At 59.7% G+C, this 230,686-nt stretch carries 207 protein-coding genes and 2 tRNA genes (1 of these 209 cut by a window edge); 95 read left to right on the forward strand and 114 right to left on the reverse strand.

Going from position 1 to position 230,686, the window contains the following annotated elements:
• The first annotated feature begins 455 nt into the window (after positions 1 to 455).
• The 3 genes from hrpB (at position 456) to ACQZ6F_RS18360 (ending at position 4,924) form a co-directional block, all read left to right on the forward strand.
• Positions 456 to 2,921: an ATP-dependent helicase HrpB gene (hrpB, locus tag ACQZ6F_RS18350; RefSeq protein ID WP_449094122.1), complete on the forward strand. Its 2,466-nt coding sequence runs from the start codon at positions 456 to 458 to the stop codon at positions 2,919 to 2,921.
• Positions 2,922 to 2,923: 2 nt separating this feature from the next.
• Positions 2,924 to 4,261 carry an ActS/PrrB/RegB family redox-sensitive histidine kinase gene (locus ACQZ6F_RS18355; protein ID WP_449094107.1) on the forward strand — a complete coding sequence of 446 codons (1,338 nt, stop codon included), beginning with the start codon at positions 2,924 to 2,926 and terminating at the stop codon, positions 4,259 to 4,261.
• A gap of 75 nt (positions 4,262 to 4,336) precedes the next feature.
• On the forward strand, positions 4,337 to 4,924 hold the full coding sequence (locus ACQZ6F_RS18360) for an ActR/PrrA/RegA family redox response regulator transcription factor (protein ID WP_449094106.1): 588 nt from the start codon (positions 4,337 to 4,339) through the stop codon (positions 4,922 to 4,924).
• A 73-nt stretch (positions 4,925 to 4,997) separates the two neighbouring features.
• On the opposite strand, the gene ACQZ6F_RS18365 is transcribed toward ACQZ6F_RS18360, so the two are convergent.
• Positions 4,998 to 5,486 carry an MmcB family DNA repair protein gene (locus ACQZ6F_RS18365; protein ID WP_449094105.1) on the reverse strand — a complete coding sequence of 163 codons (489 nt, stop codon included), beginning with the start codon at positions 5,484 to 5,486 and terminating at the stop codon, positions 4,998 to 5,000.
• Between the two features lie 180 nt (positions 5,487 to 5,666).
• Between ACQZ6F_RS18365 and ACQZ6F_RS18370 the strand changes: the two genes are divergently transcribed.
• Positions 5,667 to 6,341 (forward strand): L,D-transpeptidase, encoded by a 675-nt coding sequence (locus tag ACQZ6F_RS18370; protein ID WP_077470378.1) that lies wholly within the window; start codon positions 5,667 to 5,669, stop codon positions 6,339 to 6,341.
• Positions 6,342 to 6,601: 260 nt separating this feature from the next.
• Here ACQZ6F_RS18370 and ACQZ6F_RS18375 read toward each other — a convergent pair whose 3' ends face one another.
• The 6 genes from ACQZ6F_RS18375 to hslV all read right to left on the reverse strand — a co-directional run bounded on the left by ACQZ6F_RS18375 (position 6,602) and on the right by hslV (position 15,459).
• Positions 6,602 to 8,770, reverse strand: a complete 2,169-nt coding sequence (locus tag ACQZ6F_RS18375) for a malate synthase G (RefSeq protein ID WP_449094104.1) — start codon at positions 8,768 to 8,770, stop codon at positions 6,602 to 6,604.
• A gap of 118 nt (positions 8,771 to 8,888) precedes the next feature.
• The gene (locus ACQZ6F_RS18380; RefSeq protein ID WP_449094103.1) at positions 8,889 to 10,892 is read right to left on the reverse strand and encodes a hydantoinase/oxoprolinase N-terminal domain-containing protein; all 2,004 of its coding nucleotides are present in this window, start codon (positions 10,890 to 10,892) and stop codon (positions 8,889 to 8,891) included.
• An 87-nt stretch (positions 10,893 to 10,979) separates the two neighbouring features.
• Positions 10,980 to 12,374: a cytochrome P450 gene (locus tag ACQZ6F_RS18385; RefSeq protein WP_449094102.1), complete on the reverse strand. Its 1,395-nt coding sequence runs from the start codon at positions 12,372 to 12,374 to the stop codon at positions 10,980 to 10,982.
• Positions 12,375 to 12,459: 85 nt separating this feature from the next.
• Positions 12,460 to 13,413 carry a DUF1402 family protein gene (locus ACQZ6F_RS18390; protein ID WP_449094101.1) on the reverse strand — a complete coding sequence of 318 codons (954 nt, stop codon included), beginning with the start codon at positions 13,411 to 13,413 and terminating at the stop codon, positions 12,460 to 12,462.
• A gap of 162 nt (positions 13,414 to 13,575) precedes the next feature.
• A complete protein-coding gene (gene hslU / locus ACQZ6F_RS18395) occupies positions 13,576 to 14,886 on the reverse strand; it encodes an ATP-dependent protease ATPase subunit HslU (protein WP_068390507.1) in 1,311 nt (436 codons plus the stop codon).
• 45 nt (positions 14,887 to 14,931) lie between these two features.
• On the reverse strand, positions 14,932 to 15,459 hold the full coding sequence (gene hslV / locus ACQZ6F_RS18400) for an ATP-dependent protease subunit HslV (protein ID WP_068390505.1): 528 nt from the start codon (positions 15,457 to 15,459) through the stop codon (positions 14,932 to 14,934).
• 212 nt (positions 15,460 to 15,671) lie between these two features.
• On the opposite strand from hslV, the gene hisB reads away from it, so the two are divergent.
• The 7 genes from hisB to coaA are packed head-to-tail and all read left to right on the forward strand — an operon-like array spanning position 15,672 to position 20,340.
• Positions 15,672 to 16,280 (forward strand): imidazoleglycerol-phosphate dehydratase HisB, encoded by a 609-nt coding sequence (gene hisB / locus ACQZ6F_RS18405; protein WP_015338215.1) that lies wholly within the window; start codon positions 15,672 to 15,674, stop codon positions 16,278 to 16,280.
• A 24-nt stretch (positions 16,281 to 16,304) separates the two neighbouring features.
• Entirely contained in the window at positions 16,305 to 16,802 is a 498-nt protein-coding gene (locus tag ACQZ6F_RS18410) for a DUF2628 domain-containing protein (protein ID WP_449094100.1), read from the forward strand.
• Positions 16,803 to 16,804: 2 nt separating this feature from the next.
• Positions 16,805 to 17,455: an imidazole glycerol phosphate synthase subunit HisH gene (hisH, locus tag ACQZ6F_RS18415; protein WP_077470384.1), complete on the forward strand. Its 651-nt coding sequence runs from the start codon at positions 16,805 to 16,807 to the stop codon at positions 17,453 to 17,455.
• A 25-nt stretch (positions 17,456 to 17,480) separates the two neighbouring features.
• Positions 17,481 to 18,224: a 1-(5-phosphoribosyl)-5-[(5-phosphoribosylamino)methylideneamino]imidazole-4-carboxamide isomerase gene (gene hisA / locus ACQZ6F_RS18420; protein ID WP_449094099.1), complete on the forward strand. Its 744-nt coding sequence runs from the start codon at positions 17,481 to 17,483 to the stop codon at positions 18,222 to 18,224.
• A complete protein-coding gene (gene hisF, locus ACQZ6F_RS18425; protein ID WP_449094098.1) occupies positions 18,221 to 19,009 on the forward strand; it encodes an imidazole glycerol phosphate synthase subunit HisF in 789 nt (262 codons plus the stop codon). Before hisA ends, hisF begins: the two co-directional genes overlap by 4 nt.
• Positions 19,010 to 19,023: 14 nt before the next feature.
• Complete coding sequence (locus ACQZ6F_RS18430) at positions 19,024 to 19,338, forward strand: phosphoribosyl-ATP diphosphatase (RefSeq protein ID WP_449094097.1); 315 nt, start codon at positions 19,024 to 19,026, stop codon at positions 19,336 to 19,338.
• Between the two features lie 6 nt (positions 19,339 to 19,344).
• Positions 19,345 to 20,340, forward strand: a complete 996-nt coding sequence (gene coaA / locus ACQZ6F_RS18435) for a type I pantothenate kinase (protein WP_077470388.1) — start codon at positions 19,345 to 19,347, stop codon at positions 20,338 to 20,340.
• On the opposite strand, the gene ACQZ6F_RS18440 is transcribed toward coaA, so the two are convergent.
• The 4 genes from ACQZ6F_RS18440 to ACQZ6F_RS18455 all read right to left on the reverse strand — a co-directional run bounded on the left by ACQZ6F_RS18440 (position 20,327) and on the right by ACQZ6F_RS18455 (position 24,651).
• Positions 20,327 to 21,544 (reverse strand): glycosyltransferase family 87 protein, encoded by a 1,218-nt coding sequence (locus ACQZ6F_RS18440; RefSeq protein WP_449094096.1) that lies wholly within the window; start codon positions 21,542 to 21,544, stop codon positions 20,327 to 20,329. The genes coaA and ACQZ6F_RS18440 overlap by 14 nt on opposite strands.
• Before the next feature lie 35 nt (positions 21,545 to 21,579).
• On the reverse strand, positions 21,580 to 22,188 hold the full coding sequence (locus ACQZ6F_RS18445) for an alpha-ketoglutarate-dependent dioxygenase AlkB family protein (RefSeq protein WP_077470389.1): 609 nt from the start codon (positions 22,186 to 22,188) through the stop codon (positions 21,580 to 21,582).
• Positions 22,189 to 22,487: 299 nt separating this feature from the next.
• Positions 22,488 to 22,922 (reverse strand): alternative ribosome rescue aminoacyl-tRNA hydrolase ArfB, encoded by a 435-nt coding sequence (arfB, locus tag ACQZ6F_RS18450; protein ID WP_449094095.1) that lies wholly within the window; start codon positions 22,920 to 22,922, stop codon positions 22,488 to 22,490.
• 118 nt (positions 22,923 to 23,040) lie between these two features.
• Entirely contained in the window at positions 23,041 to 24,651 is a 1,611-nt protein-coding gene (locus ACQZ6F_RS18455) for a phosphoenolpyruvate carboxykinase (protein WP_449094094.1), read from the reverse strand.
• 350 nt (positions 24,652 to 25,001) lie between these two features.
• Between ACQZ6F_RS18455 and ACQZ6F_RS18460 the strand changes: the two genes are divergently transcribed.
• The 12 genes from ACQZ6F_RS18460 to trxA all read left to right on the forward strand — a co-directional run bounded on the left by ACQZ6F_RS18460 (position 25,002) and on the right by trxA (position 42,873).
• Positions 25,002 to 25,733: a response regulator transcription factor gene (locus ACQZ6F_RS18460; RefSeq protein ID WP_198929046.1), complete on the forward strand. Its 732-nt coding sequence runs from the start codon at positions 25,002 to 25,004 to the stop codon at positions 25,731 to 25,733.
• A 148-nt stretch (positions 25,734 to 25,881) separates the two neighbouring features.
• On the forward strand, positions 25,882 to 27,720 hold the full coding sequence (locus ACQZ6F_RS18465) for a sensor histidine kinase (RefSeq protein WP_077470392.1): 1,839 nt from the start codon (positions 25,882 to 25,884) through the stop codon (positions 27,718 to 27,720).
• An 11-nt stretch (positions 27,721 to 27,731) separates the two neighbouring features.
• Positions 27,732 to 28,184, forward strand: a complete 453-nt coding sequence (locus ACQZ6F_RS18470) for an HPr kinase/phosphorylase (RefSeq protein WP_449094093.1) — start codon at positions 27,732 to 27,734, stop codon at positions 28,182 to 28,184.
• A 153-nt stretch (positions 28,185 to 28,337) separates the two neighbouring features.
• Complete coding sequence (locus ACQZ6F_RS18475; RefSeq protein WP_034481375.1) at positions 28,338 to 28,739, forward strand: PTS sugar transporter subunit IIA; 402 nt, start codon at positions 28,338 to 28,340, stop codon at positions 28,737 to 28,739.
• Between the two features lie 17 nt (positions 28,740 to 28,756).
• A complete protein-coding gene (locus ACQZ6F_RS18480) occupies positions 28,757 to 29,032 on the forward strand; it encodes an HPr family phosphocarrier protein (RefSeq protein ID WP_068390562.1) in 276 nt (91 codons plus the stop codon).
• Between the two features lie 181 nt (positions 29,033 to 29,213).
• On the forward strand, positions 29,214 to 30,614 hold the full coding sequence (gene ahcY, locus ACQZ6F_RS18485) for an adenosylhomocysteinase (RefSeq protein WP_077470519.1): 1,401 nt from the start codon (positions 29,214 to 29,216) through the stop codon (positions 30,612 to 30,614).
• Positions 30,615 to 30,896: 282 nt separating this feature from the next.
• Positions 30,897 to 33,404: an ATP-binding protein gene (locus ACQZ6F_RS18490; protein ID WP_449094092.1), complete on the forward strand. Its 2,508-nt coding sequence runs from the start codon at positions 30,897 to 30,899 to the stop codon at positions 33,402 to 33,404.
• Positions 33,401 to 34,912 carry a tRNA (adenosine(37)-N6)-threonylcarbamoyltransferase complex ATPase subunit type 1 TsaE gene (tsaE, locus tag ACQZ6F_RS18495; RefSeq protein WP_449094091.1) on the forward strand — a complete coding sequence of 504 codons (1,512 nt, stop codon included), beginning with the start codon at positions 33,401 to 33,403 and terminating at the stop codon, positions 34,910 to 34,912. Before ACQZ6F_RS18490 ends, tsaE begins: the two co-directional genes overlap by 4 nt.
• 76 nt (positions 34,913 to 34,988) lie before the next feature.
• Entirely contained in the window at positions 34,989 to 35,720 is a 732-nt protein-coding gene (locus tag ACQZ6F_RS18500; RefSeq protein WP_449094090.1) for a nucleotidyltransferase family protein, read from the forward strand.
• 5 nt (positions 35,721 to 35,725) lie between these two features.
• Positions 35,726 to 38,917, forward strand: coding sequence for a double-strand break repair protein AddB (gene addB, locus ACQZ6F_RS18505; RefSeq protein ID WP_449094089.1), 3,192 nt, complete (start codon positions 35,726 to 35,728; stop codon positions 38,915 to 38,917).
• Positions 38,910 to 42,476 carry a double-strand break repair helicase AddA gene (gene addA / locus ACQZ6F_RS18510; RefSeq protein ID WP_449094088.1) on the forward strand — a complete coding sequence of 1,189 codons (3,567 nt, stop codon included), beginning with the start codon at positions 38,910 to 38,912 and terminating at the stop codon, positions 42,474 to 42,476. The genes addB and addA overlap by 8 nt, the downstream gene beginning before the upstream one ends.
• A gap of 76 nt (positions 42,477 to 42,552) precedes the next feature.
• A complete protein-coding gene (gene trxA / locus ACQZ6F_RS18515; protein ID WP_047633967.1) occupies positions 42,553 to 42,873 on the forward strand; it encodes a thioredoxin in 321 nt (106 codons plus the stop codon).
• A gap of 66 nt (positions 42,874 to 42,939) precedes the next feature.
• Here the strand turns inward: trxA and ACQZ6F_RS18520 are convergent, their stop codons facing one another.
• From ACQZ6F_RS18520 to ACQZ6F_RS18585, 14 genes are all read right to left on the reverse strand, one after another.
• Positions 42,940 to 44,292, reverse strand: a complete 1,353-nt coding sequence (locus ACQZ6F_RS18520) for a bifunctional folylpolyglutamate synthase/dihydrofolate synthase (protein ID WP_449094087.1) — start codon at positions 44,290 to 44,292, stop codon at positions 42,940 to 42,942.
• Positions 44,293 to 44,324: 32 nt separating this feature from the next.
• Complete coding sequence (gene accD, locus ACQZ6F_RS18525; RefSeq protein ID WP_449094086.1) at positions 44,325 to 45,236, reverse strand: acetyl-CoA carboxylase, carboxyltransferase subunit beta; 912 nt, start codon at positions 45,234 to 45,236, stop codon at positions 44,325 to 44,327.
• A gap of 106 nt (positions 45,237 to 45,342) precedes the next feature.
• Positions 45,343 to 46,182, reverse strand: coding sequence for a tryptophan synthase subunit alpha (trpA, locus tag ACQZ6F_RS18530; protein WP_449094085.1), 840 nt, complete (start codon positions 46,180 to 46,182; stop codon positions 45,343 to 45,345).
• 10 nt (positions 46,183 to 46,192) lie between these two features.
• The gene (trpB, locus tag ACQZ6F_RS18535; RefSeq protein WP_449094084.1) at positions 46,193 to 47,407 is read right to left on the reverse strand and encodes a tryptophan synthase subunit beta; all 1,215 of its coding nucleotides are present in this window, start codon (positions 47,405 to 47,407) and stop codon (positions 46,193 to 46,195) included.
• A gap of 3 nt (positions 47,408 to 47,410) precedes the next feature.
• Complete coding sequence (locus tag ACQZ6F_RS18540; protein WP_068390448.1) at positions 47,411 to 48,079, reverse strand: phosphoribosylanthranilate isomerase; 669 nt, start codon at positions 48,077 to 48,079, stop codon at positions 47,411 to 47,413.
• Positions 48,080 to 48,189: 110 nt separating this feature from the next.
• The gene (locus ACQZ6F_RS18545) at positions 48,190 to 49,062 is read right to left on the reverse strand and encodes a reverse transcriptase family protein (protein ID WP_449094083.1); all 873 of its coding nucleotides are present in this window, start codon (positions 49,060 to 49,062) and stop codon (positions 48,190 to 48,192) included.
• A complete protein-coding gene (locus ACQZ6F_RS18550) occupies positions 49,052 to 49,357 on the reverse strand; it encodes a helix-turn-helix transcriptional regulator (RefSeq protein ID WP_267551271.1) in 306 nt (101 codons plus the stop codon). The genes ACQZ6F_RS18545 and ACQZ6F_RS18550 overlap by 11 nt, the downstream gene beginning before the upstream one ends.
• Positions 49,358 to 49,974: 617 nt before the next feature.
• Positions 49,975 to 50,736: a M48 family metallopeptidase gene (locus ACQZ6F_RS18555; RefSeq protein WP_077470401.1), complete on the reverse strand. Its 762-nt coding sequence runs from the start codon at positions 50,734 to 50,736 to the stop codon at positions 49,975 to 49,977.
• Between the two features lie 95 nt (positions 50,737 to 50,831).
• Entirely contained in the window at positions 50,832 to 51,272 is a 441-nt protein-coding gene (locus ACQZ6F_RS18560; protein ID WP_068390441.1) for a DUF2852 domain-containing protein, read from the reverse strand.
• A 99-nt stretch (positions 51,273 to 51,371) separates the two neighbouring features.
• Complete coding sequence (locus tag ACQZ6F_RS18565) at positions 51,372 to 51,563, reverse strand: hypothetical protein (protein ID WP_449094082.1); 192 nt, start codon at positions 51,561 to 51,563, stop codon at positions 51,372 to 51,374.
• A 30-nt stretch (positions 51,564 to 51,593) separates the two neighbouring features.
• A complete protein-coding gene (locus tag ACQZ6F_RS18570) occupies positions 51,594 to 52,871 on the reverse strand; it encodes a polyhydroxyalkanoate depolymerase (RefSeq protein WP_449094081.1) in 1,278 nt (425 codons plus the stop codon).
• Positions 52,872 to 53,168: 297 nt separating this feature from the next.
• A complete protein-coding gene (locus tag ACQZ6F_RS18575) occupies positions 53,169 to 54,011 on the reverse strand; it encodes a fumarylacetoacetate hydrolase family protein (protein WP_267551268.1) in 843 nt (280 codons plus the stop codon).
• Positions 54,012 to 54,143: 132 nt separating this feature from the next.
• Positions 54,144 to 55,562 (reverse strand): pyridoxal phosphate-dependent decarboxylase family protein, encoded by a 1,419-nt coding sequence (locus tag ACQZ6F_RS18580; RefSeq protein ID WP_449094080.1) that lies wholly within the window; start codon positions 55,560 to 55,562, stop codon positions 54,144 to 54,146.
• 65 nt (positions 55,563 to 55,627) lie between these two features.
• Positions 55,628 to 56,581: a glutathione S-transferase family protein gene (locus ACQZ6F_RS18585; RefSeq protein ID WP_449094079.1), complete on the reverse strand. Its 954-nt coding sequence runs from the start codon at positions 56,579 to 56,581 to the stop codon at positions 55,628 to 55,630.
• Between the two features lie 161 nt (positions 56,582 to 56,742).
• Here ACQZ6F_RS18585 and ACQZ6F_RS18590 point away from each other — a divergent pair, with 161 nt between their 5' ends.
• Entirely contained in the window at positions 56,743 to 57,042 is a 300-nt protein-coding gene (locus ACQZ6F_RS18590) for a DUF2218 domain-containing protein (protein WP_449094078.1), read from the forward strand.
• A gap of 83 nt (positions 57,043 to 57,125) precedes the next feature.
• On the forward strand, positions 57,126 to 57,725 hold the full coding sequence (locus ACQZ6F_RS18595; protein ID WP_449094077.1) for a nitroreductase family protein: 600 nt from the start codon (positions 57,126 to 57,128) through the stop codon (positions 57,723 to 57,725).
• A 64-nt stretch (positions 57,726 to 57,789) separates the two neighbouring features.
• On the opposite strand, the gene gyrB is transcribed toward ACQZ6F_RS18595, so the two are convergent.
• The 5 genes from gyrB to ACQZ6F_RS18620 form a co-directional block, all read right to left on the reverse strand.
• The gene (gyrB, locus tag ACQZ6F_RS18600) at positions 57,790 to 60,219 is read right to left on the reverse strand and encodes a DNA topoisomerase (ATP-hydrolyzing) subunit B (RefSeq protein WP_077470409.1); all 2,430 of its coding nucleotides are present in this window, start codon (positions 60,217 to 60,219) and stop codon (positions 57,790 to 57,792) included.
• A gap of 148 nt (positions 60,220 to 60,367) precedes the next feature.
• A complete protein-coding gene (locus tag ACQZ6F_RS18605) occupies positions 60,368 to 60,733 on the reverse strand; it encodes a helix-turn-helix domain-containing protein (RefSeq protein ID WP_068390414.1) in 366 nt (121 codons plus the stop codon).
• A complete protein-coding gene (locus ACQZ6F_RS18610; RefSeq protein WP_077470410.1) occupies positions 60,730 to 61,314 on the reverse strand; it encodes a Smr/MutS family protein in 585 nt (194 codons plus the stop codon). The genes ACQZ6F_RS18605 and ACQZ6F_RS18610 overlap by 4 nt, the downstream gene beginning before the upstream one ends.
• The gene (gene mltA, locus ACQZ6F_RS18615) at positions 61,314 to 62,432 is read right to left on the reverse strand and encodes a murein transglycosylase A (RefSeq protein WP_449094076.1); all 1,119 of its coding nucleotides are present in this window, start codon (positions 62,430 to 62,432) and stop codon (positions 61,314 to 61,316) included. The genes ACQZ6F_RS18610 and mltA overlap by 1 nt, the downstream gene beginning before the upstream one ends.
• Entirely contained in the window at positions 62,429 to 63,130 is a 702-nt protein-coding gene (locus tag ACQZ6F_RS18620) for a Tim44/TimA family putative adaptor protein (protein WP_068390402.1), read from the reverse strand. Before ACQZ6F_RS18620 ends, mltA begins: the two co-directional genes overlap by 4 nt.
• A 146-nt stretch (positions 63,131 to 63,276) precedes the next feature.
• Between ACQZ6F_RS18620 and ACQZ6F_RS18625 the strand changes: the two genes are divergently transcribed.
• Positions 63,277 to 63,795: an FxsA family protein gene (locus ACQZ6F_RS18625; protein ID WP_449094075.1), complete on the forward strand. Its 519-nt coding sequence runs from the start codon at positions 63,277 to 63,279 to the stop codon at positions 63,793 to 63,795.
• 92 nt (positions 63,796 to 63,887) lie between these two features.
• Positions 63,888 to 64,370: a protein-export chaperone SecB gene (secB, locus tag ACQZ6F_RS18630; protein ID WP_068390396.1), complete on the forward strand. Its 483-nt coding sequence runs from the start codon at positions 63,888 to 63,890 to the stop codon at positions 64,368 to 64,370.
• A gap of 80 nt (positions 64,371 to 64,450) precedes the next feature.
• Here secB and dnaQ read toward each other — a convergent pair whose 3' ends face one another.
• Genes dnaQ through ACQZ6F_RS18655 form a run of 5 tightly spaced genes read right to left on the reverse strand, consistent with a single transcriptional unit; the run spans position 64,451 to position 68,088 of the window.
• Positions 64,451 to 65,167 (reverse strand): DNA polymerase III subunit epsilon, encoded by a 717-nt coding sequence (gene dnaQ, locus ACQZ6F_RS18635; RefSeq protein WP_449094074.1) that lies wholly within the window; start codon positions 65,165 to 65,167, stop codon positions 64,451 to 64,453.
• A complete protein-coding gene (gene coaE, locus ACQZ6F_RS18640) occupies positions 65,167 to 65,784 on the reverse strand; it encodes a dephospho-CoA kinase (protein WP_449094073.1) in 618 nt (205 codons plus the stop codon). The genes dnaQ and coaE overlap by 1 nt, the downstream gene beginning before the upstream one ends.
• Positions 65,781 to 66,641 (reverse strand): shikimate dehydrogenase, encoded by an 861-nt coding sequence (locus ACQZ6F_RS18645; RefSeq protein WP_449094072.1) that lies wholly within the window; start codon positions 66,639 to 66,641, stop codon positions 65,781 to 65,783. Before ACQZ6F_RS18645 ends, coaE begins: the two co-directional genes overlap by 4 nt.
• Positions 66,634 to 67,233: a Maf-like protein gene (locus ACQZ6F_RS18650; RefSeq protein ID WP_449094071.1), complete on the reverse strand. Its 600-nt coding sequence runs from the start codon at positions 67,231 to 67,233 to the stop codon at positions 66,634 to 66,636. Before ACQZ6F_RS18650 ends, ACQZ6F_RS18645 begins: the two co-directional genes overlap by 8 nt.
• 33 nt (positions 67,234 to 67,266) lie before the next feature.
• Positions 67,267 to 68,088: a pyruvate, water dikinase regulatory protein gene (locus tag ACQZ6F_RS18655; protein ID WP_068390558.1), complete on the reverse strand. Its 822-nt coding sequence runs from the start codon at positions 68,086 to 68,088 to the stop codon at positions 67,267 to 67,269.
• Positions 68,089 to 68,491: 403 nt separating this feature from the next.
• Between ACQZ6F_RS18655 and hemE the strand changes: the two genes are divergently transcribed.
• The 8 genes from hemE to ACQZ6F_RS18695 all read left to right on the forward strand — a co-directional run bounded on the left by hemE (position 68,492) and on the right by ACQZ6F_RS18695 (position 77,381).
• Complete coding sequence (gene hemE, locus ACQZ6F_RS18660) at positions 68,492 to 69,529, forward strand: uroporphyrinogen decarboxylase (protein WP_449094070.1); 1,038 nt, start codon at positions 68,492 to 68,494, stop codon at positions 69,527 to 69,529.
• On the forward strand, positions 69,526 to 70,071 hold the full coding sequence (hemJ, locus tag ACQZ6F_RS18665) for a protoporphyrinogen oxidase HemJ (protein WP_449094069.1): 546 nt from the start codon (positions 69,526 to 69,528) through the stop codon (positions 70,069 to 70,071). Before hemE ends, hemJ begins: the two co-directional genes overlap by 4 nt.
• A 198-nt stretch (positions 70,072 to 70,269) precedes the next feature.
• Positions 70,270 to 71,535, forward strand: a complete 1,266-nt coding sequence (gene rho / locus ACQZ6F_RS18670) for a transcription termination factor Rho (RefSeq protein ID WP_136686704.1) — start codon at positions 70,270 to 70,272, stop codon at positions 71,533 to 71,535.
• A 145-nt stretch (positions 71,536 to 71,680) separates the two neighbouring features.
• Complete coding sequence (gene mnmE, locus ACQZ6F_RS18675; protein ID WP_449094068.1) at positions 71,681 to 73,000, forward strand: tRNA uridine-5-carboxymethylaminomethyl(34) synthesis GTPase MnmE; 1,320 nt, start codon at positions 71,681 to 71,683, stop codon at positions 72,998 to 73,000.
• Between the two features lie 119 nt (positions 73,001 to 73,119).
• Positions 73,120 to 75,000, forward strand: coding sequence for a tRNA uridine-5-carboxymethylaminomethyl(34) synthesis enzyme MnmG (mnmG, locus tag ACQZ6F_RS18680; protein ID WP_449094067.1), 1,881 nt, complete (start codon positions 73,120 to 73,122; stop codon positions 74,998 to 75,000).
• A 26-nt stretch (positions 75,001 to 75,026) separates the two neighbouring features.
• Entirely contained in the window at positions 75,027 to 75,644 is a 618-nt protein-coding gene (gene rsmG / locus ACQZ6F_RS18685) for a 16S rRNA (guanine(527)-N(7))-methyltransferase RsmG (RefSeq protein ID WP_449094066.1), read from the forward strand.
• A 21-nt stretch (positions 75,645 to 75,665) separates the two neighbouring features.
• Entirely contained in the window at positions 75,666 to 76,463 is a 798-nt protein-coding gene (locus ACQZ6F_RS18690) for a ParA family protein (RefSeq protein ID WP_077470419.1), read from the forward strand.
• Positions 76,464 to 76,496: 33 nt separating this feature from the next.
• Entirely contained in the window at positions 76,497 to 77,381 is an 885-nt protein-coding gene (locus ACQZ6F_RS18695; protein WP_077470420.1) for a ParB/RepB/Spo0J family partition protein, read from the forward strand.
• Positions 77,382 to 77,499: 118 nt separating this feature from the next.
• On the opposite strand, the gene holA is transcribed toward ACQZ6F_RS18695, so the two are convergent.
• From holA to leuS, 3 genes are read right to left on the reverse strand one after another with little or no spacing between them, the layout of a single operon-like run.
• The gene (gene holA, locus ACQZ6F_RS18700) at positions 77,500 to 78,537 is read right to left on the reverse strand and encodes a DNA polymerase III subunit delta (protein WP_449094065.1); all 1,038 of its coding nucleotides are present in this window, start codon (positions 78,535 to 78,537) and stop codon (positions 77,500 to 77,502) included.
• Positions 78,538 to 78,550: 13 nt separating this feature from the next.
• Positions 78,551 to 79,072, reverse strand: a complete 522-nt coding sequence (lptE, locus tag ACQZ6F_RS18705; protein ID WP_449094064.1) for an LPS assembly lipoprotein LptE — start codon at positions 79,070 to 79,072, stop codon at positions 78,551 to 78,553.
• Positions 79,062 to 81,692 carry a leucine--tRNA ligase gene (gene leuS, locus ACQZ6F_RS18710; RefSeq protein ID WP_449094063.1) on the reverse strand — a complete coding sequence of 877 codons (2,631 nt, stop codon included), beginning with the start codon at positions 81,690 to 81,692 and terminating at the stop codon, positions 79,062 to 79,064. Before leuS ends, lptE begins: the two co-directional genes overlap by 11 nt.
• Positions 81,693 to 81,892: 200 nt before the next feature.
• Between leuS and ACQZ6F_RS18715 the strand changes: the two genes are divergently transcribed.
• A complete protein-coding gene (locus tag ACQZ6F_RS18715; RefSeq protein ID WP_449094062.1) occupies positions 81,893 to 82,552 on the forward strand; it encodes a YggS family pyridoxal phosphate-dependent enzyme in 660 nt (219 codons plus the stop codon).
• A 331-nt stretch (positions 82,553 to 82,883) separates the two neighbouring features.
• Here ACQZ6F_RS18715 and ACQZ6F_RS18720 read toward each other — a convergent pair whose 3' ends face one another.
• Positions 82,884 to 83,591, reverse strand: coding sequence for a DUF1013 domain-containing protein (locus ACQZ6F_RS18720; protein WP_174072749.1), 708 nt, complete (start codon positions 83,589 to 83,591; stop codon positions 82,884 to 82,886).
• A gap of 223 nt (positions 83,592 to 83,814) precedes the next feature.
• Here ACQZ6F_RS18720 and acs point away from each other — a divergent pair, with 223 nt between their 5' ends.
• On the forward strand, positions 83,815 to 85,773 hold the full coding sequence (gene acs / locus ACQZ6F_RS18725) for an acetate--CoA ligase (protein WP_449094061.1): 1,959 nt from the start codon (positions 83,815 to 83,817) through the stop codon (positions 85,771 to 85,773).
• Between the two features lie 118 nt (positions 85,774 to 85,891).
• Here the strand turns inward: acs and ACQZ6F_RS18730 are convergent, their stop codons facing one another.
• Both ACQZ6F_RS18730 and ACQZ6F_RS18735 read right to left on the reverse strand, forming a co-directional pair.
• Positions 85,892 to 86,665, reverse strand: coding sequence for a DUF3658 domain-containing protein (locus tag ACQZ6F_RS18730; protein WP_449094060.1), 774 nt, complete (start codon positions 86,663 to 86,665; stop codon positions 85,892 to 85,894).
• 67 nt (positions 86,666 to 86,732) lie between these two features.
• Positions 86,733 to 86,960: a DUF1674 domain-containing protein gene (locus ACQZ6F_RS18735; RefSeq protein ID WP_449094059.1), complete on the reverse strand. Its 228-nt coding sequence runs from the start codon at positions 86,958 to 86,960 to the stop codon at positions 86,733 to 86,735.
• A gap of 108 nt (positions 86,961 to 87,068) precedes the next feature.
• On the opposite strand from ACQZ6F_RS18735, the gene htpX reads away from it, so the two are divergent.
• The 4 genes from htpX (at position 87,069) to purH (ending at position 93,044) form a co-directional block, all read left to right on the forward strand.
• The gene (gene htpX, locus ACQZ6F_RS18740) at positions 87,069 to 88,055 is read left to right on the forward strand and encodes a zinc metalloprotease HtpX (RefSeq protein WP_449094058.1); all 987 of its coding nucleotides are present in this window, start codon (positions 87,069 to 87,071) and stop codon (positions 88,053 to 88,055) included.
• Positions 88,046 to 89,461, forward strand: coding sequence for an RsmB/NOP family class I SAM-dependent RNA methyltransferase (locus ACQZ6F_RS18745; protein ID WP_449094121.1), 1,416 nt, complete (start codon positions 88,046 to 88,048; stop codon positions 89,459 to 89,461). Before htpX ends, ACQZ6F_RS18745 begins: the two co-directional genes overlap by 10 nt.
• Positions 89,462 to 89,611: 150 nt before the next feature.
• A complete protein-coding gene (locus tag ACQZ6F_RS18750; RefSeq protein WP_077470429.1) occupies positions 89,612 to 91,258 on the forward strand; it encodes a heparinase II/III family protein in 1,647 nt (548 codons plus the stop codon).
• A gap of 169 nt (positions 91,259 to 91,427) precedes the next feature.
• Positions 91,428 to 93,044, forward strand: a complete 1,617-nt coding sequence (purH, locus tag ACQZ6F_RS18755) for a bifunctional phosphoribosylaminoimidazolecarboxamide formyltransferase/IMP cyclohydrolase (RefSeq protein ID WP_449094057.1) — start codon at positions 91,428 to 91,430, stop codon at positions 93,042 to 93,044.
• A 183-nt stretch (positions 93,045 to 93,227) separates the two neighbouring features.
• On the opposite strand, the gene ACQZ6F_RS18760 is transcribed toward purH, so the two are convergent.
• Together ACQZ6F_RS18760 and ACQZ6F_RS18765 are read right to left on the reverse strand one after the other, a co-directional pair.
• Positions 93,228 to 94,616, reverse strand: a complete 1,389-nt coding sequence (locus tag ACQZ6F_RS18760; protein WP_449094120.1) for an MFS transporter — start codon at positions 94,614 to 94,616, stop codon at positions 93,228 to 93,230.
• Between the two features lie 49 nt (positions 94,617 to 94,665).
• Positions 94,666 to 99,456, reverse strand: a complete 4,791-nt coding sequence (locus tag ACQZ6F_RS18765) for an NAD-glutamate dehydrogenase (RefSeq protein ID WP_449094056.1) — start codon at positions 99,454 to 99,456, stop codon at positions 94,666 to 94,668.
• 294 nt (positions 99,457 to 99,750) lie between these two features.
• Here ACQZ6F_RS18765 and pdxY point away from each other — a divergent pair, with 294 nt between their 5' ends.
• Positions 99,751 to 100,626, forward strand: coding sequence for a pyridoxal kinase PdxY (gene pdxY / locus ACQZ6F_RS18770; RefSeq protein ID WP_449094055.1), 876 nt, complete (start codon positions 99,751 to 99,753; stop codon positions 100,624 to 100,626).
• A gap of 73 nt (positions 100,627 to 100,699) precedes the next feature.
• A complete protein-coding gene (locus ACQZ6F_RS18775) occupies positions 100,700 to 101,341 on the forward strand; it encodes a carbonic anhydrase (RefSeq protein ID WP_077470434.1) in 642 nt (213 codons plus the stop codon).
• Positions 101,342 to 101,517: 176 nt separating this feature from the next.
• Here ACQZ6F_RS18775 and ACQZ6F_RS18780 read toward each other — a convergent pair whose 3' ends face one another.
• The 10 genes from ACQZ6F_RS18780 to ACQZ6F_RS18825 form a co-directional block, all read right to left on the reverse strand.
• Positions 101,518 to 102,339, reverse strand: a complete 822-nt coding sequence (locus ACQZ6F_RS18780; RefSeq protein WP_077470435.1) for a lytic murein transglycosylase — start codon at positions 102,337 to 102,339, stop codon at positions 101,518 to 101,520.
• Between the two features lie 290 nt (positions 102,340 to 102,629).
• On the reverse strand, positions 102,630 to 103,664 hold the full coding sequence (locus ACQZ6F_RS18785; protein WP_068390314.1) for an aspartate-semialdehyde dehydrogenase: 1,035 nt from the start codon (positions 103,662 to 103,664) through the stop codon (positions 102,630 to 102,632).
• Between the two features lie 374 nt (positions 103,665 to 104,038).
• Entirely contained in the window at positions 104,039 to 104,548 is a 510-nt protein-coding gene (locus tag ACQZ6F_RS18790) for a Dps family protein (protein WP_068390311.1), read from the reverse strand.
• Between the two features lie 298 nt (positions 104,549 to 104,846).
• Positions 104,847 to 105,596 (reverse strand): glucose 1-dehydrogenase, encoded by a 750-nt coding sequence (locus tag ACQZ6F_RS18795; RefSeq protein ID WP_077470436.1) that lies wholly within the window; start codon positions 105,594 to 105,596, stop codon positions 104,847 to 104,849.
• A 153-nt stretch (positions 105,597 to 105,749) separates the two neighbouring features.
• Positions 105,750 to 106,019, reverse strand: a complete 270-nt coding sequence (locus tag ACQZ6F_RS18800) for an ArsR/SmtB family transcription factor (protein ID WP_246662485.1) — start codon at positions 106,017 to 106,019, stop codon at positions 105,750 to 105,752.
• Positions 106,020 to 106,263: 244 nt separating this feature from the next.
• Positions 106,264 to 107,007: a lipid A 1-phosphatase LpxE gene (lpxE, locus tag ACQZ6F_RS18805; protein ID WP_449094054.1), complete on the reverse strand. Its 744-nt coding sequence runs from the start codon at positions 107,005 to 107,007 to the stop codon at positions 106,264 to 106,266.
• A gap of 196 nt (positions 107,008 to 107,203) precedes the next feature.
• Positions 107,204 to 108,316 (reverse strand): 3-isopropylmalate dehydrogenase, encoded by a 1,113-nt coding sequence (gene leuB, locus ACQZ6F_RS18810; RefSeq protein WP_449094053.1) that lies wholly within the window; start codon positions 108,314 to 108,316, stop codon positions 107,204 to 107,206.
• Between the two features lie 335 nt (positions 108,317 to 108,651).
• Positions 108,652 to 109,470 carry a sugar phosphate isomerase/epimerase family protein gene (locus ACQZ6F_RS18815; RefSeq protein ID WP_449094052.1) on the reverse strand — a complete coding sequence of 273 codons (819 nt, stop codon included), beginning with the start codon at positions 109,468 to 109,470 and terminating at the stop codon, positions 108,652 to 108,654.
• Positions 109,471 to 109,662: 192 nt separating this feature from the next.
• Complete coding sequence (gene leuD / locus ACQZ6F_RS18820) at positions 109,663 to 110,271, reverse strand: 3-isopropylmalate dehydratase small subunit (protein ID WP_068390293.1); 609 nt, start codon at positions 110,269 to 110,271, stop codon at positions 109,663 to 109,665.
• A 197-nt stretch (positions 110,272 to 110,468) separates the two neighbouring features.
• Positions 110,469 to 110,699: a hypothetical protein gene (locus ACQZ6F_RS18825; protein ID WP_037195680.1), complete on the reverse strand. Its 231-nt coding sequence runs from the start codon at positions 110,697 to 110,699 to the stop codon at positions 110,469 to 110,471.
• 111 nt (positions 110,700 to 110,810) lie between these two features.
• Between ACQZ6F_RS18825 and ACQZ6F_RS18830 the strand changes: the two genes are divergently transcribed.
• Together ACQZ6F_RS18830 and ACQZ6F_RS18835 are read left to right on the forward strand one after the other, a co-directional pair.
• The gene (locus ACQZ6F_RS18830; RefSeq protein ID WP_449094051.1) at positions 110,811 to 111,731 is read left to right on the forward strand and encodes an HpcH/HpaI aldolase/citrate lyase family protein; all 921 of its coding nucleotides are present in this window, start codon (positions 110,811 to 110,813) and stop codon (positions 111,729 to 111,731) included.
• Positions 111,732 to 111,758: 27 nt separating this feature from the next.
• Entirely contained in the window at positions 111,759 to 111,965 is a 207-nt protein-coding gene (locus ACQZ6F_RS18835; protein WP_068390286.1) for a DUF1737 domain-containing protein, read from the forward strand.
• Positions 111,966 to 112,030: 65 nt separating this feature from the next.
• Here the strand turns inward: ACQZ6F_RS18835 and ACQZ6F_RS18840 are convergent, their stop codons facing one another.
• Complete coding sequence (locus ACQZ6F_RS18840; RefSeq protein WP_034481264.1) at positions 112,031 to 112,468, reverse strand: metallopeptidase family protein; 438 nt, start codon at positions 112,466 to 112,468, stop codon at positions 112,031 to 112,033.
• Between the two features lie 276 nt (positions 112,469 to 112,744).
• On the opposite strand from ACQZ6F_RS18840, the gene ACQZ6F_RS18845 reads away from it, so the two are divergent.
• From ACQZ6F_RS18845 to bfr, 5 genes are all read left to right on the forward strand, one after another.
• Entirely contained in the window at positions 112,745 to 113,695 is a 951-nt protein-coding gene (locus ACQZ6F_RS18845) for an ImuA family protein (RefSeq protein WP_449094050.1), read from the forward strand.
• 40 nt (positions 113,696 to 113,735) lie between these two features.
• A complete protein-coding gene (locus ACQZ6F_RS18850; RefSeq protein ID WP_449094119.1) occupies positions 113,736 to 115,163 on the forward strand; it encodes a Y-family DNA polymerase in 1,428 nt (475 codons plus the stop codon).
• A complete protein-coding gene (locus tag ACQZ6F_RS18855; RefSeq protein WP_449094049.1) occupies positions 115,160 to 118,630 on the forward strand; it encodes an error-prone DNA polymerase in 3,471 nt (1,156 codons plus the stop codon). Before ACQZ6F_RS18850 ends, ACQZ6F_RS18855 begins: the two co-directional genes overlap by 4 nt.
• 140 nt (positions 118,631 to 118,770) lie before the next feature.
• On the forward strand, positions 118,771 to 119,082 hold the full coding sequence (locus tag ACQZ6F_RS18860) for a (2Fe-2S)-binding protein (RefSeq protein WP_077470444.1): 312 nt from the start codon (positions 118,771 to 118,773) through the stop codon (positions 119,080 to 119,082).
• A complete protein-coding gene (gene bfr, locus ACQZ6F_RS18865; protein WP_068390272.1) occupies positions 119,048 to 119,533 on the forward strand; it encodes a bacterioferritin in 486 nt (161 codons plus the stop codon). The genes ACQZ6F_RS18860 and bfr overlap by 35 nt, the downstream gene beginning before the upstream one ends.
• Before the next feature lie 45 nt (positions 119,534 to 119,578).
• Here the strand turns inward: bfr and ACQZ6F_RS18870 are convergent, their stop codons facing one another.
• From ACQZ6F_RS18870 to ACQZ6F_RS18900, 7 genes are all read right to left on the reverse strand, one after another.
• Positions 119,579 to 120,118, reverse strand: a complete 540-nt coding sequence (locus tag ACQZ6F_RS18870) for an RNA pyrophosphohydrolase (protein ID WP_077470445.1) — start codon at positions 120,116 to 120,118, stop codon at positions 119,579 to 119,581.
• Between the two features lie 16 nt (positions 120,119 to 120,134).
• Positions 120,135 to 121,319 carry a divergent polysaccharide deacetylase family protein gene (locus tag ACQZ6F_RS18875; protein ID WP_449094048.1) on the reverse strand — a complete coding sequence of 395 codons (1,185 nt, stop codon included), beginning with the start codon at positions 121,317 to 121,319 and terminating at the stop codon, positions 120,135 to 120,137.
• Between the two features lie 221 nt (positions 121,320 to 121,540).
• Positions 121,541 to 122,869, reverse strand: a complete 1,329-nt coding sequence (locus tag ACQZ6F_RS18880; RefSeq protein WP_449094047.1) for a S41 family peptidase — start codon at positions 122,867 to 122,869, stop codon at positions 121,541 to 121,543.
• Entirely contained in the window at positions 122,859 to 124,292 is a 1,434-nt protein-coding gene (locus ACQZ6F_RS18885) for a murein hydrolase activator EnvC family protein (protein ID WP_449094046.1), read from the reverse strand. The genes ACQZ6F_RS18880 and ACQZ6F_RS18885 overlap by 11 nt, the downstream gene beginning before the upstream one ends.
• A 199-nt stretch (positions 124,293 to 124,491) precedes the next feature.
• Positions 124,492 to 124,974, reverse strand: a complete 483-nt coding sequence (rlmH, locus tag ACQZ6F_RS18890) for a 23S rRNA (pseudouridine(1915)-N(3))-methyltransferase RlmH (protein WP_449094045.1) — start codon at positions 124,972 to 124,974, stop codon at positions 124,492 to 124,494.
• A gap of 173 nt (positions 124,975 to 125,147) precedes the next feature.
• Positions 125,148 to 125,594 carry a ribosome silencing factor gene (rsfS, locus tag ACQZ6F_RS18895; RefSeq protein ID WP_068390257.1) on the reverse strand — a complete coding sequence of 149 codons (447 nt, stop codon included), beginning with the start codon at positions 125,592 to 125,594 and terminating at the stop codon, positions 125,148 to 125,150.
• A 158-nt stretch (positions 125,595 to 125,752) separates the two neighbouring features.
• Positions 125,753 to 126,052, reverse strand: coding sequence for a DUF1330 domain-containing protein (locus ACQZ6F_RS18900; protein WP_449094044.1), 300 nt, complete (start codon positions 126,050 to 126,052; stop codon positions 125,753 to 125,755).
• Positions 126,053 to 126,207: 155 nt separating this feature from the next.
• Between ACQZ6F_RS18900 and ACQZ6F_RS18905 the strand changes: the two genes are divergently transcribed.
• Positions 126,208 to 126,591: a winged helix-turn-helix domain-containing protein gene (locus tag ACQZ6F_RS18905; RefSeq protein WP_449094043.1), complete on the forward strand. Its 384-nt coding sequence runs from the start codon at positions 126,208 to 126,210 to the stop codon at positions 126,589 to 126,591.
• 9 nt (positions 126,592 to 126,600) lie between these two features.
• Here ACQZ6F_RS18905 and modC read toward each other — a convergent pair whose 3' ends face one another.
• From modC to rplU, 11 genes are all read right to left on the reverse strand, one after another.
• A complete protein-coding gene (gene modC / locus ACQZ6F_RS18910; protein WP_449094042.1) occupies positions 126,601 to 127,674 on the reverse strand; it encodes a molybdenum ABC transporter ATP-binding protein in 1,074 nt (357 codons plus the stop codon).
• Positions 127,671 to 128,372 (reverse strand): molybdate ABC transporter permease subunit, encoded by a 702-nt coding sequence (gene modB, locus ACQZ6F_RS18915; protein WP_077470452.1) that lies wholly within the window; start codon positions 128,370 to 128,372, stop codon positions 127,671 to 127,673. The genes modC and modB overlap by 4 nt, the downstream gene beginning before the upstream one ends.
• A gap of 86 nt (positions 128,373 to 128,458) precedes the next feature.
• Positions 128,459 to 129,256: a molybdate ABC transporter substrate-binding protein gene (gene modA, locus ACQZ6F_RS18920; protein ID WP_449094041.1), complete on the reverse strand. Its 798-nt coding sequence runs from the start codon at positions 129,254 to 129,256 to the stop codon at positions 128,459 to 128,461.
• A gap of 556 nt (positions 129,257 to 129,812) precedes the next feature.
• Positions 129,813 to 130,394: a nicotinate-nucleotide adenylyltransferase gene (locus tag ACQZ6F_RS18925; protein WP_246662488.1), complete on the reverse strand. Its 582-nt coding sequence runs from the start codon at positions 130,392 to 130,394 to the stop codon at positions 129,813 to 129,815.
• A 37-nt stretch (positions 130,395 to 130,431) separates the two neighbouring features.
• On the reverse strand, positions 130,432 to 131,715 hold the full coding sequence (locus ACQZ6F_RS18930) for a glutamate-5-semialdehyde dehydrogenase (RefSeq protein WP_449094040.1): 1,284 nt from the start codon (positions 131,713 to 131,715) through the stop codon (positions 130,432 to 130,434).
• Positions 131,708 to 132,877, reverse strand: a complete 1,170-nt coding sequence (proB, locus tag ACQZ6F_RS18935) for a glutamate 5-kinase (protein ID WP_449094039.1) — start codon at positions 132,875 to 132,877, stop codon at positions 131,708 to 131,710. Before proB ends, ACQZ6F_RS18930 begins: the two co-directional genes overlap by 8 nt.
• Entirely contained in the window at positions 132,874 to 133,971 is a 1,098-nt protein-coding gene (obgE, locus tag ACQZ6F_RS18940; RefSeq protein WP_068390237.1) for a GTPase ObgE, read from the reverse strand. Before obgE ends, proB begins: the two co-directional genes overlap by 4 nt.
• A gap of 269 nt (positions 133,972 to 134,240) precedes the next feature.
• On the reverse strand, positions 134,241 to 134,828 hold the full coding sequence (locus ACQZ6F_RS18945) for a GNAT family N-acetyltransferase (protein WP_449094038.1): 588 nt from the start codon (positions 134,826 to 134,828) through the stop codon (positions 134,241 to 134,243).
• Positions 134,825 to 135,460, reverse strand: a complete 636-nt coding sequence (locus ACQZ6F_RS18950) for a GNAT family N-acetyltransferase (RefSeq protein WP_068390233.1) — start codon at positions 135,458 to 135,460, stop codon at positions 134,825 to 134,827. Before ACQZ6F_RS18950 ends, ACQZ6F_RS18945 begins: the two co-directional genes overlap by 4 nt.
• 130 nt (positions 135,461 to 135,590) lie before the next feature.
• Complete coding sequence (rpmA, locus tag ACQZ6F_RS18955; RefSeq protein WP_007790980.1) at positions 135,591 to 135,860, reverse strand: 50S ribosomal protein L27; 270 nt, start codon at positions 135,858 to 135,860, stop codon at positions 135,591 to 135,593.
• Positions 135,861 to 135,892: 32 nt separating this feature from the next.
• Positions 135,893 to 136,210: a 50S ribosomal protein L21 gene (rplU, locus tag ACQZ6F_RS18960; protein WP_004127263.1), complete on the reverse strand. Its 318-nt coding sequence runs from the start codon at positions 136,208 to 136,210 to the stop codon at positions 135,893 to 135,895.
• A gap of 305 nt (positions 136,211 to 136,515) precedes the next feature.
• Here rplU and ACQZ6F_RS18965 point away from each other — a divergent pair.
• The 3 genes from ACQZ6F_RS18965 (at position 136,516) to ACQZ6F_RS18975 (ending at position 140,278) form a co-directional block, all read left to right on the forward strand.
• A tRNA-Ser gene (locus tag ACQZ6F_RS18965) sits at positions 136,516 to 136,605 on the forward strand.
• 86 nt (positions 136,606 to 136,691) lie between these two features.
• The gene (locus tag ACQZ6F_RS18970; RefSeq protein ID WP_449094037.1) at positions 136,692 to 138,260 is read left to right on the forward strand and encodes a DUF6538 domain-containing protein; all 1,569 of its coding nucleotides are present in this window, start codon (positions 136,692 to 136,694) and stop codon (positions 138,258 to 138,260) included.
• 767 nt (positions 138,261 to 139,027) lie between these two features.
• Positions 139,028 to 140,278, forward strand: a complete 1,251-nt coding sequence (locus ACQZ6F_RS18975) for a hypothetical protein (protein WP_449094036.1) — start codon at positions 139,028 to 139,030, stop codon at positions 140,276 to 140,278.
• A 571-nt stretch (positions 140,279 to 140,849) separates the two neighbouring features.
• Here the strand turns inward: ACQZ6F_RS18975 and ACQZ6F_RS18980 are convergent.
• Complete coding sequence (locus ACQZ6F_RS18980; protein ID WP_449094035.1) at positions 140,850 to 141,155, reverse strand: hypothetical protein; 306 nt, start codon at positions 141,153 to 141,155, stop codon at positions 140,850 to 140,852.
• Positions 141,156 to 141,182: 27 nt separating this feature from the next.
• On the opposite strand from ACQZ6F_RS18980, the gene ACQZ6F_RS18985 reads away from it, so the two are divergent.
• The 4 genes from ACQZ6F_RS18985 (at position 141,183) to ACQZ6F_RS19000 (ending at position 142,473) form a co-directional block, all read left to right on the forward strand.
• Positions 141,183 to 141,365, forward strand: coding sequence for a hypothetical protein (locus tag ACQZ6F_RS18985; protein WP_449094034.1), 183 nt, complete (start codon positions 141,183 to 141,185; stop codon positions 141,363 to 141,365).
• 223 nt (positions 141,366 to 141,588) lie between these two features.
• On the forward strand, positions 141,589 to 141,828 hold the full coding sequence (locus ACQZ6F_RS18990; RefSeq protein ID WP_449094033.1) for a hypothetical protein: 240 nt from the start codon (positions 141,589 to 141,591) through the stop codon (positions 141,826 to 141,828).
• Between the two features lie 57 nt (positions 141,829 to 141,885).
• Positions 141,886 to 142,152: a hypothetical protein gene (locus ACQZ6F_RS18995; protein WP_449094032.1), complete on the forward strand. Its 267-nt coding sequence runs from the start codon at positions 141,886 to 141,888 to the stop codon at positions 142,150 to 142,152.
• A gap of 3 nt (positions 142,153 to 142,155) precedes the next feature.
• Positions 142,156 to 142,473 (forward strand): hypothetical protein, encoded by a 318-nt coding sequence (locus tag ACQZ6F_RS19000; RefSeq protein WP_449094031.1) that lies wholly within the window; start codon positions 142,156 to 142,158, stop codon positions 142,471 to 142,473.
• 298 nt (positions 142,474 to 142,771) lie between these two features.
• Here the strand turns inward: ACQZ6F_RS19000 and ACQZ6F_RS19005 are convergent, their stop codons facing one another.
• The 9 genes from ACQZ6F_RS19005 to ACQZ6F_RS19045 form a co-directional block, all read right to left on the reverse strand.
• Positions 142,772 to 143,161, reverse strand: a complete 390-nt coding sequence (locus ACQZ6F_RS19005) for a putative Ig domain-containing protein (RefSeq protein WP_449096336.1) — start codon at positions 143,159 to 143,161, stop codon at positions 142,772 to 142,774.
• The gene (locus ACQZ6F_RS19010) at positions 143,140 to 143,520 is read right to left on the reverse strand and encodes a hypothetical protein (RefSeq protein ID WP_449094029.1); all 381 of its coding nucleotides are present in this window, start codon (positions 143,518 to 143,520) and stop codon (positions 143,140 to 143,142) included. The genes ACQZ6F_RS19005 and ACQZ6F_RS19010 overlap by 22 nt, the downstream gene beginning before the upstream one ends.
• Positions 143,517 to 143,795, reverse strand: coding sequence for a hypothetical protein (locus ACQZ6F_RS19015; RefSeq protein WP_449094028.1), 279 nt, complete (start codon positions 143,793 to 143,795; stop codon positions 143,517 to 143,519). Before ACQZ6F_RS19015 ends, ACQZ6F_RS19010 begins: the two co-directional genes overlap by 4 nt.
• A 166-nt stretch (positions 143,796 to 143,961) precedes the next feature.
• On the reverse strand, positions 143,962 to 145,902 hold the full coding sequence (locus ACQZ6F_RS19020; RefSeq protein ID WP_449094027.1) for a DotA/TraY family protein: 1,941 nt from the start codon (positions 145,900 to 145,902) through the stop codon (positions 143,962 to 143,964).
• The gene (locus ACQZ6F_RS19025) at positions 145,899 to 146,579 is read right to left on the reverse strand and encodes a hypothetical protein (RefSeq protein WP_449094026.1); all 681 of its coding nucleotides are present in this window, start codon (positions 146,577 to 146,579) and stop codon (positions 145,899 to 145,901) included. The genes ACQZ6F_RS19020 and ACQZ6F_RS19025 overlap by 4 nt, the downstream gene beginning before the upstream one ends.
• Positions 146,576 to 147,730 (reverse strand): hypothetical protein, encoded by a 1,155-nt coding sequence (locus ACQZ6F_RS19030; RefSeq protein ID WP_449094025.1) that lies wholly within the window; start codon positions 147,728 to 147,730, stop codon positions 146,576 to 146,578. The genes ACQZ6F_RS19025 and ACQZ6F_RS19030 overlap by 4 nt, the downstream gene beginning before the upstream one ends.
• 12 nt (positions 147,731 to 147,742) lie before the next feature.
• Positions 147,743 to 148,099 carry a hypothetical protein gene (locus ACQZ6F_RS19035; protein ID WP_449094024.1) on the reverse strand — a complete coding sequence of 119 codons (357 nt, stop codon included), beginning with the start codon at positions 148,097 to 148,099 and terminating at the stop codon, positions 147,743 to 147,745.
• A gap of 128 nt (positions 148,100 to 148,227) precedes the next feature.
• Positions 148,228 to 148,632 carry a very short patch repair endonuclease gene (locus ACQZ6F_RS19040; RefSeq protein WP_449094023.1) on the reverse strand — a complete coding sequence of 135 codons (405 nt, stop codon included), beginning with the start codon at positions 148,630 to 148,632 and terminating at the stop codon, positions 148,228 to 148,230.
• A gap of 10 nt (positions 148,633 to 148,642) precedes the next feature.
• A complete protein-coding gene (locus ACQZ6F_RS19045) occupies positions 148,643 to 149,719 on the reverse strand; it encodes a DNA cytosine methyltransferase (protein ID WP_449094022.1) in 1,077 nt (358 codons plus the stop codon).
• Between the two features lie 115 nt (positions 149,720 to 149,834).
• Here ACQZ6F_RS19045 and ACQZ6F_RS19050 point away from each other — a divergent pair, with 115 nt between their 5' ends.
• The 4 genes from ACQZ6F_RS19050 (at position 149,835) to ACQZ6F_RS19065 (ending at position 155,859) form a co-directional block, all read left to right on the forward strand.
• Positions 149,835 to 151,223 (forward strand): ATP-binding protein, encoded by a 1,389-nt coding sequence (locus ACQZ6F_RS19050; RefSeq protein WP_449094021.1) that lies wholly within the window; start codon positions 149,835 to 149,837, stop codon positions 151,221 to 151,223.
• Positions 151,220 to 152,188, forward strand: coding sequence for an O-methyltransferase (locus ACQZ6F_RS19055; protein WP_449094020.1), 969 nt, complete (start codon positions 151,220 to 151,222; stop codon positions 152,186 to 152,188). Before ACQZ6F_RS19050 ends, ACQZ6F_RS19055 begins: the two co-directional genes overlap by 4 nt.
• A 189-nt stretch (positions 152,189 to 152,377) precedes the next feature.
• Positions 152,378 to 154,111 (forward strand): hypothetical protein, encoded by a 1,734-nt coding sequence (locus ACQZ6F_RS19060; protein ID WP_449094019.1) that lies wholly within the window; start codon positions 152,378 to 152,380, stop codon positions 154,109 to 154,111.
• 1,187 nt (positions 154,112 to 155,298) lie between these two features.
• A complete protein-coding gene (locus ACQZ6F_RS19065; protein WP_449094018.1) occupies positions 155,299 to 155,859 on the forward strand; it encodes a hypothetical protein in 561 nt (186 codons plus the stop codon).
• Positions 155,860 to 156,013: 154 nt separating this feature from the next.
• On the opposite strand, the gene ACQZ6F_RS19070 is transcribed toward ACQZ6F_RS19065, so the two are convergent.
• Positions 156,014 to 156,409: a cupin domain-containing protein gene (locus ACQZ6F_RS19070; RefSeq protein ID WP_449094017.1), complete on the reverse strand. Its 396-nt coding sequence runs from the start codon at positions 156,407 to 156,409 to the stop codon at positions 156,014 to 156,016.
• A 203-nt stretch (positions 156,410 to 156,612) separates the two neighbouring features.
• A complete protein-coding gene (locus ACQZ6F_RS19075) occupies positions 156,613 to 157,533 on the reverse strand; it encodes an alpha/beta fold hydrolase (RefSeq protein WP_449094016.1) in 921 nt (306 codons plus the stop codon).
• 150 nt (positions 157,534 to 157,683) lie between these two features.
• Between ACQZ6F_RS19075 and ACQZ6F_RS19080 the strand changes: the two genes are divergently transcribed.
• Entirely contained in the window at positions 157,684 to 158,145 is a 462-nt protein-coding gene (locus tag ACQZ6F_RS19080; protein WP_449094015.1) for a winged helix-turn-helix transcriptional regulator, read from the forward strand.
• Between the two features lie 38 nt (positions 158,146 to 158,183).
• On the opposite strand, the gene ACQZ6F_RS19085 is transcribed toward ACQZ6F_RS19080, so the two are convergent.
• The 3 genes from ACQZ6F_RS19085 to ACQZ6F_RS19095 are packed head-to-tail and all read right to left on the reverse strand — an operon-like array spanning position 158,184 to position 161,938.
• A complete protein-coding gene (locus ACQZ6F_RS19085; RefSeq protein ID WP_449094014.1) occupies positions 158,184 to 159,863 on the reverse strand; it encodes an ABC transporter permease in 1,680 nt (559 codons plus the stop codon).
• Between the two features lie 11 nt (positions 159,864 to 159,874).
• Positions 159,875 to 160,834 carry an ABC transporter substrate-binding protein gene (locus ACQZ6F_RS19090; RefSeq protein ID WP_449094013.1) on the reverse strand — a complete coding sequence of 320 codons (960 nt, stop codon included), beginning with the start codon at positions 160,832 to 160,834 and terminating at the stop codon, positions 159,875 to 159,877.
• 33 nt (positions 160,835 to 160,867) lie between these two features.
• The gene (locus ACQZ6F_RS19095; RefSeq protein ID WP_449094012.1) at positions 160,868 to 161,938 is read right to left on the reverse strand and encodes an ABC transporter ATP-binding protein; all 1,071 of its coding nucleotides are present in this window, start codon (positions 161,936 to 161,938) and stop codon (positions 160,868 to 160,870) included.
• Positions 161,939 to 162,112: 174 nt separating this feature from the next.
• Here ACQZ6F_RS19095 and ACQZ6F_RS19100 point away from each other — a divergent pair, with 174 nt between their 5' ends.
• Entirely contained in the window at positions 162,113 to 162,775 is a 663-nt protein-coding gene (locus tag ACQZ6F_RS19100; protein ID WP_449094011.1) for a flavin reductase family protein, read from the forward strand.
• Between the two features lie 31 nt (positions 162,776 to 162,806).
• Here the strand turns inward: ACQZ6F_RS19100 and tetR are convergent, their stop codons facing one another.
• On the reverse strand, positions 162,807 to 163,412 hold the full coding sequence (tetR, locus tag ACQZ6F_RS19105; RefSeq protein WP_449094010.1) for a tetracycline resistance transcriptional repressor TetR: 606 nt from the start codon (positions 163,410 to 163,412) through the stop codon (positions 162,807 to 162,809).
• A gap of 75 nt (positions 163,413 to 163,487) precedes the next feature.
• On the opposite strand from tetR, the gene ACQZ6F_RS19110 reads away from it, so the two are divergent.
• On the forward strand, positions 163,488 to 164,678 hold the full coding sequence (locus ACQZ6F_RS19110; RefSeq protein ID WP_449094009.1) for a TCR/Tet family MFS transporter: 1,191 nt from the start codon (positions 163,488 to 163,490) through the stop codon (positions 164,676 to 164,678).
• A 40-nt stretch (positions 164,679 to 164,718) separates the two neighbouring features.
• On the opposite strand, the gene ACQZ6F_RS19115 is transcribed toward ACQZ6F_RS19110, so the two are convergent.
• A complete protein-coding gene (locus ACQZ6F_RS19115) occupies positions 164,719 to 165,636 on the reverse strand; it encodes a DUF1003 domain-containing protein (protein ID WP_077470465.1) in 918 nt (305 codons plus the stop codon).
• A gap of 479 nt (positions 165,637 to 166,115) precedes the next feature.
• Here ACQZ6F_RS19115 and ACQZ6F_RS19120 point away from each other — a divergent pair, with 479 nt between their 5' ends.
• On the forward strand, positions 166,116 to 167,072 hold the full coding sequence (locus tag ACQZ6F_RS19120) for a phytanoyl-CoA dioxygenase family protein (protein ID WP_449094008.1): 957 nt from the start codon (positions 166,116 to 166,118) through the stop codon (positions 167,070 to 167,072).
• Between the two features lie 66 nt (positions 167,073 to 167,138).
• Here the strand turns inward: ACQZ6F_RS19120 and ACQZ6F_RS19125 are convergent, their stop codons facing one another.
• From ACQZ6F_RS19125 to ACQZ6F_RS19145, 5 genes are all read right to left on the reverse strand, one after another.
• Positions 167,139 to 167,624, reverse strand: a complete 486-nt coding sequence (locus tag ACQZ6F_RS19125) for a DoxX family protein (RefSeq protein ID WP_449094007.1) — start codon at positions 167,622 to 167,624, stop codon at positions 167,139 to 167,141.
• A gap of 18 nt (positions 167,625 to 167,642) precedes the next feature.
• A complete protein-coding gene (locus tag ACQZ6F_RS19130) occupies positions 167,643 to 168,398 on the reverse strand; it encodes an HvfC/BufC family peptide modification chaperone (protein ID WP_449094006.1) in 756 nt (251 codons plus the stop codon).
• An 8-nt stretch (positions 168,399 to 168,406) separates the two neighbouring features.
• Positions 168,407 to 169,261, reverse strand: a complete 855-nt coding sequence (bufB, locus tag ACQZ6F_RS19135) for an MNIO family bufferin maturase (protein ID WP_449094005.1) — start codon at positions 169,259 to 169,261, stop codon at positions 168,407 to 168,409.
• Between the two features lie 82 nt (positions 169,262 to 169,343).
• Positions 169,344 to 169,628 carry a BufA1 family periplasmic bufferin-type metallophore gene (locus ACQZ6F_RS19140; RefSeq protein ID WP_068390192.1) on the reverse strand — a complete coding sequence of 95 codons (285 nt, stop codon included), beginning with the start codon at positions 169,626 to 169,628 and terminating at the stop codon, positions 169,344 to 169,346.
• 46 nt (positions 169,629 to 169,674) lie between these two features.
• Entirely contained in the window at positions 169,675 to 169,941 is a 267-nt protein-coding gene (locus tag ACQZ6F_RS19145) for a BufA1 family periplasmic bufferin-type metallophore (protein WP_068390187.1), read from the reverse strand.
• Positions 169,942 to 170,186: 245 nt separating this feature from the next.
• Here ACQZ6F_RS19145 and ACQZ6F_RS19150 point away from each other — a divergent pair, with 245 nt between their 5' ends.
• The 4 genes from ACQZ6F_RS19150 to ACQZ6F_RS19165 all read left to right on the forward strand — a co-directional run bounded on the left by ACQZ6F_RS19150 (position 170,187) and on the right by ACQZ6F_RS19165 (position 173,945).
• On the forward strand, positions 170,187 to 170,753 hold the full coding sequence (locus ACQZ6F_RS19150; protein ID WP_077470469.1) for a sigma-70 family RNA polymerase sigma factor: 567 nt from the start codon (positions 170,187 to 170,189) through the stop codon (positions 170,751 to 170,753).
• Positions 170,740 to 171,375: an NrsF family protein gene (locus tag ACQZ6F_RS19155; protein ID WP_449094004.1), complete on the forward strand. Its 636-nt coding sequence runs from the start codon at positions 170,740 to 170,742 to the stop codon at positions 171,373 to 171,375. Before ACQZ6F_RS19150 ends, ACQZ6F_RS19155 begins: the two co-directional genes overlap by 14 nt.
• A 237-nt stretch (positions 171,376 to 171,612) precedes the next feature.
• A tRNA-Gln gene (locus tag ACQZ6F_RS19160) sits at positions 171,613 to 171,686 on the forward strand.
• A gap of 156 nt (positions 171,687 to 171,842) precedes the next feature.
• Complete coding sequence (locus ACQZ6F_RS19165) at positions 171,843 to 173,945, forward strand: DUF6538 domain-containing protein (RefSeq protein ID WP_449094003.1); 2,103 nt, start codon at positions 171,843 to 171,845, stop codon at positions 173,943 to 173,945.
• A 20-nt stretch (positions 173,946 to 173,965) separates the two neighbouring features.
• On the opposite strand, the gene ACQZ6F_RS19170 is transcribed toward ACQZ6F_RS19165, so the two are convergent.
• From ACQZ6F_RS19170 to ACQZ6F_RS19205, 8 genes are all read right to left on the reverse strand, one after another.
• The gene (locus tag ACQZ6F_RS19170) at positions 173,966 to 176,296 is read right to left on the reverse strand and encodes a hypothetical protein (RefSeq protein ID WP_449094002.1); all 2,331 of its coding nucleotides are present in this window, start codon (positions 176,294 to 176,296) and stop codon (positions 173,966 to 173,968) included.
• A gap of 225 nt (positions 176,297 to 176,521) precedes the next feature.
• Entirely contained in the window at positions 176,522 to 176,833 is a 312-nt protein-coding gene (locus tag ACQZ6F_RS19175) for a hypothetical protein (RefSeq protein WP_449094001.1), read from the reverse strand.
• Between the two features lie 360 nt (positions 176,834 to 177,193).
• A complete protein-coding gene (locus ACQZ6F_RS19180) occupies positions 177,194 to 178,144 on the reverse strand; it encodes a DUF429 domain-containing protein (protein WP_449094000.1) in 951 nt (316 codons plus the stop codon).
• A 25-nt stretch (positions 178,145 to 178,169) separates the two neighbouring features.
• Positions 178,170 to 178,955 carry an ATP-dependent Zn protease gene (locus tag ACQZ6F_RS19185; protein ID WP_449093999.1) on the reverse strand — a complete coding sequence of 262 codons (786 nt, stop codon included), beginning with the start codon at positions 178,953 to 178,955 and terminating at the stop codon, positions 178,170 to 178,172.
• A complete protein-coding gene (locus tag ACQZ6F_RS19190; protein ID WP_449093998.1) occupies positions 178,952 to 180,799 on the reverse strand; it encodes an AAA family ATPase in 1,848 nt (615 codons plus the stop codon). The genes ACQZ6F_RS19185 and ACQZ6F_RS19190 overlap by 4 nt, the downstream gene beginning before the upstream one ends.
• The gene (locus ACQZ6F_RS19195) at positions 180,799 to 181,143 is read right to left on the reverse strand and encodes a hypothetical protein (protein WP_449093997.1); all 345 of its coding nucleotides are present in this window, start codon (positions 181,141 to 181,143) and stop codon (positions 180,799 to 180,801) included. Before ACQZ6F_RS19195 ends, ACQZ6F_RS19190 begins: the two co-directional genes overlap by 1 nt.
• Before the next feature lie 102 nt (positions 181,144 to 181,245).
• Complete coding sequence (locus ACQZ6F_RS19200) at positions 181,246 to 182,301, reverse strand: hypothetical protein (protein WP_449093996.1); 1,056 nt, start codon at positions 182,299 to 182,301, stop codon at positions 181,246 to 181,248.
• Positions 182,302 to 182,803: 502 nt separating this feature from the next.
• Entirely contained in the window at positions 182,804 to 183,976 is a 1,173-nt protein-coding gene (locus ACQZ6F_RS19205; protein WP_449093995.1) for a hypothetical protein, read from the reverse strand.
• Positions 183,977 to 184,285: 309 nt separating this feature from the next.
• Here ACQZ6F_RS19205 and ACQZ6F_RS19210 point away from each other — a divergent pair, with 309 nt between their 5' ends.
• A complete protein-coding gene (locus ACQZ6F_RS19210) occupies positions 184,286 to 185,221 on the forward strand; it encodes an HNH endonuclease (RefSeq protein ID WP_449093994.1) in 936 nt (311 codons plus the stop codon).
• Positions 185,222 to 185,246: 25 nt separating this feature from the next.
• Here ACQZ6F_RS19210 and ACQZ6F_RS19215 read toward each other — a convergent pair whose 3' ends face one another.
• The 6 genes from ACQZ6F_RS19215 to ACQZ6F_RS19240 form a co-directional block, all read right to left on the reverse strand.
• Positions 185,247 to 185,513 (reverse strand): hypothetical protein, encoded by a 267-nt coding sequence (locus ACQZ6F_RS19215; RefSeq protein ID WP_449093993.1) that lies wholly within the window; start codon positions 185,511 to 185,513, stop codon positions 185,247 to 185,249.
• 23 nt (positions 185,514 to 185,536) lie between these two features.
• Positions 185,537 to 188,608 carry a type I restriction endonuclease subunit R gene (locus ACQZ6F_RS19220; RefSeq protein ID WP_449093992.1) on the reverse strand — a complete coding sequence of 1,024 codons (3,072 nt, stop codon included), beginning with the start codon at positions 188,606 to 188,608 and terminating at the stop codon, positions 185,537 to 185,539.
• Positions 188,609 to 188,615: 7 nt separating this feature from the next.
• Positions 188,616 to 189,203: a hypothetical protein gene (locus ACQZ6F_RS19225; protein ID WP_449093991.1), complete on the reverse strand. Its 588-nt coding sequence runs from the start codon at positions 189,201 to 189,203 to the stop codon at positions 188,616 to 188,618.
• Positions 189,200 to 190,474 carry a restriction endonuclease subunit S gene (locus ACQZ6F_RS19230; protein ID WP_449093990.1) on the reverse strand — a complete coding sequence of 425 codons (1,275 nt, stop codon included), beginning with the start codon at positions 190,472 to 190,474 and terminating at the stop codon, positions 189,200 to 189,202. The genes ACQZ6F_RS19225 and ACQZ6F_RS19230 overlap by 4 nt, the downstream gene beginning before the upstream one ends.
• On the reverse strand, positions 190,471 to 192,657 hold the full coding sequence (locus ACQZ6F_RS19235) for a type I restriction-modification system subunit M (RefSeq protein WP_449093989.1): 2,187 nt from the start codon (positions 192,655 to 192,657) through the stop codon (positions 190,471 to 190,473). The genes ACQZ6F_RS19230 and ACQZ6F_RS19235 overlap by 4 nt, the downstream gene beginning before the upstream one ends.
• A gap of 99 nt (positions 192,658 to 192,756) precedes the next feature.
• Positions 192,757 to 194,523, reverse strand: coding sequence for a DUF262 domain-containing protein (locus ACQZ6F_RS19240; RefSeq protein WP_449093988.1), 1,767 nt, complete (start codon positions 194,521 to 194,523; stop codon positions 192,757 to 192,759).
• Between the two features lie 34 nt (positions 194,524 to 194,557).
• Here ACQZ6F_RS19240 and ACQZ6F_RS19245 point away from each other — a divergent pair, with 34 nt between their 5' ends.
• Complete coding sequence (locus tag ACQZ6F_RS19245) at positions 194,558 to 195,529, forward strand: AbiV family abortive infection protein (RefSeq protein ID WP_449096337.1); 972 nt, start codon at positions 194,558 to 194,560, stop codon at positions 195,527 to 195,529.
• Positions 195,530 to 195,766: 237 nt separating this feature from the next.
• On the forward strand, positions 195,767 to 197,437 hold the full coding sequence (locus ACQZ6F_RS19250; protein ID WP_449093986.1) for a DUF6119 family protein: 1,671 nt from the start codon (positions 195,767 to 195,769) through the stop codon (positions 197,435 to 197,437).
• Positions 197,438 to 197,833: 396 nt separating this feature from the next.
• Here the strand turns inward: ACQZ6F_RS19250 and ACQZ6F_RS19255 are convergent, their stop codons facing one another.
• Both ACQZ6F_RS19255 and ACQZ6F_RS19260 read right to left on the reverse strand, forming a co-directional pair.
• Entirely contained in the window at positions 197,834 to 199,261 is a 1,428-nt protein-coding gene (locus ACQZ6F_RS19255) for an O-antigen ligase family protein (RefSeq protein WP_449093985.1), read from the reverse strand.
• A 159-nt stretch (positions 199,262 to 199,420) separates the two neighbouring features.
• Positions 199,421 to 199,996 carry a sugar transferase gene (locus ACQZ6F_RS19260; RefSeq protein ID WP_449093984.1) on the reverse strand — a complete coding sequence of 192 codons (576 nt, stop codon included), beginning with the start codon at positions 199,994 to 199,996 and terminating at the stop codon, positions 199,421 to 199,423.
• A gap of 178 nt (positions 199,997 to 200,174) precedes the next feature.
• On the opposite strand from ACQZ6F_RS19260, the gene ACQZ6F_RS19265 reads away from it, so the two are divergent.
• The gene (locus ACQZ6F_RS19265) at positions 200,175 to 201,092 is read left to right on the forward strand and encodes a UDP-glucose 4-epimerase family protein (RefSeq protein ID WP_449093983.1); all 918 of its coding nucleotides are present in this window, start codon (positions 200,175 to 200,177) and stop codon (positions 201,090 to 201,092) included.
• 28 nt (positions 201,093 to 201,120) lie between these two features.
• On the opposite strand, the gene ACQZ6F_RS19270 is transcribed toward ACQZ6F_RS19265, so the two are convergent.
• Positions 201,121 to 202,407, reverse strand: a complete 1,287-nt coding sequence (locus tag ACQZ6F_RS19270; protein WP_449093982.1) for a nucleotide sugar dehydrogenase — start codon at positions 202,405 to 202,407, stop codon at positions 201,121 to 201,123.
• Positions 202,408 to 202,667: 260 nt separating this feature from the next.
• On the opposite strand from ACQZ6F_RS19270, the gene ACQZ6F_RS19275 reads away from it, so the two are divergent.
• The 4 genes from ACQZ6F_RS19275 to ACQZ6F_RS19290 all read left to right on the forward strand — a co-directional run bounded on the left by ACQZ6F_RS19275 (position 202,668) and on the right by ACQZ6F_RS19290 (position 206,376).
• A complete protein-coding gene (locus ACQZ6F_RS19275) occupies positions 202,668 to 202,856 on the forward strand; it encodes a hypothetical protein (protein WP_449093981.1) in 189 nt (62 codons plus the stop codon).
• Between the two features lie 153 nt (positions 202,857 to 203,009).
• Positions 203,010 to 203,690, forward strand: coding sequence for a YoaK family protein (locus ACQZ6F_RS19280; protein ID WP_449093980.1), 681 nt, complete (start codon positions 203,010 to 203,012; stop codon positions 203,688 to 203,690).
• A gap of 153 nt (positions 203,691 to 203,843) precedes the next feature.
• The gene (gene galE / locus ACQZ6F_RS19285; protein WP_077470476.1) at positions 203,844 to 204,827 is read left to right on the forward strand and encodes a UDP-glucose 4-epimerase GalE; all 984 of its coding nucleotides are present in this window, start codon (positions 203,844 to 203,846) and stop codon (positions 204,825 to 204,827) included.
• Positions 204,805 to 206,376, forward strand: coding sequence for an alkaline phosphatase family protein (locus tag ACQZ6F_RS19290; protein WP_449093979.1), 1,572 nt, complete (start codon positions 204,805 to 204,807; stop codon positions 206,374 to 206,376). Before galE ends, ACQZ6F_RS19290 begins: the two co-directional genes overlap by 23 nt.
• Before the next feature lie 46 nt (positions 206,377 to 206,422).
• Here the strand turns inward: ACQZ6F_RS19290 and ACQZ6F_RS19295 are convergent, their stop codons facing one another.
• Complete coding sequence (locus ACQZ6F_RS19295) at positions 206,423 to 206,929, reverse strand: DUF1993 domain-containing protein (protein ID WP_068389779.1); 507 nt, start codon at positions 206,927 to 206,929, stop codon at positions 206,423 to 206,425.
• Between the two features lie 369 nt (positions 206,930 to 207,298).
• Between ACQZ6F_RS19295 and ACQZ6F_RS19300 the strand changes: the two genes are divergently transcribed.
• From ACQZ6F_RS19300 to ACQZ6F_RS19360, 13 genes are all read left to right on the forward strand, one after another.
• Positions 207,299 to 208,228: a sugar ABC transporter substrate-binding protein gene (locus ACQZ6F_RS19300; RefSeq protein WP_068390096.1), complete on the forward strand. Its 930-nt coding sequence runs from the start codon at positions 207,299 to 207,301 to the stop codon at positions 208,226 to 208,228.
• A gap of 72 nt (positions 208,229 to 208,300) precedes the next feature.
• Positions 208,301 to 209,842 carry a sugar ABC transporter ATP-binding protein gene (locus ACQZ6F_RS19305; protein ID WP_174072663.1) on the forward strand — a complete coding sequence of 514 codons (1,542 nt, stop codon included), beginning with the start codon at positions 208,301 to 208,303 and terminating at the stop codon, positions 209,840 to 209,842.
• A 32-nt stretch (positions 209,843 to 209,874) separates the two neighbouring features.
• A complete protein-coding gene (locus tag ACQZ6F_RS19310; protein ID WP_068389786.1) occupies positions 209,875 to 210,900 on the forward strand; it encodes an ABC transporter permease in 1,026 nt (341 codons plus the stop codon).
• Positions 210,901 to 211,076: 176 nt separating this feature from the next.
• Entirely contained in the window at positions 211,077 to 212,147 is a 1,071-nt protein-coding gene (locus ACQZ6F_RS19315; RefSeq protein ID WP_449093978.1) for a dipeptidase, read from the forward strand.
• Positions 212,148 to 212,184: 37 nt separating this feature from the next.
• On the forward strand, positions 212,185 to 213,828 hold the full coding sequence (locus ACQZ6F_RS19320; RefSeq protein ID WP_449093977.1) for an ABC transporter substrate-binding protein: 1,644 nt from the start codon (positions 212,185 to 212,187) through the stop codon (positions 213,826 to 213,828).
• 18 nt (positions 213,829 to 213,846) lie between these two features.
• Complete coding sequence (locus ACQZ6F_RS19325) at positions 213,847 to 214,914, forward strand: ABC transporter permease (protein ID WP_449093976.1); 1,068 nt, start codon at positions 213,847 to 213,849, stop codon at positions 214,912 to 214,914.
• Positions 214,911 to 215,837, forward strand: a complete 927-nt coding sequence (locus tag ACQZ6F_RS19330) for an ABC transporter permease (protein WP_449093975.1) — start codon at positions 214,911 to 214,913, stop codon at positions 215,835 to 215,837. Before ACQZ6F_RS19325 ends, ACQZ6F_RS19330 begins: the two co-directional genes overlap by 4 nt.
• Complete coding sequence (locus ACQZ6F_RS19335) at positions 215,834 to 216,667, forward strand: ABC transporter ATP-binding protein (protein ID WP_449093974.1); 834 nt, start codon at positions 215,834 to 215,836, stop codon at positions 216,665 to 216,667. The genes ACQZ6F_RS19330 and ACQZ6F_RS19335 overlap by 4 nt, the downstream gene beginning before the upstream one ends.
• Positions 216,664 to 217,413 (forward strand): ABC transporter ATP-binding protein, encoded by a 750-nt coding sequence (locus ACQZ6F_RS19340; protein ID WP_449093973.1) that lies wholly within the window; start codon positions 216,664 to 216,666, stop codon positions 217,411 to 217,413. The genes ACQZ6F_RS19335 and ACQZ6F_RS19340 overlap by 4 nt, the downstream gene beginning before the upstream one ends.
• A gap of 159 nt (positions 217,414 to 217,572) precedes the next feature.
• Positions 217,573 to 217,761, forward strand: a complete 189-nt coding sequence (locus ACQZ6F_RS19345; RefSeq protein WP_449093972.1) for a hypothetical protein — start codon at positions 217,573 to 217,575, stop codon at positions 217,759 to 217,761.
• A gap of 164 nt (positions 217,762 to 217,925) precedes the next feature.
• Positions 217,926 to 218,084: a hypothetical protein gene (locus ACQZ6F_RS19350; protein ID WP_167343891.1), complete on the forward strand. Its 159-nt coding sequence runs from the start codon at positions 217,926 to 217,928 to the stop codon at positions 218,082 to 218,084.
• 677 nt (positions 218,085 to 218,761) lie between these two features.
• On the forward strand, positions 218,762 to 219,976 hold the full coding sequence (locus tag ACQZ6F_RS19355; protein WP_449093971.1) for an OpgC family protein: 1,215 nt from the start codon (positions 218,762 to 218,764) through the stop codon (positions 219,974 to 219,976).
• 345 nt (positions 219,977 to 220,321) lie between these two features.
• Positions 220,322 to 221,413 carry a porin gene (locus ACQZ6F_RS19360; RefSeq protein ID WP_449093970.1) on the forward strand — a complete coding sequence of 364 codons (1,092 nt, stop codon included), beginning with the start codon at positions 220,322 to 220,324 and terminating at the stop codon, positions 221,411 to 221,413.
• A 413-nt stretch (positions 221,414 to 221,826) separates the two neighbouring features.
• On the opposite strand, the gene ACQZ6F_RS19365 is transcribed toward ACQZ6F_RS19360, so the two are convergent.
• Positions 221,827 to 223,596, reverse strand: coding sequence for a glucan ABC transporter ATP-binding protein/ permease (locus ACQZ6F_RS19365; protein ID WP_174072649.1), 1,770 nt, complete (start codon positions 223,594 to 223,596; stop codon positions 221,827 to 221,829).
• A 367-nt stretch (positions 223,597 to 223,963) separates the two neighbouring features.
• Between ACQZ6F_RS19365 and ACQZ6F_RS19370 the strand changes: the two genes are divergently transcribed.
• The 4 genes from ACQZ6F_RS19370 (at position 223,964) to ACQZ6F_RS19385 (ending at position 229,721) form a co-directional block, all read left to right on the forward strand.
• Positions 223,964 to 224,704, forward strand: a complete 741-nt coding sequence (locus ACQZ6F_RS19370) for a helix-turn-helix transcriptional regulator (RefSeq protein ID WP_077470526.1) — start codon at positions 223,964 to 223,966, stop codon at positions 224,702 to 224,704.
• Positions 224,705 to 224,819: 115 nt separating this feature from the next.
• A complete protein-coding gene (gene pyc / locus ACQZ6F_RS19375; RefSeq protein WP_449093969.1) occupies positions 224,820 to 228,281 on the forward strand; it encodes a pyruvate carboxylase in 3,462 nt (1,153 codons plus the stop codon).
• A 75-nt stretch (positions 228,282 to 228,356) separates the two neighbouring features.
• A complete protein-coding gene (gene aidB, locus ACQZ6F_RS19380; protein ID WP_449093968.1) occupies positions 228,357 to 229,178 on the forward strand; it encodes an AidB family quorum-quenching N-acyl homoserine lactonase in 822 nt (273 codons plus the stop codon).
• Positions 229,179 to 229,262: 84 nt separating this feature from the next.
• A complete protein-coding gene (locus ACQZ6F_RS19385; RefSeq protein WP_449093967.1) occupies positions 229,263 to 229,721 on the forward strand; it encodes a GNAT family N-acetyltransferase in 459 nt (152 codons plus the stop codon).
• 7 nt (positions 229,722 to 229,728) lie between these two features.
• Here the strand turns inward: ACQZ6F_RS19385 and ACQZ6F_RS19390 are convergent, their stop codons facing one another.
• Positions 229,729 to 230,686: the 3' portion of a multidrug effflux MFS transporter gene (locus tag ACQZ6F_RS19390; protein WP_449093966.1), read on the reverse strand. 284 nt of this gene lie beyond the right edge of the window; only the last 958 of its 1,242 coding nucleotides appear in the window; the start codon falls outside the window, past its right edge — the gene reads right to left on this strand; it ends in the stop codon at positions 229,729 to 229,731.

Here is a 230,686-nt window from a genome sequence, read left to right on the forward strand (position 1 = left end):
ATCCAGGAAACACTAGAGCGAAGGACTTCGTCGCCAGCAGCGCCGCCGCCCTCGTTCAGTGATCGGGCTTATAGACCCTACCTCCGAACCAAGTCAACACTCATACTGTAAAAATTCTGACATTTTTCTAAGCCATTGATAAGAAAAAGAGATTTGATGGAACGGCAAAAATCCTGGGAAATTCGCCCCGTTCAAACCCCATTCCAGGATTCATTTTACGCCTTTCGGGCAAAACGTCCAGCAGCGGGCTTTCAGAGAGGCGGATTCACGCCTCCGAAGGGCCATCGAGCGGCCCTCGGCCCGACAAACCTCGCATTGCCAGTCCTCCAGCCAGCACCTAATAGAAATCAAGCTATAGAAGGAGCGGAGAATGTTGGTCTTCGACGAGGAGCAGACACGCGCGGTGCTGGTCTGGCCTATGAATAGGTGCGGAGCCGGCAGGCGTGACATATAGAGTGCCTCCATTGCCGGAACTGCCGGTCTCGCACGTACTCACCGATATAGGCGCGGCTCTTGCCGGGCATGGGCGCGCCGTGCTCTCGGCGCCACCCGGCGCCGGCAAGACGACCTTGGTACCTCTCCATCTCCTGGGTCAGGCATGGCGCGGCGATGACAAGATCATCGTTCTGGAGCCGCGGCGGCTCGCAGCAAGGGCGGCGGCGGCCCGTATGGCGTCCTTGCTCAACGAACAGATCGGCGACACCGTCGGCTACCGCATGCGACTGGACAATCGCATCTCCGCCAGGACCCGCATCGAGGTGGTGACGGAAGGCGTGTTCGCGCGGATGATCCTCGACGACCCCGAACTCCCCGGCGTCTCCACGGTCATCTTCGACGAATTCCATGAGCGCTCGCTGGATGCGGATTTCGGTCTAGCGCTGGCGCTCGACGTGCAATCGGCGCTGCGCGAGGACCTGCGCATCCTTGTCATGTCGGCGACGCTCGACGTGGAGCGTGTCGCAACCCTGCTTGAGCATCCACCTGTAATAGAGAGCATGGGCCGCAGTTTCCCGATCGACATCCGTCATCAGGATCGGCCAGCCGGCGAGCGGATCGAGGATACGGTGACACGGGCGATCCTCGATGCACATGCCAGCGAACAGGGCTCCATCCTCGCCTTCCTGCCGGGACAGGCCGAAATCACCCGCACCGCCGAACGGCTTGAGGGCCGATTCGGCCCCGCGACGATGATCGCGCCGCTCTACGGCAATCTCAGCCAGAAGGAGCAGGACGCGGCAATCCGGCCGGCGCTGGCGGGTACCCGCAAGATCGTGCTCGCGACCTCGATCGCCGAGACATCGATCACCATCGATGGCGTGCGCATCGTTATCGATAGTGGTCTGCAGCGGTTACCCGTCTTCGAGGCCTCGACCGGCATTACGCGGCTGGAAACGGTGCGCGTGTCGCGCGCCTCGGCCGATCAACGCGCCGGGCGCGCGGGGCGAACCGAGCCGGGCATTGCCATTCGTCTCTGGCATCCCGGCCAGACGGCGGCATTGCCTGCCTTCACGCCACCGCAGATCCTCTCCAGCGATCTCTCCGGCCTGGCGCTCGATCTCGCGCATTGGGGCGTGCAGGATCCGGCGACCCTCGCCTTTGCCGACCAACCGCCCGTCACCACGCTTTCCGAGGCGCGGGCGCTATTGCGGCAACTGGGGGCGCTCGATGCGGAAAACGGGCTGACGGCACGCGGCCGGCTGATGCGCGAGCTGGCGCTGCCGCCGCGGCTGGCCGCGATGGTGATCTCGGCCGCCGAGTTTGGCCAGGCACGTGAAGCGGCGTTGCTGGCCGTATTGCTGACGGAACAGGGGCTCGGCGGGCAGAGCATCGATCTCGAAGAGCGGCTGAGGCGCTTCAAGACGGAGAAGGGCGAACGCGCCGAGGCCGCACGCCGGCTGGCCGGAAGGCTCGCCTCGGCGGCCGGCGGCAGCGGAACCGCGGCCTCCGCACCGCCTGCTCTAGCGGGCTCGTTGTTGCTGCATGCCTTTCCGGACCGGATCGCCCTGCAGCGCGGCGGCCGCGGACGCTTCGTCATGGCGAATGGGCGCGGTGCGGAACTGCCGGAAACGGAGCGCCTTGCCGGATCGCCGATGCTCGTTATCGCCGATCTGACCGGGCGCGCGGCACAGGCACGCATCCTGGCAGCCGCCGAGATTTCGCGAGGGGATGTCGAGGAACATCTGCCGGGCGAGATCCGCACCGAGGATCAGAGTTTCTTCGACAAAGCCAGCCGGCAGTTGCGGGCACGGCGTGCCACGCGGCTCGGCGCCATCATCTTTGAGGAAACGCCGCTACCGCGCCCCTCCGGCGAACAGGCGGCAAAGGCGCTGGCCGAAGGAATTCGCGAGCTCGGGATCGGCGTGCTGCCCTTTTCCAAGGAGGCGGCGCAATTGCGGGCGCGGATAGGCTTTCTATACCGCACGATCGGCGAGCCGTGGCCCGACATGAGCGACGAGGCCTTGCTCGCACGGCTCGACGACTGGTTCACGCCGTTCCAGACCGAGGCGCGCGGCCTTTCCGACATTGCATCGGGCGGCCTTTCGAACGGTCTGATGTCGCTGGTGCCGCATGAGCTGCAACGCGATCTCGCCCGGATGGCGCCGACGCATTTCGAAGCGCCGACCGGCCAGCGCCATCCCATACAATATGATGGCGAGGAGCCGCTATTGACCATTCGGGTTCAGGAGTTGTTCGGCCTGAAGCAGCATCCGACCATTGGCGGCGGCAAACTGCCGCTGGTGCTGGAATTGACATCGCCGGCGCATCGGCCGATCCAGACGACGCGCGACCTGCCCGGCTTCTGGGCCGGATCCTGGAGAGATGTGCGCGCCGACATGCGCGGGCGTTATCCAAGGCACCCCTGGCCGGAAGCCCCGGCGGATGCGCCGCCGACGACACGCGTCAAACCAAGGGGGACCTGAAGATGGCACGCTTCTTCAGAGGACTGGAAAAACTCTCCGAGGCCGAGCTAAAGGCTCAGGATGGCCATCTCAGCAGCCGGCGGCTGAGGCTGCAGACGCTGGTGCGCCTGCGCTGGCTTGCCGTCGGCGGCCAGACGGTGACCGTCATGATCGTCGCCTTCTGGCTGAAGTTCCCGATGCCGCTAATGCCGTGCTGCGTGCTGATTGCCTGCCTCGCCTGGATCAACTTCTTCCTGACCCTGCGCTTTCCGCCGACGCACCGGCTGGAGCCGCCGGCGGCCTTCGCGCTGCTCAGTGTCGATCTTCTGCAGCTTTGCGGGCTGCTGCTGATCACCGGCGGCCTAGCCAATCCCTTCTCGATCCTGGTCTGCGTGCCCGTCATCATTTCCTTTGCCTCGCAGCCGATCCGCTACAGCATGACGCTGATCGGGCTGGCGATGATCTGCATCACCGGCCTTGCCTTCTCGCCCTTCCCGCTGCCCTGGTATGACGGTGTTGCCACCAGCGTGCACAGCGTGATGCAGCTGGGCGTATGGTGCTCCATCGCTTCCACAATGGCATTTGCGGCTTTCTATGCCTATCGCGTCTCCATGGAGGCGTCGCAGCTTGCCGATGCCCTGGCAGCGACGGAGCTGGTGCTGCAGCGGGAAAAGCACCTCTCCCAGCTCGACGGGCTGGCGGCGGCGGCAGCACATGAGCTCGGCACACCGCTTGCGACCATCAGCGTCGTCGCCAAGGAGATGGAGCGCGAGCTCAAGGAGGACGACCGGTTCCGCGAGGATGTGGCGCTGCTGCGCAGCCAGAGCGAACGCTGCCGCGATATTCTGCGGCGGCTGACGACGCTCTCCTCGGAAGACGAGGCGCATATGCGGCGGCTGACGCTGTCGTCGATGATGGAAGAGGTCATTGCGCCGCATCGCGAATTCGGGATCGCTCTGGAACTGATAGAGAGAAGCCCACGAGCCGGCGAGCCGGTGCTCAACCGCAATGCCGGCATCATGTATGGGCTCGGCAACCTGATCGAGAATGCCATCGATTATGCCCGCAAGACGGTGACCGTCACCGTTGAATATACCACCGATACGCTGACGATCGTTATCGAGGATGACGGCAACGGCTATTCCTCGGAAATCCTGATGCGGATCGGAGAGCCCTATGTGACGACACGGCAGCGAGACGATACGGCAGGCGGTCTTGGGCTCGGCCTCTTCATCGCCAAGACCCTGCTCGAGCGCTCCGGCGCCGCTCTCTCCTTCGGAAACCGCGATCCGGAAACGCCGGGAGCCCGCGTGCGCGTCGAATGGCCGCGCATGTTGATCGACAGTAATTCGACAAAATGATTTTCACGGCTTAAAACAACGGCTGTCAAAATTGGTAGAATATGCAGGCGGATGATCGCCGGGATAGAAGATAGAATGACGGATAAAGAGCTTGCCGCCCCGCATGCCGGGGACAAGGAGGCCGCTGCCCATATCGGCGCGGATGCGACATTGCTGATCGTCGATGACGATGGCCCGTTCCTGCGCCGCCTAGCGCGCGCGATGGAGACCCGAGGCTTCGTGGTCGAGACGGCGGAATCAGTGGCGGAAGGCGTTGCCAAGACCAAGGCCAACCCGCCGCAATATGCGGTCGTCGACCTTCGCCTCGGCGACGGCAACGGCCTGGATGTCATCGAAGCCATCAGGCAGAAGCGCGACGACACGCATATCGTCGTCTTGACCGGATACGGAAACATCGCCACCGCCGTCACCGCCGTCAAACTCGGCGCGCTCGACTATCTGGCCAAACCCGCGGACGCCGATGACGTCTATGCGGCGCTAACGCAGCGCCCAGGCGAAAAGGCGGAAGTGCCCGAGAATCCGATGTCGGCCGACCGCGTGCGGTGGGAACATATCCAGCGCGTCTATGAAATGTGCGAGCGCAATGTCTCCGAGACGGCGCGGCGCCTCAACATGCATCGCCGCACGCTGCAGCGCATCCTTGCCAAGCGGGCGCCGAAATAGAGCATTTCCTGGAAAAGTGTGCAGCGGTTTTCCGTCCGGAATTGCGCTGGCCGGAATTGCGCTGGGAAGTGACCTATTCCGGCGCGAAGGACTTGCCCGTCGCCCATTCCGCCAACAACAGGCGCTGGGCGGCCGCGCGGGAGAAATTCAACGTCACCGACTTGCGGGTTGCCGGCGCCAGGCGATGCTCCGGCGCCTCGCGGATCATGTGGGCGCCATAGCCGTCCGACAGGAAGAGCCCGCATTCCTCCGGAAAGATATCCAACGGCACATCCTTATGCGTGGCGAAGAAAAGCCGATCGCAATGCTGCCGATAGTCGGGCCATTTGCGGTCGACGCGAAAATCCTCGATCGATGTCTTGATCTCGATGATCCAGATCTCGCCCTTTTCCGAGAGGGTGATGAGGTCGGCCCTGCGACCGCTGGCCAGCGGCAACTCAGGCAAGATGGCATGGCGCATCTCGTGCAGTAATAGTTGCATGCCTTTGCGTACAAGCATGGCACGTTCCGACTGCCGGCCATCTATTAACGGATTGTTATTGTAAACGTTCAAAATCGTCATGAATTGCCTCGGGGACAGGCAAGCATTGTTGCAAAAAAACCATGTCCCTCTAATTTGCGCGCCGGCGCTATTTTTGTAGCCCCGCAGCAGCTTGCAAAGTTTAGTTTAATGGAAAATAAACCGTAGACAAAGATGATCAATAGTCATCCGTCCCCTGCCACGAAATTTCAAGAGTCTTCCATGCGCATCCGTAATGCTATGACCGCACTCGGCCTTGTCGCAATGCTCGCGTCGGCTGGCTATGCCACCACTGCCGCAGCCGCGCCGTCCGCCACCGCAAACTCCGCCGCCGACACCATCAAGACCTTCGATGGCGACTACGGCATGACGAGCGATAACGGCTTCGAGCTGCCGGCGATCCCGATCCAGAAGGTGAAGCCGCAGTTCCGCCGCCAGATCGTTGCCTACAAGTCCGACGAGGCTGAAGGCACCATCATCGTCAATACGCGCGAACGCCACCTCTATTACATTCTCGGCAATGGCGAAGCGATGCGCTACGGCATCGGCGTCGGCAAGCAGGGCTTCTCCTGGTCCGGTACCGCCTATGTCGCCTGGAAGCAGGAATGGCCGAATTGGCATCCGCCGAAGGAAATGGCGGTCCGCCGTCCGGAAATCGCCAAATATGTTGATGGCGGCATGAACCCGGGGCTTTCGAACCCGCTCGGTGCGCGCGCCATGTATCTCTACAATGAAAAGGGCCAGGATACGCTGTTCCGCCTGCACGGCACGCCGGAATGGGCTTCGATCGGCACCGCTGCTTCCTCGGGCTGCATCCGCCTGATCAACCAGGACGTCATCGATCTCTACAGCCGCGTCCTGCCGGGCCGCAGCACCAAGGTCGTCGTTATCCAGTAATCATTACTGGTATCCAGATTGAAAAAGGCCGGGTTCGTGATGAACCCGGCCTTTTTGTTTTGGGGAATTGCAGTCGATGCTATGCCGCCTCACTCGCCCTTCGAGGCTTCGCCTTCCGCTGCGCGCCTCAGGATGAGGACTGATCTTTTCCCTTGCCGCAAGACTCTCTCCACCTCATCCTGAGGTGCCTTGCCGTCAAAGCGTCAGCGCAGACGACAAGGCCTCGAAGGATCGAGGTGGCCTCTGACCGAGGGAAGGACCTATCTAAACTGCTTCGCCTTCAGCTCGATACGGCGGCGGTGCAGGACCGGCTCCGTATAGCCATTCGGCTGCTCGCGGCCCTTGAGCACGAGATCGAGCGCTGCCTGGAAGGCTATGGAGCCATCGAAATTGCCCGACATGGCAACATAGAGCGGATCGGAAGCGTTCTGCTGGTCGACGACGGCGGCCATGCGCTTCATGGTTTCGATGATCTGTGCTTCGGTGATGACCTTGTGGTGCAGCCAGTTGGCCATGTGCTGCGCCGAGATGCGCAGCGTGGCGCGGTCTTCCATGAGGCCGACATTGTTGATGTCGGGCACCTTGGAGCAGCCGACGCCCTGATCGACCCAGCGGACGACATAGCCGAGAATGCCCTGGCTGTTGTTGTCGATCTCGCGCTGGATTTCCTCCGGCGTCCAGTTCGGCCGCGAAGCTACCGGCACCGATAGGATATCGGAAAGCTTGGCGCGGGCGCGGCTCTTCAGGCTCTTCTGCACGTCGGCGACATTGACGCGGTGATAGTGGGTGGCGTGCAGCGTCGCCGCCGTCGGTGACGGCACCCAGGCGGTGTTGGCGCCAGCCTTGGGATGGGCGATCTTCTGCTCCAGCATGGCCGCCATCAGATCCGGCATGGCCCACATGCCCTTGCCGATCTGGGCATGGCCGGAAAGACCGCATTCCAGGCCGATATCGACATTCCAGTTTTCATAAGCGGCGATCCATGCGGCCTGCTTCATATCACCCTTGCGGATCATCGGGCCGGCTTCCATCGACGTATGGATTTCATCGCCGGTGCGATCGAGGAAGCCGGTGTTGATGAAGACGACGCGCTCGCCGGCGGCGCGGATGGCTTCCTTGAGGTTGACCGTGGTGCGGCGCTCCTCGTCCATGATGCCCATCTTGATGGTGTTGCGTGGCATGCCGAGCACATCCTCGACACGCGAGAAGATCTCGGCCGCAAACGCGACTTCTTCCGGCCCGTGCATCTTCGGCTTGACGACATACATCGAGCCGGTGCGGGAATTCTTGCGGCAACCGCTCGGGCCGATATCGTAGAGCGCGATCAGGGCGGTGATCGCGGCATCCATGATGCCTTCCGGCACTTCGTTGCCGTCACGGTCGAGGATGGCCGGATTGGTCATGAGGTGGCCGACATTGCGCACCAGCATCAGGGAGCGGCAATGCAGATCGAAACTGCCGCCATCCGGAGCCGTATAGGTGACATCAGGATTGAGCCGGCGCGTGAACGTCTTGCCGCCCTTGGCGACTTCCTCGGTCAGGTCGCCCTTCATCAGGCCGAGCCAGTTGCGATAGACTTCGGCCTTGTCCTCAGCATCGACGGCAGCGATGGAATCTTCGCAATCCATGATCGTGGTGATCGCCGATTCCAGCCGAACGTCGGAAATCCCGGCCGGATCGGTCTTGCCGATCTCGGTGGTGGCGTCGATGACGATTTCGATATGGATGCCGTTCTGCTTCAGCAGGATATGCGAGGGAGTGCTGGCATCGCCGAGATAACCGGCAAAATGGCTGGCATCCGCCAGAGCTGCCGCGCCGCCCCTGGTCGCGGTTGCCAAAGCTCCGCCCTTGACGGCAAGACCGGTGACATCCTTCCAGCTTGCGCCGGCAAGCGGCACGGTCGAATCGAGGAAATCACGCACCCAGGCGATGACCTTTTCGCCACGCTTGGGATTGTAGCCCCTGCCCTTCTCGGCTCCGTCGGTCTCAGGAATGGCGTCGGTGCCGTAAAGCGCATCGTAGAGCGAGCCCCAGCGCGCATTGGCGGCATTGAGGGCATAGCGCGCATTCATCACGGGAACGACGAGCTGCGGGCCGGCGATCTCGGAGATCTCAGGATCGACATTGGCGGTGGAAATCGAAAATGCCGGGCCTTCGGGCACGATATAGCCTATCTCGCGAAGGAAGGCTTCGTAGGCGGCGAGATCCACCGGCGCGCCGTTCTTGCGATACCAGTCGTCAATCGCAACCTGCATCCGGTCGCGCTTGGCGAGCAGATCGCGGTTCTTCGGAGCGAGATCGTGGACGATCCTGGAGAAGCCGGCAAAGAAGGTGTCGGCATCGACGCCGGAGCCCGGAAGCGCCTCCTTGACGAGGAAATCATACAGGACCGGTTCGATCTGCAGATCGTTCTTCTCAATGCGGCTCATGCCAAATACTCCTCACGGCCGTTTAACGGCTCAATTTTCACATGCTGCCACTTTGCGCACCGTTTCGCTTCTGTCAATTTTGCAATAATTCGAAAGTTTTATGCACTCAGGGAAACAATCAATCCGCGGCGATGCGAGGGCGACCGCTGGCGGTGGCGATGAAACGCGCCTCGATCAGCTTGCGATTGCCCTCGACCTCGGGCGCATCCACCTGCTCATCCACCGCAACGACGAGATCCACGGCACCGCTGAGCCGCGCCCGCGTCATTGCCGCTTCGACGGCGCGCGTTCGCGCATCGGCAAAACTCTTGTTCTCATCGATGAACCGCAGGTTTTCGCCGGCACCGCTCAGAATATAGATGCCATCCTCCGGCATGGTGACGACGACGGTGGCGCTGGCCCTTACCTGACCGACAACGGCGCCGACGGCGTTGGCGACATCCGCGTCGGCGGGAATGGCGCTTTCGGTCGCCAGCATCGTGGCGATTGCGGGATAGTAGACCGGTGCCGAAGCGCCGAGCCCGACGAGAGGGCGATCGAGCGAAACGGCGAAGCGGGCGATGCCGGGCACGCGACGCAAGGCGCGATCGATCGGGATGGACCTGGCCGGATCCAGATCGGCAACACCATCCTCGGCAAGGCAGGCGGCGAGAATGACTTCGGCCGACTGGCGTGTGAGGCGATCGACGATCTTTTGAGCGAGGTCTTCGACGGACGTGGCTATGGGGCGCCCGGAGCCATCCTTCAGCCGCATCGCCAGCGCCAGACCAAGCCGCGCTGCCTCAGCATTCCACTGATTCTGCCGACCGAGTACATGCATGGCATCAGAAGGCGTGAGCCCGCTCAGGTGCACCAGGCCCCGCGCCACCAGCCGATCCAGCGTCGCCTTCTGCGAGGTCATCGTCAGCAGCTTGTCCAGTGCCACGGGAACTGGACCAATCCTGTCGAACAGGGCCTGCTCGGGCGCGGTAAGCCCACTCGCCAGATGATCCGGCAAGCCGGTGCGCAGCGCGAAGCGGCCGGCATTGCGGGCAAGGTGCGATGCGCGCAATTGCTGCTCCAGCACGTCAAGCACGGCCGGCTCATGCGCATGAGCCGCAAGGCTCAGTGGCAGCAGGCGGCGCGGCCCGAGCTCGAAACTCACGACGAGGCCGCGATCGTTGATCTTCACCTCCGAATCGCCGCCAAGACCATAGGTACGCATCGCAACAGCCTCGACCATGGTGCGGTAGCCGCCGACGACGGCACCGTCCGCGTCCAATCTCGGCCGGCCGGCATCCATGACGGCTACATCGGTCGTCGTGCCGCCAATATCGGACACCACGGCGTCATCGAGGCCGGTCAAATGGCGTGCGCCGACCAGGCTGGCGGCCGGGCCGGACAGAATGGTTTCGATCGGCCGGAGTTTCGCCTCGGCCGCCGAAATCAAAGCGCCGTCGCCACGCACCACCATCATCGGCGCTGCAATGCCACGTGCGGCCAGAAAGCCTTCGCAAGCGCCGACCAGACGATCGATCATCGAGACCAGGCGGGCATTGAGCAACGTCGTCAGGGCACGGCGCGGGCCGCCCAGCTTGGAGGACAACTCATGGCTGCAGGTGACAGGCAGATGCGAGATTTCACGAATACAGTCGCGCACCCTGATTTCGTGAGCCGGATTCCGCACGGCGAAATAGCCGGCGACAGCAAAGGAGGAAACCGACTTCGCCAAGTCCGGCAAGGCTTCTTCCAGCGCCGTCAGATCCAGCGGGCTTTCATTGCCATGGACGTTATGGCCGCCCGGCACGAACAGCACCGGATCGGACCCAAGCGCTTCCGCCAGGCCATCGCGCTTCAAGTCGTCAGGACCGAAGCCGATCATGATCAGCCCGGCGCGGCCGCCCTGCCCTTCCACCAGCGCGTTGGTGGCCAAGGTCGTCGACAACGACACCAGGCCGATGGCCGAAACCGGAACGCCTGCCTCGGCAATGACGGCATCGACGGCGCCGGCGATGCCGACGGCCAGATCATGCCGCGTGGTGAGCGATTTCGCCTTGGCGATCACGCCATCGGCTTCATGGAAGAGAACGGCATCGGTGTAAGTTCCACCCGTGTCGATGCCGAGCAGGAAATGAGACGTCACGAAAATATCCAGCTCTTGAAGGGAATGTGATGCCGTTATTGCACCCTTCTGGCCTGAGCCGCTAGCTGGCAAGCGGCAAAAACAGTCTTAGCGACGTGTCACCCGCATCGGCAATCCACCGCGCGGCTGGGTCGTCAGCTTCTGCACCGGCCAGGGATCGGTCTCTTCGGTCGGATCGAAGCGGAAGCGACGCATCATGACGGCAAGGGCGATGACGGCTTCCTGAAGAGCGAAGGTGGCGCCGATGCAGACGCGGGGACCGGCGCCGAAGGGCAGATACTGGAAACGGTTGATCTTGCCGCGGTTCTCGGGAAGAAATCGCTCCGGCATGAAGGCGCGGGGCTTTTCCCAATAGAGCTCGTGGCGATGCAGCGTCCAGGGCATGATCAGGACGGTGATCCCCTTTTCTATCGTCACGCGCTCGCCCTTGGGGCTCGTCCATTCGTCATCGGCAATCGCAGCACGGTTGATCGAGGGCGCCGGCGGATAGAGGCGCATCGCTTCTTCGAAAGCGGCACGGACATTCGGCATCAGGTCAAGCCAGGCGACAGGTTCGGCATCCGTCGCCAGCACCCGGTCGATTTCCTCTTCCATGGCCTGACGCGTATGCGGACTGTTGGCGACACAGTAGAGCGTCCAGGCGAGTGCGCGCGCCGTCGTCTCGTGACCGGCGCCGATGAAGGTGAGGATATTGTCCTCGATCTCCTCCATCATCAGCCCGTCGGGGCCGGCCTTTTCCAGAAGCAGCGTCAGGAAATCATCCGGCGCGCTGGCGCGGTCCTTGCGCATCTTGTCGAGGCGCTGCTCCATGGTGTTGCGGACGATGCCGCGAAATTTGTCGAGCATCTTCTGGCCGCCGATGCGAGTGATGCGCGGCACCCAGGCGGGCGCGCGCAGTAGGTCCATGGGATCGACGCGCCCCATGCGATGCAGCAGATCGTTGACGTCATCGGCAAAATGCTCGCTTTCGGTGACGATCTCGCCGGAAAACAGCGTCTCGGCCAGGATGGCGAAGGTGAGCTCAGTCATATCGGCGGCGACATCGAACGTGGCTCCGGCGTCGCCGACAGCTTCGTATTTGTTCACATATTCCAGGCTCTGGCTCAACATCTGGCCGGCAAAGCCCTGGGCGTGGCGCGGCGTGAACACGGGTGCCACCGCCTTGCGCGAGCGCTTCCAGACCGGCCCTTCGGCGGTCAGCAGCCCGTCGCGCAGGATCGGCCGAAGCACGAGCTGGCGGATATCGGCCATACGGTAGTTGGCCGCGTTATCGACCAGAATATATTTAATCAGGCCGGGATCGTTGACGATCAGCGTCCGCTCGTTGAAGAACTTCGTCTTGATCCAGGGCAACGTGTAGGAGGGTTCGCCCCATAATTCGAGCGGATTGCGCAGGATCGTCCGGATGATCGTCAATCGCGACGGCGGCACGGTGCGCGGGATCGGCGCCGGCGGAGAGAAGGCTTCCGGGATCATGTCCATCAGATCAATTCTCCTCGAAAGCCGGGCTCCTGTTTGGTCTTCAGCGGCTCCACGCACCCGATATGGTGAGCGCTGCCCGCAAAACCTATAGCAACGACTTCAGGTCGCTCAGCTTCTCATTGATAAGCCAGCCATAGTAATTTTCTTCCGGCCACACCGGCTGCCCCGCTCCCCGGTTCTTTGCAGCCAGGGCTGCGGCCCGCTTGCGGGTGTTGCCGAGATTATAGAGCGTCGCGGTAATGCCGGGATTGCCCGAAATATCCATGCCGGCGATCGAGCGGTAGTCGTCGATCGACTTGCGGATCGACGCCGCCACGAAGGCCAGCGACAAGTCAGGATCCATGATCGCCTTGTAGACGCCGCCCGCATCCTTCTCGTTCAGCTTCGGAATGCCCGAGGTGCTGCTGACCAGATCGGACAGCTCGAGCGCCGTCAGCGGATTGACCTGACCGAGGCCGAAGGTTTGGCCGGCATAGAAAGGCTGAAAGAAAACGGCGCTGAAGCGATTGTCGGGATAGGACTTGCCGCCGACCGTCTTGCCGCGGAAATCATCTTCCCAGACATCGTCGCGGCAGGTCCAGAGGCTGTAGGAATCCCGCTTGCTCTTGCAGACGTCGAATTGCGGCCGGGCGATGAAATCATCAACATTTTCGCCATCATAGGCAAAACGGAAGCTCTGGCCGGCATAGGAGGCCGCCTTGACGTAGTAGGACTGCAGGCCGTCATAGGCATCGACATTGTAGGTATGCTCGCCGACAAGCGCGCCGATAATATGGATCGGATCGATGCCATAGGCCCGCGCCGTCGACTTGATCTTCGACATCAGCTTGGTGTCGGTCGCCAAGAGCTCGCGCACCTTCTGGTACTTGCGGTCGAAGGTGGAATTGGTGCCACGGGTGCGACGCACGGAGGCGCCGGGAACCGGCGGCTGCTCGGCATTGCGGTTGCCAGGCGGCACCGCCGTCGCGGCCTCCGCATAGGCGGGGATCCAGGAGAGGCTGACGACCGCCAGGAGAAGTGTGATCAGTATACGTCGCAAGATGGCTGTCCTGTCGAAGTTTCAACCGATGTTTCCGTGCCGCTGCCTGACCGATAAACTTGGCCGAATAAAGCCATCCTGCACAAAGAAGCGGGCCCTTAACTAAAAAGTTAACGGCCCGCTGTCGAGTGTTTACTGTTCTAAGTCGCCTTTACCGGCCTGCTACAGAATGAAGCGGGACAGATCGGTGTTGTTGGCGAGATCGCCGACATGCTCACGGACATAGGCGGCATCGATGGTCACCGAGACGCCGGCGCGGTCCGAAGCATTGTAGGAGATTTCATCCAGCACCCGCTCCATGACCGTCTGCAGGCGGCGTGCGCCGATATTCTCGACGGTGGAATTCAGGTGCACGGCGACATCGGCGAGTGCGTCGATGGCGTCGTCGGTGAAATCGAGCTTCAGGTCTTCCGTTTCCATCAGCGCCTTGTACTGGCGGATAAGGCTTGCTTCCGGCTCGGTCAGAATGCGGCGGAAGTCTTCCTTGGTCAGCGGCTTCAGCTCGACGCGGATCGGCAGGCGGCCCTGCAATTCCGGCAGGAGATCCGAAGGCTTCGAGACATGGAAGGCGCCCGACGCGATGAAGAGGATATGATCCGTCTTGACCGGGCCATACTTCGTCGAGACCGTCGTACCTTCGACCAGCGGCAGCAGGTCGCGCTGCACGCCTTCGCGGGAGACGCCGGCGCCCATGCCGCCGTCGCGCGCCGCGATCTTGTCTATCTCGTCGAGGAAGACGATGCCGTCATTCTCGGCCGATTGCACGGCTTCGCGCTGGATCGCCTCGTTGTCGATCAGCTTGTCGGATTCGTCGCGAACGAGTTCCTTGTAGGAATCCTTGACCGTGGTGCGTACCTTCTTGGTACGACCGCCCATGGCCTTGCCGAACATTTCCGACAGGTTGAGCACGCCGATATTGGCGCCGGGCATGCCGGGGATTTCGAAACCGCCGGGCATGCCGGAGCCGGTATCGGCAACTTCGATGTCGATTTCCTTGTCATCCAGCTGACCATCACGCAGCTTCTTGCGGAAGCTGTCGCGCGTTGCCGGCGAGGCCGTCGCGCCGACAAGCGCATCGAGCACACGCTCTTCGGCGCTCATATGCGCCTTGGCCTGCACCTCGGCGCGCTTCTTTTCGCGTACCAGGCCGATGCCGACTTCGACGAGATCGCGGACGATCTGCTCGACGTCACGGCCGACATAGCCGACCTCGGTGAACTTGGTGGCTTCGACCTTGATGAAGGGCGCGCCGGCCAGCTTGGCGAGGCGACGGGAGATTTCCGTCTTGCCGACGCCGGTCGGGCCGATCATCAGGATGTTCTTGGGCATGACTTCATCACGTAGATCGGGCTCGAGCTGCTGGCGGCGCCAGCGGTTGCGCAGGGCGATCGCTACAGCGCGCTTGGCCTCATGCTGGCCGACAATATAGCGATCGAGCTCGGAAACGATCTCGCGGGGAGAAAAAGTGGTCATTTCGCGTGTTTCCCTATCAGGGCTAGGAACAATCAAGAAAGGAAATTAGGCTTCGGCGTCGAGCGTTTCCACGACCACATTGTGGTTGGTGTAGACGCAGATGTCGGCAGCGATATCGAGGGCGCGGCGAGCAACATCCTCGGCGGATTTGTCGCTATCCATCAGCGCCAGAGCGGCGGCGAGCGCATAGTTGCCACCGGAGCCGATGGCGAGCGCGCCATGTTCCGGCTCGAGCACATCGCCGTTGCCGGTGATGGCGAGCGTGACGCTCTTGTCGGCCACCAGCATCATGGCTTCGAGATTGCGCAGATATTTGTCTGTCCGCCAGTCCTTGGCGAGCTCGACGGCTGCGCGCATCAACTGGCCGGGATATTGTTCGAGCTTCTTTTCAAGCCGCTCAAGCAGCGTGAAGGCATCGGCGGTCGCACCGGCGAAACCGGCGATGACATCGCCCTTGCCGATGCGGCGAACCTTGCGCGCATTGCCCTTCATCACGGTCTGGCCAAGGCTCACCTGGCCATCACCAGCCATCACGACCTTGCCGTTCTTGCGAATAGTCACGATTGTCGTCATTTAACACCTGTTTGCCCCCGTTCCGGCGGGCTTTCTGCCGGGCCGCGTTTCGGCCCCGTCAGCACCTATGTAAGAGTGCTTTTGACGATTGCAAATGGCAGCCAGACCGGATCGATGCAGACGAGCCGGCTAAAGACGCGGGGACGCGCGTAACTTCTGGATATTTCTCAATACGCCTGATAAGGAACCCCCGTATTCCGATGGAGCAGCCCATGGCAGAGACCGCAGCGAGCCGCACGGCAAGCGTTTCCCGCAAGACCAACGAGACTTCCGTCTCCGTTTCCGTCAACATCGACGGCAGCGGCAAGTCGACGATTTCGACCGGTGTCGGCTTCTTCGACCATATGCTGGAACAGCTTTCGCGACATTCGCTAATCGACATGGAGATCGACACCAAGGGCGACCTGCATGTCGACGATCACCACGCCGTCGAGGATACCGGCATCGCCATCGGCCAGGCCATTGCCAAGGCGCTCGGCGACCGCCGTGGCATCACGCGCTATGCCTCGATCGACCTTGCCATGGATGAGACCATGACCAAGGCGGCCGTCGACCTCTCGGGCCGGCCGTTCCTCGTCTGGAACGTCAGCTTCAGCGCACCGAAGATCGGCACCTTCGATACCGAACTGGTGCGCGAATTCTTCCAGGCACTGGCCCAGAATGCCGGCATCACGCTGCATATCCTCAACCATTATGGCGCCAACAATCACCATATAGCCGAGACATGCTTCAAGGCCGTTGCGCGCGCATTGCGCACCGCAACCGAGATCGATCCGCGGCAGGCAGGCCGGGTGCCTTCGACGAAAGGCACGCTCGCCTGAGCCCCAACTTGGGGAATTGAGGAAATGGCAAGCTATCTGATTTTGACTCCGCCAGGGGCGCCGAACCGATCCAAAGCATCGGATCGGTATCGCGACGGAACTCGATTCATCCGCGACGGTTTTTCCTGGAAAGCCTTTGTGTTTCCGGCCTTGTGGATGCTTTATCACCGCCTCTGGCTCCACGCGGTGGCCGCAATCCTCTTGCAGGGCATTGCGCTGGAACTGATGCGTCAGCCGGGCTTTTCCGCGGCCGGCGCCGCCATCCTGCTTGCAGTCCACCTTCTCGCGGCGCTCGAAGGCCGGCATGCGCTCAGCCAGCGGCTGATCGACCGTGGCTGGAAGATGGAAAACCTTGTCTCGGCGCATGATCTGGCGACGGCGGAGGAAATCCATTTTTCCGAAGTCGAGCAGGAGCCACAAGCAGATATCCATTTGAAGAATTGGGATGTCTCGACCAAAAACACCAATTCCAGCCGTTCCGGTCCGAATTTCGGCCTGCCCGGCTATGACGGAGGACGCTGACCATGCGCGTCGCGATTATCGACTACGGTTCCGGCAATCTGCGCTCGGCCACCAAGGCTTTTGAGCGCGCTGCCCGCGAAGCCGGCATCGATGCTGAAATCGACCTCACCGATGACGCCGAGCGCGTCGCCACCGCAGACCGCATCGTGCTTCCCGGTGTCGGCGCTTATGCCGATTGCCGCCGTGGGCTCGATGCCGTTTCCGGCATGGCGGAAGCCGTGATCGATGTCGTGGAACACAAGGGCCGCCCCTTCCTCGGCATCTGCGTCGGCATGCAGCTGATGTCCTCGCGCGGGCTGGAAAAGACGATCACGCAAGGCTTCGGCTGGATCAAGGGTGACGTCAAGGAAATGACGCCCAGCGACCCCGGCCTGAAGATCCCGCAGATCGGCTGGAACACGCTGGATATCCGGCATCCGCATGCGCTCTTCGACGGCATACCCACAGGCGCGGACGGGCTGCACGCCTATTTCGTCCATTCCTATCATCTGGCCGCGGATCACAGCGAAGACGTTATCGCGACGACGAGCTATGGTGGCCCGATGACCGCCTTCGTCGGCCGCGACAACATCGCCGGCGCGCAGTTCCATCCGGAAAAGAGCCAGAAGCTCGGCCTTGCCCTGATTGCCAATTTCCTGCGCTGGAAGCCGTGAGGCTCGCGCTCCAAGGACAGACATCATGATTCTTTTTCCCGCTATCGACCTCAAAGACGGCCAATGTGTGCGCCTGAAGCTCGGCGACATGGAACAGGCGACCGTTTACAACCCCGACCCCGGTGCCCAGGCGAAAGCCTTTGAAGACCAGGGCTTCGAGTGGCTGCATGTGGTCGATCTCAACGGCGCCTTTGCCGGCGAGACCGTGAACGGCGCGGCCGTCGACGCCATCCTCAAGGCAACGAAGAACCCAGTGCAGCTCGGCGGCGGCATCCGCACGCTCGACCATATCGAAAACTGGCTGTCGCGCGGGCTCACCCGCGTCATCCTCGGCACGGTCGCGGTGCGCGATCCGGCGCTTGTGATCGAAGCCTGCCGGAAATTTCCAGGCCATGTCGCCGTCGGCATCGACGCCAAGGGCGGTAAGGTGGCGGTCGAGGGTTGGGCGGAGGCGTCCGAACTCGGCGTCATCGAGCTGGCCAGGAAATTCGAGGGCGCCGGCGTTGCCGCCATCATCTACACCGATATCGACCGTGACGGCATCCTGACCGGCATCAACTGGGCCTCGACGCTGGAACTGGCCGAGGCCGTTTCGATCCCCGTCATCGCTTCGGGTGGGCTTGCCTCGCTCGACGATATCAAGCGCATGATCGAGCCGGACGCCCGCAAACTGGAGGGTGCGATTTCCGGCCGCGCGCTCTATGATGGCCGCATCGATCCCAAGGAAGCACTGGCGCTGATCAAGCAGGCCAGGGAGGCAGTGCAATGACCCTCAAAGCCCGCGTCATCCCCTGCCTCGACGTCAAGGACGGCCGCGTCGTCAAGGGCGTCAACTTCCTCAATCTGGTCGATGCCGGCGATCCGGTCGAGGCCGCCAAGGCCTATGACGCTGCCGGCGCCGACGAGCTCTGCTTCCTCGACATCACGGCCTCTTCCGACAATCGCGAAACCATCTTCGACGTTGTGGCGCGCACGGCCGAGCAATGCTTCATGCCCGTCACCGTTGGCGGCGGCGTGCGAACAATCGCGGACATCCGCAAGCTACTCCTCTGCGGCGCCGACAAGGTGTCGATCAATTCGGCAGCCGTGAACAATCCGGATTTCGTGGCCGAGGCCGCCGACAAGTTCGGCAATCAGTGCATCGTCGTTTCCATTGATGCCAAGCGGCGGCGGACCGAAGCGCTCGGCGGCGACAATATGAGCGCCTGGGAGATCTATACCCATGGCGGCCGCAACGCGACCGGCATCGATGCCGTCGACTTCGCCCGCCGGATGGTCGAGCGCGGCGCTGGCGAGCTTCTCGTCACCTCCATGGACCGCGACGGCACTAAGGTCGGCTACGATCTGGAGCTGACGCGGGCGATCGCGGATGCCGTGCGCGTGCCTGTCATCGCCTCTGGCGGCGTCGGTGATCTCGACGATCTCGTCGCCGGTGTGAAAGAAGGTCATGCGACGGCGGTGCTTGCCGCCTCGATCTTCCACTTCGGCACCTATTCGGTGGGCGAAGCAAAGCGCTACATGGCAGAGCGCGGCATTCCCATGCGGCTTGATTAGGAGGCAGCGGACCAATGAGCGGATTTACCCTTTCCGACCTCGAACGCATCGTCGAGGAACGCTCCAAGGCATCGCCCGAGGAATCCTGGACCGCCAAGCTATGCGCCGCCGGCCAGCCAAAGGCGGCAAAGAAGCTGGGCGAGGAAGCGATCGAAGCTGTGATGGCTGCGGTTACCAACGATCACGACAACCTCACTTATGAGGCCGCGGACTTGCTTTATCATCTTATGGTCGTATTGAAGATTGCAGGCATTCCGTTGCAGAATGTCATGGGTGAGCTCGAAAGGCGCACCGTCCAATCCGGCCTTCAGGAGAAGGCAAGCCGGTAGAACGTGATGACGATAGCGACCAAGACCCCAGCGGCGCCCGAAACGCTCGATATTTTCCAGGCGAAAGACTATTCGCCCTATTATTTCTTCTCCTCGGAGGAGTGGGCGAAATTCCGGGCCGACACGCCACTGACGCTGACGGCGGATGAAGTGACGCGGCTGCGCTCGATGGGCGACCCGATCGATCTCAACGAGGTCCGGCGCATCTATCTGTCGCTGTCGCGCCTTTTATCCTCGCATGTGGAATCCTCGCAGATCCTGTTCGAGCAGCGTAACCGGTTCCTGAGTCTCTCCGATGTCGCCAAGACGCCCTTCGTCATCGGCATTGCCGGCTCTGTCGCCGTCGGCAAATCCACCACGGCCCGTATCCTGAAGGAATTGCTGCGTCGCTGGCCATCGAGCCCGAAGGTCGACCTGATCACCACGGACGGCTTCCTCTATCCGAATGCCGAGCTGCAGCGCCGCAACCTGATGCAGCGCAAGGGCTTTCCGGAAAGCTACGACACCGCGGCGTTGCTGCGCTTCCTCTCGGCGATCAAGGCCGGGCAACCTGACGTGAAGGCGCCCTGTTATTCGCACCTTGTCTATGACGTGCTGCCGAACGAGTTCAAAACCGTTGACCGCCCGGATATCCTGATCTTCGAAGGCATCAACGTGCTGCAATCGCGGCATCTGCCGGCCGATGGCAAAATCGTGCCGATGGTCTCGGACTTCTTCGATTTCTCGATCTACATCGATGCCGACGAGCCGTTGATCCACAATTGGTACGTCGCCCGTTTCATGAGGCTGCGCGAAACCGCCTTCCGCGACCCCAATTCCTTCTTCCACCGCTACGCCTCGATCAGCGAGGACGAGGCCTTGGCGATTGCCGAGGGGCTTTGGAAGAACATCAACCTCAAGAACCTCAGACAAAACATCCTGCCGACCCGCCCGCGCGCCGACCTCATCCTGCAGAAGGGCAAGAACCATCTGATCGAGCAGGTTGCGCTCAGGAAGCTCTAATCCGCAATTCCTCCGCCGCAGCCTTGGTATCCATTTCTGGCGACTGCCCATCCGACAGGATGCGGATGATCATGCATGCCGCAAGCCCGGTGGGTATCAGAACCCCAAGAGGCATGAATAGTCCCGCAACGTGATGATTGATCAAGGGATAAAGCCAGGCTACCCCAAGAAAGATCGATAAGCCCCGATAGTTGCAGAAAAAATATGCGATCGCGACATTCAGGGCGATCGTGTCGTAGGAGTAGCCATAGGGCATGGCGATGAGTGTTAGCAATGCCGTGAAGCAAGCCTTGCTCCGATGATCGATTGCCGTCGTGCGGCGCCACAGCCACAGGGTCGTGGCGATGGCGATGACGGAGGCGGCCAATTGCAATGCATAGGAGGCGGGAAGGCCCAATCCCCAGGACCGCGCCAGAACGAAGAATGTCACGGCATTCATCTGATAGCCCTGTGGGAAAGGCGCTTCGAGGATCGCGGTCATCAGCGGGCGCGTCTCGGTTAAAAACAGCAGCCAGACATTGAAGCCGAAAAGCAGGCCCGTTGCGATCACCAGACAAAGCGTCGTCACGATAGCGGAAAGAATGGCTCGGTAATTGCCGCTGGCGAGCAGACAGAAGGGCACCAGAACACCCAATTGCGGCTTGACGGTCAACAGACCAAACAGGATACCCGCGATAATCGGCCGGCTCGGAGCGAGAAGCAGCCCGGACAGCAAGAGTGCTGTCGTCAGCGCGCCGTTTTGCCCGAAGACCACGTCTATGACGGCCGCTGGTGAGGCGACGATAAGCAGACGCATCCACCATGCGAGCTCAAGCGGCTTCGTTGCCAGGAACAGCAAAAAAAGCGTCCCCAATGTCCAGGCGAGGTAGGCGACGAAGATCGGCAAGGTGGCGAAGGGAATGCCGAACAACAGCATGGAGGGCGGATAGCTCCATTCCTGATTCGGCAGCAAGGGCGACAGGATCACTCGAAGTTCTTGCCGATACGCCTCGGCATCGAACAGATAGGCGACATTACCCTTCAGGGCCATCAGCGTACCGGCCCAGAGATTGGTGAAATCCCAATAGGGCAGACGATCGGAAATGACGGAAAATCCGTCCGGCGTCAGAGTCCATAAGGACTCCTGGAAATAGAAACTGCGTACAAGTCCCAAAACAACGACCAGAGTTGCGAAACACCACTCCGCTCTGGTTCTCAAACCCACCACGATCGCCCCATCGCATTTGTCTTGAATGCTACTTATGGGGTCACTCGCCTTAAGGTCAGGTTTATCCGCCCGCCATTCTTAAGCAATGTTGATGTGGCCGGATGGATGCGATCAACACCATGAAAGCAGAGCCTGCCCTGGCCGCCCAGAACGACGATATCGCCGCTTGAGAGCTTGAAAGATAGCGTGCGATCATTGCGCTCGAGACCGCCGACCCGGAAGAGGCAGGTATTGCCGAGCGAGATCGACAGGACGGGGGCAGCGAGATCCTGCTCGTCGCGATCCTGATGCAGGCCCATGCGGGCATCGTCGTCGTAGAAATTGACGAGGCAGGCCTGCGGCGGCTTTTCATAGCCTGCTATATCATTCCAGAGATCAAGCAGTTGCGAGGGCATCGCCGGCCATGGCTTACCGGTGACCGGATGCGTCGGCTGATAACGATAGCCGCGCTGCTTGTCCGTAACCCAACCGAGCGAACCGCAATTGGTCATGCGCACCGACATTTCCTTGCCGGTGCCGGGCATGACCGGCGTGAACAGCGGCGCCTCGGCCACGATGGCGCGGATTGCCTCGACCAGCGCTTCCTGTTTGGGACGGTCGAGATAATCGGGAAGATGACGAATTCCGTTGGGGAGGAGCATTTTTGTGTCCTGATGCTGCTGGTCAGGTGAATGTGCCGATGCCGTGCCTTTTGTGCTTGGCCCTCACCCCAACCCTCTCCCCGCAAGCGGGGCGAGGGGTTTATGGTGCCTCAAGCGAGCTGCGTCTTACTTGCCACACGTCGAGACGGCATTGTTGCGCTCGATAATAGTCCCTTCTCCGCGCTTGCGTGGAGAAGGTTAGGATGAGGGTCCAGGCACCTGGCCACTACAATATCGGACTCGCCTGATAATCGGCAAACTAAGCCAGCCAAATCAAAACTGCAGCCCGAAAAGGCAGCCTAGTCGCCGCCCGGCTTACCGCGCATTTTCTTGACCTCGGAGCGACCTGATTTTTCCTTCAGCCGACGCTCGATGGAGCCCTTGGTCGGCTTGGTCTTTCGGCGCGGTGGCGGTGGCGGAGCGGCAGCTTCGAGCAGGAGTTCCTTCAGCCGCTCGCGCGCATCCTCGCGATTGCGGTCCTGGCTGCGGAAACGGCTGGCTTCGATCATCAGCACGCCGTCCTTGGAGACGCGACGCCCGGCAAGCCGCACGGCATTTGCCTTGACGCGGTCGCTGAGAGACGGCGAATTCACGATGCCGAAGAAAAGCTGGACAGCAGTCGCAACCTTGTTGACGTTCTGGCCGCCAGGGCCACCCGCCAGAACGAATTGTTCCGTCAGCTCCCAGCCGGCGATCGTGATCCGGTCGTTGATGTAAAGCGCTTCGCTGGCCATGATTTTCTCCGCGCCTGTCTATCCCACATCGCAGCACGGTTGAAAACTACTGGCGGACAAAATGAAACCCGGCGAACTGGTCGCCGGGTTTCACGTGAGTCATTCCCGTTCTGGATGTTTATTCGGCTGCGACCCGGATTCCCGGTGCCGCATCGCGGACGTTGCCGTCCACATGATCTTCGAACTTGGCGAAGTTGGTCACGAACATCTGCACCAGCTTCTTGGCCTGCGCATCATAGGCTTCGCCATCGGCCCAGGTGGAGCGCGGGTCGAGGATGGCCGTATCGACGCCCTCAACGGCAACCGGCACCGCGAAACCGAAATTCGGATCCGTGCGGAACTCGACATTGTCGAGGTCGCCTTTGAGCGCTGCGGCCAGCAGGGCGCGCGTTGCCTTGATCGGCATGCGGCGACCCGTGCCGTAGGCGCCGCCAGTCCAGCCGGTGTTGACCAGCCAGCAACCGGCGCCGTGGCGGGCGATCAGCTCCTTCAGCAGATTGCCGTATTCCGTCGGATGGCGCGGCATGAAGGGAGCGCCGAAGCAGGTCGAGAATGTGGCTTCCGGCTCGACGACGCCCTTTTCCGTGCCGGCAACCTTGGCGGTGTAACCTGAGAGGAAATGGTACATGGCCTGGTCCGGCGTCAGCCTGGCGATCGGCGGCATGACGCCAAAGGCATCGGCGGTCAGCATGATGATCGTCTCGGGATGGCCCGTGATGCCTGACGCCGAAGCGTTCGGAATGAAATGCAGCGGATAGGCGCTGCGGGTGTTCTCCGTCAGCGAGCCGTCGTCGAGATCCGGGACGCCATGCTCGTCGAGCACGACATTTTCCAGCACGGTGCCGAAGCGACGGGTCGTTTCGTAGATTTCCGGCTCTGCTTCGGCCGAAAGACGGATGGTCTTGGCGTAGCAGCCGCCTTCGAAGTTGAAGATGCCGTTTTCGCCCCAGCCATGCTCGTCGTCGCCGATGAGCGTGCGGCTCGGATCAGCTGAAAGCGTCGTCTTGCCGGTGCCCGACAGGCCGAAGAAGATCGCGGCGTCACCGTCCGGGCCGACATTGGCAGAGCAGTGCATCGGCATGACATCGCGTTCCGGCAGCAGGTAGTTGAGCGCGGTGAAGACCGATTTCTTCATCTCGCCGGCATAGGAGGTGCCGCCGATCAGGACGATGCCGTTGACGAAATCGCAGGCAATGACAGTTTCGGTGCGGCAGCCGTAGCGCTCGGGGTCGGCGCGGAAGCTCGGCAGATCGATGATCGTCAGCTTCGGCACGAAGCCTTCAAGCTGCGAGCGCTCGGGACGGATCAGCAGATTGCGGATGAACAGCGAGTGCCAGGCGAATTCGGTGATGACACGCGTCGGCAATGCATAGTCACGGTCGGCACCGCCGATCAGATCTTGCACGAACAGGTCCTTGCCGCGCGCATGCGCCAGCATGTCTTCATGCAGCAGCGCGAAATGCTCCGGCGACATCGGCTTGTTGTTGTCCCACCAGATCTGATCCTCGGTGGTCGCGTCGCGCACGACGAACTTGTCCTTCGGAGAACGGCCGGTGTGCTGCCCCGTCAGCGCCCGCAGCGCACCGTCTGCGGTCAGATCGGCTTCGCGGCGGCGAATCGCCTCCTCATAGAGATGGGCCTCCATGAGGTTATAGCGCACGCTGGCAGCGGCTCCCAGGCCGATCGATCCCAGTTCGGTTGCGGGATTACGGACGCCGAATTGCTCCATCACTTTTTTCCTCAACAAGGCCTTGGCCGTTAGAACTGTCTAAAGCGTAGAGGCGTCTTTTTAAAAGCACAAGAGCATTAAACGAGAAATCTTTAATGATATCAGTTATTTAATCGATTTAAATAAAATTTCATAATTTTAAATCGTTTGAAAGAGAGACGCCGAGACGTTTGGTCGCACAACCTGCGAGCAAGCGGATCGGCGCTCGACAATCCTCCCCTTTATCTTTGCCACAATTTGTTCCACCTTTATCCCCATAAGCGCGCCAGGTTACCGCCGACCGAGCTGGCAGACCGCCTGGGCTGGATTCCAAATCCGGGAGACGCGCACTGATGACGGAGACGAATACCATGTTGACAATCGCGCTCGTTGACGACGACCGCAATATCCTGACTTCCGTATCGATTGCCTTGGAAGCAGAGGGATATAAGGTAGAGACCTATACGGACGGGGCTTCGGCGCTCGACGGCCTGCTTGCGCGGCCGCCGCAACTCGCGATCTTCGATATCAAGATGCCGCGCATGGACGGCATGGAGCTGCTCCGCCGCCTGCGTCAGAAATCCGATATTCCTGTCATCTTCCTGACCTCGAAGGATGAGGAAATCGACGAGCTCTTCGGCCTGAAGATGGGCGCCGACGATTTCATTACCAAGCCTTTCTCGCAGCGCCTTCTGGTCGAGCGCGTCAAGGCGGTGCTGCGCCGCGCCTCTGCCCGCGAAGCCGCAAACGCTGCCGGCGGCACTGCAGCCGCCAAACCGGGTGCAGCGCAACAGGCCCGCTCGCTGGAACGCGGCCAGCTCGTCATGGACCAGGAGCGTCACACCTGCACCTGGAAGGGCGAGCCGGTGACGCTGACTGTCACCGAATTCCTGATCCTGCATTCCCTGGCGCAGCGCCCTGGCGTCGTGAAGAGCCGCGATGCCCTGATGGACGCCGCCTATGACGAGCAGGTCTATGTCGACGACCGCACCATCGACAGCCACATCAAGCGGCTGCGCAAGAAATTCAAGATGGTCGACCTCGATTTTGATATGATCGAGACGCTGTATGGCGTCGGCTATCGTTTCCGCGAAGCCGCCTAGAGCCGGAGATTTCAGGTCGAACCGGCCTGAAATCTGACTTCGCTCCGGAATCAAAAGCAAAGCATGATGCCGCCTGAAAGCGCTTATACTTTTCGGCTTCATGCTCGGATAGTTAACTGGACCATACGGCCGACAATGGAATAAGAGCATGCGAACGGGGTCGTCGACCCCGTTCTTCGAAAGGGCCGGTGGCTTGGCACAGCTGGTGCAGGACAGAGATATAGACGATACGGAAGGCGCGAGCGGCGTTCGAATTGGGCGCCGCCGATGGACTCATCCGTTCGTTCTCATCCGCCGCATCTTCGGCAATGCCGTGTTTTCGAGCCTGACGCGGCGCATCCTGTTCTTCAATCTGGCCGCACTCGTCGTTCTCGTCGGCGGCATTCTCTACCTCAATCAGTTTCGCGAGGGCTTGATCGATGCTCGCGTCGAAAGCCTGCTGACGCAGGGCGAAATCATCGCCGGTGCCGTTTCCGCCTCGGCATCGGTCGATACGAATTCCATCACCATCGATCCGCAGAAGCTGCTGGAGCTGCAGGCCGGCCAGAGCATCACACCCGTTCCGAACGACGAGGATCTGGAATTCCCGATCGATCCGGAAAAGGTGGCGCCAGTGCTGACGCGGCTGATCTCGCCGACGCGCACCCGCGCCCGCATCTTCGACGCCGACGCTAATCTCCTGCTAGACAGCCGCCATCTCTATTCCCGTGGCCAGGTGCTGCGCTACGACCTGCCACCGGTTGACGATGCCGCGCAAAGCTGGTCCGACTGGTTCAGCGGCCTGCTCAACAAGATGCTCCAGCCGGGTAATCTGCCTGTCTATAAGGAAGCGCCTGGCGGCGACGGTTCGATCTATCCGGAAGTGATGAATGCGCTGACAGGCGTTCGCGGCGCCGTTGTCCGCACTACCGAAAAGGGCGAGCTGATCGTCTCGGTCGCCGTTCCCATTCAGCGCTTTCGCGCGGTCCTCGGCGTCTTGCTGTTGTCGACACAGGCCGGCGACATCGACAAGATCGTCCATGCCGAGCGCCTGGCGATCATGCGTGTCTTCGGTGTGGCGACGCTCGTCAACGTCGTGCTGTCACTGCTGCTATCCTCCACCATCGCCAATCCGCTGCGCCGGCTTTCGGCTGCAGCCATCCGCGTGCGCCGGGGCGGCGCGAAAGAGCGTGAGGAAATTCCCGATTTCTCCGCCCGCCAGGACGAAATCGGCAACCTGTCGATCGCGCTGCGTGACATGACATCGGCACTCTACGACCGTATCGACGCCATCGAAAGTTTTGCCGCCGATGTCAGCCACGAGCTGAAAAATCCGCTGACATCGCTGCGCAGCGCCGTAGAGACGCTGCCGCTTGCCAAGAGCGACGATTCCAAGAAACGGCTGATGGACGTCATCCAGCACGACGTGCGCCGCCTCGATCGCCTGATCAGCGATATCTCGGACGCATCGCGTCTCGACGCGGAACTCGCCCGCTCGGATGAAAAAACGCTCGATCTCGAAGTGTTGCTGCGCGACATGATCGATATTTCCCGCCAGGTCGGACACAGCAAGCGAGCGGTCGAGATTGAATATCTGGTCGACCGCAAGCCGGCCAACAAGGCGAAGTTCACTGTCGTCGGCCATGACCTGCGTATCGGCCAGATCATCACCAATCTCATTGAAAACGCACGCTCTTTCGTTCCGAACGAGACCGGCAAGATCACGGTGAGGCTGACACGGACGAGAACGCGCTGCGTCATCTATGTCGAAGATAACGGTCCCGGTATCCAGGCCGAGGACATCGACCGTATCTTCGAACGCTTCTATACCGACCGGCCGGAATCGGAAGGCTTCGGACAGAATTCCGGCCTTGGCCTGTCAATCAGCCGGCAGATCGCCGAGGCGCATGGCGGATCGCTGCGGGCTGAGAACATCATCGACAGCGAAGGCACGGCACTGCTCGGCGCCCGCTTCATCCTCTCGCTACCCGCCCAGACGCAGGCCTGATGAGCGGTCAGATGAGCGGCGACGCAACCAATATCCACGCAACCGCCATCGTCATCGGCAAGACCGGGCTTTTGTTTCTCGGACCATCGGGCAGCGGCAAATCATCCCTGGCTTTTTCCTGCCTCGCGGCCGCCAAGCCGTTGGGGCTTGCCGCAGCGCTGGTCGCTGACGACCGGGTGTTGATCGCCAGGCAGAACGGCTCGGTCACAGCCGAATGCCCGCCCTCGATCGCCGGCCTGATGGAGATTCGCTATACCGGCATTGTTCATCTGCCTTACGTTCCAAAGGCCGAAATGCATTTTGCCGTCAGCCCGGTCAACCCCGCCACGGCCGAAAGGCTGCCTCCCGAGGACGAGCAGATCGAGGTTGCCGATTCCATCCGGTTGCCCCTGATCCGTTTGTCCGCAACCTCCGCGAACCCGCTCGCCATAATAATGGCGAAAATCGGCGTCAGTTTCGAATAATCGGCAATTTAGGCCCGCACAGGCATTCAAATCCTGTATTTTAAGCTTGCACTTCGTCTTTTCATCGCCAAGATGTCCCCCCACCGGTGGACGACATTGCTGCATTGCGATATGGGCCACCTGTTTGCGTAATGCGATGGGAGCAGTAATATCATGATCGGACTTGTGCTTGTCACTCATGGCAAGCTGGCTGAAGAGTTTCGGCATGCCGTCGAGCATGTCGTTGGTCCGCAGAAGTTCATAGAAACGGTATCTATTGGTCCCGAAGACGACATGGACAAGCGGCGGCAGGACATCCTGCAGGCCGTGGCCGGTGCTGACGATGGGCACGGCGTTATTATCCTGACCGACATGTTCGGCGGCACTCCTTCCAATCTCGCAATCTCCGTCATGAACAGCGGCCACACCGAGGTCATTGCCGGCGTGAACCTGCCGATGCTCATCAAGCTCGCAGGCGTACGCGGCGATAACAACATGGAGAAGGCTCTCGTTGAAGCTTCGGAGGCCGGACGTAAATACATCAACGTGGCCAGCCGCGTGCTCAGCGGCAAATGACGGACAGCACCGCCTCTATGACCGAGCTTTCCAGGGAACTCCTGATCATCAATAAGCGAGGCCTTCACGCCCGCGCCTCCGCCAAATTCGTCCAGACTGTCGAGGCCTATGACGCCGCCATCACTGTTTCGAAAGACGGGACGACGGTCGGCGGTACCTCGATCATGGGCCTGATGATGCTGGCGGCCAGCCCCGGCTGCAGCGTGCTGGTAACGGCCAGCGGCAATCAGGCCGCCGAAGCGCTCGAGGCGCTGGACCAGCTTGTGGCCAATAAATTCGGCGAGGAAATGTAGGCTCTTCCTACAAATCGCCACAACGATATAAAGACATAAAGACTTCTTTATATCATCATTGATTTCCACCCTGAAGCCTGCTACACGGCATCATCCACACGCTGTCAGCGTGCAATTTTTGTTGCATTCGGCCGTGGCGTTTGCCCGCGGCGCGACTGCATCGTTCAGGCTGGAGATCTTCATGAGCACTGAAAAGGACTACGTCGTCGCGGATATCGGCCTTGCCGACTTCGGCCGCAAGGAAATCACGATTGCCGAAACCGAGATGCCGGGCCTGATGGCCTGCCGCGCCGAATTCGGTGAAGCACAGCCGCTGAAGGGCGCACGCATCACCGGCTCGCTGCACATGACGATCCAGACAGCCGTTCTCATCGAGACGCTGGTGGCGCTCGGTGCAGAAGTTCGCTGGGCATCCTGCAACATCTTCTCGACCCAGGACCACGCTGCTGCCGCGATCGCTGCTTCCGGCGTTCCGGTCTTCGCGATCAAGGGTGAAAGCCTCGAAGACTACTGGATCTACACCGACAAGATCTTCCAGTGGACCGATGGCGGTCTCTCCAACATGATCCTCGATGATGGCGGCGATGCCACGATGTACATCCTGCTCGGCGCCCGCGCTGAAGCCGGTGAAGACGTGCTTTCCAACCCGCATTCGGAAGAAGAGGAAATCCTCTTCGCACAGATCAAGAAGCGCCTTCAGGCATCGCCCGGCTGGTTCACCAAGCAGCGCGACGCCATCAAGGGCGTCACCGAAGAAACCACCACCGGCGTCAACCGTCTCTACCAGCTCAGCCAGAAGGGCCTGCTGCCCTTCCCGGCCATCAACGTCAACGACAGCGTCACCAAGTCGAAGTTCGACAACAAGTACGGCTGCAAGGAATCGCTGGTTGACGGCATCCGCCGCGCCACCGACGTCATGATGGCCGGCAAGGTCGCCGTCGTCTGCGGTTATGGCGACGTCGGCAAGGGTTCTGCCGCTTCGCTTTCCGGCGCCGGCGCCCGCGTCAAGGTCACGGAAGTCGACCCGATCTGCGCACTCCAGGCTGCGATGGACGGCTATGAAGTCGTTCAGCTGGAAGACGTCGTCGGAAGCGCCGACATCTTCATCTCCACGACCGGCAACAAGGACGTCATCCGCATCGACCACATGCGCGCGATGAAGGACATGGCGATCGTCGGCAACATCGGCCACTTCGACAATGAAATTCAGGTTGCCGCTCTGCGTAACCTGAAGTGGACGAACATCAAGCCGCAGGTCGACATGGTCGAGTTTGCCAAGGGCAACCGCATCATCCTGCTTTCGGAAGGCCGCCTGCTGAACCTCGGCAACGCCACCGGTCACCCGTCCTTCGTGATGTCGGCTTCGTTCACCAACCAGACGCTGGCGCAGATCGAGCTTTTCACCAAGCCCGGCCAGTACCAGAACCAGGTCTACGTGCTGCCGAAGCACCTCGATGAAAAGGTCGCTCGCCTGCATCTCGCCAAGCTTGGCGTAAAATTGACCGAGCTTTCGGATGAGCAGGCTGCGTATATCGGCGTGACGGCGCAAGGTCCTTTCAAGTCGGACCACTACAGATACTGATTTTAGGATCTATATCCACAACATCTTGTGGCCCCGGCATTGACAAATGCCGGGGCTTATTTTTTAGCCAGCTCCCTTCCCGCAGATTCCCTTAGGCAGTATTGTTTTTGAACTTGATTCGTGACGAACCGGGCGTGCCCGGAGCCATGAAAATGGGATGTCTTGTCAGGATGCGGCACATTAAAGGACGGAGACAAACCTCTTATGTCTGAAGGGGAAGACAACCTGCATCAGCCAGCGCTACGCAAAACGGCGGCGCGGCTGCAGCGGGGCGGTGCATATATGTTTTTACCGCGGACGAAACGAGGAAATGACAAGGGTCGGCTGGCCTCGCTGACCCGTCTGCTACGGCTCAGTGTTTTCGGTGGCCTTGTCACTGGTCTGGCAGGTCCCGTATTGGCGCAGAGCGATACAGCGACGCAGACGACCGTGCGCCTGTTTACCTCTTCCGAAATGGCCGTCTTCTCCATCATCATCGGCGTCATCTCCGCCGCACTCCTGTCGACCGTGTGGATGGTCCGGCAACGCGGCAATCTGGAAAGTGAAAGCCGCGAGATACGTACGGCGCTCTCCGATGCCAATCAACGCATCTCGCAATACCAAGCCCTGATCGCCGACAAGAACCGCCGCATCGTCATCTGGGACGGCCAGAACGCACGCCCGGAACTGCTCGGCCAGCTTCCAGTCGAAACCGGTGCTCCTCAGGACAATGAATTCCTCGCCTTCGGGCGCTGGCTGAAATCATGGTCGGCGGGCGAGCTCGACAAGGCGATCGACAAGCTGCGCGGCAACGGCCAGAGTTTCGACATGGTTGTCGAGACCAATCGTGACGAAATCCTCGAAGCGCAGGGCCGCATCTCCGGCGGCCGCGCCTTTGTCCGCTTCATCGCGCTCAACAATCTGCGCGCCGAACTGGCGGAGCTGAAGATCGAGCGCGACCGGCTTATGACCTCGATCTCGGCCTTCCAGAACCTGCTCGACGCCATCGACCTGCCGGTCTGGCAGCGGGATGCGGACGGGAAGCTAACCTGGATCAATCAGGCCTACAGCGAAGCGGTCGAGGCCGTTTCGACCGATGAAGCCATTCGCGAAGAGCGCGAATTCCTGACGACCGTGGCCCGCGAGCGCATTCGCGCCTCCACCACGCCGGAATCGCCCTTCCACGACAAGATTTCGACTGTTGTGCGCGGCAACAGAACCTTCTTCGACGTCGTCAACGTCAAATCTCCAAACGGCTCCGCCGGCATCGCCATCGACGTTTCCGAGGCGGAATCGGTTCGCGCCGAGCTGGCTCGCACGCTGAAGAGCCATGCCGAAACCCTCGATCATCTGGCGACGCCTGTCGCGATCTTCGACGGCGACCGGCGTCTGCAATTCTACAATCAGGCCTTCGTCCAGCTATGGGAGCTCGATATCGCCTTCCTCGAGAAGCGGCCAGACAATAGCGAGCTTCTCGACCGGCTTCGCGGCGCCAAGAAATTGCCCGAGCAGCTCAATTGGAAGACCTGGAAGGACGGCGTCCTGTCGGTCTATCGCGCTCTCGATACGCAAAGCGACCTCTGGCATCTGCCCAACGGGCAGATTCTCAGGGTTTTTGCCACGGCGCATCCGCAGGGCGGCGCTACCTGGGTGTTCGAGAACCTGACCGAACAGGTCGATCTCGAAACGCGCTACAATACGCTGGTCAAGGTGCAGGGCGAGACCATCGACCATCTGTCCGAAGGCGTTGCCGTCTTCGGGCCTGACGGCCGCATCCGCCTATCCAACCCGGCCTTCCGCATTCTCTGGAATATCACCGAGACACAGGCCAAACCGGGCACGCATATTCAAGTGCTGGCCGAAGCCTGCGCGCCCTCCTATGACCAGCCTGATGGCTGGAAACGATTTGCCGAGCAGATCACCAGCTTTGAAGACGAACGGCCGTCGTCGCAAGGGACGCTGGAGCTCTATTCGAACCTCGTTCTCGATTACGCCGTCATTCCGCTGCCGAATGCGCAGACCATGCTGACCTTCGTCAACAAGACGGACAGCGTGCGCGCCGAACGGGCGCTGACCGAGAAGAACGACGCGCTTTTGAAGGCGGACGAACTCAAGAACGATTTTGTCCAGCATGTGTCCTACGAACTGCGCTCACCGCTCACCAACATCATCGGCTTCACCGATCTCCTGAAGACGCCCGGCATCGGTTCGCTGAACGATCGGCAGGCCGAATATATCGACCATATCTCCACCTCCTCGTCCGTGCTGTTGACGCTGGTCAACGACATTCTCGACCTTGCGACCGTCGATGCCGGCATCATGCGGCTGAACTATTCCGAGATCGTGCTCAGCGATCTCCTCGACGAAGTGTCGATGCAGATTGCCGACCGGTTGCAGGAAAGTGGCGTCACGCTGGAAATCACCGTCCCCAGCCATCTCGGCTCGATCGTTGCCGACCAGCAGCGGCTGAAGCAGATCCTGCTCAAGCTTCTCACCAACGCCGCCAACTTTGCGCCCGAAGGTTCCACGATAGCGCTCAAATGTGGACGCGAAGGCACGGATTTCGTCTTCTCGGTTGCCGACAAGGGCCCCGGCATTTCGGAGGATCTGATCAATACCGTCTTCAACCGCTTCGCTTCCAACGGCAAGGGTGGCAAGCGCAGCGGCGCCGGCCTCGGCCTTTCCATCGTCGAGAGTTTCGTCAGCCTGCATGAGGGCGAGGTCTCCATCGAGAGCCAGCCCGGCAAGGGAACGACGGTAACGTGCCGGATCCCCTCCATCGAGCTGCCCCGTTACGCCGCAGCAGAATGACAGCAACCGACCTCAGCCTGTCCCTCTTCCTCGCAGATGACGCCGCCACCGCCCAGCTTGGCGAAGATTTGGCGCTGGCGGTGAAGGTAGGCGATTGTCTGGCTCTTTCAGGCGATCTTGGCGCCGGCAAATCATCGCTCGCCCGCGCGCTACTGCGCGCCATGGCCGATGATGCCGAACTGGATGTACCAAGCCCGACCTTCACGCTCGTGCAATCCTACGAACTGCGCTTCCCCGTCTCGCATTTCGACCTCTATCGCCTCGGCGACCCCAGCGAACTGGCGGAACTCGGCTTTGACGAGGCTTTGCAGACCGGCGTCTGCCTTGTCGAATGGCCCGAGATGGCGGAGAGCGAGCTGCCGAAGGAGCGCATCGACCTCAAGCTGGAACATGAGGGCGACGGCCGGCGGATAAAGATTGCGGCACCGGCCAAGCACATGGCACGCATCGAGCGCGTGCTGGCGATTCGCGCTTTTCTTGATGCCAACGGCTATGCGGGCGCCAATCGCCGCTTCCTCACGGGCGATGCCTCGCTGCGCGCCTATGAATCCCTCCATCCGCGCGATGGCGGCGAGCGCATCATCCTGATGGATTGGCCGCGCCTGCCGGAAGGGCCGCCGGTGCTCGACGGCAAGCCCTATCCGAAAGTCGCGCATCTGGCCTGGGACACCTATCCCTTCGTAGCAATAGCCAACGTCCTGCGTGAGAACGGCTTTGCCACCCCGGAAATCTTCGCCGCCGACTACGACCTCGGTATCCTGCTGATTGAAGATCTCGGCACCGATGGTGTACTCGACGAGCATGGCAAGCCGATTGCCGAGCGCTATCGCGCCAGCGTCGCGTGCCTTGCGCATCTGCATGGCCTTGTCATCCCCCACGACATTCCGGTGACGCCGGATCATACCCATCACATCCCGGATTTCGATCGCACCGCCATGAAGATGGAAGCGCGACTGCTTCTCGACTGGCACCTCCCCTGGAAGCGCAGCACACCAGCCAGCGACGAAGAGCGTGCCGATTATCTGGCGATCTGGGATGGGCTGATCGACCAGCTTGACGATGCGGAAAAGAACCTGCTGCTGCGCGACATGCATTCGCCCAATATCATCTGGCGGGCACAGGAAGAAGGCATCCAGCGCATCGGCCTCATCGATTTCCAGGACGCGATGATCGGACCGACCTCCTATGACGTCGCCTCGCTCGTGCAGGATGCGCGCGTGACGATCGAACGCGATCTCCATGATCAGCTGATGTCGGACTATCTTGCGCTTCGTCATGCCCAGGGCGGCTTCGACGAGGCGAACTTCCTGAAAAGCTGGGCGATCATGTCAGCGCAGCGCAACTGCAAGCTCGCCGGCCTCTGGGTGCGGCTGCTGCAGCGCGACGGCAAGCCCGGCTATCTCAAGCACATGCCGCGCACGCTTGCCTATCTCGCCATTGCCTTCGAGCATGAAGCCCTCTCCCCCTTGCGCGAATGGTGCGAGAAAGCCGGCATCGGCCAGGCATAGAAAACGAACACCGGCGACGTTTTTCCGGCCTTGTGCTAAAGGAAAATGAGCGACCGAATCACGAGTTCGAGACGAAATGACCATCAAGCAAGCCATGGTATTGGCCGCGGGGCTCGGAACCCGCATGCGGCCGATCACCGATACCATCCCGAAGCCGCTGGTAAAGATCGCCGGCAAGCCGATGATCGATTATGCGCTGGACGCGCTGGCGGAAGCCGGTGTCGAGCGAGCGGTCGTCAACGTGCATCATCATGCCGACCAGATGGAGGCGCATCTGCGCAGCTATCGCGGCCTCGAGATCCTGATCTCCGATGAGCGGGATGCGCTGATGAACAATGGCGGTGGCCTGGTCAAAGGCTTCAAGCTGTTGAGCCGCGACCCGGTTTTCGTGATGAATGCCGATCTGTTCTGGATCGGCGAGAAGCCGGGCACACCGACGAACCTCGAGCGCTTAGCCGGATTCTACGATGCCGCCCGCATGGACATGGCCATGCTCTGCGTCGAGCTGGACAGAACGACGGGCCATAGTGGCAAGAACGATTTCAGCATGGCGGAAGACGGTCGGCTCCGGCGCTATCGCGACGCGCAGCACAATGGCGTCGTCTATGCAGGCGCCATTGCAATGAACCCGTCGCTCCTCGACGACGCGCCGGATGACGCCTTCAACATCAATATCTACTTCGACAAGGCGATCGCTCGCGACCGCCTCTATGGCACGATGCTCGACGGCCACTGGCTGACGGTGGGCACGCCCGAGGCAGTCGGCGAGGCGGAGGAAGCGATCCGGACTTTCCGGGCGTTTGCGTGAGGCCCATGGCAGGTGGGCACCGGCAACGCATTCTGACGATCCCGGCGGGCCTGCCCTTCCTGAAGACCCTTGCGGCCGCTCTTTGCGACGGCCGGCTGACCGAGCATTTTCGCCATGATCCGGGCGACCCGCTGTCGCTCGCCAAGGTCAGCATCTTCCTGCCGACACGGCGCGCGGCGCGCGTGCTGCGCTCGGAATTCGTCGATCTTCTCGGCGGCCGCTCCGCCATCCTGCCAGTCATCCGCCCGCTCGGCGAGACCGATGACGATAGCGGTTATTTCGAGGAAGCCTTGCCGGAAACGGCAGATCTGGCGCAACCGCTTGCCAATACCGCCCGGCTGCTGGAACTCGCGCGACTGATCCTTGCCTGGCGCAACAAGCTGCCGCAGATCGTCCGCGACATCCATTCCGATTCGCCGCTCGTGGCGCCGGCAAGCCCGGCCGATGCCATATGGCTGGCGCGTAATCTCGCAGAACTCATCGATTCCATCGAGACTGAGGATCGGGACTGGAGCGAGCTTGCCAATCTCAGCGCCGAAGAGCATGCGCTCTGGTGGCAATTGACGGCCGAATTCCTGGCGATCGCCAGTGCCTTCTGGCCGGCACGGCTGGAAGAACTCGGCAAATCCTCCCCTGCCCGCAACCGCAACGCCATTCTTCGCGCCGAAGCGCTGCGGATCGGCGCCATGCAGCATCCGGGCCCTGTCATCATCGCAGGTTCGACCGGTTCGGTGCCGGCAACGGCGGAGCTGATCGCGGCTGTCGCTGCGCTGCCACAGGGGGTGATCGTCCTTCCGGGGCTCGATCTTTCAATGCCGGAAGAGGATTGGCGGCTCGTGGCGCCGGAAACAGCCATCGGCGAAAGATCGGATCCGACCACCCGCAGCCATCCGCAATATGGCCTCTCGCTGCTGCTGAAGCGCTTGCACGTAACCCGCGACGATGTCGGAACCGTTGCCGCGGCGGCGGAGGCCATGCAGATGCGCGCGCAGATCCTGTCGCGCGCCCTGGCGCCGGCCAAGGCGACGAGCGGCTGGGGAAGCTGGCGCAAGACGCTTGCTCCCGACGCAATTGACGAGGCCTTCGCCGATGTTTCGCTGATCGAGGCATCCAACGAACGCGAGGAAGCAACCGCCATCGCCATCGCATTGCGGCTGGCGCTGGAAAAGCCGGGACGTCATGGCGGCGAAAGCCAGGCGGCCTTGATCACGCCAGACCGCAACCTCGCAAGGCGCGTCACCGCAGAGCTTGCCCGCTTCGGCATCACCGCCGACGATTCGGCCGGCACGCCGCTTTCGGCGATGCCGCAAGGCACTTTGCTGCAATTGCTGCTGGAGGCGACGCTTCGCCCCGGCGATCCCGTCGCCGTCGTCTCGCTGCTCAAGCATCCCCTCGCCCGCTTCGGCATGCCACCCGAGACGCACCGGCCCGGTGTCGATGCGCTGGAAATCCTGGCGCTCCGAGGCGGGCTCACCAGCATCGATGTCGGCACATTGGAAACGCTGCTCGATACCAGACTGGCCGAACAGGCAAATGATCGCCACGCGCCGCAATGGCGCAAATCGCTACCACCCGAAGCCGTCGAACATGCGCGCGAGCTGGCGCAGCGGGTCACCAGGGCATGCGAACCGCTTACATCAGCGCTTTCCTTGCAGGCGGTCGAGGGCCTTCCAACCCTTTCGGAATGGGGCGAGCGTACCGGCCGGACGCTTGAAGCCGTAGCAATCGACGAGCGCGGTGATCTGGCAGCACTCTGGTCAGGTGAAGCGGGAGATACGCTCGCCAGCCTGCTGAAGGAAGTCATCGATACTGACGGCCAGCTCGAAGCGGATGGGGCGCAATGGATCGACATCATGGCGGCGCTCTGCGTCGGACAGGCAGTGAAGCCGCGAGCGCTCAGCCATCCGCGCCTCTTCATCTTCGGCACACTCGAAGCACGCCTGCAGAGCGTCGATACGCTGATCCTCGGCGCATTGAACGAAGGTTCCTGGCCGGGGCAAACGGCCAATAATCCCTTCATCTCCCGCACGATGAAGACCGAGATCGGACTGGAGCCACCGGAGCGGCGCATCGGCCAACTCGCGCACGATTTTGAAATGGCGAACGGCACGCGCGACCTCATCTATTCCCGCGCGCTCCGCCAGGGCTCGACGCCGACTGTGGCGTCACGCTGGCTGCAGCGGCTGATCGCGCTTGGCGGCGAAGACCTCGAAGGCGCTATGAGGGAGCGCGGCGATCAGTATCGCCATTGGGCTGCCATGATCGACGAAGGCGACAATCAGGCGCCTGCGCTGCGCCCGGCCCCGCGGCCACCGGCCGAGCTGCAGCCGAAGAGCTATTCCTTCAGCGAGGTGGGACGCCTTCGCCGCGACCCCTATGCCATCTATGCACGGCGTGTGCTGCGGCTCGATCCAGTCGATCCGTTCAATCGCGATCCCGGCCCGGCCGAGCGCGGCACACTCTATCACAAGATCATCGACCGCTTCGTCCGTGAGGGACACATCGCCGGTACGCCGGATGCGACGCTGGCCATGGATCGCATCATCGCGGAGCTCTTCGATGCCGCCCAATTGCCTGATCATATCGACAGCGTCTGGCGGCCGCGTTTCCACGAGGTGGCTCGCGCCTTTCTCGTCTGGGAAGCCGAGCGGCGGCCGGAGGTTCGCAAGACCGCGACGGAAGTGCCCGCTGGCGTCGAGATCGAGCCGATCGGCATCAGGCTGACCGGAGTTGCCGACCGCATCGACATAAAGAGCGACAAGGCGGCCGATATCATCGACTACAAGACCGGCTACAATCCCTCGCCGCCGCAGGCGCGTGCGCTGCTCGACCCGCAATTGGCGCTGGAAGCCTATGCGCTGAAGCAAGGCGCTTTCCGCAATATCGGCACGCTGATGCCTGAAAACCTGCTCTATGTCCGGCTGCGGCCCGGCGATCGCTTCAAGGTCGATCAGGTCAACAACGAGCACTCGACGCGTGGCGGCAAGACGGAAACGAAGTCGGCTATGGATCTGGCGCAGGAGTCCATGGATCAGCTGGTGAAATTCGTTTCGCTGCTGCAATCCGGTGAGAAGGGCTTTTCCTCGCGGCTGATCCCCGCCCAGCAATTCGAATATGGCGGCGACTACGATCACCTCGCTCGCGTTTCGGAATGGTCGACCGCAGAGACCGAGCAGGAAGGCGGTGGCGATGAGTGAGCTTTCCGCCAGCGAACCATTGGGCCTGCCCGACAGCGACGATCCCGGCGTCTGGATCAGCTGGACGACGATCCAGCAATCCATCGCCTCGGACCCCGAACGCTCGGCCTGGGTTTCGGCCAATGCCGGCTCGGGCAAGACGCATGTGTTGACCCAGCGCGTCATTCGGTTGCTTCTCGCCGGCGCAAGACCCTCGGCCATTCTCTGCCTCACCTATACCAAGGCGGCCGCCTCCGAAATGTCGAACCGCGTCTTTGATCGCCTCGCCGCCTGGGCGACGATGCCGGACGAGGAGCTGAAAAAGCGTATCGCCGATATCGAAGGCAAGGAGCCGGATCTCTTCAAGCTTGCCGAGGCGCGTCGGCTATTCGCCAAGGCGCTAGAGACGCCGGGCGGGCTGAAGATCCAGACGATCCACGCCTTCTGCGAGGCCTTGCTGCATCAGTTTCCGCTCGAAGCCAATGTCGCCGGACATTTCTCCGTTCTCGATGACCGCGCGGCTGCGACCCTGCTCGACGATGCGCGGCGGGCGCTATTGGCATCCGCAACGCCACATGGTGACCCTGAGCTGGCGCGGGCCTTTGCCTATGTGCTCGATCTTGGTGACGAATCCGGCCTGGAAACGCTGCTCGGCGATATCGTCGCCAATCGCAATGCCATCCGCCGCTTTACCGAGACGGCGGGACGTCAAGGTGGTCTTGAAGCATCGCTGCTGGCGCGGCTTGGCCTGTCTGCCGATGACACGGAAACCGGCATCGCGGGGCAATATTGGCCGCTACCCGGCCTCTCGGGTGCGACGCTGGAGCTCTACCTGACGCTCGCTGATCAGAAGGGCGGCGCAAAGGCACAGGAGATCGCCTATGCACTGCGCCTCGCCAAGCGCGAGGCAGATCCCATCGCTCGCGCCGACATACTCGAAAAGGTGATGCTGACCGCCAAGGGCGAACCGAAGTCTGACAGCCAGTTTTTCGTCAAGGCGATGCTGGCGGATGCGCCTGCGCTTGCCGATGCGGTGGCAGAGGCCCGCGCCCATGTCGTTGCCTGCCGCGACCGGCTGAAGCTGATGCGGATGTATCGCGCGACCCGCGCCGCCCTTACGCTCGCCGACCGGCTGAACCGCGACTATGAGGAGCTGAAGAAACGGCGCAGCCAGCTCGATTTCGAGGATCTGATCACCCGCACCGCCGATCTCCTCACAAAGAAGGGTGTCGGCCCGTGGATCCACTACAAGCTGGACAAGGGCATCGATCACATTCTGGTCGACGAGGCGCAGGATACCAGCCCGATCCAGTGGAGCGTCATCCAGTCGCTGGCGGAGGATTTCTTTTCCGGCGAAAGCGCGCGGCCGACGCTGAGGACAATCTTCGCTGTCGGCGACGAGAAGCAATCGATCTATTCGTTCCAGGGCGCGCGGCCGGAGCGTTTCTCCGAGGAAAGCGATCGCACGCGCCGGCGGGTGGATGCAAGCGGCCTGAAATTTTCATCTGTCCGGCTGCCCCTCTCCTTCCGCTCGACCGCCGATGTGCTTGGCGCCGTCGACCATGTCTTTACCAGTCCCGAAAATGCCAAGGGACTGAGCGCCGTTGACGAGCCGGTGGTGCATCGATCCAGCCGCATCGGTCATCCCGGCGCGGTCGATCTCTGGGAGATGATCGCGCCGGAGCCGGCCGCCAAGGAAGAGGATTGGACGGCGCCCTTCGATTTGACGCCGGAAAGCGCACCGCCTGCCATTCTGGCCCGGAGAATGGCGCAGACGATCGGCAATCTTGTCGGGCGGGAAACCATCATCGAGAAGGGCAAGAGCCGCTTCATCGAGGCCGGCGACATTCTCGTGCTGGTGCGAAAGCGCGACAGTTTCGTCAACGCACTCACCCGTGCCCTGAAGCGGCGCGGCAATATCCCCGTTGCCGGCGCCGACCGGCTGGTGCTGACCAGCCACATCGCCATTCAGGATCTCCTCGCACTCGGCCGCTTCCTGCTGTTGCCGGAAGACGATCTTTCGCTGTGCGCCCTGCTGAAAAGCCCGTTGTTCGACCTCAGCGAAGAAGACGTCTTCGCGGTCGCGGCCTATCGCGGCGACGGCCAGAGCGTCTGGAGCCATCTGCTGAGGTTCGCCGAGGACGGCCATGATCGCTTCCAGTTGGCGGCCGATCGGCTGAAGACCTTTCTTGCCCTGTCGAAAAGCCTGGCCGTGCATGATTTCTATGCCCGCGTGCTCGGCAGCTTCGGCGGCCGGCGGCAGTTTCTGGCGCGACTCGGCACTGAAGTCAGCGATATTCTCGACGAGTTCCTCACCTTCGCGCTCGATCATGAGACCAGCGGCCTGCCCGGCCTGCAATCCTTCATCTCGACGCTGGAGCTGGAAGCACCGACGGTCAAGCGCGAGCAGGACAAGGGCCGCAACGAAGTGCGGATCATGACTGTCCATGCCTCGAAGGGGCTGGAGGCGCCGATCGTCTTCCTCGTCGATGGCGGCGGCAAGGCCTTTACCCACACGCATCTGCCGAAGATGCGGCTGATCGAGACCGGCAAAGAGCAGATCCCGCTGCCAGTCTGGGTGCCGGTCTCGGCACTCGCCAATTCGCTGACGCAGGCCGATACGGCGCGCCTCCAGTCGCTGGCGGAGGAAGAATACCGCCGCCTGCTATATGTCGGCATGACGCGTGCTGCCGACCGGCTGATCATCTGCGGCTATCGCGGCATCCGTGAAAACAGCGACACCTGGCATGCGATGATTTCTACGGCATTGCGCGGAGATGAGCAGCATTGCACGCTGAAGACCTTCTCCGGTCCGGATGGTGACTGGCAGGGGCTGAGCTGGCGGGTCGCGCAGGTGAAGCTCGACTTCGAAACCATGCCGGAGCCGGAAAAACTGACAAAGCGAGTGAGCTTGCCAGCCGGGCTCAGCCAGCCGCTGCCGCCGCAGAGAAACCTTCCCCGGCCGCTCAGCCCTTCCGGCGTCGGCACCGTCATCGACGACGAGGCCGAAAATCTGCTCGTCACGTCTGCGCTTTTCGGCGAGAAAGCGAAATCGGATCGCGCCTTGCAGAAGGGCCGCTTCATCCACCGTATGCTGCAGACATTGCCCGATATCGCGCCGGAAGAGCGGGCGGATGCGGCGCGGCGCTATGCCGAACGAGCCGCGCGTTTCTGGCCACAGACCGAGCGGGAGGCGCTGATAGGCTCCGTCATGGCGCTGCTCTCGCATCCTGACCTGCAGGGGACATTCAGCGCGCATGCGCAGGCGGAGGTCTCGATCATGGGGACGCTAAAACTCGGTGGTCAGTCCTACGCCGTCTCCGGCCGCATCGACCGGCTGGCGGTGCTCGAGGATCGCGTCGTCATCCTGGACTACAAGACGAACCGCGTGCCGCCCGGCAGCGAAAACGCCATCCCTTTCGCACACCGGGCACAGCTTGCCATCTACCGCTCCATCCTCTCGCCGCTCTATCCGGAAAAGCGCATCGACTGCCTGCTGGTCTATACCGAAGGCGCCTCGATCTATACGCTGTCCAACGATACGCTTGCGTCGGCGCTTGCGGAGCTCCAGACAAAGTGAAATATCGGACATTGAAATTCAGGCTCCGAGGCCTCACATAGATAACAACCCGCAAATCCTGATAAAGGAGTAGTCTATGGCTACCGTTAAAGTCGATACTTCCAACTTCGCTGCCGAAGTCCTTCAGTCCGCAGAGCCTGTCGTCGTTGATTTCTGGGCCGAATGGTGCGGTCCGTGCAAGATGATCGCTCCGGCTCTTGAAGAACTTGCCGTGCAGTTCGAAGGCAAGGTCAAGGTCGCCAAGCTCAACATCGACGAAAATCCGGAACTGGCCGCCCAGTTCGGCGTTCGCTCGATCCCGACGCTTGCCATGTTCAAGGGCGGCGAAGTCGCCGACATCAAGGTCGGCGCTGCTCCGAAGACTGCCCTGCAGAACTGGATCTCCAGCGCATCCTGATCGGTATCGACTGAATGAACTAAAAAAGCCCGGCTCGACCGGGCTTTTTTATTGAATGGATGAGGCTTATCGAGGCGGCGTGCCGTTGTCGGCAAGGACATCGCCGACAAGATAAAGCGAGCCGCCAATCAGGATGCGCGGGGCGGGCGAGCCCGGCACTGCGAAGGCCTTGATTGCGTCCAGTGCCTCGCTCACATTCGACATCGGTTCGGCGACAAGACCGGCATCATAGGCAGCATTCGCCAGAATGACAGGATCAATCATCGCGTCGCTCGCGCGGATCGGCACGCAATAGACCTTTTCCGCGAGACCGGCGAAGGCCTTGAAATAGCCGACGGGATCCTTGGTATTGATCATGCCGATGATCAGGAAAAGCGGCCGCGGCTGGCGCTCTTCGAAATTGGCCATGGCTTCGGCGATGACTTCGCCGGCGCCGGGATTGTGGCCACCATCGACCCAGATCTCCGCACCTTCAGGCGCATGCGCGATGAGATTGCCTTCCGTCAGCCGCTGCAGGCGCCCCGGCCATTCGACCGAGGTCATCGCCTTTTCCATCATCGCTTCGGTGACGACGAAACCGGCTGCCTTCACGGCGCGGATGGCGGCAGCGGCATTGCCATATTGGTGACGGCCCGGCAGGCGCGGCAACGGCAGATCGGCAAGGCCGAACTCGTCCTGATAGACCAGCTTGCCATATTCCTCGTGCGCCGAGAAATCCTGGCCGAAAACGGCGGTCGGGCAACGAAGCCGCTCGGCCGTCGAGATCAGCACATCGAGCGCGGCATCATATTCCTGATGGCCGATGACCACAGGATGGCCTGACTTCATGATGCCGGCCTTCTCGGCGGCGATCAGCTCGACCCGATCGCCCAGATAGGGCTGGTGATCGAGCGAAATCGGCATGATGACGGAGACGGCCGGATCGGAAATAACGTTGGTGGCATCAAAGCGACCGCCAAGGCCAACCTCGATGACAGCAGCATCAGCCGAGTGTTCAGCAAAGAGCAGGAAGGTCGCGGCCGTCAGGATTTCAAAGACGGTAATCTTCTGGCCATCATTGGCCTCGGCAATGCGCCGGAGCACATCGGCAAAAACAGCATCGCCGACGAGCGCACCGCGTCCGCCCTTGACGCCGATACGGTACCGCTCGTGCCAATTGACAAGATGCGGCGAGGTATGAACGTGGACGCTATAGCCGCCGGCTTCAAGCAGGGCACGACAGAAGGCCGTCACCGATCCCTTGCCATTAGTGCCGGCGACATGGATCACCGGCGGCAATTTCCTGTGAGGATTGCCGAGAACATCGAGCAGCCGGGTTATCCGCTCCAAAGAGAGATCGAAGCCTTTGGGGTGCAGCCCCATCAGCTTTTCGATTTCCCGGGCTGCCTCGCTCGTTGCGGATTGATCCATAGCCGTCATCCCGCACCTCCGCCTTTCGGCCTTCGATGATATCAGGCGCTTACGGCTACCGCCAGCGCAGCGCCATTCTTGCTCTTGGCGGACACATCGTTTGCCGGCGCCTTGGTCAGGATCTTCAGGAGCGTCGCGAGCGTGTCCGGAATATCATGGCGCTTGATGACCATATCGACCATGCCGTGCTCCAGCAGGTATTCCGAGGTCTGGAACCCTTCCGGCAGCTTCTCGCGGATCGTCTGTTCGATGACGCGCTTGCCGGCAAAGCAGATTTCCGCACCCGGCTCAGCCAGGTGAATGTCGCCAAGCATGGCGTAGGAAGCGGTGACGCCGCCGGTCGTCGGATTGGTGAGAACGACGATATAGGGCTGGCCTGCTTCCTTCAGCATGTCGACGGCAACCGTGGTGCGCGGCAGCTGCATCAGCGAGAGGATGCCTTCCTGCATGCGCGCGCCGCCAGAAGCCGGGAACATGACCAGCGGGCATTTCTCGGAAATCGCACGCTCGAACGCCTTGACGATGGCCTCGCCGGCGGCAATGCCGAGCGAACCGCCCATGAAATTGAATTCGTGCACGACGGCAACGAGCTTGACGCCGCGAACCTTGCCGACGCCGGAAAGGATCGTGTCTTCCTGCTCCGTCTTGACGCGGCTGTCCTTCAGACGATCGGTATATTTCTTCGAGTCGCGGAACTTCAGCGGGTCCTGCGCCACCTTGGGCTGCGGCAGGGCTTCATAGTCGCCATTGTCGAAGAGATCGGCAAGGCGGGCCTTGGCCGGCATCTTCATGTGGAAACCGGAGGCGGGGATGACCCACTTATTGTCTTCCAGATCCTTGTGGAAGACCATCTCGCCGGTCTCCGGGCACTTGATCCAGAGATTCTCGGGAACCTCGCGACGGCCCAGCATGGAGTTGATCCGCGGGCGAACGTAATTCGTGATCCAGTTCAATTCGAAACTCCTAATCGACCATATCAATCGATATCGTAGTCACCACCTAATGCCCATAGGCCTTTTCTTCAATCCGCAACGATTGAAGAGAGGCTATATGGGAACATTATTCGGCAGCAACAAGGCGCGCGGAGCGCGTTCCCGTTGACAGTCCGCGGACGAGCGTCGCGACGGCCTGGATGGTGTCGGCGCTCGCCTTGCCATCCTTGGTCAGGCTGGTGGCGATCTGGTTGACGATGGCGGTGCCGACGACGACGCCGTCCGCAGAGCCGCCGATGACCTTGGCATGTTCGGCCGTCTTGACGCCGAAGCCGACGCAGATCGGCAGATCCGTGTGCTGCTTGATGCGCTGTACGGCGCCGGACACCAGCGACGGATCCGGCAGGGCCGAACCGGTGATGCCGTTCATCGAGACATAATAGACGAAACCGGACGTGTTCTTCAGAACCGCCGGCAGGCGCTTCTCATCCGTGGTCGGCGTCGCCAGGCGGATGAAGTTGATGCCCTTGTTGATGGCGGGAATGCAGAGCTCGTCATCCATTTCCGGCGGCAGATCGACAACGATCAGGCCGTCGATACCGGCAGCGATGGCATCATCGAGGAACTTTTCGACGCCGTAGATATAGATCGGATTGTAATAGCCCATCAGCACGATCGGCGTATCGGCGTCCACCTTGCGGAAATCGGTAGCGAGCTGCAGCGTCTTCTTCAGTGTCTGGCCGGCCTTCAGCGCACGCTGGCCGGCAAGCTGGATCGCCGGGCCGTCGGCCATGGGATCGGAAAAGGGCATGCCGAGCTCGATGACGTCGGCGCCGGCTTCCGGCAGCGCCTTCATGATGCCGAGCGAGGTGTCGTAATCGGGATCGCCGCCCATGAAATAGGTGACGAGTGCCGGGCGGCCTTCAGCCTTCAGAGCGGCGAAGCGTTTATCCATACGTACGGTCATGGCGTCTAACTCACATTCCCAGAATCTTGCCGACGGTGAAGATATCCTTGTCGCCGCGGCCGGAGAGGTTCATCAGGATGATCTCGTCCTTGCCCATTTTCGGGGCGCGCTTGATCACTTCGGCGAGCGCATGGCTTGGCTCCAGCGCCGGAATGATGCCTTCGAGGCGCGTCAGCGTCTGGAAGGCTTCAAGAGCCTCATGGTCCATGATCGGCACATATTCGGCGCGGCCGATATCGTTGAGCCAGGAATGCTCGGGGCCGATTCCGGGATAGTCGAGACCTGCCGAAATCGAATGCCCTTCCTTGATCTGGCCGTCGCCATCCTGCAGCAGGTAGGTACGGTTGCCATGCAGCACGCCGGGCGAACCGGCGGTGATCGAGGCGCAGTGCTCGTCGCCCTGAAGGCCCTTGCCGCCGGCTTCGACGCCGACAATCTTGACGCTCTCGTCATCGAGGAATGGGTGGAAGATGCCGATTGCATTCGAACCGCCGCCGACAGCCGCGATGACGAGATCCGGCAGGCGGCCTTCGGCCTCCAGGATCTGCGCTCGAGCTTCCGTGCCGATGACGGCCTGGAAATCGCGAACCATTTCCGGATAGGGATGCGGGCCGGCAGCCGTGCCGATCAGATAATAGGTGTCGTCGACATTGGTGACCCAGTCACGAAGAGCCTCGTTCATGGCGTCCTTCAGCGTGCCGCTGCCGGCCGTTACCGGAATGACCTCAGCGCCCAGCAGCTTCATGCGGAAGACGTTCGGCGCCTGGCGCTCAACGTCCGTTGCGCCCATGTAGACGACGCAGGGCAAGCCGAAGCGGGCGGCAACCGTTGCCGAAGCAACACCATGCTGGCCGGCGCCGGTTTCAGCGATGATGCGGGTCTTGCCCATGCGCTTGGCGAGCAGGATCTGGCCGATGCAATTGTTGATCTTGTGCGAGCCGGTGTGGTTCAGCTCTTCGCGCTTGAAATAGATCTTGGCGCCGCCAAGCTCGGCCGTCAGGCGCTCGGCGAAATAAAGCGGGCTCGGGCGGCCGATATAATGCGTGCCGAGCGATTTCAACTCCGCCTGGAAGGCCGGATCGTCCTTCGCCTTCGCCCATTCCTCCTGCAGATCCAGGATCAGCGGCATCAACGTTTCGGCAACGAAACGACCACCGTAAATGCCGAAACGACCGTCCTCATCGGGGCCGGAGCGGAAGGAATTGGGTTTTGGCGTCTGGTTCACTCTCTAACTCCCTGCTGCCGGTTCCGGCAGGCATGCTTCTGCAAAAGCGTCGAAAAACTGGTCGATCTTGCCCAGATCCTTCACGCCCGGCGCGCTTTCGACGGCGGAGGAAAGATCGATGCCCGTGGCCTTGGTGGACGCCAGCGCCAGGGCGACATTATCCTTGTTGACGCCGCCGGACAGCATGTAGTCAACCCGATCGTCGAGCCAGCTCATCAGGCTCCAATCGAAGGACACGCCGTTTCCACCCGGCAACTCGGAGCCGACAGGTGGCTTGGCGTCGAACAGGAAGCGGTCAGCAATGCCTATATAGGATTCCACCCGCTTCAGATCGTCAGCGTCGCGCACCGACATGGCCTTCATGACGGGGACATTATGCACCGCCTTGATGGTCAGCACACGCTCTGGGCTTTCATTGCCATGGAGCTGCAATAGATCCGGCCGCACCAGCGCCATGATCTCATCGAGATCGTCATTGGTGGGATTGACCGTGACGGCCACAACCTTTGCCTTGCCGCGCGCACGCTCGGCCAGCTGGCCGGCCAGATCGGGCTCGATATAGCGCGGGCTCTTCTCGAAGAAGATGAAGCCGATATGGGTAGCACCGCGCTCAAGCGCACGATCCACCGCTTCCGGCGTCTTCAAGCCACAAATTTTGACATCGGGGTTCATGGCAGCGGAGTGACATGAAATTTCAAAAGAGTCGAGCCTAAAGGCGACGTTGGCGGGATTTTTGGTATCACGATCGCCACTGTCATATATGAGAATCCCATGTGCGACTGCTATGCAGCAGCGATCTGCGATATTTGCCCTTTAAGCCCTGCTAATCTCTCACGCAGACCACTTTCAGCAGCCGGTGGTAGGGGTTGTCTAAGATCATGTTGAAGCTCACGAAGTTTTTTGAGCTGACGATTGGGAACCAAGAGCCGATCGCCATGCACGATTACTCCCGTAATCTCCGAGGGTCGACCAATAAAGTGCTTCTCTTTGTGATATCGTAACCCTGCGCGATGGATCGCGCGCTTTATGTCCCAAAGTACGCTTGGAGACACCGATATACCTGAGATGGTCACATCATCAATGTAAACCGTTAGGTGATAGCTATGCGCTTTACAGTAACCTGCTATGATTTCCCACACATCGTAGTGGGCAAAGAATGCCATTATGGGGCTTAACGGGCTGCCGGTCGGCAAATGCCCTTGATAGGTCGCAAGCTTCGCTAGAATTCCAGCGACGTCGGTCTCACATTTCATGACGCTATGGAAAAACCAGTAGATGCGGCGCGAAGAGGTATTCGGAAAGTATTTCCTAATATCGAGACAATGGACGACAGGCTGCCCCAAGTGCTGGGCAGCGTTCATCACATACGAACGACCCTTAACAGGACAAAACAGATAATCTGGCGGTGCGATCCGTCCCAAGAGACGTGCAACTCTTGCCTGGACCATTTTAAGTTGGCGACGTGGATTCTCCACTCCGCGCAGGCCACCAGATTTTTTCGGCACATCAAACTCTGAATAGAGTGCATTAGCGCTCTTTGCCAACAACTGCATCTCACTAACAGAAAGCTCGAGAAGTGCAGCGAGGCGTTTTTTAGTCGTGAGTTTAAACAACGGCGACTGATGAAGCGGATAAGCCTTGTGCTCATTCCTCATGTGCTCGCTCCGAACGCTCTTCTATAAATCTCATCATATTGATGATTTTCGACGCCACGAATGTCCGAGCTCTTTCCTTGGCCGGGGATTTACCCAAATTTTCGGAAAAGAACATGATCGACGATGCGGGGATGTCGAAGGCTGCTTCGTATTTTCTGAGTAGATCGAGAGATGGTTCTTTGTGACCTTTTTCAATCTCTGACAAATAGGACTTCGATATTCCAAGCTTCTGCGCCGCCTCATTCTGCTTGATATCGTGAAAAACACGGATCAGGCGAAGGGCTTCGTTTAACATTGATGCCTCCTGTTGATACAAAACAGGGCGGCGGCTACTCCCGTAAGATTTTGATAATCACAGTGTAGAGCCACACGACATAAGCGATAAGCCTTCCTAGTGTTATCAAACACGTTACCGTCTTCGGACTGAGCAAGATTTTAAACCAACTCCTCCGAGTCTTCAGTTTCGTCCGCCGTCGTTCTCGATCGATATGCTTCGATGTCTCCATCGATTTTGTCCTTTCCAAACCACCCCAGCGGAATTGCCGGAGCGCCATCAAGGCTTGGAAAGCGGGGCGAGAACGTTAGACCCTGCGTGTACTGGCGTGCCCCGCCATCGGGGCACGCCCCTGCCGTCACGTGCCATGCACCTGCCGGCCGGAAATCAGAAGGTTTTCGCCTTCCACGAGGCTCCTCGCGGAGCCTCAGAGAGTGATGGTTATCCCCTTGCAGCATTCGATGAACAATACATAGACGATGATTTCGTGTGTCGCAAGAATTTTATTCGCTAATAGCGAACTTTTTCCTTTTTTTGTAATCGTATTATCGAGGCAAACGCTCCGATGAGAATCGATAATGCAAGAACATCGCCATCCAGCTGAATTATCAAATACTGAATTCGGCTATCAGCTTAATCTAGTCAAAATCGATCGCATGCAGCTGGCTGCCGTGGCGCTTTAGCCAGGCCTTGGCCTCGTCCATGTCGGGGCAGAGCTTGCGGCAGAGTGCCCAGAAGCGTGGGCCGTGGTTCATTTCACGTAAGTGCGCGACCTCATGGGCGGCGAGATAGTCGATCACCAGTGGCGGTGCCATGACGATGCGCCAGGAGAAGCTGAGGTTTCCCTGCGACGAGCAGGAGCCCCAGCGGCTGCGGGTATCCTTCATGGTGATGGAAGAGACCGTGGCGCGGATTGCTCCGGCGTGTACCGCCACAAGCCTTTCCAGATCGGCGCGCGCTTCCTTCTTCAGGAACGTCGCGATGCGGCGGCCGGCATGTTCGGGCAGGCCGCTGACGCGCAACACCGGCAGGCCATCCACGGTCACCACTTCGGTCAGGCCGCGCACGGTGCCGGTATGCTCGATCCGGTGGCGCACGCCGCGCAGAAGGATTTCGCCGCCGCTGCGCAGGCCACTATCCGTGGTGAATTTGGCGAGCTTGGTCAGGAGCCAGCCCTGGTGCCGGTCAAGGAAGGCATTGACCTCACGGGCGGCAAGACCGCGCGGAATGGTCATCTTCAGCGCCCGGCCGCCGGGCTCGATCCTGAGCGTGATCCGCGTCGCCTGCTCATGCTGGCGAATGGTCAAGGGCATCAGACGGCCAGCAATGTCCAAGGTGCGCGTTTCCGGCGCGGGCGGCTTGGCTGGAGATCTTCGTGATCGGGATAGAAGCGGAAACATGGAAGCAGTTTTATACGATTCGGGCTGATATCGGGCAAAGAAAAACCGGCACCTGATGATGCCGGTTTCGATTAATTATATTGAAGGCCTAGAGGTCACGGCGTCTGGAATTCCGTTGCCGGGCCGCCATTGTTGTCGTTGCGCTTGACGCTGTTGCGCTCGCGCATGAAGCGGTCGAACTCATCCTGGTCCTTGGCGCGGCGCAGCTCGCGGACATAGCCGTCGAAGTCGGCGCGCATCTCGTCGAGCTTGCGGCGTTCCTCCTCAAGGCGTTCAAGTTCGGCCTTGCGCCAGTCGTCGAAGGCGACGTTGCCGGTGGAGAAAGAGTGACGGTTGCGGCCGCGACGACGGCCACAGCCGGCAAACACGCCGTCGGCCCTTTCATTCACATCCCGTTTGAAATCCCGCAGACGTTCCCCGAAGAGAATATAGGCGAGCATGGCAAAGCCGAGGGGCCAAAAGACCACGAAGCCAAGGACCATGAGGGCAATGGTAGCCGGAGTCCAATCCGGGCGAAGCAATGCAGATTGGTTCATCGTAAGGTGTCCTCGCACGGCGCATCGCCCCCTCGACCGACACCGATCGATGGTAAGGGTTCTGCGCGGTTTTTAAATCTCTACAGCATCTCAGCGCGTTCAAAGGACGCGCGGCGCGGTAAACGGCCCGATCATCTGCGGTACCGCTGGAATCGAGATGGTAACCTCTTCGTGAGCCTTCAATGGCATCTTGAGGTGAAATCCGACAAGTGCTTGAATCAGCGCGGATAATTCAACAAAAGCTAATAGTTTGCGCTGCTGGAGCGGCTCGATGCGTTGTCGAGCCGCCAAGTCGCTGTATCTATTTGACTTTCCGTGCGTTCAGGCGGATTTACCGCCCTTGATCACCCGCTTGACAACCGGACGGCCGGTGCGGGCATGCTCGCGGGCAAAGGCGAGAATGCGCGGCGCGATCTCGCGGCGGAAACGCGAGCCGTTGAAGACGCCGTAGTGGCCGACATCGGGCTGCAGATAGTGCATGCGCATATGATCGGGGATATTGGTGCAGATGGTCTGTGCCGCCTGCGTCTGGCCGACGCCGGAAATATCGTCGTTCTCGCCTTCGACCGTGAGCAGCGCGACGTTGCGGATGGCGGAGGGATCGACGAGCTGGCCGCGATGCATGAGTTCGCCCTTGGGCAGTGCATGCTTGATGAAAACCTGATCGACCGTCTGCAGATAGAATTCCGCCGTCAGATCCATGACAGCCAGATATTCGTCGTAGAAATCGCGGTGCTTCTCGGCCGGCTCGCCGTCATTCTTGACGAGATGCACGAAAAAATCCTTCTGCGCGATCATATGCCGGTCAAGGTTCATCGACATGAAGCCGGAAAGCTGCAGGAAGCCGGGATAGACCGGACGCAGGAAGCCCGGCTGCGGCCAAGGCACGTTCATGACGACGTTATCGGCAAACCATTCCAGCGGCTTGTCCTTGGCGAGCTGGTTGACGGCCGTCGGATTGATGCGTGTGTCGATCGGACCGCCCATCAGCGTCATCGACGCAGGCGCCAGCGGATCGCCGGCGGCTTCCATCACGGCGGCAGCGGCCAAAACCGGCACAGACGGCTGGCAGACGGCAACGACATGCGTATCCGGGCCGAGGTGATGCAGCATCTCGATGACGTAATCGATATAGTCTTCCAGATCGAAGGTGCCCTCGGTCATCGGCACCATGCGAGCATCGATCCAGTCGGTGATGTAGACATCGGCGCCCGGCAGAAGGGCTTCCACGGTGCCGCGCAGCAGCGTCGCATAGTGGCCGGACATCGGCGCAACGATCAGGATGCGGGGATCGGCGGCATGACCGGCAGGCAGGCTGCGCTCGAAACGGATGAGATTGCAGAAAGGCTTCTTCCAGACGATCTTTTCATGCACCGAGACCGGCTTGCCTTCGATCTGCGTGTCATGAAGGCCGAATTCCGGCTTGCCGTAGCGCCGGGTGGTGCGCTCGAACACTTCGAGGCTTGCCGTCAGCGTGCGCCCGAGCATGGTATGCGACAGCGGATTAAGCGGGTTGGCATAGGCCAGGCGCATCATGTCGGCCGCAGCGCGAAAAGGTGCGAGAGCGGCATGGTTGAGTTCGTAAAACTGATAAAACATGGGGGCGTTACCTTTCGAAATGCGGGCACGCGCACTCGCAAATCACATGATTTTCAAAACCTACGCGCCTCGCGTATCGCTGCCTTCATTGCAACGCTCCTCCAGTTGCGCTGCGCAGCGGAATGATCACGGCTCCTCGGCGCGATAGTCATTCTTTAAGCTCTTACTATCCAGCCTAGCAGTTTTTGCTGCAGAGCAACATAAATACTGATGGCTCTACCTATAAAAAATGCCGGAGAAGCGATTCTCCGGCATCAAGAATGATCTCAAAAGGTTAAAGTTCCTGAGCCCGAGGCCTCAGGCATCGGCCTGGAAAGTCTGGCGCTGGCTGCCGAGGCCTTCCATGCCGAGTTCGACGACATCGCCCGGCTTCAGATATTGCGGCGGCTTCATGCCCATGCCGACGCCGGGAGGCGTGCCGGTGGAGATGACATCGCCCGGATGCAGCGACATGAACTGGCTGAGATAGGAAACGAGGAAAGCGACGCCATAGACCATGGTCTTGGTGGAACCATTCTGCATCGTCTTGCCGTTGACCTTCAGCCACATGCCGAGGTTCTGCGGATCGGCAACCTCGTCCTTGGTGACGAGCCAGGGGCCGATCGGACCGAAGGTGTCGCAGGACTTGCCCTTGGTCCACTGGCCCGAACGCTCGGTCTGGAAGGCGCGCTCGGACACGTCGTGGGAGACGCAGTAACCGGCGACATAATCGAGAGCGTCGGCCTCGCTGACATATTTCGCCGTCTTGCCGATGACAACGCCAAGCTCGACTTCCCAATCGGTCTTTTCAGAGCCGCGCGGGATCAGGACATTGTCGTTCGGGCCGACGATGGCCGAGGTCGCCTTCATGAAGATGATCGGCTCCGGCGGCACGGTGGCGCCGGTTTCGGCAGCGTGGTCGGAGAAGTTCAGGCCGATGCAGATGAATTTGCCGGTGCCGGCGACGCAGGCGCCAAGACGGCCTTCGGCCAATTCCGGTAGGCTCTTCGGATCGAGCGCTGCGATCTTCGCGAGACCTGCGGGCGAAATCGCCTCACCACCGATATCGGCGACATGGGCCGAGAGATCGCGGATCTTGCCATCACTATCCAGAAGCGCCGGCTTTTCCTTGCCGGCTTCGCCAACACGCAACAATTTCATAGATTTTCCTTCCCTGCATTTCCAAAGATAAGATTGTTTCCACCATATATGAACGAATTATTCACCAGTGTCACCAATCGATTTCGAAGAGCATAGCATGCCTTGGCTTGCGGCACCGGAACAACAGTCTTTCTAGGATTGATGTAATGACCTGGCGATTTCGACGATAACCTCAAACGCCGTGTCGATATCCGCGGCCGTTGCCTCGAACTGTCCGGCCTGAAAGCGAATAACCAGACGACCGGCAACGCGGGTCTGCGTCAGATAGATGCGGCCATCATTGTTGATGGCGGCGATGACGCGCTGGGTGTGGCTTTCCTGATCGATGCCGGCGGGTGCATTGTGATCGAACGAAAACAGCGACAGGAAAGGCTCTGTGACGATTTCGAAATCGGGTTCTGCCGCCAGGCGCTTAGCCAGATTCTGCGACCAGGCGACATGGTTGCGGATCATCGTCCGCAGTCCTTCCAGCCCGTGATAGCGCAGCAGGAACCAGAGCTTCAGCGCCCGGAAGCGGCGGCCGAGCGGCACCGACCATTCGGAATAGTTGATGATGCCGTCATGACCGTGCGTGCGCAGATATTCCGGCTGGATCGCCAGCGTGCGCACCAACGTCTCCGGCTCGCGCACAAACTGGACGGAGCAATCGAACTGCGCGCCGAGCCATTTATGCGGGTTGAAGACGACGGAATCGGCGCGTTCCACGCCCTGCCAAAGTTCGCGGAATTCCGGGCAAATCATCGCCGAACCCGCCCAGGCGGCATCGACATGCACGTAGAGCCCGTTTGCATGGGCGACATCGACGACGGCGGCAATGTCGTCGCAGGCACCGACGCTGGTGCCGCCGACGCAGGCGATGACGCCGGCCGGCAGCAGTCCAGCGGCGCGGTCATGCTCTATGGCGGCGGCAAGCGCCTGCGGATCCATGGCTTTGTTGGGGCCGCCGGAAGGGATGCGCACCAGGTTCTCCGCGCCGACGCCGGAGATCCAGATGGCACGGTCGATGGATGTATGGACCTGGTCGGTCGAATAGATCCGCACCGCCTTGTTGACCGCAAGGCCGCGGCTGTTGCCCTGCCAGTCCAGCGCCCTCTCGCGCATAACCAGAACAGCGGCAAGGGTTGCGGTCGAGGCGGAATCCTGGATGACGCCGGTGAAGCTCTCGGGAAGGCCGAGGGCCTGGCGCAGCCAATCGACAACCTTGGTCTCCAGCTCGGTGGCGGAGGGCGAGGTCTGCCAGAGCATGCATTGGGCGGCGATGGCGCTGACCAGATATTCGGCGATAACGGAGACCGGAGCCGCATTGGCAGGGAAATAGGCGAAGAAACGCGGATGCTGCCAATGCGTCATGCCGGGCACGAGGATATCCTCAAAATCCTTGAAGATATCCTCCATGGCTTCGCCAGATTCCGGTGGGGAATCCGCAATGTGCGCCGCTATTTCGCCAGGGGCCGTCCTTGGTCGCACCGGCCTGTCGCGAAGCGAGGCGCGGTAGTCCGCACCCCAATTTGCCGCCTTCTCCGACCACTGCCGGAACTCCTCCCAATTCATGACGGTCCTCCCTATTCCATCAAAGCGAGGTGGACCTTAGACGGGTTTTGGAAGGTGGTCGAGTATCAGAACAGCTCGTCCAGCGCCGGCCCGAGCGGCACGATGCCAGTGGGGTTGAGCGTTGATATGGAGTAGTAGCCGCGCTTGATATGGTCGAAATTCACCGTCTCGGCAATACCCGGCCAATCGAGCATGCGCCGGCAGAAAGACTGAAGATTAGCGTAGTCCGACAGTCGGCGGAGATTGCATTTGAAGAGGCCGTGATAGGCCAGATCGAAGCGAACGAGCGTGACGAACAGCCTGATATCGCTTTCGGTCGGTTTGTCGGCGAAGAGAAATTTCTTGCCTTCCAGCTGGGTTTCCACCCAATCGAGGCAATCGAACACCTCGCGAAACGCTTCCTCATAGGCAATCTGTGTCGTCGCGAAACCAGTGCGATAAACGCCATTGTTGAGGGCCGGGTATATCCGTGCATTGAAGCTGTCGATATCCCCGCGCTTTTCAGCCGGATAAAGATCGATGTCGTTGCGGGCGAGATCGCCGAAACCATCATTCAGCATGCGCAGAATGTCCGACGACTCATTGTTGACGATCGTGCCGGCCCGCTTGTCCCACAGGACCGGCACCGTTGCCCGGCCGGTGAAAAGCGGATCGGCCTTCGTGTAAATCTCGTGCATGTAGGTGGCGCCGTTGATCGGGTCATCCGTCGCGCCGGGATAGTCGCCGAAGCGCCAGCCCTGCTTGGATAGCGCCGGCTCGACGATGGAGGCGGAGATGACCTCTTCCAGGCCCTTGAGCTTGCGGCCGATCAGCGTGCGCGATGCCCAGGGACAGATCAGCGCGACATAGAGATGATACCGGCCAGCCTCTGCCTTGAAGCCACCCTCGCCTGTCGGGCCCGGCCGGCCGTCCGGCGTCACCCAATTGCGAAAACTGGATGTCTGGCGAACGAAGCCGCCTTTTTCATCCTTGGCCTGGACCGGCTGCCAGTCTTCTGTCCATGTCCCGTTTACCAGCAAGGTTTCATCTCCGAACGCGCGCGTTTCTTTATGGCGACAGCATAGCGGAATAGAATTCTGCCGGAATAACGTAAACTTGAAACAGACTGTCTACCTGGCGCGTGAAGATGCCTCTATGTATGAAAACCTGCGTTTCATGATCAAGTTCCTCGGAGCATCCCATGGCAAAATCCGTTTCCACCGTCAGAACCGATCACGCCAGTCGCTACCTGCAGCAGCTCTGCAAGCACTGGAGCCATCGATTTGAGGTGGAATTCAACGAAGCCGCGGGCAAGGTGCCTTTCAGCCCGGAGTCATCTCTGGGATTGGCAGCAAACGCCACCAGCCTGATCATGACGTTGAACGTCGAGAAGTCCGAAGATCTCGAACGCATGCAGGCTGTCGTCGCCGATCATCTCAAGCGCTTTGCCTTCCGAGAAGAGCTCGACATCGCCTGGACCGCCGATGCGGCCAACCCATAGGTTCCTCATCCCCATGTTTATCGCCAGCCGGCCTTCCGTTTCCGGCAATTTGCAGCTGGCTCCCTCCGAAAGAAAGAAGCCCCATGACCTCAAGCAATAACCGCGAATCGCAATATCCGATCGACAAGCTCTTTCTCGATCGCTGGTCACCCCGCGCCTTTACCGACGAGACGATCCTGGAAGCGGATCTGCTGACCATTCTGGAAGCAGCCCATTGGGCGCCGTCGGCCTCGAACCTGCAGCCCTGGCGTTTTCTCTACGCGCTGCGCGGCTCGGAGCATTGGGAGAAGTTTCTCAGCGTCCTGGTCGAGTTCAATCAAGGCTGGGTGAAATCCGCATCCGCGCTGCTTTTCGTCATCTCCCGCACCCATAATGGCGAGCTCGGCTCCGCCGAACAGAAACCCAGCTACAGCCATTCGTTCGATGCGGGAAGCGCCTGGGGCTTCCTGGCGATCCAGGCACATCTAGCCGGCTACGAAGCACACGGCATGACTGGTTTCCATGTCGAGAAGTCCTATGAGGTTCTCGGGATTCCCGATGGTTTCCGCGTCGAAGCCGCCGTCGCAATCGGCAAGGTCGGCGACAAGAGCCTGCTTCCGGAAAAGCTGCGCGAGCGTGAAGTACCGAGCCAGCGCAAGCCGCTCTCGGAACTCGCCTTCAACGGCACGTTCATCGCCAAGTAATTGATAGAAAAGCAAAAGGCCCGCCGAAACTTTCGGCGGGCCTTTTCATGTCTGAAGAAAACAATCAGATGTCGAGATTGGCGACGTTCAGGGCATTGTCCTGAATGAACTCGCGCCGGGGCTCGACTTCATCGCCCATGAGCCGGGCAAACAAGCCATCGGCATCGGTCGCATCCGGAACCTTGACCTGCAGCAGCGAGCGCACGTTCGGATCAAGCGTCGTTTCCCAGAGCTGTTCGGCATTCATCTCGCCAAGGCCCTTATAGCGCTGCATGGTCAGACCCTTGCGGCCGACAGCGAAAATCGTTTCCAGCAGCTTGCGCGGTCCGGAAATCTCGGTCTGTCCATCGCGGCGCATAAGCTTCGGCGGCAGGTCGTAGGTTTCCTTCAGTCGGGCACCGAGCTGGTCGATGAGGCGTGCATCCTGCGAGCCAATCAGCGCCATGTCGAGAGAAACCACTTCCTTGACGCCGCGCACCACGCGCTCGAAGCGCAAACCGCCCTCGCCGGTCACCGCACCGCTCCAGCCGCGTTCGGTTTCCTCGGCGATGATATCGAGCCGCTTGGCAACGTCATCAACGAGAACCGCGGCCCGGGTCGGGTCGCTGACCACCTCGGCATTGAGCGCGCCGGCAATTGCAGCCTGCTCCACGACATCGCGGTTATAGCGCGAATGCAGGTTGTCGATCAGCGTGCGCAGGCGCAATGCATCGTAGATAACCTCGCGCAGATCCTGGCCGGCACGTACTTCGCCGTTACCCAGGTGCAAGCTGGCATCGTCGAGACCCTGCCCGATCAGATATTCTTCCAGCGCCTTCTCGTCCTTCAGATACTGCACCGACTTGCCGCGCGTCACCTTATAGAGCGGCGGCTGGGCGATGTAGAGATGGCCGCGCTCGATGAGATCGGGCATTTGGCGGAAGAAAAAGGTCAGCAGCAGGGTGCGGATATGGGCGCCGTCGACGTCGGCGTCCGTCATGATGATGATCTTGTGGTAACGCAGCTTGTCGGCGTTGAATTCGTCCTTGCCGATGCCGGTACCAAGCGCGGTGATCAGCGTGCCGATTTCCTGGCTCGACAGCATCTTGTCGAAACGGGCGCGTTCGACATTGAGGATCTTGCCGCGCAGCGGCAGGATCGCCTGGTTTTCGCGCGAACGGCCCTGCTTGGCGGAACCACCGGCCGAATCACCCTCGACGAGGAAGACTTCGGACTTGGCGGGATCGCGCTCGGAGCAGTCTGCCAGCTTGCCGGGCAGCGAGGCGATGTCGAGTGCGCCCTTGCGCCGGGTCAACTCACGCGCCTTGCGGGCAGCTTCGCGGGCAGCCGCCGCTTCGACGACCTTGCCCACCAGCACCTTTGCATCGGTCGGATGCTCCTCGAGCCAGGTGCCGAGCGCTTCGTTGACGAGGCTTTCGACCACCGGGCGGACTTCGGAGGAAACCAGCTTGTCCTTGGTCTGCGAGGAAAATTTCGGATCGGGAACCTTGACCGACAGAACCGCCGTCAGACCTTCGCGGCAGTCATCACCCGTCAGCGTCACCTTTTCTTTCTTGGTGATGCCGGATGATTCGCCGTAGGAGGTGATCTGGCGCGTCAGCGCGGCGCGGAAGCCGGCCATATGCGTGCCGCCGTCGCGCTGCGGGATGTTGTTGGTGAAGCAGAGCACGTTTTCGTGATAGCTGTCGTTCCACCACATGGCGACCTCGACGGTGATACCGTCCTTCTCGCTGCGGATCGACACCGGCTTTTGAACCAACGGCTTCTTGGCGCGGTCGAGATAGGAAACGAAAGCTTCCAGGCCGCCGTCATAGAGCATCTCTTCCTGCTTGATGTCGGAATGACGCTTGTCGGTCAAAAGGATACGAACACCGGAATTCAGGAAGGCCAGCTCGCGCAGGCGATGCTCCAGCGTGCCATAGTCGAATTCCGTCATGGTGAAGGTTTCGGAGCTCGGCATGAAGCTGACTTCCGTGCCGGTAGCATCACCGGCATCGCCGGTTTCCTTCAGCGGCGCATCGGCGACGCCGTGGGTGAAGCTCATCTCATGGATCTTGCCATGACGGCGGATCTTCAGGCGCAGCCAGACCGAAAGTGCGTTGACGACAGAGACACCGACGCCGTGCAGACCACCGGAAACCTTGTAGGAATTCTGGTCGAACTTACCGCCTGCATGAAGCTGGGTCATGATGACTTCAGCCGCCGAAACACCTTCCCCGCTGTGAATAGCCGTAGGAATGCCGCGGCCATTGTCCGTGACCGTGACCGAACCGTCGGGATTGAGCGTTACCGTCACGATGTCAGCATAACCGCCGAGCGCTTCGTCAATGGCATTGTCGACGACTTCGTAGACCATGTGATGCAGGCCCGAGCCGTCATCCGTATCACCGATATACATCCCTGGACGCTTGCGCACGGCGTCAAGGCCCTTGAGAACCTTGATGCTGTCTGCGCCATATTCGGCGCTGCCGCCGTTTTCGGTTATATCGGTCATTTTATTGAAGTCTTTCCAGTGTTTAGAGAATCTCGCCGATTGCTGCCGAATCAGCGGTTTTTCTTGCCCTGAATATAGGATGTTTCACCCCGAACTTCCAAACGGAAGGCCCCGAAATCAGGTATAAAACAGGGGATTACGGCGCTTTTCAGCCTGATTTTCCGCCATTTTCGAGAAGCTGGGATAGCTCTTTGATGGTGGCGGCGTCAAGATTGCGAATCTTGCCCGCCAGTCGGTTGACGAAAGCCGTATATTCGGGCGCCAGTCCCGATGTATCGACGACGATACGCGGGTCGGAAAAGCGCGCCACCAGGAACAATTCCTCGGCTTCATCCCAGATAATGTTGAAATATCCGGCGATGCGCTGCAGGAGATCGAAGGTCGGCGTGCCGCGCTTTCCGTGTTCTAAGGCGGATAAATAAGCCGGCGACACATTGAGCGCCGCCGCCATTTCCTTTTGCGAGACGCCCTTGCGCAGTCTCAGTTTTCGCACCGCTTCGCCGAAAGGGGTCAAGGTCTGTCCCCCTTTGGCCGGGACAGCCGAATATAGAGCGCACCGTCGCCGCCGTGATGTTGCGCCGCCGTCTCGTAAGAAGAAATCAGGAAGCGGAATTCCGGCTTGGAAAACCAGAGCGGCACGGCACGCTTGAGTGCGCCCTCGCTGCCCATGGAGCTGCCCTTGCCCGTTATGACGAGCACATGGCGAAGTCCCCGCCCATGAGCGTGCAGAAGGAAATCCAGAAGCATGCCATGCGCCTCGCTCTGGATGAGGCCGTGAAGGTCGATACGAGCTTCCAGCGCCAATCGCCCCTTGGCGATCTTGCGTTTGACCGGACGTTCGAGCTGATGATGCTTGCCGGAAGGCTGCTTTGCAGGTGTCGCTGCGTTTTGCGTCTCGGCCGGCGCTGCAGCCGTTGCCGATTTAGCCGCGCGTGCCTTTTCCTCGCTCTCCGCTTCAGCCGCCAATGCGGCTTCGAAGGCTTCCATATCGGCCATGCGGCCGGGCATCGGCCGGGCGCTTTTTGCGACCCTGCCCCAGAGGATGCGGTCCTCCGTGCTGAGCTTGCGCTCCTTGTCCTTTCGTTCCGGGGCCATCAGCCAAACCTCTGCGCCGCCGCCTTTGGAATGAGTATATAAAAATCGGCGTCATTGCGCACGGTGCCGGCAAGCTCACCGGCGTCATAGCCCGAGCCGGTAAAAATATCCCCGCGGGCCGGCCCGACGATCGCCGAACCGGTATCCAGCGCCAGCATCAACCTGGCGAACGGCCTGCCGTCGTCGAGATGGGTCAGGTTTTCCGAACGGATGAAGAAAGGAAAGCCGAACGTATGGATCAGCCGGTCCACCGCCAGCGAACGGCCTGATACCAGCGGCACCTTGGCGGCTGCGATCGGACCCAGGCTCTCGTCACTGACATCGGCCTCGCGGAAGAAAATATAGGATCTGTTGTGTGCGAGGACGTCATCGACCTCTTGCGGGTGCGCATAGAGCCAGTCGCGGATCGTCTGCATCGAAATCGTCGCGCGGTCGAGCAAGCCACGATCGATCAGCAAGCGGCCGACTGCGGAGAAGGCATGGCCGGCCTTAGCGGCATAGGTAATGCGACCCAGGCGTTCATCGGCATAGCGCAGCCTGGCGGCGCCCTGCACATGCACAAAGAAGACATCGACCCTGGATTTCGCCCAGGCGATCTCCAGACCTTTGCCGTTCAGATAGCCACGATCGATCTCGCCACGATCGGGATAGGCCGAGACGACGCCATCGCGAAGCCGACCGAACATGTAAGACGGATCGAGTTCCGCAGGCCTGTTGCTATCGTCGAGGTCGATCAGATCATCCGGTCGGCGATAGAACGGATAGCGGTAGGCTTCATCCGGGGTGGCGGAAACCTCGATTTCCGGCTCGAAAAACGCCGTGACAAAACCATTGCCTCCATCGCTGCGGCGGATGAAGAAGGGCTGGCAGTGCTCTTCGAAGAAAGCCCGTGCCTCGGCAGCGTCTTGCGGCTCACGATCTTCGGCGGCATCAAGCAGCGCCAGGAGATCATTGCTGGTTAGCCCCACCGCACCGGTGCGATAGGGCTTCAGGTCGCGAATATGGATCCGACAGTCCTTCATAGCACGAAAAAGGCTGGAAGGATCATCATCCTCCCAGCCCTTCAGATCGGCGAAGGTTGCCGGCTCCAGCCTGAATTGCTGCGATGGGCTCGTCATTGTTCGGATTCGGTCGCCACAAGTTTCCAGTTCGGATCGCGCGAGCGCGTATCGCGGGAAAAGGTCCAGAGATCGCTGATCTCAGCCACGGTCTCCGCATCGCCGTCGATCAGCGTATCGGCCTTGTCGTAGGTTGCCGAAATCATCTGGCTGACGAGGCGCATGGTGACGAAAACTTCCGTTCCCTTCATCTCGGCGCTGAGCATGTCGGCCTTGTCGATGCCAACGAAGGTCGACTTGATTTTCTCGCCCTTGGCCTCGCGATCGGCGATGGCGGCATCGAAGCCGTCATAGACCTCCCGCGACAAGAGCCCCTTCAGGGCCTTGCGGTCGCCATCGGCAAAAGCCATGACGATCATTTCGTAGGCCATGCGGGCGCCATTGACGAATTCCTTCGGATTGAAGGAGGGGTCGGCCTTGTTCACCTCGCGCAGCGAATCATTCAGCGGCGTGCCTGCCGGCGTGAAGGCGTCGATGGCGGCAAAACGATCTTCCTCTTCGGTCGCATCGCGACGTGGCAGGGTCACCACCTTGCCGGCATCCGGCGCCGTCTGACCATTTGCCGCATCGGTGGGGCTATAAAGATCGCGCGGCGGCTTCTCATTCCCCGTGCGGCGGCCAAGGACGCTGCGCAACTGAAAGAAGATCAGCACCGCTGCCACCAGGAAAAAGATCGTCACAAAGTCGTTTGCACCCATCTCGTATCGGAACCACCGTTAAAATTAAAGTTTCAATCCCCATATAGTCCGCATCGATCTATCATTCAAATAGCGGACCAGTTTCTTTATTATGCGTGATCAACTAACGATTATGCCTAGAAACCCGCATTCAGGACCACGGTACCATGCGCCTATCACTTCTTCCTATCTTCGTTTTTCTGATGCCGCTGGCGGAAATCGCCGGCTTTATCGTCGTCGGAAAGATGGTTGGCGTCTGGGCGACGCTGGGATTGGTGATCCTTAGCGCCATCCTCGGTGCGGCGCTCCTGAGAATTCAGGGGATCGGCATTCTGCAGCGCATCTCGACCGAGAGCCGCAACGGCGGTGATCCTGGCCGTGAGATGGTGCATGGCGCCATGATCGTGATTGCGGCCTTCTTCCTGATGCTGCCTGGCTTCATCTCCGACATTATCGGCCTGTTGCTGTTCATCCCCGCGGTCCGCGGCATCGCCTGGAGAATCCTTCGCAACCGCATTGTCGTCGTCGGCAATTCCCGCGCCTTTCGCCGCGGGCCAGGACCCGGCAACGGTCCGCAGGCTCAGCCGCGCAACAAGGGAACGGTGGTCGATCTCGACGAAACCGATTTTCATCGCGAACCCAAGCGCAACTCGCCCTGGTCCGACCAGAAGCGGCTCGAGGACTAGCGCAGCGCTCAAAAAGCGCCGGGGCATAAGGGTTGTAAGCCCTAATTCGAAATGCTAGATGGCGACACCCATTGACGTGAGAGGACACCCCCATGGCCAACGAGACCAACGGCAACGGCGCTGCCAGCCCGAGCCTCAGCATCCTTGCTCAGTACACCAAGGATCTTTCCTTTGAAAATCCGGGTGCGCCGCGCTCGCTTCAGGCCCGGGAAAATGCTCCGGACATCAATATCAATGTTAACGTCAACGCCAATCCGCTGTCGGATTCGGATTTCGACGTCGTGCTGACGCTGAATGCCGAAGCCAAGGACGGCGATCGCGTTCTCTTCCACACCGAGCTGGTTTATGGCGGTGTCTTCCGCGTCACCGGCTTCCCGCAGGAACACATGCTGCCGCTGCTCTTCATCGAGTGCCCGCGCCTGCTCTTCCCCTTCGCACGCCAGATCATTGCAGACATCACCCGCAATGGCGGCTTCCCGCCGCTGATGATCGACCCGATCGATTTCGCGCAGATGTTCACGCAGCGCATGGCTGAAGAACAGACCCGCGCCCAGGTTTCGGCTGTTCCTAACTAAGCTTCGCTTCTTTCCATTGCTGGAAACAGAAATGCCCGGATCAATGTCCGGGCATTTTCTTTTGGTGCCTCAAGATATCCCTATTCGGACATGCGATATTTGGACCAGATTCCCTTCGCGCCGAGCTTGGCAACCAGTACCGCATGCGCCGCCGCTTCTTCTTCACTGACCCTGCCCGGAAGAGGATCGGGCCGCACGAAGATATCGGCGACGACGTCCTCCGCATCATCGTTCTGACGGGAACGCGCCGATGAACCGTTGCTGCTGCCGAGACCGAGTGCGGTCTGCCGGCCACCGATCATCTCGATATAGACTTCGGCAAGCAGTTCGGAGTCGAGCAGCGCGCCGTGCCGGGTGCGGTGGGAGTTGTCGATGCCGTAGCGCCGGCAAAGCGCATCCAGCGAGTTCGGTCCCATCGGATGCTTGCGGCGCGCCATGGCCAGGGTATCGATCACCATATCGGGCAGGATCGGCGGCCGTCCCAGCCGCGCGAACTCGGCATTGACGAAGCCCATGTCGAAGGTGGCGTTGTGCGCGATCCACTTGGCATCGCCGAAGAAATCGAGGATCTGATCGACGACGTCGGCAAAGGGCGGCTTGTCCTTCAACGACTCGTCGGTGATGCCGTGCACGGCGAGCGCATCCGGATGAACCTTGCGGTCACCTGGATTGATATAAAGATGCAGCGTGTTGCCGGTCGGGAAATGGTTGATGAGCTCGATGCCACCGATTTCGATGATGCGGTCTGCCCTGTTGTCCAGCCCGGTGGTTTCCGTATCGAAAATGATCTCGCGCATCAGGGCTCTCCGCTTTCGGGTGCATCGGCTTTCGGCTTGCGCCGCAGGTCCGCTATGATCTCTTTTACCTGTTCGCGCGCCGCATCGATGCTGCCGCCGGTATCGATGACGTAATCGGCACCTGCCCGCTTTTCCGCATCCGGCGTCTGGCGGGAGAGAATCATCTCGAATTTCTGCTCCGTCATACCCGGCCGGGCAAGCACCCTCTGCCTTTGAATCTGTGGATCGCAGCTGACGACGACGATCTTGTCCACCCTTTTGTCGCCACCGGTCTCGAACAGCAGCGGAATATCGAGCACCACCATATCGGCGCCCGCTTGTCGCTGAGTTTCGAGAAACAGGTGCTCGCGCTCGCGAACCAATGGATGGACGATAGCTTCCAGCCGCTTGAAGCCGGAGGGATCGGCGGCGAGCTTTCGGCCAAGCTCCTGCCGGTCGACCATTCCGTCCCTGATCGATCCCGGGAAAGCCGCTTCGACGAGGGGAACGGCTTCGCCGCTGTAGAGATCATGCACCACCACATCGGAATCATTTACCGGGATGCCGGCTTCGGCGAAGAGTTTCGCCGAGGTCGATTTTCCCATCCCGATCGATCCGGTGAGGCCGATTTTGATCATTTGTGTTTATCCATGTCGGCGACGATCAAGGCCCTCAGGGCTTCATCGACGACCGGGCGTTTCCCGAACCACTTTTCGAAACCCGGCACGGCCTGATGCAACAGCATGCCAAGACCATCGACGATGGCAAAACCCTGCTCTTCGGCCTGCGCCAGAAGCGGCGTCCTCAGCGGCACATAGACAATGTCGGTAACGACGGCCCCTTTCACAAGAGGCGAAAAATCGATGTGCGGGGCCGCTTCACCATCCATGCCGAGCGAAGTGGTGTTGATGAAGAGGCCGGCGCCCTGCATGACCTCGCCAAGTGCAGCCATCGGATGCGCGTGAACCCGCTCGCCGAAGCGATCGGCAAGTTCCTGTGCGCGGGCGACGGTGCGGTTGACGACATGGATTTCCTTGAAACCACGATCGCGGACGGCCTGGATGATGGCGCGGCTGGCGCCGCCCGCCCCGAGGATAACAGCCCGGCCGCTACGATCCCAACCGAGATGACGCTCATCGAGATTGGCCGTGAAACCCCGGCCATCGGTATTGGTCGCGTGAAGCAACCCATCTTGAAGCCACAGGGTGTTGGACGCACCGAGCTCTTTCGACAGTTCATCCGGCCGATCCGCGGATTTGAACGCCAGTTCCTTGTGCGGGATGGTCACGTTGCCGCCGACAAAGCCGCTGGTACCGTCCTTCAGCGAGGTGATGAAGGCCGGAAAATCCTCCACGGAAACTTCATGCGCGCGGTAGCTGCCGGCAAGGCCAAGCTGACGGAGCCAATGACCGTGGATCAGCGGCGAGCGGGAGTGCTTGACCGGATAGCCCGTGACGAAGGCTTTCGGAGCCAGTGTTTCACGTGAATCATCCATCGATCGCCCCCAATTCCCGCAGCTGCTGAAGGAGCGGCAGCATCGGCAGCCCCACAATAGTAAAGTAGTCGCCCTCGATTTTGGAGAAGAGCTGAATGCCCTCCCCCTCCAATTGATAGGCGCCAACGCTCGACAACGCCTTCTCGCCGACCCGGCTCAAATGCCGATGAATGAAATCGGGCGAGAGTTCCCGCACCGTCAGCTCGGCGTGTGACACGTGCTCCCAGATGATATCGCCGTTCCGCGCAAGCGCGATGGCGCTGTTCAGGCGATGGGTTTTACCCGATAACGTCCTCAAGTGATTTTCGGCGTCGGCCATGGACTTTGGCTTGTGGAAGACCTGGGCACCAAGCGACATGGTCTGATCCGAGCCGATGACGAGCGAGCCCGGAAAGCGGTCACTCACTTCTTTGGCCTTGGCCTTGGCCAGCACCAGCGCCACCGCATCGGGGCTGGCGCCATTGCGCTCCAATGGCGCCTCGATCGAGCGCTCATCGATATTGGCCGGAATCGCTTGAAAATGCAGTCCTGCATTCTCCATCAGCATCCGCCGAAACGGGCTGGACGATGCAAGGATAAGGGGCACGGTCATGACGGCTGCCTCCGAAATAATGGTGTGCAGCGCTTAGCGCAGCTTGGGGCGCAGGGCAACAATGGCGGCGGCAGTCTCTTCGATCGAGCGGCGCGTGACATCGATGATCGGCCAATTATGCCGCGCGCAGAGTGAGCGGGCATATTTCAGCTCTTCCGAGATGGCGGCGCGATCGGTGTAATCACCGCGATCGAAGCCAGGGGTCGTGCCGAGAATGCGGTTTTCGCGCACTTGCGATATGCGATCCGTCGTTGCCACCAGACCTACGATCAATGGCTTCGTCGCCCTGGCCAAGCTTTCCGGCAGGGGTACACCTGACACGATCGGAATGTTGGCGGTCTTGATGCCACGGTTTGCCAGATAGATGCTGGTTGGCGTTTTCGAGGTTCGGCTGATGCCGATGATGACGACATCGGCATCGTCGTAATCATCCGGCATCTGCCCATCATCATGATCCATGGTGAAGTTCAGGGCTTCGATGCGGGCAAAGTAGTCAGCATTCATCACATGCTGCGCCCCGACCCGCCGGCGTGACGCCGTGCCGAGATAGGTCTGAAAGACATTCATGACCGGCTCGAGAACATTGACACAGGGCACACCCATCTCCCGGCAACGTTCATCGATGAAATCCGCGAGCTCGCGATCGACGATCGTATAGAGGACAATACCGGGGCTATGATCGATCGCTTCCAAAACCGGCAGGAGCTGCTTACGATTCCGAATCAGCGGATAGACGTGCTCGATCGGCTGGGTGGCATGGAATTGAACGGAAGCAGCGCGCCCGGCAGAGATCAGAGTCTCTCCCGTTGAGTCAGAAATCAGGTGCAGATGAAAGAAGCTTGTTCGGTTTTCCACGCTACTTTCCATCACCTGTTGATATCCCGGGACAAAACAGAGGTACGAGAACCGGCCTCTCCTGGGCAAGTGGAAAACTGCCGAGTTTTCCACATTTGGGGTTTTCGTGGGGAGCCTTCAGCGAGGCCTGTGGGCAATGTGGACAAGATGAAGTAGGCCGGACAGGTCCCCATCTTATCCCCAGATGCCGCTGGCAGAAGATTCCCGTCAAGCCTCTCAAAAGATTGAATAATCAATTCTGTTTTCCACATATCCTCGAAGCAGCATCGATATGATTGCACGATTGGCGATAGAGGCGCGACAAATTGGACAGGCTCTGGATGAGTTTTAATCCTTGATAGTCACCGACTCTAAGAAATAGAAACCTTTAGATATATGTTTGTTTTTATATAGGACGACGTCATTGACCGATGAACGCCGGAAGATCTTACGGGTGCTGAGCGGAGAAACGCTAAGCCCACCCCCTCTCTGGCTGATGCGTCAGGCTGGGCGCTATCTGCCCGAATATCGGGAGACACGAGCCAAGGCAGGAAGCTTTCTCGATCTCTGTTATTCACCTGACCATGCGGTGGAAGTGACGCTGCAGCCGATCCGTCGTTATGGCTTCGATGCGGCCATTCTCTTTTCCGACATCCTCGTCATCCCCGACGCATTGAAGCGCAATGTTCGCTTCACCGAGGGACATGGTCCCGAGATGGATCCGATCGATGAGGCGGGCATCCTGGCTTTGAAGCCTGAGGGCGTGATTGAATACCTTGCGCCTGTCATGGAGACGGTCCGGAGGTTGCGGCGGGAGCTGCCCGCCGAAACGACCCTTCTCGGCTTCTGTGGCGCGCCCTGGACCGTTGCGACCTATATGATTGCCGGTCACGGCACTCCCGACCAGGCCCCTGCCCGCTTGTTCGCCTATCGTTATCCGAAGGCATTCGAATATCTGCTGATGTTGCTCGCCGATATCTCCGCCAGCTACCTGGTGGCGCAGATCGATGCGGGCGCCGACGCGGTGCAGATTTTCGACTCCTGGGCCGGGGTGCTCGGCGAGCGGGAATTCGAGGCATTTGCCGTCAAACCCGTCGCCAGAATGATCGCCTCCGTCAAGGCGCAACGGCCGAATGCGCGGATCATCGCTTTCGCCAAGGGTGCGGGCTATCAGCTGAAGACCTACCGCCAGAAGACCGGTGCCGATGCGATCGGCCTGGATTGGTCGGTGCCGCTGGCTTTCGCGCGGGAACTGCAGCTGGAAGGCCCGGTGCAGGGCAACCTCGATCCGATGCGGGTCGTTGCCGGCGGAAAATCACTGGAAGACGGGATCGACGATATCCTGCAGTATCTCGGCAATGGTCCGCTGATTTTCAATCTTGGACACGGGATCACGCCGCAGGCAGACCCGGCCAATGTCGCAGCGCTCGTCGAGCGGGTTCGGGGATGGAGAGGCAGATGACAATCGAGAAACAGACGGATGCCGCACCCGGCAAAAAGGCGGGAATGCGCGCCTATTTCATGATCCTGATATTCGCCGCGCTGGCGATCGGGCTGTTTGCCTGGCATCCGGCCGATCTCTATCTCTGGATCAAGGCGCTCCACATCATCGCGGTGATTTCCTGGATGGCCGGCATGCTCTATCTGCCGCGGCTTTTCGTCTATCACACCGATGCCGAGCTGGGGTCGCAGCAATCCGAAACCTTCAAGGTGATGGAACGGCGCCTGCTGCGGTACATCATAACGCCGGCGATGATTTTAACCTGGATCTTCGGACTTTATCTCGCCTGGTCGGTCTATGATTTCCACGGCGGCTGGCTGCATGCGAAGATCGGGCTCGTTTTCCTAATGTCGGCTGTTCATGGCCATTTCAGCAGCGCGGCGCGCGCTTTTGCCCGTGACGAAAACAAGCGTTCGGCGCGCTATTGGCGCATGATGAACGAGGTGCCGACGCTGTTGATGATCGTGATTGTCATACTCGCTGTCGTGAAACCGTTTGCGTGAGGCGAGGCTTTTTTAGCGGTGACGTTAAATTTCCTTCATTTTGCCTGCCCCCCTTGCGGGCCATAGACTGAATCGCTATTTTCCCGCCATCTCTTCTTCGTGGCATGTATCCATTCTGTCTCCCGCGAACGCCCCTATCGCGGTTCTGAATACGAGCAACATTGCCTTTCCCCTCCTAAAAAATGAGTAACTCCCTTCATGGCTGAAATGAAGCTTCAAGAACTGAAAAACAAATCCCCGACCGACCTCCTGGCCTTTGCCGAGTCGCTCGAGGTCGAAAACGCCAGCACGATGCGCAAACAGGAATTGATGTTTGCGATCTTGAAGGTGCTCGCAAGCCAGGACGTAGAAATCATCGGCGAGGGCGTCGTCGAAGTTCTGCAAGACGGCTTCGGTTTCCTTCGCTCCGCCAATGCCAACTACCTTCCCGGTCCGGACGACATCTACATTTCTCCCTCCCAGATCCGCCGCTTCTCGCTGAAGACGGGCGACACGGTCGAGGGACCGATCCGTGGTCCGAAGGAAGGCGAGCGCTATTTCGCGCTGCTGAAAGTCAACACCATCAATTTCGACGATCCGGAAAAGATCCGTCACAAGGTTCACTTCGACAATCTGACGCCGCTCTATCCGAACGAGCGCTTCCGCATGGAGCTCGACGTCCCGACATCGAAGGATCTTTCGCCGCGCGTCATCGATCTGGTCGCGCCGCTCGGCAAGGGCCAGCGTGGCCTGATCGTTGCGCCGCCGCGTACCGGTAAGACCGTTCTCTTGCAGAACATCGCTCACTCGATCACCGCCAATCATCCCGATTGCTATTTGATCGTTCTGCTGATCGACGAACGCCCGGAAGAAGTGACCGACATGCAGCGCTCCGTGCGCGGCGAAGTCATCTCCTCGACCTTCGACGAACCGGCTGTGCGCCACGTTCAGGTTGCCGAAATGGTCATCGAGAAGGCCAAGCGTCTGGTCGAGCATGGCCGCGACGTTGTCATCCTGCTCGATTCGATCACCCGCCTCGGCCGCGCCTACAATACCGTCGTTCCCTCCTCCGGTAAGGTTCTGACCGGTGGTGTCGACGCCAACGCCCTGCAGCGCCCGAAGCGCTTCTTCGGTGCTGCCCGTAACATCGAAGAAGGCGGTTCACTGACGATCATCGCGACTGCGCTGATTGATACCGGCAGCCGCATGGACGAAGTGATCTTCGAAGAATTCAAGGGTACCGGTAACTCGGAAATCGTGCTCGACCGCAAGGTCGCCGACAAGCGCATCTTCCCGGCGATGGATATCCTCAAGTCCGGCACGCGTAAGGAAGACCTGCTGGTTCCACGTCAGGATCTGCAGAAGATCTTCGTTCTACGCCGTATCCTCGCGCCGATGGGCACGACCGACGCGATCGAATTCCTGATTGACAAGCTGAAGCAGACGAAGACCAACCCGGATTTCTTCGAGTCGATGAATACCTAATTCATGGGCTGAATTCGCCGGACTGTCATTTCGATGACGGTTCGCGATATGGTACGATCGGGTCGCCCTGTGCGGCCCGATTTTCATTTGGGGAGCATGAAGGCTCCCCGCGCAATTGGCGATCGATTCGGAAGCGGATCAATTTATGCACTCGACAAACAAAACGATCTACGCTCTCTCGAGTGGGAGCCTTCCGGCCGGTGTGGCGGTGGTTCGCATCAGCGGCGCGGCGGCTTTGACCGTCGCTGAATCACTGGCAGGCGCTTTACCGCCGGCGCGACATGCAGCCCTTAAATCGATTCGGACTCGTAACGGTCTTCTTATCGACCGTGGGCTGGTCCTCACATTTCCGGGTCCAGCCTCTTTCACTGGCGAGGATTGTGTCGAGATCCACGTTCACGGCGGCAAGGCAGTCGTTGCAGCGCTGCTGGTCGAGCTCTCGACATTCGATAATTGTCGCCTCGCTGAACATGGTGAATTCACAAGACGCGCCATGGAAAACGGCAGGATGGATCTTGTCGAGGTCGAAGGGCTTGCCGATCTCATCAGCGCGGAAACGGAGATGCAGCGACGGCTGGCCATGGAGCATGCGGCCGGTGGTCTCTCTGATCTCTATGATGGCTGGGCGGATCGCCTCACCCGTGCACGGGCGCTGATCGAGGCCGAACTCGATTTTGCCGATGAGGATGATGTTCCTGGCTCGGTGTCGGACCTGGTGTGGAAGGATATGGAACGGCTCCGTTCCGAACTTTCGGACCATCTGGCCGGAGCCGATTTCGGCGAAATCATCAGGGATGGCTTGAAGGTGGTTATTGCCGGCCCGCCAAACGCCGGCAAATCGAGCCTGATGAACATATTGGCGAAACGCGAAGTGGCGATTGTAACGGATGTCGCGGGAACGACCAGAGACGTTCTGCATGTCGACCTCAATATTGAGGGCTATGCGGTCAAACTGTACGATACGGCCGGCCTGCGCGAAACGGAAGAGCGCGTTGAGCGGGAAGGAATTCGTCGCGCGCTTAAAACCGTTGCCGACGCCGATCTGGTTCTGTCCCTTGCTGAAATCGGCCAGCCCGCTCAAACAGACTTTCCCGACTTCACCGGTGATGTTCTGACAATTGGCACCAAGTCCGATATTCGTGATGGTGGTGAAGATGGCTACGACCTGCTGGTTTCATCGGAGACCGGATCGGGATTGGAGGCGCTTCATCAATGCCTGTTGAAGAACCTGCAGGATCGCTCGGCGTCGTTGTCCCTCGCCTTGCCAAGCCGATTGCGTCATCGCGGGCTTCTTTCAGAGAGCCTGGAGGCCCTGGATGCCGCTGTGGGTTCAGCAGGCCATGGTCTCGACATAAGGGCCGAGTATCTACGTCAAAGCGCAAACAGCCTAGGCCGTATTACCGGGCGGGTCGATGTCGAGGATTTGCTCGATGTTATCTTCTCGGAATTCTGCATCGGCAAATGATTCACGTGAAACATGCTCGGCGGCACCACTGGCTGCGCATTTGCCAACGTTTCACGTGAAACCTTCTTGACTCCCAAAACCGATGTGCCAAACAAGCGGCTTCATCGAGGATCGCGATTATGCTCGACACTATATATGATGTCATCGTTGTAGGGGGTGGCCACGCCGGTAGCGAGGCCGCGGCTGCGGCTGCGCGTTTGGGCGCCCGCACGGCTCTCATCACCCATAAGCGCAGCACGATCGGCGTCATGTCCTGCAATCCGGCCATCGGCGGACTTGGCAAGGGGCATCTTGTGCGCGAGATCGACGCCCTGGATGGTCTCATGGGCCGTATGGCCGATGCCGGTGGTATCCAATTCCGTATGCTGAACCGGAAAAAGGGTCCTGCGGTTCGCGGCCCTCGAACGCAGGCTGACCGCAAGCTCTATCGGCTCGCGATGCAGGCGGAAATCGACAACACTGCCAACCTTGAGGTGATTGAGGGTGACGCCTTCGATCTGGCGATAGAACAGGGACGTGCTTCGGCTGTCGTGCTGAAGGATGGCAGAATTTTTCGCTGCGGCGCCGTCGTTTTGACAACAGGCACGTTTTTGCGCGGCCTGATCCATATTGGTGATAAGAAGATTCCAGCCGGCCGTGTTGGTGAAGAGCCGTCCGTCGGTCTGTCCGGGACGCTGCTGCAATATGGCCTGGCACTCGGTCGTCTCAAGACCGGGACACCGGCTCGCCTTGATGGCAGTACCATCGATTGGGATTCAGTTGGTAGGCAAGGTGCGGACGAGGATCCGACACCATTTTCCTTTATGACCGATAGTATCACAAATCCTCAGATCGAGTGTGGGGTGACGCGTACAACGAGCGAAACTCATCGGATCATCGCCGAGAATCTCAATCGTTCCGCCATGTATTCCGGCCAGATCGAGGGTATCGGCCCGCGTTATTGCCCGTCGATCGAGGACAAGATCGTCAAGTTCGGTGAGCGCGACGGCCACCAGATCTTCCTTGAACCGGAAGGTCTCGACGACACAACGGTTTACCCGAACGGCATTTCGACCTCCCTGCCCGAGGAGGTTCAGGATGCTTTCATCAGAACCATTCCGGGTCTGGAACGAGTCAGTATCCTGCAATGCGGCTATGCAATCGAGTATGACCACGTCGATCCGCGGGAGCTGAAGCTGTCGCTGGAAGTCGAGAAAATCCCGGGATTGTTCCTGGCGGGCCAGATCAATGGCACTACCGGCTATGAAGAGGCTGGCGCCCAGGGTCTTGTTGCCGGGTTGAATGCCGCGCGGCTCGCATCTAGCGGGCAGCCGGTGGAGTTCAGCCGCACAGAATCCTATATCGGCGTCATGATCGATGATCTGACGTCGCGGGGCGTTGCCGAGCCCTATCGCATGTTTACCTCCCGGGCGGAATATCGCCTGTCGTTGCGAGCTGACAATGCGGATGTGCGCCTGACGCCGATCGGGCAGGCTATTGGCTGCGTTGGCACTGACCGCGCACAGCGGTTCGAGCGTTATACAAAAAAGCTCGAGGAGGCGCGAATTCAGTTGAAAGAGTTGTCGGTGACGCCGAGCGAGGCGGCAAAGGCGGGTCTGCATCTGAACAAGGATGGCCAGCGTCGGTCTGCATACGAACTTCTTTCTTATCCGGACCAGTCGATCGAATCACTCTCGCGGCTATGGCCGCAATTGGGCTCGATCGAGCGGAATGTCGGCGAGGCGGTGGAGATTGAAGCAGCCTATGCCGTTTATATGGATAGGCAGACCGCGGATATTGTTCAGGCCAGGAAAGAGGAAGAGCGCGCTATTCCCACCGACTTTGATTTTGCCGTTCTCTCCGGCCTGTCCAACGAGCTGAAGCAGAAGCTGATCGCTGCTCGTCCGAAGAATATTGCTCAGGCATCCCGCATCGACGGGATGACCCCGGCCGCTATTTCCTTGCTGTTGGCACATCTTCGGAAGCTAGGCAGCGCAGAGAAGCAAAAGCTCGTTTCTTAAGTTTGCAAGGTTTGAGAGTCCAGAATATGGAATTGAACGGTGTACGTGTTTCACGTGAAACACAGGAGCGGTTGCAGCATTTTGCCAAGCTTTTCCAGAAATGGGCAAAAACGATCAACCTTGTAGCGCCATCGACGATTGATGATCTCTGGCGGCGCCACATCGCCGACAGCGCACAGATTTTCCAGATTCACCCCAGGACTGATCATTGGGTTGACCTGGGTAGCGGCGGTGGTTTTCCGGGGGTGATCACCGCGATTCTGCTTTCGGAACACGGCGCCGGGCATGTCGATCTGGTGGAGAGCAACCAGAAGAAGGCCGCTTTTCTACGCGTCTGTCTGCGGGAATGTGGCGCTCGCGGCACTGTTCATGCTGTTCGGATCGAGGAAGCGCCGGCGGCTATCCAACATTGCGATATTATTTCGGCTCGTGCCCTCGCCGAGCTTGAAGGGCTACTCGATTATTCGGCTCCCTGGCTCGAGCGCAACGAGAATTTGATTCTTCTGCTGCATAAAGGCCGGGATTATGAACGCGAGCTTGAGAAAGCCCGTGGTCGTTGGGAATTCGATCTGGTAAAACATCAGAGTGTCGTCGAGCGAGATTCCGTGATTTTGGAACTGAGTCGCCTTCGGCGCCTGATTTAACCGGAATTGGATGTGCGACAGATGATCGGCGAGCGAAATCGGATTATTACCATCGCAAATCAGAAGGGTGGCGTCGGAAAGACCACGACCGCGATCAATCTGGCGACGGCGCTGGCCGCGATTGGCGAGCGCGTTTTGATCGTTGATCTTGATCCGCAGGGCAATGCCAGCACCGGCCTCGGGATCGAGCGTCGGGATCGAAAGCAATCATCCTATGACCTTTTGGCCGGGACTCACACGATTCTGGAGACAGTCCAGGAAACTGCCGTTCCGAATCTTTTTATCGTGCCGTCAACCATGGATCTGCTTGGCGTCGAGATGGAAATTGCGCAGCAACCAGATCGCGTCTTCAGGCTTCGTCGTGCGCTGAATACCCCGGATGCGCTTTCCTTCTCCTATATTCTGGTCGATTGCCCGCCTTCATTCAATTTGTTAACCATGAATGCCATGGCGGCGGCGCATTCCGTGCTGGTGCCGTTGCAATGCGAATTCTTTGCGCTTGAAGGCCTCAGCCAGTTGCTTGAGACCGTTGATCAGGTTCGGCGCACTGTCAATCCGTCGCTTGATATTCAGGGTATCGTGCTGACAATGTTTGACTCCCGTAACAATCTCGCCCAGCAGGTTGTCAGCGATGTTCGTACGCATCTGGGCGAAAAGGTCTACCATACGTTGATTCCGCGCAACGTACGCGTGTCCGAGGCCCCTTCCTATGGCAAGCCTGCTATTCTCTACGATCTGAAGTGCGCGGGCAGCCAGGCCTATCTGCAGTTGGCCTCGGAAGTTATCCAGCGAGAGCGGCAACGCAAGGCCGCAGCCTGATATATAGTATTTGTTCCAGAGTGAGTACCGGTGATGAATGATGATCCTTCGAAGCGGCGTCTTGGGCGCGGACTAGCAGCTCTCATCGGAGAGATGGACCAGCCGACGCCTGTGGATGCCGGGAAACCGGCGGTCAATCCGGATCGCATGGTGCCGATCGAGTTCATCAGCCGCAATCCACGCAATCCGCGCCGCTACTTTGATGAAACCGAGCTTCACGATCTCGCCAGCTCCATTCGCCAGCACGGCATCGTGCAGCCGGTCGTCGTTCGCACCGTTTCGGCGGATCGCTATGAGATCATTGCTGGTGAAAGACGTTGGCGGGCAGCCCAACTCGCTGGTTTGATTGAGATTCCGGTCATCGTTCGTGATGTGGACGACAAGACGGCGCTCGAAATCGCCATTGTCGAGAATGTCCAGCGTGCCGACCTCAATCCATTGGAAGAAGCGCTGGGTTATGAGCAGCTGATAGCCGAGCACGGCTATACGCAAAACGATCTTGGCGAGATCATCGGCAAAAGCCGCAGTCACGTCGCCAACTCCCTGCGCTTGCTCAAGCTGCCTGATCCCGTGCGTGATATGCTTGCCGGCGGCAGTCTCTCGGCGGGCCATGCGCGAGCGCTGGTGTCGACATCCGATCCCACCACCCTCGCCCGCACGATCGTTTCGAAGGGCATGTCGGTTCGTGACGCCGAGCGATTGGCGCAGAACGACATCAAGGCGCAGAATGATCCTCGTCCCGCCGGGCCGCGCAAGGATGAAAAGGATTCCGATACGCTGGCGCTGGAGCGCACTCTGTCGGATACGCTTGGCCTGGATGTTGCGATCAACCATCGCGGCAGTGGCGGGCAGGTCAAAATATCCTACAAGACGCTGGAGCAGCTTGAGGAAATCTGCCGGCTGCTCGAGCGCCGCTAGGGTAATTTCAGGAAACCGCGTAGCAGTTTTTCACGGAAATTATAGCAAAAACAATGTGATAGATCCGATCAGCGATTTCGTGAAGCGCTGGTGGGAGCAATATGCTTTTCGTGAAACCTTAGTTTTTACGGGCTGATTGCAGCGTGGTCGCCAGCAAGGTCTGCGTGGCGATTGTATCTTCAAGGCTGGCGCGTTGCCGTGTCTGGAGGATGGCCGATTGCAGCCTGTTCATCTCACGCGCAATGGCAGGGGCCGTCCAGGTCTTGAGGGCCTGTTCGATAATCGGCTTGCGGCGAAAATGCAGATGGCGGCCGTGCGACTGCATGACCTGTGCCGGAGCCGATCGCTTTTCATCCATTTCGGCACGCATCGCATCCAGCAGCTGAAACTGCTTGAGGCAGCCCTGTAACACGAGAAACATCGGTGTCTTGGAGGTGGAGATCTTCTGCATGGCATGCAGGAAGGCTTCCGAATCGCCCTTCAGGATCGCGTCAACAGCGTCGTCGGCGGAGACGGCGCTGGCATCGCCGATGATTTCGGTGACGTGTTCTTCCGCTATCGTGCCCAGCCCGCGGCAATAGAGTGCCAGCTTGCGGACTTCATTGCGCGAGGCAATCCGGTCGCCGCCGAGAAGCTCCAGCAGCACCTGGCGTGCGGCCGGTGTGATCCGCAGGCCTTCATTTGCCAACTCGGTATCGATCAGGCCATTGAGCGCTCTGATATCATCCGCATAGCAGGGGATTGTCGCTACGCTGCGCGCAGGCTCGACAACCTTGCGCAGTCCGGAACCCTTCTTGAGGTCCCCGGCTTCTACGATGACAAAACTGCCATCCGGCGGATTGCCGGCAATGACCTGCAGCGAATCGACCAGGGCCTTTTCGTTGGCGGCGCCGCGAATCCAGACGAGCTTTTCGCCGCCAAAGAGGCCGATGGCATTGACCTCGTCCAGCAGGCGGCCAGCATCATTCTGGAGATCACCAACATCCAGCTTGATAAGGGAAAAAGGATCTTTCAGATCCACGCCGGTCTTGGCCGCAATCTGGGCGGCACGTTCGGATACCAGGCCGCGATCCGGCCCATAAATGACGAAGATCCGGTAATTGCGCGCGGCATTTTGGAGGAATCCGTCAAACTCGTGAGACTTGATTTCCGCCATGCCGCGCTCTTGATCAGCGGCTGAGCGCAGCAGCGATGTCGGCAGCCACCATCTCGGCAACTTCGCGGGAGGCGCGGTCTTCCGAATCACGGATTGCGCGCTGCTTGGCGAATTCTTGCGTCGGGAAGTCGACCAGCGAGGTTACCGCGCGGCTACCGGACTTCACCACCTTGCCGGTGATTGCCTCCTTCAGGGTGAAGGATGCGGTTACCGTCGTACGACCAGCGCCCGATGTATCCGAAGATGGCAGATAGAGAACGCCGCCGGTTGACGAGGTAACACTCAGGTCAACCGTGTATTTTGGCGTCTTGGCTTCACCGGCGCCGCGGCCGGCGATGAAGATCAGCTGGTTGCGGACTTCCTGGCCGACGCGCGAATTGGCGTCGGAGAAGGATACTTCCGACAGCTTCTGGGTGACGCCGGTGCTCAGGGCATAGAGCGGCTTCACCTGGCAGGCGGACAGAAGGCCGGTAACAGCCACCAGAGACGCAATGCCGGCGATGCGGGCGAACTTGAAGAGAGTATCAGACGACAATGTTTACGATCCTCTGTGGAACGACGATGATCTTCTTTGGCGCCTGACCATTCAACGCGCTTTTGACGGCATCCAGGGCGAGAACGGCCTGTTGCACGGCATTCTGATCCGCATCGCGCGCGATTGTCAATTCGGCGCGCTTCTTACCGTTGATCTGAACGGGATAGACGATCTCGTTCTCGATCACCAGCGCTTCGTCATAGCTGGGCCAGGGGCTCGTGGCGATCATATTGGTGTTGCCGAGCACCGCCGAGCATTCTTCGGCAAGATGCGGTGTAATCGGCGCAACCAGCGCAATCAGGATTTCCACGGCTTCGCGGGCAGCTGAGACATAGGCCGCATCGGCATGGCCGGCGGCGACCTTGCCCAACGGAGCTGCCAGCGCATTGACGAATTCATAGATGCGCGCGACCGCCTTGTTGAAAGCGAGCTTGTCGTAATCACCCTGGACAGCCTTCAGCGTGCGATGTGCGATCTGCGAAATCGCCAGCGCCTCGCCTTCCTTAGCCGGATTCGGTTTTGCAGCTTTCAGCGCGTCTGCCGCCTCGGAGACCAGACGCCACATGCGCTGCGTGAAACGATGCGCACCTTCGACGCCGGCTTCGGACCAGATGACGTCACGGTCTGGCGGTGAATCGGACAGCACGAAGAAGCGCGCCGTGTCGGCACCGTAGGACGCGATGATGTCATCGGGATCGACGACATTCTTCTTCGACTTCGACATCTTCTCGATCGAGCCGATGGCGATGTTTTCTCCCGTGGAGAGCAACGTGGCGCTGCGCTGGCCGTCGACTTCCTCGATGCGGATATCGGCCGGTGACACCCATTCGCGCGTCAGGCCCGAGCCGCGGCTATAGGTCTCGTGCACCACCATCCCCTGCGTGAACAGGCCCTTGAAGGGCTCCTTGACGTCGAGATGGCCGGTTTCGCGCATGGCACGCGTGAAGAAGCGCGAATAGAGCAGATGCAGGATCGCATGCTCGATGCCGCCAATATACTGGTCGACGGGCAGCCAGCGGTTGGCCGCGGCCTGGTCGGTCGGTTGGTTTTCCCATGGCGCCGTGAAGCGGACGAAATACCAGCTCGAATCGACGAAGGTATCCATCGTATCCGTCTCGCGACGCGCATCCTTGCTGCATTGCGGGCATGCCACATGCCGCCATGTCGGATGCCGATCGAGCGGATTGCCGGGCTGGTCGAAGGTAACGTCGTCAGGCAGCCGGACCGGCAGATCCTGCTTTGGCACCGGCAGCACGCCGCAATCATCGCAATGGATGACCGGGATCGGGCAGCCCCAATAACGCTGACGGGAAATGCCCCAATCGCGCAGGCGGAAATTCACCTTGCGCTCGGCCTGCGGCGCATTGCCGAGGCTGGCGACGGACAGTTTTGAGGCGACGGTATCGAACGCCTCTTCCGTGCCCATGCCGTCAAGGAAGCGCGAGTTGATCATGACACCGTCACCATCATAGGCGACATCGCCGACGGTAAAGCTTGCCGCATCGCCATCCCTAGGCATGACCACGGGCACGACAGGCAGATTATATTTGCGGGCGAAATCCAGGTCGCGCTGGTCGCCGGACGGGCAGCCGAAGATCGCGCCCGTGCCATAATCCATCAGCACGAAATTGGCGATGTAGACAGGCAGTTCCCACGAGGGATCAAAGGGATGGCGCACGCGAATGCCGGTGTCCATGCCCTTCTTCTCAGCGGTCTCGAGCGCGGCGAGCGAGGTGCCGGCGCGGCGGCATTCCTCGCAGAAGGCTTCAATCTCGGCATCCTTCGCGGCAGCTTCCTTGGCCAGCGGATGGTCGGCCGAGATCGCCAGGAAGGAGGCGCCGAACAGCGTATCGGGACGCGTCGTATAGACGGCGATTTCGCGGTCGCTGTTGGGTGCGGTTTCCGGCACGATTTCCCAGCGAATGGTCAGACCTTCGGAGCGGCCGATCCAGTTCTTCTGCATCAGCCGCACTTTTTCCGGCCAATGGTCGAGTGTATCCAGCGCGTCCAGCAACTCCTGGCTGAATTCGGTGATCTTGAAGAACCATTGCGTCAGCTCGCGCTGCTCGACGAGCGCACCGGAACGCCAGCCGCGGCCGTCGATGACCTGCTCGTTCGCCAGAACGGTGTTGTCGACCGGGTCCCAGTTGACCTTGGACTTCTTGCGATAGACCAGGCCCTTCTCCATCATGTCGATGAAGAGCATCTGCTGGCGGTGGTAATAATCGACATCACAGGTGGCGAATTCGCGGCTCCAGTCGAGCGACAGGCCCATGGCCTTGAGCTGGGTGCGCATCGAGGCGATGTTCTGGTAGGTCCATTCCTTCGGATGCACCTTGTTGTCGCGAGCGGCATTTTCGGCCGGCATGCCGAAGGCGTCCCAGCCCATCGGGTGCAGCACGTTATAGCCGCGAGCGCGCTTGTAGCGCGCGACGACATCGCCCATGGCATAGTTGCGCACATGGCCCATGTGGATGCGGCCGGACGGATAGGGAAACATTTCTAGAACGTAGTATTTCTCACGCGGATCGGCATTGTCGGTCACGAAGACCTCGTCTTCGTTCCATTTCTGCTGCCAGCGGGGCTCGGCGTCGCGCGGATTATAACGTTCGATAGTCATCTGATCTTGTATTCCGGAAAATCATGGGGATTAAGGGGTGACCTTCACCACGAAACCACCCAAGCGTCAAGTTTAGCAGGTGCGGCAAGTGCTTTATCTCGCAAAGCAAAGCCGGATTCCGGCGCATTCGCCCTTGGCAAAGGCCGCCTGCCTCATTACTGCAAAGTCTGAGAAGCAAGCGTGAATATCGAGGCGAAAAGATGGAACTTCAAGAGCGCCTGAACGAAGTTCGTTCCCATATCGCGGCAGCGGAGCGTCAGGCCGGCCGAGCGGCCGGCTCCGCGCAGCTGGTTGCGGTTTCCAAGACCTTCGATGCGGATCAAATCCGCCCGGCAATTTCGGCCGGCCAGCGTGTGTTCGGCGAAAACCGAGTGCAGGAAAGCCAGGGCAAGTGGCCGGAACTGAAGGCGGAGACGCCAGGCATCGAGCTGCATCTGATCGGGCCGCTGCAATCGAACAAGGCTGCCGACGCGGTGGCGCTGTTCGATGTCATCGAAACCATCGACCGGGAGAAGATCGCGCGCGCGATTGCCGATGAAATGAAGCGCCAGGGCAAGAGCGTCAGGCTCTACGTCCAGGTCAATACCGGGCTGGAGCCGCAGAAGGCAGGCATCGCGCCTGATGATACGGTTGCCTTCGTCGACCTCTGCCGCAAGGAGCTCGGACTTTCGATCGAGGGCCTGATGTGCATCCCGCCTGCGGACGAAAATCCGGGGCCGCATTTCGCCTTGCTGGCGAAGCTTGCCGGCGAGGCAGGTGTCGAAAGGCTGTCGATGGGCATGTCGAGCGACTATGAAACCGCGGTTGCCTTCGGCGCGACAAGCGTTCGAGTTGGCTCCGCGATTTTTGGGGCGCGGTAGATCTTTCAGCGAACACAAAAGCAACGGCGTCATGGATCGGGCGGAGATGCGTGTGGCCATCCGCCACCCGCCCTCGTGGTTCGAGACGGCCCCGTGGGCCTCCTCACCATGAGGGCTGGTTCTCTCGCCCTGCTCGCAGCTCGCTCCGCCCTCATCCTGAGCTTGTCGAAGGATCGGGGCGGCCCATGATCGAGCAAAAGACCACCCCTCATCCTGAGGCGCGGAAGCTTCTGAGCTTGGCGAAGGGAGGCGAAGGGGACGGCCTGTGTCTTCCGACAAAAAAGCCCCGGTCGAAAACCGGGGCTTTGGACACATCCGACAATGCCGGATATCAGAACTGATCGTCGTCTTCGTCGTCCGGTGTGGTCGACTTCAGCGACTTGAGCTTGGCGAAAACGGCGTCGGCGTCGATTTCCTTTTCCTTCGGCTCGTCGCGCTCATAGCTGAAGCCGAGCTTCTCTGTTTCCTGAGCGGGCTGCAGTGTCGCACCGAGTTCGGCGGCGGTCGGCAGCGGACGGCCCTTGGCGGCCTTTTCGACTTCCATGTCGAGATCGATCTGGCTGCAGAGGCCAAGCGTTACCGGGTCCATCGGCGCCAGGTTGGCCGAGTTCCAGTGGGTGCGGTCGCGGATCTGCTCGATGGTCGACTTGGTGGTGCCGACGAGGCGGGAAATCTGCGCATCCTTCAGTTCCGGATGGTTGCGCACCAGCCAGAGGATAGCGTTCGGGCGGTCCTGACGCTTGGAAACGGGCGTGTAGCGCGGGCCGCGGCGCTTGGATTCCGGCACGCGAACCTTCGGCTCGGAAATCTTCAGCTTGTGGTTCGGGTTGGCTTCGGCGCGAGCAATTTCATCACGCGAAAGCTGGCCGGTCGAGATCGGGTCGAGGCCCTTGATGCCCTGTGCTGCTTCGCCATCGGCAATGGCCTTCACTTCGAGCGGATGCAGCTTGCAGAACTGCGCGATCTGGTCGAATGACAAGGCTGTATTGTCGACAAGCCAGATGGCAGTTGCCTTCGGCATGAGCAATTGTTGAGCCATGGATATAGTCCTTCTGTCAGTCCGCGCCGGTGTCGCGGTCCGGGGTGTAACACCTCAATGTCCGGGAAATACGGCCCTATATAGCGATAGTGTCGCGGAATTGCAATTCTTTGCGGACGAAATGCACTTTGTCCAATTGCTGTCATGGTTTGACCTGCTATTGATTGCGCGGAAAGAGCACCCATAATTGCGAGAGAGGGTGCCAGGATTCGAGGAGGAGACTATGTCGGAAAAGATTCATCCGGTGACGAAAGCGGTCGAGGCACATGCTTTGATCGACCAGGCGAAGTACCAGAAATGGTATCAGCAGAGCGTCGAGGATCCCGACAAATTCTGGGGCGAGCACGGCAAGCGCATCGACTGGTTCAAGCCCTATACCAAGGTGAAGAACACGTCGTTTACCGGCAAGGTCTCGATCAAATGGTTCGAGGACGGCGTCACCAACGTCTCCTATAATTGCATCGACCGACACCTGAAGAAGCATGGCGACCGCGTCGCCTTCATCTGGGAAGGCGACAATCCCTATATCGACAAGAAGGTCACCTATAACGAGCTTTACGAGCAGGTCTGCCGTCTGGCGAACGTTCTGAAGAAGCAGGGCGTCAAGAAGGGCGACCGCGTCACCATCTATATGCCGATGATCCCGGAAGCGGCTTACGCGATGCTGGCCTGCGCCCGCATCGGCGCGGTGCATTCCGTCGTCTTCGGCGGCTTTTCGCCTGAAGCGCTGGGTGGCCGCATCGTTGACTGCGAATCGACCTTCGTCATCACCTGCGATGAAGGCGTTCGCGGCGGCAAGTCCATTCCGCTGAAGGAAAACACCGACAAGGCCGTCCAGATCGCCGCCAAGCAGAAGGTCGAGGTCAAGACTGTGCTGGTGGTGCGCCGCACCGGCGGCAAGGTCGCCTGGGAAGCCGGCCGCGATCTCTGGTATCACGAGGCAACCGCCAAGGTGAAAGCGGATTGTCCGCCAGCGAAAATGAAGGCGGAAGATCCGTTGTTCATTCTCTACACCTCCGGCTCGACCGGCAAGCCGAAGGGCGTGCTGCACACGACGGGCGGCTATCTCGTCTATGCGGCGATGACGCATGAATATACGTTCGATTATCACCCCGGCGATATCTACTGGTGCACGGCCGATGTCGGCTGGGTCACCGGCCATTCCTACATCGTCTATGGGCCGCTTGCGAATGCGGCGACGTCGCTGATGTTCGAAGGCGTGCCGAACTATCCCGACCAGGGCCGCTTCTGGGACGTCATCGACAAGCACAAGGTCAATATCTTCTACACCGCGCCGACGGCGATCCGCTCGCTGATGGGTGCGGGCGATCATTTCGTCAAGCGCTCGTCGCGCTCCAGCCTGCGCCTGCTCGGCACGGTGGGCGAGCCGATCAATCCGGAAGCGTGGGAATGGTATTACAAGGTGGTCGGCGACAGCCGCAGCCCGATCGTCGATACCTGGTGGCAGACGGAAACCGGCGGCCACATGATCACGCCGCTTCCCGGCGCGACTGACCTCAAGCCCGGTTCGGCCACCCTGCCCTTCTTCGGCGTCCAGCCGGAGCTGGTCGATAGCGAAGGCAAGGTGCTGGAAGGTGCGGCCGACGGCAATCTCGTCATCGCCGACAGCTGGCCCGGCCAGATGCGCACGGTCTACGGCGACCACGAGCGTTTCATCCAGACCTACTTCTCCACCTACAAGGGCAAGTATTTCACCGGCGACGGCTGCCGGCGAGACGAGGACGGCTATTACTGGATCACCGGCCGCGTCGATGACGTGCTCAACGTCTCGGGCCATCGTCTCGGCACGGCCGAGGTCGAATCAGCGCTGGTTTCGCACAAGCATGTGTCCGAAGCTGCCGTCGTCGGCTATCCGCATTCGATCAAGGGCCAGGGCATCTACTGCTACGTGACGCTGATGGTCGGCCAGGAAGGCTCGGACGCGCTGCGCCAGGAGCTGGTGAAACACGTTCGCGCCGAAATCGGCCCGATCGCCTCGCCGGACAAGATCCAGTTCACCCCCGGCCTGCCGAAAACCCGCTCCGGCAAGATCATGCGCCGCATTCTGCGCAAGATCGCCGAGGACGATTTCGGCGCGCTTGGCGATACCTCGACGCTCGCCGATCCGGCTGTTGTCGATGATCTGATAGCGAACAGGCAGAACAAGGCGGATGCGGCTTAAGTCGAGCCGCGCGAGTATTCGCTTGAGCTCATGATTTGAAATCGCAAAATCTACGTTGGCGAGGGCTTGTCCCTCGCCAATTCATTTCACGTGAAACCTTCAGTGATTTTTAAACTCACTACGGAAGTCGGATTCGGCAAGCTTGCATGTTCCAAGGATCACCCTCAGCAAGGAGCTTCCCTTCGTCGACAAGGGCGATTAGTCGTGCCTGCAGCATAACGTCTCCGACCTGGTAGTATGGGTCGCAAGTCAAACCCATTGTGTCTCCGACAATGCGAGCCATTTTTTGCCACTCTGGGGATGCGTGTTCGAGCAGGACTCGATCGAAGTAATCCAGAGGTGCGGATACTAATCCCGTCGGCGTAACGATGCGAAAAGGAGCGTTTTCATCCATCAAGCGCTTCCATTCGTTCTGGCTCGCAAGATCGTGTTCGGGCACGACGGGCTGCGCCTTGTCCAATATGGTCGCCAAAGTTTCGGCTCTAATAAGAGAAACTGCCTGTGGGGAATAGGTCGTAGGTGTGGCGTCGTCTCTTGGCCGACTTGGGAGGTGCAAGTCGGTGACATCGATGACATCATAGGCACGGCCGCTCATGTAGAATGCAAAGGCGAGCCTGAAGGCAAGTTCCTGTGCGCAATGGCGTCCAAACCACACGACCAATCTGTCGTCGGTTTCATCGATGCGCCGCCAGAAGCTTTGAAAATGCTCGCCCTTGGCATCTTCGTAAAATGGGTGCCACCACGCCGCCCTAGCTGCCGCGTCGGAATTAATCGGTCCGCAAGTCAGGTCATCTCCGAAAGGCAAGACGTCATCTTCCCGGCCTGCCAACCGGAGTGCTTCGCGCAGTGAGCCCGCGGCGGAAAAGCCAGGCGCTACATGCAAAGTTTTCATTGCCCGGTTCCGATGAGCAAAATGGTTTCATGTCAACGTGGAGGATGCACTCGAATTTAGTTGAGAATCAAAAATCAATCGCCCGCCCATTGATCTCCCAATCACCGAACCGCGCCGGGTCGGCGCCGCCGCGGCCGCCGATTTCGGGGGGGAGTTCGGCCTGTGTTTGGGCTTCCTGTGCCTTGCGGCGCTCCTCGGCTTCGGCAAGTGCGCGCTTGGCAGCCGGCGAGAGCGGCTTGCGTGTCATTTCACCGGTTTCGGTGTCGAGTTTATTGTCGTTATCGGCTGTCTGCATGATCTGATCGGCCCGGAACCGTTGAATTAGGCGGAGGAATAGCCAAATCATAGTGCGTCCGGCCGCAAAGAAAAAGGTTTGGACGACAGTTGATTTGGAGAACCGTTGATGAATCTCATGCGTACCGCGATGCTGCTTGCCTTCATGACCGCCCTGTTCATGGGCGTCGGCTATCTGATCGGCGGTCAGTCCGGCATGTTGATCGCATTCGTCGTTGCGGCGGGCATGAATTTCTTTTCCTACTGGAATTCTGACCGCATGGTGCTCTCCACCTACAATGCGCAGGAGGTCGATGAGCGCAGCGCCCCGGAATTTTACCGGATCGTGCGCGATCTCGCCCGCAATGCCGGCCTGCCCATGCCGAAGGTCTATCTCTATGACAGCCCGCAGCCGAACGCCTTTGCGACGGGCCGCAATCCGGAAAACGCCGCCGTTGCCGCCTCCACCGGCTTGTTGCACGCGCTGACGCCGGACGAGGTGGCCGGCGTGATGGCGCATGAGCTTGCACACGTCCAGAACCGCGACACGCTGACCATGACGATCACGGCGACGCTGGCCGGCGCCATTTCCATGCTCGGCAATTTCGCTTTCCTGTTCGATGGTCGCCGCGACAACAACAATCCGCTCGGCATGGTCGGCGTCCTCGTGGCGATGATTGTCGCCCCTCTGGCCGCGATGCTGGTGCAGATGGCAATCAGCCGTACGCGCGAGTACTCGGCCGACCGTCGCGGTGCCGAAATCTGCGGCAATCCGCTGTCGCTCGCCTCGGCGCTCGGCAAGATTGCCCGCGGTGCCTCGCACATTCCGAATGAAGAGGCCGAAGGCCACCCCGCGACGGCGCATATGTTCATCATCAATCCGCTCTCCGGCGAGCGCATGGACAATCTGTTTTCGACTCATCCAAACACGGAAAACCGTATTGCCGCGCTGCATGAAATGGCCCGTCACGGCGGCGGTGGCACCTCACCCAGGGCGCCATCTTCGGGCTTTGGCTCGACTGGACCGGTCTTGACTGCTAATCCGGAACGCAAATCGCGTTCCGTACCGGATACGGGTCGCGGTGGTTCGCAACCGCCGAAGGGACCCTGGTCTTGAGTTCTGACAATAAAAACAAAACGTTCAACAGAGACGGAAGACGACCGGGCAAAGGGTCTGCCGAGTTCCGCTCGCGTGATTCGATGCCTACAAAGCCCGGCTTTGCGGCGCGCGCAGCCGCGACGAAGATCCTGGCCGCCGTCATCGACCGGAAGACGCCGCTTGACGGCATGCTGGATGGGGAAGGCGGCAATCCTGCCTACAAGGCACTGGGCGATAGCGACCGGGCGCTGGTGCGCGCTATCCTCAACAGTGCTTTGCGGCATCTGCCGCGCATAGAGACGGCGATATCGTCTCTTCTCGATGCGCCGTTACCGGAAGGAGCCCGCGCGCTCCATCATGTGCTTGTCGTCGGCGCCGCGCAGATGCTCTACCTTGATGTGCCGGATCATTCCGCTGTCGACCTTGCCGTCGAGCAGGCCAATCGTGATCCCCGCAATCGCCGCTTTGCCAAGCTGGTCAATGCCATTCTCCGGCGCATCGGCCGGGAGAAGCAGGTCATTCTCGAGCAGGTCGCAAACGTGCCGGCGATGCCAAGCTGGTTTCTCTCGCGGCTCGAAGCTGCCTATGGCGCAGAAGCGGCAATCAAGATTTCTGACACGCAGCTCGAGCCGGCAGCGATCGATCTCACGGTGAAATCCGATGCCGAGGGCTGGGCGAAGCGCCTCAATGGCGTGGTCCTGCCGACCGGTGGCGTGCGGCTTGCCGCTTTTGAAGGATCCATTCCCTCGCTTGAAGGTTTTGAGGATGGCGAATGGTGGGTGCAGGATGCCGCCGCCAGCATTCCGGCGAAATTGTTCGGCTCGCTTGCCGGCAAGCGGGTCGTGGATCTCTGTGCCGCACCCGGCGGCAAGACGGCGCAGCTCGTCCTCGCCGGCGGCAAGGTCACGGCGCTTGATCAATCCGCCAATCGGCTGAAAAGATTGTCCAGCAATCTCGCGCGTCTCGGCCTGGAAGCGGAAACCGTCGTTGCCGATATGAGCAAGTATCAGCCCGAAGAGCTCTTCGATGCCGCCCTTCTCGACGCTCCCTGCTCCTCGACGGGAACGACGCGCCGTCATCCTGACGTTCTTTGGACCAAGGGGCCGGAGGATATCGCCAAGCTCGCCGCTCTGCAGGAGCGCCTGCTCCGCCACGCCTTGACGCTGGTCAAGCCCGGCGGTGTGGTCGTCTTCTCCAACTGTTCGCTTGATCCTGAAGAGGGCGAGGATCTCGTTGCCCGCCTTGTCGCGGATACGGATGGTGTCGAGCGTGTTCCGATCGATCCTGTGGACTGGCCGGGTCTGGAAGCAGCAATCTCGCCCCTCGGCGCTTTCCGCACCACGCCTGACATGCTGCCGCTTGCCGGCGGTTTTGCTTCCGGCCTCGACGGATTTTTCGCCGCCGTGCTTCGCCGCACGCACTAGTCGCACCCATCAGGGTGGTTTTCGCGCGTTAGTTAAGAATCCGGTAACATGTCCTTAATTGGTATATGTGTAACCTCTTTTTAACTACAGGTAACAAGAGTAAGCAGAAGCGAATATGCAGGTCTGCGGCAGGGTTTCGTGAGTTCATACATGCGGGAAGCATGGCGGCGGATGTCTCGCCGCGCGGCGTTGACGCGATTGCGTCTCACCCGCCACACTATGCGTGTGCCGGAACGGCTGATCGTGGCGCCGACAGACCTGCGCAATGTCGATCCTTTTTTTGTCGAAGAGCTTTTGAACGGGCGCATCCTGCTCGCTGGCCGGGTGCTGGAAACGCAGGGCGCATCGCCATTCTCGCTCGAGCTGCCATCGCGGACCTTTGCCGCACGATTGCATAATTTCCGCTGGCTGCGGCATTTGCGGGCGGAAAAGAGCGATCAGGCTTCGGCAATGGCACGCTCCATTCTCACCGATTGGATTGCCGTTCACGGTCGCCGCCTGCATGGCCTCGCCTGGTCGCCGGATATTGCCGCGCAGCGCCTGATTGCCCTGCTGTCGCATTCGCCCGTGCTCCTGCATGGCACGGATAGCGGCTTTTACCGCCGCTTCATGCGCATGCTCGTCTTCCATGTGCGCTATCTCAGGCGGATGGCCTCGACGTCGCGGGATGGCACGACGCGGTTTCGCGTGCGCATCGCGCTTGCCATGTCCTCGGTTGCCATGCCCAACAGTGCGCTCGCGCTGAAGCGCGCGGGACAGGCGCTCGATCGGGAGATCGACCGGCAAATCCTGCCCGATGGCGGTCATATCTCCCGCAATCCGCGCGTATCGCTGGAACTGCTGCTCGATCTGCTGCCGCTGCGCCAGACCTATGTCAATCTCGGCCATGACGTGCCGATCCGGCTCATTCCCGGCATTGACCGCATGTATCCGGCGCTGCGTTTCTTCCGCCACCAGGATGGCGATCTGGCGCTGTTCAACGGCGCGACGTCGACGCTGGCCAATGAGCTGATGTCGGTCCTGCGCTACGACGAGACGGCCGGGCAGGCCTTCAAGGCGCTGCCGCACACGAAGTATCATCGGCTGGCTGCCGGCCAGGCCGTCGTCATCGTCGATGTCGGCGCCCCGGCCTCCGTCGATCTCAGCCGCACGGCTCATGCGGGCTGTCTCTCCTTCGAAATGTCATCGGGCAAGACGCGCTTCATCATCAATTCCGGCGCACCGGAATTTGCCGGAGAGCGCTACACGCAGGCGGCGCGGGCAACTGCCGCGCATTCGACGGTTACGCTCAACGACACCTCGTCGAGCCAGTTCTCCAAGTCGAAGTCGCTGGGGCCGATCATGGTTGGCGGTGTCAAGAAGATCATTGTGGAGCGCGCCGAGACCGACGATGGACGCGACTATGTCCGGGCCGCGCATGACGGCTACCTCTCCACCTTCGGCTATGTTCACGAGCGCGAGCTGAGCCTCAACGCCAGCGGGACCATTCTTGCGGGTCGCGACCGCTTCCTCGTGCCCGAGGGCAGAAAGCAGGCGCCAAAGGGCGAGGGCATCGCATCGGCGCGTTTTCATATCCACCCCTCCATCAGCCTGTTGCAGACCGAGGTCGACTCCGCGCTACTGATCGCGCCGGATGGAGAGACCTGGGTGTTCTCCTCGCCCGGCAATGAGGTGCTGGTGGCGGAAGATATCTTTTTTGCCGATCCCTCGGGCTTGCGCTCCTCAGACCAGCTCGAGATCGTTTTTCAGATCACCGAAAAGCCGGAAATCCGCTGGTTTTTATCCTATCGGCCATAGGCTAACCGCCTCAGCTATGCTAACGGGGCGGCATTATCGTCCCGCGCCTTTTTTCGCCGGACATCTCCTCATGCCAGAGCGTTTTTCGCTCTGTTTTTGTTATCTTGCAATTCCGCACGGAAAACCGCTGCGCACTTTTCCTGGAATTGCTTCAGACCGGAGAAAGCCCATGGCCGTCGTTTCCAAGAAAATTCCTGCTCCCGACAAGGTGAAGGTGAAAACCGCGCTTCTGTCGGTCTTCGACAAGACCGGCATTGTCGAGCTGGCGCGTGCGCTGAGCGAACAGGGCGTGCGGCTGCTGTCGACCGGTGGCACGCACAAGGCGATCGCCGCGGCCGGTCTTGCCGTCACCGACGTCTCGGAAGTGACAGATTTCCCGGAGATCATGGACGGTCGCGTCAAGACGCTGCATCCGAGGGTGCATGGCGGGCTGCTCGCCATCCGTGACGACGCCGAGCATCAGGCTGCGATGAAGGAACACGGCATCGAAGGCATCGATCTTGCCGTCATCAACCTCTATCCCTTCGAGGATGTGCGCAAGGCCGGCGGCGATTATCCGACGACCGTCGAGAATATCGACATCGGCGGCCCGGCGATGATCCGTGCTTCGGCCAAGAACCATGCCTATGTGACGACGCTGACCGATCCCTCCGATTATGCCGAGCTGCTGACGCAGCTGTCCGCCGATGCCGGCCAGACGACCTATGATTTCCGCAAACGCATGGCCGCCAAGGCTTTCGCCCGCACCGCCGCCTATGATGCGATGATCTCCAACTGGTTTGCCGAAGCGCTCGATATCGCCACGCCGCGTCACCGCGTCATCGGCGGCGTGCTGCGCGAGGAAATGCGCTACGGCGAGAACCCGCACCAGAAGGCGGCCTTCTACGTCACCGGCGAAAACCGCCCCGGCGTTTCCACCGCGACGCTGCTCCAGGGCAAGCAGCTCTCCTACAACAACATCAACGACACCGATGCGGCCTATGAACTCGTTGCCGAGTTCCTGCCGGAAAATGGTCCTGCCTGCGCGATCATCAAGCATGCCAACCCCTGCGGCGTTGCTACCGGCCCGAGTCTCGTCGAAGCCTACAAGCGTGCGCTCGCCTGCGATTCCGTCTCGGCCTTCGGCGGCATCATTGCTCTCAACAGCCTGCTCGATGCCGAAACGGCCGAAGAGATCGTCAAGCTCTTCACCGAGGTCATCATCGCACCAGAGGTGAGCGAGGAAGCCAAGGCGATCATCGCCCGCAAGCCCAACCTTCGTCTGCTCTCGGTCGGCGCCCTGCCCGATCCTCGTCTGCCGGGTCTCACCGCCAAGACTGTTTCCGGCGGCCTGCTCGTTCAGAACCGTGACAATGCCCTGGTCGAGGACATGGATCTCAAGGTCGTCACCAAGCGTGCGCCGACGGCACAGGAGCTTGTTGACATGAAGTTCGCCTTCCGTGTCGCCAAGCATGTGAAGTCGAATGCGGTCGTCTACGCCAAGGACGGCCAGACGGCCGGCATCGGCGCCGGACAGATGAGCCGTGTCGATTCCGCCCGCATCGCTGCGATCAAGGCGGAAGAAGCCGCCAAGGCCATGGGGCTTGCCGAGCCATTGACGCGCGGTTCCGCCGTTGCCTCCGAAGCCTTCCTGCCGTTTGCCGACGGCCTGTTGTCGGCGATTGCCGCCGGCGCTACCGCGGTCATCCAGCCGGGCGGCTCGATGCGCGATCAGGAAGTCATCGATGCCGCGAACGAGCACAATGTTGCGATGGTCTTCACCGGCATTCGTCACTTCCGCCACTAAGCCGAGCGCTTGTGCTCCACCCTCATCCTGAGCCCGTCGAAGGACGAGGGTGGCCACGTAGCCAACCATCCACCCCTCGTGGTTCGAGACGGCCCTCAGGGCCTCCTCACCATGAGGGTTGATCATCTCGCCATGAGACATGTTTATCTCATGGTATATTCCTGCTTAATTGAAGAGATATCCCTATTTCGCCTTGTCGGCTGGATAGGGCGTCGGTAGCAGAAGTAGCAGGCCGCCGGCGAGGAAGATGACCAGCGTTGCCATGCCGAGGCGAGCCGAGCCGCTCCAATAGGTCACCAGCGAGAAGAACAGCGTCGCCATGAAGCTGGTGGCGCGGCCCGAGAGCGCGTAAATGCCAAAATAGCGGCCGGCCTCGGCCAGGCTGACGCTGCGGGCGAGATAGGAGCGCGAGGAAGCCTGCACCGGCCCGAAGGCGATGCCAATCAGCAGGCCATAGCCGATATAGGCCTTCTCCGCCGCCGTGCCGAACAGGCTACCGGTGCTGACGGTGGAGAGCGGAACGAGGCCGAAGAGCGTGAAGCCCGGTCCGGTCGAGATGATGCCGAAAGTGGCGACAAGCAACAAAGTCAAACTGATGACGACTGTCGTTTTCGAGCCGAGCCAGCGGTCGACATAGCTTGCGGCAAAGCAGCCGAAAATGGCGATGACATTGAGGATGATGCCGTAGATGCCGATCTCGATCGTCGCCCAGCCGAACATGCCGGCTGCAAAGGTGCCGCCGAGGATCAGCAAGCCGTTGACCCCATCCTGATAGACCATGCGGGCGACGAGGAAGAGGCTGATGCCGCGCCGGCGTTTCAGTTCGCCGAGCGTCGTCGCCAGTTCGCGCAGACCCGAGCGAACAGCGGCGCGAAGCGGCAGACCGCGGGCGGCGTCGGGCGTGAAGAAGAACATCGGCAGAATGAAGAGAAAGTACCAGACGGCGGAAATCGGCCCGGTGATGCGTGCATCCTCGCCAATTGCTGCATCGAGCCCGAAGAGCGGTGTCAGGCCGAAGATGGTCTTGCCGGTCTGCGGATTGCCGGCAAGCAGCGCCACGACGGTGATCAGCACGATCATGCCGCCGAGATAGCCCAGGCCCCAGGCGGCATTCGAGAGCTTGCCGACATCGTCCTTGCCGACCAGCCGCGGCATCATCGAATCATTGAAGACGATCGAAAATTCCGCCGAGATTGAGGCGAGAATCATGAAGATGACGGGGTAGATCAGCGGCGATCCCGGCGCGGCACCCCAGAGACAGAAGAGGCTGGCGATCTTGATGGCGGCGAAGAAGGCGATCCACGGTTTGCGAGCGCCGGATTGATCGGCGATCGAGCCGAGGACCGGTGACAGAAGGGCGATGATCACCGAGGAGATCGTCGCCATATTGCTCCATGTCGTCTGCGCGGAAACCGGATCGGCGGTCAGCCGCGCGACGAAATACGGGCCGAAAATGAAGGTGGTGACGACGGTGAAGAACGGCTGCGCCGCCCAATCGAAGAACATCCAGCCCCAAATGCCTCGTGCCGGCACTTTTGCCGGCACGCTGTTGTCGATTTCGGTTGCCACCAGATCCAGCCCCTGATTCCCTCACCCGTGTGCCGGGTCGGGGCGGACTGTGTCACCTTGCCCGGCCGTTCGCAAGATCGCTGAGCAGGCCGGCGGCAACGGTGATGCGGGCGAGATTGGGATCGCCGCTTTCGCTGAGGCCGCCGAGCTCTTCGGCGATGCGATTGATGCGGATGCGATCCTCTGCATGCCACGCCTGTATCGGCTGCTTTTCCTTCGGATGGTTCGACAGGGCCGAGATGACGATATCGCGGCGGGCACCGGCGATCTGGTCGAGGCTACGCGCCAAAGCGAGGCTCTCATAGTGGTCGCCCGTGACGATCCGGCTGCCGGCAAGCAGCAGGCGACCGACGCGGAAGGTCTGCGACACGGTGAAGTAGCTTTCGGCTGCGCGGTTCAGCGTATCGCCGGTGCGCTCGGCGATCTGCATGATCTCCGGAACGAGGACGAGCGCATAGATCGTGGCGATTTCCGAAGCGAGCTTCTCCGGCAGGCCGGCAGCCTGATATTCCGCCTCGCGAGCTGCGATTTCTGCTGCAAAATCCGCCGGGATATGGGTCAGGAAGATAGGCCGCAGTTTCTTCAGAGCTGCGCGAAGCCGGCTAACCGTTTCCTCGATATCGCCCTTGACGGCCCCTGTCTTCAGGAGCAGTCGCGTGAGCACCGTATAGACCTCGGTGATCTCGCCATAGACGCGGTTCTGCATCTGGCCGCCAACGCTGCCGTCAAGTGCGTCCGTCTCATTCCAAAGGCGGTCGAGATCGAAGCCGTCGCGGGCGACCACGGCCGCCTTGACCACTTCGGCAGCTGACGCCGCCGTCGCGTCCATCATGCTGACGGCAAAGCCCGGACCGCCGCGATTGATCGCTTCGTTGGCAAGTGCCGTCGCGATGATTTCGCGACGCAGCCGATGGCTGTCGATATCGGCTGCGTTGGAGCGCTGCATCTTGACCGGAAAATAGCGGCTGAGGGTCGCGGCGAAATAGGGATCATCAGGCAGGTTGCTGGCAACCAGTGCGTCGAAGAGGACGATCTTGGCGTAGGAGAGCAGCACGCCGATTTCGGCGCGGGTCAGCGGCCGCCCATTGGCGTAACGCTCGGCGAAAGTCTGTTCGTCAGGCAGCGTCTCGACCTTGCGGCTGAGCTGCTTGGCCGTTTCCAGCACGCTCATGAAGCGGCTGAGTTCCAGGCCGTTGCCGGTACCCTTGCGCTCCGTCAGCGAAATCGCCAGGGATTGCAGATAGTTGTTCCGCAATACCAGGGTGCCGACTTCGTCGGTCATCGAGGCCAGCAGGATATCGCGTTTTGCCCGCGTCAGGCGGCCGTCATGCATGGCATTGGCGAGCGCGATCTTGATGTTGACCTCGACGTCGGAGGTGTTGACGCCGGCAGAATTGTCGATGGCGTCGGAGTTGCAGCGACCGCCCTTGAGGCCATAGGCGATGCGGCCCTTCTGGGTGACGCCGAGATTGGCGCCCTCGCCGATGACCCTGGCACGAACCTCTTCGGCGGTGATGCGGATCGGATCGTTGGCGCGGTCGCCGACATCCGCATCCGTTTCCGATGGCGCCTTGACATAGGTGCCGATGCCGCCAAACCAGAGGAGGTCAACGGGCGCCCGCAAGATCGCCGTCATGATCTCGAAGGGTGTGGCGACCGATTTGTCGATGCCGATGGCAGCGGCTGCTTCCGGCGTCAGGGTTACCGATTTTGCCGAGCGCGAAATGATCATCGCACCCTTCGACAGGATGGATTTGTCGAAATCCTGCCAGCTGGAGCGCGGCAGGTCGAAGAGGCGCTGGCGTTCGGCAAGCGTCTTTTCCATGTCCGGATCGGGATCGATGAAGATGTCGCGATGGTCGAAGGCGGCGAGCAGGCGGATCTTCGGCGAGAGCAGCATGCCATTGCCGAAGACGTCGCCCGACATGTCACCGACGCCGACGACATTGAAGGGCGTCGTCTGGATATCGATGTCCATTTCACGGAAGTGGCGCTTGACGGTTTCCCAGGCGCCGCGGGCGGTGATGCCCATCTTCTTGTGATCGTAGCCGGCCGAGCCGCCCGACGCGAAGGCATCATCCAGCCAGAAGCCGGCTTCCTGCGCCAGCGCATTGGCGGTGTCGGAGAAGGTGGCGGTGCCCTTGTCGGCGGCGACGACGAAATAGGGATCGTCGCCATCGAGCCGTACGGTGTCGGCGGGTGGAATGATGTCGGCGCCGGAGATATTGTCGGTGATCGACAGCAGCGTGCGGATATAGGTCTTGTAGGCTTCGCGGCCGGTGTTGAAGATCTCGTCGCGGGTGCCGCCGACGGGGAGCTTCTTCGGATAGAAACCGCCCTTGGCGCCCACGGGCACGATGACGGCGTTCTTGACCTGCTGCGCCTTTACGAGACCCAGCACTTCGGTGCGATAGTCTTCGGCGCGGTCCGACCAGCGCAGGCCGCCACGGGCCACCTTGCCGAAGCGCAGGTGGACGCCTTCCACTTCGACGCCGTAGACGAAGATTTCGCGGAAGGGCCGCGGCTCGGGCAGGCCGTCGAGGAGTTTCGGATCGAGCTTGAAGGCCAGCATCGCCTTTGGCGTACCGTCGGCGTTCTTCTGGAAGTAGTTGGTGCGCAGTGTCGCGTCGATGGCGTTGACGTAGCGGCGCAGGATGCGGTCGTCGTCGAGGCTCGGAACGTCGGCAAGCTCGGTTTCGATGGCCTCATGCAGTTCGGAAAGCTTCTTCGTCCGGCTCTTGTCGGCAAGCTTCGGATCGAGCGTGTCGTGGAACAGGCGGAAGAGCGAGGCTGCGACGCGCGGATATTTGTCCAGCGTCGCGGCAATGTAATCCTGGGAATAGGCGATGCCGGCCTGGCGCAGATAGCGCGAATAGGCACGCAGCACGTTGGTTTCGCGGGCGGAGAGATCGGCCGAGACGATCAGCCGGTTGAAGACGTCATTGTCGATCGTACCGCCGAAAGCGGCAAGGAAGGCTTCCTTCAGCGCTGCGCCATGGCGGGCAAGATCGATCGTCAGGCCGCCGCGCGCTTCCAACTCCATGTCATGCAGCACGACATGGCCGGTCGAGCCGTCCTTGGCGGTGACATAGATGTCGAAGGTCCGTTCGCTGATGACGTTGAAGCCGAGGTTTTCGAGCAGCGGCACGCGGCGCGACAACGCCAGATTGCCTTGGCCGTGGAAGATCTTCAGGGAGAGAATGTCACCCGTCTCATCCTTGCGGATATAGAAGCCGATGCGGATCGGATCGGCACCGGCCGTAGCCGAGATGTCGGGCAGGTCGGCAACGGCGTCTTCTGGCGTAAAGGCTTCCTGGAAGGCCTGGCTGACGGAGATGCGCGGTGCCTTCGGGCCAGCCAGCATGACGAAACGCTCGTCCCAGCGGGCTGTTATGGCGCGGATCGCCTCTTCGAGCTTCGCCTGCGGAATATGCGGCGTCTTGCCGGCGCTGCGGCCGATGATGAAATGCACGCGCGCCACGCCGCCTTCCGGGAAGGCCGGGTAGTAGGCGGAGACGCGACCGTCATAGACTGTTTTCAGGTAGTTGCCGATCTTCTCGCGGACGACGGAGTCATATTCCTCGCGCGGGACATAGACGATGACCGAAACGAAGCGGTCGAAATGGTCGATGCGCGGCAGCGCGCGCACGCGCGGCCGGTCGGTGAGGTCGTTGATCTGCTCGGCGAAGCTCGCAAGCAGGGTCGTGTCGATCTGGAAGAGGTCGTCGCGCGGATAGGATTCCAGCGTATTGTCGAGCATGCGGCCGGAATGGCTCGTGGGGTCGAAGCCGAAGTGATCCTTGACCTTCTGCACCTTCGAGCGCAGCAGCGGCACTTCGATGGCGGCGCTGGTATAGGCTGTCGAGGTGAAGAGGCCGACGATGCGCAGCTCGCCCGTGACGTTGCCGTCAGCGTCGAAGCGCTTGACGCCGACATAATCCATATAGGCGCGGCGGTGAACGATGGATTTGACGTTGGCCTTGGTGACGATCAGGAAGTCCGGCCCATTGAGGAAGGCGAGGATCTCCGGCGTCGTGGTGACGGCATCCTTGCCCTGTCTCAGGACGCGGACATCCGGATTGGAGAGGATGCCGAGGCCGGTGCCGCGATCACGCTCGACCTTGGCGTCCGTGCCCTTGCCGGAGTAGACATATTCGCGCATGCCGAGGAACGTGAAATTGCCGTCCCGCAACCAGGCGAGGAAGGCCAGCGCCTCGTCGCGATCGCTCTTGCGGCGTCCCGCCGCCTCATAGGTGGAGAGCTCCGAAATGACGATATCGAGGCGCGCCAGCATCGGCTTCCAGTCGGAAACGGTGAGATGCGTCTGATCGAGCACGGTCTGTACGCGCTTGATCAGGTCCGTTGCCTGCGCAGCCGTCAGGGGCGACAAATGAAGCTGGATATGGCTGACGCGATGGGCAGGATCGCTCGGGTGATCGGCGGAATAGAGGCTGGGCTGCTTGCCCTCCTCGATCACCAGGATCGGGTGCACGGCCATATAGAGGTCGCGGTAGGTGCTGCTGACCTCGCCCATGATCGATTCGTAGAGGAAGGGCATGTTGTGGTCGGTGATCGACAGGATCGACACTGTAACGCCATCGGGCTCGATACCGGCCAACTGCTCGATGCTGACGCGCGGAGAGGTACCGCTCCAGGCAGCCAGCTCCCTGGCTGCGTGCGCCGCAGCAAGGGCCAGCATTTCCGGGCTGTAATGCTCGATGTCGTCATTGCTTGCCCGGCCGAACAGGATTTCGGGGTCGATATGGGCTCCCCCCGCCGCGGCTGCGATCTTGCGGGCTGCGTCGATCTGTTTTTCCCGTTTCGGATTGGTCTTGGGCGCCATGAAATTCCTCCGGATTTTCGAATTTTGAGCACAGTAGCAGAAGGTTTAGCGAAAAAACTGGCAAAAAGAATGCGAATTTGGTTGCTTTCGGACCAATTTGAGCCCGTTTTTTCAAAAATCTTGCCGAAAGCTGCGATATCGACGCGAAGCGCATAAGACCGGCGTGAAGTTGGCGGACTCTGCCTTTCAACAAAGGGTTTCATGACTATGTGAAGTGCAGTTGACAGAGTGCCGCGAAAGGGATCATCAACGGCGCCATTGCAGTTTGAGGCCCCTGAACTGAAAGCAAGCATCATGTCGCAAATGTCGGCCGGCGCCGTTATCGTCATATCCAGTCATGTCGTCAGAGGTTCCGTCGGAAATCGCGCCGCGGTGTTTGCGTTGGAAACGCTCGGGCATCCGGTCTGGGCGCTGCCGACCGTGGTTCTGCCCTGGCATCCCGGCCATGGTCGTTCGACGCGATTGACCTTCAACGAGGCGGATTTCGACCATGCGATCGACGATCTGATCGCCGCCCCCTGGCTTTCGGAGGTGAAGGCGGTTCTCTCCGGATATTTCGGCAATGCAGCGCAGGCGCTTTCCGTTGCAAAGTTGGTAGCGGCGCTGCGAGAGAAGAACCCCGATCTCATTTATGCCTGCGATCCTGTTATCGGCGATGCGGGCGGGCTCTATGTGCCGGAAGCGACGGCGGAAGCCATTCGCGATCATCTGATCCCGCTCGCATCACTGGCGACCCCTAACCGTTATGAGCTTGCCTGGCTTGCCGGTGCGCCGCTCGACGACAACAATGCCATTATGGAAGCGGCGCTTGCGCTCGGGCCGTCACGCATGCTGGTGACCTCGGCGGTGCCGATGATGTCCGGCGGTATCGGCAACCTCTATCTCAGCGGGCGAAATGCCTTGCTTGCCGAACACCGCAGCATCGAGAATGCCCCGAACGGGCTTGGCGATCTGCTCTCCGCTCTGTTCCTGTCGCACCTGCTGTCCGGCATCGACGAGGAAAGGGCGCTGCAGCTGACGACGGCGAGCGTCTATGAGGTGCTGGCGCGCGCCGTCAAGCGCGGCAGCGACGAACTGACGCTGGCGGCGGATGCGGCGAGCCTGTCGACGCCGATGGCGATGGTGCAGCTCAGGCACCTCGTGCACCCGGCTCAACGGCGCAAGAAATAGCAGCGTGATGCAACAGGAGCTTTTTGCAGCGCAATAGTTGCCATCTGCCTGACTGCGCTGTAATTCAATATCCATGCAAAGCTTTCCCGACACCCTTTTGAACGGCTATCGCAATTTCATGAGTGGGCGTTACGTCGACGAGCGCGAACGCTATCGCACGCTCGCCGAGCGCGGCCAGAATCCGTCGACCCTCGTGATTGCCTGTTGTGACTCCCGCTCGGCACCGGAGATCATCTTCGATGCCGGTCCGGGAGAGCTCTTCGTCATCCGCAACGTCGCCAATATGGTGCCGCCCTATGAGCCGGATGGGAATTTTCACTCGACCTCGGCGGCACTCGAATTCGCTGTCTTGTCGCTCAAGGTGGCCAATATCGTCGTCATGGGCCATGGCCGCTGCGGCGGTATTCGCGCCGCTCTCGATCCGAATGCCGAACCGCTGTCGCCGGGCGACTTTATCGGCCGCTGGATGGGCCTGCTGAAGCCGGCTGCCGAGCAGATCCAGAGCAACGACATCATGACGCCGACCGAGCGGCAGACGGCGCTGGAGCGCATTTCTATCCGCAATTCGCTCGACAATCTGCGCAGCTTTCCGGAGATCAAGGCGCGGGAAGAAGAAGGCAAGCTGAACCTGCATGGCGCATGGTTCGATATTTCGACGGGGGAATTGTGGGTGATGGACCCCGAAACCCGCGATTTCGTCCGGCCCGATGTTTAGAGCAGTTCCGCTTTTCTTCGAATAGCGAAAATGCTCTATCTTCCTGTTTCTTTGCGCATTCCGGACGGAAAACCGCTGCGCACTTTTCCTGGAAGTACTCTAAGATCTGAAGGCAGACCAAACAAAAAGGCGCCGCAGACCATATGGTCGCAGCGCCTTTTTTGTTTTGGTCCAGCTTATCTGCCGTCGATCTGCTGGCCGATATAGGCGATTGCCTGCTGATAGACCTTGGCGTCGTTCCAGCCGGCAATGGCGGAGAAATTCGGCTCACCCGGCTGATAGCCGGCGCCGGGTTGCCAGCCATGGCCACGCAGGAAGTTCGCCGTCGAGGCAAGCGCGTCCGCGCGCGATCCTACAAGGTCGACCCTGCCGTCGCCATCCTCGTCGACACCGAAGGCGACGACGTTTTTCGGCATGAACTGCGTCTGGCCGATTTCGCCATGGGCGGCGCCACGGGCCGACGGGCTGAGATAGCCTTCGCCGACGAGCTTCAGAGCGGAGTAGAGCTGTTCGGTGAAGAAGGCTGAGCGGCGGCAGTCATAGGAGAGAGTTGCTACGGCCGAAAGCGTGTGCTGATCGCCCATATAGCTGCCGAAGCCGGTTTCCATGCCCCAGATCGCGATGATCGGGCCTGGGGGCACGCCAAAACGCTTCTCGATCTTGGCAAACAGCGCGGCATTGGCCTGCTTCATGCTCTTGCCGCGATTGATGATCGTCTGGCCGCCGCGCTTCTTCATGAATTCCTCGAAGGAAAGCTTGAAGCTCTTCTGGCCGCGATCGGCGCGTATGGTAGGCTGGTTATAATGGACGTTGGCGAAAGCCCGGTCGAGGACGGACGGGCTGACGCCCTGCCCCTGCGCTTCGCGCTTGAATTCCTGCACCCAATTCTCGAAACCGGCGGAAGTGTTGCCGCAGGACGCGGCGTTGGCCGTCATCGGCATCGCCAGCAGCAACCCGCCCGCCACGAGAGCTGCCATTCCAGACTTTGTGATGCGCATTCAATTTCCCCGAATTCTTACCGCGCTGCGAACGCGGTAACCGTTTTTTTAAAGCACGCATAAACCCACCAATCTCTGGGTTTATGCGCTGTCTAGTCACCACTGGACCATGCCAGCATCCGGCCGTCCTGTCATTATCACATTTTAGCGATCAATGTTTTCGCTTCCCGTGAAACATTGCCGCCAGATGCATTTGCAAAAGCCCCGCCTTTCATCCGAAATGGCGAGGCTTCCATTCAATCCTGCTTAGCTAGCGAAGATTTATAAACCGTAAATTGGTTTACGAATTCTTATGCAGCCTGCTTGCGCGGCTTGATCAGGCCGCGATTGACAAGCAGTTCGGCGATCTGAATGGCGTTCAGCGCCGCACCCTTGCGCAGATTGTCGGAGACGACCCAGATGTTGAGGCCGTTTTCGACGGTCGCATCCTCGCGGATGCGGGAAATGTAGGTCGCATCCTCGCCGGCGGATTCGTAAGGCGTGATGTAGCCGCCGTTTTCATGCTTGTCGATGACAAGGCAGCCCGGTGCTTCGCGCAGGATGTCGCGGGCCTGATCGGCAGTGATCTCGTTTTCGAACTCGATATTGACCGATTCCGAATGACCGATGAAAACCGGCACGCGAACAGCGGTGCAGGTGACCTTGATCTTCGGGTCGAGCATCTTCTTGGTTTCAGCCAGTACCTTCCACTCTTCCTTCGTGTAGCCGTCTTCCATGAAGACGTCGATGTGCGGAATGACGTTGAAGGCGATGCGCTTGGTGAACTTCTTGTTCTCGATCGGGTCGGCGACGAAGACGGCGCGGGTCTGGTTGAACAGCTCGTCCATGCCATCCTTGCCGGCACCGGAAACGGACTGGTAGGTCGAGACGACGACGCGCTTGATCTTGGCGAAATCATGCAGCGGCTTCAGCGCGACGACGAGCTGCGCGGTCGAGCAATTCGGGTTGGCGATGATGTTGCGCTTGGTGAACTGCGTGATGGCATCCGGATTGACTTCCGGCACGATCAGCGGCACGTCGGCGTCGTAGCGCCAGGCAGAGGAGTTGTCGATGACGACACAGCCCTGGGCGCCGATCTTCGGCGAGAACTTCTTCGAAACGTCTCCGCCGGCCGACATCAGGCAAATGTCGGTGTTGGAGAAATCGTAGTTCTCCAGGTTGGAAACCTTCAGCGTCCGGTCGCCATAGGAAACCTCGGTTCCCTGCGAGCGGGCGGATGCGAGCGCCACGACTTCATCGGCCGGAAAGCCGCGTTCGGACAGGATGTTGAGCATTTCACGGCCGACATTCCCGGTCGCGCCCGCTACTGCTACTTTGAAACCCATTTCTCAAGCTCTCTTTCTCTTCTCTCCTCTTTGGCGAGGGGGGAACCGCGGCCATGACGACCGGTTCCTGTCCCCGACCGAGCCGGGGAGAGAGCGGCAGGCCAGAGACGTCAGACGGTTTTCGTCGTCGTTTTGGCCTTGGTTTTGGAAGAAACCGGAAAATAGACGTCCGGCCCGGCACATTCCGCCAGGTGACTGAAGCATTCGATCTGTTCGAAGCGAGCCATGGAAGTCTTCCTTTTCCGTCGCCGGTTCTAAGAGGTTTTCCACAGGAGTCAAGGATTTCCTCGTTTCCGCCGAGGCGGGAGCGAGGAAATCGAGATTATGGCATCCAGCTGCCGGCCAATCGCGCCCGGCAGCGGATGTCGCTGTGACTAGCGGTTTGACTTGCGGGTGGATTCGAACAGGAACCATGTGCGGCGTTCCGTCTCGTCCAGCCAGTTTTCGAGAAGGCTGGCGGTGGCGATATCGCCATATTCGTCGCAGACGTCGTGAACGGCGCGGATTTCGGCTGAAAGCTTGAGGTTGTTATCCGCCAGCTCGGCCAGCATGTCCTGCGGGTCGACATATTCGGCGTCGTTGTCCGGAATGCGCTGAAGCTTGGCGATCTGGCCGATCGACCGCAGCGTGGTGCCGCCAATCTTGCGGGCGCGTTCGGCCATGGGGTCGGTCATCGCGAAAATCTGATCGCCCTGCTCGTCCAGCAGCAGGTGATAGTCGCGGAAATGCGGCCCGCTCATGTGCCAATGGAAATTCTTGGTTTTCAGATAGAGTGCAAAGACATCCGCCAGCAGCGCAGTCAGCGCCGCGGAAATGTCGCGTGTCGCGTCTTCGCTGAGATTGGTGCGGGTACCCAGTTTCGATTTGGTATTGGCGGTATTCATAAAAACGTCCTCCGTTTGTTTTTCACGACAGCGATCGCCGGCGGATATTAGGGGAGTTCAATGACATCAGCTGTTGTGTTGGATCGCATTGAAGACGCGATCTGTTTTGAAATTTCGCGGACGAGATGTCGCGGCGCGGCACGGTCGACTGCGGTGCTATGCGGAAAACCCGAGCACAGTTACTAAATAGGAAAATGGATTGGTTTGGCAATCGCTTGCTAACATAATGGCCAGGCATGCGGTTGTGTCACGCCCGGCAAACCGCCCTCTTGTCGGAGGGCGGTATCGCGAAGGGTAGTTACTTCAGGCCGCCGCCGGCATAGATGGTTTCACCCGTCAGCCAGTGAGCATCCTGCGACGCCAGGAAGACGGCGATCGGTGCGATGTCCGTCGGTTGACCAATGCGGCCAAGCGGCGTCTGGGAGACGAGGTGCTTTTCGAAATCGCTGCCAATGACGCCCGCCGCAACGACGCCCTCGGTCTCGACGCCGCCCGGTGCCAGGTTGTTGACCCGGATATTCCGCGATCCGAGTTCCTTTGCGAGGACCTGGGTGATCGAGCTTACGGCGGCCTTGGTCGCGGTGTAGACGGACGCGGTCGGCAGGTTCATGCTGACGGCGTTAGAGCCGATGTTGATGATATTGCCGCCCTCCGGGCCGAAATGCTTGACGGCTTCGCGCGTGGTCAGCAGCGTGCCCAGCACGTTGATATTGAATTCACGATGGAACTCCTCCTCGGTGAACTCTTCTATCGGCGCGAATTGATAGACGCCGGCATTGTTGACGAGAATGTCGACGCCGCCGAAGGCCTGTTTCGTTTCTTCGAAGAGCCGCTTGACGTCCTCGGATTTTGAAACGTCGCCGTGGACTGCGAGCGCCTTGCCGCCCTTGGCGGTAATTTCCGCAACCACCTTGTCGGCACCCTCGCGGCTCGAGGCATAGTTGACCACGACGGCAGCACCTGCCTCGCCCATTGCCTTGGCGATGCCCGCACCGATGCCCTTGGATGCTCCGGTCACGATTGCGACCTTGCCTGTCAGTTTGCTCATGTCATCTTCCTCAGATAATTGTTAGACAATTTTATAATCATCAAACTGTTTGACGTGCGCGACCCGAAAACCGTTCGCTGCTGTCACTTTGATATTTAGATAATCATCTAATTGATACAAGAGCAGGAGGCGCGAATTGCAAAGACGAAATTTTCAAATTCTGGAAAGCTCCGCCATGTAGGCATTCAGAACGTCGCGGCACAGCACGAGATTTGCAAACTTGCCTTCGCGCTGAATCTCGATGAGACCGGCGTTTTCGAGTTCCTTGATATGGTGGGATATGGTTGCGGCGCTGACGGTGTGGCACTCGTTGAGAATGCTGCAGGGCATCGGCTCGGTCCGCTTGCCGATTTCTTTCAGGATCTGCACCCGGCGCGGCTCGGCGAGCGCCCGGGAAATCAATCCCAGCTGTCTTTCGCTCAAACGTATCGGGCCGGCATCCATGGTTTTCATCGCAGTGGAAACGAAATCGGGTTGACCGTTTTTCGCGGTCTGTACCCTGCCAGATATATGAATGACCGATGAGCTTGGCAACCTTTACGGCGGGGTTGTGGTGGGAGGTTGCCGTTCGACGGCCAAAGGAGTTCCCATGCCCGTCAATCGTGCAGCTTTATTTTGTAGCGTGGCTGGGAGTTCTCAAGCGCGATAATCGTCGCTGGTCGAAGGCTTACTTGCTCTTCAAAAGCGGCCATTTCGGTGTCGGCCAGCCGGCGGCATTGATGCGGAAGAGCAGGCCGTAGCGGGTGTAGACGATTGCGGTCATGAAGGAAAACCATCCGCCGAGTGCAAGACCGGCCATGACGTCGCTCGGATAATGCGCGCCGATCATGACGCGCGTGATCGCAAGCCAGAGGGCGCAGGCGGCAAAGATGTAGCGATAGCGCGGGAAGAGGAATGCAAGGGCGACGAAGAGGGCTCCGATAGTGGTGGCATGGCCCGATGGGAAGCTTTCGAAACTGGCCCGACCGTTGAAGGGCGAGAAGCCGAAGGGACCCCAATCGGCGAAATGCGTGGGTCGGGCGCGGCCGATGGCGCGTTTCAGCAGGTTGGCGAGAAGGCCGGAGAGCACGATGGTCGTCAGCAGATAGCCGCCGATCTGGCAGATGCGCAGCGCCTGGCAACGACAACGTTGTGAGTGAAGCAGCCTGCTGCCGGCCCAGCCTTCGAAGAAAAGGAAGGCACTGATGATGATGATCCAGCCGGAATCGCCGAAATCGGTCAGCGCCCCGCCAAAGAAGCGAATGGAGGGCGACAGGGTTTTGAGCGTCGCGCCGACAGGCCAGTCGAACAGCAGGGCGGAGAGAAGAACGATATTGGCCGTCAGGAAAAGACAGATCTTCCAGTGAGATGGCGCAAGCCGCGCATCGCTTCGCCGCCAACGTCTGTCAAGAGACGTCAAGATCGCCTGCATATCTACCGTCCCTGTCGTCTAACTTCCAATCAAGTCGACAAGAACTCCTAGCAGGCTCCTGTAACAGTATTTTTAAGGTCGTCGCCCATCGCTTCGTCGAGTCGGGATCTATGGATTGTTCGTTGCTGTCAAAGAAAAACCCCGCACTGCGCGAGCAGAGCGGGGTTGGTGTTTCACGTGAAATATAGCTGGCGATTTATGCCGAGAGAGCCTTGAATTCGGCCAGGATGGCGTCGCCCATTTCGGCCGTGCCGACCTGGCGGCTGCCTGCCGACATGATGTCGCCGGTGCGGATGCCACTGTCCAGCACGTTGGCAATCGCCTTTTCCAGCGCATCGGCTTCAGCAATCAGGTTGAAGGAGTAACGCAGGCACATGGCGAAGGAGGCGATCATGGCAATCGGGTTGGCGATGCCCTTGCCGGCGATATCTGGAGCCGAGCCGTGTACCGGCTCATAGAGCGCCTTGCGCTTGCCCGTCTTGGCGTTGGGGGCGCCGAGCGAAGCCGATGGCAGCATGCCGAGCGAGCCGGTCAGCATGGCGGCAACGTCGGACAGCATGTCGCCGAACAGGTTGTCGGTGACGATGACGTCGAACTGCTTCGGCTGGCGCACGAGCTGCATGCCGCCGGCATCGGCGAGCATGTGCTCGAGCTGCACGTCGGAATATTTTTCCTTGTGCGTCGCGGTGACGACCTGATTCCAGAGCACGCCTGACTTCATGACGTTGCGCTTTTCCATCGAGCAGACGCGGTTGTTGCGGGTGCGTGCCAGTTCGAAGGCGACGCCGGCAATGCGCTCGATCTCGTAGGTGTCATAGATCTGGGTGTCGATGCCGCGCTTCTGGCCATTGCCGAGATCGATGATTTCCTTCGGCTCACCGAAATAGACGCCGCCGGTGAGCTCGCGGATGATGAGGATATCAAGGCCGTCGACCAGTTCCGGCTTCAGCGAGGAAGCGGACGCCAGTGCCGGGTAGCAGATGGCCGGGCGCAGGTTTGCAAACAGCTGGAGATCCTTGCGCAGGCGCAGCAGGCCGGCTTCCGGACGCACTTCGTAAGGCACGTCATCCCACTTCGGACCGCCGACGGCGCCGAAGAGAACGGCGTCAGCCGCCATTGCCTTTTCCATGTCGGCATCGGAGATCGCCGCGCCATGCGCGTCATAGGCGCTGCCGCCGACAAGGCCCTCGTCGGTGACGAAACCGGCATTCTTGGCCTCGTTCATGTAAGCGATGATCTTGCGAACTTCGCCCATGGCCTCGGGGCCAATGCCGTCACCCGGCAGAAGGAAGAGATTGCGCACTGTCATGGGGAAGCCTCCGCAAAAGAAAAAGTTGCGGGGTTTTTAGACCCGCAAATGCGGCTTTTCAAGCGAGGAAGCGGCCGAAACGGTACGGTTTTCGGGCTTTTGAGTATAACCCACCACCCCTCGCCCTTCGAGACGGCCCTTTGGGCCTCCTCAGGGTGAGGGGTGGGTCTTTTGCTCGATCATGGGCCTCCCTGATCCTTCGACAAGCTCAGGATGAGGGCGGAGCGAGCTGCTAGCCGGGCGAGAGAACTAGCCCTCATGGTGAGGAGGCCCGAAGGGTCGTCTCGAACCACGACGGCGGGTGATTACCTCGACCGGCTCTCCCCAATGATCAGTTACTCAGCCAACCCGAGCGAGGCCAGATAAGCAGCCGATGCCGGGATCTTCGCCTTGTCCTTGATCTCGATGATCAGCCGCGGATTGCTGTCGAGCTTGGCGAGGGCGGCGAAGACGGCGCGCCAGTGGATATTGCCTTCGCCGAGGCTCCAGTGGCGGTCGGCATAGCCATCGGCATCCTGCAGGTGGACATGCTGCAGGCGGTTGCCGGCGGCGTGGACATAGTAATCGACCGGCGGAGCGCCTGTGTAACCATGGGCATAATGGGCATGGCCGGTGTCGATCGACACGGCGACGGCGGGCGAGTTGAAGCTGTTTGCAAGACCGACGCGGATATGGGGATCCTTGTCCTCGATGTTCTCGATGACCATGGTGAGGCCGATGTCCTCGGCGCGCTTTACCGCATCCTTGAGTGTCAGATGCGTGTATTCGATGATCTTTTCGCGCTCACCCTTGTTGTTGTCGAGGTTGTTGTAGGACCAGGACGTATAGGGGCTATGGACGACCATCTGCGTGGCGCCGATATTGGCGCAGACGTCGAGCGCCTGCAGCAGGCGCTTGGAGACGACGGCACGGACATCGGGGTCCTGCGAGGCAATGACGAAGCCCCAGAACGGGCCGTGAATGCCGAGGCGGCCCTGATGGCCATCGAGCAGCTTGCGGGCGCGCTCGGCCAGCGGCTGCCAGTCGCCGTTCAAAACTTCGGCTTCGACGAAGCTCTGCAGTTCCAGATCGCGCGGCTTTTCGAGCAGCCAGTTGCGATGGGTTTCGACGTCGTCAAGCGTCATGGCGGCGCCGACAATAGGAAGGGATGTCATGGATGGGCTCCATTGCGTGGAGAGGAATTAAGACGGGAGGAGAGGCCGCAATGGCCTCGGCAGGCTTATATGGACCCCCTTCTTGTCGATCATATTACAACACGCGGAAAAGGAGGGCCTTTCCAAATGCTTAAAACAAAAAGCCGGGCTGTTAAGCCCGGCTTTGAAACGTGACAGTTATGATGAAACCGATCAGGCGGCCCAGGGGCGCGACGCGGCGTTCGACTTTTCGTAAGTGTCGATCGCGGAGGATTTCTCCAGCGTCAGGCCGATATCGTCGAGGCCGTTCAGCAGGCAATGGCGCTTGAACTCGTCGAGTTCGAACTTGAGCGAACCGCCGTCCGGACCGGTAATTTCGAGGTTTTCCAGATCGATCGTCAGGATGGCGTTGGAGCCGCGCGAGGCGTCGTCCATCAGCTTGTCGAGATCTTCCTGGCTGACCTTGATCGGCAGGATGCCGTTCTTGAAGCAGTTATTGTAGAAGATGTCGGCGAAGCTTGTGGATATGACGCAGCGGATGCCGAAGTCGAGGAGCGCCCAAGGCGCGTGCTCGCGCGAGGAACCGCAGCCGAAATTATCGCCGGCGACGAGGATCTTGGCATTCTGATAGGCCGGCTTGTTCAGCACGAAATCCTGGTTCAGCGAACCATCTTCATGGTAGCGGGCTTCAGCAAACAGGCCCTTGCCGAGACCGGTGCGCTTGATGGTCTTCAAATAATCCTTCGGGATGATCATGTCGGTATCGACATTGACGACCGGGAGGGGTGCTGCGACACCGGTCAACTTCACGAACTTGTCCATGGGGTCCTGCCTTCATTCTCGTCTAAAGCACGAATTATCCTGCCAATAGAGCAAATCCGGCCCGAAATGAAGGAGAATCTTGGAAATGCTCTAAAACACGGCTCTTTGGTCGCAGCCTGCCCATCAGACATAGGTCCGGATCGAGGCAAATGCGTTCGGCAGCCTGCAAACAGGCTGCCGTTGCCCTGTGTTCGATGTCAGAGATCGATGATCGTGCCGCGACCGTCGTTCCAGATGCGCATTTCGCGCTGGCTGTTCGTCTTGGCGCGCACCGGTGCCGGCTTCATGCGAAGCGAAATCGCACGGGCTGCCATAAGCACGGTCAGGATACCGCCGACGGCAAGCGTCAGTGAAACGGTAAACAGCGCCATGGCTGCAAACACGGTGATACCGGCAAGCGCGATGAACAGGGAACGGATATTCTGCATGGTCGAGACCTCTCTACTTACAGCAATGTGGGCCTGTTCCTTTTCATCTGCAAGAGGAGCGTGGCTTTTTGTTGACTTGCCTGGAGATTAAAAGCGCGGCAAAACGGCGCTATGAGCCAATCCTCTTCTTCCCGTCCCGTCCGCCTGCGCCGCTCGGTCTTAAGTGTCCCCGCCATCAACCGCCGCGCTCTGGAAAAGCTTGCCAGCCTCGATTGCGACGCCGTCATCTTCGATCTCGAAGATTCGGTTTCGCCGGAAAAGAAGGCCGAGGCGCGGGAGAATTTGCGGGCGTTCTTCGCCTCGTCTGCGCTTCCCAGCAAGGAGCGGATCATCCGCATCAACGCGCTTTCCTCCAATTTTGGGGCTGACGATCTGGCGCTGGTCGTGGAACTGGAGCCGGATGCGGTGCTGCTGCCCAAGGTGGATGAGCCGCAGGACGTGATGCTCGTGGGTGACAGGCTCGCGGAAGCCGATGCGCCGGAAAACCTGCGCATCTGGGCGATGATCGAGACCCCGCGCGGCATCCTGAATGCCGCTTCGATCGCCGAGGCTGGACGCACCACGGGCAGCAGGCTCGATTGCTTCGTCGTCGGGCTCAACGATCTCAGAAAGGAAACGGGCGTGCTGCCGCAGTCGGGCCGCGCCTATCTTGTGCCCTGGCTGATGCAGGTGGTGTTGGCCGTCAGTGCCTATGGGCTTGAGGCCATCGACAGCGTTTTCAACGATTTCAAGGATATGGACGCGCTCGATGCGGAATGCGCCCAGGGTATCGCCATGGGCTTTTCTGGCAAGATGCTGATTCATCCGAGCCAGATCGAGGCCGCCAATCGGCATTTTGGTCCGGATGAAGCGGCTGTTGCCGAGGCTGAGGCGATCATATCAGCCTTTGCCGAGCCAGGTGCCGCCGATCTCAATGTCGTGAACCTCGGCGGCCGGATGGTGGAGCGGCTGCATCTTGTCCAGGCGGAAAGACTCGTCCATAAAGTTCGCCTGATCGAGCAGCGCCATCGCCCTTCGACACGTTCAGGGTGAGGGCTGGTATTTACGAAAGACGCTTTGATGAAACTCTATCGCTTCCTCACCGGCCCCGATGACGCTTCTTTCTGCCACAAGGTATCGGCAGCGCTGAACAAGGGCTGGGAGCTCTCGGGCTCGCCGACCTATGCCTTCAATGCCGGGAGCGGCCGGATGGAATGCGGCCAGGCCGTCGTCAAGGAAGTCGCCGGCAAGGATTACGATCCGGAGATGAAGCTTTCCGAGCAGTAAGAGGACGTAATTCCTCATCGAAGGCTTGATGTTTTTCCCTGACCGTCCTGCGGTCAGGGCCGATACTACCGATCCGTGGCTTCCTCGGCGCTCGCCTCGATGCGTTCCATGTCCTCGTCGCTCAGGCCGAAATGATGGCCGATTTCGTGGATCAGGACATGGGTGATGATATCGCCGAGGGTTTCCTCGTTTTCAGCCCAGTAATCGATGATCGGCCGGCGGTAGAGGCGGATCTTGTTCGGCATTTCGCCGGTCTGGGCGGTGAAGCGCTCCGATATGCCGCGACCCTCGAAAAGGCCAAGCAGGTCGAAGGGCGTTTCCAGCGCCATATCCTCGAAGACATCGTCATCGGGAAAATCTTCGATGAGGATGATGAGGTTGCCGGTGAGCGAGCGGAATTCGTCCGGCAAGTGGCTGTAAGCCTCCATAGCCAGAGATTCAAATGTGCTGATTGAGGGCGCGTGGCGGTCCCGCCAATCCTCGCTCTGGTCAATGCGAGCCATGAATGCTTCCTTCCTTAGCTGGTCATATAGAGACTTTGCGCAGCTTTTACGAGAGCGGATTGGGGCATGATGCCGAAAAGTCTTTGAGCGGCTTTCGGACGGCACCATGGTCTACCTGTTTGATTTTAGGGCGGATTCAGATTTCAGCTTGAATAGACTCCAATCATTCGGCTCTGCGCACAGGAATATTTTCTTATAAATTGGTGTTGACTCTTTTTCCGACCTCTGGAATCCATAAGAACATAACAGGAACATTATCGATCTGGAGTGAACGTCATGGCCGAGGCCGCCGTGGCGGGGGAAACGCTTTTTGCCCTGCGTGAAACCATTGCCCGACTGGAAGGCAGGCCGATACCGGCGCTGGCAGCGGCGGCGCATGAGACGCTGGCGGAGAAGGCAAGACCCTGTTCGGCGGGGGCTGCCCAATCCTTGCTTGCGATCGGGGTTGAGGACCTCGATGACGCGATGCAGGGTGGCGTGCCGCTGGATGCATTGACGGAAATCCGCTCGCTGGGCCTGCGTGATGCGGGCGTAGCCAGCGGCTTTACCCTTGCTCTTGCCGCGAGGCTTCATGCGCAAGCCGCCGGCACAGATGCGGCCATATCCCCGGTTCTCTGGATCGGCGATACGGTCGCCGCGATGGAGGCGGGCCTGCCCTATGCCATCGGGATCATGGATTTCGGACTGGAGCCGGCCGGCTTCCTGCAGGCATCTCCGCGCAAGCTGGAGGAAGCGCTCTGGCTGGCGGAAGCAGCGCTTGCCAGCGCGGCCTTTGCGGTCGTCATCCTGGAAGTGCGCGGCAATCCCGCGCGTTTCGGGCTGACGGAAAGCCGGCGGCTGGCGCTCAGGGCCAAGGCGGCAGGCCGGCCCCTGTTTTTATTGCGGCAGGGAGGCGAGGAGGAAGCGAGCAGCGCCCTCTTCCGCTTTTCCGTCGAACCCGCGCCGGCGCAGGCGCGGCCCCTGCCGGACGGATCGGTGCTTGGCGGCAGCATCGGTCATCCGGCCTTTCGTCTGACCTTGGAAAAGAGCCGCAACCCCGCGCCTCTTTCCATAACCCTGGAGTGGAATGCCCATGACCGCCGCTTTGCCCCTGTCTCCGATGCTCAGCACCCTGTCCTTCCCGGCGAACACGCAGCGCATTCTGGCGCTGACTTTTCCGCATCTGCCAACCGACCGGATCGCGCGCAAGCGCTGGGGCCTGTCCTGGCGTTCGACAGGCAGGCTTGAAGCGCCACCGCTCGTCTGCGCCGGCAGGCTGAACAATGCCATGCGGCTGACCGCGCTCAACGAGCGGGCGGAGATGATCGGCCTGAAGCGCGGCCAGGGCGTGGCCGAAGCTCGGGCGATCTGCCCTACCCTCGATGTCATCGAGGAAGATCTTGCGGCGGATCGCAAGCTGCTGGAGGCGATCGCCGACTGGTGTGACCGCTATACGCCGCTGGTGGCGATCGATGGCAAGGATGGCCTCTTTCTCGATATTACCGGCTGCGCGCACCTCTTCGGCGGCGAAGAGGCGCTGCTCGAGGATATATTGATCCGGATTTCCCGGCTCGGGCTCGATGTGCGCGGCGCCATTTCCTCCGCGCCTGGCCTCTCCTGGGCGGTCGCCCGTTTTGAAGAGAGCCGCATCGTTCCCCCGGAAGCCATGGAGGAGGCGTTGGCGCCGCTGCCGGTGGCGTCGTTGCGGCTTGGCGAGGAGAGCGTTGCCGCCTTGCAGAAGATGGGCCTGAAGCAGGTGGGCGATCTCCTGGCGGCGCCACGGGCGCCGCTTGCCCGTCGCTTCGGCGCACAGGTGTTGTTGCGGCTCGATCAGGCAGTCGGTCTCATCGAGGAGCCGATTTCGCCGCGCCGGCCGGTGGCGCAATTATCGGCCGAGCGCCGGCTTGCCGAACCGGTGCAGGCGGAAGCCGATATTCTGCAGCTCGCCCACATGCTTGCCGAAACGCTGAAGCCGGGTTTGGAGGCGCGTGGCGTCGGCGGCCGTTCCTTCGAGCTTTTGCTGTTCAGGGTGGATGGGGCGGTCTTCCGCATCGCTGCCGGGGCATCGCAGCCGCTGCGGGAGCCGGGCCGGATCGCCAGCCTGTTTAACGAGCGCTTCACCGCCATTCATGACGATCTCGATGCGGGATATGGTTTCGAGATTGTCCGTCTCAATGTGCTGCAGCACGCGCCCTTCGATGCGCTGCAGGGCGATTTCGTCGGGGAGGACCGGCAGGGCACGTCACTTGCCGCCTTTGTCGACCGGGTTGCAGCGCGGCTGGGGCCGGATTGCCTGCAGGGTTTCGAGCTCAGGGAAAGCCATATTCCCGAACGGGCCGCCCGGCCGGTGCCAGCCATGCAAATCCTCGCGGCTCGCCGGCGGACAGGCAGAGAATATGCCGGCCGCGGCTTTTTCAGGGGCGAACGGCCGTTGCGGTTGTTTCGTATGCCGGAACTGGTCGAAACCGTTGCCGCCGAAGTGCCTGACGGCCCTCCCCGGCAGTTCCGCTGGCGGCGCGTCATGCATCGGGTCAGCCGGGCCGAAGGGCCGGAGCGGCTTTCGGCGGAATGGTGGGTCGAGGAAAAGGAAGAACCTGTCCGCGATTATTTCCAGATCGAGGACGAGGAAGGCCACCGTTTCTGGCTGTTCCGCAAGGGCCTTTACGGCCAGACTGCAACGCCGCCGGATTGGTACATGCATGGGGTCTTCGCATGAGCGCGCATCCGACCCCTCTCGCGTCAGCGTCTTTTTTCGAGATCGGCGCGAGAACGAACTTTTCCTTTCTCGAAGGCGCGTCGCATCCGGAAGAGATGGTGGCGCAGGCCGCTATCCTGAAGCTTTCCGGATTTGGAATTGCCGACCGCAATTCGGTTGCCGGCGTCGTCAAGGCGCATGCGCATACCAAGGTTCTCCGGGCGGAATATAAAAGGATTGCTGAGGAAAACATTGAACGTCGCGCCAAAGGGCAGCCGGAAAAGCCGCTCCTGAAACCGGTCGCTTTCCAGCCCGGCGCCCGCCTGGTCTTTTCGGACGGCACACCCGACATTCTTGCCTATCCGCAGAACCGCAAAGGCTGGGCACATCTTTGCCGGCTGTTGAGCGCGGGCAATCTCAAGGCTGAAAAAGGCTCCTGCAAACTCCAAGAGGCTGACCTCATGGAATGGGGCGACGAGATGATGCTGGCGCTCGTTCCCGATGCTGACAGCGTGGAGACGACGGAAGGCCAGGCAAGGTTGGAACAATGCCTCAAGCGGCTATGGATGCGTTTCGGCCGGAAGTTTCATATGGTCCTGTCGCCGGCCTATGACGGGCGGGATCGGCTGGTCTTTGCCACGCTTTCCATCATTGCGATTCGAAACGGCGTGCGGCTGATCGCCAGCAACCAGCCGCTCTATCACGCAACCGAACGCAAGCCGCTTGCCGACATCGTCGTTTCGATCCGCGAGCATGTGCCGATCGCCGAGGCCGGCTTCAAGCTGGCGGCCAATGCCGAGCGTTATTTGAAGGATGCTGCCGAGATGGCACGCCTCTTCAAGGATTATCCGAAAGCCCTAGCGAATACGCAGAAATTCTTTAGCCGGCTTTCTTTCTCACTGGATGAGCTGAAGCATAATTATCCCGATGAAAGCGTTGATGGCGAAACCGTTGAGGAAACGCTGAAGCGGCTGACATGGGAGGGCGCGAGATGGCGCTATCCCGATGGAATCCCCGAAAAGGTCGCCAAACAGATCGATCATGAGCTAGTTCTTATTCGAGAGCGGCAATATGAGCCCTATTTCCTGACGGTGCATCGCATCATGGAATATGCCCGCAGTCAGAATATCCTGTGCCAGGGGCGCGGTTCTGCCGCCAATTCGACGGTCTGTTATTGTCTCCGGATTACCGAAGTCAATCCGGAAATCACGACCCTCTTGTTCGAGCGCTTCATCTCCACGGAACGCGAGGAGCCACCGGATATCGATGTCGATTTCGAGCATGAGAAGCGCGAAGAGGTTATCCAGTTCATCTACAGGCATTACTATAAGGAGCATGCGGGGCTGACGGCGGCGGTGACCAGCTATCGGGCGCGCTCGGCCGGCCGTGAAGTGGCGAAGGCCTTCGGCCTGTCGGAGGATGTGCAGTCGGCTCTTGCGAGCGGCGTCTGGGGCTGGTCGACCGAGGAACTGTCCGATCGGGAAGCAAAGCTCGCCGGCCTCGATCTCACCGACAAGACGACGAAGAACGTGCTGTCCTATGCCTCTACACTGATGGGGTTTCCTCGGCATCTGACGCAGCATGTCGGCGGCTTCGTCATTACGCGGGATCGGCTGGATGAAGTGGTGCCGATCATGCATACGGCGATGGACGATCGCTACATGATCGAATGGAACAAGGACGATCTCGACAATCTCAACATATTGAAGATCGACGTGCTGGCGCTCGGCATGCTGACCTGCCTTGCCAAGGCCTTCGACCTGCTGCTGCTGCATTACGACGTGAAGAAGGAACTTGCCGATCTCGGGAGTGGCGAATATCCCGACCGCGTACCGGTCTATGACATGATTTGCCGCGCCGACACGATCGGCGTCTTCCAGATCGAAAGCCGGGCGCAGATGAGCATGTTGCCGCGTCTTAAACCCCGCAGATTCTATGATCTGGTTATCGAGGTGGCGATCGTCCGACCCGGTCCCATCCAGGGCAATATGGTGCATCCCTATCTCAAACGACGGGATGACGTTCTTCAGAATCGACCGATCGAATACCACCGTCCGGAATTGAAAGCGGTCCTAGAAAGAACGTTGGGAGTGCCTCTATTTCAGGAACAGGCGATGCAGATCGCCATTACTGCGGCTGGATTTTCGCCCGCCAAGGCCGATCGGCTACGCCGATCCATGGCGACGTTCAAACGTACGGGAAAGGTGGACGAATTCAAGCAGGACATGGTTTCAGGCATGGTTGCGAAGGGTTACCCTCAAGACTTTGCCGAGCGCTGTTTCAGCCAGATTGAAGGTTTCGGCGAATACGGTTTTCCCGAAAGCCATGCGGCGTCCTTTGCGCTTCTCGTCTATGCCTCTTCGTGGCTTAAGACCTATTATCCCGATGTCTTCTGTGCGGCGATCCTCAATGCCCAGCCGATGGGCTTCTATGCGCCGGCGCAGCTGGTGCGCGATGCGCGCGAGCATGGCGTCGAGGTGCGGCCGGTGGATGTCAATCATTCCCACTGGGATTGCCTTCTGGAGGAAGCGCGTTTCGACAGGAACGCTGTCGAGCCGCGCCATGCGACGATGCGCGATCACATCAAGACGAACCGCGCTGTCCGCCTGGGCTTCCGGCAGGTCAAAGGCCTGTCTGAGGATGAAATGCAGCAATTGGTCGTGCGACGCGGCAATGGCTATCAATCCGTGCGCGATCTCTGGCTGCGGTCCGGGCTCGCCAAGTCGCAAATCGAGCGGCTGGCGGATGCCGATGCCTTCCGCTCCATCGGCTTGAGCCGGCGTGATGCGCTCTGGGCGGTGCAGGCGCTCGATGCCGGCAGTGCTGCCGAAAAGCTTCCCTTGTTCGATCTCGGCAATCACGCAGACTTGCAGGTAGAGCCGGCCGTTACCCTGCCCGCGATGCTGCCCGGCGAACAGGTCATCGAGGATTATCGCTATCTGTCGCTATCCCTGAAGGCGCATCCGGTTTCGTTTCTGCGCGCCGATTTCGCCAATATCGGCATCGTGCAGAACCGGGATTTGCCCAATGTGGCGAATGGACGGATGGTGACGATCGCGGGTCTGGTGCTGGTGCGCCAGCGGCCCGGTTCGGCCAAAGGCGTGATCTTCATGGCGCTGGAAGACGAGACCGGCGTCTCAAATGCGATCGTTTGGCCGAAAATATTCGACAAATATCGCGCCATCGTCATGGGCGCGCGGCTGGTCAAGATTCGCGGCAGCCTGCAGAGCGAAAGCGGCGTCATTCATGTGGTGGTCGACTACATCGAGGACATGACCTCGGCGCTGGGTATCCTGCAACGTGAGGCGCGGCGTTTCGGCGTCAGCGACCGGGCGGATGAGGCGCTGCGGCCGACCATGGATCACAGGCAGAGGAAGAAGCAGGTCTCACCGGACCTGTTGACGCGCAATACCGGCCCAGCGACGGAAGGACGCAGCGATATCGCCGAAACGGCAAATGTCATGCCCAGGGGCCGTAATTTCCATTGAGATCCAGGGCTTCGCGGCGGCAGCGATGTGCCGCTCGTTTCGCCCGTCGATAAAAATGAATCGTTTCTTTCTTGACAAAGAGCGTCTTCTTTAGCAGATAACAAGACAGCAGATGTCATGTTTGACGGACTGAGCGAAGAATGCTTGTTTGTAGCTGTAATTACATCACCGACAGGGAAATCCGGGACGTCATCAACGAGTTCCTGGATCAGGACTGTTGGCAGCTCATCGTCCCCGCCAAGGTCTATCACGCCATGGAAAAGCGCGGCCGTTGCTGCGGCTGTTTCCCGAATGTCGTTGATATCATTATACAGACAACCGAAGATTATCATGCCCGTCGCCACTCGACGGAAGCCGAAATATTTGATTTCATGTCCCGCCTGAAAAAATTTCATGAAGACAACAGGAGAGCGGACATTGAAAGGCGACAAAAAAGTCATCGAGCGGCTTAACGAGGCGCTGTTTCTCGAGCTTGGCGCAGTCAATCAATATTGGGTTCACTACCGGCTTCTCGAGGATTGGGGCTATACCAAGCTCGCCAAGAAGGAACGCGCTGAGTCCATCGAAGAGATGCAGCACGCCGACCGTCTCGTCGCCCGCATCATTTTCCTAGAAGGACATCCGAACCTGCAGACGCTTGCGCCTCTGCGTATCGGCCAGAATGTCAAGGAAGTGCTGGAGGCAGATCTTGCCGGCGAATACGATGCCCGCACGGCCTACAAGAAGTCCCGCGACATCTGTCATGACGCCGGCGACTATGTGTCGATGAAGCTGTTTGAACAGCTGCTGATCGACGAGGAAGGTCATATCGACTTCCTGGAAACGCAGCTGGAGCTGCTCGGAAAGATTGGCGAAGCCAAGTACGGCCAGCTCAACGCCGATTCTGCCGATTCCGCAGAATAATCGATATATGAATCCGGCCGCCGATCGGTGGCCGGATTTCTTGGTTCAATCTTCGGCCTTCAGGCCCGCAAGATGCTCGAACTCGGCAACGACTTTTTCGTAGACCGGCCGCTTGAAGGCGACGATCAACTCGGGCAGCATTGCCATCGGCTTCCATTCCCAGGCATCGAATTCCGGCTCATGGCCGCCTGGCGGCGGGTTGATGGCGATTTCGCTCTCGTCGCCGTCAAAGCGGAAGGCAAACCAGCGCTGCGTCTGGCCGCGGTATTTCCCCTTGAGGCCGATGCCGATCAGCTGCGGCGGCAGGTCGTAGTTGATCCAGTCCTTCGCTTCCGCCAGCAGGGTCACGGTTTTCATGCCCGTCTCCTCATAGAGCTCGCGATAGGCGGCTTTCAGCGGGTCCTCGCCCTCATCAATGCCACCCTGCGGCATCTGCCAGAGCTGCGGCGAGCCGTCATATTCGGAATTGCCGATCGGAATGCGTTTGCCGGCCCAGACCAGACCATCGCGGTTCAGCACCATGATGCCGACGCAGGGACGGTAGGGCAGGTCTTCGGCTCGCACGGGCGCGTGGGGCTTGCTCATCTTCTTCTCCAGGGGATCATGGATGCTTGGGGTCTTCGGCCAGCGCCGAGACCGCGACGATTTCGATGCCGCGCATGGCGGCTTCCTCGCTCCATTTGCTGATGGCGTCGACGCTTTCGTCGAAGGCGGAGGCAACGCCGATCGCCGAACCATTGCGGCGGGCAATGCGCTCCAGCTCGTCGAGTTTCTTCAGGATGGCATCTTGCTGCAATTCTCCATCAAGCTGCACGTCGGCAAAGGCGTGCGGCACCTCCAGCGTCTTGGCGAGGGTTCCGGACTTGGATTGGGCTGACGAACCGTCATCGAGGAAAAGCAGGCCGCGCTTGCCGACATCACGCAACACCGGCTCCATGGCGCCGGCATTCGACAGGAACCGGCCGCCGAGATAGTTCATCACGCCGGTATAATTGGTGATCTTGCCCATTGCCTTGTGCAGGTTGTCGATATTCTTGGCGGCGGATAGCGAGGTCAGAAGCGTGTCGGGACCCGGATTGTTGCCCGGATAGTCGAAGGGTTCAAACGGAACCTGAATCAAGATCTCGTGGCCGCCGCGACGTGCATCCTGCATCCAGCGCTGCAGGCTGTTGCCGCTGGCTGCGAAGGCAAGCGTTATCTCTTCGGGAAGCTTCTCGATGGCGCGCTGCGTGCCGGTCTGACTGAGGCCGAGACCGCTGACGACGATGGCAATGCGGGTGCCGCGGGCGCCGGACCAGGGTCTGGCATATTGATCCATCGGCCTCAGGCCGTTCGGCCCGGTGATCGGCAATTTGCCGAAGGGCGAATCCTCGAGCAGGCTGTCGTTCGGCGTTGCCGCCATGCGGGGATCCTGGCCGACCTGATTGGCATTGATCAGGACAGGCCCATTGCCGTCGCGATTGTTCGGGCTGAACATGGTGACGACGGAACCGTCATCGGTGACGACGCGCGAGGTGTTGGCGCCTGATTGCGGATCGACCTGTGTCAGGCCTGCCTGGCTGTTTGCCGCCGGCTTCGTCTCGTCCGATGGGGCCGGGTCTTCCTTCTTCGCCGCTTCGGTCGGTTGGGTTTTCCTGAGGTCGTCGCGCAACAGCGCCGAATAGAGGGAAAAGCCGGCGATCGCGATCAGGCAGAGGCCGCCAAGTATGCGCCCGAAAGGCGGAAGTCTCCGCTGGCGGCCGGGCCTGCGGTTCTGTCCCAGCGGTGCATGCAAATCCGTTCCCAAAGTTCTCATCCACCCAAGCGGGAAACTGTGCTGGCTCCAAGCATCCCGCTCTCATCGAAGCGAAAAAGATAGCGCAGACTTAAACTGTCAAAACTGACGAAACAGGTTTCGAACAAGGCCGCATTCATCCGGCCGAGTAAAGCGGGACGATACACTCTACCCCGCTCTCTTTCTATTGAAAGTGAAAGCGCCGGGTCTGTTTCCAGCCCGGCGCCATTTCCTTACTTGGCGGAAACCGCTTTTTCCGGGTTCGGCGGGAAGGACGGATCCGTCTTGGCGCCGCGCAGCAGGTCAAGCGCGTAGTTGAGCTGGATGTCGTCCTTCGGATCCGGCGGCACGTAGGCCGAGGAGCCGGAGCCTTTGTCGGTTTCGCTCTGGCCCTTGATGTGACCCGGAAGGCTGGATTCGCCCTCGGTCGTCAGCTTGCCCTTCAGATCATCCGGCAGCGGCTGGTCGACCTTGACGTCAGGTGTAATGCCGATGCCCTGGATCGAGCGGCCCGACGGCGTGTAATAGAGCGCCGTCGTCAGGCGGAGCGCGCCATTGCCGTCACCCAGCGGGATGATCGTCTGGACCGAGCCCTTGCCGAAGGACTGGGTGCCGAGCACGGTGGCGCGACGCAGATCCTGCAGGGCGCCCGCGACGATTTCCGAAGCCGAAGCCGAACCGCCATTGATGAGCACGATGATCGGCTTGCCATCCGTCAGGTCGCCCGGAGTGGCGTTGAAGCGGCGGGTCTCATCCGGGTTGCGGCCACGGGTCGACACGATTTCACCGCGCTCAAGCACATCGTCGGCAACGTTGATCGCCTGGTCGAGCAGACCGCCCGGGTTGAGGCGCAGGTCGAAGACATAGCCCTTCAGCTTGTCGGCCGGGATATCCTTCTTGATCTTGGCGATCGCGGCTTCAAGGTCTGGCGTGGTCTTTTCCGTGAAGGAGATGATGCGGATATAGCCGACATCGCCGCCTTCCTCGCGGGACTTGATGGCGGCAACCGCGATCACGTCACGAACGATGGTGAGCTCGATCGGCTTGTCGGCGCCCTTGCGCAGCAGCGTCAGCTTGATCGGCGTCTTGACCGGGCCGCGCATCTTCTCGACGGCGTCTTCCAGCTTCAGGCCACGTACGGACTGGCCGTCGATGGCAGTGATATAGTCGCCGGCAAGAACGCCGGCCTTGGCCGCAGGCGTGTCGTCGATCGGCGTGATGACCTTGACGAGATCGTTGTCCATGGTGACTTCGATGCCGAGACCGCCGAATTCACCCTTGGTCTGGGTGCGCATGTCTTCCGCATCCTTGGCATTCATGTAGCTCGAATGCGGGTCAAGCGAGGTCAGCATGCCGTTGATGGCGGCTTCGATCAGCTTGTCTTCCTGTGGCGGCGTCACATACTGGGCGCGCACGCGTTCAAAGACGTCGCCGAAAATCGACAACTCCTTGTAAGTGGAAGTACCCGCGGCTTCCGCCGGCGCCACCGCCGTATAGATAACGCCCATCGCGGTCGCACCCATCAATGCGCCAACGAGAACAAGAGAAGCCCTACGTATCATTGCGTGCCTTTCCAGTGTCTTTAGAGGTCCACCAGGGTCGAGAATCGACCGGCTTTCCATCTTTTCGGAATTCAATGTAAAGCGTTGGCCGATCCGTTTCCAGCGCCAATGCGGTCGCGCTCGCGACTCTTTTTTGGCCCATCGTGGCCAGCGGCTCGCCGGCGAAGACAAATCTGCCCGGACGCGTCTTGATCGCGTCCATTCCCGACAGCACCATGTGATAGCCGTCGCCGGTGTCCAAAATGATCATCTGGCCGTAGCTGCGAAACGCGCCGGCGTAGACAACCGTGCCGTCGGCGGGAGCCGTGACGAGCGCATCTGCACCCGTTGCAACGGTCAATCCCATTGCCGTGTGGCCGGTGCCGTCGTCGTCGCCGAACTGGCGGAGAATATCGCCCGCCACAGGCAGCTCCAACTTCTGTTTAAGGTCGGAGAAGGCATATGCGGGCGTAATGCGGTTTTTATCGGGCACGCCGTTCTCGGCCAGGGCCTTTGCCTGCTCGCGTTGCTGGTCTGTCAGCTGCCCCCTGCGAGCCTCTTCCGCACGTGCCGCAGCTGCGGCATCGCGGACCGAACCGATCTGACTTTCCAGCGAAGCGACGAGGCCTTCCAGGCTGGTTGCCTGGCCCGCAAGCTCCTCGGCGCGCTTGCGCTCGGCCTCGAGCTGGGCGGCATTTTCCTTGCTGTGCTTGTCGTTCTCGGCGACCAGCAGGTCCATGCGCCGCTCTTCCTCCATGCTGTTGGTCATGGTGGTGGTGAGGCTGGCCTTTTCGGCGGCGGCATCGGCATGCAGCTTGCTCAGATCCGTCAGGTCGGCGATGAGCTTGTCCGTCTCCTTGCGCATTCCGGGCACGACGGCCCCGAGCAGGATGGCGCTGCGCACCGAGGCGAGCGCGTCATCGGGCGTCACCAGCAGCGCCGGCGGCGGATTGCGGCCCATGCGCTCCAATGCCCCGAGAACTTCGGCGAGCAAAGCGCGGCGATCATGCAGGGAGGCGCGGATCTTGTCTTCCTTGACGGCGAGGTCTGTCAGCGTCTTTTCGCTCTGCTGAATCTTGCGGTCGAGATCCTTGCGGCGGGCGGCGCTGTCGATCAGCGCCTGGCGCAGGCTGGCGCTGCTCTTGTCGAGCGCGGCGATGCTGTCTTCCAGCTCTTTCGTCTTGTCGGAGGAAAGGTTGATCGTCTTCGACAGCGTTTCGAGTTCGGCGCGGGTTTCGTCGCGCTTGCGGGCGAGCTCGGCGGCCGGGTCGGGTGGCTGCTGTGCTGTTGGCGCCGTCGTCGAGGAGCGATCGTCGGGGGCTTGCGCAGTGGCATTGTTGGCTTCCTGCGCCTGCGCCAAATCTGTCGCCGAAAAAGGGGCTGCGATGTAGACGCCCGCGCCAAGGCACGCCGCCAGGGTAGGCAGCAGAAGGCGGGAAAGCATGGGCGAGGCTTTTCTCATCCAGTCGGTTCGGGCCTGGTCCCTTCAGATCGCGTGAAAACAAGCCGATTTGCCGCGATCACCTGGGAAGCATCATCAATTTTAAGGCGGGAATCAAAACACGCCTGTGTGAGCGTTTCGTTAACGCAAAAAGCCCGGAAGCCAAACTGTTTTCGAAGGAGCAGCCTACGGCGGCCCGAAGTCACACCCGGTGATAGGGGTGTCCGGACAAGATGGTGACGGCGCGGTACAGCTGTTCGGCGATGAGAATGCGCACGAGCTGGTGCGGCCAGGTCAATTTGCCGAGGCATAGGGTCATGTCGGCCTTGTCGTAAAGGGACGGGTCGAGGCCGTCTGCGCCGCCGATGGCAATCGTCAGATCGCGCTTGCCCTGATCGCGGAACGTGCCAAGCATGGCGGCAAAGGCTTCGCTGTCCAGAGCCTTGCCACGTTCGTCGAGAAGGATGAGGACGCCGCCTTCGGGATGCGCCTTTTGCAGCAGCCCGGCTTCCTCACGCTTGCGGGTTTCGCCGTTGGATGCGCGGCTTTCGGCAACTTCGGTCATGCGGACCAGTTCCAGGCCGATAGCCGGCCCGGCTTTGGCAAAGCGGTCGAGATAGCGAGCCGCAAGATCCTTCTCAGGGCCGGTTTTCAACCGCCCCACAGCAAAAAGACCTATTCGCATTCCCGCTCCAAGCATATCCGCCACGATGGCGGCACAAAACAAAACCCTTGCCGGACAGTCATGTCCGGCGATTGAGAGCTGCCAGCCAGGGCCGGGAACGGCGCTTTTTGAGCATTTTCGCATTCCGGATGGAAAACCGCTGTGCACTTTCCCAGGAAATGCGCGTCGCTCGGCTAGTGCAGCGTGCCTTCGTCGAGATCGGGTGCTGCCCACATCTTTTCGATGTTGTAGAACTCGCGGATCTCGGGACGGAAGACATGAATGATGATGTCGCCGGTGTCGATCAACACCCAGTCACCGCCATCCAGACCCTCGACGCGGGCATTGCCGAAGCCCTCGTCCTTGAGATCGGTCATGAGATGGTCGGCAATCGCCAGGACATGACGGCTCGATCGACCGGAGACGACGACCATATGGTCTCCGAGCGCAGACTTGCCAGCAATGTCGATGGTGACGATATTTTCGGCCTTGGAGTCCTCGAGGCTTACGAGGACGGCTTGCAGGGCGCGGGCAGCGGCATCGACGCCACGTTCCGAGCTCTTCGGGATAACGACAGGCGCTCTCCCCTTGGCGTGTACTGTTGTCAGTGCTCTTCCTTCCTTGAGTAACAGAACAGGCACATATGCGATCTGAGTCGATCACACCATAAAGATAGGCATCAAAGCATAAAGGTTTCAAGACGCAGGCGACGTTCTACAGGCCGCAAAGACAAGGATTTGTGTCTGAATGGGGCGCTTTCGCACCAGATATGGAGAATATTCGCACCGAAAGCCAAAAATCAGCCTTCCGGGCTCACTCCGTCGACAAGAATGAGGTTGCGGCTGAGGGCCTGATCGCGAACCTTAAGGGCAAGGGCATATTCCGGCGAGCGATACCAGATCCGCGCCTGCTCGATGTCGGGAAACTCGACGATGATGATTGCTCGCGGCAACCACTCGCCTTCCAATTGCTCCACATCGCCGCCGCGAACGAGATAGCGGCCGCCATAATGGGCTATGGAGGCGGCGGCGCGGCTTCGATAGGTCTGGAATGCTTCGGCGTCCTTGGCCGTGACGTCGGAGATGATATAGGCCGACATGGCTGCTCCCATCTACATGTTAGAGCATGATCTCGCATCGCTGTTGTTTCGGGCGTGGATGCGCGTGATTCTTCATGTCAGATAGGTCATCTGCGTCCCATGTACAGGCGCGCGAAGGCCGCGTATAGAAAAGTAGATCCAACATCCCAGATGCCATGACCGACACTCCGCAGCCATCGCTAAAGCCCATCCTTCGCATCCATTTTTCGGGGCAGGACCGACTTGGGCGCGGCAAGATGGAGCTTCTCGAGCATATTCGGGAGACGGGCTCGATCTCCGCTGCCGGCCGCGCCATGGACATGTCCTATCGCCGGGCGTGGCTGCTCATCAGCGAGTTGAACCATATGTTCCGGGAGCCGGTTGTCGAATCGCAACGCGGCGGCCAGAAGGGCGGCGGCGCGGCACTGACCCCTTTCGGCGAGGAGTTGCTGCGGCGCTTTCGCAGCATGGAGACGACCTTGCGTTCCGCCATAGCTGACGATCTGGATTGGCTCGAAGCCAATCGCAGCACGGACGATGCCCCGGCCGAGAAGCCCTGATCCACCCCTTTATTGTTCGAGCGCCACGGTCTTGATGATCGCATGGACTGGCAGGCCAGCTCGCAGGCCCAGCCGATCGACGGAGAATTGCGTGATGCGCGCAAATACGGCGTCCCCGCCGCAATCAACTTTCACCTCCGCCGTTCCATCGGCCATCATGGCGATATCGCGCACCACGCCTTCGAGGATGTTCAGCGCGCTGAGGCCCTCGGGCCTTGCGGTTGCCAGCATGACGTCGCGGGCGGGGATATGGACACGCACCGTCTTGCCGACGGCGGCCGCCTGGCCGGGCACGAAGAGCCTCGCCGCCTTCAAGGCCACGACCGTCAGGTTATGCCTGGTATCGATGTCCTCGACGCGGCCTTCCAGCAGCACGCCCGCCTCGCGCCGGTCGGCTGCCAGCGGGCCGGAAAGCTGGCTGAAGATGTCGGTCGCGGCGCCGATCGTCTCCACCTTGCCATCGCGCATGACGACGACGCGGTTCGCCAGCCGCGCCACTTCGGCGATCGAGTGGCTGACATAGATGATCGGTATCTTCGTCTCGTCGCGCAACCGTTCGAGATAGGGCAGGATTTCCGCTTTCCGGGCCTCATCGAGTGCTGCCAGCGGTTCGTCCATCAACAGCAGCCGGGGCGATGACAGGAGTGCCCGGCCGATCGCGACGCGCTGCTTCTCGCCGCCGGAAAGTTTGGTCGGCCTGCGGTCGAGCAGTGGGCCGATGCCAAGAAGATCGACCACGCCGTCAAAGCTCTCGCTGCGCTCACCCCTGGGTGCGAACCAACGGCCATAATTGAGGTTCTGCCGCACCGAGAGATGCGGAAAGAGGCGGGCCTCCTGGAAGACATAGCCGAAGCGCCGACGGTGGCGCGGAACGAAAACCTTTCCGTCGGTGTCAGCGAGCACGGTGCCATCAAGGCTGATGCGGCCATGGTCGGGCCGGATCAGGCCGGCGATAATGCGGATGATCGACGTCTTGCCCGAGCCCGAGCGGCCGAAAAGGGCTGTGACGCCGCCCTCGGAGGTGAATGTTGCCTCCAGCGAGAAAGCGCCGAGACGGTGGCGGATATCGACGGAGAGGGTCATTCGAAATCCACCCTCCGGCCGGCGAGATAGGCAAGAAATTCCGAGGCGAGCAGGGCGGCCATGGAAATGATGACGGCGACGATGGTCAGCCGCATCGCCCCGGCATCACCGCCCGGAACCTGGGTGAAGGTATAGATGGCCGAAGACAGGGTCTGGGTCTCGCCGGGAATATTGGAGACGAAGGTGACGGTGGCGCCGAACTCGCCCATGGCTTTGGCAAAGGATAGGATCATCCCGGCGATGACGCCGGGCAGGATGAGCGGCAAGGTTACCGTCAGGAAGGTCCATGCCGGGTTGGCGCCGAGTGTACCGGCGGCTTCCTCCAGCTTGCGGTCGACGGCTTCGATCGACAGACGGATGCTGCGGACCATCAGAGGAAAGCCCATGACGCCGCAGGCAAGGGCCGCACCCGTCCAACGGAAGGAAAAGACGAGGCCGAGATATTGGTCGAGCAATGAGCCGATCGGCCCCTTGCGGCCGAAGAGGATGAGAAGGATGAAGCCGGTCACGACAGGCGGCAGGATCAGCGGCAGATGAATGATGCCGTTGAGGATCGATTTGCCCCAGAAGCGGCCGCGCGCCAGCAGATAGGCGGCTGCGATGCCGAAGGGCAGGCTGACCAGCATGGCGACGATGGAAACGCGCAGGCTCAGCTCGATCGCCGTCCATTCGTCGCTGCTCAAACCCAATGCGTCCAAATCCCACCCCTTGAAACATCTCAGGCCCGCCATGGGTCGGCGAGCCTGATGGTTGAACTGTCATGCCTGAATTGCGGTGATGACGCTCACTTCTTCAGGATCGTGAAGCCCTCATGCTCGAAGAAGGGAACAGCCTTAGCCGATTTCAGATAGTCGAAATAGGCCTGGACGTCGGGGTTCTTGCTGCTGGCGGTGATGGCGATCGGGTAGACGATCGGCGGGTGGCTGTCCGCCGGGAAAGTACCGACGACGGCAACGCCCGGATCTGCCGAGACGTCGGTCTGGTAGACGATGCCGTAGGGGGCTTCGCCGCGCGATACGAGCGCAAGGGCAGCGCGTACGCTTTCGGCGCCGGCGACCTTCTTTTCAACGGAAGCCCAGACGCCCAGCTTTTCCAGCGCCGTCTTGCCGTATTTGCCTGCCGGCACCGATTCCGGCTGGCCGATCGCCAGGCGGCCATCGCCGAGAAGGGCTGCCAGATCGAAGCCATGTTTGATGTCGACGGGCTTCGCCTTGTCCTTGGCGGCGACCAGAACGAGCTTGTTGCCGAGGAGGTTCACCCGGCTGTCGTCCTTGATCAGCTTCTTGCCGGCGACATAATCCATCCAGTTGGTGTCGGCGGAAATGAAGACGTCGGCGGGCGCACCGTTTTCAAGCTGCTTTGCAAGCGGTCCGCTCGCGGCATAGGAGACGGTGACCTCCTTGCCGGTTTCCTTTGTGAAGGCGGCATCGGCATTATCGAGCGCGTTCTTCATGCTGGCGGCGGCAAAAACCACGATCTTGTCGGCGGCGAGCGCCGGCGTCGGAATGACCGACAGGCCGAGCCAAGCGGCTGATATTGCGGCGGTTGCAAGTTTGATCCATCGGCGTCTATTCGTAGCCATCTTATTTCTCCCCAAAGATGTCGACATGTTTCGAGAGATATAACGACGGGCGAAACTTGGCTAGGGATGTGTTTGGAAAAATATATCGTGTCATGAATGCGTAACCCCACGAATTTTATGGGTTTTCTATTCTGCGGTGCATATTAAGGCGCCTAGATGCTGCAAAAACGCATGACTGGATTCGCCCACCGGATTGGCGAACGCTCACGAAACAACACGTAACGTTACGAACCGTGGGTTATCGCGATATTTGGTGGATGCCTCGATCATGAGAATGCGCCTCGAACGACGCGCGATTTGTGAAAGAAGCGTTTTTTGGGCAGAAATTTTTTGAAGCCATGTATCTAATGCATTGCTGCATTGCGCAATCGGCGATTTATTATTCGGCGGAAGCTGCTAAAACATAAGCATCGAAGCGGCGATCTCCTCCTCCCAATGCCGCTAGATATGGATCAGCAACTATCCTCCTCCCAGTTGCTGATCAGGATTAAAGCCCGACGGATCCTCCTCCCCCGTCGGGCTTTTCATTTTTAAATCTTCCCAAAAATTCCGTTGGTTATTGTCCTGCGCGCAAGGCTGTCGAGCTGAGTGTCGATCTTGGCCCATGGATGAATGTCCAGGCCGGCGCCTGTCTCTTCCAGAGCACGCGGGCGTCATCCTCGTCGACGCGCGCGTAGTGAAATGTCTTTGCCATCTTGGCGGAGAGGTAGGACAGCGTCGATCCTGGCCGGTCGATGACGGCGATGGGGAAGGTACGAGCGATCTCCTGCCATTTTTGCCAGCGATGGAACGTATTGAGGCTGTCGGCACCCATGATCCAGATGAAATGCACCCGGGTGTTGCGCGCCTTTATATGCGCCAGCGTATTGGCAGTGTAGCTCAGCCCAAGCGTCTGTTCGAACGCCGTCACCTTGATACGCGGATCGCGGGCGACCATTTCGCTGAGTGCAACACGTTCGGCCAGCGGCGCAAGGTGATTATGATTCTTCAGCGGATTACCCGGCGTCACCATCCACCAGAGCTGATCGAGGCCGAGCCGGCGAATGGCGATCTCGGCCACAAGCGCGTGGCCGCGATGCGGCGGATTGAACGAGCCGCCGAAAAGACCGACCACCATGCCGCGCTCGGCATGGGGCATGCGCAGATAGCGTTGATCGATCTCTTCTTTCAGCACGTCAGGGCCGTATCTGTCCGGCGCCGCGCACGCGATATTTGAAGGATGTCAGCTGCTCGACGCCGACAGGGCCGCGGGCGTGCATCTTGCCGGTGGCGATACCGATTTCCGCGCCCATGCCGAATTCGCCGCCATCGGCAAATTGCGTCGAGGCATTGTGCAGCAGGATCGCCGAATCGATCTCGGTGAAGAAGCGCCCGACGACATCGGGATCTTCGGCGATGACGGCCTCGGTATGGTTGGACGAATATTTGCCGATGTGATCGATGGCGCCGGAAATGCCGTCGACGAGGGCAACCGAAATGATCGCCGCCAGATACTCCGTCGTCCAGTCCTCTTCCGTTGCAGCCTTGAGGTCGGGCTCAAGGCTGAGCACGTCAGCCGAACCGCGGATTTCGCAGCCTGCCGCGGCAAGCCCGTCGAGCAGTGGCTTGAGGTGCGTGGAGGCGACCTTCCTGTCGACCAGCAAAGTTTCCGCAGCACCGCAGACGCCGGTGCGACGCATCTTGGCGTTGACGACGATGGATTTTGCCATGTCCAGATCCGCCGAAGCGTCGATATAGATGTGGCAAATACCTTCGAGATGGGCAAAGACCGGCACGCGCGCCTCGGTCTGCACACGGCCAACCAGGCTCTTGCCGCCGCGCGGCACGATGACGTCGATATTGCCTTCGAGCCCGCGCAGCATGGCGCCGACGGCGGCGCGGTCGCTGACGGGCACGAGCTGAATGGCGTATTCAGGCAAGCCTGCCGCCTTCAGCCCCTCGACGAGGCATTCATGGATCGCCTGCGAGGAGCGGCGCGAATCGCTGCCGCAGCGTAGGATAACGGCATTGCCGGCCTTCAGGCACAGCGCGCCGGCATCGGCCGTCACGTTGGGCCGGCTTTCGAAGATGACGCCGATGACGCCGAGCGGCGTGCGGACGCGCTCGATCTTCAACCCGTTCGGCCGATCCCAGGCGGCAATGACTTCGCCGACCGGATCGGCCAGTGCTGCGATGGCGCGAATGCCTTCGGCCATCTCAGTGACGCGCTTGTCGTTCAGCGTCAGGCGGTCGACGAAGGAGGCGAGCATATCAGTGCCTTCCACGTCTTTCAGGTCCTTGGCGTTTTCGGCAAGGATATGGTCCTTGCGAGCGAGAATGGCGTCCGCCATGGCGGCAAGCGCCTTGTTCTTGCTCTCTGTCGAAGCGAAAGCCAACGGTCGCGACGCAGCCCGGGCCTTGCGGCCGATATCGTTCATCAGCGCGTCGATGTCGGGGCTTTGTGCGACAGTATCAAGCATGGGCTTCATCCCTATTCAATTTCTCGGCCTTCGTCTTGACGGAAGCGGTCATGACGAGGTCGTCGCGATGCACCATGGCGGCGCGGCCGGCATAGCCGAGGATGGCCTCGATCTCCGCCGATTTGCGGCCGGTGATCTGGCGCGCCTCTTCGGCGTCGTAGCCGGCGAGGCCCCGGGCGATTTCACGGCCGGTAGGACCGATGACGGCGACCGTGTCGCCGCGGCCGAAATGGCCGACGACGTTGCGCACACCGGCGGGCAGCAGGCTCTTGCCAGCGCCGAGCGCGGCCACCGCGCCCTCGTCGACATGCAGTTCGCCGGCGGGCTGCAGCTGTCCGGCAATCCAGGTTTTGCGGGCAGTTACGGGCGTGCCCGAAGGGGCGAACCAGGAGGAGCGCGCACCGGTTTCAATTGAGTTGAGCGGGCGATCGGTCTTGCCTGACGCGATGATCATGGCGCAGCCGGCGCCGGTCGCGATCTTGCCGGCATCGATCTTGGTGCGCATGCCGCCGCGCGACAGTTCAGAAGCGGCGCCACCGGCCATGGCCTCGATCTCGGGCGTGATCTCGGCGATGGTTTCCAGGAACCTGGCTTGCGGATCGAGATGCGGCGGGGCGGTGTAAAGTCCGTCGATGTCAGACAGCAGCACCAGAAGGTCGGCGCCGGTCATGGTGGCGACGCGGGCGGCGAGGCGGTCATTGTCGCCATAGCGGATTTCGCTTGTGGCGACCGTGTCGTTCTCGTTGATAATAGGCACGGCGCCGATTTTCAGAAGCTGGTTGATCGTGGCGCGGGCGTTCAGATAACGGCGGCGCTCTTCGGTGTCGCCAAGCGTCAGCAGGATCTGGCCGGCGACGATATCGTCATGCGACAGGCTTTCCGACCAGGCGCGGGCGAGTGAAATCTGCCCGACGGCTGCTGCCGCCTGGCTTTCCTCGAGCTTCAGTGCGCCGGAGGGCAGGTCGAGCACGGAACGCCCGAGCGCGATTGCGCCCGAGGAGACGACCAGAACATCAATGCCCTTGGCCTTCAATGCGGCGATATCGGCGCACATGCCGTCGAGCCAGGATTTCTTCAAGCCGGTCTTGCGATCGACGAGAAGGGCAGAGCCGATCTTGATGACGATGCGGCGGTAGCGATCGAGCGGCTTGCGGGCGGTCATCCCTGCTGATCCCCGTCCTCGTGATCCTCATCCGCATCGTCGGAGGTCTGCAGGTCGCGATGGCGCACCTTTGGTGCCTTCGCCGGCCTGCCGGCCTCACCCGCATTGGCTTCGACGATGACGTCGCGCAGCGCGCGCAACACTTCGGTCATGCCGCGGCCGGTGATGGCGGAAATCTGGAAAGGTGTCTTGCCGCAGGCCCGCGCCAGCTCGCGCGTCTTCTTCTTCAGCGTTTCCTCGTCCACCACGTCGATCTGCGACAGTGCGACGATTTCAGGCTTGTCGGGAATGCTGTTGCCGTAGGCTTCAAGCTCGTGCTTGACGGTCTTGTAGGCCTTGCCGACTTTCTCTTCCTGGGCGGAGACCAGATGCAGCAGCACGCGTGTGCGCTCGACATGGCCGAGGAAGCGATCGCCGATGCCGACGCCTTCATGCGCACCTTCTATCAAGCCGGGAATGTCGGCCAGGATGAATTCCTGGCCATCGATGGTAGCGACGCCGAGATTGGGGTGCAGCGTCGTGAACGGATAGTTGGCGATCTTCGGCCGGGCACGGCTGACGGAGGCCAGAAAGGTCGATTTGCCGGCATTCGGCAGGCCGACGAGACCGGCATCGGCGATCAGCTTCAGTCGCAGCCAGATGGTCTTTTCTTCGCCTGGCAGGCCGGGATTGGCCCAGTCGGGCGCCTGATTGACCGAGGATTTGAAATAGGCGTTGCCGAAGCCGCCATTGCCGCCCGGCGCCAAGCGGAAGCGCTGGCCTTCCTGGGTGATGTCGCAGATCAGGGTTTCACCGTCTTCCTCGAAGATCTGCGTTCCCACGGGCACCTTCAGCGTCACGTCTTCGCCCTTGGCGCCGGCGCGATTGCGGCCCATGCCATGCGTGCCGATGGTCGCCTTGAAATGCTGCTGATAGCGGAAGTCGATCAGCGTGTTGAGACCGTTGACGGCCTCGACCCAGACATCGCCGCCGCGGCCGCCATCGCCGCCATCCGGTCCACCGAACTCGATGAATTTCTCGCGCCGGAAGGAGACGCTGCCCGCGCCGCCGTCGCCTGAGCGAATATAGACTTTTGCTTCATCGAGAAATTTCATCTTACGTCCGTCACCCGGTGTCGGCGCATATCCCTTCGGATCGAATGGGATTTAGAAAAGCCTATGCGCTCTTTAATCGATTTCAGCCGCCCTTTGCGCATCCATAAGCGCGCATCGCCCGGCCATTTACCCGTCATGTCGCCTTCGATATAGGCGCTTCGGGCTGAGGTCAAAGAATATCGTGCAACCGACACGCCATAACATCAAGAACAGCGCGATCGGTGTGGCGCTATCGCCGGTTGGGCCGGCGATAGCGGGTTTTCAGGGCTTCAGGCTGCCTGCGAGAGCCGCAGCGCGCCCGGCCTCAATACGGTTTCGATATGCGGAACCATGGTGTTGCGGGCGAAGCTGTAGATCTCCGAGCAACCGGTGATCTCGAAGCCGAGCTTCTGCTGCAGCTTGAGCGACGCCGGATTGTCGGCGAAGGCGCCGGAATAGACGGCGACTTCGGGCATGCGGCGGGCAAAACGTTCGAGCGCAGCCTTGACCGCTTCGGTCATGATGCCTTGCCGCCAGTAGAAGCGGTTCAGCCAGTAACCGAGGTGCCAGCGGCCGTGGCGGAGCTCAATACCGACGCAGCCGATATGGGCATCATCCCGCTCGGTGATGGCCAGTTCCCAGTCGATGCCCAGGCCGGAGGTGTGCTCGACCAGCCAGTCGAGCGCATCCTGCCGGTCATAGGGCGCGGGGACACGGGCCAGCATGCGGGTGACGGCGAAATCCGAAAGCGATTCCGCGATCATATCGGCGTCGCTGAGCCGGTGCGGGCGCAGCGTCAGTCGGCCGGTCTGGATGACCGGCGTCGGCCCGGGCGTCAGGGTACGGTCGTTGCGACGGGTGAGGGCGAGCGCGTTCATCTCATGCCTCCCCAGCTGCGTAACGATATCCAGGTCTTGCGATCGAGCCTGTACCATTCGACCGGTACGGTGCTGCCAAGCGCCAGGGATGCGGCGAGGCCAGACCCCTGAAACTGGAAGCCGCACTTCTGCACGACCCGTCTCGATGCGACGTTCATGACCCGGCAACGGGCATCGATCTGCGCGACGTTTTCACGCGTGCGGAAGACCATGTCGACCAGAGCGTGGGCCGCTTCGGTCGTATAGCCCTGGTTCCAGTAGGGCTCGCCCAGCCAGTACCCGATCTCGACCGTGCGTGGATCACCGGTGGGCTCGACCCCGCAGCAACCGAGAAAGGCGCCGTTGTCGGCTTTGGTAATCGCATAGACGCACTTGCCAATCTCGCCAAGCTTCGTGCGTCGCACGAAATCGGCGGCATCATTGGTCGTATACGGGTGCGGCATACGCGATACCATAGTAGCGACATTGGCGTTGTTGGCGAGATGGGCAAGGGCGTCGATGTCTTCTTCGTGGGGCGCGCGCAGAACGAGCCTTTCCGACAATAAGACGGGGCAATCGGTCCTTAACCTATCCGGCCTCAGCCGTTCTTCGGGAGACCTTGATTGGTCTTCCCTTAACAATTCGCCTTGCATGGTTCAGTCCTCCTTGGTTGAGGGTAAAGAAAAAGGGGAGATGGCGCCCCATCTCCCCTTTTTTCTTGACTGAACATTTGTAGCGTCAGCCGGGTCGATGAGACGCCGGCTGTTTTAGAGCGCTACCGGCTTATTCCGCTGCTTCCGCTTTCGGCATTACAGACACGTACACGCGGCCATTGGCCTTCGTACGGTAGTTCACGTTGCCCGCCGTAAGCGCAAAAATCGTGTGATCCTTGCCGAGGCCAACGTTGGAACCCGGATGCCACTGCGTGCCGCGCTGACGCACGATAATGTTGCCTGCGATGACGGTTTCGCCACCGAACTTCTTCACGCCAAGGCGCTTGGATTCAGAATCACGACCGTTGCGCGACGAACCGCCAGCTTTTTTGTGTGCCATTGGAGTTCTCCTTTAAACCCTGATCCCGTTACTTACTTGGCAGCCACGATGTCCGTGATACGGACAACAGTGTGGTGCTGGCGATGGCCGCGCGAACGCTTCGAGTTCTGACGACGGCGCTTCTTGAAGGCGATGACCTTCTTGCCGCGGTTGTGCTCGACCACTTCGGCCTTGACGGAAGCGCCCTTGACGAAGGGAGCACCAATCGCAGCGTCGGCGCCTTCGCCGATAACGAGGACTTCGGTGAATTCTACGGTGCCGCCGGCGGTGACTTCGAGCTTCTCGATGGTCAGCACGTCGTTTGCTGCCACACGGTACTGCTTACCGCCGGTCTTGATGACTGCGAACATTTTTTATCCTTTCATGTTCGTTCCGGCTCTCTCGCCTTGAGGACGAGCGGCCGTCTTTTTATCAGTCGAAACTTAGCAGGGATTTCAAAGGCTTGCTGCCCTCGAAAGGATCTGCCGGTGAAACCTTGCGCAAGGCAAGGCTGGCAAGGCACGGACTTATCCACACCTATTGCGCCGCACGGGATATATAAGCATCCCTGATCTGTCAAGGCAAAAGGATGAAAAGCTTTCATATTCGCCCTTGCCATCCCCCCCGACTGTCGCTATGAGACAGCCCGCGCCTGACAGCGCCGACCAGCATAACCGGAGAGGTGGCAGAGTGGTCGAATGCACCGCACTCGAAATGCGGCATGCCTGCAAGGGCATCGTGGGTTCAAATCCCACCCTCTCCGCCATAATCTCCCAGAAGCACTGAAAACGCTCAAAAGCTTGGGCTGTAAGGGTTTTGTAACCGTCGCTTTGGTACACAAAGGCGGTCCACATGGTCCTGAAAATGTCACGCCCAACTCGACATCCCGTAACCGGCATCTATCAGTTTCGAAAACGCGTTCCAGAACATCTGATTCCCCTTATTGGAAAGAGGGAGGAAAAGGTGAGCCTCGGTACCCGCGACCCTCACGAAGCTAAGATCGCTCATGCCCGGATTCTCGCTGCCACGGAGGCTAGGTGGCGGCAGTTGGCTGCTGGGGTAATTTCCCTTTCGCAGAAGCAGGCTGTTGCCATGTCAGGGGAAATCTATCGAGCGATGATCGCCGAAAACGAGGATGATCCTGGACCACCTCATCTTCGAGAGGCCGGCCTTATTGCCGACTACTTCCATTTGCGGCCCGAAAAGGTCAAGGTCGTCCCCTTGAGCAAGAATAATGCTCTCGTGGAGCAGGTTCTGGAAGCCTATCGGACGCGGCGCAATGATAGGGCGATCAACGATTATCTGAAACGTCATGGGTATCGCCTGGACGAGTCCAGCCTCGTGCTCCTCCGCAATGCCGTTGCGTACGCCGTGCTTCAGGCAAAAGAGCACTTGTTGAAATTGGCGAATGGAGACTATCGCCCCGATCCGGATGCCGATCGGTTTCCCAAGTTGGACCTGACAGCCAAGAAGAAAGACGCATCCGACTTAGGGAAGTTCGCCCTGGCGCAGGTCTTCGAGGACTATGTTGCCGAAAAGAAGATCGCGCCTCCGTCATACAAAAAGTGGAAAGGTATAATTGCTAAAGTTGCCGCGGAGGTTCCCGATATCCGCGACCTAACGGGCGATTGGATCGTAGACTGGAAAGACCGCCTTCTGAAGAAGGGGTTAAGTGCCGTCTATGTCAGAGATAGCCATCTAGCCAGTCTGAGAGCCACCTGCGCATGGGCGAAAGCCAATAAGCGGATTGTAGCCAACCCGCTTGACGGGATAAGCGTGGCGGTCCCAAAGAAGACGACTACCCGTCAAAAATGGTTCACGCCCGAAGAAGCCGCGATCATCCTCAAAGGTTCGCTATCCGCTCCTCAGCCACGAGCTACACGGGAAATGGCAAATGCTCGCCGCTGGGTTCCGTGGCTTTGTGCTTATACGGGAGCACGAGTGGGCGAGATTGCACAGTTACGAAAAAAAGATATTCAGACGCATGACGGTCATCTGCTTATCTGGGTAACTCCGGAAGCGGGCTCGACTAAGGATAAGAATCCTCGATTCGTCGGTATCCATCCACATCTCCTCGAACAAGGCTTTGCTCAATTCGTCAGAGCGCAGTCCCACGGGCCACTATTCTACGATCCAGCCAGATTTAGGGGCGGTAAAGCTGGAAACGCGCAATACAATAAGGTCAGCGAACGTCTGGCTTCATGGGTCCGCGAGCTTGGTGTCAATGATCCGCGCATCAGACCAAACCACGCCTGGCGTCATCTCTTCAAAACTAAGGCGCGGAGCGTGCGTATGGATGTCGGTGCTCGCGACTACATGCAAGGTCATGTTCCCGCCACCGAAGGCGAAGCGTATGGAGGCTACGAGCCCCACGTCCTCGTGCACGAGATATCAAAGCTTCCACGATTCCAGCTTGATTGATCGGCATCGCCGGAGCGCCTGCGCGACGGCGATAAGACCAGGTCGCCCCGCGAGGGGCGTGAGGCCCTCCCCCGGGGGAGGGCCGCAGCACCGTCCTTTGGACGGGGTGGGGGCATTAAAGCATTTGTGCCTGAGGACAGCGCCACATCTTTTTCGGATACAGAGCTGATTTTCGGCGCTTGACCCATGCTCGGTATCGGCTGACCATGAAAAAACCGCCATCAACGGGCTCGCAACCCTCCGGCGGTTTCTCTCAAGGAATGTTCGATAATGATGAACGATCTTGAAATTGTTGTAAAGCCGCCGTTGACGGCTGAGTGACCGCCAGGCTGGGACATATCCCAGCCAAGCCGACATCACCCCCAACCCTCAGACTCAAATTTGTTGACAAGCTCTTCGCTGACAAGGGCTTTGCTTTCGATCCCTACGAAGACGCACAGACGCGTATACGTCCCGCCGTCCCGCAGCCTTCCCCGCTTGTTCAGGACATGATTGCGGCCTCGGTGGCGCGCGCCCGCGCCCGTATCGCCGAAGGCGATGAGCAAGCCGAAGGCGCGCAGGTAAGGCCCAAAAAGGGCCGCCTCGGGAGTGGAGGAGCTACGGTTCCACGCAGTGGGAACGGAGGTCATACGCTCCCCCGCCAGGTTGCCCAAGCCTCTCTCCCCGGATCATCCACGGTAAAACGATGGAGCCTTCTATCCAAAATCCAACGGCTCTGCCGACCCGCCGAGGAAGGCGCTCGCGGCCCTGCCGTCGTCGGTTGCGGTATGCCAGGACATGACGCCACCAGCGTCAACATCCATCTCCGCACCGCGGCGGAAACGGGTGAGATACGCGCCGGCGTTTCCGGCATCTTCCGATGTGGCTCGCCGTGGCTCTGCCCCGTCTGTGCCACGAAGAAAGCCCATGACCGAGCCGAGCGGGTTCAGGCTGCCGCCAATGCCACGTTCCAGCGCGGAGGTCGCGCAGCGCTCGTGGTGCTCACCGCATCCCACTCGCTCGACATGTCGCTTGCCGACATCAAGACCCTCGTAGCAACCGCCTCCAGCATCGCCCGGAAGGGCCGCGCCTGGACGAAAACGGTCAGGGACTACGGTATTCTGGGCGTGGTCGTCGGTCAGGAAGTGACGTATAGCCTGACGAACGGCTGGCACTACCATCAGCACCTTTCCGTCATGGTGGACGGCCCCGAAGGCGAGGGTGCCGAGCTCTACGAGTTTCCCGACGCCTACGAGCGCGCCGAGGCGGCGGGCGCATGGATCGCGAGGGCCTACGCTGAGCAAGTCCGCGCCAGAGGTGGCAAGGTTTCGGATCGGCACGGCTGGCATGTCCGGGTTGCGCGGGATGCCGCCGACGCAAGCGATTACACGGCCAAGGGCAGCATGGCGTGGGAGATCGCTGGAGGCCATAAGGACGAGACCAAGGCCGAGACGTCGCTGACACCGTGGGATATCGCCGTAGCCGCGGCGGACGGAGACGCCGCCATGTTCGCCCGCTGGCGGGAATACATGGAAACCATGCCCGGAACGCGCTCTTGCGTCGTATCCGCCGCGCTCGCCAAAAAGCTCGACATTCCCTCGCTGGCCGACGACGGCGAAGGCGGCGAGCAGATGTTGCACGATAGCGACGAAGTCGTGGGCCGTGTAGAAGCGCCCATGTGGCGCGTCTGGATGCGCCACGGTCTCGCGGCCACCTTCCTGTCACGCGTCGAGTTCGGCGGCGAGGAAGGTTTTGACGCCGCCCTGGAGGCCACCGAGCAGGATGCCGCGCCGCTCGAAGCTGAATATCAACGGCTCCGGGCAGAACGTTGCTTCGCCCGTCAGGCCGAGCGACGCGAGCTGGATCGCGCCGACCGGGATACGGCCTTCGCCAAGGCTTATGCGCTCGACCGTCTCCGACGTCTCGCCGATCGTCACGGTTCGAGGGATCGCATCGCCCGCGTGATCGCGGAAGCTGCCGCGGTGTTCCCCGCGGCCCGTCCGCTCGAAGCGGTCGAACTATACAAGGCGGTTGCATAAAAGGAATGCCGATCCGGAGGCAGTTGTCCCGGTTCCCCCGTGCCGGTGGCGCTATGCTGAACCTCCTACGGCTGCCCTTTTAACCGGTCTCGGCATACGCGAATTCCCGCGCCATCTCCCGGTTCCGGGAGACCACTATGCTTGCCGCTCCGATATGCTCATCATCAGCCTGGATGCGGTTCCCACATCGGAATGACCCACGGGCCATTTTGAGAGGAAACGGTGTTGTACGGCGACGTATAGAGCCTCGTACAGCGCTAATATACGTTCAAACGTGTCTGACTGCTTCAAATCCACTTCCCCACCCTTGCCGCCCAGCCTACCGACATGCTCGCTCTGTCAACGGCGGTACCGTCCTCCACTTTGTTTCGGCCCCTCCGGGGTGACTGCCACTGCGCGTGCCGGTCGGATTGGAGGCATCGGGACGGGGAACATTAAGACTTCCGCCCTGCGGGCGGGTTCGACCTCGCCTCCGGCAGGATCGAACAGGGAACAGGCCCTTCGTTCTGGAATCCCTAAAATCCTACCGATCCCGCTAACCGCCCCTCCGGTTTAACTCAACCTCGCCGCGTTATCCCCTGGGCTCGATTCCCATGTCGTGATAAAAATAAAGTGTAGTAAAAACAGACGTAAAGGCGCTCTCATGGAGATCAAAAGAACAACCATTCCGGGTTTGACTTTCGCCGTAGAGGTCGAAGAGGTTAATCATCGCGACCATTCCGGCGGCCTCATCTGCTACATTGCCTTGCTCTACAAACTGGACCCCAAGACAAAGGCCCGACATCTTGTCCGGCGTTCCCGTATTCCCGGAGCCGCCGACGACATGCGCCGCGAGTTTCAACAGGGCGGCATTAGGGCGTTCCGTCGCCTCGAACAAGCTACAGCCTGAAAGAAGGACGCACCAATGCTCGCACTCCGTATCCTCGGCTTCCCGATCGCAATGGCAGCCTTCACCGTCCTCTACGTCATCGCCACCAAGGCCCCCGAGGCGGTCGAAGTTGGAAGCCTCGTTCTCTGGATCATCCTGCCGCTTCTCATTATTGCCAAGCTCGTTAGGGCCATGTTGCGAAATGCAACCGCAAATTAATTCAAGAACTCGATGTCGAAATTCAAGAACTCGAATACAGGTTTAATTCAAGAACTCAGCGAGCGGTACAAACACAACGAGTTCTTGAATTAAAACAATAGCTTACGCGATTGACGCCGAGCGCATCGTTTCTTATATGTTGCGTTATCGAAGGGGCTGGGCAAACAGCTGCTCCTTACCCCTGAGATTGTAAATACAACTATGTATAGAAGAAGGAGTGCGCATGAGTGACTATCCATGGAATGAGAAAGCCAGGAGTGCCCAGTGCCGGATTCGGCGAGCCGGCACGGCATACCGCCTGTATGTCGGCGACCTGCCCGACATGCGCGGTGCCGCATGGTTCTTCCGGAAAGGCAGGCGTGTCATTGCGAGCGGTGTCGCTGGCGACATGGGAAAGGCGCTGGCCCAGGTGGAACACGCATTCGAAAACTGGGCGCGAAGAGTCTGGCGGGTCTACGGCTAGAAACGCACAGGGCAGAGGTAAATTAGAATTCATCACCCCTAAAATTAGGAAACCAGCGTGACACGATTCTTGGAAATTCCACGGGCAGATTTCCCGTTGGACTATGATGAATACCATAACATTGACGCCCGCCTTGTTGCTGCAGCGAAGGGATTTGCGCGACTGGGCACTTCCGATGCCGACGCCGTGCAAAGGCGACTGGAACGCGCCCGCAACGAGCTAATGGAAGCGTGGAACACGATCCAGAGCATCGAGCGCCGCGAAGCGGAACAGCAAGAGATTTCGAATGCGGGAATCGTCACGAAAATTGACCGGAAGGACTGACCAATGACTAATAAATTCGAACGGCGAGAGCGTGTAATCGATGCGTTCGACTCTCTTTACGGCCTGCTCGGCAGATTTGACGAAGATGAGTACAAATGGAAGTCTCTCCGCAAGGACGGGGCAGCGGTTGTGGCTGACTTGGAAGCGGCGTATGAAGATGGAGCGGCAATCGAAACGAAGGCCGCCATCCGCGAAGCAAGAGAACTTCTTGGCCGCGTACAAGAATTGCGCGAGATGGTCGGTCGCTGCATCGACCTTCTCAATGAGATCGAAGACAATGACGATCTAGGCGACGACCCCGAGATCGTCGCCGCTTCGTGAGGAGATTCATATAAGCGGCTAAGCGGCCACCGGCCGCGGGACTGACTACCCCCGACACGGCTTCCTTACTCCGTGCCCCGAAACGTCAAACCCCTTGCCGTGGAGGAGTTCGGCAAGGGGTTAGGTGGTCTGTTTTACAAGCATTCCCCTTAGCGGTTCCAGCCCCGGCAGGTTGGATTGTCAGAACGCTTTCCGCCCGCCGTCTTGTCTTGACAGTCTCCAACCGCCCGGTTTCAGACCAATCAGACAAGTAAAGTGTGCGCCGCCGGCGCACATGGGTCAATGGACGGTGCGGCCTTCACCTCGGTTCGATGTTGAACGTCAGGACACCCGTTGCCGTCTGGCCTGTCCCGGCGTCCGTCACCCTCACGGCAAGCTCATGCTCGCCAGCGATGGGCACCCCCGAAAATTGACGGGTTTTCGGATCGTAAGTCATCCAACCAGGTGTTGCCGTAGGCGTCACCTGGACGGCTCCGGTTGACCGAGAGACTACGACATCAATCGTCAGGGGCTTGCCTGCTGCAAGCCGATTAGTCGGCGTCGTGTCCGGGCTCACGAACTCGACCTTGAGCGCATCGGCAGGGGTGGCGGCGTCGAGGATCGAACCGGCGTGAGCTGGTCCGATCACTAGAGCAAGGAACGAGAGAGTGCTGAGAATGGCTCGTTTCATCTCGGAATAAACGTCCATTTTTCATCGAGCGATGGCTTATAAACGCCGTCGTAATAGCTCTTGACCGCATACGCCCCGGGCTGGGGTCGCCCGACCAGGTCGTATCCTGTGCTCGTCGTCACCTTCCGCATCCACGGCGGCATCCCCTCTATCACCTCGCCCCGACAGCCGTGGCACCCCCAAACGACGACATCGCCCTGAATTGCCCTGTCGTCGTATTGGAAGATCAGGGAGGTACGTCCTGAACAGAAGGAGTTCGGACCGCACATCGCCGCAGGATCGGCGGTGACATTGACACGGTGGTCTACGGGTGCGGCGATCGCCGGCCCCGCCGTGAATGCCGCCAGCGCGGCGGCTACTAGCGCCACCCGTTTCATCGCGGCACCCACTCGCCGTAGAAGAGCCAGGTCATCGCTCGGGCGATTTCGGCGCTAGCTACGTTGCCCGCACGGAAATATCCAGACAGTAGCATTAGGACAGCCGCCATCAGAAGTATTCCATCGCCCTGCGATCCTGTTGCGTATGCGCCTGATGAGGCGGCCATCAGCATCCCTGCGCTCACGGCAAACGTAACGGTCAGGAGACCATGGGCTACCACGCTAGCCAGTAGGACCGCGAGCATGAATACGATGGATGGAGACTCGATCTTCATATGGTAGTCCTCCTGCGGGACGGGGCGTCCAGCACGTGGACGACAAGCGCCGGCACGGCACAGAACACCGTCAACGTGATGAGCGTGGCCGACAGATGTGGCAGCCCCGCCAGTCCGCAGGCTGTCGCCAGCGCCAGTCCGCCAGCCGTCCAGAGTGCCAGTTCCTTCATTCCTTCTTGCCTCCGCTTGTGAGTGCTCTCAGACCAGTCTTCGGCAATCCGCCGCGTCCGGCAAGCGCCAACATTCCGCCGAAAGCTCCCGATGTCAGGCCCGCCTCGCCGCCAGCGCCCGGTTGGCCCGTCCAGGCAAGAACGCGGTCCGGCAAAGACCAGATTTGACCGAAACCTTTCACGACGGCGTGCCATACGAGATACATGTGTATCCCCGTCATTATCAGTATGCCGACAAGACCAACGACGTGTCCGCCCGTTTGACCTAGAAATGCGGTGGCAAATAGTTTGTCGATGGTCCCAAGAGTTACATTGAAGACCGGATAGGCGGCGCAAAGGGACAGCACCGCCAGCACTGGGCGAAGCCCGATATTGACGAGGAGGAGCAAGCCCATCCTGACCGACTCGCCGGCGAAGTCCCCACTGTTGTCCAGCTTGAGCCACTTTGTCGCCCACAGCGGCAGAGCGATCATGGCTTCCATAAGCGCCGCCAGGGTCGCCGTGCCTGCCATGACCATAAAGACGAATGGCATTATCGGGATGATGTAGGCGCGCAGGCTGCCGATGCCCATCAATCCAACCACGACGTATTTCGTCCAGTCCAGGAGCCAGTCAACACCAGCGGCCCCGAAGAACCTCGTGATGGCGTTGCCCGCCAGCGCCGCCGCACCAGCGCCTGCAGTTATGACCCCCCAGCCGGCGGCAATCATGGCATGTCCCGAGGATATCAGACCCGCCATGGCATCGTCTTCCGATCCCGACGACGTCGCCCATTCGATCATGCCTCTTGAGACGGGAGCAAGGAGCTTTGTGAGGAAGTCCGCCGTCTCGTCGCCGGCGCTCGCGAAATCGTTCGCCGTCAAGTTCGCACGTTCCGCTTCGCCCGACACCTGAAGCGCCAGAGCGGAAAACGCCCGGTCGAGGGCCTGTCCGAAATCCCCGTCCGTTCTTGGCAACGTGTCGTCGATCCGCTCATTCGTAAGGCTTGTTGTAAGCTCGGAGATTTGCGCCAAAGCGCTCCAGTACATGCCCGCGGTCAGGAAGCCGTCGGTTTTCGCGGACCCAACAAGCTTTGAGCGAGATGTCGTATCCATCGCCGCGACCTCCGCTTTCGCCGCCTTGACAACCGCGGCGTCGAACCGCGCGCCGGCGGCGCGAATGTCCTGCACAAGCGTCGCCGACAGCATGTTCGTGGTGATGGCATTCTTCGCACCGTCCGCCGACGAAATTCCGGACGTCTCGGCAGCAAGCGTCGCATATCGCGCCGCCTCGGGGCGGAATGCGGAAATGAGTTCCATTACCGCCGCACGGCGCGCATCGACGAAATCGGTCCGTCCTTCGGGGATCGAGTACGCGAACCGGCCGCAGGTCGAGCCGTAGGCCCACACCGTCACCCCCGCCACGTCGAGGCCTGCGGGATCGGGCTTCGATTGCTCCCACCCCCAAAGTGATCCGGCCTTATTGTAGACGGCAGCGCAAATCTCGTGTCTCAAGATAGCCATGGCGACTGTCGAGCCCGTTTGCGAAACCGGGATGATCGGCATCGCGTTTTTGGGGTCCGCCACAACGCCCACAAAGGTGTTCCAAGCCGCGTCGGCCACGTTGATGCTGCCCTTCGCAAAGATGTCGCGCAGAATGTAATGTACCGGCGAAAAACCTGTCGAAGGCATCGGACACAGGAGACCGAAGCAGAGCACGATGCGCAGCGGCGACCAGATTTGATGCCATTTGTCGCCAAGGACTTTGCCCGTGTACGCGCTCGCCACAATGCCCGTCACAACGTTGTACGCGAGGCCGAGACCGCAGAGGAAAAACAGGACGGAGGTGAAGACTTGCAGCGTGCTTCCATACGGCGATGAACCGTCTGGAGGAAGGACGGCGGACACCCAATGCCATGCGATGTTGGTTTTCAAAGGTTCCGCGAGTAAATCGATCATTTCTTTCCTCCCGGACCATTCATGACGGGTCCGTCCACTCCCTCTGGACCGTCAGGCGTCGTGCCGTCGTTCGCCTCGGTGGCGTCTTTGAGGGCCTTCTTTTTGAGGACCTCTTTTTCGGCGTCGGTCAGCACCACAACGACGACAGGCAACGCCAGCCGCGACGGACGCGGCATGGCCGCCGTCCCGGCCGATCCGGCCTTGCCCGCGCTGCCCTTATCGTCGCCGCCGTCGCCGGTCTTCGCGTCGGTATCGGTCGGCGCGGGCACGACTTCGTAGTCTGCCACGCTCTTGGGCTCGTCTGACTCGTCGAGGATCGTCTGTCCGATCGCCGCAAATTCAGGCAGGCAATGCCAGATTGCCGCCAGCCAAGGACGGGCGCGGGGCTGCATTTCCGTTTCGCGAAGAATTTCCGCGCGAAACCGGATACGTTGTTCCAGCGTTCGCCAGTCTGCCGCGTCGCCCGACGTCGCAAGCATTTCGAGGTACGCGAGAAGCGCAGGAGACTCGGTCTCCAGAAATGTCTGCCGATGATGTGTCGGCCGCCCGCGCACCAGTAGGCACCACCGCACTACGTCTACCGCCGCCCCGTGTGCCGGATCGAGGTGGGACATTCCGATATCGCGCAAGACCGCGCGCGCGTTCGCCCAGAAAATCTCTTCGCCTGTCGTCGTCATGGTGTCGGTATTCCCCCTGGTGTCGGTGCCGGTTCGTCCAGCGCGGCGGCGAGTGCGCGAGAAAGAGTCTGGATTTCCTGTTGCGCGGCCGCCAGACGCTGTCCCTGCTGGCGGAAAGCGTATCTCTGCTCGGCTGCGGTTTTTTCGGCTTCTTTCCGAGAGGCGTTCGCCTTTGCGGTCTCCACCTTTGCCTTTTCGACGGCGGCATTCGCGGCAGCGAGGTCGCGGGCGAATTCCCTGCGGACCTGCTCACGGATGCGAGATGCCTGGATGCCGTCAAAAACCGAGCGGATTGCCCCGCCGACACCCTGCAACCGTTCGGCAGCTGCTCGTGTTTTGGCGGTATGCGCCGTGACTGTTGCCGCCTCCGCTTTCACCCGATTGATATAGGCCTGCCCGAGTTCGCTGACCCGCTCGGCCTCGACCACCGCCCGTTGCAATGCACGGGCCTGTGTCATCTCGGCTTTCCACTCTTCACGAGTCAGCCGGCGACGACCGGGACCGAGGCGAGTCAGCCCGCAAGGGGTGGCAACGGCATCATGATAGGAATCCTGCCATTCTCTCATCGCCGCCTTGTAGGCAGCGTTAGACCGCTTGTTCAGGGCCTTCCCGTCCTCGCCGGGTCGGCGTCCTTCCGCCATCACTGCCCGTTTAGCGACGATGCCGGGATGATAAACGGCGGCCCGAAGCTCTTTGTCCGCTGTCGGCAGTACGTAGGCATGGATGTGCCATTGCTTCTCATCCGTGTGGCGAATAACGGATTTCAGCGCCGGCCCGTACTGGCGCTTGAGCCAGTCGATTGTCAAACGCTCCCACTGCCGCACCTCCGCGAGCTTGGCCTTGTCGGCGCGGACTTCCTCGACAGTGTACGGGTGCGAGGCAACAACGGTATGCAGAGTCTTTTGACTCACCGCAATCTTCCGCAGCTTGCCTCGCGCGCCGGGCGTCATCGCCAATTCTGCGGCGGCGTCATGCATCGCCCGGACCTCCTCCACGCCGACGCCCCAAATTGTCGTCGGCGGCTTCGGATCGCGAACATGGACCGACGCTATCGGCTTTCGGGAAGCTTCATCGAAAACGAAGGTGGTGTTGCGCCCCTTGGGATCGGGCCGTCGGCACCAGGGTTCGAGGTGGACGAACTGGAAGGCCATGGCAGCACCTCATCATCTCAGAGGCACTGTCACGCAGTAGGAGATTTCGTCGTCTCGCTCCATGAGACCAAAGCGCGGATCATGGGCCTTCTCTTCCATCGCAGATAGCCATTCTTCGCGGCTCGCTCCGTCAGGAATGAAGAATGTAAATGGTCGGTCACGGGAGACGCTGAAGACGAACGCGACAGTATCCAGAAACGCGCCGGTCTCCATTTCCGTCAGTGCCGGAGACGACGCGCCCGCATGTTCCGTAAAGCCATAGGAACGCAACTGCGCAAAAAACCCAGCCGGTTCGCGGATGATCGTCAGTGACGCCAGATCGCCATTTTCAAGGCGGACAAGCATGAAGTAAATCGGAGAACGTGGCATCGAAGGCACTCAAAGGAATGCCCCAAGCGTGCCGCCAAATCCCACCGGCGGAAAGCAAAAAGTACGATGATAGTGACCGACTATCATCATTCCTGCGTCATGATGGCGGCTCTCCGAGGGCGCTCCGCTCAGGTAAACAGCTGGAGTAATCGTTCGCGGAGTTCGACCTCGCTTTTCGTTTGGCACTCCCAGATTACATGCACTTTCCAACCAAGCGCGACTAATGCCGCTTCCGTCCGCTCGTCGCGTTCGACGTTAGATGCAAACTTTTGGCACCAATACTCCGTACGAGATTTTGGCAATGACGCCTTTCGGCATCCCTTATGTCTATGCCAGAAGCACCCGTGTACGAAAATCGCGATTTTTCTCTTTGGGAAGCAGAGGTCTGGCTTTCCCGGCAAATCCCTCCGATGCAACCGATACCGAAAGCCCAGGGAATGCGCTGCCTTTCGGACACGCATCTCTGGTGTCGTATCTTTGCCCCGCACCCGCGACATTAGCCACGAGCGATGTTCGGACGTCAGGCGATCCACAAGTGCTCCGTTACTCTGCGGCGACCCTTCCAGCCTCAGCGCCCATGCGCGGCGCAATGATCCTAAAAATTTCGCGCGCTATGATCGGCGAAACGCTGTTTCCAATCATCCTGAAGCTGTGCCAGATTGTGGGATGAAATCTAAATCCGTCGGGAAATCCTTGCAAGCGCGCCGCTTCTCGAACTGTGATCACCCTCGGTTCGTCGGGATGCAGAGGTCGAACTGCTTGAAATGAACCTCTATCACTGCCTGTTCCGGCGCGGAGTGTCGGACACTGGCCATCCCATGCGAGGCGAGGGTACCGCCCGACGACATCTTTTCCGCCCTGCGGCACCGCTTTGAATCGTTCGACAACACTGTCTTTGTGGAAGGTACGTTGGTTTCCAGTGAATTGACGAAGCTCGTTGTGCAGGCTTTGGGCATAAGCGCTGGCAGTTGCCACATTCTGTATTTGCCATAGATCGTAGCTGTCGATCATTCCCAATTCTAAGACGCTCTGTAGGTCGAGGATTGCATCCCTCACGGTAGCGGGCGGTATCCGAACCTCGGAGAAATCGCTAACATTCAAAGTATCGACATATTCCTCGTCGTATCCGACGACAAATAGACGCTTTCGCTTTGTTGCCGCACCGAAGTTGGCTGCATCGAGAACCATCGGCCCCACTATACGGTACCTATTTGGAAGAATTTGAAGGGCTTCATCCAGCGTGGCTCTCGCATCGGCGTAGCCCAACCCCTCAACATTCTCCATTATGAACAGCCGGGGTCGAACTTCAGCAACAAGCCGATAGAAATGACCTACAAGTGACCGGCGAGGATCGTCCACCCTTCTATGCCCCATTGAGCTAAAGCCCTGACAGGGCGGGCCGCCGATCACTACGTCGATAGGGTTTTCAGCATACCGTTGAAGGACTTTGCTATCGAGCTGGGAAATGTCGCCCAACTTGAGCAGCGTGCCAGGATGGTTGACGCCCACGCTGGATGTCAGGATTGGATCGACGTCGATCGCAAGCGACGTCTTGAACCCAGCAGCCTCCGCACCGTTCGAGAATCCTCCGCATCCGCAAAACAGGTCAATAAGGTTCATCGCGTTTCCAGAGCGCCAAAAATTTAGTCACGTTATAGTAGCGTGTAGGTATTGTTGAAAGAGTTGTGAGGATGTATCCCCGGGTAACAGCATTTTTAGTGCCTGGGGGAGCAAAATGCAAAACGGTGGCGGTGGTCACGAAGATGGCGGACAGGTGGGTTCGGCCCAAGCTCCTAATCCAGATGCGATTGACGCAATGCCAACGAAGGCATTCTTCGTGGACATGCTCATAAGAGACATTCCCCTAGAACGAGCCGTGCTCGACTTGGTCGACAATTGTATAGATGGTGCGAAGCGCCTTCGGGACCCGGAACAACGCGACTTTAGCGGCCTCTGGGTGAAAATTACTATGTCGGAAAACCAGTTTCTGATCGAGGACAATTGCGGAGGCTTCGATACCGACACCGCGAAGAACTATGCTTTCCGCTTTGGTCGTCCCCCAGGTTCCATTTCGACGAGTTATTCTATCGGTCAATTCGGCGTCGGAATGAAGCGAGCTCTGTTCAAGTTCGGACGAAAGTTTGTCTTGATGTCGGCTACGCCTGATGAGCGCTGGAAAGTGGATGAAGACGTTGATGCGTGGGAAAAGACCCCTCAGTGGACATTCTCATTCAAGACTCGCGAGACGGGATTGGCCGTGCCAGAAGAGGAACGCGGAACAAGCGTCTCCGTCGAAAAGCTTCGCCCGGAAGTTGCGGTCAAGTTCGGCTCGCCCTATTTTCAGCGTTCTTTGTCCGAGTTGATCCGGGTTCACCAGAGGCAGTTCATTTCGCGCGGCTTGGAAATTCGATTCAATGGCGACGTCTTATCCGCCACCAATCTCGAAATGCTGACCGGGAACGTGGTCCCCGCTGTCGAAGCGTTCGTTCACCGAATCGAGGAAGACGGCGTTATTTATGACGTAAACGTGCGGCTTGTGGCGGGGGTGGGTTCGTCTAACCCGTCTTCCGCAGGTTGGTTCGTTGTTTGCAATGGACGGGTTGTGCTCGCAGCTGATCGATCAGAAGCTACTGGTTGGGGCCTCGCCACGGAGCAAGCCGCGTTGATGCCCAGGTTCCACAACCAGTTTGCTCGGTTTCGTGGCGTGGCATATTTCGAATGCACAAATGCAAAATTCCTCCCTTGGAATACCACCAAGACAGGCCTCGATGCAGACACGGTCGTTTGGCGTCTGGCGCTTCAGAAAATGATAATCATGGCCCGTTCCGTGATTGACTTCTTGAACGAGGTCGATCGGGAGCAGTCGGAACAGGGAAGCGACGGGCCGCTTCAGCGTGCGCTTACGGCCGCGTCCAGTGCTCAAGCTGAGACCATTACCTCCTCGTCTTCGTTTAAGGCTCCCGACGCCAGCCGATACGCCGGCCCCCGGCAGGTGCGTATTTCTTATTCAAGGCCGGCGGAAAAGGTGGATCATCTCATGTCCGCCTTCAGCGTAAGTTCCGCGAAGGCCGTTGGCGAACGATCATTTGATCTCGCATGGCAAGACGAAGAGGATGCGAAGTGACCGCGTCTTATCGTTTGATCGACTACTCGATTCGGCCGGCGAAACATGCCGAACGCAAGATGCTCTGCGAGGCGTTTCGTCGCCTCTCGAAATTCGGTGCGGTAGAGCACTATCAATACGTCGGTTTCGGCGCGATCTGGTTCGCCGACTTCACCCTGTTTCACCGAGCTCTTGGTATAAACAGGATGTTTTGTATTGAACGCGAAGTCGATCATCGAACGAGGTTCGAGTTCAATAGGCCGTTTGGTGGAATCGAGCTGATGTTCGGTCACTCCGCCCAAGAGCTGCCGAAAATCAATTGGGCAAACCGTACGATCTGCTGGCTCGATTACGATGATCCTATGAGCCTTTCAATATTGGCTGACGTACGCACCGTTGCCGCGGTCGCCTGTAGCGGAAGCGCCTTCGTGGTAAGCCTCCAAGCTCAAAATAAGCCGATGTACGAGGACGATGAAGGGACTTTGCGTGAGGTCGAGAATATTGAGAAGTTCCGGGAAGTGTTCGGAGCGGCGCGATCTCCCGAGGGTTTGACGGAGCGAAATTTCACCGGTTGGAGGACGTCGAGACTTTATCGAGACATGATCGTCGCCGAAATCGACGAGGCGCTGAGGATTCGCAATCTTGGGTTACAAGCGGGAAATCGGATTCGCTTTCGCCAGATTATGTCGATGGAATATGCCGATGGCGCGCGGATGGCCACGGTTGGCGGTGTTTTCGTCGAAGAAGGACACGAAGCCACCTTTCGGTTCTGTGACTTTGAAGGACTTCCCTTCCACCGAGCGAACAACGATGCTTTGCGCATAGAAATTCCGAAGTTAACGCCGAAGGAAATGAGGGAGATCGAGAAGCTGCTTCCAACGCCAAATATCGATACACTCGTTTGCGATCCTTCGCCGCCCAGCGATGCAAAGGCGTTCGCTCGCCTGTACAGATATCTACCAAGTTTCGCGCCTTTCGACGTGTAATCGTCCTGTTGATGGCTTTCCGCCGACAGATTGCGAGAGTGGACGTGATGAACTCAACCGCCTGAACGGCAGGAAAAGGTCACGAAAGGCATGCCATTAGCGTCTGACCTTGGCTCCAATTTTCGCTTCCCGGACCCATGCTCACGGCTTGATTTGCTAAAATAGATGTGCAGTGAGGATTGGTATCAGGTGAAGGACACCCTGCGAGAGTTCTACGAAAGCCTCAACCAGGAGGAGCGGGCTCTCGCGGCCGAAGTCGCAACCGATCGTCTCGGGCTACTGATGCGGATCGCCGTCAACGAGCTTGACCTTGATTTCGACGGTGTGAACCTCGGAACAGAGCCGACCGAAGCCGATCAGGAGCGATCATACCTCGTGCGCATAGGTGTGGTGCGCATCATCAAGCTGGCAATGCAGGCACATGATCGGTTCGACGCGCCAACGGTGACCATCCAGCGCAATCTCACTTACTCAGCTGCGGTGCACTCGCTCATCGGCGTTGCCGGCGCAATCGAGCACGGTCGACGTGCGGCGCAGAGCCTGGCGGCAAAGGGGGCCTGGATAGAGAAGCTGCGTGATCGCTTCCGCATCGTGCTACCCGCGAAGTTGGCCGATCTCGAGCTGCACGAACGCGACCTTGAGAGTCTTCATAAAGGGTACCACAAGAAGAGGTTCGCGGAGGACTATGAGGCAACCATCGGCCTCAGAATCGGCGACGAGGTCAGATCGTTGCTCGCCGATCTCGTCTATCCCTTCGCGAAGCACTTCATTGGTTACGAGGCCCATCCCACACTAGACTTTTACTTCTTCGGGCACGCCTATAACGAGATGTTGCTCGCCAAGGGTTTCGACACCTTCCACTTCTCGACGACCTTCGGCGGGGTGACATTCGCGAATTACCAACTCGCAGCGATCTTCATCGTGTCGGTGGCGATGAAGCACCGCGCATTCGTGCGAGCGCTCCTGGAAAAGGAGCCTTCGATCAGGATTGAGGACGTTCTCACCGTCTCAGTCGAGACCGCAGGTTTTCTCGAAGGGCTGAGAGGCTTCATCAATGAGTTCGGCGAGAAGTTCGAAGGTCATATGCCGGTGACCGATGATGAGGTGCGGATCATCTTCGAAGCGCTCTCCGTGAGCAGGCGCAATCTGGCGCTGCTTGATCGTCCGGGAGCGCCGTTACCTCCGTTGATCCAGTGCTCCGACGATCATGTCATCAGACCCTTAGCTGGCGCGACGGGTGATCAGGTCATGCTGTTCCTACTAAATTCACTGCAGCATAGCTTTCCGAAGGAGTACGACCGGGCGCAACGAGCCCGGGAAGGTGTATTGCAACGAGCTGTCGAAAGGGTGATCCGCTCGGTGCTTCCGACGCTGGAATTCCGGGGTAATATCAAGCTGAGGCGGGCAGGCAAGGATTTGACGGACATCGATCTAGTGATCGTCGAGACGTCGGGCGACCACATTACCCTCGTGCAACTGAAGCATCAGGACCCGTACGGCGACGATCTCGCCACGATGCTGGCAAGGACCGGCCGACTGAATCAGCAGGTGAGCGATTGGCTCCGCAAGGTGCGTTCATGGATCGATGCCGCGAGCGCGGCCGAACTGTGCGCAACGTTTCGACTCCCCGCCCGTCCGACGAGACCCCAGATCAGCTTGCTTGTACTCACGCGGCACTACGCGCATTCGCTCCGACCGGTCGTAGCCGAATTCGATGCCACTTTCTCCAACTGGAATCAGCTCGTGACGGCGATAGCGCGACTTGAGGAGCGAGCGGGCGATACCGCGATGGGCGACCTATTCGAGGAGCTGAAAGCTCTGAGCACGCCGGACGAGGAAGAGCATTTACCCGAACCGCCCAGTGTATGGACCGTCGGAAGCCTGCGTTTTACGATCGAGCAGGAGCAAAAGTCGCTCGGTTAATGTAGCGCGACGTTAATTCGTTGTGTCGACCTGTTCCACGCCGGAGTCCTGGCGCTATGGACAAAGGGGCATCCAATCCGGTGGCCACTCACAACGAAAGCTCAGATAGAGCCAAATTGTTTACACTAAGCAACACGGGCTTCTACATGCTCGTTCTCAAACCTCCAGTGCGATTTTGCGCCTGCAGGAGAAAGTCAACGGAGGAGTCTTCTCAATCCATGCGCGGAGCAAGAGGCCTGTCCTCGCTTTAGAAAGGCGGGGCGGAGGTCTTCACGTTCGATGAGGTCATCTTTCGATATGTACCCGGAATGAAATTCCCCGATGCATCGAAGCTAGCGCTGCCTACAACACTCCCGTCTGCGTCAAACAGCTCGTATGTCGTGTCGACATCACCCGCCGTAGGCCTGTAGACGGGTTCACCTCTATTGAGAGAGCCAACCGCGTTGTCGGCCTGGGTTTCAGTGTCATGACTCGAGAAGATATCGCCATTTGAATAGAGAACAAACCACCCTAGACTTTTGCCGACGTCGTTGAACAACTCGGTGGAATAAAACTGCATAGCTGCGGTATCCTCGTTATCTCTCTGAGACTAACTACCATCAAACTCGTTGACCTTTCGTGCACAGGCACGCTAAAAGTTGACCACAACATTGGTACACACAACATAAAGTCGACGGCTCAAAATCCCTTGTTTTCTGGGCTTTTTCGGCGGGTAGGCAGGAGTCCCACCCTCTCCGCCATGGCGCCTGTTGAATTCTTGGCTTTCCTCCTAAAAATCCAGATCGCTTGCGGCCTTTCAAGGAGGCAAATGGATGCGGCTATCGCGCTAGGTGCAGCGTTGGGTCCCGCTGAAGATTCCGAAGGACAATACTGAAATCTCGAATCTGGCAAAGGCCACCGCGCGTGGGTCTGGCCCCTATGTCGTCAGATCAGGGTCCATTTATATCTGCCAATTAAAGATGCCGAAAGACTTGGGGGAAGACGTCCAGCTATCCTTGTTCTACCGATTCGATAATTCCATTTTGAAGATTTCAATGATTTTAAGGAGCGCTTGGTGCCCGGGAATCCTGTTATTCCCATTTTCCACAATTGGGCTGAGTGCAGCGAAGAGTTTGAACTGATCACGTTCTGTTCCGGACGGCAAAGGAGTAAAATTCGGATGTCGAACGAGTCGGGACACAAACTCAATGAAGAAACGTCATGAAGAATGGCTGAAGTTAACAGGACAAGCTCCGCTTCCTAGTCCTCAAGTGCCAGCACAGCCAATTCGTATGCTTGATCTTCCCGCCTTTCAGCGAATGGAGGACAAACTTCTGATAAACACGCCACGAGTGGGGCAACTGAGCCCAGAGGTCGATGACTTCGCCAAAGACTTGTCGCGCCAGACTTTCGGAATCGCGCAGAGCGATACGCTTTTTGAGCTACCTACGAACTATAACGATTTGCCGGATTGGTCGCCCGAAAGGTGGCGCGTTGAACATAATTGGCGCGAGCACGAGGAACAGTTCATCACGACGGACGTAAGTGATGAGCACGCGATCGAAATCTTGCTTGGCTTAGGCCTCGATTTCCGTGATCAAAGAGGCCAGCCCATGCGGCGCGTTAAACTCTTTGCCCGGCAAGCAGAGGCGGCCGCGAAGGGTATTATGGGAAGACTGCCCGACCGGGAGGCTGCGAGTCTTGAGTCGTGGGCGAGTGCCTTGGAACGGGATGCTAAAGAACATATGTCGCGGAAGCGTCGGGTATAGATTTTTTCGGCCGAAGTAAGAAAGGCCTTGGAAATCCTTTTAGAAGCCGATTATTGGTTTTATGCTATGCATGGAGGCAGTCCTGTATCGTCAATGCGAGAGACTCGCGCTTGCGATTCAGACCTCCCTCCTTTCCCATAGCCCTATGCGACGCTCACCCCTCCGGAAACCGATAGACCACATCCGCAAACGATCCCGTCGGAAACACGTAGAAAAACTTCAGATTGGCGGATGATTCGTTGCGGATGCCGTGTTCGGCATTGCCGGGGATGAAGACTGTTGTGCCTGATTTTACCGTCGTTTCCTGGCCGTCGATCTGGACGATGCCGGTTCCTGCGAAGATGAAGTAGATCTCCGATGGGTCGTGCCGGTGTGGCTTGAGTTCGCCGCCGGGTGCGAGGTCGGCGATGCCGGCGCTCATGCTGTCGGTGGGGGTGATGTCGCTGCTTAGCAGCGTGTGCCAGGATATGCGGCCATGGACCGGATCGTCCCATCCGTCGCGCGGGCGTTCTTCGGCCGTGGTGATAACTGCTTGCGATCGCTTGGTCATTTTGCCTCAAAACGCTCTGTCGGCAACTATCCGGAACGGTGTCACATCGGCCGCGAATGTCAATTGGTCGGGCGTGGATATCCGCGTCTTCCGGCTGCGGCTCGCGCGGCTTTGTGGTGGCAATAGGCAGGGCTGATTGATGACAGGCCATCGGGAGCGGAAGGATTTCCCGCTCCTTCGCTTTGGGCTTCCATTTGAGCCGCTCAGGTCCGGCGGATGAAATCCGATATCAGGCCGGAGACAGTGTCCGGGGCATCTTCGAAGCAATAGTGCCCGACGCCGGCAAGCCGCTCGATCGGGGCCGCGGGGAAGATCGCGGAAAAGAGCGACAGGAAGTGTTCTGCGTGGAGCGTCCTGTCGGTCTCTCCCCATATCGCCAAAGCCGGTTTGCTGCGGATGGCGCGGTCGGCCTCGGGAGTAGGCGATTCGAACCTATGGGCATTCGCGGGAAAACCCTTTGCCCAGCCGATTGCGCCGAGACAATCGGCCTCAGTTGCGAAGGGCACGCCATAGGCAGCGATCCATGTGTCGGTTATGACGGCGTTGTTCTCGAAGCCGTTGAGCTTGAGGGTGCTGAGGATATTGAAGCCGAGATTGCCGAGCACCGGTTCGAGGGTGCCGTCTGTCGCGGCCTTGGCAATCCATTGGAACCAGGGCGATATGGCTGCATTGGCCGTGAGACGATCTATCAGGTCCGCCTGGCCGAAGGGTGTCGGGCCGTTGGCCGAGATGATGCGGCGGATGCGGTGGGGTTGGCGGGCGGCAAAGCCCATGCCGACGGGGCCGCCGAAATCATGCATGACCAGGGTGATATCGGTAAGCCCAAGGGCCGCGACAAAGGCTTCCAGATTGTCGACATGGTCCTGTAGCCAATAGCTGCGCTCAGTGGGCGTTTCGCTCTTGCCGAAGCCCATGTGATCGGGAACGACGACGCGATAGTTGCCGCTCAAGGCCGGCACGAGATGGCGGAAGAGATAGCCCCAGGTGGGCTCGCCATGCAGGCAGAGGACGACCTCGCCATCACGCGGTCCTTCATCGACGTAATGCATCCCGAAACCCGGTGCTTCCGTGAAATGAGGTGCGAACGGAAAGGTGCCGGCAAATGTGGCATCAGAGGGGATCATGGTGGGCTCCTATGTGGTTTTAGTTTGCAACCATGATTTCCGTATCTCTTGTGGTTTCAATTTGCAACCGATATGATGGCGCAATATTGAGATGACCTGATGCCCGGTGCGGTGTCGGCGAAATGCAGGAACGGAGCGAAGCAGAGTGCGATGGCCAAACGAATAAGCCACAAGGATTCGATGTGCGGGGTCGCCCGGCCGCTCGATGCGATCGGCGACTGGTGGTCGCTGCTGATCATCCGCGATGCCTTCGACGGGCTGCGGCGTTTCGGGGAGTTTCAAAAGAGCCTGGGGCTTGCCAAGAACATCCTCTCGGCCCGGCTGCGCAATCTTGTCACGCATAGCATTCTGGATACCGTGCCGGCATCGGACGGCAGCCCCTATCAGGAATATGTGCTGACGCAGAAGGGGCAGGGCCTGTTTCCGCTGCTGGTAGCGCTTCGCCAATGGGGCGAGGATTTCTTCTTCGCGCCGGGTGAGCCGCATGTCACTCTGGTCGACAGGAAGACCCATCAGCCGGTGCGGCGGCTGGAGCTGCGCGCCCAGGATGGGCGCATGCTTATGGCAGAAGATACGGTGATCGTTGTGCCGCCGGAAAACGAAAGCAAATAAGTTAGCCGGCAGCTCTTCTGCCGGCTTCCTCTTGCTATTTACTCGGCGACCAGGCCGCTTCGGCGCAGTAGCGCCAGGAAGAGAAGCGGGATGAGCGTCGTGATGATGATCGTCACGAAGGCCATCGCCATGCCGAGGCCGATAGAGCCCTGCTCGAACTGCCGCCAGATGAAGGTGGCTATGGTCTGCATGCCGACGGGCGCAAGGACGATCGAGGCCACGAGTTCGCGGGATGCCAGCGCGAAGACCAGCAGCATGGCCGATGCCAGGCTCGGCAGCACCAGGGGCAGCAGGATGCGGCGGAAGACGGTCAAGGTGTTTGCGCCTGAGACACGGGCTGCGGCCTCGAGATTGTCGCCGATCTGCTGGAAGGCGGCGGAGGAATAGCGCGCCGTCTGCGGCAGGAGAATGCAGCAATAGGCCAGCAGCAGAATGAGGGCGGTATTGTAAGGCGTAAACGGCAGGCCGGGCATGTTCCAGACCAAGATCAGGCCGACGGCGACGACGATGCCGGGCAGGGCGTTGGGCAGCACGGTCATAATATCGATCAGCAGGCGTCCGCGCATTTTCGTTTTGACGATGGTATAGGCAGCGGTGACGCCGATCAGGCCGGTGACGACGGCAGTGCCAACCCCAAGCGCCAGGCTATTGCCGAGGGCGGCGAGCGCGCCGGCGCCGTTGCCGAAGACGGCCGCGAAATTGTCCATGCCAAGATTGCTGATGACCAGGCCTTGTGAAACTGTCTTCGACAGCGCCGTTACCAGAATGGATAACATGGGCACGCCGGTGGCGAGAAACGAGACGATGCCGAATGCCAGCAAGACCGGGATAGTCAGCTTGCCGAGCGAGCGCTTGTCCTTGTTTTGCGGCTTGCCGCTCACCGTCTGGTAGGAGCGCCGCGAAAGAATGCGGCGCTGGATGAGAAAGGCCATCAGCGAGATGATGACGAGGGCGAGCGAGAGGACGGCGGCACCCGGCAGATCGATCGGCCAGTCGCCGATACGGGTATCGATGCCGGTCACCAGAACCTGGAAGCCGGCGCGGCGGCCGAGGGCGGCCGGCGTGCCGTATTCCTCGATCGCGGCGGCGAAGACCAGCAGGAGGCTGGCGGCGAGCCCCGGGGCGGACAGCGGCAGCGTGATGCGCCAGAAGGCGCGGGCCGGCGAGGCGCCGAAGACGCGGCCGACATCCGCATAGCGGGCGCCCACGGCCTCGACGGTGCGCGAGACGGCGAAATAGACCACCGGGAAGGTGTTGAAGGTCATAACCACGGTCATGCCGGCCAGCGAGAAGAGGGTCGGGGCGAGATTGAAGCCGGCGATCTGCTGGAGATAGCCGCGCGGCTGCAGCGTCATGATCCAGCCAAGCGTGGCGATATAGGGCGGGATCATGAAGGGCGTCAGCAGCAGCACGTCCCATAGCGGCGCGAAGGGCACGCGGTAGAGCGCGCGGACGACGCCGAGGGGAACAGCGATGAGGGCCGAGGCGACGACGACGGCGCATCCGAGGATAATGGTATTTGCCGTCATGCCGAGGAGGGCTTCATCGGCCAACGTCTTGCCGATGGCCGAGAAGGGTGCCGCAAAAGAGCCTTGCCCCAGCGAGGGAAAGACCGCCTGCAGCACGACGGCCACGAAGGGAAAGGCGACGATGATGATCAACCCCAGGGCTGCCAGCCAAGCTGCCGGCACCGGAGCGCCTGTTCCCTTCGCATTCATCGTATCGAGCCTTACTTGCTGCCGAACAGATCACCGACCTGCTTCAGCGTTTCCTTGCGCTTGCCGTAGACGGCGTTGACGTCGTAATCGAGCAGCTTCAGATCACCGACCAGCGGGCGCGAGGCCGGGATGTCGGAGCGGGCAGGCATCAGAAAAGTGCCGGCGACCAGCTTCTGGCCTTCATCCGACAGCATGTAGTCGACGAACTTCTTGGCTTCGTCCTGATGCTTGGACCAGTTGAGGATCATCACCGGGCGCGGCGCGATGACCGTGCCGGACTGCGGGAAAACGACGTCGATGGTCTCGCCCTTGGCCTTGGCGGCGAAGGTGATGTAGTCCACCGCGCCGAAGACGGCCGCCTTGGCGCCCTGCAGCACCGGGTTCAATGCTTCGGCATTGGCGCCGGCGATGATGGCGCCGTTATCCTTCAGCTCCTTGAAGAGCTTGTAATTATCCTTGCCGGCGAGGGCTGCCGTCAGTTCGAAAGAGGATCCAGACTGGGCGGGGTCGGGAATATTGACGAGATCCTTGAATTCGGGCTTGGCGAGGTCGGCCCATTCTTTCGGCTCGGTCGTGCCGCTCTTGGTGTTCCAGGCGATGCCGAGGGCAGAAACGCCCTGGGCCACGGCAGTGTCGGTCTTCAGGAAGGCCGGAACCTTTTCGGCATTCGGGCTGGTATAGGAGACGAGCCAGCCGCGCTTGGCGAAATCGGTCGCTGTATCCCAGGAAGCCGAGATCAGCACGTCGACGGCCGGATTGGCGGCCTCGGCTTCGATGCGGGCCATGACCTTGCCGGTCGTTGCCTGGAAGACGTTGACCTTGATGCCGCTCTGGGCGGTGAAGCCGGCGGAAAGCTTGTCGATGAGGTTCTGCGGGCCGGCAGTGTAGACGGTGATGTCGGCATGGGCAACGCCGCTCAACAGTGCGGTCGAAATGGCAAAAATAGCGATATTCTTCAGTGATTTAAACATGGTTTTCCTCTCTAGGCTCAAGTGATATTCCTGCTAGAACCACAGGATGCTGGTGGCGTCGACCGAAAGGCCGATCTGCTCTCCCGGCCGGATCTTGACCGGGCTCAGAACCTGAAATTCGATGCCTGTCGTGCCATGCGGCGCGGCGGTGACGAGATGGCCGTCTCCGCGGAAGTGCGAGCGCAAAGCCGTTGCCGGCAGGTTCGGCCAGGCGGTCTCGCCAAGCGAAATAGCGCGCGTCGGGATGAGAATTCTGGCCTTCCCCTGTCCCGGGCGCGCCTCATCCGACAGCACATGTGGGCTTCCCGCCAGTCGCCAGCCATCATCGCGCCATTCCAGATCAGCCGTGCTGCCAAGCCGCAGGAATTCGGCGACTTCGGGTGAGGCCGGGCTTTCAATCAGGATATCCGGAGAGGCCAACTGGGCGATTTCGCCCGAGCGCATGATGGCGACTTCGTCGGCAAGCGTCAGCGCTTCGCTATGATCGTGGGTGACATAGATCGCCGTCAGCCCCAGCGTGGCGATGAGTTCGGCCAGTTCGCCGACCATGTTTTCACGCAATTCGCGATCGAGATTGGATAGCGGCTCGTCGAACAGGATCAGCTGCGGTTCGGCAACGATGGCACGGGCAATGGCAACGCGCTGCTGCTGGCCGCCGGAAAGATCGCTTGGGCGCCGATGGGCAAGCGCTGCCAGGCCAACGCGTCCCAGCGCTCGCATGGTGCGTTGTTCGCGTTCGGCCTTCGCGATGCCGCGCATTTCAAGCGGAAAAGAGACATTGCCGCCGACCGTCAGGTGTGGCCATAGGGCATAGTCCTGAAACACCATGCCGAGGTTACGCTTCTCTGGCGGTACGAACGTCCTCGAGGCTGCATCGGCGACGGTCTGGCCGGAAATGGTGATGCTACCTTTCGTCGGCGCGAGAAGACCGGCGACGAGGCGCAAAAGGGTGGTCTTGCCGCAGCCGGACGGGCCAAGCAGGGCCAGCGTCTGTCCTTTCGCGAGCGAAAGATCGATGCCGTTAAGGACGATCGCCTTGTCGTAATGGAGTTCCAATCCCGTTGCCGAGACGGCAGCCTGGATTCGGTTTGCGTCACTTGTCATCTAAAAATCAGCGTTTGGAAGCGTTACAAGCCTGAGTAGAGACGCTGCATGACAATGGTGTGACGATTGCACTGTAGGCGCTTGCACCATGCTGTTGCCCCAATAGTTCGGTCACGGCCGAACTATTGCATGTCGGCGTTGGGGTACACTGCAGCTCCAAAAGGAGAGTTTGCAATGTTGATGAACACAGCTCAATCGAAACCCGCAGAGAATGGTCACGACCATATCGTCATCAAACCCAGCGTGCTCTATGTCGGCACGCCCGTCGTGCTGATCAGCAGCCTCAACCCGGATGGAACCACGAATATCTCGCCGATGTCGTCCGCATGGGCACTGTTCGACCGCATCGTTCTGGGCCTGACATGCACGAGCAAGGGCGGTGAAAACGCCCTGCGCGAACGGCAGTTGGTGTTGAATTTTCCCTCACCCGATTTGTGGCGGAAGATCGAGGCGATCGCTCCGACAACGGGTCGCAATCCCGTTCCCTCACACAAGAAAAAGATCGGATACCGGTTCGAATCCGACAAGTTCGACGTCGGCGACTTTACCCCTCAAGCTGCCGATCTCGTCCGGCCGCTACGCATCGCGGAATGCCCGATTCAAATTGAAGCCGAGGTGATGGCATCGCACGGGCCGGGTGGCGAATGGCCCCAGGAGCGGCCCGAGGCTTTCCGGATCATCGAGGTGAAGGCTGTTCGGGTTCATGCTCATAGGGGCATCGTCGTGCCCGGCACCAATCATATCGATACCAGCCAATGGAGCCCGCTGCTCTACGTATTCAGACACTATTTCGGTGTGGGGCCGGATCTCGGCCGCACATTCAAGGCCGAGGTGTAGCGAGCTCTCCTCTGTCGCGTGTGCAGGTGGGTTATCTCTTGCTTTCAGCACCGCGAATCAGAAGATCGAGGCCAGCTTCGAAGAGAGCTTCATGCCCGCTCGCGCGGTAATGAGCGATGGCTTTAGCGAGATTCGGGCGGGTTTGCGCGGCAGCATCGAGTGCGGCTTCGCCCGGTGGATCGGCCGTATTCGCCTGTTCCTCCAGCACACATCCGACCACGTATCGACCGATGGCAATCTGAAGCTCCAGCGCTTGGCCAGGCGTGAAACCGGCCGCAACAAGGCATTCGAGTTGAGCTTCTATGGGATCGAGATCGGTGGACTCGGCTTCCGTTCCGGCGTGCACGCGCGCGCCATCGCGCCATGCCAGCAGAGCGGAACGGAAGCTTCTGGCGTTGGCGCGCAGGAAGTCCTGCCAGGTCTCGCTGGCAAGCGGCGTGCGGCGCTTATGGTGCCGCTTTAACATCTCGAGATTCATCGCGGCCAGCAGCGCCTGCTTGCCCTTGAAGTGCCAATAGAGAGCCGGCTGCTGGACGCCGAGGCGCTGGGCGATCAGCCGCGTCGACAGGCCGTCGACGCCGACCTCGTTCAGAACGGTCAGTGCCGTATCGACGATTTGGTCCCGGTCGATTTTCATTGCGTCTCCAATTGACAGCCTCGGAAGTGTAGTTTATCGGCGATAAAGTTATTTATCAACGATAAGCTGCGCACTATGAACAAGATGCTTCTGACCATTCTGGCCGTCGTTGTCCTTGATGCGGCAGGCACGGGGCTGGTGCTGCCGATCCTGCCGGAACTCCTGCAGAGCGTTGCGCATACGCCGGATCTCGGCTGGCGCTACGGCGCGTTCCTGTCGCTCTATGCCGCGCTGCAGTTTCTCGCCGCTCCCATTCTCGGAACGTTGAGCGATCGCTACGGCCGCAGGCCGGTGCTGCTCGTTTCACTGGCAGGCGGGATGATCGACTATGCCTTCATGGCTTGGGCGCCCGGCTTCTGGTGGCTGTTCCTCGGCCGTGCTGTGGCCGGCCTGACGGCCGCCAATGCCTCTGTTGCGGCAGCCTGCCTGACCGATATCACGCCCGACGAAAAGCGCACGCGGGCCTTCGGGCTCCTCAGCGCCTGCTTCGGGATCGGCTTTATTCTGGGGCCGGTCATCGGCGGCCTGCTCGGCACGGTTTCTCTTCGCGCACCCTTCGTGGCGGCCGGCATACTCGTGATGATGAATTTCATTCTTGCCTTGATCGCACTGCCCGAAACGCGGGTCGAGAAGCCGGAGCATATCGATCCGGCTGCCTTTCATCCGCTGGCGCCGCTGCGCTGGCTCGGAGCGTTTCCGGCGCTGTTGCCGCTGCTGTTCCTGTCCGTCATCCTCAACATCGTCGGCCAGATCGGCGGCACCGTCTGGGTGCTCTACAGTCAGGACAAGTTCGGCTGGGATACGGCGGCGGTCGGGCTTTCTCTTGCCTGCATGGGGCTTCTCCATGCCCTCGCCCAGGCCTTTGTCGCCGGCCCCCTGAGCGAGCGCTGGGGCGAGCGTCGTGCGCTCATCGTTGCCATCGTCTGCGACAGCGCCGCCTATATCGCGATTGCCCTGGTTACGCGCAGCTTCATCACCGTCCTGCTGCTTCCGCTTTTCTGCCTGAGCGCAATGGGCGGCATCGGCCAGCCGGCACTGCTGTCGCTGATGACGCAGCGTGTGGGTGCCGATGATCAGGGGCGCCTGCAAGGCGTGCTGGGCAGCCTGACGAGCCTTGCATCCATCATTGCGCCCCTGGCGGTCAGCGAGATCTATTTCGCCTCCAGATATGATTTTCCCGGCCTGATCTGGATCCTCGGCGCGCTGCTTTATGTCACCTGCGTGCCGGTGCTGTTTACGATCCGAAAGAAAACGGCCGGCGCATGAGTGCCGGCCGGGTCGCTTCCATACAGCTCTTCCCGCCGTCTTAATTCAGCGAATCGTCCGGCTCGGGATCCTTGACCTTGCCGAAGAGGCTCTTCAAGGCGCTGGTCTTGGCCTTCGTGACCTTGTTGGCTTTTATCGCCCGCGTCGCGGCCTTGGCCTGCTCCAGCATCATCTCGATCTGGATCTGCTGGATTTCGGTCAGCCGCTCCCACTGGCGATTGAGGAGGTGGTCGACCTTTTCATGCAGGTGGCGGATTTCCAGTTCGGCCTTCAGGTTGACCTTGTAGTCGTTAAGGGCGCGCAGGCGATCCTTCTGTTCCTGGCGGCGCTGGCTCATCATGATGATCGGGGCCTGCAGGGCGGCAATCGTCGAGAGAATGAGGTTCAGCAGAATAAACGGATAGGCATCGAAGGCCGTCTTTTCGCCCATGAGGACATTGATGCCCATCCACACGGTCAGGAACAGACAGAAGGAGATGATGAAGGTCCAGCTGCCGCCGAATATGGCGACGCCGTCGGCCATCCGGTCGCCGATGGAGCGGTGGTCCTCATAGTCCTCTTCAATGTTCTCGGCGAGCGTATCGTGCGTCTTCAGGCTCTCGACCACCTCGTCCTCGAGGGTCGAAAGCTCGCCCCGCTCGTCGGTCAGAAGCTCGGCGATATATTGGGCGCGATAGTCGTCCATCACCTTGCGGCTGATATAGTCGTCGGCGCGAAGGTCGGGGTGCTTCAGCCGCATGAAATCCGCAAGCGAAGGGCGGAGGTCATCGACGTGCACGGCGTCCTTCTTCTTAAGCGTCTGGCCTGTGATGGCATCAACGAGCTTGACGGACTTGGCCTTCGCCTGGGCGAGGCTTTTGGTATAGTCGTCCATCTCCACCACGGTCGCGGCTTCGCCTTCGCCGGCATCGAAGTCGACGATTCCGTCCGCCGGATCAAAGGTCTTCGTATCTGTCATATGTGAGGGCCTCTTTCACAACTTTCCGCTCGTTTAGCCAATAATGCAAACAGGATTGTGACTGTTAGAAGACTGTCAAAATCGGAACCGCCGTCAAATCGTATTGCCGCGCCGTTTCGATGTCGTCGTTCTGCATGCGCTTGCTCACTCTCTAATAGCGCGATTGTCCTAAGCAACGGCAAATGAAATGTTTCTGGATGTATCAAGTCGGGTGATTTTCGAGCCAGAAAACCCGGAAAACAACTGATCCGTGCGCTCTCAAAAACGTTTTCGAAAGCCCTGCGTGCCAAAGCGGAAAATTCTACCGTTTAAATCAAGATTGTGAATTTCCGCCCCCTTGACCGAGGTCGTCCGGCTTCTATCTGCCGCAGTGCAGCAGAGACCCCACTGCCGCGAATAAATGTTTAGGTTCAAAGAATTAACTCAACAGGATGTTGGGCCTGTTGCCATGGGTTTGCACGTGTGCAGAAAGGATAGCTATGCACAATTCCCCGGCAAAGGACTTGGAGTCCATCGCCAGGCAGGGCGGTCGCTTCAAGCGAATGGCTGTTAGGATACCGACTTACCTGACCGATCTTCGGGAAAATCCGGCCTGGTTGCCGATGTTCCTGCTGGCGCGGACATTGCCGTTTCGGCGGATGCATTGGTTTGCCACCAGGCAGCCCGTCACGCTTCCCGTTTCCGGTGCCTCCATGTTCGGCGGGCTCGAACGCAGCACCGTCGTCAATGCATTGCGGACGGACGGCATCTATTCGGGCCTGATGCTGCCTGATCATATCCATCGTGAGATCACCGAATTCGCCCAGACCACGGGCTGCTTCGGCAATTTCAATCGCAAGCTCGAATTCGCCGCAGGTGAACACAAGGAGGCGGAGGCCCGTTTCGAGCGCCCGATCCTTTCCGGGCATTTCTTCGAGCGTTCGCTCGATTGCGCGGCCGTCATGGCGGTTCAGCGGGATCCGTTGCTGATCGATGTTGCCCGGCAATATCTGGGCGGCCAGGCCAAGGTGATCACCACGCGCATCTGGTGGAGCTTTCCGACGCAGGCTTCGGAAGCGGATAGAAGCATGGCGTCGCTCGATAAATATCACTTCGATCTCGACGACTGGCGAATGCTGAAGTTCTTCTTCAACCTGGTCGATGTGGACGAGGGCACCGGTCCGCACGTCTTCGTCAAGGGCAGCCACAGGCGGCGGCGCGTCAAGCATCAGCTTACCCTGCTTGTCGGGCATTCGGCGGACGAAGTGCTCGATTATTATGGCAAAGCGAGTGCGGTGACACTGACCGGCAAGGCTGGCTCGGGCTTTGTGGAAGATCCCTTTGGTTTCCACATGGGCACGGTTCCCACGCAGAAGCCGCGCTTGATGATGGAAGTCGGCTTCGGCGTCTCGAAGCCGTCGCAGCGACGTTTCCATGGGGAGCCCGTCCTGCGATAGGCTGCGGATTGCTTTATGGAAGCCATGCTGTGGAGCGCCGTCGACCGGCGCTCCTGCCGCTCAGTCTTATGCGGAGCGACCGAACCGCTTTGCGATGAAATGGTCGAGCGCGATACGGCCCGGGCCGCCGGCGATGATCACCAGGAAACAGGTTGCCCATGTACCGTGTGTCGGCCAGGCATCGGGATAGACGAATATCTCGATGACGAGCGTCATGCCCAGCAGGGCCAGCGCCGACAGCCGGCTTGCGAAGCCGATGACCAGCAGGAACGGAAAGAAATGTTCGCTGAAGGCCGAGATATGGGCGGCGATCCACGGATCGATGAAGGGCAACTTGTATTCCGTCTGGAACAGATAGACGGCATTGTCGGTCACATGCCAGCCATCCACCTTGGTCTGGCCGGACTGCCAGAAGACGGCGGCAATCGACAGGCGCGCGACAAGCGCGATCAGATCGTGGGGAATGCGGTTGAGAAGCCTGAGGGCGCCATACAGCCTCTGCGGCCCGGTTTCGCGTTCGGCCACGCTGGCCGTCATCATATGCTCTTGCATGTCGGTTCTCCCTGACGTTCAGCGAATAGCCATGAATGCGCCGGCCGCGAGCGCGCCGGCGAGGTTGGCGGAAAGATCGAAATCCGGTGTTTCGGCAAGAGCCGCCTCGAATGCGCTGCCCAGATCGGCGCCGGCAACAAGCTCTTCGAGAAAAACAGCGCCGCCGGCGGGCAAAGAGTGGACCTCGACCGTCATCTGAGGTCGGACGACGAGCGCGTCCTCTCCCGTCCAGTCCTCGATATCAGCCAGTTCGATTTCGCCGGTGTTCATCGCCCAGATGGTAATTATGGGAAAGGCCGAGCGAATGATCGAGGCTGAGGGATGCGGCACGAAGCGCAAGCGCGTCAGACCCTCCGGCTCGACCGTGGTCAGTAAGGCGGCGTCGAGCGGCGCAGCATCGGCGGCGTGATAGGCCTTGCCACGGGCCACTTCCAGCCTGATGACATCGGGCAGATAGGGGATTTCGCCTGCAGGCTCGAAACTCCCAACGAAATCGCCAAAGTTGTCGCCGTAAGCCAGCAGCAAGGACGAGTGCGGCGGATGCAGGCGGATGAATTCATGCGCCATGGCGGCGAAGAATTCCTCGCCGACGATCTTCTCGGCAGCCGGAAAGCGCGAGGTCAGCGCACCGATCAGCCCGACGGCGACGTTGTTACGGTAGACGCCGAAGCGGCGCTCCGGCCGCGAGCCGTTCCAGGCTTCAAGTCCTTCCGGAACCGCTCGATCGAGATCGACGAGCGCTGCGGCGAATTCGGTTTGCGTCGAGAGAGACATGGCTGCTCCTATGCCGCCCGGCGTTCGGCCGCGCGCCGAAGGATAGCGTCGGCGGCCTCCGCCTCGGCCCTCAGAACTAGCCATTCCGGCACGTCATTATCCCATTCGACCAGGCTGGCAATCGGGCCAGTGCGGGCGATCAGCTCTTCATAGAGCTCCCACACCGGGTCTTTCACCGGCGTATCGTGGCTGTCGATCAGAAGCGGTGCGCCGGCATCGTCGACGGTTTCGGAATGGCCGCTCAGATGGATCTCGCGCACCCATTGTACCGGAAAGCGCCTGAGGTAAGCGCGCGGATCCATGTTGTGATTGGTGGCGGCAACGAAGACGTTGTTGACATCGAGCAAAAGGCCGCAGCCGGTGCGGCGGACGGTTTCGGCAAGAAACTCCGTCTCTTCGATCGTGCTTTCCTCGAAGAGCAGATAGGTAGCCGGATTCTCCAGCAGCATCTGTCGGCCGAGCAACGTCTGCACTTCATCGATATGGGTGCAGACCTGGGCGAGGGTTGCCTCTGTATAGGGGAGCGGCAGGAGATCGTTGAGGAAGGTCGTATCGTGGGTCGACCATGCCAGATGCTCGGAAAAGCTTTCGGGCTCGTAGCGATCGCAGACGATCTTCAGGCGGGCCAGGTGATCGGCATCGAGCGGTTGCATCGAGCCGATGGAAAGGCCGACGCCGTGAATGGAGAGAGCATAGTCCTGGCGCAGCCTGCCAAGCTGGGCATGCGGCGGTCCGCCGGCACCCATGTAGTTTTCGGCGTGCACCTCGAAGAAGCCGATCGGCTGGCTGGCGGCGTTTATGGTCGCAAAATGTTCCGGCTTGAAGCCGACGCCGGCACGGCGGGGAAGTTCTGACGGTTTCATTGCAAGCCTCCGCTTGGACATGCTTGATCGGGAAGGAGGGCGGCGCGCAGACCATGCGCCGCCCCGCGTCACTGCAGTCTGGTCAGACAGGCGCCGGACCTTGCATCAGCGTGCCGTGGCCGTTCGGCGTCTTGATCGTTTCGCAGGTTCCGGCGGGAACCAGCTTCCACGAGTTGCGCTGATAATCGACTTTCGACGTACCGGCGCAGGTGGTGCCGGGACCGGCGGCGCAATCATTCTGGCCTTTCAGGGCAACGCCGTAGCATTTGTCCTTGGCGTCGGCCGCCGAAGCGGTGGTGACGCCGGCGGCCAATGTCATTGCCGTCGCGACCGAGGCGGCGAGGGCGACTGCTGAAATCCTGCTCATGACAAACTCCTTGCAACAGATAATGGATCGATGATCTGAGCTCAGATCAGGCCGGGGTCAGCGAGCCATGGCCCTTCGGGGTCTTCATGGAGGTGCAGGTGCCTGTGGGAACGAGCTTGAAGGACATCTTATCATAGCTCATGGTCGACTTGCCGGCGCAATCATGCTTGCCGGCGGCGCAATCGTTCTGGCCCTTCAGCGCGACGCCATAGCATTTTTCCTTGGAATCGGCAGCGGCAGCGGGGACGGCGATGGATGCAAGCGCCGAGGCGAGCGAACCGGCAATGGCCAGGGTGAGGATGCTGTTCTTCATGGATCTGTCTCCTAGGTGGATGCGAGCCGTCATTGGCTTGCATCAGGGTCTACGGAGCGTCCGTGGGCGACGTTACAGCCGACGCGAAATTTTTTCGAACGATACGAAATTATTCTGTGCCGGCTATATGTTTCACCTCGATTGCCTGCCGGACAGGGACTTTTGGCCAAAAGCCGAAAAGACTTGAAAAAGATGGACAGTTGCCGGTAACGAAAGGCTGCGGTCCTGCGTAGAGGAGATGTCGGGTGAGTCATTCGGCGCGCGAAGAGGAATGGGCAGTCTGGATGCGCGCCGCCATTGGCGGCGATGCGCAGGCCTACCATCGTTTCCTGTCCGCAGTGACGCCGTATCTGCGCGCCATGGCGCGCCGGCGCTGCGATCAGTTCGGGACGCCGGCCAGCGAAGCCGAGGACGTGGTTCAGGAAGTGCTGCTTGCCATCCACCTGAAGCGCGGAACCTGGGACGCATCGCGCCCGATCGGGCCGTGGATATCGACGATCGTGCGCAACAAGCTGATCGACGGTCTCAGGCGGCGTGGACGGCATGTGAGCGTACCGATCGACGATGTGATCGATATCCTTGAGGCGGAAGAACAGACCGATGCCCTGGAGCGATTGGACGTCGATCGTATGCTGGAACAATTGAAGGATCCGCAGAAGACGATCGTGCGCTCGATTTCCGTCGAGGGAACCAGCGTACGGGAAACGGCGGATCGGCTGAAGATGACGGAAGGCGCCGTGCGCGTGGCGCTGCATCGCGCGCTGAAAGTGCTTGCGGCCTTGTATCGGAGTGAGACCAGTGAAAACCGATGACCTCATCAATCTTCTGGCGCAGGACGCGCCGGTCCGCACGCGGATCGGCAAGGCCCTCGCCTTGGCGGTCGTCGCGGGTATCCTGATCAGCGGCGGCATTTTCTTTGCGATGATCGGCTTCCGCGCCGATATAGACACCGCAATGCAGACCATTCGTTTCCTGTTCAAATTCGTCGTGACCATCGCGCTCGCCGCGACCGCTTGCGCCGTCGTCTTCCGTATCGGCCGGCCCGGTGTGCCGTTGCGCATATGGGGTTGGGCGTTGCTGGCGGCACCGATCCTGCTGCTTGCAGCCGCAGCCGTCGAAATGGCGGTCATGCCGGCGGACAGCTGGAGCGCGCGGATGATCGGGCACAATGCCCGCTTTTGCCTGACGCTTATTCCGCTGCTGTCGATCGGGCCGCTTGCCTGCTTCCTGTTTGCATTGCGCCACGGCGCGCCGGAAAGGCCTGGTGTTGCCGGTGCTGTTGCGGGGCTTGCAGCCAGCGGTATCGCCGCAACCTTCTACGCATCCAACTGCACGGACGACAGCCCGCTTTTCGTCCTGCTCTGGTATCCGATCGCGATCGCCATGGTGACGGCTGTCGGATATGGTCTCGGCCGGCGCATTCTGCGTTGGTGACGCGGTCGAAAAGCCAACTTTAACGGATTGGGAATATCCCGCGTTGATCCTATCGGGCGGCGCGAACATCGATCGCCGCGAAAGCAGTTGGAAGCGCCTGCTTTCACCTGTTATCCCGGACCCGCTCCTTGTTTTCAAAAAATTGCATTTGTCCGCTTTAAAGTATTTGCATCCGCGGCGAATTCTATTATAGAGGCGCAACCTTCGCCGCGAACGATTTCATCGTCTGGCGGTCGTTGGGGAATAGTTCAATGGTAGAACGACGGACTCTGACTCCGTTAATCTTGGTTCGAGTCCAGGTTCCCCAGCCAATTCTCTCTAAATCCCCTTAATTCCTTGATTTTCCAGTCGTGCCGGATATCGTTTTGGCATCATTGGCGACCTGATGCCCAGAACTGTAGCCCACAGGTGATGCCCACGCGAAATTTGCGGCGGCAGCGCAGGTGGCAGGCGAGGGCAAATACCCCATGGCGGTCCGCCACGACGTCGAGAATCTCATCCGCCGCGGCAACATCTTTTACTGGCGCGCGCGCATCCCCGCTTCGTTCAAGCGGTGTCGGGCCGGAAGCCGGCTTTCACTCAGCCTTCATTGTTCCGACCATAAGAAGGCTCAGACGATCGGTCGTAAGCTCAACATGCTGTTGGCCGAACTGAAGATGAATTCGAAGGAAGCAATGTCCACGACCAGGGAGCAACTTCAGAAACTCTGCGAACACGAGCGCGACAACCTGTTGTCGCACCTGGAGGATGTCGCCATCGTGGCGAGGCGCAATGGACGCACCAAGGACATCGAGGAACTAGAACACGACCTCGAAAGCGGCTGGGCTTACAAGCTACTTGAAATGTACGGCATCCGTCTGATGTTGACGTTAGATGACGGCTGCAACGGCCGAACATATCTCCTCGCCAATGGCGTGCCTGCTTCGCACATCCCTGCGATCGCACATATCTACAGAGAACAGCGCCACGTCTCCAACGGCCGTAGTTTCCAGGATGGCGTCTATAAGATGATGGCCCAGTTCGGAATCGAGGAGACCGGGATCAATCATGAAAAGGCGATGAAGGCCTTTTTCAAAGGACGCGCGGAAGCCCTCCTTGATATCGACGATCGACATCCGCTGGCGGAGCGCCGCCAGAGCGAGTTCTTCGGCGGCTCCAGGTTGGAGACTGCTGCGACTTCAAAGGCTCCGGCAGAAGTCAAACTGACTCCTCTTGTCGTTGAGACCTTGCACGAACCCCAGGCTCCACCGATTGCTGCCTCCGAACCGGTTGAACCAGAGGAGATCCGTTTTCTTGATCTCACGCCGAAGCCTGCCCAAACACCTGCTTTTGTCGAGGTACCGGAGAAGCCCCTTCGCGTCGTGATGGTCGCTGATCTTGAGTCAGAGTGCGAAAAGCTCATCGCAAACAAAGGCAAGAGCTGGGAGAAGGCGTCGGCAAATGATGCACGTGCACTTGTCCGGATGCTGAAGAGCGTTTTAGAGGAACATAACGTCGAACATTCGGGTCAGATCGAGCAATTTCATCTCGGCCAACTTCGGCAGCATCTCAATGAGATCCCCATCCATTGGGGCAAAAGTGCTCGAATGAGAGCCATGTCGGCACCAGAGCTAAGAGCAGAGGGAAAGAAGCTAAGGGAACAGGCTGAAGAGGAAGGAAAGGAGGCGACAGTTGGACTGAGTGTCGGAACAATCCGCAAGCACTTCTCCAACTTACAGAGCTTCATGACACATATCCGTGGCCACGGTTTTCAACTGGCGGATTGGACATTCGACGGCTTACGACCGAAGAAGCAGCCTTTGGGGTCAATCCGTGCCGAGCAGTTCAAACCGACACCAAGCGACCTAGAACCAATCTTCTCTACTCCGATTTATACCGGCTCATTGGACGATCGCCGCGGACGTGGAAAACCAGGGTCGCTTGTCTATCACGACGGGATTTATTTCCTGCCGATCCTGTACACTTATCTCGGCGCCCGGCGAAAAGAATTAGCCGGGCTTGCCCTGGACGATCTTGCTGAAGACGAGGCAGGGCTTGTTATCCGCTTGCGATCAAATCAGTTTCGCAGGTTGAAGAATGAGCAATCCAAGCGAATTCTTCCAGTCCCCGATGAGATGATCCGCTTAGGTTTTGTCGATTATTGCACGGCGCTGAGTAAGCTCGGATACGAGGCCGTTTTTCCAGATCTGTTCTCCGACCAAACGACAAACGATCCTGGAGACCGTTTTTATGATGTCTTCGGCCCGATCATGAAAAAGGCGCTCGGGGACAACATGTGGGATCGCGCTATCCACGCGTTGCGTCATGGCATGGCAGATACGTTGAAGCAGGCCGGTGTTCCTACCGAAGTTATTGACGACATTGCCGGACGCCTTAGCGATGGAAGCGAAACCAATACCCGTTACACCAACCCTGCCGGTTTGCCGTTGATGCGGGATGCGCTCAGCAAATATCCGATCATTACCGCTGGGATCGAGCCGCAGCCTATCCAGCTTCTTCCATGGGTACAGCAGAAGCTGCCCCCGCCATGGGCGCGAAAGCCGAAGAATGAGGCAAGACGCCGGAAATAATTTCCGGCGTCCGCGGTGAATCAGGCGGCCTCCCAGACCTGGTTGAGAATGCGAGCTGCAAGCGCTGCCTTATCCTGTGGCAAGAAGCGGCCGTAGTGTTTGGCAACCATGTCGGCCGTGTCCTGGATGGCGTAGCTCGCCTGCTCGTACGAGCCGGTCTGCTTCAAGATGTGGGTCGCGAGCACATCACGCACATTATGAGGACCGTGCGGCAGCAGGCCCTTGATGGCACCACGGCCGGTATAGGGGTTGTAGATCCCGTAACGCTGGATCGTGAGCCTCCATGCCTCGTAGAAGCTTGTGATGTCGTAGGCTGCATCCGTACTTGTCGTCTTGACGGTCTTCACGAAGAATGTGCCTGGATCGTCGGCAGTCCGGAGAAGCACTGCACGATGCCGGTCCACATAGGCGTCAATGTAGCCATACAACCCAAGCAGATCGGGGAGCACCAGCCGGAACGGCTTGTCGCCAAAGAAAGACGAGTGTGCATTCTTGAAGGCGACCGCAGGGATCAGCACCTCCCAGCCGTTCTCGCGTTCGTTCCAACGCAGCTCGCCACGCTTCATCTTTTCGAGGACGCGCTCCGAGCGAGGCATATGGCCCTTCGGGCAGAGCATAAGCTGTCGCAGGTTCTTTTGGCGAAGCCCTAGATGTAAACCGAGCCGCAGCAACAGGAATGCTCTCACCGCTTCCGCAGCCGGCCGGGGATAGCGGTGCTCATCCGGCATAAGCCGCAGGATTTCCTCGGTGATCTTACGGTATTCGCCAACCGGGCTCGGCGCCTCGAGGACCGGCATGATCGGTTCGAAGGGATCCCGGTGAACGCGCGCGATCCGCTGAATTTCCTTTACGCGATGCGATGCATGCTTATGGAAGTCATCGCAGGCCCCGTGCCAATCCTCCTTCGCGAAGTCGATTTCGCTCTGAGATACGAGACCCCTGATCGGTTGCACGCGCGCCAGCAGCTCGGGGTGTTGTCGAAGCCAGCCGGTCCCTTCCTTTGTGATTGCCAGTGCGATCCGAAGCATATCGACTTCCCATGCCGTGTAAAAACCACGGCGGGTCTCGCGCCACTCGACATACCAGTCCCAGATGCCGGGAAATAAAAGCAATCCGAAGGTCAGTTGCCGAAGCGGTACACCGTAGCCTCTAACCTCTCCGTCTCGCGACGCCGCCAGCGCTCCGAACATCAGCCCGAGATGCTCGATCTTCTGAGACGCCGTCTCTTCGCCCCAGACGCCGTTCCTTTGGAAACCGACCGAAGTGAGTGCCGACGTCTTGAACCGAACAAGGTCGGCCATCTCCATGGCAAGAGCCGGAGGCGCCTCGATCACGCCCGACAGCAGATCAGGATCTTCGTAGTTCGCAGGAACGGTTATCTTTCCATCGCGCGGCGCACGTCCACCGTAAGACACGCCTGGAAACCGGATGGCATACCGCTGTTTTGCGGCGGCCGCCTGAAATTTTCTATAGTCGGTCGATCCGCTGATGATGACGCGCCGGACCCAGTCGACAATCTCCTCGCGCTTTTGAAACGGTAATGCGTTGAAATCTTCCGGCAAATGCCAGGCAATACGCCGCCGTTCCGAAGGCTCGATGCCGGACAGATTGAACCCCGAAGCGGAACGAGAAGGATGCGGTAGCTTGGCTTTGAAATAACCGACGGGCAGCCGATAGCGCCGCTCGATCCGAGCGAGTATGTCGAAGCTCTCTGTACTGCGCGGCACACGCTGACCTTCAACCCACGTCAGCAAAGTCTTCTTGTCTGTTATGTCATCAGGTCCAACGATCGAACGGTGGAGGACCCAGTATGTCTCGCCATGTCGTCGAAGATGAAGTTGGAGGGCTTCTGCGAAATCTGATGGATCTTCCCAGAGGTCGAACAACGGTTTCGGGAATTCGACGATCTTACGCGATGACATCGGTACTGCCGTGGTGTGATTACTGGCTGCACTCTCACGCTTGGAGAGGCCAGTTGGTTGGGCGGTCTGCCTGCTCGCCACTTTCGGCGCGGCTTTGCGAATGGCAGGGACTTTCGCTGATTTTTCTGATGATTTGCCAGAGGTCATGGCTCGTTGGATCCATCGGCCTATGGCGTCGAGGCCGGGATCTATCAAGCGTGCGTTGATTGTCAGAATAGCGATATCGGCGCCGCAGGCGTCAGCAATCATTGACCAATCAGTCTTGCCTTTGTCGCGAGGCGCTTTGCGGCAAGTGGATACGAGTGAGCGCATATAATGACGCAGTCGTTCATAGTCATACGCAGGCAGGACCGGCGCGAGCCTCAGGTCGCAGAAGGCGTCGATCTTTCGCTGAAAGGCTTTTGTAGAAAAATTATCAGTCATTTCCATTCACATAGCTGTTGTCATATTCCCGCGAACGCGGGCGACGGGTGCTATGCGAGACGATTTAAGGTGGCGTAACCGAAGTCGGGGTGAGGCTAGTCGCTTCAGAAAAGCGATTCCGATTCAAACGGGGTTTAATGGAGTAATGGGGGGAGAAGCCCCCGGATTGATAACGCCGTTTACATGAATGAAAACGCCAGCCCAGAGCGGGCCGGCGCACAGAATGCATTTCTAGTGAAGGTGTACCTTCCGCCGGAAAGGGTTATCCGTCCTGCCATACCGGCCCACAAGGTCGTCGAATGCCCGCTCGCAAGCAAGCTCATCGAAACCCTGCTTCACCAGCTCGGACACGAGCTCGAAGCCGAGCTCATCGAGCTTTTGATGACGCCCAGTCCTCACCAGACCGTTGATGACACGGAATAGAAGTATCCGCGCGAAATCATCCCGCCCCGCGCGCCGATGGCGAAGATGTTCGTCCCGAAGCTGCTGTTGCCGCTCGCGCTGCAGTCGGTTCCGCTGCTCCCGTGTCTGTCGTGGCGCCATGTGTTCCTCCTCTTTTCTTGGATGGCATATCCATGGTCAGAGGACCGGCGGACCGGCGCAATCCGTTTTCGGCTGAATCGAATTTATGATGTTTTGAATCGATCTCTCGCGAATTTGAATCGCGTCAACGCAATTTGGTTCGAGTTGCCGGCACATTGAAAGCAGTTGCCGGGAACCCAACAACCGCGATGACTGCCTCAGCAGACCTCCCCACGGCCTTACGTGGGATGTGGAATCGGAATTCTGACAAACTGAATCGACTGCCGAGGTTTAGGAATCGTTCGTGGAGGGTTTGGAATCGAACAAACGCAATTTGTTTTGCGTTACTGGCAATTCGATCGCCGTCGCGGGCGACGTATATCAAGTTTCAAGGTGTGGCGCCGACGCCTCTTGGCCGAGGATCCAGCCTTCCCAAATCTTGATATCACCGTCAGGCGGCGTTCCTTCAGGTCGATGTCCATCGACAACATCGATCATACCCAGGAGGCCGACCGCGGCATCGAACCGGTCTTCGCCGGATTTGTCCGCGCCGAACCCATCAGCGATGATAACCTGCAATGCTTCCGCACCTACATGAGGGCGGTTGCGCAGCCAGCTCAGCATATGATCGCCTACGACACGTCGTCCTGCTTGCTGGCGCTTGCTCCAGACAGGGCGCCTCGGAATACCGAGCTGCCCGTATACATCTCCCGGATATGTTTCAGCGATGATCGTGGCGCCGGGGATTGAGAGCTCGGCGAGAGAGCCGTCAAACGGCCAGAGACTGATATCATCCAGATTGGGAATGATCACTTCCCGCCAGCCGGTGATAGCGGCCTTTCCGACCTGATTGCCGCCAAGCGTCCAGAAGAGCATGCACGCGTCGCCTCGATCCGTTGTCGCCCGCTCGCAACTGCGAAGCAGCGCTATGCCTCGATCAACGCCGAGTGCCTCGTACAGATGCTGTCGTTGCGTACCGCCGGGACGTTGCGGATAAAAAGGGCGATGAACGGAGATTTCGTGACGCCGCTCGGCTACATCGAACCAGCGCGCAAACGGCCCTTGCCCAAAAGCCGTCAGGGCGTCGCGGAAAGATGCCGGACTGATCATCTCGCCATAGCGCTTCGGCAATCCGATAGGGAAATCGAATCCCATCAGCAGAGCGCCATCTACTTCGGACCGGCGGCTGAGCCTGCTCATGAGGTCGGTGGTATCGCCGACGAGCTCCGGCGCCGCGACCTGCCAGCCCTTGCTTTGCCGCACAGCGACGCACATCCAACGCTTCTTGCGGTCGATGCTCCAGTCGCAATGCGCAATGACAGCCACAGTCATACCGAAACCTCCAAGTGCGAAAGACTTACGGGGGAGGACCCAGGATGTCCATCACAGCCTGCTCGTCCATCACCTGGGCTTCGAATAGTGCATGAACCAGTCGATCGAACACGGGGCGATGTTCGAGAAGCACCTCCGTGGCCCTGGCCTGTCCAACTTCCAGACGTCGGTGAACGCGCGCTGCAAGATCAGCGTTGACGCTCAGGACGGCCGTAGGATCGCGGTGCGCCAGATAGAGCAGCGAGTTCTTGGCGCCGAAGCCGAGTGCCTGCTCCATATCCAGTGCAAGGCGGGTGGCGCGACCGAGATCACTATGCTCGGCGCCACCTGATCCCGCCGATGGCGCCTTGAACATCATAAGCTCCGCAGCCCGGCCGGCCATAAGCAGGGCCAGCAGCCGCTCGTACCAGTCGACGGTTTCCGACCCGCCTTGCTTGAACGCCAAACTGTTGTGGCCACCTTCGGCCGTGTCGATGGTGAGTCCCTTGATCGCGCCAAGGCGCAGAGCGTGGTGAACGACGGCGTGTCCCGCTTCATGAATCGCCAGGCGCCAGCGCTGGTCGGCACGCAGCGGCGGCCGATGGCCACGAATGCCAGCTTCGACGTCGGAATAGCGCAATGGCCGCTTTTCGCGTCGTGCCCGGAGCCGCGCTTCTCGCACAATTCGCTCGATGTCAGCGCCGGTCAAACCCATTGCGCGCGTGGCGAGGCGTCGGAGGTTTTCCTGGCGCCAAGTCTCGCCATGGGTTTCGTCAGTGGCCTTACTCAGTTTCCTTTCGCCACTTTTCTTTCCATCGTCCGCTCTGATCATTCGACGCCTCCCTTGGACTGATTGGCAATGACAAGGTCGAGATCGACACCGAGATGATGGGCCAAAATGCCCTCAAGTGCTGGAATGTCCGGCCGTGGAATTTCGATGTGCGTCTCCAGGCGTCCCGACCTTCTGATGGCTTCATCGATTTCGTTCGGCCGATTGGTCGCACCGACGACGATGACGCCTTCGCTCTTCACCGCTCCATCCAACAATTCGAGCAGCTTGTTGACGCAAGCATTCCAGTAGTCCGCATACTCTCGTGACGGACTCATGCGCTGGCCGATGCCATCGATTTCGTCGATAAACAGAATGCAGGGCGCCCGTGACCGTGCCTCGGCAAAGGTATCCTGCATCCGGTCGAGGACGCCGCTTAGATAGTCACCCTGCAGCCACGTCGAGACCGAGGTGACGACAAGCGGCATTTGCAAGCTGTTGCATAGAGCGCGTGCGAAGCTCGTCTTGCCGGTCCCCGGCGGTCCTGAAAGCAGCAACTTTGTGCTCATCGCCGACCAGGCGAGATCGCCGGTTAGATAATCGATGACATCCGCCTTCAGGCCTAGCGCCCAGTCCCTGGCAGCGCCATAGCCCGTCAGGGTCTCGATGAACAGTGGTTTGCTCTCACCCGGTCGGGCGTCTGGCGACAAGACAGGTTCAATGACCTCAGCCCCGGTTGCCTTGTCCTTCCTCCGTCCTCTCGATCCGGACGACGATGTGGATTTATCAGCGCTCTTGTCCTGATCCGCTGCTTTGCGAGCGTTCTCGGTCGGGCTCTGCGTCACCAGCTTGCGCGCCGACTTATCTTTTCGTCCCTCTCCGTCCTCTTCTCCCTGCTCCTCCCGCCGGTTTCGGGCGGCGAGTTGGCCGAGGGCCATGATGCTGGTTTCGATTGGACGACCCGGACGCACGGCGATTGCCAGATCGTCCAACGTCAGCATCTCGGCGTCGATCTTCAACACGGTGGACTGATAATCAAATTCGATCTCGCCATAAATGGTTTCGAGAAGATCAGCGATCACGTCTGTGGTCATCCCTTTTCCACGCAGGCGCAAGTCGGCGGCCAGATCGATCGGATCGGGAACGGGCTTACCGCCCTCGGTCACGGCCATGACAGGCGAGCCGAGGGCCAGCGCCAGCGTCAGTTGTTTGCGGATCGTGCCCCGGCTGATGCGGGAATCGTCATCAACGAGGACGTAGAGAAAGACCCGTTGCGCTTCCGCTTCGCCCCATGCCCACAATTCCCCGACGAAGGTAAACTCGGCCGCCATGCCAACATAGGGACCAAAGGGGACGAGGCCGGTATCCTCTACCATGCGCAGAAGCGCACGTTCGAAACCCTCGACAGGCACGTCGATGCAGATGACCGGTCCTGTCCGGCGTAGGACGGTCGCGAGGTCCCGCAGCGCGACGCCGCTGTCCCGGATGGCAGCGGAAAGCAGCAGTGCCGTGATGATATGCTTCACGCCAAGCTTTTCGCCGGCGTCACAGATTGTCCGCATCGCATATGCGGCACGGTCACTCGCCTGCCGATCGGAAGAAGGCTGCTTTCGCCGGAGATGAGAAGGCAGGACCAAGGGCGGGGCCATGGGATCGACATCGCCCGACCGGTCCTTGGGTGGCTCGATCAGGAAGGAGGCGAATTCGCGCCGGATCCACTGTGTGTCGTGGTCAACATCGCCGGTCAGACGATTGACATCGAACGCAGGCATGTACCGCGTGACGGGATGATCATCGATCATGACGACGGTCGAGGACAGCAGGCCGTTACGAGCCGCGCGTCGGCGAAGCGTGCGACGTGACATATGTCGAAGGCGTCGAACGACGAAGGTGGAGAGGCGATCCATCAGTTCCCCTCCGCAACTTTCAAAACGGAAATCATTTCCCCGGCGTCGGTGGGGGCGGCAGGACGGACTGCACGCTGCGTTCTCGTCCGCAACCAGTCGCAAACCAGCTCGCTTGCAGGATCACCGCGGTCGGCCAGCATTCCGAGCCGACTGAGGACTGCCAAGGGAATGGCATTGCCGGTCATCTGCCCTCGATGGGCAAAGGCAAGCGCCATTCCGATAACGATGGCAGCATCTTCCCGCGTGGCGTTGACGGCTGCGACATTGATGGAGCGGACCTCGACCTTGGCTTGCGAGGAACCGGAAACTGGACCGAGTGGATGCGAATTGTGGTCTGCAGGCATGCAGGGTCTCCTCGCCGGACCGCGTGCTAGCGGCCAGCGTTGTGTAGGAACAGAGAGGATGAGAGACTGCCGCGGTCTCAGCCGCAGCAGCCAAAGCCGGAGTCAGGCGGCCAGCAGCCGGCGGGCGAAGCCGATGCGAATGCGCGCTGCGGGGCGCTCGTCGTCTTCGTCCTGTTCTTCTGCCTTGTCGAGAAGATCGTCGGCGCCAAGGATGCCATTCACATCAGGGTCGGTGCCGTCATACGCCGTGCCAAGGGTCGAGCGGCTACTGCCGTGGCGCAGACGCAAGCGGGACGGGCCGGTTGCGGTTGGAACGACTGACGGATCAATGATACCAAGCGCGCGACGGGCCTCACCTTCAAGCAGCGTCTGAACACGGCGACCGAAGCGCACACGGAGTTCCTGCATGCAGGCCGCCGCGCCATCGATCTCCAGAAGGTCGTCGATCTCGTTCAAGGCCCAGACGCCGCTTGCATGATCGCTCGGGCGGCTGGCACCATCGACGATCGCAACGCCGACGTTATCGACCATGAGGCGCTTGTGATGCTTGTAAAGCCAGTCCGGCAGGATCATCGCCGTCGCCAGCATCTTGAGCTTCAGCTCTTCAAGGCGTGTCGTGTCACCATAGGAGGCAAGCGAACGCTTCAGGTCCAAAATGAAGGCTGCGTGCCGGGCACGGTTCACAAGGACGAGGTCCGGCGTGTAGCTGCCCTTTGCCGGCGCCTCGCAATCAAGGCGGACGCCTTCGAGGTGGTGCCAGTCATTGCCGCTCACGGCTTCGACCGCGGCCTTGACCAACGGCAACTTCAGGGACTGGACAAGAACAGTCAGGTCTGTGTTTACCTTCGACAAGCGCTCGAAAGCCTGCTCCAGCAGCTTTCCCTCGCGGAACGAGACGGCGCGGACCATGGATCCGAGACTGACATAGCGGCCGAGGATTTCGTCTTCGACCGGCTCGCCATCCGTGATCGCGGCGATGGCCTTGTCGATCAGGGCGTCGAAGTCGGCCTCGACATCTGGGTAGCAGACGAGAAGCGCGTGGCGGCGCAGGACCGGCGGTTCCGAGCGGGCGTCAGAACGCTGACCGAACAGGCGCGCGGTCGATGACATGTTGTTCGAAACGGTAGAGGCGGCGGAGGTGACGGTAGTCTGGGTCATGCTTGATCTCCCTTGAGAACGCGATCGCGATCGACGGCAGCATCCAGACGTCGGACGGCACATAGCATCGTCCGGCGCGGCAGCCGTAGATCGCAGGCAATGGCGCGGTTAGCCCTTGCGACGTTCGACAGGCGAACGAGCGTCGGCGACCGCTTGAAGGGATGAGTACAAGCAAGATGCTTCACAACGGAAAGCAAAAGGCAGTAAGGATGTCATAGCCCGATTCCTTCTTCGAAAGGCTGAGGGTCAGGCCCTTGGTAGCGTTGGCGCGCTGCTTCGGGCCGCTAAGCTTCAATCACTGAAGCCGCATCCTTTGTCGCAGGACCCGAGGCGGATCTCAAGGACCCTGGCATTAAAAAAAGAACAGAGCCCGAACAAAGTTAATGACGGGCTCACAGCTTATGCTGGCACGAGATGGTGAGTAGAACCTTTATGCCACCGCGTCCCGATCGCCCTGAAACCAATGGGAATCGAAAAGGGGCCCGAAGGCCCCTTTACTTTTTCAGTCAGCCAAAGGCTGCGCATCCTTGGACTTCACCCACGGCGCTCGCTTAAGCCCCCGCGAATTTGTCTGGTCCAACGAGACCACGTTCGAGCTCGGAACTTCCTGCGCCGGCTTTGCCCGCGCCAAGAATGCTGGTGGCTCAAAGTCATCTTCGCCTTCGGCCTCGATCGACGGCACAAGTGCCGGTGGTTCGATCCGAACGGCGCCGCCGAGCGATTCCAAACCTGTGCGCATCAGCGCATCAGGCTGTGGGATCGTGCGTGACGCCAGCGGCCACTCCGGCTGCTTTGCCCGCGTGGTTGCCCAGGCAAGCGTCGGCATCGCCTTGTCCTTCAGCCAGAGCTCAAGTTCCTTGGCGCCGGGCCACCGCTCTCTGTTGCCGAGATGGTCCAGCGTTTCGAAGACGCTGAACCAGCGGCTTCCAGCCGGCAATTCCCGTTCGTCGATCCTGCGGGCATCAGTATCACCCGCGGCGTCAAGGAGCAGAACATTGCCCAAGCTCCGTTTCGCCACACGCGCAGCCGGTTCGATCAACGGGAGAAGCTGACCCTTCTGAAGGCGCTTGCCTTCAGCCTTGCTGGTCAAGGTCTGCAGCAACACCGCCTGGAGCGCGGAGGCGTGCTCAAGAAACATAGCCATCCCGACCTTCGTCTTGAGGTCGATGAGGGCACGCAGGCCGGCAACTCCACCCATGTCGGCAACAGCCAACTCATCAGTCTCTTCTCCGGCCGACGCGGCATCATCCTCAAGAAGCGCCTTGACTTCCTTGACGTGAATACCGTCGTTTTCTTCCGCGAAGAGAAGAGCGGCCTCGATCTTGTCTTCTGATGCAGAGGCAAGATGGAAAAGCACGGTGGGAGTGATCGACAGTTCGATCGCTCGATCACGGTAGCCCACCAGGTTCTTCGAAACTGCCCGATAGTTCCGGGCGGTCTTGCCGGAGATGTCGCAAACCTGCTCCACCCACTTCCCGAACGTACGTGGCTCAACAAGCGCCGCTGCCTCTTCGAGAAGAGCGCCGAGTTCGAAGGCCTGTTCCGTTGTTCTGCGGCCCAGTGCCTTGATGTCAGCGGCAGCAGCCACCAAAGCCTGCATGCTCTTTCCGGCGATGCTGTAAGCATCGTAGTCAAAGCGGGCGCGCTTCGCCCGCTTGGTATTTCCATTCGCCATGACAAAGATCCTTGCTGATGTCACAAGTATCAATCCGCACTGTCGCGACTTGATATATGTATTATCGCATAAAGCGCGCCGACTGTAAATGTATCACAAAAGTTGTAACGCCAATTTTATAAAGTAAACCAGCATTTTAGACTTAGTTAATTGCTTTAATAAGTCGAAAAATCGGAAAACTAATGTTTTTTTACTTTAAAATCTGCAAGTAGATTTAAATCTCGTAAAGGTTGCAAGCTGCTGCCGTTCCGTTGCCTTGTGAGTTCTAAATTGTTAGCGTCATGGCACTATCGTTTTGAAGGATTTCGCGTGACGAAGGCTGTGCTGACAACCAAGTCTGACCCGACGTATGACGACCTGCCCGAGCAGCGATATCACTTCCCGAAAACTTACCTGCGCCAGATCGAAGCCGCCCGCGGGGACTGGATCGTCTATTATGAACCTCGGCGCCCAAGTGGTAACTTGATGCAAGCCGGGGGTCGACAGGCGTATTTCGCGACAGCGCGGATCGTCGATATTGTTGCAGATCCTTCAAGGCCTGATCATTTCTACGCCCTCATCGAGGATTTCTTGCCCTTCGATCGTTCGGTGCCGTTCAAGGAAGCGAAGCACTACTATGAGGCTGGCCTTCGTAAAGAGGATGGCTCGACCAACAAAGGTGCGTTCGGCCGCGCCGTCCGAAATATCTCCGACGCCGAGTACGACATGATTTTGGCGGCCGGCTTTGCTCACATCCTAGGCAATCGTGACCGAGAACGGCCGACACCAGATCCGGCAGAAGAGGCGCGCATCGGATTTGGCGATAACCCGCAGATGCCGTTCGAGATCGACAGCGTCGATCGTCGGATTGTGTCACAGGTCGTGCAACGCCCTTTCCGGGACCGCGCTTTCTCTGCCGCCATCAAGACTGCCTATCACGACACCTGTGCCGTGACCGGCCTCAAGCTTTTCAACGGCGGCGGCCGATCTGAAGTGCAAGCGGCTCACATTCGTCCCGTGGCGCATGGAGGCCCGGACAGTGTCCGCAATGGCTTGGCCTTATCAGGGACGGTGCATTGGATGTTCGATCGCGGCCTGATTTCGGTGGATGACGATTACAGCATGCTGATCGCTAACGCCGGCGTGCCGGATACGATCTTGCGCCTAATGAATCCGGAGCGGCGCCTGCTCGTGCCAGAACGACCGGATGAGCGACCGCATTCGCAGTTCTTGCAGTATCATCGCGAGCAGGTATTCAAGGGTTGAGATAGCGGAAATTATTTCGGCGGCCTTATATTCTGACGGGTCGAAAAATTGACTGGGGTGCGATCAAGCTCGGCGCCGTCACACCCTCTTCAGGATTCGACATCCGCAAGCCGTAACCCTTCTCAAGCCAAGACAGGATCTCGCTCGGATCTGATACGTGAATATAGTCATCTTCAAAGCGGGTCTTCGATACGACATATGTTCCGCCCTGATGAACATGGGGGAAGATTATCTGGCCTTTATTTGCCCCACGGCTCACGAAGGCATGCAAAAAGATTTTGGTCTTTTTCATTGGATCAAAGTCCGTCTTGCATTTCATTTCCGAGGCTGGCCGTCTCGGATCCGCTGGAAAATCTCAAGAGCGAGATGTTCATGCGCTGCCGATCGAAAATCTTTATCTGTCATCACCCTTGAGAAGATCTCCTCGTTCCCTTCCATGCGATCGATGAACAGTTCATCAAGCATCCGTTCCAGATAAGATGAGAAGTTGGAGAGGTTGTTTGCCTTCGCAGCTTCGACAATTTTTTCGTCCTCTTCAGCGCTTGCCCGGATCTGGTCGAAAAAGAATTGATCAGCTTCCGTAAAATTGGTCCCAAACCGCTCGTTGAGCTTTGAGACTAGCGAAGACAATGAAACTGCCTCCTCTCTGAATCCTCCTGTACCGACGTCGGTTGGCCCTTTGAGCGGTGTGGTCTCACCGTATCCCAGATCAATTGACCCTTCGGTCATTTGCTGTAGCCGGAAGAAGCGAAGGGTAACTTCGTCGTCCAACGTAAAGGCTTGCCCGTCGCCTGGAGGCGGCAGTTTTGAAATCAGATTGCGAACGAACGCGTAAAGCTTCTCGAGCTCACTATCCTGATAGGGTATGATCTGAGAAAGGAACGCGTAAAGATTCCGAAATGCGGTCAACTGACTGCGAAATTCGTCTTGGTGTTGCTCATCTCTATCGTTGAACCGCTGCACCACCGCGTCGAGCACCGCATTCATCAGGCGGTGATCGGTGGCCGAATGATCACGTTTGCCGCGATACCATACCTCGGCAAAGGCATTAACGTCATCCGACGCGAAAATCGCCCATTCCAATAGCTTGTGCTGTAACTCGGACAGGCGGTGAGGATCGGCATTCTCGCCAATCGGCGTCGCCTCGTAATAGGGCTTGAACGCCTTGTAGATGTCGTCCTCCTCGTTGGCGAAATCGAGCACGAAGGTGCGCGCCTTGCCGGGAGCCATGCGGTTTAGCCTGGAGAGCGTCTGCACGGCCTGCACCCCTGCCAGGCGCTTGACTACGTACATGGTCTGCAACAAGGGCTGATCAAAGCCGGTTTGATATTTCTCGGCGACCAGAAGCACGCGGTAATCGTCGCGCTCAAAGGTTTCGGGCAGTTCGCTTTCGGCTAGGCCCTCGTTCATGGAAACTTCGGTGTAGGACGCGCCAGGATCTTCGGGGTCCTCGACCGTACCTGAAAAGGCCACCAATGACCGAATGCCGGTATAGCCGTTGTTCCTGATATAGCGGTCAAAGGCCAGCTTGTATTTGACGGCGGCGAGTCGTGAGCTTGTGACGACCATAGCCTTGGCCCGCCCGCCAAGCTCGTGCATGACGTAGAGCCGGAAGTGCTCCACGATGACCGATACCACTTGCTCGATATTGACCGGGTGCAATTCCAGATACCGGGTAAGCGCCTTCGCCGCCTTCTTACGCGGCACTTCGGGGTCGTTCTTTACCTGCTTGATCAGGCCAAAGAAGCGCTTGTAGGTCGTGTAGTTCAAAAGCACGTCCATGATGAAGCCTTCTTCGATGGCTTGCCGCATGGTGTACTCATGAAAGGGCGATGTGCCGGACGGACCCGGCTCGTCAAAAAGCACCTTGGTCTTGAATTTTGGTGTTGCGGTGAAGGCGAAGAACGAGAGGTTTGGCTGACGCGCGCGCTTCAGCGCATCGCGCAACATTGCGGCCTTGGCGTCGTCGGAAAGATCGTCGTCCTCTTCGTCCGACATCTGTGCCGCGATTGCGGCTTCAATACCGTCCTTGTTCAGCATCCCCTTGAGCGCGGTGGCGGTCTCGCCGCTTTGCGAGGAATGGGCCTCGTCCACAATCACGGCGAAGCGCTTGCCCGCCGTGTCGATCTTCACGCCTGTTCCCTTGCCTTCAAGAGTGGAGAGCGCCTGCGAAATGAAGGGGAACTTCTGGATCGTCGTGATAACAATCGGCGTGCCCTGCGACAGGGCGCGAACGAGTTGCTGGGTGTCTTCGTCGATCTTCTCGACCACCCCGGTCTTGTGCTCGAATTGATAGATGGTGTTCTGCAATTGCTGATCGAGCACGCGCCGATCGGTGACGACCACGACCGAGTGAAACACCTTCTCGTCGTTAGCGTCGTGCAGGCTTGCTAGCCGGTGCGCCAGCCACGCGATGGAGTTCGACTTCCCCGATCCCGCCGAGTGCTGAATAAGGTAGTTCCGCCCCGCGCCGTTCTCGCGCGCATGGGTGACGAGTTTGCGTACCGCGTCGAGCTGGTGATAGCGGGGGAACACCATCGTTTCCTTGCGGATGGTGCGCACACCCTTATCGGTCTTGACCTGCCGCTCCTTCACCTCCAGGTGCATGAAGCGCTGCAGGATGTCGATCAGGCTGTCGGCCTGTAGCACCTCGTCCCAAAGGTAATGGGTCTTCCAGTTGCCCTCAACGGGTGGATTGCCCGCGCCATGATTATTGCCCCGGTTAAAGGGTAGGAACACCGTCTCCTTGCCCTTGAGGCGCGTGGTCATCCACACCTCGTCCGGGTCCACCGCGAAATGCACCAACGCGCGTTTCTTGAAGGCGAACAGCAAATCACGCTCGTCGCGTGCATCACGGTATTGCCTTACGGCGTCCGCCGCGCGCTGACCGGTGAGCGGGTTTTTCAACTCCGCCGTCGCCACAGGAAGGCCGTTTAGGCTCAACGTTACGTCGATGATGCAGCGACGGTTCTTGCCATCGGCGCCTTTCATTACCGAGGTGAAAGCGACCTGCCGTGTGATGGTCAGCCGGTTGGCGGCATGGGACGCGGCAGCTTCGGGATTCATCCCGGAGTTGGGCCGGAAATAGGCCAGCCGGAAGGTCTTGCCGTAGCATTTGAAGCCATGCCGCAGGACGTGGAGCGTGCCCTTGATGTCGAGTTCCTTGGCGAGGCTGTCCAGCACCGTCGCTTCGGTCTTCGCCCCGAGCAGGGCTTCAAGCTGTGCCCACCTTGCCGCCTGACTGTCCTTGAGAAAGCCGGATACATCCGCGGGAAACAACGCCAACGATTCGTCATAATCGGCGGGTGAGCGCATAGCATAGCCGCCCGCGCCGACCAGTCCAGCTTCGATGGCTGTCTCAAAATCGCTTTCTGTATGCCCGGCCATATTGCCCTCAAACCGTATTCACGGAGTCATTTTCAAGCTCATCGAGCCCGAGTGTTTCGATCTCATCGTAGTGATAGTGACGAACGGAGGGATCCCGTGCGAGATATTTCTTGTCACCATCGAGATATGCGTCAGGATTGTTATTTTCGGTCAGGACGAACTTCTTGACCTTCAAGGGTCTGTTGTCGCCAGTATATTGAGCGACGACCTTTCGCAAACAGGCGCACCAATGCGCTCCCGATTTTAGCTGGTCGATGATCGAGCCCGCATCAAGGCTCTTTGTCTTGAACTCGAAGAGGTATGCCGTTAGCTTCCGGTTGAAACATTGGAAGACGACGAAGTCGCAGCGTTTTGACCATTCCTTGCCGTTATCATCAAGGAAATGGAAAAGCGGGTTGTTGCGACCATCGAGCTTGATGGCGAATGCCTTGCCCTTGTAGGGCAGCCTAATCTCACGCGTTGTCTTCTTGGTCTCGCCTTCGCGGAAGTACTTCTCACGAAGTACGATCTCGCCCCCATCACCGCGATGAACGATGTACTCGTCGCTGATGTACGCCTTGATATGATCGAAGTAGCTGGACGCATCGAGTGTCATGCGAGTTCAGCCATTTGACCTGTTACCGCAGCGGTAATGGTCGCCGCGCGGTATTCAACTAGGAGATCAAGGCTCCTCTCGACATTTGAATAAGACGCCTCCTCCTTGGCGAGGCGTTCATTCAGCCCTTCCACAATTGCCTCCTGTTCTTCAGCAGGAGGTAGAAGCGAGAAGTATTTCTTTATTGCGTCTACATTGACTCGCTTAAACGTCGCGCCGACTAATTCTCGATCTAATTGCTCCAAGCATGCCCTAGAATTTAAGAAAAACTCCAAGAATTCAGGGTTGATCTCTTTCGGCCGAATTAGGCAGAGATCCTGACCTAGACAAAGTGGATCTGCTGTCTTTACAAGCGCCGCCGAACCGACTGAAGCGTTTCTGCTGTAGATAATGTCGCCAGGGTGAGGCTTCCGACCGCCCTCGGACATCAGTTCAAATTCATCATCACTGACCATCCGTTTGGTTGCATAGTCAATGCGAAACGGCTTTACCTCTGTCGTACTCACCAGCGGGATACCGTCGTCAACGTATTCCGGCGTTCTGTGTTTACAGTCGATAACGTCACTAACGAAAGACAACCTCTTGACTTGCCAATTTGCCGGGATGTCGCCGAGCCAGTCGATCCCGGAGGGCTTCATCGGGGCGTCGGTGTTCAGGCCCTTGGTGACCGCACAAGCAATGAGGGCCTGCCGCTGTTCGGCCAGTCGGTCGAGAAGCGCGCGCTTCTTCTCGATTAGCCCGTCAATCCGCGCCGTCTTCTCATCCAGAAACCGTGCAATCCGCTGCTGAGTTTTGAGGGGCGGCAAGGGTAGCGGTTGATGCCCGACAATTTCCCAGTCCGCGCGGGGCATCTTTGATCCGAAGGTTTCGGAGTTGATGGCGTCGATGAATCCTTTGGATACAAGCACATAAAAGAGGAAACGCGGCTCAACAACTTTAGACGGTCGAAGACACAGCAACTCACCTGAGCTCGCGCCATCGAATGTTGCGTGATAGACCTTTGCGAGATAGGGGCGAAGCTTGTTGAAAAGAACATCGTCTTTCTGAAATACCCGGCTATCCGCCTCGGCCGGCTTAGGCTCCTCAATGAGAAGCTGTCCCGTCCAGGACGCAATATCCTCGTTCGAGATGTAAGGAAGGCACTCTTGCTCTGATTCAGTTGGGCGCTTGGTGGACAATTCGACCGACCATTTCAGCCAATCCATTCCCCAGCCATCCGGAACCTTCGCCACCCAACCGGGCAGCTCGTCGCTGTAAGCGAAGTAACTCATGCGACCAACCCTTTCAGGAGCTCGGCGATCTCTCCTTCCAGTGCGCCAATGTCGGCTTCGATGTCGTCCAGTGAGCGCGGCGGCTTGTAGACGTAGAAATGCCGGTTGATCGGGATTTCGTAACCGACCTTGGACTTGTCGTAATCGACCCACGCATCACCCACATGCGGCAGAACTTCGCGCGCCATGTAGGCGTCGATCACGTCGCGGAATGCCTCGATCAACCGGTCATTGGGCTTGTCCGGCCCGAACTGCATGGGCAGCGGTAAAGTGGTGCCCTCGGGCAACGGGATATTCTCGGTGTCGCGCAACTCGCTGTCTGGCTCAGGTCTGTCCTTGCTGTCGCAGCAAATCTCGGCGTCTGGATCACGCTCACCAAGCGCGGAAAAGATCGCCTTCTTGATGGGAGCCGCCAGCTTCAGCCCCGCGCGTTTGGCAGCGCGAGCCAGGTCGGCATCGAACGCCTCGCGATCCATGTAGCGGCCTTTGGTCTCCAGAGTCGAAAGCATGGCGCGAATGGCATCCTGCTCGGCGCGCCCAGCGACTTCCTCGGCCTCGACCGCCTTTGCATCCTTGCGCTTCTTGGAGATGGCGAGAGCGGTGAACGCGGACTGTTCGTCTAGCCGCGCGATGCGCATTGACGTTGCCTCGAAATTCATGCGCAAGGGGCGCTCAACCGTCACTTTCAAGAAGCCGAACTCATGGTTCTCGAAGACACGAGAGACCACACGGGTGTCTTTCTCGCCCGTCTTGTGATCGGTGATGACTTCGGCCCGTTCGCCATCTTTGAAGCCGCCATAGATTTTCGTCAGGTCGTTAATCTGATCGTCAGTGATCTCATTGCGCTTATTGTTCAGGCTCTTTTTCATCTTGTCGAAAAAGCGCGTGCCGTCGATCAACTGCACCTTGCCGCGCCGCTCTGCGGCCTTGCGGTTGGTGACAAGCCAGACATAGGTGAAAATGCCAGTATTGTAGAAAAGCTGATCCGGCAACGCGACAATGGCGTCGAGCCAGTCATTCTCAATGATCCAGCGACGGATGTTCGATGGACCGGACCCGGCATCGCCCGAAAACAGCGGTGAACCATTGAAGACGATGGCGATCTTGGAGCCAGTCGCGTTCTCATCGCCCTGCTCGTAGGGGTGCATCTTCTCAATCATGTGCTGCAGGAAGAGTAGCGAACCATCATTGATTGCGGGCAGGCCAGCGCCGAAGCGACCAGAAAAGCCCATCTCTTTGTGCTCGCGTTCAACGACTGCTTTCTGGTCCTTCCACTCCACGCCGAATGGCGGGTTGGCGAGCATGTAATGGAAGCTGCTCCCCTCGAATCCGTCACGGGTCTTGCCATCGCCCAGCGTGTCGCCAAGCACGATGTTCTTCGTGTCCTCGTCCTTGATGAGCATGTCCGAGCAGCAGATAGCCCAGGACTCGTCATTGTACTCCTGCCCGTGTAAGGCAAGGTTGGCTTGGCTGTTCTGACCGAGGATGAACTTTTCCGATTCGGACAGCATCCCGCCCGTGCCGCAGGCAGGGTCGTAAATCGTGCGGAAAATACCCGGCGTGTAGACGTCCTGCTCGCCCGTATAGACGAGGTTCGCCATCAGGCGGATGACTTCGCGCGGGGTAAAGTGGTCGCCGGCTTCCTCGTTCGCCTGTTCGTTAAAGCGCATCACCAGATGTTCGAACAGATAGCCCATCTGCAGGTTGTCGATGCGGTCCGGATGTAGATCCACATCGGCCATCGCCTTGACGATAGTGAAAAGCCGGTTGCTGGCGTCGAGCTTTTCGATCTGGTCGGTGAACTTGAACTTCTCGAAAATCATCCTGGCCGTGGACGAGAAACCATTGATGTAAGAAACGAGGTTCGGGGCTATGTTTTCCGGATCGCCGAGCAACCGTTCGAACGTATACCGACTGGTGTTGTAGAGCGGGTGTTTACGCTTCGGATCCGCAGCCTTTCCGAGAATGCGCTCCATGGCAGCCTCGGGCATGCCCTGTGCTGTCAATTTATCGAACTGCGCCAGGACGGCGTCCTTGCTGGGCTCGAGCAAGCAATCGAGTCGCCGCAGGACAACGATCGGCAGCATAACCAGACGATACTGGGGCGGGCGGTATGGCCCTCGGAGTCTGTTAGCGATTTCCCAGATATCTGACTTGAGCTGGTTATGGAGTTGGACGTTCATTTTGAGAGCGGACTTTCATTATTCAAATCGGATGCGTGATAGCGAAGTGGCACCCAGATGGACAGTGAGACAGCAATCAAATAGCCATCCGGGCAGGCGTCAAAGAGCTTGGGCGTTCTGGGCCTCCCCGCCGAGCAACGCGTAAAGCCGATGCCTTATGCGCTCCTGCCGGTCGCGGTAGAAGACTTCAAAGCCTCTCAGATCGGCAGGAACGTTTCCAAGCTCGTGTTTCGAGAGGTAATGCTGGCGAGACTGACCATCCGGATATGATCGGGTCAACCAGTCGTGAGGCAGCGACGCCCTCTTCTCGTTGTTGATGGCTCCCTCCAGCAGTTGCAGATTGGGCAGGGCGTTGGCATGGGCAGCCATCGTTTCAGCCAGGGCTTCGTCAAAGCCCTCTTTTCGCAGCTTGGCCACTGAAAGCCTCGAAATGGGGAACACATGATCAAGATGAAACTGGTTTCTCAGATCGACGAACGGGAATAATAGGGACAGAAGTGGAAAGGCGCGTTTGTCGCCGTATTCCATGTGCAGCAGGTCCTCAATCTCGGCGGGCTCGAACGTGAGTGACTTACCGCGCTGGCTCATAACATGACGAAGCTTATCCACCGGGAACGCAGTCAGGTCACTGGATTGGATGACCTCTCTAAGGGCCGTCAACAACGTATCGAGACCGCTGCCCCAGATACCCGACGCCTTAACGATTGATCTTATCAACCACCCGCGGATCGCATCTCGATCCTCCGCATGGGAGCTGTGGGTGCAATAGTTAGCCGGTGCGTTCCGCTTGTAGAGGTAATAGGCAATGGGAAGCAGTGCGCTGTCTGCTCGGAGTGTCTGACCATTCAAGCCGAATGTGGCGGCGAGTTCGACTGTTCTCAATAGAGCGGACCGGATAGCCGACCAATTCGCTTCCAACGCCAACATATTCTGGGTCGTGAAATTTTCGACTTTGAAGCCGACTGAGGCGATGTCAGCCAGCATAAGCCCGGCCTTCAAAACGAAGTCCTGACTTAGCGCAAATCCGGTTCCTATGCGGTTGAGTTCATCAACGAGTTTATGGATCTCGGCACGTGCATCAACCTGCTTCCACTGGGCAACTGCGATACTGAGTAGCAGGTCAGAATAGGACAGGACAGTGCCGCCGGAATTCAATCTTATGAAGATATTGAGGACGCGCTCCAGGTCCTGTGTCTCCTCTTCATAGTAACTGATGAGCGGCTGAGCGTGAACGACGCGATGAAGGCGGTCGAGGGTCGCATAGGCCCGCTCGAGGTCTCCACCTTGCAATCCCAACTGCATGAGAGAGGTCAGCATTGCTGGACCATCTTTCATAGCCAAAATGTCTGGGACATTGAACCAACAGGCGTCCTCGTGGCGCGCTGCTTGTTGATCGTCGAGGAAACGAAAGCGATAGCGAACGCCGTCTTCGTCTGGAGACGGTGACGCCAGCAGATCCAGTCGCAGTGTCCGTACAGGGAAGGCGTCGGGGTTTGTCCACCACTTGTTGGGTTGCTTGATCGCCATTGAGCCCCGGAGACCGATATTGAGAGCGGTCAATCTTTGTTGGCCATCGAGCACCGCGGTGACGGTCTGATTATGCAATCGCCCTAGTTCAGGGCAGTGAGCAGCATCGCGCTGATGATAGTTCAGAACAAAATCGTAGAACTTGAACTTTCCGCTGGTCGCAGCCTCGACCTTCCAAAACAGGAACGTGCCGAATGGATAGCCTTGCATGAGGCTATCAAATAGCTTTTCGATTTGCTCAGGTTTCCAAACGAACTCCCGCTGGATGGCTGGCAGTACGTAGCTCTTGTTCTGAATGCGCCCCAATGCATCCGCAATCGTTCCCCCAGGCTTATACAACTCCTACTCCTCCGAATCGATTTGCGATAAACCTTTGCGATTTCATATCAACGACGCGTTCAATGGCCAACTGGAAGCAACGAAATATAGGGAGTTGCGACAAGAAATGGGTTCCCCGAACATCGGCTTAAAGCAGGCATCCCGACTAACTCAAATGAGCAACGCCGACCGGCTGCAGTTTTTTGCGGAGGGGCTTCCTCATCTCTTGGCATCTGCACGAGGCTTCTCAAAAGCCTCAGAACGCTTGCCCAATGGCAGCCGCGAGGCTGAAGTGCTTACCAGCCTCGCGATGGAGGAGGCTGCAAAGATCTTAATAATGTTGGATATCGTCCGTTGCCCTCCGAAACGTCGAGCACAACAAATCGGAAGACTATTGAAGCCCTTTTACAGCCATCTTGCTCGACTAATCTACGCTGAGGCAGCGGGATGGCATGCCGTTGATCTCTTCGAACTTCGGCGCTACGTCGATTTCGAGCGGCGGGCTCACTATGTCGACGGCCCCTTCAGTGAGTTCATATTTCCAAACTCGATTCTCCATAAAAGAGAGAGCCGAATGTACGTCGATATCGAAACGTATGAGGATGGCAAGCCTTTCTGGAGCGTCCCTACCGATACCGATTTCCACTTCTCGCCATCGCAGATACCATCACTGCAGGTCGTCGAGGCACTCAGCGCAGTTGGCGTTTTTTCAGAGTCGGCGCTGAACATTGTTTCCGACGTGTGGGCGACGAAGGATTTTTGTGTCGAAGAGCCGTACTTCGGTCAAACCGAACCGCAGCATCACGAGGCACAGCGGATAATAAGACTGACGCTAGATAGACTTGAAGCCGCTGGCTTGCTGCAAGATCACGCTACACGGGGACATCAGGTGTTCCTGCTGCGGAATTGGCAATTACCTATGTACGACCTGGAGTTTGATTTAATCAAGATCCCGCTAGAAGAGCTCGAGGCCGAGCGCGATGCTGCCTATTGGTCTGAAGTCGGTGGCGGGTGGGGCGAGTATTAACTTACCTACTTTTCAACGTAACAAATCCATGTAACTTGCCGCAGCGACGTTGCCGGAAATAATTTCCGCTAATCTGCGCTCAATGCTTCATCCTGGCGAAATTTACTGAGCGGCCACAACTGACATTAACTGCAACCGATTGTGACGCAGCCTCCGTACTGACATGCATAAATAAAATCTGTCGCCGACATCTGAAGTGGCACGAATACTCACGTTGCAGACGCCAGGGGAGACAATATGCCAAAGAGCAGAGGATTTTCGATCTACCTCCTAAAGGAGGGTTACGATGCGACGAACGCGCTACGCGAGGATCATGTGCTCGCCAATGATGTCGACGCGAAGCGGCTCCCGGAGAACGCATCATTGTTTGTGTTGGACAGCGTGCCCCGCCCACCATGGTGGAAGAGCTATTTTAGTATCGAGAAAGAACTTACTCAGGTCACTAAAGGCGCGCTCATTATCATGCCAGTCGGCGAGCGATTTTTTGCCTTATCCTTTGGGCACGTTGCTCATAACCTGCTCGATTCCTGTTATGAATATGATTTCGGGCTACGGGTCACGCTTAACAGCCTTGATCCGCGTAAGCTTAAAAGTACTGATACACTCGATCCTGGAGCAGCCAAGCGCCAGCGCACACAACTGCCGATGGAATCCGAGTTAACGCTGTTCGATTTCGATCGAGACAGCTCGATCCTAAGAAGTCTGACCGGCAAGGTACGCGACGAGCATCAGGACCTGTTCCGCCACGCTACTGGCGCAAGCAACCTCCGCATCAGCACTGATGTGGAAGCAGACGCGTTGCAGGACCTGTGCGATAAGCTGCTGGCATTATACCAGAGCGAAACCTACAAGGATGCGTTCCCTGAAATTCAGAACATCGTGCCGGTACGCGACCCAGCGCAGATAGAAAAATTGAATGGTCGCCTCCTGTCTGCATTCCGCGCGCGGGATCCCGACCTCAACATCACTGTCCCTGAAATCATCAATTATAGCGACAATCTCTACGTGACGTTCACGGGTGCCGGGCGCGGCCTCGTGTATGACGATGTCTACATCGGCCGGTACTTTGCGTATCTCGATGAACATACCGTCGACTTTGACGAACTGAGCGTCGAGGATTTGCGGAAGCACGCACTGGTCCTCACCGACGAGGATGGGAACGGCCGTGACCGCTATAGCATCTTTAGGAGCCTTGTTTTCGACACGACCCTGGAAGACATGGAAAGCGAAACTTTCCACCTCTGCGAAGGCAATTGGTACCGTATCGAGAATAGTTATATCGCCCGCCTGAGCGCCTATCTGGACCCGCTATTCACTGCGAGCGACCTACCGGCTTACGCTCATGCGAGTGAGGGTGAATACAATGCGGCGGTAGCTGCAGGCGATGCGGTCATCGCCTGCCTCGATACACAGAATATAAGCCCGGACGGGTATAGCGCGGTGGAGCCCTGCGATCTGCTGGCTGTGCGCGATGGTGCTGCCACCTTCTACCACATCAAAGTTTCAACACTGTCGGCGCAACTTAGCCATCTTTTCAATCAAGGCGTTAACGCTGTCGAACTGATGCGACTGGAGCCGCAGGCGGTCGACAAGCTGGAGGCACTTGTCCGTGATCTAATGGCGGGAGGCGACCCGGACTCCCTTGTAGCGCTTGTGCGCGACCGCAAATACCGCATCGTCTTTGGCATTGTCACACGAAAAGACCCTGCAGGAAGGTCCCTGAACCTGCCGCTCTTTTCCCGTATCAGCCTCATGCGGGGAATGAAGGCACTGCAGCTCATGGATGTGCCTGGAAGTGTCATCTTCATCGCGGATCAAGCTGTTGCTGCTGAGGGTCGGAAAAAGAAGCGGAAGAAGAAAGCAGTGGCTGACGAACCGCTTGAGGTATCGGTCGAGGCTGCAGAGTAAAGATGCACCTTGCTGAGCCAGGCTTCAGGCACTGGCCTTAAATTCGCAGGCGGACAGCGGAAATAATTACCGCTCGCCAAGTCCTGTTGACTGAGGCCCAAAGCCAGGGCACAAAGGTGGCATCCACGGTCGCTCGCGATGGGAAAATACAAGGAATTTCAAGGGTCCCTCACTAAGCCATTGAAATCATGTGAGAATCCAGGTTCCCCAGCCAAACACTTTCAGCAACTATATCAGATAGACAAAGCCTAGAAGGCTTGGCGATTGCGCGACTTCAATGTTGCGTCGCGCGCCGCTTCTCCTGATTTTCAGGAATTTTCATTCGGATACGGCAAATCCCGTTCGCTCTCGAGCAACCCGGATCCAGCTCATGGAGCTGGTGATCGGATTGCCTTGTCATGACTCTCGGTCATGTCCTCTCTTCGCGTCGACGGATAACCCTCTCGCAGCTATTTCCGTCTGCATGGGTGGCTTTGCCGCCGCCAGATATTCGCCCTTCAGCCGCATGTGGCACCAGCAGGCGAAGGCCGAGGAGGCGAAGGCCAGGCTTTCGCCGATGGCGAGGCGGTTGTTGGAGTTGCTGAGCAAGGTCAACGAGAAGAAGAACAGGCACATGATATAGGCATGCCAGGCGGCGCGCGGAATGATGCCTGCCTTGCGGGCGCGCCAGACGGCGCGGATGAAGACGCCGAGCATGAAGGCCATCACGGCGGCGCCGAACAGGCCGTAGCGCACCAGGATCTCCAGATAGCCATTGTGCAGCAGCGTGTACTGAATGTGCGAGTAGCGCGTTTCGGCCCAGCGCTCGAGCCATCTGTTGCCCCAGCCGAAAATCGGCGCGGAGGAGAAGACTTCCCAGCTGTTGGACCAGAGCTGCAGGCGCTCATCCATCGATACCGGGGTGTTGGTCGAGCTGATGGCGCTTGAGACCACATCGCCGACATCGTGGCTGCCGGTTACCTTTTCCACCATGGACAATGCTGCCGCCACGGTCGGGCCGGCCGTCTTGTCGAGATTGTGCCTGACGCCATAGATGCCGGCGATCAGCAGCGCCGCCACGACGACGATGGCGATGAGGCCGCTCTTCATGCGCAGATAGGTCAGCGTGACCAGCGCCAGGAGCGGGATGGAAATGCCGAGCGCCAGCCAGACGCCCTTCGATTTGGCGCCGTAAATAGCGATGAAACAGAGCGCGAAGATGAAGGGCGAAACAATATAGGCGAAACGGGCGATGCGCCGGTCGGCGGACTTTTCCGTCAGGTAATGCAGCAGCCAGAACAGCGTGAAGATGACGATCATGCCGCAGGCGACGGCACCGTGGATCTGATTGTTCATGATCAAGGGGCGGATGGTTTCGCCGGCGAAAACCTCGCGCAGATGCTGGGTTGCCACAAGCATGACGAGGACCATGGCGAAATAGGCCGCGACAATCTTTTCCATCACCTCTTCATAGAGCAGGAAGGCGACGCCCATGATCGGGAAGAAGAAGGGAAAGGCATAGAGCCAGTCCGAAGCGCCGATATCATGCTGCGGCGTCAGCCAAAGGGTGATGCCGAAGCGGGCCATGACATAGAAGGCCCAGCCCATGCAGAGCCAGCCGACCCAGTCCGTGCGCGGCCGCAACGGTGCCTTCATGTAGTAATAGAGGGCGATCAGCGAGAGGAGCGCGGTTGCATAGCGATAGGCGTCGCTTTCGACGACGGTGGGCGAGGCCACCAAAAGCCAGAGTATGCCACCGATGATAGCGACGGCTTTCGGCATCGCGCCCGCAGCCTTGGTCACGCCTGAGGGGCGGGTTGCGAGATCAGCATGCGATTTATTCATGCGCGAGTCGTCCAATGTCGTCGTCCGCCTTCGTTCACATTTGTCGTATTGCCCGGCATTGCGACGTCCCCATGAAGGCCGTTAGGGCCGCAAGGGGGCAGGAATGCGGCATTTTTCCCCTGCCGGCGCCTCGGCGACATCGATTTCGTCGGGTGCTTGCTAATGGGTAACGCCATCGCGCCGAACCACCTTCAAAACCGTCAGAAAGATGATCTTGAGATCGAAGAGGAAGGATCGCCGCTGCAGATAGTCTTCGTCCAGCGCCACCTTCTGCGGGATCGGCAGTTCATCGCGGCCATTGACCTGCGCCCAGCCGGTGAGGCCGGGCAGCAGTGCGTCGACGCCACGTTCGGTGCGCAAGGCGATCAGGTCGTGCTGGTTGAAAAGAGCGGGTCGCGGACCGACGATGCTCATCTCACCCTTCAGGATACAAAGGAGTTGCGGCAACTCGTCCAGGCTGGATTTGCGCAGCAAGGAGCCGATCGGCGTCAGATAGATCTTGGGGTCCTTCAGCAGATGCGTTGCTACGGCGGGTGTGTCGGTGCGCATGCTGCGGAATTTCGGCATGCGGAAAATCCTGTTACCGCGCCCGACACGATCGGACCAGTAGAGGATGGGGCCGCGAGAGGTGAGACGCACGGCAATGGCGACGATCAGGATCGGAATGGAAAAGACGATGGCCGCGGCAAGCGCGGCAAGAAAATCGAAAAGGCGCTTGGCGATCGTATAAAGCATCGTCTCTTGTCGTTGCGTCGCCGCCGGTTCGGGCGGCGGCGATGGCGGTTTGGGTGTTTTGTGCATCTCATATTGCGGATTGGTGCACAACCGTCCGGCATGAGATTCCCCGGCCTTGTTCTCGGCAGATATCCCATGCAAAGCATGTTTGAGCACAACAAGCAGAGGCAATGAACCCATGATCCTGGTTACTGGCGCAACGGGTTTTGTCGGACAGGCGCTTTGTGCCGAACTGTCCCGGCGGCAGATGGAGTATAGGCCGGTCAGCCGTGCGTTGCGGCCAGGTTACGTTGCCATCGGCGCGATCGATGCCGCAACGGATTGGTCCGGAGCGCTTGCCGGCGTCGATACCGTCATGCATCTGGCCGCCCGCGTGCATGTCATGAACGAGAGTGCGGTCGATCCGCTCGCCGCCTTTCGCGCCGTCAATGTCGACGCCACGGTCAATCTGGCGCGGCAGGCGGCGCGGGCTGGGGTCCGGCGGTTCATCTTTCTGAGCTCGATCAAGGTCAATGGTGAGGAAACCCGGCCGGGGAGGCCATTCAAGGCTTCGGATGCGCCGCACCCGGAAGATGACTATGGGCGCTCGAAGCTGGAGGCAGAAGAGGCGCTGCTGACAATTGCCGCCGAGACCGGCATGGAGGTCATCATCATCCGGCCGCCGCTGGTTTACGGACCCGGCGTGAAGGCGAATTTTGCGAGCCTGATGAAATGGGCGGCCCGGCCATTCCCCTGGCCGTTCGGCATGGTCCGCAACCGCAGATCGCTCATTTTCGTCGGCAATCTCGTCGACTTCATGCTGCTCTGCGTCCGTCATCCGGACGCTGGAAATCGTGTTTTTCTCATCAGCGACGGCGCGGATCTTTCTATCGGCGCGTTGATTGGCAAGTTGGCCTCGGCCCAGGGGAAAAAGGCCATGATGCTGCCGGTGCCACCCGCCTTGCTGGAGGGGCTTGCAGCACTCTTGGGCCGCCGGGCAGCGGCCCAGCGTCTGCTCGGCTCGCTCCAGGTCGATATTGACGAGACGATGGCGACCACCGGCTGGTCACCGCCCTATTCGATCGAGGAAGGGCTGGCGGCAACTGTCGGTCGTTGACGACAGCGCATCCGCATTGTCGTGACCCTTACAGGCTCCAGACGGAATGACCTTCCAGCAGGGGGTTGGCCGGGTCAAGCGCCGCTTTCACATCGACGACTACACCGTTTTCGCTGAGCAGATTGAGGATATCGGCAGCATCGCCAGCCAGATAGGATTTATGGGGAACGGCGAGGATGAGAGCGTCGAGCTTGCCGAAATCCTCCAGCGCCGCCAGGCGTATGCCATATTCTTCTTCCGCTTCCGCATGGTTTGCCATCGGGTCGTGCACCAGCGGCTCCAGGCCGAATTGGTGCAGCTCGCTTATAATATCGGGCACGCGGCTGTTGCGCAGATCCGGCACATTTTCCTTGAAAGTCAGGCCGAATATGCCGATGCGGGCGCCGTTGATCGGTCTTTTTGCCGAGACCAGCATCTTGATGAGCTTCTGGGCGATGAATGCCCCCATGCCGTCATTGATGCGGCGGCCGGACAGAATGACCTCCGGATGGTAGCCGAGTTCTTCCGCCTTGGCGGTGAGATAATAGGGATCGACGCCGATGCAGTGGCCGCCGACGAGGCCGGGCGTAAAGGGCAGGAAATTCCATTTCGTCCGTGCCGCCGTCAGCACGTCGGCAGTGCGGATGTCCATCTTTTCGAAGATGATCGACAGCTCGTTCATCAGGGCGATGTTGACGTCGCGCTGGGTGTTCTCGATCACCTTGGCGGCTTCGGCGACCTTGATGCTGGGGGCGCGGTGAATGCCGGCCTCGACCACTGCGCCATAGACGGCGGCAATCCTCTCCAGCGTCTCCTCGTCGTCGCCGGCGACCACCTTCACGATGCGCTCGAAAGTGTGTTCCTTGTCGCCGGGGTTGATGCGCTCCGGTGAATAGCCGACGTGGAAATCCTCGCCCTGGCGCAAGCCCGAGACTTCCGCGAGCACCGGGCCGCATACTTCTTCGGTCACGCCGGGATAGACGGTGGATTCGTAGACGACGACCCCGCCTTGGCGCAGCACCTTGCCAACCGTGCGCGAGGCGGAGATCATCGGCCTCAGATCCGGCTGCCGGTTGCGGTCGATCGGCGTCGGCACGGCGACGATGAACATATTGCGATCCCGCAGATCCTCGATGTCGCTGCTGATGCGCAATCCGCTTGCTCTCAGCTTTTCGGCCGAAACCTCGCGAGTATCGTCGTCACCAGCCTTCAGTGCGGCGACACGGGAGGCCTTGATGTCAAAACCGACCACATCATGGAATTTTTCTGCAAGCGCGATCGCGACGGGCAGCCCCACATAACCCAGGCCGATAACGGCAATCTTTTCATTCAACACAGCATACCTCGAACACTCCACCTGAATTAGCCCAAACCTGAGGCTCGTGTCAGCGTCAATATTTGCCACAAGCGCGGTTTCTGCTGCGGGTCGCGTGAATGTGAATATCGGCTGCCGGCTTTGCAATAGGCTGGAGATACGGGGTTGCGGCCGGTTGTGGGGCTGGTTTTGGCAATGCGCCTGATATGGACATCGAAACTTTCCCGTCCCGAACCTATTTATAGGGGTGAGAGTTATTTTCTCGGAAAGGGTGGTTCGCGATGCGAAACAGCCATCTCAAATATCTACGCTCCCAGCGCGAGGATCTCGAAGCCAAGCTTGAGCTGCATATAGCACGCTATTGTTTCGGTGACGGCGAGGTCGAAGACGGTACCGAGGCGGAGTTGCGGCAGCGGATCGCGGAAGTATCCGACGAGATTGCCCGGCTTGAAGGCGAGCGCGGCGAATAGGTCAGCTTTCAATCAGCACTTTGCCTCGGCTGGCTGGGGAATAGCGCCGCTTAAGCAATAAAGCTTGAGCGGCGCAGACACGCAAACATCTCGACATCGGCAGCTGTTCAGCGCGATAAGATCGGAGCGATTATCCGTGACGATGAGGAGCCGATGAAGCCGAGCCTGTCCACCCTTCTCAGCATCAATGGCGGCTATGTCGATACGGCCGGCTTTCTTGCCCTGCATGGTTTGTTCACCGCACATGTTACCGGTAATTTCGTGACGCTTGGTGCCACTTTGGCGCTGGGCACGTCGGGTGCCGTCGCCAAGCTCCTGGCGCTGCCGGTTTTCTGTGTCGTGGTCGTTCTCGCTCGCCTGCTTGGAGGAGATTTGTCGCGGCGCAATCTGCCGACGTTGCAGATCGTCCTGACGTTGAAATTTTTCCTGCTGGTGCTTGCGGCGTTTTTCGCTATGCGGTTTGGCCCGTTTGCCGATGGCGACGGCTGGCAGGCGATCGTGACCGGAATGACGCTGATTGCGGCGATGGCGATCCAGACGACGGCGCACCGCATCCATCTCGGCTCGACACCGCCGACGACGATGATGACAGGCACGACGACACAGATCATGATCGATATCGCCGATCTCCTGCGCGGCGCCAAGCCCGAGGAAAAAGCCGCAACAAAGGCGCGGCTTGGCCGCATGGGGGCGGCTGTCGGTGGCTTTGCTTTAGGCTGCGCGGTGGCGGCAACGCTTTTCCTGCTTTTCGGCATGGTCTGCTTCCTGCTGCCGCCGGTGCTGGCGCTTGCGGGAATTCTCATGCATGCCGGCAGATCGGCAAAGCCGGCTTAGCTTTTCGTCTCCATCCATTTCTGATCGTGCCAATCTTGCTTCTTTCTCCAACCTTGCAAGTCGGCTACAGCTCTCTAAGTGTACGCGTCGGATCGAAGCCGGTTCGCCGCATTTTGGGGCGGCAGATTGTTGGTGAATTGAGAAGGGGTGAGCATGGCAGGAGAAACGGTGCTTGTGGTCGGCGGAGCCGGCTATATCGGCTCGCACACATGTCTGGATCTGGCGAACAAGGGGTTCAAGCCCGTCGTCTATGACAATTTCTCCAATGGGCATCGCGAGTTCGTCAAATGGGGCCCGGCCGAAGAGGGCGATATCCGTGATCGGGCGCGCCTCGATGAAGTCCTTGCCAAGCACAAGCCGGCCGCCATCCTGCATTTCGCCGCGCTGATCGAAGTGGGCGAGTCAGTCAAGGACCCGGTATCCTTCTATGAAAACAACGTCATCGGCACGCTGACGCTTCTGTCGGCGGCGCAGGCGGCGGGCGTCAATGCCTTCGTCTTTTCCTCCACCTGCGCGACCTACGGCCTGCCGCAGAGCGTGCCGCTCGATGAGAGCCATCAGCAGGTGCCGATCAATCCCTACGGCCGCACCAAATATATCGTCGAGCAGGCGCTTGCCGATTACGATCAGTACAAGGGCCTGCGCTCCGTGGTGCTGCGCTATTTCAACGCTGCCGGCGCCGATTTCGAGGGACGCATCGGTGAATGGCATACGCCGGAAACCCATGCCATTCCGCTCGCGATCGACGCAGCGCTTGGCCGCCGCCAGGGCTTCAAAGTGTTCGGCAGCGACTATGATACCCGCGACGGCACCTGCGTTCGCGATTACATCCATGTGCTCGACCTTGCCGATGCCCATGTCCGCGCCGTTGAATATCTACTGCGCGGTGGCGACTCCGTTGCCCTCAATCTCGGCACCGGCACGGGTACGACGGTCAAGGAGCTGCTGGGAACGATCGAGACCGTGTCGAAGCGGCCGTTCCCGGTCGAATATGTCGGCCGTCGCGAGGGCGATTCGACGACGCTCGTCGCCAATAACGACAAGGCCCGCGATATCCTTGGCTGGTCGCCACAATATGATCTGACCGGCATCATCGAATCCGCATGGAACTGGCATGCCAAATCCAACCAGCACTGAGCGGTCTTCGTCTCCGGGTAGCGTCAAGGGCAAGCGCCCGAATGTGCTGCTGATTTCAGCTGATCAATGGCGGGGCGATTGCCTCTCCGCCGTTGGTCATGATTGTGTCAAGACGCCGAATGTCGATGCCTTGGCGCGGGAGGGCGTGCTCTTCCGCCGGCATTATGCCGGGGCCGCGCCTTGCTCGCCGGCGCGGGCGACGCTCTATACCGGCCTCTACCAGATGAACAATCGCGTTTGCCGCAATGGTTCGCCGCTGGATGCGCGTTTCGATAATCTGGCTCTTGCGGCCCGGCGGGCAGGCTACGATCCGACGCTGTTCGGCTATACCGACACGGCGCCCGATCCGCGCAGCAAGGACCCAAGCGATCCGCATCTGACGACCTATGAGGGCGTGCTGCCCGGCTTCACGGCGCGGCAGCTCCTGCCCGAGCATGAGAAGCAGTGGCTGTCCTGGTTGCGGTCGCGCGGCCACGCCGATGCTTTCAGCCGCGATATCCATATTCCTGTCGGCGCCGCGCCCGGCGAGATTTCCAATAATGCGCCCGCCTATTCCAAGGATGAGACGCAGACGGCCTTCGTGACCGGGGAGTTCATCCGCTGGCTTGGCGAGCAGGACGCGCCCTGGTTCGCGCATGTTTCCTTTCTGAGGCCGCATCCGCCGTTTTCGGTGCCGGAGCCTTATAATCGCATGTTCTCCGCCGCCGATGGCCCGGCCTTTGCGCGGGCGATCGATCGCCAGACGGAAATGTCTGCTCATCCGCTGCTTGCTTTTGCCCTGCCGCAGATCGGCAAGGGCGGGTTCATGTATGGTGGTGAAGGTTCCATCGCGGATTGGTCTGCGCAGGATCTTTCAGCGATCCGCGCCATCTATTATGGCATGATTTCAGAAGTGGACGCGCAGCTCGGCCGCATCTGGCAGGCGTTGAAGGATGCCGGTGCCTGGGACGATACGCTGATCATCTTCACCTCGGACCATGCCGAGATGATGGGCGATCACTGGATGCTCGGCAAGGGCGGCTTCTATGACGCCAGCTATCATGTGCCGCTCGTCATTCGTGACCCTGCCCAACCTGTCGCGGGTGGCGGGGAGGTGGAGCATTTCACCAGCTCTGCCGATATTTTCCCAACGCTATGCGACCGGCTTGGCATCGCGCCTGAAAACCATGTCGATGGCGAAAGCCTCCTGCCGTTCATCGGGGGCTCTGCCCCGGATAGCTGGCGCGACGCCGCGTTCTGGGAGTTCGATTTTCGCGACATCGCCAACGAAAGCCCCGAGCGGCATTTTGGCCTGAGGTCCAATGCCTGCAATCTCGCCGTTATCCGCGACGAGCGGTTCAAATATGTCCATTTTGCCGGCTTGCCGCCTGTCCTGTTCGATCTGGTGAAAGATCCGATGGAGCTTTCGAACGTCGCAGAGGATAGCGCTTACATGGCCATGCGGCTTGCCTATGCCGAAAAGCTTCTCTCATTGCGAGCGGAGCATCTGGACCAGACGCTCGCCTATACGGAATTGACGGAAGAAGGGCCGGTTTCGCGCCGGCCCTGAGTCGTTCCAGCTATTTGCTCTTACGCAATTTTCCTGATGTCACTCTTCAGGCAAACGATCCTAGATAGGTCATCTTGCCCACAGGCAGGCCGCGGCTGCGCAATATTCCGTGTGCCGTGGTGAGGTGGAAGAAGAAGTTCGGCAGCGCGAACTTGGCAAGATAATCTTCGCCCTTGAAGACGGTCTTGTTGCCGCCCGGGGAGATGGTGACTTCCCTGACATCGCTGCCTTCCATAATCTCCGGCGTCACCGTCGCCAGGAAATCCTGGGTTTTCTTCAGACGTTCGCGCAGGTCGGCGACGGTTGTCTCATTGTCTTCGAAACTCGGGGCATTGATGCCCGCGAGCCGGGCGATGGTGAGCTTTGCCGTGTCGGAAGCGCGCTGGTACTGACCGGAAAGCGGTAGCATGTCGTCAAAGAGGCGTGCGGCGACGAGCTCGTTCGGCTCGATACCCTTCTCAGTGGCATAGGCTTCGATCTTGTCGAGATAGGCCGAAAGGTTTTGCAGGCCGCGTTGAAAGACGGGGACCGAGAAACTGTACATCGAGGGCATGTTTGTTCTCCATTGCGGGCCGCTCGGGCGGCCGGGATCGGCGGCATTCTAACCCGCTCCTGTGGCGATGAAATAACCGTTCCATCGGGCGGGGTGTCCCTATGTAGGTTCGGCGGCCGATTCTTGCAGTAGCAGCGACAATAAATCCGCCTTCGCCCCCTCCTGCGATGCGGTCTGAAATTAGTGTTGACGTTTGTCATGAAAAATGGAATGAATATTCCGCATATAGAATTTTACGGTTTGTTTGTTCCGTTTTTAGCGTGGCCACCATGGGAGTGGTGGCCGAATTGAATAGACGCCCTGCGGTCGAGACCGAGGGTTCCGGCATTTAGGAGGGGTGTGGCCGGGCACCGTATCTGGGAGGAAAACATGAAGAAATTTATTCTTGGCTCGGCGATGGCGCTCATGTTGTCGACCGCGGCTCATGCCGAAACCATCGGCGTGTCGATGGCGCTGTTCGACGACAACTTCCTGACCGTTCTGCGCAACGGCATGCAGGACTACGCAAAGGGCCTGAACGGCGTGACGCTGCAGGTCGAAGACGCTCAGAACGATATCGCCAAGCAGCAGAGCCAGGTGCAGAACTTCATCGCCAGTAAGGTCGATGCCATCATCGTAAACCCGGTCGATACCGACGCGACGGCCGCGATTTCCAAGCTCGCCGCCGATGCCAAGATCCCGCTCATCTACGTCAACCGCGAGCCGGCAAACGTCGACAGTCTTCCGGAGAAGCAGGCCTTCGTCGCCTCCAACGAGCAGGAATCCGGCACGCTGGAAGCCAAGGAAGTGTGCAGGCTTCTCGGCGGCAAGGGCAAGGCCGTCGTCATGATGGGCGAACTGTCCAACCAGGCAGCCCGTATGCGCACCAAGGACGTACATGACGTTCTCGCCACCGACGAATGCAAGGGCATTACCATCGTCCAGGAGCAGACTGCCAACTGGCAGCGTACCCAGGGCGCCGACCTCGTCACCAACTGGCTTTCCAGCGGCCTCGAATTCGATGCCGTGATTTCCAACAACGACGAAATGGCGATCGGCGCCATCCAGGCGCTCAAGGCTTCGGGCAAGTCGCTCGACAAGATCGTCGTTGCCGGTGTCGACGCGACGCAGGATGCTTTGGCTGCAATGCAGGCCGGCGACCTGAAGGTCACCGTGTTCCAGGATGCTGCCGGCCAGGGCAAGGGCGCCGTGGATGCCGCGCTGAAGCTTGCAAAGGGCGATAAGGTCGACAAGAAGGTCTACATTCCCTTCCAGCTCGTGACGCCCGCGAACGTCAAGGACTTCGTCAAGAAGAACTGATGCCGCGATGATCGACGGATGCGGGCGCCTGAGCCCGCATCCCCACAAATCTGATCTGCCCGGGAGGGAAAAATGGTTGTAAGCCCATCGACCATGGCTGCGGTGCGCGCCAGCGGCGCCGTCCCCAATTCGGCCTTTCTGCTGAGCGCAGACGGCATCCGCAAGGAATTTCCAGGCGTTCTGGCCCTCGACGATGTTTCCTTCCATCTGAAGCGCGGCACGGTGCATGCACTGATGGGTGAAAACGGCGCCGGCAAGTCGACGCTGATGAAGATCCTTGCCGGCATCTATATTCCCGACCAGGGCGAGGTGCGCCTCAAGGGCGTCGAAATCCGGCTGAAATCGCCTCTGGATGCGCTGGAAAACGGCATTGCCATGATCCATCAGGAACTGAACCTGATGCCCTTCATGACGGTGGCGGAGAATATCTGGATCCGCCGCGAGCCGAAGAACCGCTTCGGCTTCGTCGATCACACCGAGATGAGCCGCAAGACGGAAGAGCTCTTCAGCCGCCTCAACATTTCCATCGACCCTGAAATCCAGGTGAGCGAGCTTTCGGTCGCCAGCCGGCAGATGGTCGAAATCGCCAAGGCGGTTTCCTACAATTCCGACGTGCTGATCATGGACGAGCCGACCTCGGCTCTGACCGAGCGCGAAGTGGCGCATCTGTTCGAGATCATCCGGGGCCTGCGCGAACAGGGCATCGGCATCGTCTACATCACCCACAAGATGAACGAGCTGTTCGAGATCGCCGACGAATTCTCGGTGTTCCGCGACGGTAAATATATCGGCACCCACGCCTCTACGGACGTCACGCGCGACGACATCATCCGCATGATGGTCGGTCGCGAGATTACGCAGATGTTTCCGAAGGAAGAGGTGCCGATCGGTGATACCGTCCTCTCGGTCAAGGATCTCAGCCTCGATGGCGTCTTCTCGAATATTACCTTCGATGTCAGGGCCGGCGAAATCCTCGGCGTTGCCGGGCTGGTGGGATCGGGCCGGTCGAATGTCGCAGAGACGCTCTTTGGCGTGACGCCTGCGTCGTCCGGCACCATCGAGCTGTTCGGCAAGAAGGTCGAGATTTCCTCCCCGGCGGCGGCGATCCGTCACGGCATGGCGTTCCTGACCGAAGACCGCAAGGATACCGGCTGTCTTCTCATCCTCAGCGTGCTCGAAAACATGCAGGTTGCCGTGCTGCACGACAAGTTCGTGCGAGGGGGCTTCGTGCAGGAGGGCGCGATCGAGCAGGTCTGCGAGGAGATGGCCAGGAAGTTGCGCGTCAAGACGCCGAACCTCGATGAGCGCATCGAAAACCTGTCCGGCGGCAATCAGCAAAAGGCACTGATCGGCAGGTGGCTGCTCACCAATCCCCGCATCCTGATCCTCGACGAACCGACCCGCGGCATCGATGTCGGCGCCAAGGCGGAAATCCATCGTCTCGTCACCGAAATGGCGCGCAACGGCGTCGCCGTCATCATGATCTCCTCGGAAATGCCCGAGGTGCTCGGCATGAGCGACCGCATCATGGTGATGCATGAGGGACGGGTTACCGGATTCCTGGATCGCGCGGACGCAACTCAAGTGAAGGTGATGGAGCTGGCCGCGCAGTGACGCCGCCAACCGTCGCAAGGGAGGACTGAACCATGGTTAGCAAAGCTGCAGAGGCCGCCGCACCGGCATTGACCCGTCCGAGACGCCGCCGCGTTCCGCCGGAACTCGGCATCTTCCTCGTGCTGATCGGCATCGCGCTTCTCTGTGAAGTCTTGGGCTGGATCTTCGTCGGCCAGAGCTTCCTGTTGAATCTGCAGCGCCTGAAGATCATGATCCTGCAGGTCTCCGTCATCGGCATCATCTCCGTCGGCGTGACGCAGGTCATCATTACAGGCGGCATCGATCTATCGTCCGGTTCCGTCGTCGGCCTGACGGCCATGGTCGCGGCCAGTTTCGCCCAGTCTTCGACATGGGCCCGCGCCGTCTATCCGGCACTGACCGACATGCCATTCTTCGTTCCGATTGGCATCGGTTTGCTGATCGGCCTTCTCGCCGGCTATATCAACGGCCAGCTCATCACCCGGACGAAAATCCCTCCTTTCATCGCCACGCTCGGCATGATGGTCTCGGCGCGCGGCCTGTCGAAACTCTATACCAAGGGGCAGCCGATCTCGGGCTTGACCGATCAGTTCAATTTCATCGGCTCCGGCATCTGGCCCGTCGTCGTCTTCCTGATCATCGCGGTCATTTTCCATGTGGTGCTGCGTTATACGCGCTACGGCAAGTTCACCTATGCGATCGGCGCCAATGTGCAGGCGGCGCGCGTCTCGGGCATCAATGTCGAGGGACATCTGGTCAAGGTCTATGCAATTGCAGGCCTTCTGGCCGGTCTCGCCGGTATCATCACCGCTGCCCGCGTCCAGACGGCGCAGGCGGGCATGGGCGTCACCTATGAATTGGACGCCATTGCAGCGGCCGTCATCGGAGGCACCTCGCTCACCGGCGGTGTCGGGCGCATCGCCGGTACGGTGATCGGCACGATCATTCTCGGCGTGATGATTTCCGGCTTCACCTTCCTGAATGTGGATGCCTATTACCAGGAAATCGCCAAGGGCGTCATCATCATCGCCGCCGTCGCCATCGACGTCTATCGCCAGAAGAAGCGCGCCAAGCGCTGAGCTGCCTGAAACATCATTGGTAAATTTGAGGCGGGGTTTTGCCCCGCCTTTTGCATTTGACTGCGGCATTGCATGCAAATGCAAATTTTTTTCTTTTGGCTATGGCGAATCCTGTCAGCTTTTCTATTCTGGCCGCTTTCCATTCGCCCTCGAGGGCGCTTCATCCAGGATAGACGATGCAATCCGTATTCGATGGTCATAACGACGTTCTTCTGAGACTTTGGCATCACCAGCGCGATGGCGCCGATCCGATCGCCGAGTTCAGGGACGGGATATCGAGCGGCCATATCGATGCACCCCGCGCCAAGGCGGGTGGTCTCGCCGGCGGTCTCTGCGCCATCTACATTCCATCGGGCGATCTCGTCTTCGCCGATCCGGACAGTAACGGTCACTATGCGACACCGCTGGCCGCTCCTCTGGAACGGGCACAGTCGCTCGATATCGCCCTCGAAATGGCGGCGATTGCGCTCAGGCTCGATCGCGCCGGCGCCTGGAAGCTTTGCCGCACCACCGCTGATATCCACGATTGCATGGAAAAGGACATCTTCGCGGCTGTCATGCATATGGAAGGCTGCGAAGCCATCGATGCCGATCTCGTCGCGCTCGAAACCTTCTACGCTGCCGGGCTGCGCTCGCTCGGTCCCGTCTGGAGCCGCAACAATGTCTTCGCTCATGGCGTTCCGTTCGCCTATCCGAGCTCTCCCGATACCGGACCGGGCCTTACGGATGCCGGCTTCGCGCTGGTGCGTGCGTGCAACCAGCTCGGCATCCTCGTCGATCTCGCCCATATCACCGAGAAGGGCTTCTGGGATGTCGCCAGGACATCGGACCAGCCGCTCGTAGCCAGCCATTCCAATGCCCATGCTCTGACGCCGGTTGCGCGCAACCTCACCGACAAGCAGCTGGACGCGATCAAGGAAAGCCACGGCATCGTCGGTCTCAACTATGCGACGGCCATGCTGCGCGAGGATGCGCGCTCGGATGCCGATACGCCGCTGGAGGCGATGGTGCGCCACGTCGATCATCTTGTTTCGCGTGTCGGCATCGATTGCGTCGGCCTCGGATCGGACTTCGACGGCGCCACCATTCCTGAGGAAATTAGCGATGCAGCAGGTAACCAGAAGCTGATTGCCGCTCTTCGGAACGTTGGATATGGTGAGGCAGATCTTGCAAAGCTGTGCAGGGAGAACTGGCTTCGCGTCCTGGCGTCCGCCTGGAAGGAAGGCAACTCAACGAGTGCGTCCTGACATTGCTTCGAGTTTTTAAAAAAGGGGAATGACAATAATGATTATCACCAAGATGAATGGCCGTTTTCGGGCGCTTTCCGCCGGCGTGGCTCTGTCGCTTCTGCTGATGGCCGCGCCGAATGCCTATGCCGCAACGCCCAAGGACACGCTGGTCGAAGGCTTTGCCTTCGACGATATTCTCAGCATGGATCCGGCCGAAGCCTATGAGCTCTCCACGGCTGAAATCACCGGCAACACCTATAGCCTGCTCGTCCGCCTCGACATCAACGACACCTCCAAGATCAAGGCCGATATTGCCGAGAGCTGGTCTGTCTCCGACGATCACCTGACCTATACGTTCAAGCTGAAGCCCGGCCTGAAGTTCGCGTCCGGCAACCCGATCACCGCCGACGATGTTGCCTGGTCGTTCGAGCGCGTCGTCAAGCTCGACAAGAGCCCGGCCTTCATCCTTACCCAGTTCGGCCTCACCGGCGACAATGTGACGGAAAAGGCCAAGGCGACCGATCCGAACACCTTCACCTTCACCGTCGACAAGCCTTACGCACCGAGCTTCGTGCTGAACTGCCTGACGGCAACGGTCGCCGAAGTGGTCGACAAGAAGCTGACGCTGCAGCACGTCAAGCCAGTGACGCCATCGGCCGACTACAAGTATGACAATGATTTCGGCAATGGCTGGCTGAAGACCGGCTTTGCTGGCTCCGGCCCGCTGAAGCTGCGCGAATGGCGCGCCAACGAAGCGGTCGTGCTTGAGCGCAACGACAATTACTACGGCGAAAAGGCGAAGCTGAACCGCGTCATCTACCGCTTCATGAAGGAAAGCTCGGCGCAGCGCCTGGCGCTGGAGAACGGCGATATCGATATCGCCCGCAACCTGTCGCCGACCGATCTCGAGGCCGTGGACAAGAACCCGCAGCTGGCTTCGACTAGCGCGCCGAAGGGCACGATCTACTATATGAGCCTCAACCAGAAGAATCCGAACCTTGCCAAGCCGGAAGTGCAGCAGGCGTTCAAATATCTGGTCGACTACGACGCCATCGGCAAGACCCTGATCAAGGGCATCGGCGAGATCCATCAGACCTTCGAACCGAAGGGCATGCTCGGCTCGCTGGATGAAAACCCGTTCAAGCTCGACGTTGCCAAGGCCAAGGAACTGCTGGCCAAGGCAGGCCTGCCGAATGGTTTCTCGATCACCATGGACGTGCGCAGCATCGAGCCGGATACGAGCATTGCAACCGCGATCCAGCAGACGCTCGGCCAGGCCGGCATCAAGGTCGAGCTCATCCCCGGCGACGGCAAGCAGAAGCTGACGAAGTATCGTGCCCGTAACCACGATATCTATTTCGGCAACTGGGGCCCGGATTATTGGGACCCCCATTCTAACGCCGATACCTTCACGACCAACGACGACAATTCCGACACCAGCACCAACAAGACGCTGACCTGGCGCAACACCTGGACCTCTCCTGAGCTGGAGAAGGAAGCCAAGGCTGCACTCTTCGAGAGCGACGCTACCAAGCGCGGTGCCATGTATCAGGAAATCCAGAAGAAATTCCTGGACGCGAGCCCCTTCATCATCCTCTATCAGCAGACGGAAGTCGCCGGCTATCGCAAGGATGTGGAGAATTTCAAGCTCGGCCCGAGCTTCGACAACAACTTCGTCTGGCCGATATCGAAGCGATAATCCGGTAGGATTAGTTCTTTGAGCACCGTCGAACGGAAAATGCAGGTGCGGCCCAAGAAGGGCCGTGCCGCTCCTTTTTTCATGGGTCTGCTGCGATTCCTCGTCGTTGCGGTCACGACCTATCTTGGCCTTCTGGCCGTCACCTTCTTCATCGGGCGCGTCATACCGATCGATCCGGCGCTTGCGATCGCTGGCGACCATGCTCCGGCGCAAGTCGTGGAGCGTCTGCGCCGCGAGATGCATCTCGACCAGCCGCTTTATCAGCAGTTCTACTATTACCTGCTGAGTGCGCTCAGCGGCGATTTCGGCACGTCGGTGCTGACGACCAATCCCGTCATGGACGACATCAAACGGGTCTTCCCGGCGACGATGGAGCTTGCGACGGTCGGTACGATCATCGGTGCGCTGTTCGGCGTTCCCTTCGGCGTGCTTGCCGCAGTCAAGCGCAACAGCTTCATCGACCAGATCGTCCGTGTCATCGGTCTTGTCGGCTATTCGCTGCCGGTCTTCTGGCTGGCGATGGTGTCGCTGGTCATCTTCTATGCGAAACTGAACTGGGTCGCCTATCCCGGCCGTATCGATATCGCCTTCGAATATACCTTCACGCCGGTTACCGGCTTCTTCCTGCTGGACAGTGCCATGCAGGGACAGTGGGACGTCTTCTGGGACGTGTTCCGCCATATCATTCTGCCGGCCTCGCTGCTCGGCTATTTCGCGCTTGCCTATATCAGCCGCATGACGCGCAGCTTCATGCTGAACGAGCTGGGGCAGGAATATATCGTTGCCGCGCGCGCCAAGGGTCTTTCCGAGACGCGGGTGATCTGGGGCCATGCCTTGCGCAGCGCCATGGTGCCGCTGATCACGGTGATTGCGCTTTCCTACGCATCGCTGCTGGAGGGCTCGGTGCTGACGGAGATCGTGTTCTCCTGGCCGGGCATCGGCTTCTACATCACCAGTTCCCTGCGCAATGCCGACATGAACGCCGTGCTCGGTGGGACGATTGTCATCGGCACGGTTTTCATTGCCATCAACCTGATTTCCGATCTGCTCTATCGGACCCTAGATCCAAGGACCCGACGTAAATGACGGCTGAGATCACCCAACCCAGCCTGAGGGATTGGCTGTTGTCCGACCGGCCGCAATCGCGCCGGCAGGCAAGACTGGGGCGTGCCTACGTCACGTGGCGGCAATTCTCCGCCAATCGTTTGGCCGTCGTCGGATTGCTGATTATCGTCGCACTGGTGCTGGTGGCCGCACTCGCCGATGTCATCGCGCCGCATTCGCCCATCATTGGCGACCTTAGCAATGCCTATCTGAAGCCTCCAGGCACGCCGGGCTATCTTCTCGGTACCGACGATCTCGGGCGCGATATCCTGTCTCGCCTGATCTACGGTTCGCGCTGGACGCTCTATATCGTCGTGCTCGTTGCGATCATATCGGCGCCGATCGGGCTGATCATCGGCATGGTCTCCGGTTATCTCGGTGGCTGGACCGATACGATCCTGATGCGCATCACCGACATCTTCCTCGCCTTCCCGAAGCTGGTGCTGGCGCTTGCCTTCGCCGGTGCGCTCGGGGCTGGCATCGAGAACGCCGTCATCGCCATCGCCATTACTTCCTGGCCGCCCTATGCGCGTCTGGCGCGGGCCGAAACGATGACCGTCAGGCGCTCCGACTATATCGCTGCGGTGCAGCTGATGGGCGCCTCGTCGCTGCGCATCATCTTCCGCCACGTTATGCCGCTCTGCATCTCCTCGGTGATCGTCCGCGTCACGCTCGATATGGCGGGCGTCATCCTGACCGCCGCTGGTCTCGGCTTCCTCGGACTTGGCGCGCAGCCGCCTTTGCCGGAATGGGGCGTCATGATCGCAAGCGGCTTCAAATACTATCTCGATCAGTGGTGGGTGGCGGCCATGCCCGGCATCGCGATCCTGATCGTCAGCCTCGGCTTCAACCTGCTCGGCGATGGCCTGCGCGACGCGCTCGATCCAAAGGAGAGCGGCCAATGACAGAGCTGCTGACCGTAGAGAACCTCAGGGTCCGCTATCCCACTCGCACTGGTATCATCGAGGCCGTGCGCGGCGTGTCCTTCACGCTTGGCCGCGAAAGGCTTGGCATCGTCGGCGAAAGCGGCTCGGGCAAATCGCAGACCGGCCGGGCCATTATGGGGCTGACACCGCCACACGCCCTCATCAGCGCCGACAAGTTGAATTTCAGCGGCATGGATCTGCTGTCGATTTCCGCCAAAGAGCGCCGGTCGCTGCGTGGCAAGCGCATCGCCATGGTATTGCAGGATCCGAAATATTCACTCGATCCCGTCATACCCATCGGCAAGCAGATTACCGAGACGCTGCGTACGCATGAGAAAATCGGCAGGGGAGAGGCGCGCGACCGTGCCATGGCCATGCTCGAAGCCGTCCAGATCCGCGACCCCGCCCGTGTCTACAACCTGCATCCGCACGAGGTCTCGGGCGGCATGGGCCAGCGTGTCATGATCGCCATGATGCTGATCGCCGGGCCGGAATTGCTGATCGCCGACGAGCCGACATCGGCGCTCGACGTTACCGTACAGCTCGATGTGCTTGGCATCATGGACAAGCTGGTTTCCGAACGCGGCATGGGGCTGATCTTCGTCTCGCACGATCTGCGGCTGGTGTCGTCCTTCTGCGATCGGGTGATCGTCATGTATGCAGGCAGGGTCGTGGAGGAAATCAAGGCTTCCGAACTGAACAATGCCCAGCATCCCTATACGCGCGGCCTGCTGAACTGCATGCCCGTGATCGGCGAGAACCGTCATCCGTTGCCGGTTCTCGATCGCAAGCCGGAGTGGGCGGCATGACGGCAACGCTTGCAGTTGATGGCCTCAGCGTCGTCTATGATGGCTACTATGCTCTCGATGCCGTCAGCGTCGAGGTGAACAAGGGCGAATCCTTCGGCCTGGTCGGCGAATCCGGCTCCGGCAAGTCGACGCTGCTGCGCGCCGTTGCGGGCCTTGCGCCCGTTGCCGACGGCACGATCCGTGTCGGTGGCGAGCAGTTGAAGGGCGCGCGGCGCAGCAGGGCCTTCTATCGCCAGGTGCAGATGGTGTTCCAGGACCCCTACGGGTCGCTGCATCCGCGTCAGACGATCGACCGGTTGCTACTGGAGCCGCTGGCGATCCATGGTATCGGCGACAGCGAGACACGCATCGCCAGGGCGCTGGATGAAGTGGGGCTCGGGACCGGTTTCCGTTTCCGCTATCCGCACCAGCTCTCCGGTGGCCAGCGTCAGCGCGTTGCCATCGCCCGCGCGCTGATCGTCGAACCGTCGATCCTGCTGCTCGACGAGCCGACTTCGGCTCTCGATGCGTCGGTGCAGGCGGAAGTGCTCAACCTGCTCGAACAGGTGCGCAGAGATCGCAATCTGACATTCGTCATGGTGAGCCACGATCTCGGCGTCGTTACGCATATGTGCGAGCGTCTGGTGGTCATGCGCAACGGCGCGATCGTCGAGCGGCTGAGTGCTCAGCAACTGGCGGCAGGCGACGTCAAGGAAGACTATACGCGCAATCTGATGATCGCCAGCAAGGGTTTCGTCCGCGCCTGAGCGGACGATATCCAACCCTCGGGCGGCATTAACGAATCGCCCTTGAAACACGACCAATCCTGTAGACTATTGACACCTGCCGCAATTCTGTCATGATCTCGTTAATGGCGGTTAACTTTCGTGATCCCGATTAAGGGTCACACGCAAGTGGAGGCAGGCATGTTTTTCATGGGTGGCATGACCATGGGATATCTTCATCCGCCGGTTCCGGCGAAGCAGGAAGGTGCACGGTCTACTTCTCATTGCGAAGACAATAGCCGCCGCCAGGCCGGACCTGCCGAAGAGCAGGCCGCCGATACCAGCGCCATCGAGCGCAGCTTGATTTGGGCTCGCCGCATTCTCTGCTGATTTGGCCTTGCCGATCTTTTGAGCCCTTTGCAATCCAGTGGTTTATTTTTTCTCAGGCGGAGTTCTGGACGGAAATTCATCTCTACCTAATTGATAGGAAATGTATGAATATCCGCTTCTGGGCTTAAGCCGGGATAGATAAGAAAAACGAACGGAGGCAACACATGGCGAATTTGGGTATGTCGAATACGCATGTGAATCAGTTCGATGGTTCCAAGCGAGCCGCCAAGACGCGGCACAAGATACAGACCGCGATTCATGTCGTTCTGTTTTCCGCGGCGTTTCTGTTCGTTGCGGCCATCGTTTGCGGCATCGTTGTCTGATTGATGAGATCTTCGAGAAGGCACCGGGTCTGGTCGCCTTTTACGAATAGGTTCTGGCAAAATCCAATTCCCTAAATGGCGAATATCGAAAGCGCGGCCGACCGAGTTGTCGATGCCGCGTTTTTTCGCGCGGTTCTGCCGTCGCCATTTTCACCCGTGACATCCCTCCTTGTTCAAGCGATAAGCTCCGCCAGGTGACGACGATTCGCTTGTGGTGACGACATGCACGCGATCGTGATCTGGCCGATATCTATCGTGTAGAGCCCGATATCGCTGCCGCTGATATTTATAGCGAAGCGAAATTGACCGGCTGTGGCGGTTGGACCTGGTGTTCAGGATCGGCCAAATGGCTGCATCGCGTAGCAATCGAAGGCTTTTTCGGCCTTCGCGTGAAACACAGGTGAGTTTGTGTCAGGCCGGCGCTGCTTTCGAACTAAGATGACTTTGCGGCAGACAACAATCCGCAATCTATCGAGCGGAAATCGCCGTATTTCCGTCTCAAAAGCGCCCGATGCGATGCGATACTCGGTCACTGTAATGACAGGGCGGTCGCCCATCCCGAAGAGGGCCATCCGATCGAACAGTCGCGTTTATGCACTGTTTCACTTCGAAGATCGGGGCCAAAGGGGGAACTCTTTGGCCTTGATTGCATTTGATTGTTGGAACAGGAGAGTTTGATGAACTCAAGGGCGAATATCGGCCTGACATCGGCGCAACTGATCAACGTGCCGAAGCCAGTTGCGACGCGGGACACACGACTGGATGTCCTGAGAGCCTTGGCTTTGATCATGATCTTCATCAATCACGTTCCCGGGCAGATCTTCGAATCGATAACCTCGAAGAATTTCGGATTTTCCGATGGAGCCGAAGCCTTTGTGCTGATCTCCGGCATTTCCGTGGGCCTGGCCTATGGAACGAGGTTTTCTCCCGGTAACCGGCTGGCGATGATGTGGAAGGCGGTGAAGCGCGCCTTCACACTCTATACCGCACATATGATCACGACCTTCGTGACGCTGATCCTGTTCATTTCCGGCGCCTGGATATTCCACCAGAAGGGCCTCCTGACGGAAGTGAACATCCTCGCGCTGCTGATGGATCCGGCGCGCGGCATTCCGGCGCTGCTGACGCTTGGGCACCAGATCGGCTACAACAACATCCTGCCGATGTATGCCGCCCTGTTTCTGATGCTACCGCTGATCATGCTGCTGGAAGCGAAAAGCCGAGTGCTTCTGCTTGTTGTTTCCGCCGGCGTCTGGCTTGTGTCGGGCACCTATTACATCGCGCCGCATACGACGCTGCTCGACGGCTTCTGGTTCCTCAATCCGCTGTCCTGGCAATTCCTCTTCGTCATCGGCTTTACCGCTACGATGCATGTGAAGCGTGGCGGACGGGTTCCCGTTCATCCCGTGCTGATCGCGATTGCTGCGGCCTATGTGCTGCTGTCCTTCATCTGGGTAACGGACAAGCTCTGGGTGCTTGGCGACTATTTGGCGACGCTCGGCCTGCCGACTGTGGTCACCGGCTTTGACAAGACGTTCCTGTCGCTGCCGCGATTGCTGCATGTGCTGGCGCTTGCCTATCTGATCGTCAGCGTCCCCTCGATTTCGCGGTTCCTGCGCCGTTCAGCCAACCATCCGCTGACAATCCTTGGGCGGCATTCGCTGAGCATCTTCGTCGCTGGTACGATCCTCGCCATGGCCGGCCAGGTCCTGCTTTATGTGACCCATTCGAACCCGGTCATCGGCGCGATCTATGTCGCGATCGGTATCGCCTCGCAGTTCCTTTATGCCTATCATCTCGAGCACAAGCGGCTCCAGGTCGGCGCTCAACGGACTGAGAAGACACCGGCGAGGGCGATTGCGATGCCCATGCATATCGGAAAGCGCCACTGAGTGCCTCCTGGAGCCGCGCATCAGTTGCGGCTCAATCATCTGATTTCCCTCTATAATTTCATTGTGACACTTTCGCGAAGGAAGTGTGACGTGATTTTTCTGCAACGCAAAACCGTCCGAGTGCGTTGCGGCAAAAATTAGAGTGCCCAAAATCTTGTTGTGCAAAATTTAATTGTTATATCGACGACGTGACGGCGCTCGGGGAGTGCCGCCATCGCGTCGCCGGCGTTTCCGAAAGGAGCCGCTGGGCAATCGTGGGGATTGTCAAAATCGGGAATGGGGTAGGGATCGTCGAATTTTCGGCGCGATAACTCATGCCCAATCTATTTTGGATTGGAGTAATCTATGAATATCAGAAGTCTTCTTCTCGGTTCTGCTGCCGCTTTGGCCGCTGCATCGGGAGCACAGGCGGCTGACGCCATCGTGGCTGCCGAGCCGGAACCGCTTCAGTATGTTCGCATTTGCGACGCCTATGGCGCCGGCTACTTCTTTATTCCTGGCACTGAAACCTGCCTGAAAGTCGGCGGCCGCGTTCGCACCGAAGGCGAATGGCATGATGCCTATAATGCCCGCAGCAAGGTCGGTACGTTGTGGCACACGCGCGCTGAGCTGGCCGTTGATACGGCGACGGACACCGAATATGGCCCGCTCAAGACCAATACGGTTATCCGCTGGGATTGGAACGACGGCAACACCACCAGCACCAAGCTGCTCTGGGCCAATATCAGCCTCGGCGGCTTCCTCGTCGGCAAGGCGGACTCGCAGTACAATTACTACATGGGCTATGCCGGCAACGTCATCAACGACGACGTCATTTATGACGGCCCGAAGGAGCTCAACCAGCTCACCTACAAATATGACGCCGGCAATGGCTTTACGGCCGTGATCTCGCTGGAAGATTCCAACTCGGCGAGCGACACCTCGTCCTATGGCGGCGCATGGCAGACCGGCAAGGGCAACCACTATGCTCCGGACGTCGTTCTCGGCGCCGGCTACAAGACGGGTGCATGGACCCTTCGGGTCATCGGGGGCTATGACAGCGTCGTCGAGGAGGGTGCGATCAAGGCTCGCGTCGACGCCGACTTCGGCGCCTTCAAGGCCTTCCTGATGGGCGGCTGGAATACGAACGGCGACAAGCTGAACAAGTATGCCGGCTCCTATCTCAACAGCAACCGTTCCGCCTGCCCGACCAATGGCGCGGATTGCGGCTGGGGCGACTGGGCCTTCTGGACCGGTGCCAGCTATCAGCTGAACCCGAAGCTGCAGGCCAACGCTCAGGTGGCCTACACCGACTCGAAGATCTTCGCCGCCACGGCCAACGTTGCCTGGCGTCCGGTCAAGGATCTGCTGATCGAGCCGGAAGTCTCCTACACCAATTGGGATGCCGCCGACCGCAACCAGTGGGCCGGCGTACTCCGCTTCGAGCGCAAGTTCTGATCCGATCTCGGTTGGGTGCCGATGTTAACTCCTGGTAGCGCCCAGCCGAATTGACCTCCGATCAGAAAAGCGGAAAGGCCCGGTTTTCCCGCCGGGCCTTTCTTTGTTTTGGGGCCGGCTGCGTTTTCCTGGCTCATTCTTTCCGGGTATTGCCCCTCACCCTAACCCTCTCCCCGTTGAAACGGGGAGAGGGGACCTGCTCCGCGTTTTCTGCACTCGCGGAGAAAGGTTCTGACCTTGTGCGGTAAACCCCCTCTCCCCGCTTGCGGGGAGAGGGTTGGGGTGAGGGGCCAGGCACGGGGCTGCCGATCGCGCTGTGCTTGCCTGACAATTGTCATCAAGCCAAATCCTCGACAGCAAAAAGCCGGGAGAGCGGTGCTCTCCCGGCTTCGATCTTGGGCCCCTTGCGAAGATCAGGCGGCTTCGTGTTCCGTCGTATGTGCCTTGCGGACTTCTTCGTCCGTCAGGATACCACTGGCGCGCAGCAGGGCGGCGAAGCGGCCGTTGCTCTGGCTGAGCGCGCTGAAGCTGCCGTTCTCGATGACGCGACCGTTCTCGAGGAAGAGGACGATATCAGCCTCGCGTACCGTCGACAGGCGGTGGGCGATGATGAAGGTCGTGCGGTTCTGGCGAAGATTGTCGATCGCCGCCTTGACCCTGTTCTCCGTTTCAACGTCGAGCGCGCTTGTGGCTTCGTCAAGCACGAGGATCGGCGCGTCCTTCAGAATGGCGCGGGCAATCGCGATACGCTGGCGTTCACCACCGGACAGCTTGTTGCCACGCTCGCCGACACGGGTCTCGTAGCCGCTTTCGCGGGTTTCGATGAAGTCGTTGGCGGCGGCCGCCTGAGCAGCGCGGATCATCTCTTCCTGGGTCGCGCCTTCGCGGCCGAGGCGGATGTTGTCGCTGATCGAGCGGTTCAGTAGGCCGGCATCCTGGAAGACGGTGGCGATGTAGCGGCGCAGCGAGCGGCGCGTCACCTTGGTAATATCGTTGCCGTCGACGAGGATCTGGCCGGACTGCGGATCGAAGACACGCTGCAGCAGGTTGACCAGCGTCGTCTTGCCGGCGCCGGTCGGGCCGACGATGGCAACGGTCTGGCCAGCCTTCACCTTGAAGGAGATGTCGTGCAGGCCCTGCGAGGTGCTGGCAAAGCCGAAGGAAACGTTGCGGAATTCCACTTCGCCCTTGACGTCCTTGATTTCGGCCAGGCCAGCCGGCTCTTCGCGTTCGCGGACCGAATCTTCCAGCGTGTAGAAGTCCACCAGCTTGGCGCGTGCTTCGAAAATCTGGTTGGCGAAGTTACGCAGCTGTTCCAGACGGCCGATCAGCACGTTGGCGAAGGCGATGAAGGTGATCAGCGCGCCGAGGCTGAGGCTGCCGTCCTGGACGAGCACGGTGCCGATCATCAGGATCGCCATCATGGCAACAGTCGAGGCGGTGCGGTTCAGCGCGCCGGCAAGTGCCCACCAGTCGAGGACCGGATACTGGGCGGCAAGCAGCCGCTCGGTGAAGGACTTCAGCGCCTTGGTTTCGGCTTCGATGCGGTTGTAGCTATGCAGCACCGACACGTTGCTGATCGAGTCGCTGACATGCGAGAAGACCGTATTGTAGTGGCCTTCGACCGAAGTCTGGCCGTCCTTCGTCCGGCTCATGACGAGCTGGCCGATGGTCCAGTAGAAAATGCCGAGCAGGATGAGCACGGCCGAGAGACGCAGGTCCATGGCCATGGCGGTCGGGATCATCACGACCAGCGCAACGGCGGTCGTCAGGTGATTGCGCATGAATTCGAGCCACAGGCCGAACAGTGCTTCGCAGGCACGCAGCAGCGTGTTCAGCGCACTCGCCGTGCCGCGCTGGCTATGCCAGGACAGGGGCATGGAAATGATGCGGCCGAATGCTTCGGTCAGCAAGGATGCGCGGCGGCCATGCGCAAGGCGATCCGCCTCTCGGGACACGACGATGAAGGCCACGGCACTGAACACGGCAAAACCGGCCCAGAGCATCATGGTCGGCGTCACTGCCTCTTTCTTGGCAATGGCGTCGAAGATGCGGCCGAATAGAACCGGTTCGTAGATCGTCGTCATCGCCAATGCGATGTTTGCGATCACGACCATCCAGACGCGATATCGATACGCGCCAAGATACTTCAGGGCTCTTGCATAGACTTTGAACAGCGACACGTCTGGCACCCTCTTGCACAAGCAAAACTAGGAATGCTGCGACACTACAGATCGCTACCTGAACCGGCGATTAACGGAATCTGAAGCTGTTTTCTCACGATAATTTTCGCGTCATACGCGCGAGATCATGTAGCAGGCGCTATCGGTCTTCGCTAAAATATGACAGTTTATGGTTTCTCGTGGCGTCGCGTTCCCATATCGCGCAAGATTTGCCATCCAGGGTTGAATGACAAAAAGCTCGCCATAAGCGTTTAATTCCATGTGGGCATGGGGAGGTCGCTGGCGACGAGGTGCGTTTTGAACCGGGGGGACATGAATGGGGATGTCCGCGCGCCAGCAATTCAGGCTGAAAAGCCAAGGGGTAGATGTGAATATCCATTCTTTATTACAACTGCTTGTGGTCATCGAAGAATGCAAGCTTGCCAAGAATGTCGTGGGTGAACTCGAGCTTGTGCTGCGTTCCTACAAGTTCGATTTTTATGGATTGCTGAAGCAGCCGCGACCGAATGTCGATATCGCCAGCTTCATTCTGGCGGGTCGATGGCCCGACAAATGGCCGCTGACCTATATGAACAAGAGATACATGCTTGTGGATCCGGTGGCGCGCTATGCCACCCGGGCGCAGCGTCCATTTCGCTGGAGCGATGCCGTGGCCGCGCAGAAATTGGACCCGCTTTGGCGGCGAATGGAACAGATGATGGCGGATGCTCGCGCCAACGGGCTGGTCGACGGCTACATCTTCCCGATTCACGGGCGCAACGGTCTGCTTGGCACCATGACGATCGGCGGCGACGCTGTGGATCTGTCGCCGACGGAGCTGTCTCTGTTCGATGCGGTTGCCAAGAAGGCGTTCTGGCGGCTTCTGGAGCTGCGCGACGAGGCGCAATCGCTGGAGGAGGCTGCCAAGGACGATCTGAAGCTGACCAAGCGCGAGCTCGAAGTGCTGAGCCATCTGGCCGATGGCATGACGTCGATCGAGATCAGCCGGCTGCTGGCGATCTCCAATCACACGGTCGATTGGTACATGAACAGCATTCAGGACAAGCTGAAAGCCAAGAACCGACAGCACATCGTTGCCATTGCTTTCAGAAACGGACTTATTCCGTAGCGGCAACTATTTTGATTTCCGACCCGCCGGGGAAATTGACACTTCTTGTGACAAGAAGTTAAGAATTTTCTTCGCGGGTGCAGCATTGCCCGTTTCGATGCATGAGGAGACTGCATTGCCCATTTCCAAGATCCTGGTTGCCAACCGTTCCGAAATCGCCATCCGCGTATTCCGTGCCGCCAACGAGCTTGGCATAAAAACGGTGGCCATCTGGGCCGAGGAAGACAAACTGGCACTGCATCGCTTCAAGGCGGACGAGAGCTATCAGGTGGGCCGCGGCCCGCATCTTGCCCGCGATCTCGGTCCGATCGAGAGCTATCTGTCGATCGACGAGATCATTCGCGTCGCCAAGCTCTCCGGTGCTGATGCGATCCATCCCGGTTACGGACTGCTTTCCGAGAGCCCGGAATTCGTCGATGCCTGCGATGCCGCCGGCATCATCTTCATCGGCCCGCGCGCCGACACGATGCGCCAGCTCGGCAACAAGGTCGCCGCCCGCAATCTGGCGATCTCGGTCGGCGTGCCCGTGGTCCCGGCAACCGAGCCGCTGCCCGACGACATGGCGGAAGTCGCCAAGATGGCCGAAGAGATCGGCTATCCGGTGATGCTCAAGGCATCCTGGGGCGGCGGCGGTCGCGGCATGCGCGCCATCCGCTCCGAGGCCGATCTTGCCAAGGAAGTGACCGAGGCCAAGCGCGAGGCGATGGCTGCCTTCGGCAAGGATGAAGTCTACCTCGAAAAGCTGGTCGAGCGTGCCCGCCACGTCGAAAGCCAGGTGCTTGGTGATACGCACGGCAATGTCGTGCATCTGTTCGAGCGTGACTGTTCCGTTCAGCGCCGCAACCAGAAGGTCGTGGAGCGCGCGCCGGCGCCCTATCTCACCGATGCGCAGCGCCAGGAGCTGGCGGCCTATTCGCTGAAGATCGCCGGAGCAACCAATTATGTCGGTGCCGGCACCGTCGAATATCTGATGGATGCCGATACCGGCAAATTCTACTTCATCGAAGTCAATCCGCGCATCCAGGTCGAGCATACGGTGACCGAAGTCGTCACCGGCATCGATATCGTCAAGGCGCAGATCCACATCCTCGACGGTTTTGCCATCGGCACGCCGGAATCGGGCGTTCCGAAGCAGGCGGATATTCGCCTCAACGGCCATGCACTGCAGTGCCGCGTGACGACAGAAGATCCCGAGCACAATTTCATTCCGGATTATGGCCGCATCACCGCCTATCGTTCTGCCGCCGGCTTCGGCATCCGTCTCGACGGCGGCACGGCCTATTCAGGCGCCATCATCACCCGCTTCTACGATCCGCTGCTGGTCAAGGTGACGGCCTGGGCGTCGACGCCGGACGAGACGATCGCCCGCATGGATCGTGCGCTGCGCGAATTCCGCATCCGCGGCGTGGCGACGAACCTGACCTTCCTCGAAGCGATCATCACCCACCCGAAATTCCGCGACAACAGCTATACGACGCGGTTTATCGATACGACGCCGGAGCTGTTCCAGCAGGTCAAGCGCCAGGATCGCGCCACCAAGCTTTTGACCTATCTCGCCGATGTCACCGTCAACGGTCATCCCGAAACGCGCGGCCGCCCGACACCTTCGCCGAAGGCGTCCGAACCGGTCCTGCCCTATATCGACGCGAAGGTCCCAGACGGCACCAAGCAGCTGCTCGACAAGCTCGGCCCGCAGAAATTCGCCGAATGGATGCGCAATGAAAAACGCGTATTGATGACCGACACGACGATGCGCGACGGCCATCAGTCGCTGCTCGCCACGCGCATGCGTACCTATGATATTGCCAGCGTAGCGGGCACCTATGCGCGCGCCCTGCCGCAGCTGCTGTCGCTGGAATGCTGGGGGGGCGCCACTTTCGACGTTTCCATGCGGTTCCTCACCGAAGATCCGTGGGAGCGCCTGTCGCTCATCCGCGAAGCGGCGCCGAACCTGCTGCTGCAAATGCTGCTGCGCGGCGCCAATGGCGTCGGCTACACCAACTATCCCGACAACGTCGTCAAATACTTCGTTCGTCAGGCTGCCAAGGGTGGTGTCGATCTGTTCCGCGTCTTCGATTGCCTGAACTGGGTCGAAAACATGCGCGTGTCGATGGATGCCGTTGCCGAGGAGAACAAGCTCTGCGAGGCGGCGATCTGCTACACGGGCGATATCCTCAATTCCGCCCGCCCGAAATATGATCTGAAGTACTATACCGATCTTGCCGTCGAGCTGGAAAAGGCCGGTGCGCACATCATCGCGCTGAAGGACATGGCCGGCCTGCTGAAGCCTGCTGCTGCCAAGGTGCTGTTCAAGGCACTGCGCGAGGCGACCGGCCTGCCGATCCACTTCCACACCCATGATACGTCGGGCATTGCGGCTGCAACGGTGCTCGCCGCCGTCGATGCCGGCGTCGATGCCGTCGATGCGGCCATGGATGCGCTGTCGGGTAATACCTCGCAACCATGCCTCGGCTCGATCGTCGAGGCATTGAAGGGCACGGAACGCGATCCGGGCCTCGATCCGGAATGGATCCGCCGCATCTCCTTCTACTGGGAGGCCGTGCGCCACCAGTATGCTGCCTTCGAGAGCGATCTCAAGGGACCGGCTTCGGAAGTCTACCTGCATGAAATGCCCGGTGGACAGTTCACCAACCTCAAGGAACAGGCGCGTTCGCTTGGCCTCGAGACCCGCTGGCACGAGGTGGCGCAGGCCTATGCCGACGCCAACCAGATGTTTGGCGATATCGTCAAGGTAACGCCGTCTTCCAAGGTCGTCGGCGACATGGCGCTGATGATGGTGAGCCAGGACTTGACGGTGTCCGACGTCGTCAGCCCGGATCGGGAGGTTTCCTTTCCGGAATCGGTCGTCTCCATGCTGAAGGGCGATCTCGGCCAGCCGCCGGCCGGATGGCCTGATGCCCTGCAGAAGAAGGCGCTGAAGGGCGACAAGCCCTATACGGTGCGCCCGGGTTCGTTGCTTGCCGAGGCCGATCTCGATGCCGAGCGCAAAGCGATCGAGACCAAGCTGGAGCGCAAGGTCGATGATTTCGAATTCGCCTCCTACCTGATGTATCCGAAGGTCTTCACCGACTATGCGCTGGCCGCAGATACCTATGGCCCGGTCTCGGTGCTGCCGACGCCCGCCTATTTCTATGGCTTGAAGGAAGGCGGCGAGCTGTTTGCCGAAATCGAGAAAGGCAAGACGCTTGTCGTCGTCAACCAGGCGATGACGGCGACCGACGACAAGGGCATGGTGACCGTATTCTTCGAGCTCAACGGCCAGCCACGCCGCATCAAGGTGCCGGATCGCGCCCATGGCGCTTCCGGCAGCGCCGTGCGCCGCAAGGCTGAGACGGGCAATGCAGCCCATGTCGGCGCGCCGATGCCGGGTGTCATCTCCACGGTCTTCGTTTCGTCTGGACAGGCTATCAAGGCCGGCGATGTTCTCGTCTCGATCGAGGCGATGAAGATGGAAACGGCGCTGCATGCGGAGAAGGACGGCACGATCTCCGAGGTGCTGGTGCGCGCCGGCGACCAGATCGACGCCAAGGATCTGCTTGTCGTCTACGGCGCCTGAGCGTCCATAGAGATACGAAAAAGGCCGGCTCGGAGCCGGCCCTTTTTGTGCAGCTTTTCGGACAGAGGCGCAGCCATGACTGATCGTTCCCTGCATATCGGGCAATACGACGTTACACTTCTGCTCGACGGCCTCTTCGAGGCGCCGGCGGATGTGTTGGTCCACGCGGATGGCGATGCTGCCCGGCGGCACGCGATTGAAACCTGGGGCAAGCCGACGCTTCAGGTGAATGTGAACTGCTTCCTTCTGCGCGGGCCTGCCGGGGCTTTTCTGATCGATGCCGGGACGGGCACGTCCTGGGGGCCGAAATACGGCCATGCACGATCGGCATTGCATGATGCGGGTATTTCGCCGGATGAAATCCAGGGCGTTCTGCTCACCCATATCCATGGCGATCATGCACTCGGCCTGTTCGATGGCGACGAGCCGTATTTCCCGCATGCAGAGGTGTTCGTACCGCAGCGTGATATCGCCTTTTTCACCGATCAGGCTGAACGTGAGGCGCTGCCGGAGGCGAGACGCGGTGGCTTCAAGATTGCCGAGCAGCTGCAGCCCGTCTACGGGTCGCGTATAAAGCGGATCGGGCCAGGCGAAGTGCTAGCTGGCGTAGAGGCGCATTCGCTGCCGGGGCACACGCCCGGCCACACAGGCTATCTGCTTCGCGGCGGCGACAATTCCTTGCTGATCTGGGGGGATACCCTGCATGTGGGAGATCTGCAGCCCGGTGACCCGAAAATCGGCCTCGCCTATGATCTCGATCCCGGGCAGGCGGCCCGGACCCGCCAAGCCGCTCTGGAAGATGCGGCCCGCGAAGGCTGGATCGTCGCCGGCGGCCACATTACCGGCTTTGGACGCGTGGAGCGGGGCGCGAAGGGTTACAAGATTCTGCCGGCCTGACATTTCCAGCAGCGGAGAGGAGGACGGGAAACCTTGCCGCAAAAGCCGAGCAAACGAGTTGGCCGAGTGAAGGGGAATGGAGGAGTGACGGAAGCGATTTCCTTGCGGGCGGCAACTGATGCCGATGTCGATGCCATTCGCGCGCTGACGCGCGAGGCCTACGGCAAGTGGGTGCCGCTCATCGGTCGTGAGCCGCTGCCGATGACGGCGGACTATGCCGAAGCCGTGCGCAAGCATCGCATCGATCTCGTGGAGGCCGATGGCGAGCTCGTGGCCCTGATCGAGATGGCGCCGGGCGCCGATCATCTGTTGATCGAGAATATCGCCGTATCGCCCCGCCATCAGGGAAAGGGCATAGGCAAAAAGCTGCTTGCCCATGCCGAGCAAGTGGCTGCTTCGCTCGGCCTGAAGGTACTCCGGCTCTATACCAACAAGCGTTTTGCCGAAAACGTGCAGCTCTATCTGAGACACGGCTATGCGATCGATCGCGAAGAAGCCCTTAAGGACGGCTTTCTCGTCCATATGAGCAAGCATGTCGGTTAGCTGCCCTTCAGCAGGCTCGTTTCTCGATCATGGCAGCCCAGAATGCCGCAAGCAGCGCGAGCAAGGCCGAGATCAGCATCAGGGTGAACAGGGTATGGATTGTCGGCGACCGCTCAAGGAATAGTCCGGCAATGGAGCCGATGAGCGCGCCGCCCGATATCCGCATGGCGGCGGCGAGCCCCGCGGCTGTCCCGACCATATCTGATCGTACCGACATCGCGCCGCTATTGGCCGCCGGCATGGTGAGGCCGTTGCCGATGCCGATGAAGATGCAGGGGCCGAAGAGCGCCCAAACATGCGTCATGCCGGACAGCGACAGGGCAAGGCCTGATATCAAGCCGATACAGGTCAGAAACCGCGCCGTGACCAGGATCATGCCGAGCGGGATGCGTGCCCCGTAGCGGCCGGCCAGATAGCTGCCGAGTATAAAGCCGGCGGGAACCAGGCCCATATAGAAGCCGAGCATTGCGCTTGAGCCGCCAAGCGTGTCGCCGATCGTGAGCGGCGCCCCTCCGAGGAAGATATAGAGCACGCCCATCGAGCACGCCATGCAGAGCGTAAAGGCCCAGAATCGCGCCGAGCGCAGGAGCAGGCCGTAAGAGGCAAGATAGTTTCTCCGCGCATCCGGCGTGGGCGCTCTCGATCCCTTCAGTTCGCGTAGGGACAGAAGAAAGGCCGCGATGCCGAGGATTGCGAGGGTGACGAAGCTTGCCTGCCAGCCGAAAACCTCGTCCAGCGAACCGCCAAACAGGGGGCCGACCATGGGCGCCAGCGCCCATCCCATGGCGAGATAGCCGAATTTGCTGGCGGCCTCCCGATCGTTTGAAGTTTCCTTGATGATGACGAGGGCGACGGAGTAGCAGGGGCCGATGCACGCCTGCATCATGCGGCATAGGAGGAAGATGCCGATGTCAGGAGCGAGAGCGCAGCCGATCGAGGCGACGATGAAGACCGAGAGGGCCGTC

The organism is Rhizobium sp. A22-96 (assembly GCF_053521805.1).

Coding starts and splice junctions, on each gene's coding strand:
- ACQZ6F_RS19185 (WP_449093999.1), bottom strand. CDS start 178,955: ATGATCAGAGCGGACGATGGAAAGAAAAGTGGCGAAAGGAAACTGAGT.
- ACQZ6F_RS19330 (WP_449093975.1), top strand. CDS start 214,911: ATGACGGCTGAGATCACCCAACCCAGCCTGAGGGATTGGCTGTTGTCC.
- ACQZ6F_RS18560 (WP_068390441.1), bottom strand. CDS start 51,272: ATGAACCAATCTGCATTGCTTCGCCCGGATTGGACTCCGGCTACCATT.
- ACQZ6F_RS19260 (WP_449093984.1), bottom strand. CDS start 199,996: ATGCTTTATACGATCGCCAAGCGCCTTTTCGATTTTCTTGCCGCGCTT.
- addA (WP_449094088.1), top strand. CDS start 38,910: ATGAGTGAGCTTTCCGCCAGCGAACCATTGGGCCTGCCCGACAGCGAC.
- ACQZ6F_RS19065 (WP_449094018.1), top strand. CDS start 155,299: ATGAAGAAACGTCATGAAGAATGGCTGAAGTTAACAGGACAAGCTCCG.
- ACQZ6F_RS19075 (WP_449094016.1), bottom strand. CDS start 157,533: ATGATCCCCTCTGATGCCACATTTGCCGGCACCTTTCCGTTCGCACCT.
- ACQZ6F_RS19225 (WP_449093991.1), bottom strand. CDS start 189,203: ATGACACTCGATGCGTCCAGCTACTTCGATCATATCAAGGCGTACATC.
- ACQZ6F_RS19110 (WP_449094009.1), top strand. CDS start 163,488: ATGAACAAGATGCTTCTGACCATTCTGGCCGTCGTTGTCCTTGATGCG.
- mltA (WP_449094076.1), bottom strand. CDS start 62,432: ATGACGAGCCCATCGCAGCAATTCAGGCTGGAGCCGGCAACCTTCGCC.
- obgE (WP_068390237.1), bottom strand. CDS start 133,971: ATGAAATTTCTCGATGAAGCAAAAGTCTATATTCGCTCAGGCGACGGC.
- ACQZ6F_RS18830 (WP_449094051.1), top strand. CDS start 110,811: ATGAGCCAATCCTCTTCTTCCCGTCCCGTCCGCCTGCGCCGCTCGGTC.
- ACQZ6F_RS19355 (WP_449093971.1), top strand. CDS start 218,762: ATGAACTCAAGGGCGAATATCGGCCTGACATCGGCGCAACTGATCAAC.
- ahcY (WP_077470519.1), top strand. CDS start 29,214: ATGAGCACTGAAAAGGACTACGTCGTCGCGGATATCGGCCTTGCCGAC.
- ACQZ6F_RS18645 (WP_449094072.1), bottom strand. CDS start 66,641: ATGGATGATTCACGTGAAACACTGGCTCCGAAAGCCTTCGTCACGGGC.
- ACQZ6F_RS19310 (WP_068389786.1), top strand. CDS start 209,875: ATGGTTAGCAAAGCTGCAGAGGCCGCCGCACCGGCATTGACCCGTCCG.
- ACQZ6F_RS18815 (WP_449094052.1), bottom strand. CDS start 109,470: ATGACATCCCTTCCTATTGTCGGCGCCGCCATGACGCTTGACGACGTC.
- ACQZ6F_RS19080 (WP_449094015.1), top strand. CDS start 157,684: ATGGCCAAACGAATAAGCCACAAGGATTCGATGTGCGGGGTCGCCCGG.
- leuB (WP_449094053.1), bottom strand. CDS start 108,316: ATGACAGTGCGCAATCTCTTCCTTCTGCCGGGTGACGGCATTGGCCCC.
- ACQZ6F_RS18370 (WP_077470378.1), top strand. CDS start 5,667: ATGCGCATCCGTAATGCTATGACCGCACTCGGCCTTGTCGCAATGCTC.
- ACQZ6F_RS18880 (WP_449094047.1), bottom strand. CDS start 122,869: ATGATACGTAGGGCTTCTCTTGTTCTCGTTGGCGCATTGATGGGTGCG.
- ACQZ6F_RS18410 (WP_449094100.1), top strand. CDS start 16,305: ATGGCAAGCTATCTGATTTTGACTCCGCCAGGGGCGCCGAACCGATCC.
- proB (WP_449094039.1), bottom strand. CDS start 132,877: ATGACCGCCCGCAAGCCGCTCGATCGCTACCGCCGCATCGTCATCAAG.
- ACQZ6F_RS19035 (WP_449094024.1), bottom strand. CDS start 148,099: ATGCCACGTTCTCCGATTTACTTCATGCTTGTCCGCCTTGAAAATGGC.
- ACQZ6F_RS19235 (WP_449093989.1), bottom strand. CDS start 192,657: ATGAACGTCCAACTCCATAACCAGCTCAAGTCAGATATCTGGGAAATC.
- modA (WP_449094041.1), bottom strand. CDS start 129,256: ATGGCTACGAATAGACGCCGATGGATCAAACTTGCAACCGCCGCAATA.
- ACQZ6F_RS19300 (WP_068390096.1), top strand. CDS start 207,299: ATGAAGAAATTTATTCTTGGCTCGGCGATGGCGCTCATGTTGTCGACC.
- ACQZ6F_RS18470 (WP_449094093.1), top strand. CDS start 27,732: ATGAGCGGCGACGCAACCAATATCCACGCAACCGCCATCGTCATCGGC.
- ACQZ6F_RS18550 (WP_267551271.1), bottom strand. CDS start 49,357: ATGTTAAACGAAGCCCTTCGCCTGATCCGTGTTTTTCACGATATCAAG.
- ACQZ6F_RS18520 (WP_449094087.1), bottom strand. CDS start 44,292: ATGACGGCTATGGATCAATCCGCAACGAGCGAGGCAGCCCGGGAAATC.
- ACQZ6F_RS18900 (WP_449094044.1), bottom strand. CDS start 126,052: ATGTCGGCCTATATCATCTCCGACGTCACGGCCAAGGACGCCGAAGCA.
- ACQZ6F_RS19195 (WP_449093997.1), bottom strand. CDS start 181,143: ATGCCTGCAGACCACAATTCGCATCCACTCGGTCCAGTTTCCGGTTCC.
- ACQZ6F_RS18610 (WP_077470410.1), bottom strand. CDS start 61,314: ATGGCCCCGGAACGAAAGGACAAGGAGCGCAAGCTCAGCACGGAGGAC.
- bufB (WP_449094005.1), bottom strand. CDS start 169,261: ATGAAACCGTCAGAACTTCCCCGCCGTGCCGGCGTCGGCTTCAAGCCG.
- ACQZ6F_RS18850 (WP_449094119.1), top strand. CDS start 113,736: ATGCGGCTGACCGCGCTCAACGAGCGGGCGGAGATGATCGGCCTGAAG.
- ACQZ6F_RS18945 (WP_449094038.1), bottom strand. CDS start 134,828: ATGAACGCGCTCGCCCTCACCCGTCGCAACGACCGTACCCTGACGCCC.
- ACQZ6F_RS18925 (WP_246662488.1), bottom strand. CDS start 130,394: ATGCCCCATGCCGAGCGCGGCATGGTGGTCGGTCTTTTCGGCGGCTCG.
- gyrB (WP_077470409.1), bottom strand. CDS start 60,219: ATGACCGATATAACCGAAAACGGCGGCAGCGCCGAATATGGCGCAGAC.
- ACQZ6F_RS18545 (WP_449094083.1), bottom strand. CDS start 49,062: ATGAGGAATGAGCACAAGGCTTATCCGCTTCATCAGTCGCCGTTGTTT.
- ACQZ6F_RS18460 (WP_198929046.1), top strand. CDS start 25,002: ATGTTGACAATCGCGCTCGTTGACGACGACCGCAATATCCTGACTTCC.
- ACQZ6F_RS18375 (WP_449094104.1), bottom strand. CDS start 8,770: ATGAGCCGCATTGAGAAGAACGATCTGCAGATCGAACCGGTCCTGTAT.
- ACQZ6F_RS18455 (WP_449094094.1), bottom strand. CDS start 24,651: ATGGAGCAATTCGGCGTCCGTAATCCCGCAACCGAACTGGGATCGATC.
- ACQZ6F_RS18860 (WP_077470444.1), top strand. CDS start 118,771: ATGCTTGTTTGTAGCTGTAATTACATCACCGACAGGGAAATCCGGGAC.
- modC (WP_449094042.1), bottom strand. CDS start 127,674: ATGACCCTCTCCGTCGATATCCGCCACCGTCTCGGCGCTTTCTCGCTG.
- leuS (WP_449094063.1), bottom strand. CDS start 81,692: ATGACTATCGAACGTTATAATCCGCGCGACGCCGAGCCCCGCTGGCAG.
- ACQZ6F_RS19345 (WP_449093972.1), top strand. CDS start 217,573: ATGTTTTTCATGGGTGGCATGACCATGGGATATCTTCATCCGCCGGTT.
- ACQZ6F_RS19305 (WP_174072663.1), top strand. CDS start 208,301: ATGGTTGTAAGCCCATCGACCATGGCTGCGGTGCGCGCCAGCGGCGCC.
- ACQZ6F_RS19200 (WP_449093996.1), bottom strand. CDS start 182,301: ATGACCCAGACTACCGTCACCTCCGCCGCCTCTACCGTTTCGAACAAC.
- addB (WP_449094089.1), top strand. CDS start 35,726: ATGGCAGGTGGGCACCGGCAACGCATTCTGACGATCCCGGCGGGCCTG.
- mnmE (WP_449094068.1), top strand. CDS start 71,681: ATGCACTCGACAAACAAAACGATCTACGCTCTCTCGAGTGGGAGCCTT.
- ACQZ6F_RS18570 (WP_449094081.1), bottom strand. CDS start 52,871: ATGTTTTATCAGTTTTACGAACTCAACCATGCCGCTCTCGCACCTTTT.
- rho (WP_136686704.1), top strand. CDS start 70,270: ATGGCTGAAATGAAGCTTCAAGAACTGAAAAACAAATCCCCGACCGAC.
- ACQZ6F_RS18590 (WP_449094078.1), top strand. CDS start 56,743: ATGGCAAAATCCGTTTCCACCGTCAGAACCGATCACGCCAGTCGCTAC.
- ACQZ6F_RS19275 (WP_449093981.1), top strand. CDS start 202,668: ATGCGAAACAGCCATCTCAAATATCTACGCTCCCAGCGCGAGGATCTC.
- ACQZ6F_RS19045 (WP_449094022.1), bottom strand. CDS start 149,719: ATGAACCTTATTGACCTGTTTTGCGGATGCGGAGGATTCTCGAACGGT.
- rpmA (WP_007790980.1), bottom strand. CDS start 135,860: ATGGCACACAAAAAAGCTGGCGGTTCGTCGCGCAACGGTCGTGATTCT.
- ACQZ6F_RS18385 (WP_449094102.1), bottom strand. CDS start 12,374: ATGGACATGATCCCGGAAGCCTTCTCTCCGCCGGCGCCGATCCCGCGC.
- ACQZ6F_RS18990 (WP_449094033.1), top strand. CDS start 141,589: ATGAGTGACTATCCATGGAATGAGAAAGCCAGGAGTGCCCAGTGCCGG.
- ACQZ6F_RS18855 (WP_449094049.1), top strand. CDS start 115,160: ATGAGCGCGCATCCGACCCCTCTCGCGTCAGCGTCTTTTTTCGAGATC.
- hisA (WP_449094099.1), top strand. CDS start 17,481: ATGATTCTTTTTCCCGCTATCGACCTCAAAGACGGCCAATGTGTGCGC.
- secB (WP_068390396.1), top strand. CDS start 63,888: ATGGCCAACGAGACCAACGGCAACGGCGCTGCCAGCCCGAGCCTCAGC.
- ACQZ6F_RS19250 (WP_449093986.1), top strand. CDS start 195,767: ATGCCAAAGAGCAGAGGATTTTCGATCTACCTCCTAAAGGAGGGTTAC.
- ACQZ6F_RS18625 (WP_449094075.1), top strand. CDS start 63,277: ATGCGCCTATCACTTCTTCCTATCTTCGTTTTTCTGATGCCGCTGGCG.
- purH (WP_449094057.1), top strand. CDS start 91,428: ATGGCCGTCGTTTCCAAGAAAATTCCTGCTCCCGACAAGGTGAAGGTG.
- ACQZ6F_RS18355 (WP_449094107.1), top strand. CDS start 2,924: ATGGCACGCTTCTTCAGAGGACTGGAAAAACTCTCCGAGGCCGAGCTA.
- coaE (WP_449094073.1), bottom strand. CDS start 65,784: ATGATCAAAATCGGCCTCACCGGATCGATCGGGATGGGAAAATCGACC.
- ACQZ6F_RS18785 (WP_068390314.1), bottom strand. CDS start 103,664: ATGGGTTTCAAAGTAGCAGTAGCGGGCGCGACCGGGAATGTCGGCCGT.
- ACQZ6F_RS18975 (WP_449094036.1), top strand. CDS start 139,028: ATGCCAGGACATGACGCCACCAGCGTCAACATCCATCTCCGCACCGCG.
- ACQZ6F_RS19280 (WP_449093980.1), top strand. CDS start 203,010: ATGAAGCCGAGCCTGTCCACCCTTCTCAGCATCAATGGCGGCTATGTC.
- ACQZ6F_RS18490 (WP_449094092.1), top strand. CDS start 30,897: ATGTTTTTACCGCGGACGAAACGAGGAAATGACAAGGGTCGGCTGGCC.
- ACQZ6F_RS18575 (WP_267551268.1), bottom strand. CDS start 54,011: ATGAAATTGTTGCGTGTTGGCGAAGCCGGCAAGGAAAAGCCGGCGCTT.
- ACQZ6F_RS18835 (WP_068390286.1), top strand. CDS start 111,759: ATGAAACTCTATCGCTTCCTCACCGGCCCCGATGACGCTTCTTTCTGC.
- ACQZ6F_RS18825 (WP_037195680.1), bottom strand. CDS start 110,699: ATGCAGAATATCCGTTCCCTGTTCATCGCGCTTGCCGGTATCACCGTG.
- ACQZ6F_RS18795 (WP_077470436.1), bottom strand. CDS start 105,596: ATGAGCAAACTGACAGGCAAGGTCGCAATCGTGACCGGAGCATCCAAG.
- htpX (WP_449094058.1), top strand. CDS start 87,069: ATGAATCTCATGCGTACCGCGATGCTGCTTGCCTTCATGACCGCCCTG.
- ACQZ6F_RS19115 (WP_077470465.1), bottom strand. CDS start 165,636: ATGACAGATACGAAGACCTTTGATCCGGCGGACGGAATCGTCGACTTC.
- ACQZ6F_RS19010 (WP_449094029.1), bottom strand. CDS start 143,520: ATGAAACGGGTGGCGCTAGTAGCCGCCGCGCTGGCGGCATTCACGGCG.
- tetR (WP_449094010.1), bottom strand. CDS start 163,412: ATGAAAATCGACCGGGACCAAATCGTCGATACGGCACTGACCGTTCTG.
- ACQZ6F_RS18595 (WP_449094077.1), top strand. CDS start 57,126: ATGACCTCAAGCAATAACCGCGAATCGCAATATCCGATCGACAAGCTC.
- ACQZ6F_RS19220 (WP_449093992.1), bottom strand. CDS start 188,608: ATGGCCGGGCATACAGAAAGCGATTTTGAGACAGCCATCGAAGCTGGA.
- ACQZ6F_RS19030 (WP_449094025.1), bottom strand. CDS start 147,730: ATGGCCTTCCAGTTCGTCCACCTCGAACCCTGGTGCCGACGGCCCGAT.
- ACQZ6F_RS19090 (WP_449094013.1), bottom strand. CDS start 160,834: ATGTTTAAATCACTGAAGAATATCGCTATTTTTGCCATTTCGACCGCA.
- ACQZ6F_RS19290 (WP_449093979.1), top strand. CDS start 204,805: ATGCCAAATCCAACCAGCACTGAGCGGTCTTCGTCTCCGGGTAGCGTC.
- ACQZ6F_RS18580 (WP_449094080.1), bottom strand. CDS start 55,562: ATGAATTGGGAGGAGTTCCGGCAGTGGTCGGAGAAGGCGGCAAATTGG.
- rsmG (WP_449094066.1), top strand. CDS start 75,027: ATGGAATTGAACGGTGTACGTGTTTCACGTGAAACACAGGAGCGGTTG.
- ACQZ6F_RS19025 (WP_449094026.1), bottom strand. CDS start 146,579: ATGACGACGACAGGCGAAGAGATTTTCTGGGCGAACGCGCGCGCGGTC.
- hslU (WP_068390507.1), bottom strand. CDS start 14,886: ATGACCACTTTTTCTCCCCGCGAGATCGTTTCCGAGCTCGATCGCTAT.
- ACQZ6F_RS19215 (WP_449093993.1), bottom strand. CDS start 185,513: ATGAAAAAGACCAAAATCTTTTTGCATGCCTTCGTGAGCCGTGGGGCA.
- ACQZ6F_RS19295 (WP_068389779.1), bottom strand. CDS start 206,929: ATGCCCTCGATGTACAGTTTCTCGGTCCCCGTCTTTCAACGCGGCCTG.
- trpA (WP_449094085.1), bottom strand. CDS start 46,182: ATGACCGTACGTATGGATAAACGCTTCGCCGCTCTGAAGGCTGAAGGC.
- arfB (WP_449094095.1), bottom strand. CDS start 22,922: ATGGCCAGCGAAGCGCTTTACATCAACGACCGGATCACGATCGCCGGC.
- ACQZ6F_RS19000 (WP_449094031.1), top strand. CDS start 142,156: ATGACTAATAAATTCGAACGGCGAGAGCGTGTAATCGATGCGTTCGAC.
- ACQZ6F_RS18430 (WP_449094097.1), top strand. CDS start 19,024: ATGAGCGGATTTACCCTTTCCGACCTCGAACGCATCGTCGAGGAACGC.
- ACQZ6F_RS18735 (WP_449094059.1), bottom strand. CDS start 86,960: ATGCAGACAGCCGATAACGACAATAAACTCGACACCGAAACCGGTGAA.
- ACQZ6F_RS18790 (WP_068390311.1), bottom strand. CDS start 104,548: ATGAATACCGCCAATACCAAATCGAAACTGGGTACCCGCACCAATCTC.
- ACQZ6F_RS19340 (WP_449093973.1), top strand. CDS start 216,664: ATGACGGCAACGCTTGCAGTTGATGGCCTCAGCGTCGTCTATGATGGC.
- ACQZ6F_RS18715 (WP_449094062.1), top strand. CDS start 81,893: ATGGAACTTCAAGAGCGCCTGAACGAAGTTCGTTCCCATATCGCGGCA.
- leuD (WP_068390293.1), bottom strand. CDS start 110,271: ATGGACAAGTTCGTGAAGTTGACCGGTGTCGCAGCACCCCTCCCGGTC.
- ACQZ6F_RS18870 (WP_077470445.1), bottom strand. CDS start 120,118: ATGAGCAAGCCCCACGCGCCCGTGCGAGCCGAAGACCTGCCCTACCGT.
- ACQZ6F_RS18360 (WP_449094106.1), top strand. CDS start 4,337: ATGACGGATAAAGAGCTTGCCGCCCCGCATGCCGGGGACAAGGAGGCC.
- ACQZ6F_RS19145 (WP_068390187.1), bottom strand. CDS start 169,941: ATGAAGAACAGCATCCTCACCCTGGCCATTGCCGGTTCGCTCGCCTCG.
- aidB (WP_449093968.1), top strand. CDS start 228,357: ATGACTGATCGTTCCCTGCATATCGGGCAATACGACGTTACACTTCTG.
- ACQZ6F_RS18930 (WP_449094040.1), bottom strand. CDS start 131,715: ATGCTTGATACTGTCGCACAAAGCCCCGACATCGACGCGCTGATGAAC.
- ACQZ6F_RS19190 (WP_449093998.1), bottom strand. CDS start 180,799: ATGGATCGCCTCTCCACCTTCGTCGTTCGACGCCTTCGACATATGTCA.
- ACQZ6F_RS19180 (WP_449094000.1), bottom strand. CDS start 178,144: ATGACTGTGGCTGTCATTGCGCATTGCGACTGGAGCATCGACCGCAAG.
- lpxE (WP_449094054.1), bottom strand. CDS start 107,007: ATGCAGGCGATCTTGACGTCTCTTGACAGACGTTGGCGGCGAAGCGAT.
- rplU (WP_004127263.1), bottom strand. CDS start 136,210: ATGTTCGCAGTCATCAAGACCGGCGGTAAGCAGTACCGTGTGGCAGCA.
- ACQZ6F_RS18765 (WP_449094056.1), bottom strand. CDS start 99,456: ATGGCGCCCAAGACCAATCCGAAACGGGAAAAACAGATCGACGCAGCC.
- hslV (WP_068390505.1), bottom strand. CDS start 15,459: ATGACGACAATCGTGACTATTCGCAAGAACGGCAAGGTCGTGATGGCT.
- hisH (WP_077470384.1), top strand. CDS start 16,805: ATGCGCGTCGCGATTATCGACTACGGTTCCGGCAATCTGCGCTCGGCC.
- hisF (WP_449094098.1), top strand. CDS start 18,221: ATGACCCTCAAAGCCCGCGTCATCCCCTGCCTCGACGTCAAGGACGGC.
- ACQZ6F_RS18845 (WP_449094050.1), top strand. CDS start 112,745: ATGGCCGAGGCCGCCGTGGCGGGGGAAACGCTTTTTGCCCTGCGTGAA.
- ACQZ6F_RS18475 (WP_034481375.1), top strand. CDS start 28,338: ATGATCGGACTTGTGCTTGTCACTCATGGCAAGCTGGCTGAAGAGTTT.
- ACQZ6F_RS18555 (WP_077470401.1), bottom strand. CDS start 50,736: ATGTTTCCGCTTCTATCCCGATCACGAAGATCTCCAGCCAAGCCGCCC.
- ACQZ6F_RS19335 (WP_449093974.1), top strand. CDS start 215,834: ATGACAGAGCTGCTGACCGTAGAGAACCTCAGGGTCCGCTATCCCACT.
- ACQZ6F_RS18840 (WP_034481264.1), bottom strand. CDS start 112,468: ATGGCTCGCATTGACCAGAGCGAGGATTGGCGGGACCGCCACGCGCCC.
- ACQZ6F_RS19140 (WP_068390192.1), bottom strand. CDS start 169,628: ATGAGCAGGATTTCAGCAGTCGCCCTCGCCGCCTCGGTCGCGACGGCA.
- tsaE (WP_449094091.1), top strand. CDS start 33,401: ATGACAGCAACCGACCTCAGCCTGTCCCTCTTCCTCGCAGATGACGCC.
- ACQZ6F_RS18885 (WP_449094046.1), bottom strand. CDS start 124,292: ATGCTTTCCCGCCTTCTGCTGCCTACCCTGGCGGCGTGCCTTGGCGCG.
- ACQZ6F_RS18620 (WP_068390402.1), bottom strand. CDS start 63,130: ATGGGTGCAAACGACTTTGTGACGATCTTTTTCCTGGTGGCAGCGGTG.
- ACQZ6F_RS18445 (WP_077470389.1), bottom strand. CDS start 22,188: ATGCTCCTCCCCAACGGAATTCGTCATCTTCCCGATTATCTCGACCGT.
- ACQZ6F_RS18365 (WP_449094105.1), bottom strand. CDS start 5,486: ATGACGATTTTGAACGTTTACAATAACAATCCGTTAATAGATGGCCGG.
- ACQZ6F_RS19170 (WP_449094002.1), bottom strand. CDS start 176,296: ATGGAAATGACTGATAATTTTTCTACAAAAGCCTTTCAGCGAAAGATC.
- ACQZ6F_RS18465 (WP_077470392.1), top strand. CDS start 25,882: ATGCGAACGGGGTCGTCGACCCCGTTCTTCGAAAGGGCCGGTGGCTTG.
- ACQZ6F_RS18720 (WP_174072749.1), bottom strand. CDS start 83,591: ATGGCTCAACAATTGCTCATGCCGAAGGCAACTGCCATCTGGCTTGTC.
- ACQZ6F_RS18950 (WP_068390233.1), bottom strand. CDS start 135,460: ATGCAAGGCGAATTGTTAAGGGAAGACCAATCAAGGTCTCCCGAAGAA.
- ACQZ6F_RS18480 (WP_068390562.1), top strand. CDS start 28,757: ATGACCGAGCTTTCCAGGGAACTCCTGATCATCAATAAGCGAGGCCTT.
- galE (WP_077470476.1), top strand. CDS start 203,844: ATGGCAGGAGAAACGGTGCTTGTGGTCGGCGGAGCCGGCTATATCGGC.
- ACQZ6F_RS19005 (WP_449096336.1), bottom strand. CDS start 143,161: ATGGACGTTTATTCCGAGATGAAACGAGCCATTCTCAGCACTCTCTCG.
- ACQZ6F_RS19230 (WP_449093990.1), bottom strand. CDS start 190,474: ATGAGTTACTTCGCTTACAGCGACGAGCTGCCCGGTTGGGTGGCGAAG.
- pdxY (WP_449094055.1), top strand. CDS start 99,751: ATGTCGCAAATGTCGGCCGGCGCCGTTATCGTCATATCCAGTCATGTC.
- ACQZ6F_RS18780 (WP_077470435.1), bottom strand. CDS start 102,339: ATGCGCATCACAAAGTCTGGAATGGCAGCTCTCGTGGCGGGCGGGTTG.
- hemJ (WP_449094069.1), top strand. CDS start 69,526: ATGACAATCGAGAAACAGACGGATGCCGCACCCGGCAAAAAGGCGGGA.
- ACQZ6F_RS18970 (WP_449094037.1), top strand. CDS start 136,692: ATGGTCCTGAAAATGTCACGCCCAACTCGACATCCCGTAACCGGCATC.
- ACQZ6F_RS19255 (WP_449093985.1), bottom strand. CDS start 199,261: ATGAATAAATCGCATGCTGATCTCGCAACCCGCCCCTCAGGCGTGACC.
- ACQZ6F_RS19315 (WP_449093978.1), top strand. CDS start 211,077: ATGCAATCCGTATTCGATGGTCATAACGACGTTCTTCTGAGACTTTGG.
- holA (WP_449094065.1), bottom strand. CDS start 78,537: ATGGCGGAAATCAAGTCTCACGAGTTTGACGGATTCCTCCAAAATGCC.
- ACQZ6F_RS18690 (WP_077470419.1), top strand. CDS start 75,666: ATGATCGGCGAGCGAAATCGGATTATTACCATCGCAAATCAGAAGGGT.
- ACQZ6F_RS18775 (WP_077470434.1), top strand. CDS start 100,700: ATGCAAAGCTTTCCCGACACCCTTTTGAACGGCTATCGCAATTTCATG.
- ACQZ6F_RS19095 (WP_449094012.1), bottom strand. CDS start 161,938: ATGACAAGTGACGCAAACCGAATCCAGGCTGCCGTCTCGGCAACGGGA.
- ACQZ6F_RS19175 (WP_449094001.1), bottom strand. CDS start 176,833: ATGGCGCCACGACAGACACGGGAGCAGCGGAACCGACTGCAGCGCGAG.
- ACQZ6F_RS19265 (WP_449093983.1), top strand. CDS start 200,175: ATGATCCTGGTTACTGGCGCAACGGGTTTTGTCGGACAGGCGCTTTGT.
- ACQZ6F_RS19320 (WP_449093977.1), top strand. CDS start 212,185: ATGATTATCACCAAGATGAATGGCCGTTTTCGGGCGCTTTCCGCCGGC.
- ACQZ6F_RS18730 (WP_449094060.1), bottom strand. CDS start 86,665: ATGAAAACTTTGCATGTAGCGCCTGGCTTTTCCGCCGCGGGCTCACTG.
- ACQZ6F_RS19015 (WP_449094028.1), bottom strand. CDS start 143,795: ATGAAGATCGAGTCTCCATCCATCGTATTCATGCTCGCGGTCCTACTG.
- trxA (WP_047633967.1), top strand. CDS start 42,553: ATGGCTACCGTTAAAGTCGATACTTCCAACTTCGCTGCCGAAGTCCTT.
- ACQZ6F_RS19125 (WP_449094007.1), bottom strand. CDS start 167,624: ATGCAAGAGCATATGATGACGGCCAGCGTGGCCGAACGCGAAACCGGG.
- rlmH (WP_449094045.1), bottom strand. CDS start 124,974: ATGCGAATAGGTCTTTTTGCTGTGGGGCGGTTGAAAACCGGCCCTGAG.
- mnmG (WP_449094067.1), top strand. CDS start 73,120: ATGCTCGACACTATATATGATGTCATCGTTGTAGGGGGTGGCCACGCC.
- ACQZ6F_RS19020 (WP_449094027.1), bottom strand. CDS start 145,902: ATGATCGATTTACTCGCGGAACCTTTGAAAACCAACATCGCATGGCAT.
- hisB (WP_015338215.1), top strand. CDS start 15,672: ATGGCAGAGACCGCAGCGAGCCGCACGGCAAGCGTTTCCCGCAAGACC.
- ACQZ6F_RS19360 (WP_449093970.1), top strand. CDS start 220,322: ATGAATATCAGAAGTCTTCTTCTCGGTTCTGCTGCCGCTTTGGCCGCT.
- ACQZ6F_RS18695 (WP_077470420.1), top strand. CDS start 76,497: ATGAATGATGATCCTTCGAAGCGGCGTCTTGGGCGCGGACTAGCAGCT.
- ACQZ6F_RS18750 (WP_077470429.1), top strand. CDS start 89,612: ATGCGGGAAGCATGGCGGCGGATGTCTCGCCGCGCGGCGTTGACGCGA.
- ACQZ6F_RS18540 (WP_068390448.1), bottom strand. CDS start 48,079: ATGAACCCCGATGTCAAAATTTGTGGCTTGAAGACGCCGGAAGCGGTG.
- dnaQ (WP_449094074.1), bottom strand. CDS start 65,167: ATGCGCGAGATCATTTTCGATACGGAAACCACCGGGCTGGACAACAGG.
- ACQZ6F_RS19070 (WP_449094017.1), bottom strand. CDS start 156,409: ATGACCAAGCGATCGCAAGCAGTTATCACCACGGCCGAAGAACGCCCG.
- ACQZ6F_RS19120 (WP_449094008.1), top strand. CDS start 166,116: ATGCACAATTCCCCGGCAAAGGACTTGGAGTCCATCGCCAGGCAGGGC.
- acs (WP_449094061.1), top strand. CDS start 83,815: ATGTCGGAAAAGATTCATCCGGTGACGAAAGCGGTCGAGGCACATGCT.
- ACQZ6F_RS19130 (WP_449094006.1), bottom strand. CDS start 168,398: ATGTCTCTCTCGACGCAAACCGAATTCGCCGCAGCGCTCGTCGATCTC.
- ACQZ6F_RS19165 (WP_449094003.1), top strand. CDS start 171,843: ATGGCGGTCCGCCACGACGTCGAGAATCTCATCCGCCGCGGCAACATC.
- ACQZ6F_RS19085 (WP_449094014.1), bottom strand. CDS start 159,863: ATGAATGCGAAGGGAACAGGCGCTCCGGTGCCGGCAGCTTGGCTGGCA.
- ACQZ6F_RS18985 (WP_449094034.1), top strand. CDS start 141,183: ATGCTCGCACTCCGTATCCTCGGCTTCCCGATCGCAATGGCAGCCTTC.
- ACQZ6F_RS19350 (WP_167343891.1), top strand. CDS start 217,926: ATGGCGAATTTGGGTATGTCGAATACGCATGTGAATCAGTTCGATGGT.
- coaA (WP_077470388.1), top strand. CDS start 19,345: ATGACGATAGCGACCAAGACCCCAGCGGCGCCCGAAACGCTCGATATT.
- ACQZ6F_RS18650 (WP_449094071.1), bottom strand. CDS start 67,233: ATGACCGTGCCCCTTATCCTTGCATCGTCCAGCCCGTTTCGGCGGATG.
- ACQZ6F_RS19100 (WP_449094011.1), top strand. CDS start 162,113: ATGTTGATGAACACAGCTCAATCGAAACCCGCAGAGAATGGTCACGAC.
- ACQZ6F_RS18500 (WP_449094090.1), top strand. CDS start 34,989: ATGACCATCAAGCAAGCCATGGTATTGGCCGCGGGGCTCGGAACCCGC.
- ACQZ6F_RS18905 (WP_449094043.1), top strand. CDS start 126,208: ATGACCGACACTCCGCAGCCATCGCTAAAGCCCATCCTTCGCATCCAT.
- ACQZ6F_RS19050 (WP_449094021.1), top strand. CDS start 149,835: ATGCAAAACGGTGGCGGTGGTCACGAAGATGGCGGACAGGTGGGTTCG.
- ACQZ6F_RS19205 (WP_449093995.1), bottom strand. CDS start 183,976: ATGGCGAATGGAAATACCAAGCGGGCGAAGCGCGCCCGCTTTGACTAC.